The sequence below is a fragment of the Methanosarcina subterranea genome, from assembly GCF_055385895.1.
The window spans coordinates 634,387-865,072 of record NZ_AP042426.1; the positions used below are offsets into that span (position 1 = coordinate 634,387).

209 protein-coding genes, 7 tRNA genes and 5 pseudogenes (2 of these 221 running past the window's edge) are annotated in these 230,686 nt (G+C 42.3%); 84 read left to right on the forward strand and 137 right to left on the reverse strand.

Features of this window, described 5'->3' with window-relative positions; genetic code table 11:
• Nucleotides 1–967 carry the 5' end (the start) of a DUF2298 domain-containing protein gene (locus ACZ5A8_RS02715; RefSeq protein WP_464532061.1) on the reverse strand. It extends 1,196 nt beyond the left edge of the window, so the window shows 967 of its 2,163 coding nt (coding positions 1–967); the start codon lies at nt 965–967; the stop codon falls past the left edge of the window.
• Nucleotides 968–1,510: 543 nt separating this feature from the next.
• Between ACZ5A8_RS02715 and ACZ5A8_RS02720 the strand changes: the two genes are divergently transcribed.
• Nucleotides 1,511–2,974: an aldehyde dehydrogenase family protein gene (locus tag ACZ5A8_RS02720; RefSeq protein ID WP_464532062.1), complete on the forward strand. Its 1,464-nt coding sequence runs from the start codon at nt 1,511–1,513 to the stop codon at nt 2,972–2,974.
• A gap of 35 nt (nt 2,975–3,009) precedes the next feature.
• Nucleotides 3,010–4,638, forward strand: a complete 1,629-nt coding sequence (locus ACZ5A8_RS02725; RefSeq protein ID WP_464529695.1) for an IS1634 family transposase — start codon at nt 3,010–3,012, stop codon at nt 4,636–4,638.
• A 357-nt stretch (nt 4,639–4,995) separates the two neighbouring features.
• On the opposite strand, the gene ACZ5A8_RS02730 is transcribed toward ACZ5A8_RS02725, so the two are convergent.
• From ACZ5A8_RS02730 to ACZ5A8_RS02740, 3 genes are all read right to left on the reverse strand, one after another.
• On the reverse strand, nt 4,996–5,265 hold the full coding sequence (locus ACZ5A8_RS02730) for a DUF3303 domain-containing protein (protein ID WP_229387894.1): 270 nt from the start codon (nt 5,263–5,265) through the stop codon (nt 4,996–4,998).
• Nucleotides 5,246–5,377: a hypothetical protein gene (locus ACZ5A8_RS02735; RefSeq protein WP_464532064.1), complete on the reverse strand. Its 132-nt coding sequence runs from the start codon at nt 5,375–5,377 to the stop codon at nt 5,246–5,248. The genes ACZ5A8_RS02730 and ACZ5A8_RS02735 overlap by 20 nt, the downstream gene beginning before the upstream one ends.
• Nucleotides 5,378–5,990: 613 nt before the next feature.
• On the reverse strand, nt 5,991–7,313 hold the full coding sequence (locus ACZ5A8_RS02740) for an NAD(P)/FAD-dependent oxidoreductase (RefSeq protein WP_464532065.1): 1,323 nt from the start codon (nt 7,311–7,313) through the stop codon (nt 5,991–5,993).
• 286 nt (nt 7,314–7,599) lie between these two features.
• Between ACZ5A8_RS02740 and ACZ5A8_RS02745 the strand changes: the two genes are divergently transcribed.
• A complete protein-coding gene (locus tag ACZ5A8_RS02745) occupies nt 7,600–10,362 on the forward strand; it encodes a cation-translocating P-type ATPase (protein WP_464532066.1) in 2,763 nt (920 codons plus the stop codon).
• Between the two features lie 72 nt (nt 10,363–10,434).
• Here the strand turns inward: ACZ5A8_RS02745 and ACZ5A8_RS02750 are convergent, their stop codons facing one another.
• The 3 genes from ACZ5A8_RS02750 to ACZ5A8_RS02760 all read right to left on the reverse strand — a co-directional run bounded on the left by ACZ5A8_RS02750 (nt 10,435) and on the right by ACZ5A8_RS02760 (nt 14,102).
• Nucleotides 10,435–11,580 (reverse strand): cation:proton antiporter, encoded by a 1,146-nt coding sequence (locus ACZ5A8_RS02750; protein WP_464532068.1) that lies wholly within the window; start codon nt 11,578–11,580, stop codon nt 10,435–10,437.
• A gap of 192 nt (nt 11,581–11,772) precedes the next feature.
• Nucleotides 11,773–12,393, reverse strand: a complete 621-nt coding sequence (locus ACZ5A8_RS02755; RefSeq protein ID WP_464532069.1) for a CBS domain-containing protein — start codon at nt 12,391–12,393, stop codon at nt 11,773–11,775.
• A gap of 116 nt (nt 12,394–12,509) precedes the next feature.
• Nucleotides 12,510–14,102: a flippase activity-associated protein Agl23 gene (locus tag ACZ5A8_RS02760; protein WP_464532071.1), complete on the reverse strand. Its 1,593-nt coding sequence runs from the start codon at nt 14,100–14,102 to the stop codon at nt 12,510–12,512.
• A gap of 80 nt (nt 14,103–14,182) precedes the next feature.
• Here ACZ5A8_RS02760 and ACZ5A8_RS02765 point away from each other — a divergent pair, with 80 nt between their 5' ends.
• From ACZ5A8_RS02765 to ACZ5A8_RS02785, 5 genes are all read left to right on the forward strand, one after another.
• Nucleotides 14,183–14,476 carry a ubiquitin-like small modifier protein 1 gene (locus ACZ5A8_RS02765; protein ID WP_464532072.1) on the forward strand — a complete coding sequence of 98 codons (294 nt, stop codon included), beginning with the start codon at nt 14,183–14,185 and terminating at the stop codon, nt 14,474–14,476.
• A 21-nt stretch (nt 14,477–14,497) separates the two neighbouring features.
• The gene (locus ACZ5A8_RS02770; RefSeq protein WP_464532073.1) at nt 14,498–15,691 is read left to right on the forward strand and encodes a molybdopterin molybdotransferase MoeA; all 1,194 of its coding nucleotides are present in this window, start codon (nt 14,498–14,500) and stop codon (nt 15,689–15,691) included.
• A gap of 163 nt (nt 15,692–15,854) precedes the next feature.
• Nucleotides 15,855–16,235 carry a fluoride efflux transporter CrcB gene (gene crcB / locus ACZ5A8_RS02775; protein WP_464532074.1) on the forward strand — a complete coding sequence of 127 codons (381 nt, stop codon included), beginning with the start codon at nt 15,855–15,857 and terminating at the stop codon, nt 16,233–16,235.
• Nucleotides 16,236–16,237: 2 nt separating this feature from the next.
• On the forward strand, nt 16,238–16,606 hold the full coding sequence (gene crcB, locus ACZ5A8_RS02780; RefSeq protein WP_464532076.1) for a fluoride efflux transporter CrcB: 369 nt from the start codon (nt 16,238–16,240) through the stop codon (nt 16,604–16,606).
• Complete coding sequence (locus ACZ5A8_RS02785) at nt 16,581–16,730, forward strand: hypothetical protein (protein ID WP_464532077.1); 150 nt, start codon at nt 16,581–16,583, stop codon at nt 16,728–16,730. Before crcB (ACZ5A8_RS02780) ends, ACZ5A8_RS02785 begins: the two co-directional genes overlap by 26 nt.
• 192 nt (nt 16,731–16,922) lie before the next feature.
• Here the strand turns inward: ACZ5A8_RS02785 and ACZ5A8_RS02790 are convergent, their stop codons facing one another.
• Nucleotides 16,923–17,096, reverse strand: coding sequence for a DUF5350 domain-containing protein (locus ACZ5A8_RS02790; RefSeq protein WP_162197436.1), 174 nt, complete (start codon nt 17,094–17,096; stop codon nt 16,923–16,925).
• 479 nt (nt 17,097–17,575) lie between these two features.
• On the opposite strand from ACZ5A8_RS02790, the gene ACZ5A8_RS02795 reads away from it, so the two are divergent.
• Entirely contained in the window at nt 17,576–18,295 is a 720-nt protein-coding gene (locus tag ACZ5A8_RS02795) for a YkgJ family cysteine cluster protein (protein WP_464532078.1), read from the forward strand.
• A 244-nt stretch (nt 18,296–18,539) separates the two neighbouring features.
• Here ACZ5A8_RS02795 and ACZ5A8_RS02800 read toward each other — a convergent pair whose 3' ends face one another.
• From ACZ5A8_RS02800 to ACZ5A8_RS02815, 4 genes are all read right to left on the reverse strand, one after another.
• Complete coding sequence (locus ACZ5A8_RS02800) at nt 18,540–19,226, reverse strand: 2,5-diamino-6-(ribosylamino)-4(3H)-pyrimidinone 5'-phosphate reductase (RefSeq protein WP_464532080.1); 687 nt, start codon at nt 19,224–19,226, stop codon at nt 18,540–18,542.
• Between the two features lie 232 nt (nt 19,227–19,458).
• On the reverse strand, nt 19,459–20,313 hold the full coding sequence (locus tag ACZ5A8_RS02805; protein WP_229387923.1) for a CBS domain-containing protein: 855 nt from the start codon (nt 20,311–20,313) through the stop codon (nt 19,459–19,461).
• An 85-nt stretch (nt 20,314–20,398) separates the two neighbouring features.
• Nucleotides 20,399–20,857 carry a universal stress protein gene (locus tag ACZ5A8_RS02810; protein ID WP_229387926.1) on the reverse strand — a complete coding sequence of 153 codons (459 nt, stop codon included), beginning with the start codon at nt 20,855–20,857 and terminating at the stop codon, nt 20,399–20,401.
• A gap of 19 nt (nt 20,858–20,876) precedes the next feature.
• On the reverse strand, nt 20,877–21,986 hold the full coding sequence (locus tag ACZ5A8_RS02815; RefSeq protein ID WP_464532082.1) for an amidohydrolase family protein: 1,110 nt from the start codon (nt 21,984–21,986) through the stop codon (nt 20,877–20,879).
• A gap of 626 nt (nt 21,987–22,612) precedes the next feature.
• Between ACZ5A8_RS02815 and ACZ5A8_RS02820 the strand changes: the two genes are divergently transcribed.
• Both ACZ5A8_RS02820 and ACZ5A8_RS02825 read left to right on the forward strand, forming a co-directional pair.
• Entirely contained in the window at nt 22,613–22,930 is a 318-nt protein-coding gene (locus ACZ5A8_RS02820) for a DUF167 domain-containing protein (protein WP_464532083.1), read from the forward strand.
• Nucleotides 22,931–23,039: 109 nt separating this feature from the next.
• Nucleotides 23,040–23,492: a toprim domain-containing protein gene (locus tag ACZ5A8_RS02825; protein WP_464532084.1), complete on the forward strand. Its 453-nt coding sequence runs from the start codon at nt 23,040–23,042 to the stop codon at nt 23,490–23,492.
• A gap of 140 nt (nt 23,493–23,632) precedes the next feature.
• On the opposite strand, the pseudogene ACZ5A8_RS02830 reads toward ACZ5A8_RS02825, so the two are convergent.
• Nucleotides 23,633–24,028, reverse strand: a pseudogene (locus ACZ5A8_RS02830) (DUF356 domain-containing protein); the annotation flags it as partial.
• 1,035 nt (nt 24,029–25,063) lie between these two features.
• On the opposite strand from ACZ5A8_RS02830, the gene ACZ5A8_RS02835 reads away from it, so the two are divergent.
• The 3 genes from ACZ5A8_RS02835 to proC all read left to right on the forward strand — a co-directional run bounded on the left by ACZ5A8_RS02835 (nt 25,064) and on the right by proC (nt 28,887).
• Complete coding sequence (locus ACZ5A8_RS02835; protein ID WP_464532086.1) at nt 25,064–26,407, forward strand: glutamate-5-semialdehyde dehydrogenase; 1,344 nt, start codon at nt 25,064–25,066, stop codon at nt 26,405–26,407.
• A 137-nt stretch (nt 26,408–26,544) separates the two neighbouring features.
• Nucleotides 26,545–27,702: a glutamate 5-kinase gene (gene proB / locus ACZ5A8_RS02840; RefSeq protein WP_464532087.1), complete on the forward strand. Its 1,158-nt coding sequence runs from the start codon at nt 26,545–26,547 to the stop codon at nt 27,700–27,702.
• A 372-nt stretch (nt 27,703–28,074) separates the two neighbouring features.
• Nucleotides 28,075–28,887 carry a pyrroline-5-carboxylate reductase gene (proC, locus tag ACZ5A8_RS02845; protein ID WP_464532088.1) on the forward strand — a complete coding sequence of 271 codons (813 nt, stop codon included), beginning with the start codon at nt 28,075–28,077 and terminating at the stop codon, nt 28,885–28,887.
• A 755-nt stretch (nt 28,888–29,642) separates the two neighbouring features.
• On the opposite strand, the gene ACZ5A8_RS02850 is transcribed toward proC, so the two are convergent.
• Complete coding sequence (locus ACZ5A8_RS02850; protein ID WP_464533991.1) at nt 29,643–30,308, reverse strand: peroxiredoxin; 666 nt, start codon at nt 30,306–30,308, stop codon at nt 29,643–29,645.
• Nucleotides 30,309–30,633: 325 nt separating this feature from the next.
• Between ACZ5A8_RS02850 and ACZ5A8_RS02855 the strand changes: the two genes are divergently transcribed.
• From ACZ5A8_RS02855 to ACZ5A8_RS02865, 3 genes are all read left to right on the forward strand, one after another.
• A complete protein-coding gene (locus tag ACZ5A8_RS02855; RefSeq protein WP_464532090.1) occupies nt 30,634–31,614 on the forward strand; it encodes a YbgA family protein in 981 nt (326 codons plus the stop codon).
• A 35-nt stretch (nt 31,615–31,649) separates the two neighbouring features.
• Nucleotides 31,650–32,741, forward strand: coding sequence for a hypothetical protein (locus tag ACZ5A8_RS02860; RefSeq protein ID WP_464532091.1), 1,092 nt, complete (start codon nt 31,650–31,652; stop codon nt 32,739–32,741).
• Between the two features lie 234 nt (nt 32,742–32,975).
• The gene (locus ACZ5A8_RS02865) at nt 32,976–33,155 is read left to right on the forward strand and encodes a PspC domain-containing protein (protein WP_229387946.1); all 180 of its coding nucleotides are present in this window, start codon (nt 32,976–32,978) and stop codon (nt 33,153–33,155) included.
• Nucleotides 33,156–33,352: 197 nt separating this feature from the next.
• On the opposite strand, the gene ftsY is transcribed toward ACZ5A8_RS02865, so the two are convergent.
• From ftsY to ACZ5A8_RS02925, 12 genes are all read right to left on the reverse strand, one after another.
• Nucleotides 33,353–34,609 (reverse strand): signal recognition particle-docking protein FtsY, encoded by a 1,257-nt coding sequence (ftsY, locus tag ACZ5A8_RS02870; protein WP_464532092.1) that lies wholly within the window; start codon nt 34,607–34,609, stop codon nt 33,353–33,355.
• A gap of 298 nt (nt 34,610–34,907) precedes the next feature.
• Complete coding sequence (gene pfdA, locus ACZ5A8_RS02875; protein WP_229387950.1) at nt 34,908–35,336, reverse strand: prefoldin subunit alpha; 429 nt, start codon at nt 35,334–35,336, stop codon at nt 34,908–34,910.
• 5 nt (nt 35,337–35,341) lie between these two features.
• Nucleotides 35,342–35,578 (reverse strand): 50S ribosomal protein L18Ae, encoded by a 237-nt coding sequence (gene rpl18a, locus ACZ5A8_RS02880; protein ID WP_255679853.1) that lies wholly within the window; start codon nt 35,576–35,578, stop codon nt 35,342–35,344.
• Nucleotides 35,575–36,234: a translation initiation factor IF-6 gene (locus ACZ5A8_RS02885; RefSeq protein ID WP_464532094.1), complete on the reverse strand. Its 660-nt coding sequence runs from the start codon at nt 36,232–36,234 to the stop codon at nt 35,575–35,577. Before ACZ5A8_RS02885 ends, rpl18a begins: the two co-directional genes overlap by 4 nt.
• A gap of 31 nt (nt 36,235–36,265) precedes the next feature.
• On the reverse strand, nt 36,266–36,535 hold the full coding sequence (locus ACZ5A8_RS02890) for a 50S ribosomal protein L31e (RefSeq protein ID WP_464532095.1): 270 nt from the start codon (nt 36,533–36,535) through the stop codon (nt 36,266–36,268).
• 19 nt (nt 36,536–36,554) lie between these two features.
• Nucleotides 36,555–36,710, reverse strand: coding sequence for a 50S ribosomal protein L39e (locus ACZ5A8_RS02895; protein ID WP_011024005.1), 156 nt, complete (start codon nt 36,708–36,710; stop codon nt 36,555–36,557).
• A gap of 277 nt (nt 36,711–36,987) precedes the next feature.
• Nucleotides 36,988–37,590 (reverse strand): DUF7411 family protein, encoded by a 603-nt coding sequence (locus ACZ5A8_RS02900; protein WP_464532097.1) that lies wholly within the window; start codon nt 37,588–37,590, stop codon nt 36,988–36,990.
• Nucleotides 37,591–37,595: 5 nt separating this feature from the next.
• On the reverse strand, nt 37,596–37,964 hold the full coding sequence (locus ACZ5A8_RS02905) for a DNA-binding protein (RefSeq protein WP_229387958.1): 369 nt from the start codon (nt 37,962–37,964) through the stop codon (nt 37,596–37,598).
• A gap of 85 nt (nt 37,965–38,049) precedes the next feature.
• Nucleotides 38,050–38,499 carry a 30S ribosomal protein S19e gene (locus tag ACZ5A8_RS02910; protein WP_464532099.1) on the reverse strand — a complete coding sequence of 150 codons (450 nt, stop codon included), beginning with the start codon at nt 38,497–38,499 and terminating at the stop codon, nt 38,050–38,052.
• Between the two features lie 296 nt (nt 38,500–38,795).
• Nucleotides 38,796–40,070: an adenylosuccinate synthase gene (locus ACZ5A8_RS02915; protein ID WP_464533993.1), complete on the reverse strand. Its 1,275-nt coding sequence runs from the start codon at nt 40,068–40,070 to the stop codon at nt 38,796–38,798.
• A 518-nt stretch (nt 40,071–40,588) separates the two neighbouring features.
• Nucleotides 40,589–40,951 (reverse strand): TIGR00304 family membrane protein, encoded by a 363-nt coding sequence (locus tag ACZ5A8_RS02920; protein WP_464532100.1) that lies wholly within the window; start codon nt 40,949–40,951, stop codon nt 40,589–40,591.
• Nucleotides 40,948–41,193: a TIGR00304 family membrane protein gene (locus tag ACZ5A8_RS02925; protein WP_322225279.1), complete on the reverse strand. Its 246-nt coding sequence runs from the start codon at nt 41,191–41,193 to the stop codon at nt 40,948–40,950. The genes ACZ5A8_RS02920 and ACZ5A8_RS02925 overlap by 4 nt, the downstream gene beginning before the upstream one ends.
• A 937-nt stretch (nt 41,194–42,130) precedes the next feature.
• On the opposite strand from ACZ5A8_RS02925, the gene ACZ5A8_RS02930 reads away from it, so the two are divergent.
• Nucleotides 42,131–43,372 carry a proteasome-activating nucleotidase gene (locus tag ACZ5A8_RS02930; protein WP_464532102.1) on the forward strand — a complete coding sequence of 414 codons (1,242 nt, stop codon included), beginning with the start codon at nt 42,131–42,133 and terminating at the stop codon, nt 43,370–43,372.
• Between the two features lie 235 nt (nt 43,373–43,607).
• Nucleotides 43,608–43,682: transfer RNA gene (locus ACZ5A8_RS02935), tRNA-Glu, on the forward strand.
• 156 nt (nt 43,683–43,838) lie between these two features.
• Here the strand turns inward: ACZ5A8_RS02935 and ACZ5A8_RS02940 are convergent.
• Nucleotides 43,839–44,405, reverse strand: coding sequence for a hypothetical protein (locus ACZ5A8_RS02940; RefSeq protein WP_464532103.1), 567 nt, complete (start codon nt 44,403–44,405; stop codon nt 43,839–43,841).
• A gap of 446 nt (nt 44,406–44,851) precedes the next feature.
• On the opposite strand from ACZ5A8_RS02940, the gene ACZ5A8_RS02945 reads away from it, so the two are divergent.
• The 9 genes from ACZ5A8_RS02945 to ACZ5A8_RS02985 all read left to right on the forward strand — a co-directional run bounded on the left by ACZ5A8_RS02945 (nt 44,852) and on the right by ACZ5A8_RS02985 (nt 54,154).
• A complete protein-coding gene (locus ACZ5A8_RS02945; protein WP_464532104.1) occupies nt 44,852–47,020 on the forward strand; it encodes a PatA/PatG family cyanobactin maturation protease in 2,169 nt (722 codons plus the stop codon).
• A gap of 187 nt (nt 47,021–47,207) precedes the next feature.
• Nucleotides 47,208–47,378: a hypothetical protein gene (locus tag ACZ5A8_RS02950; RefSeq protein ID WP_464532106.1), complete on the forward strand. Its 171-nt coding sequence runs from the start codon at nt 47,208–47,210 to the stop codon at nt 47,376–47,378.
• A gap of 237 nt (nt 47,379–47,615) precedes the next feature.
• Nucleotides 47,616–47,786, forward strand: a complete 171-nt coding sequence (locus ACZ5A8_RS02955; protein WP_464532107.1) for a hypothetical protein — start codon at nt 47,616–47,618, stop codon at nt 47,784–47,786.
• A 206-nt stretch (nt 47,787–47,992) separates the two neighbouring features.
• Entirely contained in the window at nt 47,993–48,238 is a 246-nt protein-coding gene (locus ACZ5A8_RS02960; RefSeq protein ID WP_464532108.1) for a hypothetical protein, read from the forward strand.
• 631 nt (nt 48,239–48,869) lie between these two features.
• Nucleotides 48,870–49,751 carry a caspase family protein gene (locus tag ACZ5A8_RS02965; protein ID WP_464532110.1) on the forward strand — a complete coding sequence of 294 codons (882 nt, stop codon included), beginning with the start codon at nt 48,870–48,872 and terminating at the stop codon, nt 49,749–49,751.
• Nucleotides 49,752–50,087: 336 nt separating this feature from the next.
• Nucleotides 50,088–51,107: an ADP-ribosylglycohydrolase family protein gene (locus tag ACZ5A8_RS02970; protein ID WP_464532111.1), complete on the forward strand. Its 1,020-nt coding sequence runs from the start codon at nt 50,088–50,090 to the stop codon at nt 51,105–51,107.
• Nucleotide 51,108: 1 nt separating this feature from the next.
• On the forward strand, nt 51,109–51,546 hold the full coding sequence (locus ACZ5A8_RS02975) for a GIY-YIG nuclease family protein (protein ID WP_464532113.1): 438 nt from the start codon (nt 51,109–51,111) through the stop codon (nt 51,544–51,546).
• Between the two features lie 159 nt (nt 51,547–51,705).
• Nucleotides 51,706–53,235 (forward strand): MBL fold metallo-hydrolase, encoded by a 1,530-nt coding sequence (locus tag ACZ5A8_RS02980; protein WP_464532115.1) that lies wholly within the window; start codon nt 51,706–51,708, stop codon nt 53,233–53,235.
• 355 nt (nt 53,236–53,590) lie between these two features.
• On the forward strand, nt 53,591–54,154 hold the full coding sequence (locus ACZ5A8_RS02985; RefSeq protein WP_464533994.1) for a phosphatase PAP2 family protein: 564 nt from the start codon (nt 53,591–53,593) through the stop codon (nt 54,152–54,154).
• Nucleotides 54,155–54,588: 434 nt separating this feature from the next.
• Here the strand turns inward: ACZ5A8_RS02985 and ACZ5A8_RS02990 are convergent, their stop codons facing one another.
• The 4 genes from ACZ5A8_RS02990 to ACZ5A8_RS03005 form a co-directional block, all read right to left on the reverse strand.
• Complete coding sequence (locus tag ACZ5A8_RS02990; RefSeq protein ID WP_464532116.1) at nt 54,589–55,293, reverse strand: DUF2795 domain-containing protein; 705 nt, start codon at nt 55,291–55,293, stop codon at nt 54,589–54,591.
• Nucleotides 55,294–55,501: 208 nt separating this feature from the next.
• Nucleotides 55,502–55,586, reverse strand: a tRNA-Leu gene (locus ACZ5A8_RS02995).
• A 67-nt stretch (nt 55,587–55,653) separates the two neighbouring features.
• Nucleotides 55,654–55,725: transfer RNA gene (locus tag ACZ5A8_RS03000), tRNA-Gly, on the reverse strand.
• Nucleotides 55,726–55,797: 72 nt separating this feature from the next.
• Nucleotides 55,798–55,944: a hypothetical protein gene (locus tag ACZ5A8_RS03005; RefSeq protein WP_464532117.1), complete on the reverse strand. Its 147-nt coding sequence runs from the start codon at nt 55,942–55,944 to the stop codon at nt 55,798–55,800.
• Between the two features lie 1,119 nt (nt 55,945–57,063).
• On the opposite strand from ACZ5A8_RS03005, the gene ACZ5A8_RS03010 reads away from it, so the two are divergent.
• The 16 genes from ACZ5A8_RS03010 (at nt 57,064) to ACZ5A8_RS03085 (ending at nt 72,443) form a co-directional block, all read left to right on the forward strand.
• The gene (locus tag ACZ5A8_RS03010; RefSeq protein WP_464532119.1) at nt 57,064–57,168 is read left to right on the forward strand and encodes a CcmD family protein; all 105 of its coding nucleotides are present in this window, start codon (nt 57,064–57,066) and stop codon (nt 57,166–57,168) included.
• Nucleotides 57,169–57,193: 25 nt separating this feature from the next.
• Complete coding sequence (locus ACZ5A8_RS03015) at nt 57,194–57,574, forward strand: cytochrome c maturation protein CcmE domain-containing protein (protein WP_464532120.1); 381 nt, start codon at nt 57,194–57,196, stop codon at nt 57,572–57,574.
• Nucleotides 57,550–58,437, forward strand: coding sequence for a geranylfarnesyl diphosphate synthase (locus ACZ5A8_RS03020; protein WP_464532122.1), 888 nt, complete (start codon nt 57,550–57,552; stop codon nt 58,435–58,437). The genes ACZ5A8_RS03015 and ACZ5A8_RS03020 overlap by 25 nt, the downstream gene beginning before the upstream one ends.
• 138 nt (nt 58,438–58,575) lie before the next feature.
• Complete coding sequence (locus tag ACZ5A8_RS03025) at nt 58,576–59,757, forward strand: radical SAM/SPASM domain-containing protein (protein ID WP_464532123.1); 1,182 nt, start codon at nt 58,576–58,578, stop codon at nt 59,755–59,757.
• Between the two features lie 956 nt (nt 59,758–60,713).
• A complete protein-coding gene (ahaH, locus tag ACZ5A8_RS03030; RefSeq protein ID WP_229387987.1) occupies nt 60,714–61,043 on the forward strand; it encodes an ATP synthase archaeal subunit H in 330 nt (109 codons plus the stop codon).
• Nucleotides 61,036–62,985, forward strand: coding sequence for a V-type ATP synthase subunit I (locus ACZ5A8_RS03035; protein ID WP_229387989.1), 1,950 nt, complete (start codon nt 61,036–61,038; stop codon nt 62,983–62,985). Before ahaH ends, ACZ5A8_RS03035 begins: the two co-directional genes overlap by 8 nt.
• Nucleotides 62,986–62,989: 4 nt before the next feature.
• Nucleotides 62,990–63,238, forward strand: coding sequence for an ATP synthase (locus ACZ5A8_RS03040; RefSeq protein WP_048137321.1), 249 nt, complete (start codon nt 62,990–62,992; stop codon nt 63,236–63,238).
• Nucleotides 63,239–63,438: 200 nt separating this feature from the next.
• On the forward strand, nt 63,439–63,990 hold the full coding sequence (locus ACZ5A8_RS03045; RefSeq protein ID WP_229387991.1) for a V-type ATP synthase subunit E: 552 nt from the start codon (nt 63,439–63,441) through the stop codon (nt 63,988–63,990).
• A gap of 6 nt (nt 63,991–63,996) precedes the next feature.
• A complete protein-coding gene (locus tag ACZ5A8_RS03050) occupies nt 63,997–65,079 on the forward strand; it encodes a V-type ATP synthase subunit C (RefSeq protein ID WP_464532125.1) in 1,083 nt (360 codons plus the stop codon).
• Nucleotides 65,079–65,384 (forward strand): V-type ATP synthase subunit F, encoded by a 306-nt coding sequence (locus ACZ5A8_RS03055; RefSeq protein WP_464532126.1) that lies wholly within the window; start codon nt 65,079–65,081, stop codon nt 65,382–65,384. Before ACZ5A8_RS03050 ends, ACZ5A8_RS03055 begins: the two co-directional genes overlap by 1 nt.
• Nucleotides 65,375–67,111, forward strand: a complete 1,737-nt coding sequence (locus tag ACZ5A8_RS03060; protein WP_464532127.1) for an ATP synthase subunit A — start codon at nt 65,375–65,377, stop codon at nt 67,109–67,111. The genes ACZ5A8_RS03055 and ACZ5A8_RS03060 overlap by 10 nt, the downstream gene beginning before the upstream one ends.
• Before the next feature lie 2 nt (nt 67,112–67,113).
• Complete coding sequence (locus ACZ5A8_RS03065; protein WP_322225299.1) at nt 67,114–68,496, forward strand: ATP synthase subunit B; 1,383 nt, start codon at nt 67,114–67,116, stop codon at nt 68,494–68,496.
• 5 nt (nt 68,497–68,501) lie between these two features.
• Entirely contained in the window at nt 68,502–69,128 is a 627-nt protein-coding gene (locus ACZ5A8_RS03070) for a V-type ATP synthase subunit D (protein WP_322225300.1), read from the forward strand.
• 26 nt (nt 69,129–69,154) lie between these two features.
• Nucleotides 69,155–69,208: a hypothetical protein gene (locus tag ACZ5A8_RS03075; protein ID WP_416182828.1), complete on the forward strand. Its 54-nt coding sequence runs from the start codon at nt 69,155–69,157 to the stop codon at nt 69,206–69,208.
• 314 nt (nt 69,209–69,522) lie between these two features.
• Nucleotides 69,523–71,844 (forward strand): carbamoyltransferase HypF, encoded by a 2,322-nt coding sequence (gene hypF, locus ACZ5A8_RS03080; protein ID WP_464532129.1) that lies wholly within the window; start codon nt 69,523–69,525, stop codon nt 71,842–71,844.
• A gap of 143 nt (nt 71,845–71,987) precedes the next feature.
• The gene (locus ACZ5A8_RS03085; RefSeq protein ID WP_464532131.1) at nt 71,988–72,443 is read left to right on the forward strand and encodes a DUF1699 family protein; all 456 of its coding nucleotides are present in this window, start codon (nt 71,988–71,990) and stop codon (nt 72,441–72,443) included.
• 50 nt (nt 72,444–72,493) lie between these two features.
• Here ACZ5A8_RS03085 and ACZ5A8_RS03090 read toward each other — a convergent pair whose 3' ends face one another.
• The gene (locus ACZ5A8_RS03090) at nt 72,494–74,269 is read right to left on the reverse strand and encodes a chromosome segregation ATPase (RefSeq protein WP_464532133.1); all 1,776 of its coding nucleotides are present in this window, start codon (nt 74,267–74,269) and stop codon (nt 72,494–72,496) included.
• A gap of 1,107 nt (nt 74,270–75,376) precedes the next feature.
• Between ACZ5A8_RS03090 and ACZ5A8_RS03095 the strand changes: the two genes are divergently transcribed.
• Nucleotides 75,377–75,568, forward strand: a complete 192-nt coding sequence (locus ACZ5A8_RS03095; protein WP_464532134.1) for a hypothetical protein — start codon at nt 75,377–75,379, stop codon at nt 75,566–75,568.
• A gap of 1,129 nt (nt 75,569–76,697) precedes the next feature.
• Nucleotides 76,698–77,105: a DUF1699 family protein gene (locus tag ACZ5A8_RS03100; RefSeq protein WP_011024057.1), complete on the forward strand. Its 408-nt coding sequence runs from the start codon at nt 76,698–76,700 to the stop codon at nt 77,103–77,105.
• 766 nt (nt 77,106–77,871) lie between these two features.
• Here ACZ5A8_RS03100 and ACZ5A8_RS03105 read toward each other — a convergent pair.
• The gene (locus ACZ5A8_RS03105) at nt 77,872–79,899 is read right to left on the reverse strand and encodes an MASE3 domain-containing protein (RefSeq protein WP_464532135.1); all 2,028 of its coding nucleotides are present in this window, start codon (nt 79,897–79,899) and stop codon (nt 77,872–77,874) included.
• A 332-nt stretch (nt 79,900–80,231) separates the two neighbouring features.
• Here ACZ5A8_RS03105 and ACZ5A8_RS03110 point away from each other — a divergent pair, with 332 nt between their 5' ends.
• Nucleotides 80,232–80,504, forward strand: a complete 273-nt coding sequence (locus ACZ5A8_RS03110; RefSeq protein ID WP_229388012.1) for a hypothetical protein — start codon at nt 80,232–80,234, stop codon at nt 80,502–80,504.
• Between the two features lie 433 nt (nt 80,505–80,937).
• Here ACZ5A8_RS03110 and chaB read toward each other — a convergent pair whose 3' ends face one another.
• The 7 genes from chaB to ACZ5A8_RS03145 form a co-directional block, all read right to left on the reverse strand.
• Complete coding sequence (gene chaB, locus ACZ5A8_RS03115; RefSeq protein WP_229388014.1) at nt 80,938–81,168, reverse strand: putative cation transport regulator ChaB; 231 nt, start codon at nt 81,166–81,168, stop codon at nt 80,938–80,940.
• Nucleotides 81,169–81,302: 134 nt separating this feature from the next.
• Nucleotides 81,303–84,212, reverse strand: coding sequence for a PAS domain S-box protein (locus ACZ5A8_RS03120; protein ID WP_464532137.1), 2,910 nt, complete (start codon nt 84,210–84,212; stop codon nt 81,303–81,305).
• Nucleotides 84,213–85,523: 1,311 nt separating this feature from the next.
• Nucleotides 85,524–85,829, reverse strand: a complete 306-nt coding sequence (locus ACZ5A8_RS03125) for a 4Fe-4S binding protein (protein WP_464532138.1) — start codon at nt 85,827–85,829, stop codon at nt 85,524–85,526.
• A 26-nt stretch (nt 85,830–85,855) separates the two neighbouring features.
• On the reverse strand, nt 85,856–86,380 hold the full coding sequence (locus ACZ5A8_RS03130) for a hypothetical protein (protein WP_464532140.1): 525 nt from the start codon (nt 86,378–86,380) through the stop codon (nt 85,856–85,858).
• A 596-nt stretch (nt 86,381–86,976) separates the two neighbouring features.
• Nucleotides 86,977–87,555 (reverse strand): pentapeptide repeat-containing protein, encoded by a 579-nt coding sequence (locus tag ACZ5A8_RS03135; protein ID WP_464532141.1) that lies wholly within the window; start codon nt 87,553–87,555, stop codon nt 86,977–86,979.
• Between the two features lie 334 nt (nt 87,556–87,889).
• Nucleotides 87,890–88,297 carry a DUF1699 family protein gene (locus tag ACZ5A8_RS03140; RefSeq protein ID WP_464532142.1) on the reverse strand — a complete coding sequence of 136 codons (408 nt, stop codon included), beginning with the start codon at nt 88,295–88,297 and terminating at the stop codon, nt 87,890–87,892.
• A gap of 430 nt (nt 88,298–88,727) precedes the next feature.
• Nucleotides 88,728–89,621, reverse strand: coding sequence for a DHH family phosphoesterase (locus ACZ5A8_RS03145; RefSeq protein ID WP_464532143.1), 894 nt, complete (start codon nt 89,619–89,621; stop codon nt 88,728–88,730).
• Between the two features lie 31 nt (nt 89,622–89,652).
• Here ACZ5A8_RS03145 and ACZ5A8_RS03150 point away from each other — a divergent pair, with 31 nt between their 5' ends.
• Together ACZ5A8_RS03150 and ACZ5A8_RS03155 are read left to right on the forward strand one after the other, a co-directional pair.
• Nucleotides 89,653–89,835, forward strand: a complete 183-nt coding sequence (locus tag ACZ5A8_RS03150; RefSeq protein WP_464532145.1) for a hypothetical protein — start codon at nt 89,653–89,655, stop codon at nt 89,833–89,835.
• Between the two features lie 327 nt (nt 89,836–90,162).
• The gene (locus ACZ5A8_RS03155; RefSeq protein ID WP_464532146.1) at nt 90,163–90,528 is read left to right on the forward strand and encodes a hypothetical protein; all 366 of its coding nucleotides are present in this window, start codon (nt 90,163–90,165) and stop codon (nt 90,526–90,528) included.
• A 636-nt stretch (nt 90,529–91,164) separates the two neighbouring features.
• On the opposite strand, the gene ACZ5A8_RS03160 is transcribed toward ACZ5A8_RS03155, so the two are convergent.
• The 5 genes from ACZ5A8_RS03160 to ACZ5A8_RS03180 all read right to left on the reverse strand — a co-directional run bounded on the left by ACZ5A8_RS03160 (nt 91,165) and on the right by ACZ5A8_RS03180 (nt 96,264).
• A complete protein-coding gene (locus tag ACZ5A8_RS03160) occupies nt 91,165–93,150 on the reverse strand; it encodes a PGF-pre-PGF domain-containing protein (protein ID WP_464532147.1) in 1,986 nt (661 codons plus the stop codon).
• A 1,199-nt stretch (nt 93,151–94,349) separates the two neighbouring features.
• On the reverse strand, nt 94,350–94,526 hold the full coding sequence (locus ACZ5A8_RS03165) for a hypothetical protein (protein ID WP_464532148.1): 177 nt from the start codon (nt 94,524–94,526) through the stop codon (nt 94,350–94,352).
• 552 nt (nt 94,527–95,078) lie between these two features.
• A tRNA-Thr gene (locus tag ACZ5A8_RS03170) sits at nt 95,079–95,150 on the reverse strand.
• Between the two features lie 217 nt (nt 95,151–95,367).
• Complete coding sequence (locus ACZ5A8_RS03175) at nt 95,368–95,910, reverse strand: chorismate--pyruvate lyase family protein (RefSeq protein WP_464533996.1); 543 nt, start codon at nt 95,908–95,910, stop codon at nt 95,368–95,370.
• Between the two features lie 39 nt (nt 95,911–95,949).
• Entirely contained in the window at nt 95,950–96,264 is a 315-nt protein-coding gene (locus ACZ5A8_RS03180) for a DUF5611 family protein (protein WP_464532150.1), read from the reverse strand.
• Nucleotides 96,265–97,069: 805 nt separating this feature from the next.
• Between ACZ5A8_RS03180 and ACZ5A8_RS03185 the strand changes: the two genes are divergently transcribed.
• On the forward strand, nt 97,070–97,372 hold the full coding sequence (locus ACZ5A8_RS03185) for a hypothetical protein (protein ID WP_229388031.1): 303 nt from the start codon (nt 97,070–97,072) through the stop codon (nt 97,370–97,372).
• Between the two features lie 156 nt (nt 97,373–97,528).
• Here the strand turns inward: ACZ5A8_RS03185 and ACZ5A8_RS03190 are convergent, their stop codons facing one another.
• A complete protein-coding gene (locus tag ACZ5A8_RS03190) occupies nt 97,529–98,509 on the reverse strand; it encodes a methanogenesis marker 2 protein (protein WP_464532151.1) in 981 nt (326 codons plus the stop codon).
• A gap of 612 nt (nt 98,510–99,121) precedes the next feature.
• Here ACZ5A8_RS03190 and ACZ5A8_RS03195 point away from each other — a divergent pair.
• The gene (locus ACZ5A8_RS03195; protein WP_011024079.1) at nt 99,122–99,298 is read left to right on the forward strand and encodes a 4Fe-4S binding protein; all 177 of its coding nucleotides are present in this window, start codon (nt 99,122–99,124) and stop codon (nt 99,296–99,298) included.
• A gap of 99 nt (nt 99,299–99,397) precedes the next feature.
• Here the strand turns inward: ACZ5A8_RS03195 and nifB are convergent, their stop codons facing one another.
• The 5 genes from nifB to queC form a co-directional block, all read right to left on the reverse strand.
• Nucleotides 99,398–100,375, reverse strand: coding sequence for a nitrogenase cofactor biosynthesis protein NifB (nifB, locus tag ACZ5A8_RS03200; protein WP_464532152.1), 978 nt, complete (start codon nt 100,373–100,375; stop codon nt 99,398–99,400).
• 222 nt (nt 100,376–100,597) lie between these two features.
• Nucleotides 100,598–100,951, reverse strand: a complete 354-nt coding sequence (gene queD / locus ACZ5A8_RS03205) for a 6-carboxytetrahydropterin synthase QueD (RefSeq protein ID WP_229388037.1) — start codon at nt 100,949–100,951, stop codon at nt 100,598–100,600.
• Nucleotides 100,952–101,105: 154 nt separating this feature from the next.
• Nucleotides 101,106–101,873: a 7-carboxy-7-deazaguanine synthase QueE gene (locus ACZ5A8_RS03210; protein ID WP_464532154.1), complete on the reverse strand. Its 768-nt coding sequence runs from the start codon at nt 101,871–101,873 to the stop codon at nt 101,106–101,108.
• Nucleotides 101,874–102,434, reverse strand: coding sequence for a DUF366 family protein (locus tag ACZ5A8_RS03215; RefSeq protein ID WP_464532155.1), 561 nt, complete (start codon nt 102,432–102,434; stop codon nt 101,874–101,876). It abuts the gene before it with no gap.
• Nucleotides 102,435–102,517: 83 nt separating this feature from the next.
• Complete coding sequence (gene queC / locus ACZ5A8_RS03220) at nt 102,518–103,213, reverse strand: 7-cyano-7-deazaguanine synthase QueC (RefSeq protein ID WP_464532157.1); 696 nt, start codon at nt 103,211–103,213, stop codon at nt 102,518–102,520.
• 212 nt (nt 103,214–103,425) lie between these two features.
• On the opposite strand from queC, the gene ACZ5A8_RS03225 reads away from it, so the two are divergent.
• Together ACZ5A8_RS03225 and ACZ5A8_RS03230 are read left to right on the forward strand one after the other, a co-directional pair.
• Nucleotides 103,426–103,926: a metallophosphoesterase gene (locus ACZ5A8_RS03225; protein WP_464532158.1), complete on the forward strand. Its 501-nt coding sequence runs from the start codon at nt 103,426–103,428 to the stop codon at nt 103,924–103,926.
• A 542-nt stretch (nt 103,927–104,468) separates the two neighbouring features.
• A complete protein-coding gene (locus ACZ5A8_RS03230) occupies nt 104,469–104,900 on the forward strand; it encodes a putative zinc-binding protein (protein ID WP_464532159.1) in 432 nt (143 codons plus the stop codon).
• Between the two features lie 83 nt (nt 104,901–104,983).
• On the opposite strand, the gene ACZ5A8_RS03235 is transcribed toward ACZ5A8_RS03230, so the two are convergent.
• The gene (locus ACZ5A8_RS03235) at nt 104,984–105,685 is read right to left on the reverse strand and encodes a metallophosphoesterase family protein (protein WP_464532161.1); all 702 of its coding nucleotides are present in this window, start codon (nt 105,683–105,685) and stop codon (nt 104,984–104,986) included.
• Between the two features lie 168 nt (nt 105,686–105,853).
• Here ACZ5A8_RS03235 and ACZ5A8_RS03240 point away from each other — a divergent pair.
• Nucleotides 105,854–106,782 (forward strand): annotated as a pseudogene (locus ACZ5A8_RS03240) (IS5 family transposase).
• Between the two features lie 572 nt (nt 106,783–107,354).
• On the opposite strand, the gene ACZ5A8_RS03245 reads toward ACZ5A8_RS03240, so the two are convergent.
• The 6 genes and pseudogenes from ACZ5A8_RS03245 to ACZ5A8_RS03270 form a co-directional block, all read right to left on the reverse strand.
• A complete protein-coding gene (locus ACZ5A8_RS03245; protein ID WP_464533998.1) occupies nt 107,355–107,576 on the reverse strand; it encodes a UPF0228 family protein in 222 nt (73 codons plus the stop codon).
• Complete coding sequence (locus ACZ5A8_RS03250) at nt 107,573–107,809, reverse strand: UPF0228 family protein (RefSeq protein ID WP_464532162.1); 237 nt, start codon at nt 107,807–107,809, stop codon at nt 107,573–107,575. The genes ACZ5A8_RS03245 and ACZ5A8_RS03250 overlap by 4 nt, the downstream gene beginning before the upstream one ends.
• 313 nt (nt 107,810–108,122) lie before the next feature.
• A pseudogene (locus ACZ5A8_RS03255) lies at nt 108,123–108,500 on the reverse strand (YncE family protein); the annotation flags it as partial.
• Nucleotides 108,494–109,177 carry a hypothetical protein gene (locus tag ACZ5A8_RS03260; protein WP_464532163.1) on the reverse strand — a complete coding sequence of 228 codons (684 nt, stop codon included), beginning with the start codon at nt 109,175–109,177 and terminating at the stop codon, nt 108,494–108,496. The gene ACZ5A8_RS03260 and the pseudogene ACZ5A8_RS03255, both read right to left, overlap by 7 nt.
• Nucleotides 109,178–109,213: 36 nt before the next feature.
• Nucleotides 109,214–109,756: a C39 family peptidase gene (locus ACZ5A8_RS03265; RefSeq protein ID WP_464532164.1), complete on the reverse strand. Its 543-nt coding sequence runs from the start codon at nt 109,754–109,756 to the stop codon at nt 109,214–109,216.
• An 18-nt stretch (nt 109,757–109,774) separates the two neighbouring features.
• A complete protein-coding gene (locus tag ACZ5A8_RS03270) occupies nt 109,775–110,419 on the reverse strand; it encodes a hypothetical protein (protein ID WP_464532166.1) in 645 nt (214 codons plus the stop codon).
• A 239-nt stretch (nt 110,420–110,658) separates the two neighbouring features.
• Between ACZ5A8_RS03270 and ACZ5A8_RS03275 the strand changes: the two genes are divergently transcribed.
• The gene (locus ACZ5A8_RS03275) at nt 110,659–112,194 is read left to right on the forward strand and encodes a transposase (protein WP_464532167.1); all 1,536 of its coding nucleotides are present in this window, start codon (nt 110,659–110,661) and stop codon (nt 112,192–112,194) included.
• A 1,128-nt stretch (nt 112,195–113,322) separates the two neighbouring features.
• Here ACZ5A8_RS03275 and ACZ5A8_RS03280 read toward each other — a convergent pair.
• Both ACZ5A8_RS03280 and ACZ5A8_RS03285 read right to left on the reverse strand, forming a co-directional pair.
• The gene (locus ACZ5A8_RS03280) at nt 113,323–115,251 is read right to left on the reverse strand and encodes a hydantoinase/oxoprolinase family protein (RefSeq protein ID WP_464532169.1); all 1,929 of its coding nucleotides are present in this window, start codon (nt 115,249–115,251) and stop codon (nt 113,323–113,325) included.
• Complete coding sequence (locus ACZ5A8_RS03285; protein ID WP_464532170.1) at nt 115,229–115,567, reverse strand: hypothetical protein; 339 nt, start codon at nt 115,565–115,567, stop codon at nt 115,229–115,231. Before ACZ5A8_RS03285 ends, ACZ5A8_RS03280 begins: the two co-directional genes overlap by 23 nt.
• Before the next feature lie 416 nt (nt 115,568–115,983).
• Between ACZ5A8_RS03285 and ACZ5A8_RS03290 the strand changes: the two genes are divergently transcribed.
• The 7 genes and pseudogenes from ACZ5A8_RS03290 to ACZ5A8_RS03320 all read left to right on the forward strand — a co-directional run bounded on the left by ACZ5A8_RS03290 (nt 115,984) and on the right by ACZ5A8_RS03320 (nt 128,472).
• Nucleotides 115,984–117,141, forward strand: coding sequence for an epoxide hydrolase family protein (locus ACZ5A8_RS03290; RefSeq protein WP_464532172.1), 1,158 nt, complete (start codon nt 115,984–115,986; stop codon nt 117,139–117,141).
• Between the two features lie 61 nt (nt 117,142–117,202).
• Nucleotides 117,203–118,333, forward strand: a complete 1,131-nt coding sequence (locus tag ACZ5A8_RS03295) for an epoxide hydrolase family protein (RefSeq protein WP_464532173.1) — start codon at nt 117,203–117,205, stop codon at nt 118,331–118,333.
• Between the two features lie 579 nt (nt 118,334–118,912).
• Nucleotides 118,913–121,222 (forward strand): DUF3160 domain-containing protein, encoded by a 2,310-nt coding sequence (locus ACZ5A8_RS03300; RefSeq protein ID WP_464532174.1) that lies wholly within the window; start codon nt 118,913–118,915, stop codon nt 121,220–121,222.
• Between the two features lie 722 nt (nt 121,223–121,944).
• Complete coding sequence (locus ACZ5A8_RS03305) at nt 121,945–123,168, forward strand: C39 family peptidase (protein WP_464532176.1); 1,224 nt, start codon at nt 121,945–121,947, stop codon at nt 123,166–123,168.
• A gap of 554 nt (nt 123,169–123,722) precedes the next feature.
• A pseudogene (locus ACZ5A8_RS03310) lies at nt 123,723–125,772 on the forward strand (DUF3160 domain-containing protein).
• A gap of 379 nt (nt 125,773–126,151) precedes the next feature.
• A complete protein-coding gene (locus ACZ5A8_RS03315) occupies nt 126,152–127,510 on the forward strand; it encodes an alcohol dehydrogenase catalytic domain-containing protein (RefSeq protein ID WP_464532177.1) in 1,359 nt (452 codons plus the stop codon).
• Between the two features lie 260 nt (nt 127,511–127,770).
• Nucleotides 127,771–128,472 carry a class I SAM-dependent methyltransferase gene (locus ACZ5A8_RS03320; protein ID WP_464532178.1) on the forward strand — a complete coding sequence of 234 codons (702 nt, stop codon included), beginning with the start codon at nt 127,771–127,773 and terminating at the stop codon, nt 128,470–128,472.
• A gap of 263 nt (nt 128,473–128,735) precedes the next feature.
• On the opposite strand, the gene ACZ5A8_RS03325 is transcribed toward ACZ5A8_RS03320, so the two are convergent.
• The 3 genes from ACZ5A8_RS03325 to ACZ5A8_RS03335 form a co-directional block, all read right to left on the reverse strand.
• On the reverse strand, nt 128,736–130,472 hold the full coding sequence (locus ACZ5A8_RS03325; RefSeq protein ID WP_464532180.1) for a DEAD/DEAH box helicase: 1,737 nt from the start codon (nt 130,470–130,472) through the stop codon (nt 128,736–128,738).
• Nucleotides 130,473–130,981: 509 nt separating this feature from the next.
• The gene (locus tag ACZ5A8_RS03330) at nt 130,982–131,407 is read right to left on the reverse strand and encodes a hypothetical protein (protein ID WP_464532181.1); all 426 of its coding nucleotides are present in this window, start codon (nt 131,405–131,407) and stop codon (nt 130,982–130,984) included.
• A 373-nt stretch (nt 131,408–131,780) separates the two neighbouring features.
• Entirely contained in the window at nt 131,781–132,638 is an 858-nt protein-coding gene (locus ACZ5A8_RS03335; protein ID WP_464532182.1) for a DUF1638 domain-containing protein, read from the reverse strand.
• 250 nt (nt 132,639–132,888) lie between these two features.
• Here ACZ5A8_RS03335 and ACZ5A8_RS03340 point away from each other — a divergent pair, with 250 nt between their 5' ends.
• The 3 genes from ACZ5A8_RS03340 to ACZ5A8_RS03350 all read left to right on the forward strand — a co-directional run bounded on the left by ACZ5A8_RS03340 (nt 132,889) and on the right by ACZ5A8_RS03350 (nt 134,211).
• Nucleotides 132,889–133,428 (forward strand): N-acetyltransferase family protein, encoded by a 540-nt coding sequence (locus ACZ5A8_RS03340; RefSeq protein WP_464532184.1) that lies wholly within the window; start codon nt 132,889–132,891, stop codon nt 133,426–133,428.
• 200 nt (nt 133,429–133,628) lie between these two features.
• Complete coding sequence (locus ACZ5A8_RS03345; RefSeq protein ID WP_464532185.1) at nt 133,629–133,793, forward strand: hypothetical protein; 165 nt, start codon at nt 133,629–133,631, stop codon at nt 133,791–133,793.
• A gap of 76 nt (nt 133,794–133,869) precedes the next feature.
• Nucleotides 133,870–134,211, forward strand: a complete 342-nt coding sequence (locus ACZ5A8_RS03350; protein WP_464532187.1) for a carboxymuconolactone decarboxylase family protein — start codon at nt 133,870–133,872, stop codon at nt 134,209–134,211.
• Nucleotides 134,212–134,802: 591 nt separating this feature from the next.
• Here ACZ5A8_RS03350 and ACZ5A8_RS03355 read toward each other — a convergent pair.
• Nucleotides 134,803–135,162, reverse strand: a complete 360-nt coding sequence (locus ACZ5A8_RS03355; protein ID WP_464532188.1) for an ArsR/SmtB family transcription factor — start codon at nt 135,160–135,162, stop codon at nt 134,803–134,805.
• Between the two features lie 435 nt (nt 135,163–135,597).
• On the opposite strand from ACZ5A8_RS03355, the gene ACZ5A8_RS03360 reads away from it, so the two are divergent.
• Both ACZ5A8_RS03360 and ACZ5A8_RS03365 read left to right on the forward strand, forming a co-directional pair.
• On the forward strand, nt 135,598–136,134 hold the full coding sequence (locus ACZ5A8_RS03360; protein WP_464532190.1) for a thioredoxin family protein: 537 nt from the start codon (nt 135,598–135,600) through the stop codon (nt 136,132–136,134).
• A 4-nt stretch (nt 136,135–136,138) separates the two neighbouring features.
• Complete coding sequence (locus ACZ5A8_RS03365) at nt 136,139–136,783, forward strand: cytochrome c biogenesis CcdA family protein (RefSeq protein ID WP_464532191.1); 645 nt, start codon at nt 136,139–136,141, stop codon at nt 136,781–136,783.
• Nucleotides 136,784–137,092: 309 nt separating this feature from the next.
• Here the strand turns inward: ACZ5A8_RS03365 and ACZ5A8_RS03370 are convergent, their stop codons facing one another.
• The 4 genes from ACZ5A8_RS03370 to ACZ5A8_RS03385 all read right to left on the reverse strand — a co-directional run bounded on the left by ACZ5A8_RS03370 (nt 137,093) and on the right by ACZ5A8_RS03385 (nt 139,126).
• Nucleotides 137,093–137,992, reverse strand: a complete 900-nt coding sequence (locus tag ACZ5A8_RS03370) for a permease (RefSeq protein WP_464532193.1) — start codon at nt 137,990–137,992, stop codon at nt 137,093–137,095.
• Nucleotides 137,993–138,174: 182 nt separating this feature from the next.
• A complete protein-coding gene (locus ACZ5A8_RS03375) occupies nt 138,175–138,564 on the reverse strand; it encodes an ArsR/SmtB family transcription factor (protein WP_464532194.1) in 390 nt (129 codons plus the stop codon).
• A 46-nt stretch (nt 138,565–138,610) separates the two neighbouring features.
• Nucleotides 138,611–138,772, reverse strand: a complete 162-nt coding sequence (locus tag ACZ5A8_RS03380; RefSeq protein WP_464532196.1) for a hypothetical protein — start codon at nt 138,770–138,772, stop codon at nt 138,611–138,613.
• Nucleotides 138,773–138,841: 69 nt separating this feature from the next.
• Nucleotides 138,842–139,126, reverse strand: a complete 285-nt coding sequence (locus ACZ5A8_RS03385) for a hypothetical protein (RefSeq protein WP_464532198.1) — start codon at nt 139,124–139,126, stop codon at nt 138,842–138,844.
• 824 nt (nt 139,127–139,950) lie between these two features.
• Between ACZ5A8_RS03385 and ACZ5A8_RS03390 the strand changes: the two genes are divergently transcribed.
• The 5 genes from ACZ5A8_RS03390 to ACZ5A8_RS03410 all read left to right on the forward strand — a co-directional run bounded on the left by ACZ5A8_RS03390 (nt 139,951) and on the right by ACZ5A8_RS03410 (nt 144,487).
• Nucleotides 139,951–140,649: a class I SAM-dependent methyltransferase gene (locus ACZ5A8_RS03390; RefSeq protein WP_464532200.1), complete on the forward strand. Its 699-nt coding sequence runs from the start codon at nt 139,951–139,953 to the stop codon at nt 140,647–140,649.
• 420 nt (nt 140,650–141,069) lie between these two features.
• On the forward strand, nt 141,070–142,467 hold the full coding sequence (locus ACZ5A8_RS03395) for a hypothetical protein (protein ID WP_464532201.1): 1,398 nt from the start codon (nt 141,070–141,072) through the stop codon (nt 142,465–142,467).
• Between the two features lie 251 nt (nt 142,468–142,718).
• On the forward strand, nt 142,719–143,381 hold the full coding sequence (locus ACZ5A8_RS03400; RefSeq protein WP_464532202.1) for a hypothetical protein: 663 nt from the start codon (nt 142,719–142,721) through the stop codon (nt 143,379–143,381).
• Between the two features lie 135 nt (nt 143,382–143,516).
• Nucleotides 143,517–143,969: a permease gene (locus ACZ5A8_RS03405; RefSeq protein ID WP_464532204.1), complete on the forward strand. Its 453-nt coding sequence runs from the start codon at nt 143,517–143,519 to the stop codon at nt 143,967–143,969.
• Nucleotides 143,966–144,487, forward strand: coding sequence for a permease (locus tag ACZ5A8_RS03410; protein WP_464532205.1), 522 nt, complete (start codon nt 143,966–143,968; stop codon nt 144,485–144,487). The genes ACZ5A8_RS03405 and ACZ5A8_RS03410 overlap by 4 nt, the downstream gene beginning before the upstream one ends.
• Nucleotides 144,488–144,845: 358 nt before the next feature.
• On the opposite strand, the gene ACZ5A8_RS03415 is transcribed toward ACZ5A8_RS03410, so the two are convergent.
• Entirely contained in the window at nt 144,846–145,166 is a 321-nt protein-coding gene (locus ACZ5A8_RS03415; protein ID WP_464532206.1) for a DUF6951 family protein, read from the reverse strand.
• A gap of 341 nt (nt 145,167–145,507) precedes the next feature.
• On the opposite strand from ACZ5A8_RS03415, the gene ACZ5A8_RS03420 reads away from it, so the two are divergent.
• Entirely contained in the window at nt 145,508–145,888 is a 381-nt protein-coding gene (locus ACZ5A8_RS03420; protein WP_464532208.1) for a carboxymuconolactone decarboxylase family protein, read from the forward strand.
• Between the two features lie 183 nt (nt 145,889–146,071).
• Here the strand turns inward: ACZ5A8_RS03420 and arsB are convergent, their stop codons facing one another.
• From arsB to ACZ5A8_RS03440, 4 genes are all read right to left on the reverse strand, one after another.
• A complete protein-coding gene (gene arsB, locus ACZ5A8_RS03425; RefSeq protein ID WP_464532209.1) occupies nt 146,072–147,124 on the reverse strand; it encodes an ACR3 family arsenite efflux transporter in 1,053 nt (350 codons plus the stop codon).
• Complete coding sequence (locus tag ACZ5A8_RS03430; protein ID WP_464532210.1) at nt 147,117–148,004, reverse strand: universal stress protein; 888 nt, start codon at nt 148,002–148,004, stop codon at nt 147,117–147,119. Before ACZ5A8_RS03430 ends, arsB begins: the two co-directional genes overlap by 8 nt.
• Nucleotides 148,005–148,419: 415 nt before the next feature.
• Nucleotides 148,420–148,650, reverse strand: a complete 231-nt coding sequence (locus tag ACZ5A8_RS03435; RefSeq protein ID WP_322222107.1) for a thioredoxin family protein — start codon at nt 148,648–148,650, stop codon at nt 148,420–148,422.
• 92 nt (nt 148,651–148,742) lie between these two features.
• Nucleotides 148,743–149,714: a permease gene (locus ACZ5A8_RS03440; RefSeq protein ID WP_464532212.1), complete on the reverse strand. Its 972-nt coding sequence runs from the start codon at nt 149,712–149,714 to the stop codon at nt 148,743–148,745.
• Between the two features lie 313 nt (nt 149,715–150,027).
• Between ACZ5A8_RS03440 and ACZ5A8_RS03445 the strand changes: the two genes are divergently transcribed.
• A complete protein-coding gene (locus ACZ5A8_RS03445) occupies nt 150,028–150,192 on the forward strand; it encodes a hypothetical protein (RefSeq protein ID WP_464532213.1) in 165 nt (54 codons plus the stop codon).
• Nucleotides 150,193–150,287: 95 nt separating this feature from the next.
• Here ACZ5A8_RS03445 and ACZ5A8_RS03450 read toward each other — a convergent pair whose 3' ends face one another.
• The 4 genes from ACZ5A8_RS03450 to ACZ5A8_RS03465 all read right to left on the reverse strand — a co-directional run bounded on the left by ACZ5A8_RS03450 (nt 150,288) and on the right by ACZ5A8_RS03465 (nt 152,720).
• Nucleotides 150,288–150,548, reverse strand: a complete 261-nt coding sequence (locus ACZ5A8_RS03450) for an ArsR/SmtB family transcription factor (protein WP_464532214.1) — start codon at nt 150,546–150,548, stop codon at nt 150,288–150,290.
• Nucleotides 150,549–150,802: 254 nt separating this feature from the next.
• Nucleotides 150,803–151,186 (reverse strand): putative zinc-binding protein, encoded by a 384-nt coding sequence (locus ACZ5A8_RS03455; protein WP_464532216.1) that lies wholly within the window; start codon nt 151,184–151,186, stop codon nt 150,803–150,805.
• A 52-nt stretch (nt 151,187–151,238) separates the two neighbouring features.
• On the reverse strand, nt 151,239–151,472 hold the full coding sequence (locus ACZ5A8_RS03460) for a thioredoxin family protein (protein WP_229388112.1): 234 nt from the start codon (nt 151,470–151,472) through the stop codon (nt 151,239–151,241).
• 195 nt (nt 151,473–151,667) lie between these two features.
• On the reverse strand, nt 151,668–152,720 hold the full coding sequence (locus tag ACZ5A8_RS03465) for a permease (RefSeq protein WP_464532217.1): 1,053 nt from the start codon (nt 152,718–152,720) through the stop codon (nt 151,668–151,670).
• Between the two features lie 233 nt (nt 152,721–152,953).
• Between ACZ5A8_RS03465 and ACZ5A8_RS03470 the strand changes: the two genes are divergently transcribed.
• Together ACZ5A8_RS03470 and ACZ5A8_RS03475 are read left to right on the forward strand one after the other, a co-directional pair.
• On the forward strand, nt 152,954–153,334 hold the full coding sequence (locus ACZ5A8_RS03470; RefSeq protein ID WP_464532219.1) for a YnfA family protein: 381 nt from the start codon (nt 152,954–152,956) through the stop codon (nt 153,332–153,334).
• Nucleotides 153,331–153,660, forward strand: coding sequence for a YnfA family protein (locus ACZ5A8_RS03475; RefSeq protein ID WP_464532220.1), 330 nt, complete (start codon nt 153,331–153,333; stop codon nt 153,658–153,660). Before ACZ5A8_RS03470 ends, ACZ5A8_RS03475 begins: the two co-directional genes overlap by 4 nt.
• An 86-nt stretch (nt 153,661–153,746) precedes the next feature.
• Here the strand turns inward: ACZ5A8_RS03475 and ACZ5A8_RS03480 are convergent, their stop codons facing one another.
• From ACZ5A8_RS03480 to ACZ5A8_RS03500, 5 genes are all read right to left on the reverse strand, one after another.
• Nucleotides 153,747–154,031, reverse strand: coding sequence for a hypothetical protein (locus ACZ5A8_RS03480; protein ID WP_464532221.1), 285 nt, complete (start codon nt 154,029–154,031; stop codon nt 153,747–153,749).
• A gap of 59 nt (nt 154,032–154,090) precedes the next feature.
• Nucleotides 154,091–154,390, reverse strand: a complete 300-nt coding sequence (gene tusB / locus ACZ5A8_RS03485) for a sulfurtransferase complex subunit TusB (RefSeq protein ID WP_464532223.1) — start codon at nt 154,388–154,390, stop codon at nt 154,091–154,093.
• Nucleotides 154,391–154,458: 68 nt separating this feature from the next.
• Nucleotides 154,459–154,803: a DsrE family protein gene (locus ACZ5A8_RS03490; RefSeq protein WP_464532225.1), complete on the reverse strand. Its 345-nt coding sequence runs from the start codon at nt 154,801–154,803 to the stop codon at nt 154,459–154,461.
• A 40-nt stretch (nt 154,804–154,843) separates the two neighbouring features.
• The gene (locus ACZ5A8_RS03495) at nt 154,844–155,218 is read right to left on the reverse strand and encodes a DsrE/DsrF/TusD sulfur relay family protein (protein WP_464532226.1); all 375 of its coding nucleotides are present in this window, start codon (nt 155,216–155,218) and stop codon (nt 154,844–154,846) included.
• Between the two features lie 36 nt (nt 155,219–155,254).
• Entirely contained in the window at nt 155,255–155,695 is a 441-nt protein-coding gene (locus ACZ5A8_RS03500; RefSeq protein ID WP_464533999.1) for a (Fe-S)-binding protein, read from the reverse strand.
• Between the two features lie 150 nt (nt 155,696–155,845).
• Here ACZ5A8_RS03500 and ACZ5A8_RS03505 point away from each other — a divergent pair.
• Nucleotides 155,846–157,025, forward strand: a pseudogene (locus ACZ5A8_RS03505) (IS256 family transposase).
• On the opposite strand, the gene ACZ5A8_RS03510 reads toward ACZ5A8_RS03505, so the two are convergent.
• From ACZ5A8_RS03510 to ACZ5A8_RS03535, 6 genes are all read right to left on the reverse strand, one after another.
• Nucleotides 157,026–157,328 (reverse strand): ArsR/SmtB family transcription factor, encoded by a 303-nt coding sequence (locus ACZ5A8_RS03510; RefSeq protein WP_464532227.1) that lies wholly within the window; start codon nt 157,326–157,328, stop codon nt 157,026–157,028. It lies immediately after the preceding pseudogene.
• Between the two features lie 331 nt (nt 157,329–157,659).
• A complete protein-coding gene (locus ACZ5A8_RS03515) occupies nt 157,660–158,415 on the reverse strand; it encodes a (Fe-S)-binding protein (protein WP_464532229.1) in 756 nt (251 codons plus the stop codon).
• Nucleotides 158,416–158,835: 420 nt separating this feature from the next.
• Nucleotides 158,836–160,053, reverse strand: a complete 1,218-nt coding sequence (locus ACZ5A8_RS03520; protein ID WP_464532230.1) for an ammonium transporter — start codon at nt 160,051–160,053, stop codon at nt 158,836–158,838.
• A 756-nt stretch (nt 160,054–160,809) separates the two neighbouring features.
• Complete coding sequence (locus ACZ5A8_RS03525) at nt 160,810–162,024, reverse strand: ammonium transporter (RefSeq protein ID WP_464532231.1); 1,215 nt, start codon at nt 162,022–162,024, stop codon at nt 160,810–160,812.
• A 449-nt stretch (nt 162,025–162,473) separates the two neighbouring features.
• Nucleotides 162,474–163,667: an ammonium transporter gene (locus ACZ5A8_RS03530; protein WP_464532233.1), complete on the reverse strand. Its 1,194-nt coding sequence runs from the start codon at nt 163,665–163,667 to the stop codon at nt 162,474–162,476.
• An 11-nt stretch (nt 163,668–163,678) separates the two neighbouring features.
• A complete protein-coding gene (locus ACZ5A8_RS03535; protein WP_464532235.1) occupies nt 163,679–164,023 on the reverse strand; it encodes a P-II family nitrogen regulator in 345 nt (114 codons plus the stop codon).
• 271 nt (nt 164,024–164,294) lie between these two features.
• On the opposite strand from ACZ5A8_RS03535, the gene ACZ5A8_RS03540 reads away from it, so the two are divergent.
• Nucleotides 164,295–165,176, forward strand: a complete 882-nt coding sequence (locus ACZ5A8_RS03540) for a class I SAM-dependent methyltransferase (protein ID WP_464532236.1) — start codon at nt 164,295–164,297, stop codon at nt 165,174–165,176.
• Between the two features lie 107 nt (nt 165,177–165,283).
• Here the strand turns inward: ACZ5A8_RS03540 and ACZ5A8_RS03545 are convergent, their stop codons facing one another.
• From ACZ5A8_RS03545 to ACZ5A8_RS03555, 3 genes are all read right to left on the reverse strand, one after another.
• Complete coding sequence (locus ACZ5A8_RS03545; RefSeq protein WP_464532237.1) at nt 165,284–165,814, reverse strand: PEF-CTERM sorting domain-containing protein; 531 nt, start codon at nt 165,812–165,814, stop codon at nt 165,284–165,286.
• Between the two features lie 852 nt (nt 165,815–166,666).
• Nucleotides 166,667–167,911 carry an IS110 family RNA-guided transposase gene (locus ACZ5A8_RS03550; protein WP_464529342.1) on the reverse strand — a complete coding sequence of 415 codons (1,245 nt, stop codon included), beginning with the start codon at nt 167,909–167,911 and terminating at the stop codon, nt 166,667–166,669.
• 628 nt (nt 167,912–168,539) lie between these two features.
• Nucleotides 168,540–168,923: a GYD domain-containing protein gene (locus tag ACZ5A8_RS03555; protein ID WP_464532238.1), complete on the reverse strand. Its 384-nt coding sequence runs from the start codon at nt 168,921–168,923 to the stop codon at nt 168,540–168,542.
• A gap of 151 nt (nt 168,924–169,074) precedes the next feature.
• Between ACZ5A8_RS03555 and ACZ5A8_RS03560 the strand changes: the two genes are divergently transcribed.
• Nucleotides 169,075–171,849 (forward strand): cache domain-containing protein, encoded by a 2,775-nt coding sequence (locus ACZ5A8_RS03560; RefSeq protein WP_464532240.1) that lies wholly within the window; start codon nt 169,075–169,077, stop codon nt 171,847–171,849.
• A gap of 335 nt (nt 171,850–172,184) precedes the next feature.
• Here the strand turns inward: ACZ5A8_RS03560 and ACZ5A8_RS03565 are convergent, their stop codons facing one another.
• The 18 genes from ACZ5A8_RS03565 to nifH all read right to left on the reverse strand — a co-directional run bounded on the left by ACZ5A8_RS03565 (nt 172,185) and on the right by nifH (nt 190,824).
• On the reverse strand, nt 172,185–173,165 hold the full coding sequence (locus tag ACZ5A8_RS03565; RefSeq protein WP_464532241.1) for a hypothetical protein: 981 nt from the start codon (nt 173,163–173,165) through the stop codon (nt 172,185–172,187).
• Between the two features lie 77 nt (nt 173,166–173,242).
• Entirely contained in the window at nt 173,243–174,220 is a 978-nt protein-coding gene (locus ACZ5A8_RS03570; protein ID WP_464532243.1) for an ABC transporter ATP-binding protein, read from the reverse strand.
• Nucleotides 174,153–175,118, reverse strand: a complete 966-nt coding sequence (locus ACZ5A8_RS03575; protein ID WP_464532244.1) for an ABC transporter ATP-binding protein — start codon at nt 175,116–175,118, stop codon at nt 174,153–174,155. Before ACZ5A8_RS03575 ends, ACZ5A8_RS03570 begins: the two co-directional genes overlap by 68 nt.
• Before the next feature lie 14 nt (nt 175,119–175,132).
• Complete coding sequence (gene nikC / locus ACZ5A8_RS03580) at nt 175,133–176,032, reverse strand: nickel transporter permease (protein WP_464532246.1); 900 nt, start codon at nt 176,030–176,032, stop codon at nt 175,133–175,135.
• On the reverse strand, nt 176,025–176,984 hold the full coding sequence (locus ACZ5A8_RS03585; protein WP_464532248.1) for an ABC transporter permease: 960 nt from the start codon (nt 176,982–176,984) through the stop codon (nt 176,025–176,027). Before ACZ5A8_RS03585 ends, nikC begins: the two co-directional genes overlap by 8 nt.
• A gap of 10 nt (nt 176,985–176,994) precedes the next feature.
• Nucleotides 176,995–178,563: an ABC transporter substrate-binding protein gene (locus ACZ5A8_RS03590; protein ID WP_464532250.1), complete on the reverse strand. Its 1,569-nt coding sequence runs from the start codon at nt 178,561–178,563 to the stop codon at nt 176,995–176,997.
• A 2-nt stretch (nt 178,564–178,565) separates the two neighbouring features.
• Nucleotides 178,566–179,321, reverse strand: a complete 756-nt coding sequence (locus ACZ5A8_RS03595; protein ID WP_464532251.1) for a class I SAM-dependent methyltransferase — start codon at nt 179,319–179,321, stop codon at nt 178,566–178,568.
• Nucleotides 179,322–179,424: 103 nt separating this feature from the next.
• Complete coding sequence (locus ACZ5A8_RS03600) at nt 179,425–179,550, reverse strand: hypothetical protein (protein ID WP_464532253.1); 126 nt, start codon at nt 179,548–179,550, stop codon at nt 179,425–179,427.
• 568 nt (nt 179,551–180,118) lie between these two features.
• Nucleotides 180,119–181,246: an ABC transporter ATP-binding protein gene (locus ACZ5A8_RS03605; protein WP_464532254.1), complete on the reverse strand. Its 1,128-nt coding sequence runs from the start codon at nt 181,244–181,246 to the stop codon at nt 180,119–180,121.
• Nucleotides 181,247–181,342: 96 nt separating this feature from the next.
• The gene (modB, locus tag ACZ5A8_RS03610) at nt 181,343–182,008 is read right to left on the reverse strand and encodes a molybdate ABC transporter permease subunit (RefSeq protein WP_464532255.1); all 666 of its coding nucleotides are present in this window, start codon (nt 182,006–182,008) and stop codon (nt 181,343–181,345) included.
• A gap of 134 nt (nt 182,009–182,142) precedes the next feature.
• Nucleotides 182,143–182,943, reverse strand: coding sequence for a molybdate ABC transporter substrate-binding protein (modA, locus tag ACZ5A8_RS03615; protein WP_464532257.1), 801 nt, complete (start codon nt 182,941–182,943; stop codon nt 182,143–182,145).
• Entirely contained in the window at nt 182,940–184,499 is a 1,560-nt protein-coding gene (locus ACZ5A8_RS03620; protein ID WP_464532258.1) for a nitrogenase component 1, read from the reverse strand. Before ACZ5A8_RS03620 ends, modA begins: the two co-directional genes overlap by 4 nt.
• A 12-nt stretch (nt 184,500–184,511) precedes the next feature.
• The gene (gene nifE / locus ACZ5A8_RS03625) at nt 184,512–186,059 is read right to left on the reverse strand and encodes a nitrogenase iron-molybdenum cofactor biosynthesis protein NifE (RefSeq protein WP_464532259.1); all 1,548 of its coding nucleotides are present in this window, start codon (nt 186,057–186,059) and stop codon (nt 184,512–184,514) included.
• A 194-nt stretch (nt 186,060–186,253) separates the two neighbouring features.
• Nucleotides 186,254–187,624, reverse strand: coding sequence for a nitrogenase molybdenum-iron protein subunit beta (nifK, locus tag ACZ5A8_RS03630; protein ID WP_464532261.1), 1,371 nt, complete (start codon nt 187,622–187,624; stop codon nt 186,254–186,256).
• Between the two features lie 13 nt (nt 187,625–187,637).
• Nucleotides 187,638–189,236, reverse strand: a complete 1,599-nt coding sequence (gene nifD / locus ACZ5A8_RS03635) for a nitrogenase molybdenum-iron protein alpha chain (RefSeq protein ID WP_464532262.1) — start codon at nt 189,234–189,236, stop codon at nt 187,638–187,640.
• Nucleotides 189,237–189,614: a P-II family nitrogen regulator gene (locus tag ACZ5A8_RS03640; protein ID WP_464532263.1), complete on the reverse strand. Its 378-nt coding sequence runs from the start codon at nt 189,612–189,614 to the stop codon at nt 189,237–189,239. It abuts the gene before it with no gap.
• Between the two features lie 25 nt (nt 189,615–189,639).
• Nucleotides 189,640–189,957 carry a P-II family nitrogen regulator gene (locus tag ACZ5A8_RS03645; protein WP_464532265.1) on the reverse strand — a complete coding sequence of 106 codons (318 nt, stop codon included), beginning with the start codon at nt 189,955–189,957 and terminating at the stop codon, nt 189,640–189,642.
• Between the two features lie 45 nt (nt 189,958–190,002).
• On the reverse strand, nt 190,003–190,824 hold the full coding sequence (gene nifH / locus ACZ5A8_RS03650) for a nitrogenase iron protein (RefSeq protein WP_229388168.1): 822 nt from the start codon (nt 190,822–190,824) through the stop codon (nt 190,003–190,005).
• Nucleotides 190,825–191,021: 197 nt separating this feature from the next.
• Here nifH and ACZ5A8_RS03655 point away from each other — a divergent pair, with 197 nt between their 5' ends.
• A complete protein-coding gene (locus ACZ5A8_RS03655) occupies nt 191,022–192,212 on the forward strand; it encodes a geranylgeranyl reductase family protein (protein WP_464532266.1) in 1,191 nt (396 codons plus the stop codon).
• 162 nt (nt 192,213–192,374) lie between these two features.
• On the opposite strand, the gene ACZ5A8_RS03660 is transcribed toward ACZ5A8_RS03655, so the two are convergent.
• The 8 genes from ACZ5A8_RS03660 to ACZ5A8_RS03695 form a co-directional block, all read right to left on the reverse strand.
• Nucleotides 192,375–192,722 carry a tetratricopeptide repeat protein gene (locus ACZ5A8_RS03660; RefSeq protein ID WP_229388174.1) on the reverse strand — a complete coding sequence of 116 codons (348 nt, stop codon included), beginning with the start codon at nt 192,720–192,722 and terminating at the stop codon, nt 192,375–192,377.
• Between the two features lie 223 nt (nt 192,723–192,945).
• Nucleotides 192,946–193,104, reverse strand: coding sequence for a tetratricopeptide repeat protein (locus ACZ5A8_RS03665; RefSeq protein WP_464532267.1), 159 nt, complete (start codon nt 193,102–193,104; stop codon nt 192,946–192,948).
• Nucleotides 193,105–193,703: 599 nt separating this feature from the next.
• Nucleotides 193,704–194,621, reverse strand: coding sequence for a hypothetical protein (locus tag ACZ5A8_RS03670; RefSeq protein ID WP_464532269.1), 918 nt, complete (start codon nt 194,619–194,621; stop codon nt 193,704–193,706).
• A 235-nt stretch (nt 194,622–194,856) separates the two neighbouring features.
• The gene (pyk, locus tag ACZ5A8_RS03675; RefSeq protein WP_322225324.1) at nt 194,857–196,290 is read right to left on the reverse strand and encodes a pyruvate kinase; all 1,434 of its coding nucleotides are present in this window, start codon (nt 196,288–196,290) and stop codon (nt 194,857–194,859) included.
• 183 nt (nt 196,291–196,473) lie between these two features.
• A complete protein-coding gene (locus ACZ5A8_RS03680; RefSeq protein ID WP_464532270.1) occupies nt 196,474–197,397 on the reverse strand; it encodes an aldolase in 924 nt (307 codons plus the stop codon).
• 573 nt (nt 197,398–197,970) lie between these two features.
• Nucleotides 197,971–198,043 (reverse strand) — tRNA-Asn (locus tag ACZ5A8_RS03685).
• Between the two features lie 93 nt (nt 198,044–198,136).
• A tRNA-Ile gene (locus ACZ5A8_RS03690) sits at nt 198,137–198,211 on the reverse strand.
• A gap of 110 nt (nt 198,212–198,321) precedes the next feature.
• Nucleotides 198,322–198,394: transfer RNA gene (locus ACZ5A8_RS03695), tRNA-Asn, on the reverse strand.
• A 1,048-nt stretch (nt 198,395–199,442) separates the two neighbouring features.
• On the opposite strand from ACZ5A8_RS03695, the gene ACZ5A8_RS03700 reads away from it, so the two are divergent.
• Nucleotides 199,443–199,682 (forward strand): hypothetical protein, encoded by a 240-nt coding sequence (locus ACZ5A8_RS03700; protein WP_464532271.1) that lies wholly within the window; start codon nt 199,443–199,445, stop codon nt 199,680–199,682.
• 213 nt (nt 199,683–199,895) lie between these two features.
• On the opposite strand, the gene cobT is transcribed toward ACZ5A8_RS03700, so the two are convergent.
• From cobT to ACZ5A8_RS03740, 8 genes are all read right to left on the reverse strand, one after another.
• On the reverse strand, nt 199,896–200,945 hold the full coding sequence (cobT, locus tag ACZ5A8_RS03705; protein ID WP_464532273.1) for a nicotinate mononucleotide-dependent phosphoribosyltransferase CobT: 1,050 nt from the start codon (nt 200,943–200,945) through the stop codon (nt 199,896–199,898).
• Between the two features lie 636 nt (nt 200,946–201,581).
• Complete coding sequence (gene proS / locus ACZ5A8_RS03710; RefSeq protein WP_464532274.1) at nt 201,582–203,024, reverse strand: proline--tRNA ligase; 1,443 nt, start codon at nt 203,022–203,024, stop codon at nt 201,582–201,584.
• Nucleotides 203,025–203,487: 463 nt separating this feature from the next.
• A complete protein-coding gene (locus ACZ5A8_RS03715) occupies nt 203,488–204,132 on the reverse strand; it encodes a ZPR1 zinc finger domain-containing protein (RefSeq protein ID WP_229392371.1) in 645 nt (214 codons plus the stop codon).
• Nucleotides 204,129–204,509 carry a cell division protein SepF gene (locus ACZ5A8_RS03720; protein WP_229392372.1) on the reverse strand — a complete coding sequence of 127 codons (381 nt, stop codon included), beginning with the start codon at nt 204,507–204,509 and terminating at the stop codon, nt 204,129–204,131. The genes ACZ5A8_RS03715 and ACZ5A8_RS03720 overlap by 4 nt, the downstream gene beginning before the upstream one ends.
• Nucleotides 204,510–204,692: 183 nt before the next feature.
• Nucleotides 204,693–205,178: an RNA-binding protein gene (locus ACZ5A8_RS03725; protein ID WP_229392373.1), complete on the reverse strand. Its 486-nt coding sequence runs from the start codon at nt 205,176–205,178 to the stop codon at nt 204,693–204,695.
• A gap of 160 nt (nt 205,179–205,338) precedes the next feature.
• The gene (locus tag ACZ5A8_RS03730; RefSeq protein WP_464532276.1) at nt 205,339–206,502 is read right to left on the reverse strand and encodes an MFS transporter; all 1,164 of its coding nucleotides are present in this window, start codon (nt 206,500–206,502) and stop codon (nt 205,339–205,341) included.
• A 253-nt stretch (nt 206,503–206,755) separates the two neighbouring features.
• Nucleotides 206,756–207,889 carry an MFS transporter gene (locus ACZ5A8_RS03735; RefSeq protein ID WP_464532277.1) on the reverse strand — a complete coding sequence of 378 codons (1,134 nt, stop codon included), beginning with the start codon at nt 207,887–207,889 and terminating at the stop codon, nt 206,756–206,758.
• A gap of 1,128 nt (nt 207,890–209,017) precedes the next feature.
• Nucleotides 209,018–211,033, reverse strand: a complete 2,016-nt coding sequence (locus ACZ5A8_RS03740; RefSeq protein ID WP_464532279.1) for a sodium-translocating pyrophosphatase — start codon at nt 211,031–211,033, stop codon at nt 209,018–209,020.
• A 1,076-nt stretch (nt 211,034–212,109) separates the two neighbouring features.
• Here ACZ5A8_RS03740 and ACZ5A8_RS03745 point away from each other — a divergent pair.
• Nucleotides 212,110–214,140, forward strand: coding sequence for a sodium-translocating pyrophosphatase (locus tag ACZ5A8_RS03745; RefSeq protein ID WP_464532280.1), 2,031 nt, complete (start codon nt 212,110–212,112; stop codon nt 214,138–214,140).
• 728 nt (nt 214,141–214,868) lie between these two features.
• Here ACZ5A8_RS03745 and ACZ5A8_RS03750 read toward each other — a convergent pair.
• Nucleotides 214,869–215,327 (reverse strand): hypothetical protein, encoded by a 459-nt coding sequence (locus ACZ5A8_RS03750; protein ID WP_229392378.1) that lies wholly within the window; start codon nt 215,325–215,327, stop codon nt 214,869–214,871.
• A 37-nt stretch (nt 215,328–215,364) separates the two neighbouring features.
• Nucleotides 215,365–216,846 (reverse strand): dihydropteroate synthase-like protein, encoded by a 1,482-nt coding sequence (locus ACZ5A8_RS03755; RefSeq protein ID WP_464532281.1) that lies wholly within the window; start codon nt 216,844–216,846, stop codon nt 215,365–215,367.
• Between the two features lie 58 nt (nt 216,847–216,904).
• Here ACZ5A8_RS03755 and ACZ5A8_RS03760 point away from each other — a divergent pair, with 58 nt between their 5' ends.
• Nucleotides 216,905–217,042 carry a hypothetical protein gene (locus ACZ5A8_RS03760; RefSeq protein WP_464532283.1) on the forward strand — a complete coding sequence of 46 codons (138 nt, stop codon included), beginning with the start codon at nt 216,905–216,907 and terminating at the stop codon, nt 217,040–217,042.
• 7 nt (nt 217,043–217,049) lie between these two features.
• On the opposite strand, the gene ftsZ is transcribed toward ACZ5A8_RS03760, so the two are convergent.
• Nucleotides 217,050–218,231 carry a cell division protein FtsZ gene (gene ftsZ / locus ACZ5A8_RS03765; protein WP_229392381.1) on the reverse strand — a complete coding sequence of 394 codons (1,182 nt, stop codon included), beginning with the start codon at nt 218,229–218,231 and terminating at the stop codon, nt 217,050–217,052.
• Nucleotides 218,232–219,246: 1,015 nt separating this feature from the next.
• Here ftsZ and ACZ5A8_RS03770 point away from each other — a divergent pair.
• Nucleotides 219,247–219,888 (forward strand): HAD family hydrolase, encoded by a 642-nt coding sequence (locus ACZ5A8_RS03770; RefSeq protein ID WP_464532284.1) that lies wholly within the window; start codon nt 219,247–219,249, stop codon nt 219,886–219,888.
• Nucleotides 219,889–220,071: 183 nt separating this feature from the next.
• Here ACZ5A8_RS03770 and ACZ5A8_RS03775 read toward each other — a convergent pair whose 3' ends face one another.
• The 9 genes from ACZ5A8_RS03775 to ACZ5A8_RS03815 form a co-directional block, all read right to left on the reverse strand.
• Nucleotides 220,072–221,985 carry a beta-CASP ribonuclease aCPSF1 gene (locus ACZ5A8_RS03775; protein ID WP_464532286.1) on the reverse strand — a complete coding sequence of 638 codons (1,914 nt, stop codon included), beginning with the start codon at nt 221,983–221,985 and terminating at the stop codon, nt 220,072–220,074.
• Between the two features lie 111 nt (nt 221,986–222,096).
• Nucleotides 222,097–222,729 (reverse strand): archaeal proteasome endopeptidase complex subunit beta, encoded by a 633-nt coding sequence (psmB, locus tag ACZ5A8_RS03780; protein WP_229392384.1) that lies wholly within the window; start codon nt 222,727–222,729, stop codon nt 222,097–222,099.
• Between the two features lie 318 nt (nt 222,730–223,047).
• Nucleotides 223,048–223,560, reverse strand: a complete 513-nt coding sequence (locus ACZ5A8_RS03785) for a TIGR00295 family protein (protein WP_229392385.1) — start codon at nt 223,558–223,560, stop codon at nt 223,048–223,050.
• Nucleotides 223,561–223,570: 10 nt separating this feature from the next.
• A complete protein-coding gene (locus ACZ5A8_RS03790; protein WP_229392386.1) occupies nt 223,571–224,065 on the reverse strand; it encodes a transcription factor in 495 nt (164 codons plus the stop codon).
• Nucleotides 224,066–224,185: 120 nt separating this feature from the next.
• Nucleotides 224,186–225,385 carry an ATP-grasp domain-containing protein gene (locus ACZ5A8_RS03795; RefSeq protein WP_464532288.1) on the reverse strand — a complete coding sequence of 400 codons (1,200 nt, stop codon included), beginning with the start codon at nt 225,383–225,385 and terminating at the stop codon, nt 224,186–224,188.
• 23 nt (nt 225,386–225,408) lie between these two features.
• Nucleotides 225,409–226,473 carry a 60S ribosomal export protein NMD3 gene (locus ACZ5A8_RS03800; protein ID WP_464532290.1) on the reverse strand — a complete coding sequence of 355 codons (1,065 nt, stop codon included), beginning with the start codon at nt 226,471–226,473 and terminating at the stop codon, nt 225,409–225,411.
• Between the two features lie 534 nt (nt 226,474–227,007).
• Nucleotides 227,008–228,417 (reverse strand): acetyl-CoA decarbonylase/synthase complex subunit gamma, encoded by a 1,410-nt coding sequence (gene acsC, locus ACZ5A8_RS03805; protein ID WP_464532291.1) that lies wholly within the window; start codon nt 228,415–228,417, stop codon nt 227,008–227,010.
• A gap of 3 nt (nt 228,418–228,420) precedes the next feature.
• Nucleotides 228,421–229,734 carry a CO dehydrogenase/acetyl-CoA synthase subunit delta gene (cdhD, locus tag ACZ5A8_RS03810; protein ID WP_464532293.1) on the reverse strand — a complete coding sequence of 438 codons (1,314 nt, stop codon included), beginning with the start codon at nt 229,732–229,734 and terminating at the stop codon, nt 228,421–228,423.
• A gap of 263 nt (nt 229,735–229,997) precedes the next feature.
• A protein-coding gene (locus tag ACZ5A8_RS03815) for an ATP-binding protein (protein ID WP_464532294.1) crosses the window boundary here: on the reverse strand, nt 229,998–230,686 show its 3' portion. 73 nt of this gene lie beyond the right edge of the window; only the last 689 of its 762 coding nucleotides appear in the window; the start codon falls outside the window, past its right edge; its stop codon occupies nt 229,998–230,000.

Sequence of the window (230,686 nt, forward strand, 5' to 3'; positions counted from 1 at the left end):
CGAAATATATAGGGAAATCCCAGGAATTGAATGGAAATAAAAAGCCGAGAGAAATTGAAAATATAAGAAGTGTCAGGCTGTTTTCAAATATTGAGCTACCATTTTTCCTTAAATACATATTCAGGAGAAAGACAAGTATAAGCAACTGGAACGGGATTGCAAGCATATGAGAATGCAGGTCTCCGTGTATAAAGCTGAAGTATGGGAATTCATTTATTGTAAAAGGGATGACTCTTGAGCTGCTCCAGTAGTACCCTCTTGAGATCGGTTCATGATGGATATACATGGATATGAATTCTATAAGCCCCTGCAGGTTTCCGAGCAGCATTCCGAAGCCTGCAGTTAGGAGGCCGTATTTAATTTTCCCATGTGTGAGATTGTACCCGAGACCGAAGAAGGCATTCAGGGACAGGGCAAAGGTCAGTGCAATTGCCAGGTTAAAAAGTATAGAGGGTTTGACGGCACCGAGTTTTCCGATGACTGCTACAGAAAGATACCCGAAATAGTAATAAAAATCCATGAGCCCGCCTGCAAACCAGGGATCCAGGGGAGGGAACGAAGTTGTTTTTATCACTGCGTTTAAAAATGCAAAATCCATAAACTTCTCGTGTCTGTATATCTCGGGCAGGTAAATGCGTACGAGCAAGAAAAAAAAGAAACCTGAAGCGAACACTAATTCATTCATGATCAAAATTTTCTTGCTCGGGAAAAACCTTTGTTTTCGGTAAAGGACAATAGATATAAGGCAAAGCACAATGAATGCGATCAGGACCGTAGTACGGCTGAAACCCAGTATATACGAAAAAACCCAGGAAAGATAGGTGACAAGTATAATTCCAAGGATCCTGGCTACAGAATATCCTCCGTCAGCAAGCCTGCTTCCTGCACTTTTAGTGAGCGGAATCGAAATAAAGCCCAGGGCTTCTATAAGGAAAAACCATAAAATTATATGTAAATATTCTAACACTTTCCCCTTCCCCTACGTGTAAAGCGCAGTCTTTCAATTGAAGTTCACTCTTCAGTTTTCTGGCAAAATGCAGTTCCTTAGATATGCTTTAAACTAAAACCCCAAACTTCAAACCTGAAGCACGCTCTTCAAACCACGGTTGTAATTCGTACCCTCCTCAAATTACACCGCTGGAAATTTCATTTAACTGCGATACTAACGTATTTTCCATACGTTGCATTCTGCAAAATAATGTCCCTGAGTTTTCCGTACAAAGCGCATCCGGTGACCCCACTCTAATCCGGAACAGCTTTTATGATCCAGTAAACCCTCAGGAGGTTTTTTAAATATGTCCCCACATGTCTTATTTCCGTTTTTTTAAATCTGTCAGGAGAGACATATTCTGATAATATATATTTTGTTAATATGCTTATATTTCTGTCGAGCGCGAACTTCTTTTTCTTTTCCTTTCTGTTTTATTTTTCGAATCAATCTTTCAAATTATTTAAACAAATTCATAATACGCTTGTTATAACACATTTTTAAAATAGGCCTTTGTAAATAATGGTAACCATGAAAATGCAGATTAACGGAAAAGCTGCAGGAGCATCCGGAAGCGAGTTTTTTGATGTTCAAAACCCTGCAACAGGTGAACTTATCGAGCAGGTTCCGAGAGGCACGGAAGATGATGTTGCTCTTGCGGTAGAAGCTGCAATATCAGCTTTTCAAGGCTGGGCCTCCACATCTCCGCAGCATAGAGGTGTGGTTTTTTACAGGGCTGCAGGGATTGTCAGGCAGAGAAAGGAGGAACTTGCTGCCCTGCTCACACAGGAACAGGGAAAACCTCTTGCAGAAGCCAGGAACGAAATAGAAGGATTTGCACACGTGCTTGAATACTACTGCGGGCTTTCAAGCAATCAGCGAGGAGATTTTATTCCTGTCCCGGGAAATGGGTATGCTTTTACCGTTAAAAACCCCCTCGGAGTCTGCGCAGCAATAATTCCCTGGAACATGCCTGCCCTGATTATGGGCTGGAAAATTGTCCCGGCTTTGATTTCAGGCAATACTTTTGTGTTAAAGCCGTCAAGCAACACTCCGCTTACGAACCTTACTCTGGCTTCTATCCTGACCGAAGCCGGCTTGCCTGAAGGTGTGCTTAATGTGGTCACAGGTCCTGGCGAGACTGCAGGAGAGAGCCTTATCCGTAATCCCCATGTAAAAAAAATATCTTTTACGGGAGAAGCCAGAACAGGAAAACGAGTAGCTGAACTTGCAGCCAGCGGGATGAAAAGGGTTACTCTTGAGCTGGGTGGAAGTGACCCCATGCTTGTGTGTGATGATGCCAATCTCGAAAGTGCAGTTGCAGGAGCCCTCAGGGGGAGATTTTACAACTGTGGTCAGACCTGCACGGCTGTCAAGAGGCTGTATATTTTTGAATCCATTGCTGAAGAATTCATAAAAAAACTCGAAGCAGGCGTCCGGAGCTTAAGAGTCGGAAATGGGCTGGATAAAAGTACCGATATGGGACCTCTTAACAACCTCCGTCAGATGGAGTATCTGAAAGGGCTTATAGACGAAATTGAGGAGAAGGATGAAGGCAGGATAATTATCGGTGGAAAAGTTCCTGATTTCAAAGATTCTGATAAAGGGTACTTCTTTGAACCTACTCTCGTCTCAGAAGTTCCCGGAGACTCGAGGCTTTTAAAAGAAGAAGTCTTTGGCCCTTTACTGCCTGTAGTCACGGTAATAAATCTGGATGAAGCAATAGAAGAAGCTAACAATAGCAGTTACGGGCTTGGTGCATCTATCTGGACAAAAGATTTAGACCGGGCACGGATGGGATGTGAGCAATTAAATGCAGGGATTATATGGGTTAACCAGCACCTGAAGGTAGCTCCCGAAGTTCCTTTCGGAGGAGTTAAAGAAAGCGGTTTTGGAAGAGAGAATGGGCTTGATGCTCTTTCCGAATATCTGGAAACCAAAACCATAATGTTAAACCTGCTTTCGGCAGGTAAACCTATAAATTAATATCATTAATTTTATATCTCTTTCTTGGTTATCCCATGGCAGAGAAAAACAGTAGTAGAAGAGTTGAATCCTCCTTAAAACGTACACGGTTCTTAGGTCACCTAGGTCTTATGGCTGGAGTTTTCCGAGAACTTGAAGTTGACAAACTGATCGATGAGAAACTTCCCAAAGAACGGAATCATAATGTTCCTCACTCAGTCTGCATCCTTGCCATGGTACTCAATGGTCTAGGTTTCATAGGGCAACGTCTGTACCTGTTTCCTGATTTTTTCAAAAACATTTCTACTGAAAGGCTTTTTGGAGACGGTATAACAAAAGAAGACCTGAATCAATATGCTATCGGAGAGACTCTTGACAAAATCGTAAAATATGGCCCTACAAAACTGTTTACGGAAATTACCCTTCACATTATGGCTCGTCTACCTATTCCTGTTCACTGTTTACACTCTGACACTACAAGTGTCAGCGTTTATGGTGATTATGAAGACGAAGAAACTGAGTCTATTGATATTACTTTTGGAATTCCCAAAAACGGAAGATGGGACCTCAAACAATTTGTACTGAGCTTGATTGTTAATCAGCATGGAATACCTCTTTTCATGAACACACATTCAGGAAATGCTTCCGACAAAAACACAATTCTGGATGCAATAACGTCTCTCAAATCAGTTTTAAGACCTGAAAGCAAAGTGTACTATGTCGCTGATAGTTCCTTTTACACAGACAATAATATCCAGAATATCGGAAAATCATTCTGGATCAGTCGTGTTCCTGCAACAATTTCCGAGGCAAAGGAACTGCTAACTGCAAATCTGAACCTGAAAACGCTAAAAAGTGATGAGAGGTACTCTTTTTATCAAACCTTTGTGGAATATGGCGGAGTCAAACAAAAGTGGGTTTTGCTGCTTTCTCACAAGATGAAGGAGAAGAAAGAGAAAACTCTCAGGACGAAACTTGACAAAGAGGTTGAAAAAGCAGAGAAGGCTTTTAAAAAGCTGAAAGGAGAGGACTTCTTCTGCGAAGAGGATGCATCAAAAGCTGCAGAGAAATGGATTAAAGAATTCCCTTCTATTGTTTTTGAAAAAGTTGATTTGAAATCCATTAAAAAACGTGAATCAGGTAAAAGAGGCAGACCTTCTAAAGATGAGGAATTAAAGACTTATTTCAGGATTGATGGAAGCATAAAGGTTAATGATGCTTTTGTTTTGAATGAAATGGAGAAAATGGGACTTTTCATTCTTGCGAGTAATGATATCACTCTTTCTCCGGGAGAGATGCTGAAGTATTACAAAGGACAGGACAATGTAGAAAAAGGATTCCGATTCTTGAAAAGTGATACATTTAGCATATCGAAAGTCTACCTAAAGAATAAAAGCAGAATTGAAGCACTGGCTATGACAATGGTTCTCTGCTTAATGATTTATTCAATTGCAGAATGGAAATTAAGGACAAAATTAGAGGAAGAAAATGAAACGGTTCCAGATCAAAAAGGAAAGCCAACAAAAAGACCTACGATGAGATGGATATTTGTCAATTTCCAGGGAATTACAGAACTTATTTCTCAGAAAGAAGGTGAAGTAAATTCAGAAATACTGAATATGGAGGATCTTCACTGGAAGATATTGGGTCTCATGGGAGAGAAATATGAAAATATCTATCTCTAATTACGTTAACCTGCCGAATGTAGGTTAAAAACCTGAATACCGGAGCTGGCTGTTAAAATCCTTTGTTAAGACTTTGATGCTAAAAGGTTGAAGACTAAATACCTTACAGACTAAGCAAAAACAGAATCTGGTAAACAGAATCTGGTAAACAGAATCTGGTAAACAGAATCTGGTAAACAGAATCTGGTAAACAGAACCTGGTAAACAGAATTTAATAAAACAGAATTTAATCGAGCAGAATCTATAAGTTCTTTCGTTTGAAAGCCATAAAATAAAGATTTTCGATGAGCCTCCATCAGCCGGCTCACCGAGTTTTTAAGTAAACTGATAAGTAAACTGATGTTTTATCTTTGCAGCTTACTTTTTGTACTTGGGCAGAAGCTGCATGAATTCGGAAGCTTCCATTACGGGGACGCTGTCAATCACGCAGACATCGGACCATGGCAGGTTGAAGGCTCCGTAAGCCTCGGCACTTTCTGCTTCGTAAAGAATGTAATAACGATTTCCGGAAAGGTCAACCCACTGGTTGATAACATCAATTCCTTCGGGAATTTCAAGTTTCTTAAAGTGTTCAAGGATTCTATCACGATTCGAAGGGTCCCAGGTACTAACGTCCATGAATAACATCTTTTACCACTCCTTTTATTTTTATGCCACCAATACCCCTTCCCGGAAGCTCAGGCAGCTTCTTTTCAGCATCCGGGTTATTTTTTGAGAGCTCGGCCTTAATGGAAAACAATATGTTGCCCTATGCCAACCCTTGCGGGTATGACCTGTGCGCCCCCAAAAAGCCTTTTTAGGCGAAATTCTGAACATTTTTTAAGTTTTCTCTGCCTCTCCTTTATCTGCCACTTTCAAATCCCCAAGAGTGACAGACCCGGTAAGACAGGCAGCCTTGCAGAAAGAAATTCTGCAGGCACAGACAGTATAATATCATCCCTTAGGCTATATAATAGTTCGTCCGAAGGGATTGTTTTGAGTTAAATATTCTCATTAATATACATAACTTTATTTTTCAGATTTTATATTTAAGCCTGAATGGTCCCCGATAAATCAATTAATATTATTCAGCATACTCGAAAAGAGATTCTCCTATTTTTATCCTTTCGCCGCGCTGGTATATAACCGGCCCGCAAGTAAAGTGTGAAAAACAACAGTATAGCCAATAATATTAAGAAAAGTTGATACTATAGAAAGTATGCCTGGGTTGGGAATACTTTTCTTAATCCCGAAACCACTTTTCTGCTCGTTTTTCTGGTCATTTTACTTCTCTGTTATTTTCCAGCTTCTCATAAGTTACTCACTCCACCTGCTGCTTTTTACTTTCTTTTTTACCGGGTTTTAGTTTCTTGTTATTTACTTTTAATTTCTTTTTCTTTCATGAGTAGCTCCGCCGATTCAAACCCTGCTTTCACCGAGCCGTTCATGCTCCTTTCCGGGTAATTGGTTGAAGAGAACATTCCTGCAAGGTAGAGTCCGTAAGGACCTGCAGCAAAAGGAAGTACTTTTTCAAGATAACCCTGTTCGTATACGGGAGCAGTATCTATTCTACGGTAGAGCTTTGTCCAGCGGACCCTACTTCTTGAGAATTCGGGAAACATTCTTTCGAGCCCTTTCAGATAAGATTCTATAACATCTTCTTCTTTTTGTGTCCAGAGAGTGCTCTTTTTGTTCTGGAAGTAAGATGTTACGTACACAAGGTGTTCTCCATAATCTTCAAAAGGCACGTAATTAGTATGTTCGATTACGGCTCCAAAAGGCACATCTGCTTTTATGTTCAACCAGTAATTTCCATTTTTCATGAGCCTTACGTCAAGTCCTATCAGAGCGCATGCTGTTCCTTGATAACGGATATCCCTTAGGGTTTCATGCAGAGTTCCAAGCTTGCCTCCGGTGATTGCATCCAGTACCACTGGTTCTACAGTTGAAATAACTGCGTCGCAGGCGATGAATTCCCCACCAGTTACCACTCCCTGTACGGCATTGTCTTTAATCACAATTTCCGTTACTTCCCTGCCTGTTCTAATTTCTCCTCCGTTTGCAGTTATTTCCCCTGCCAGGGCTTCTACAAGGGAATTAAACCCTCCTCGCATGTATCCCAGTTTCTCTCCTTCTTTTCCCCTATCAGACCTTATTTTCACCCTTCCGATAAGCCATGCAGCAGAAACACTGTCGGCATTGTCTCCGAATTTACTTTTCATAAGAGGAGCAAAAAAGTTTTCGTACACAGACTTTCCTGCAGTATCGAGAATCCAGTCCTTTGCCTTTATCCTGTCATAAGGAGTTGTGTCTTTTATCAGTCTGATCCTGAAGACCAGCAGGCCAAGCTTTACCAGGTCAAGCGTGGAAAGAGGTTTAAAATGCAGGATCTCAAAAGGTGTACTCATAGGGTAGTTTTTACCGTCCACGAAATAGGCGTTTTTTGCTTCCAGCCACAGCATCTTCTTTTCGAGCCCTAGTTCTTTTATAAGGGTAAGAAGTTCGGAATCACTTCTAAATATATGATGGTAGTACCTTTCAATAAAATATTTTTTTCCGGAGTGTTCCAGACAGTAGCTTGCTGCCATTCCCCCAATATCCGGATCTCTTTCAAAAACGATTACTTCGTTAGATTTACAGAGTCTGTAACCTGCTGACAAACCTGCAAGCCCGCTTCCGATTATTACTATTTTCATGCTATACTTTTTCCTTCTGTTCCTTAAATTTTTTTAAACTAATCCCTGATAATTGGTATTTTAATCCCTGATAATTGGTATTTACAATTATGTGATTTCTATATAAAGAAATAGATAGATTTAACATTTTTTTCCAGGAAAATATTTTGTAGAATTACAAATTACATAAAAACCCCTTTGCATATCGATGTGTCTAACCGCTATATATACATTAAACTCATTCATATTAAAGCACAGGGCATGCTAAGTTCAGAGATGTCTCATTAAAAAGAAGTGAGGGTAAGGGTTGTACTACGATCAGGAAATTAGCTCGGTTTTTGAGAAGCTCAGGACATCAGAAAAAGGCCTGGACTCCGGGGAAGTCGAAAAGAGACTGGAAGAATATGGAAAAAATGAACTTAAAGAAAAAGAAAAAGTCCCTATCTTTCGACTTCTTCTCTCACAATTCAAAAGTATTTTAATCGCTATCCTGATAATTGCTTCCATTGTGTCGGCTATACTCGGTGAGGCCATTGATGCAGTAGTGATTTTATTTACTGTTTTTCTTGCTGGAATTCTAGGTTTTGTGCAGGAGTACAGGGCTGAAAAAGCGATCGAACTTCTTAAGTCCCTGACATCTCTGGAAGCAGTAGTAATAAGGAATGGGGCTGAAAAAAAGATCCCATCAACAGAACTGGTTCCCGGTGATATTCTTCTGCTTCAGACCGGAGACCGCATCCCTGCAGATGCCAGGCTAATTAAAGAGTATAATATCAAAGTTGATGAGTCCTCGCTTACAGGGGAATCCGTGCCTGTCCAGAAAACTCCCGATGTTCTACCTGCTGACACTCCTGAGGCTGACAGAAAAAATATGGTCTATGCAGGGACTGCAGTTGCCTATGGAAGAGGAAAAGCTGTTGTCACGACAACAGGCATGAAAACTTCTTTTGGAGAGCTTGCCGGGCTTCTCGGGACAATAGAAAGATCCAGAACCCCTCTGCAGGAAAGCCTTGATAAATTCGGCAGGTGGATTGGCGCGGCAACTCTTGTAATCGTAGCTTTTGTTGCAGTGCTCGGCGTCTTTTCCGGCTTTCCCCCTATCGACATGTTTCTCTGGGGCGTTGCGCTCGCAGTTGCCGCTATTCCTGAAGCCCTTCCTGCAGTCGTCACAGTAGGGCTAGGGCTCGGAGTAAGGCGCATGGTCAAAAGGCATGCCCTTATAAGAAAACTGCCTTCAGTAGAAACCCTGGGTGCTACGGATATTATCTGTACCGACAAGACAGGCACGCTCACTCAGAACAAAATGACGGTTGAGGGGATATATGTTAATGGGACGGTTCTCAAGGTAACGGGAGTCGGGTATAATCCTGAGGGGAAATTTCTAAAAGGCAGTTCAGAAAAAGGTGATTCTGAAAAAGGTGATTCCGAAGTACCGGAGGATGATAAGAATCTTCGAGTACTTTTACTCGGGGCTGCTCTGTGCAACGATTCAAATTTTTATAAAGAAGAAGATAGATGGAAAATTACAGGGGATCCGACAGAAGCAGCTCTAGTAGTCGCTGCGGCAAAGGCTGGACTTGAAAAATCCGAACTTGATCAAAAGTATCCGAGACTTGCGGAAATCCCTTTCTCTTCCGAAAGTAAGAGAATGACAACCTTCAATAAGCTGGAGGACGGTCCGGGCGATTTTCTGGATTCCGAGCTCGTGGCTTTCTCAAAAGGAGCTCCTGAGGTAATTCTTGGCTCATGTACAAAGATTCTTCTCAACGGTGAAATAAAAGATTTAACTCCAGAACAGAGGCAGGAAATCTCCGAGCAGGTTAAAGAACTCGCTAATCAGGCTCTAAGGGTTATGGCCCTTTCTTTCCGTCCGTTTGATGAAGGTTTTTCTCCAGAAAAAGTCTCTTCCGGGGAAATTCCTGCAGAAAAGGTCGAAGAAGACATGGTCTTTTCAGGGTTAATTGGCATGAGAGACCCTCCAAGAGAAGAAGCGAAAGCTGCAATCAAAACCTGTGAGGATGCCGGCATAAAGACTGTAATGATAACTGGAGACCATAAGGTTACAGCAGCTGCAATTGCAAGAGAACTCGGGATTTTGAAAGAAAACGACCTTACTCTTACTGGTTCGGAACTTGACAGCCTTGACGAGAGCGAATTTGAGGCAAGAGTTGAAAAGGTCTCGGTTTACGCTCGGGTTTATCCTGCTCATAAACTGAGGGTGGTAAAAGCTCTTAAGAAGAAGGGTTATGTTGTAGCAATGACCGGAGATGGGGTTAATGATGCGCCTGCTCTGAAAGCTGCTGATATGGGCATAGCAATGGGCATTACAGGCACTGACGTCAGCAAAGAAGCCTCAAGCATGATCCTGACCGATGATAACTTTGCATCCATTGTCTCAGCGGTTGAAGAAGGACGAAATATATTTAAGAATATTAAGAATTTCATCACCTACGGACTCACAGCCCATATAGGAGAAGTCCTGATTGTCCTCATAGTAATTCTAGGCTGGCAGATCCTTCCTTTGCTTGCCGTACAGATCCTGTGGATTAACCTGATAACGGATGGTCTCCCTCCGATGGCTCTTTCTGTTGAACCTCCTGACAGGGGGCTTATGAAACAGAAGCCAAGGAACGTTGAGGAAGGGCTTATCACCCGCCGTGAAATCGTTGCCGGGCTGGGATTGGGAGGGCTTATCGCCTCTCAGGCACTGATACTTTTAGTCTGGTCCCTGGATAATGGTTTTTCTATTTCGAAACTGCAGACTATGGTCTTTACACTCGTTGTCTTTTCAGAGATGTTCAATGCATTCAACTGGCGTTCTGATAAGTATTCGGTTTTTTCTCTGGGGCTTTTTACAAACAAAGCTCTGGTCTATGCGGTCCTGACCACAGTGGCCCTGCAGTTGATGGTGATTTACGTCCCGTTCCTCCAATTTGCTTTCAGGACAGTTCCCCTTTCACTTTCTGAGTGGGGAGTCATACTGGCTTTAGCTTCCACCACACTTATTTCGATGGAGATTATAAAGTACCTGAACTCCAGGAAGAGCGCTGATAAAAAGGAATATGTATAAAAATGGGTATCTTTTCCGGCTCTAAGTCTTAATAGATACCCTATTTCCTTTCTATTTTGGATAGTTGTGTCCTTATTCCACACTTATTTCTCTATCTGTTTTATTTTTTCTTTCAGTTTGAATTGCGAACTTCAACGCTGAAGGTGAAATCAGAATGGATATAACCACCATAAGCACTACCGCCGAAAATATTTCCTGATTGATGATCTCCAGGTCCCTGCCTATGGTTAGCACGACAAGTTCTACCCCTGCTCTGGGCATGACTCCTACCCCGAAAATAAAGCTTTCGTAAAAATCAAAACCTATAGCTTTTGATCCTATAAAACCCCCTATTAGCTTTCCTGAAAGGGCGAGGAAGATGACCACGAGGGCAAAGAGACCTGTATTTCCCAGGGTGTACAGGTCAATTGAAAAGCCTATGAATGCGAAAAAGAGTGGGATCAAAATTCCATAAGCTAGCCCTTCCACTTTGCTCTGCACATCCTGGAGCTTGGCAAGGGGGATTTCCGATATTAATATTCCTCCTATGAAAGCTCCTATTGTTGCATGAAGCTCAAAAAACTCTGCAAGATAGGCAGAAAAAAGGGCTACCATGACCACAAGGGAAAATACTGTTTCTTTTGCATGCATTTTCTGAGCATAGCCAAAAATCCTGGGAAATAAGTATTTTCCGAGAATATACATAATCAGCAGAAAAAGCAGAATTTTTCCTGCAATCGTAAGAATACCCAGAATTGAAGGCGCACGGTTGAAGCGGGCAAAGGTGACCACTACAGAGAGCAAAAAAATCCCTATTATATCGTCCAGGATCGCCGAGGAGAGCATTACTGTGCCTGGCTTGCTGGAAAGATAATTCAGGTCTATGAGGGTCCTGATCACCACCCCTATACTTGTCGGGCTGAAAGCAACCGCCATAAAAAGGCTCTGAAGAAAAGTAAAATTAAAAATCCTTCCGAGCAAAAAACCGAAAGCAAAGGCAAAAATAATCTGGGAAAGCGTAGGGACAAGGGCAGTTAATGATGCGGATTTCAGTTCCTTGAAGTTAACCTCTTTATATCCTGCAGTGAAAAGAAGAAAAATCGAACCGAGTTCGGCAAAGAAGACAATTACTCCGGTCTCTATGTCAAGAAAAAGTACTCCAAATGATATTCCAGCCAGAATCTCTCCCATAACTGAGGGGACACCAATTCTCTCTGCTGCCTCACCCAGTATTTTCACGCTGAAAATAAGAAATAATATTTGAAACAGAGCACTTATGGCTGTAACCCCCTTACTTTTTCTTACCTCAACCCTGTCTAAATTATCTGTTACTTAAGACTCTTCAGAGGCGTCTTTCACTTCCTTTTACTCCCCTCTTAGCCTTTATTTCTTTAACTCCCTTCTTTACCTCCTTTTTCTAATTCTCCTTTATCAGTCCTCTTTTTCCTTAGAGCCTTCTTTTTTTCTTCTTCTGCAAATCTCTTTTACGAGGTCTCTCTTGGATATGATCCCTACAAGTTTTCCATCATCATTGACATATATATGGTCAAACCTGTGCTTCATCATAAGATCAGAGGCATCCTTCAGTGTGGATTTCAGAGAGATTGTCACAGGATGCTTAATCATAATTTCTTTTGCATTTTCTCCCAGAGACCTTCTAGCTGTAAAAGGCGTGTGTTTCTCTCTGGGCATCAGGCACAAAAGCAGAATCTCAAGAATGATGTCCAGGTCAATAATGCCTGCAAGCTCCCCTTTATTATTAACTACTGGCAGGGTATGGTAAGGATGTTTTGCAAAAAGTGAAAATACTTCTTCAACAGGTGCATCTTCATTTACTGTTACCAGGTCTCTGGTCATAAGCTCTTCAATCGTCATCCAGAGGCAGCCTTCAGATCCCTTAACGATTGATTCGAAAAATGCTTCTGAGTTTTGAGAAGATTCCTGAGAAGCCTCCGAAAGTTCGTCTCCTTTTCGGAAACTTTTTTCAGGTTCTGCATTATCGATGCCGTTTTTTCCAGAGTTTTTTCCCTGTGTAAAACTCTTTACCAGCATGAACACCCCACCCACAGCTATCTTTATATCCCGATTCTTTCTGTTCCTACACTTACTATGTGAATCTTTATTTATATAAAAAACCCAGAATTTCAGTTTCGCTGCCTGAAAAAGGATTATTCGGTTTTTTCAAGTTTGTTCTTATAATAGAGGGTGAAATCTCGTCCCGGGCGCAGAGTAAAGTTGTAAGAGGAATATTCTTCTTCAGGGATTTCCCTGTACATATCGTAGGATATGGGCACGATTATAGCATCATATTTACTGCTATCGGGTAGTTTTGAAGAGTACCCTATTTTCTCATAGTCTCGCAGGTACCAGGGCAGGGGCCAGTACAGTTGATTCGGATCGACCACGTAAAGCCTCAGGGTTTCAGGCCTTCGGTCGAATCCCTCTATCTTTTCCATGAGCTCGCGAATCTCTGGAGAGGCCTGCGTGTATGTGATCAGTTCAGCCGGTTCCATACTGCGGTAATAGTTTACTGAAATGCACTGACCTATAGAGATCAGCAGAGTGAGCGCCAGAATTCCTGCCAGTAGAGTGCTGGTTTTGCCAGAATAATTTGCCTGTTTAGGTTTTCCGCCTTCAGTATCCCGGGAAAATACCTCTCCAAGGAGAGCTCCTGCAAGGAGTCCGAAAGGCAGGACGATATGTACGACAAGCCAGGGGACTTTTTCCTGCAGATAAGAATAGAGCAGCAGGCTGGTAAGTGCCCAGTAACAGAGAAAAAGGAAAAATGAATAATTCTGTCCTTTACCTCGCCCTTTATTTACCAGAAAATGGACAAAGCCCGCAGTCCCAAAGAGTATAACCGGAATCTCATATCTAAAAAGAATGGGGAGATAATAGTAAAAAGGACCTCCTATCCTCTCTATCCTGTGCATTTCCATCCAGTGGTTAAAAGCTCTTTCCACGATTGAAAACAGGGATACATCGTTCCTGAAAAAGCTGGAGTAAAAAAACAATATGATAAAAACGGACAATGCTCCTGAAAGAAGGAGCTCAGGAAGGTAAGGTAAAAGAGCTGAAATTTTACGGAGAAGAGTCTTCTGCAGCCCCACTCCTTCTTTTTTCCAGTCTGAATAAATCCAGTATAGTAAGCCCAGTCCGGAGTAAGCCCCGAAAATGAGGATGATAAGATAGGCATTTTCTTTTGAAGACACGGCAAGGGCAAGAGCTGATGCTGCCAGGATGAGGTAAGGGTATCGCTTTGAGCTGTGAATATTGTCGAGATAGCGGAATGCGCCTGCAACAATAGCCAGGGTACAGAATATAATTATCATATCATTTCTGAAGAACCTTGAAAAGTATACCATGCCTGGAGAAAATGCAAGCAGAAACATTGACCAGAGCACTCCGTTTTTTCCCAGTTCTTTTCTCAGCAAGAAGAGCAAAAGAAGAGTTGCAACTCCGAAAAAGACAGGAACCAGGCGGGCTGTTGCATCATTTATTCCCAGAAAATGGAAGATGGCTGCAGTAGAATGAAAGAGAAAAGGACCATGGTAGGCTGGATTATAACTGTACTCTCCGTGTTCGAGCAGTTTGAGGGTAAAACTGGCATGTACGCTTTCATCATGATGGAAAACCCTCTCCCCAAGCTTAAATAGCCTGAGCGTCAGAGCAAAAAACACAATCAGAAGCCCGAGAAGCCAGTACTTTTTATCCGAGAGCCCCGATGAATTTGCGGTTTTGTTATCTGGACTTTGCTGCATTGTTTCCCAAACCTTCCGGTGATGACTTCTTCTTATGAGGCATAGGTATATTTAAGGAGTAGGATGAAATAGTCTTCCTCATGGCTGAAGTAAAGGTTAAGTTATTTGCAAATCTGCGTGAGGCAGCAGGCACACCTGAACTCCTGCTTTCCGGAGAAAAGGTTATCGATGTCCTTTTATCCCTCACTGAGAGATATCCTGACTTAAAAAACCTTATTTTTGAAAAACCAGATGTAAAGGATGAAAGCCCGGTTCTTTGCGGTTCCATTAATATCCTTGTCAACGGAAATAATGTCCGGCACCTTGAAGGGCTTGACACTCTCCTTAAAGACTCGGATGAAATTGGAGTTCTGCCTCCTGTTTCCGGAGGATGATTTTTTTCAGGGGGCGAGGATATGGGCAGGATATTCAAAGAACGCACTTCAGTTGATGAAGCTTTACAGCTTTTCCTTGAAAACATTTCTCCTCTCAGGCACACCGATGAAGTGCCACTTGAAGCCTGTGCTGGCAGGGTACTTGCAGGGTCTGTAGTTTCCGGGAGAGATGTCCCTCATTACAGGCGTGCTGCAATGGACGGATACGCTGTAAGGGCATCTGATACACAGGGCTCCTCTCCTGCAAATCCCGTGCTCTTACAGCTTTCTGACAGTATAGAGGAAGGAACTTCTATGTGGGTTCATACCGGAGCTGCCCTGCCTGACGGGGCTGATGCAGTTGTAATGGTTGAGGACACTGTTACAGCCGGGGATATGGTTGAGATAAGGGCTCAGGTTTATCCTGGAAGGAACGTCGGGCAGATTGGAGAGGACATAAAAACAGAAGATCTGGTTTTTGAAAAGGGGCATCTCCTTCGTCCCTGTGATGCTGCAGTCCTTGCATCCCTCGGGCTTGACAGGGTGAGTGTTTTCCGAAAACCTGTGGTTGCAATTATCCCTACAGGAGACGAGCTGGTAAGCCGTGAGAAAGCTGACGAAGTCCCCCCGCCTGGGATGGTAATTGAAACCAATGGGCTTATGGCTACCCTTTATATGAACCTGTGGGGTGGGATTCCCAGATGCACAGGAATCGTGCCTGATCGCCCTGAGAGCATAAAAGAAGCAGTAGAGGCAAACCTTGACGCTGACATGATCCTCCTTTCAGGTGGGACTTCGGTCGGTAAAAGAGACCATGCTCCGGGAGTTGTGGAATCCCTGGGAAAACTGCTTGTTCACGGCGTCGGTCTCAGCCCTGGAAAACCTGCAGCCCTTGGTGTGATAAGTAAAACTCCAGTGGTTTGTCTTCCAGGCTACCCGGTTGCCGGTCTTGTTGCCCTTTATTTCTTTGTCCGCCCTGGAATCCGAAAACTGGGCTCGATACCTGAAATGCCGGAAATTGTCCTTCGAAAGCGCCTGGCTGCAAAAATAAGTTCAAAAATAGGATACGTCAACTTCATCCGTGTTGTCTTTGAAGGGGACAGGGTGCGCCCGCTTATGGGGGCTGGGGCAGGAGTTCTGAGTTCGGTTGCAAAGGCTGACGGTTATGTACTCGTTCCTGAGCATGTGGAAGGCTATGAGGAAGGACAGGAAGTAGATGTCTTCCTTATCGAATAATTGTCTTCCTCATCAATAAAACAGATAAACAGAGACGAATTCGGCTAACTCTTTTTATTTTTTCGCTCTCTGGAAATGAATAAAACTTTATACTAACAGGAGGTAGAAGGAACGACGTAACCGTCCTTTACTCCATTTTTTACTAACAATATAAGTGAAGAAAATGCCCTCTCCAGATAAAGAAATGGACAAGATTTTTCTAATAGGAGCTGGCGGCTTTCTGGGAGCAGTTTGCCGATTTTTGCTCTGCGAGCTTGTGGAAGGGCAGCTTGGCATCTTGTCTGTAAACGTACTCGGGAGTTTCATGCTGGGCATGATAATGTATGACACTGAGTACCTGGGATTCATAGGCCCTAAAGGAAGGATCGCATTCGGGACCGGATTTATGGGAGCATTTACGACCTTCTCTACATTTGCAGTCCAGTCTTTCAGCATGCCTTTTATTCCTGCCCTTGGAAACATCAGTGCCAATCTCTTTCTGACCCTTACGGGCGTATTCTTTGGCAGGAGCATTATAAAAGCCCTCTCGAATAGGGAGACCTGATCATGTTTCCCGTTTCAAGCCTTGGGGAGCTCTTTTTAATAGGTACGGGCGGCTTTATAGGGGCATCTCTCCGCTATACTATCTCAAGCCGCATACCAAAAATCCGGAATATTCCGGCAGGAACCCTTATAGTAAATTTTCTGGGCAGTATGGTGCTTGCTCTCCTTACTTTTTCCTCTGAGCCGGAATCAATGGTCTATCTGGTGAACATAGGAATTCTCGGCTCCTTCACAACTTTTTCAACCTTTGCCTATGAAACTTTCAAGCTGTTCGAAGAAGGGCAAAACATCTCATTTTTTCTCAATATCTTTCTAAATGTTATTCTCTGCCTACTGGGGGTAAGCATTGCGTATCTTGCCCTCAGGTTTTGATCTTAAAATTATTCCTCCGGCAGGCGAAGAAGGTCCAGATGAAGAAGGTTCAGATGAAGAAGGTTCGGATGAAGAAGATTTTAAAATGGTTGTTTCAAGTTTTTCTGTCTGCTTAAGCTATTAATTTTAATTTGTTCTTTTTATGAAGCATCAGCTATTAGAAGCAGCGAATTTAAAAACATCAATTAAAATAGGGTTCTGGAGATTCGAGGTCGGTATTGCCTGGAGTAAACTAGCTCCTTTAATTCACGTAAAAAAGGCTAGCAAATAGCTAAAAAATATAACTAAAAAAGTAAAAATAGAAAAGCCCTTAAAATCACTTTACAAGGGCTTTTGCAGATCTTCTTATGAAGCGCCTCTTGTGACCTGAAGAGGTGAAGCGCTGTGAAGGTCCTGGGTGTGCTTTCTGAGCTTTCGATTTCGGGACCTTAATTACTCTGCCTTTTCTGCCTTTTACCTTTACCCAATCAATGCTGCCGGTTTTGCCCATTATCATTCCTCGTTGATTTTGATTTGAATTTATTCTGTATTTGCTTTAATTTACAGGTGATTTATTCACATACCATATTTGCCTTATTGCTGACCACTGCTGTTTGCCGCGGATTTTTTTCCTCAGCAGTGTTTTAGCAATAGAGGTATTTTGATTCGATAATGTGTCAAATCGATAATCTGTCAATAATCTTAATCGGAATACTTGATATTCCTTGAAGCCTGAAAGTAAGAAATTATAAGTTTCATCAAGCCTTGAGTTTATCATAAAGAGAAATGCTAGTAATTAAATGTTACGGACATAGCCCGAAATCCAGGCATAAAATGTAACAGATATGCGTAAGATATAAATAATTCTACCTCTGGAAAATGCATATAAATCCATCTGGGACTGTACAGCTACTCAGATGGTGCTATAAACAGGATGAATAGCAGGATAGACGAATAGCAGGACAAATATTCAGTATTTCTTTTGAAAAGGTGATTTCCGTAAAAAACAATCCTATTGAAATCAGGCTTGCCGACGCGCGAGAGGAACTTGGGGATTTAATAAGCTTCTCGGACTCTGAGTTTGTCGGCATAATCAAAGAATTGGGATTCAGGTGTGAACTCTGTGCCCGTTGCTGCACTAAAGAGTTTAACGACCATGTGTTTCTGCTTGATTCAGATCTTGAAATAATAAAGCAAATAGATCCGGATGCCATCACTCCTGCCCCTTATTACGAGTTTTGCGACCAGAATGGCAGGTTCTATGTTTCAGGCTATGCCCTGAAAACAAAACCTGATGGCTCCTGCATTTTCCTGGAAAATAAGAGGTGCAGGATCTACGGAAGCCGCCCTTTAATCTGCAGGGTATATCCCCACATGCTTCACAGGGAAGCCGATGAAACAGGAAAAGTAGACTGGCGGCAGATAAGCGGTTTAAATGAGCATGGGAGTTATCATTCGGAACTCGACGATTCGACCTGCGAAGCAATTTCACAGGAGACGAGGGCTTATGAAGAAGCTTATCTCAAACAGATGATCGATTTTCTCGAAGCTTTACAGGCTCATTTCAGGAAGAATGGTCTGAAACATGTCCAGAGGATCTATGACCGCAGAATGCGGGAATTTCTTAAAGGTGAATGCGAACTGGAAGTTTTTATATACTGCAGAGGCGGGTTTGAAATGCAAAAACTCAGGTCTGGATCAGAAAAGTAACCGTCAGAGTCAAACAGGTAACTTACAGAATCAAAAATGTACCCGATTGAGTCAGACGGATGACTTAAAAAGTTAAAAATTACCCGATTGAGTCAGACAGGTAAAACTGACAGATTCTCTCAATCCACTGGACGAGCCAGTTGCTTATCTAAACTTAAAAAATATTATTCTATAAATGAAATTAATTTTTCACTTAATAAGATATAAAGATAATATTTGCTAAAATAAGTTAGAAAAGGAGGGTTTAATTCCTTTTACCCTTGACCTTCCACCTGAGAAGTATCCCGTCTTCAATTTTTTCAGCCGAAAGCAGTTCAAGTCCAAGAAGTTCGGCTTCTGCGAATCCTTCCCCGTCCGTAAAAGTCGGGGCTGTTTTTCCTCCGATGATAAGGTTTCCAACGAAAGTATATATCTCATCAACAAGGCCTGCGGAAAGCATGCCCCAGTTAAGGGTCGCACCTCCTTCGACCATGAGTGTGTTTATGCCCATTTCTTTTAATTTTGCCGCAAGTTCTCCAAGGTCAACTTTAAGTTCTCCTGTTTTAAGGACCAGAGCTTTTTCTTCCAGGTTTTTGATTTTTTCTGCAGGGGCTGAATTTGAAACAGCAATTATCCTGAGCCCTTCTCCTTTCTTGAATAAATCAGCATCTAGAGGAGTCCTTGCGGCACTATCCACGATAATTCTTACCGGATTTTCGCTTTTTCCGGCAGCTTTTCTTGCGGCTTTCCTTTCAGGAGATTTTACAGTGAGACCTGGGTCATCGGCAAGTACGGTTCCTATCCCTACCATGATCGCATCTGCCCGGGCTCTGAGCTCATCCACTCTCTCAAAATCTAGTCTTCCGGAGATCTTTACCTGCTTTCTTTCTTTTGTTGAGAGCTTGCCGTCAGCTGACATAGCAGAGTTTATAAAAATAAAGGGCCTGTTCATTTTATGGCTCCTGAAAAAAGTATTAAGAAAAATTGAGGTGCACTATTTTAAAGCGTCTTTACGCACTGGAATTCTGGAATTCTGGAATAGACCTGGCACCTGGCTTCAAGTCTATTTCCGTCAGGCTTTTTTTCAGTCTGCTTTTATTTTTTGACTGAGATAAGTTTGAGCAGGGGTTTGAACTATTTCTGGTCCGGCTCAAAACTGATTTCAGTGAGACATTTAAGCTATTTTATTCAAAGTCTATCAGTGGCTTCAGGAGGTCGTGGTCTCTTAAAAGGCCCTGAAGCTTGCGGTTTGAATTAATGATCGGTATCTGGTCGATCCTGTTACGCTTCATTTTTCTTGCGCAGTCGCTGACTGATGCAATATAAGTAGCCGTGATCGGTTCCCGGATCATGATATCGCTTCCGATCATATTGGGGACCTTAATTCTGGACACACTGTAATAAATGCTCATGGTATCTCGCATGGATTCCCATGTCCAGGCATCATCGTCCTGACCTGCGGACATGTCTGACATCTCCACACTGTCTTCAATAATACTTGCAGAGATGACGTCCCTGTCCGAGATGATCCCTATGAGTTCCAGGGCAGCATCGAGTACAGGCACAGCCTTAACACCGGCAAGTTCCATAATCCTCGCTACGACCGGCAGAGGTGTTTCACTATAAATTGCAACTACTTCCGTTTCCACATAGTCCTTGATCGGAATATCGATATTCATATCCGCAATTGTGCCCACGACGTCTGCAACCGTAACAAGTCCCACGAGCTTTCCATTATCAACCACAGGAAGCCTTCTGATGCCGTGCTGCAGGAGCAGGCGTGCGGCAGTCTGCAGGTCCGATCCAGGGGATATGGTTATCGGATCTCGTGTCATAAGAAGGGCAAGCTGTTCTTCTTCAGGGTTTTGTAAAAGGTTTGTCCTGGTCACGATTCCAACTACTTTGGAATCTTTGAGTACCGGCACTCCCGAGATGTGTTTGTTCTTAAGAATTTTAAGAACCTCGTCCCTGGAACCAGGCAAGGTCGCGCATGCGACGTCCCTTACCATGATATCTTCTATGAAGATGTTTTTTGGCATTTGATCTACACCTGTGTTGTCCTCTGAATCCTGGATTTTTTCTTATATCGCTTCTTCTTCAAAAGGCTTCAAGTTGATGGCACTATCAGCTTGTTTCTCCACTCCGGACAACCATTACCGGAACGGTTGAGCTTCTGACCACTTTTTCTGCAACGCTTCCCAGAAGGAACCTGTCAAGTCCGGTTTTTCCAAGTGTCCCCATAACTACCAGGTCAATATTGTTATTCTCTGAGAACTCGATAATCACGTTACTCGGGTTCCCTTCCCATACAACCTCTCTTATCTCTACTCCTGCAGCCTCTCCCTGATACTTCACGGCAGAAACAGCTCTCTCCCCCTCCTTTCTAAGGATTTCGAACATTGCTTCCCAGCCGCCGTCCGAGCTCATCGGTATTGAAGAAAAAGAAGATGTGTCCACTACATAAAGTGCATGAACTATAGCCCCACTGAGTTTTGCAATTTCAATTCCGTAAGAAATTGCCCTCTGGGTATTCTCGGATCCGTCTGTTGCAATTACTATATTCCGGTAAAACTCGCTCGTCATGTCTTGCTCTCCATTTTCTTTACGAATGAAGCACCGCTAATATATCGTCGGGCCTTGCCCTCTTTGTGATTCCACTTATAGGGTCCTTTATCCCTGCCAGATTGTTTGAACTCCCGTTCAGGATCATCAAATTAGCTTTATTCCCCTTTTCTATAGAACCCATGGAACCAGGCCCCATTACAAAAGAACCATTAAGTGTGCAAATTTTAAATACTTGCCTATCTTCGATCGAAAATACTTTGGACATAAACTCCATTTCAGCAAACATATTTACAGAGTTTAACATTACGTTGTCTGTACCTGCTGCTACCCGGATTCCAGCCTCAAGCATTTCAGCTATTGGTGCCATGCCTGCTCCTGTTACAAAGTTCGACCTCGGGCAGACAACAACTGGAATTTCTGTCTGAGCTACTTCATCAAGATCTTTTTTTGTGGCTTGTGTCAGATGAATCAACAGGTCGGGCTCCAGAGATAGGGCTTTTTCAATGTCACTTCTGTTCTTTTCCCCTGCATGGATTGCAAAGAGCTTTTTTATATTTCGTGTGCAGGCTGTAATCTCCTGCAAGAGTTCCATATCGAGATCGTTTGCTCCGCTTATTCCAAGTCCATCGGAGTGCAATAAAACTCTTCTTACTTCGGCAAGCACCACCCCCAACGGTAGCTCGGGTTCTGTAGGTCTACCAAATACAAGGGAGTGCAGTTCAAGCCCCTCAAGAGCTTTATTGAGGGCTGCAACTCCTACAACTCCTCCTTCTCTAAAATCCGCAAAAGCACAGGTTCCTGTCTCAATCATATCTAACAGGGACTTTCTAATGTACTCGATAAGTATTTTATAGGAAGTTTCCCTGAGGATTCTGTGTTTCAATCCATCCGGCGGCTTTACGAGAGAGTCAAGGTCCCTCTGAACCCGAAAACCGGAAGCATTTCCCAGTGGAGGGTCTTTGCAAACTGAATCTCCTAGATGGGTGTGGGCATTGACAAAACAGGGAGCTATTATATTTGCAGAATATGTACGCTCTTCTCCAACTTCCGTGATAATCCCGTTTTTTACACAAATGTACCCCTCTATGGGATCCAGTTCGGGACCTGCAATAATTGTTCCGGAAATTATCTGTTCAGTGCCGTACATATATACGCACCTCTGCTGATCATCAAACGCCTGTGCTCAGTTAATGGAAGACCAAACATATACATCATATATAACGTTTCCTTAAGCCCCTTTTATACTATCTTGACATCTTTCTCTGTTCCGGGCATCCAGAATCTTTTTTCTTATGTTTTAAACGGATTCTTTTAATTATATTTGCACATAACGAGGTCTTTTTTACCGGCATATTTATAAGTTAGTAATTATATATAACTGCCAGTCGCATTGTATAGGTCCTTGCACGAGATAATGGTAAATCCTAACTGTGAGTGTACAGACAACCCCAATGCGATACATCGATAGTGTGACACTGCCCGGCACGAGGGTAACTGAAAGGGACTGCGGAAAACCAGAGGATGATCTTTCGGAGTTAGTGCGTCCGGGCCACAGCACTATTCTACACAAATCTATTTTTCATAAAAAATAGCTTACAATAACTTTTATAGTGATTCAAAATGCACGCTTTATTAGCTGACTCTGATTTTGTCAGCCCCGAATTCACAGCTTATTAGTTTCCGGCTATTTTTGTTAATTTGATGATTCTCATTGCTAGTTGTTGCGGTTACTTCGTTACTGCTTTATATTATATCTTCAAAAAGATGACACACATGTCCTTCGAAGAGGCAATAAAAGCTCTGGACTCCGGTGTTGTGATTGATATCGAAGTCACTCCGGGTTCCAGGTCGCTTTCCGTTCCAAGCGGCTATAATGAATGGCGCAGGAGAATTGAAGTAAAGCTGACTAAAAACGCCCAGAAAGGAAAGGCAAATGAACAACTTATTGAGAGCCTTGCCGAACTCTTCGGGATTAGCAGTTCGGATATTCTGATAAGCAGCGGAGCCGCAAGCAGCAAGAAGTCCTTACTGATAAAAGGGATCTCCTATCAACAGGCTGTTTCGGTTTTCGGAGCCCGTTTAAATAAATAAAGACCAAATAAAGGCCAAATAAAGACACAATTGTAAAGAATAATCTTCGGACTCAAAGAGTAATCTTCTGAATATATCTCCTGTTTAACGAAAAAGGTTGCAGAATAACGTGACTGATCTTGAAATCTACAGAAAAAGACTGGAAAGGATTGAAGAATTGCTCTTAGAACTTTCAGAATACTCTGAAAGGGGGGCAGTAATTATTGTTGAAGGAAAAAGGGATATTCTTTCCATGAAGCGGCTTGGCATTGAAGGCAGCTTCGAACTTGCAACCCGGCACTCTCTTTTTAATTTTTCTGAGAAGATAGCGAGGCTTGGCTGTGAGGTTATTATACTGACAGACTGGGATCGGAGAGGTGACCTGCTTGCCGCCAAACTTTCAGAATATTTCGGAAGTTTTGGAGTAAAGCCTGAACTTCAGATCCGAAATAAACTGAAGTTAATAACACAGAAAGAAATCAAAGACATAGAAAGCCTGTACACTTACGTTTCCAAACTCAGGTCAAAAACAGGCTCATCTTTTGATCAGGAATATGAAACAAATGCTGGATTTGACAATTAACAATTAGAACAGGTAATTAGTCTAATTAGATAAATTGAAGTTATTTTAATCTCTAAAAATAGAGTTCCCTTTTTCCCGGTATGTTTGAGAAAAAAGGTAGTAAAAGTTAATACTTATTACAGTTTAAAAAAGAGGAAGCCTTATTCCTTATGCATTGGATTGGACGATTCTCCTTTTTCCTGAATCATATCCATACTTTGCGGGTTCTTTTGATGATTGAATGTTCTGTCGAACTCCGGATACTTTTGGAATTTGCCAGCCAGCTCTTCAAACATTTTATGCCTTGGACTGATAATAATTATATGCGCAGGGGGGTGAATCTTCTTCAACCTGCTTATAGCTGCTCCAGCGTGGTTATTCAACTCTACAAGGGCTGCAGAGTTGCATTTTGACTTGAGTGATACGCCCATTACACTTACAAGAAGCTCATCAGCATAGTTAGGTTCTATACATTTAGGAGTAGCTGAAAATTGAATATGTCCGTATCGTTCTAGGTCATGTAATGCTATTTTTACTTTATCCGAGTCGTCTGCCCGGACTAATGCGAATTATTTCATTTTTTACACACCACCAATCTACTGAAGTTATCCCCATTTCGATATGGATCTGCCCCTATAATAAACTTTGTGTATGAAACGGCTTAGTAGACGACCATGATTTATTCCGGGCGAATGCGGCATCCTCATCATATTAATAATGCTAAAAATGACCATTTCCGGGGCCGTAGTATTTTGTCCGCCTTCTTTCTTATGCAGAATATGCTCAAAAATTACAGGGGTATTCCAGAATCTCTTTTTTCAAGATTTAGTATGCATCTCCATGAAATGAAGCCGCATATTCTATAGTTATATGCATCGTATATATATTCGTTTTGAAATAATATTTCCTCCACAAGATAACTTTACTTTAAGCCTTATTTTAATTGCGTTTTTTAAATAATATTTTTTTCTTTTAATAATATAATACTATTTTTTTAAATCTTGTAAACTAGATTTTTTATTTCCGGTCTCAGCCTGAATGAAGTTTTTATCAGTGTTAACTATTAAATAAACGAGCTCTTCAGCCTTATATATTTTTATATACTTACTAAATATCATTTTGATTTGTATAAAAATACTAATATATATATATAAATTTAACTGATCCGATTTTATCAAAAAAACAAAAACTACTTCACCAAATGGTATCTTTTATTTAGAACCTTACCATATCATATACCGAAACAGTATACAAAAATATTTATCATAGGACTCTCTGTGTTCTTTTTTCATCTATGTGTATGAAAAAACTCAAATATTCTGTGGACTGAGTCCTTCTTCTTAATATCCCGGTTAGCTAAACATTATGTGAATCTTTGATCCGGTAGCTGGTTAGATAGATCTGATTCGGTTTAAGAACCTGTTATCATTCTATTGGACATCAACTATTGGACATCAACTATTGGACATCAACTATTGGACATCAACTATTGGACATCAACTATTGGACATCAGTCTATTGGATGTCTGTCTATTTGATATCAATCTATCCGGTTGAAGTGTTCAAGGTTATTACATAAAGACGGTGAATATATGGCTGAAGATATTGAAACTAAAGTGGTTACGGCAAAAAAAGCTTCAATTGAGCTTTCCAGTGTAAGTGAAGAGATAAAAAACAGGGCACTTGAGGCCATGGCAAAAGCCCTGGACAGGGAAAGAAAAGTTATCCTTGAGGCGAATTTAAAGGACATTGAGTATGCAGCCGGACTAAAAACAGCAGGAAAGCTTACCCAGGCACTTGTGGACAGGCTTAAGGTCACTGACTCAAAGGTTGACGGGATGATCGCAGGAATCAGGGATGTAATAAAGCTCAAGGATCCTGTAGGAGATACCCTTTCCACACTCGAGCTGGATAACGATTTGATCCTCTATCAGGTAAGCTGCCCTATAGGTCTGATAGGAGTAATTTTCGAATCCCGGCCAGACGTAGTGCCTCAAGTGATGTCACTCTGTCTGAAGAGCGGGAATGCAACTATTTTTAAAGGCGGGAGTGAAGCAAGGGAGTCAAACCGCATTATTTTTGATATTCTTGTAAGAGCCATAGAATCTACAGAGGGTATGCCGAAAGGCGCCTTCCAGCTAATGGAAACCAGAGAAGAGATCATGAGTCTTTTGAGCCTTGATGCATATGTCGACCTCCTGATCCCAAGAGGCTCCAATGAGTTTGTCAAGTTCATTCAGGATAATACAAAAATCCCGGTACTCGGGCACACGAGCGGGATCTGCCATATCTACGTGGACGAGTTTGCAGACCTGAGCACAGCCTGGAAGGTCTGCTTTGATGCTAAGGTCCAGTACCCTGCAGTATGTAACGCCATTGAAACTCTTCTTGTAAACCGCGGGATTGCAGATGCTTTCCTGCCGAAGATGGCAGAAATGTATCTCGGGGCAGGAGTGGAACTGCGCTGTGACGAGAACAGCTATTCTCTACTTGCAGAAAAGGGGCTTTCTCCTCTCTCAAGAGCCACTGAGGAGGACTGGAGCCTTGAATATAACGACCTTATCCTATCAATAAAACTCGTAGATACGATAAAGGAGGCAATTGACCACATAAATACCTTCGGCTCCCATCACACGGATGGGATAATTACGGAAAATGCTTCGCGGAGAAAAGAATTCATAGGGCTTGTTGATTCTTCAAGCGTTATGGTTAATGCCTCAACACGCTTTGCAGACGGTTACCGCTATGGAAAAGGCGCCGAGGTAGGGATTAGTACGAATAAGATCCACTCTCGTGGACCTGTTGGCATGGAAGGGCTGCTGATTTACAAGTATATCCTCATGGGTAAAGGCCAGGTTGTTGCAGACTATGCAGGAGAAAACGCAAAACCCTATACCCACAGGAAGCTTGACCTTAAGTTTGAGGATGTGAATTAATACATCCTTGAATATTTATGATATGTTTATATATTTGAATTGAAATACCACGCAGGTTAAGTGCAAAAACCGGAAATCCTGGATGTGGCTGAGATCAACTGCAGTCACCTTCCAAATAACATTAAGAGGCACTTCCATTGACAGATAGAGAACAATTCTTCCGTGATGTTAATAAAATCGTTATTAAGATTGGAACCTCTTCGATCACCAGAAAGGGCTGCGACCACACAAAGGAAAACTGCAACATTGACCCGGCCTTCATGGAAAGCATAGCTGCTCAGGTATCTGAGCTTCGGAAACGGGGAAAAGAAGTAATCCTTGTAAGTTCGGGAGCAATAGGTGTCGGACTTAATGAGCTGGGCATAGCCCCCAAACCTCGTGAAATCCCTATAAGGCAGGCAGCTGCAGCTGTTGGGCAGAGCATACTGATGCAGGACTGGATCAGGGCTTTTTCCAGATATGGGATGAAAGTAGCTCAGATACTTCTCACCTATGAATTCTACTCCGATAGAGTAACCTATCTTAACCTGAGAAACAGCATCTCGACCCTTCTGGAATATGATGTCGTCCCGATAATAAACGAAAATGACTGTACCTGTACAAACGAGATTGAAGCAATCTTCGGGGACAATGACAAACTCTCTGCAATGGTTGCAAGCAAAATTGATGCTGACCTCCTGATCATCCTTTCGGATATTGACGGTCTCTTTGACAGGAACCCAAAAACGCATAGTGATGCAAAACTTCTGACTCTTATAAAAAAGATCACACCTGAAATCGAAAGTTATGGGGGTGACCCTACAAGTTTCAAGGGCGTAGGAGGGATGCGGACAAAGATAAAAGCTGCAAAGATCTGCAGCATGGCAGGCTGCTATGTCGTGATTGCAAATAGTGATGTAGGGGATGTTATTCTGAAGATCGTCTCCGGAGAAGAAATAGGAACTCTTTTCCTCGCTGAGAGGCATATTCAGAAAAACCGTGCTCGCTGGATTATTCTTGCCCGGGCTTCGGGTATTGTCCGCGTGGACTCAGGGGCAAAAGCTGCGGTTCTCAGGAAAAACAGTCTGCTCCCGGCAGGCGTTGTGGACGTTGAAGGGACATTTAATAGAGGGGATGTTATAAAACTCGAATGTGAAGGCAAAATCTTTGCAAAAGGGATAACAGACTATACCTCTGAAGAACTAATCAAAATAAAAGGAACTCATACAGACCAGATTGAAAGCATTCTGGGCTATAATAATTATAACAACGTTATAAAAAAAGAAAACATTGGCATACTGGAAGAGCTAAACTGAACCTATCGGACTCAAGAAGAGTTCCCGGATTGACACTCTGTCGCTTCGATTCCAAAATAATTCATTATTTAACAAGAAATTAGTAATGAATGAATGAATGAATGAATTCAAAAATGAAGTTTTGTGAATATATTTCAGAATCACAGTATTAATTCTGGAATCAAGCATCAGTCCTGAAAAGAAGTATTAGTCCTGAAAACAAGTATGCCGATTTTGAGAGTTTGAACGGTAATATCGGGTTCTCTGGAGCTTCGACAGGTAACGCATGCAGATGCGTTTGAAATTAACCCCTGCAAATGGGTTTCTGAAGCTTCTCTTTCAAACTTATAGTTTATTTACAGTTACTTTTCTGGAAATAAGGAGATTTTACATATGACAGATCGAAAAATAGGATTCATCGGGGCAGGAAAAATGGGTTCTGCTCTCATGCAGGGCATCATTAAAGCCGGAATTGTAAAACCCGAAAATATAGGTGCAAGCGATGTATACGAGCCTTTTTTAAAAGAGCTACAGGCAAAGCTGGGAATCCGGATATCGACCGATAATGCTGTTATTGTCAGGGAATCGGATATTCTTATTCTTGCGGTAAAACCCCAGACCCTTGGCTCGGTGCTTTCAAATCTGAAAAATGAAATAACCTCAGAAAAACTCTTGATATCAATTGCTGCAGGAGTACCTCTTTCCACTTACGAGGATGCTCTTCTCGAAGGCACGAGGGTTGTGCGCGTTATGCCAAATATAGCAGCCACAGTCTCGGAGGCGGCCTCGGGAATTTCCCCTGGAAAGAACGCAATTCCCGAAGACCTGAAAGCTGCCCTTGAGATTTTTTCTGCGGTTGGCACAGCAGTCCAGGTGCCGGAATCTCTTATGGACGCCGTTACAGGGCTTTCGGGAAGCGGTCCTGCTTTCATTTTTCCGGTCATAGAGGCTATGGCTGACGGGGCGGTTCTTGAGGGGATGGACAGGAAAAGTGCCCTTACCCTTGCAGCTCAGACTGTACTGGGAGCCGCAAAAATGGCACTTGAAACAGGCATGCACCCCGGAGAACTCAAAGATATGGTTACATCTCCCGCCGGAACTACTATTCAGGGGATTCACGCCCTTGAAGAAGCCGGAATAAGAGCTGCCTTTATGAATGCTGTCATAAAAGCAAGTGAACGCTCCAAGGAACTTGGGAAGAAGTAAAATCAGCTTCTCTCCTTCTCTTTAATTTTCACTCATTCTATTTCTTTTTTCATTCATTCTGCTTCTTTTTTCATTCATTCTGCTTCTTTTTTCATTCATTCTGCTTTTTTTTTATAATTTTTCAAAGCGTAAATTTCTTAAGATAAAATTGGGTTTTCGAGACAAATTTTTCTTTTTTCTGCTTTCTGGCATTCTTTCTGCTATTTTTCTCTAATTTTTTTCAAGTAGTTAATGATCAATTATTATAGATACAGATAAATTTTATATATCAGTGGTTTCAATATTACTTTCTACCTGACAATTAAGCTAAGCATGCATAACTGAGGTTAATGGGGGTTATACTTCATATTGCATGCCTGGGTTTCAGTTCTGAAGATACTCTTATCTCAGTGTATCAATATTCAGGTTACTGGAGTTATGAATTTTCCATTCATAGCTACATGCGTCAGTGAACTTGAAATCATGATAACTGTAAAACTGAGACGAGAACGAGCTGAACATAAATTGCGATGAATTATGGCGAAATGGAGTCCTGGACCTTCTCCTTTCGCCATGGGGGGATCTCTTATGGGGGTAAGAGGTTCCTCTTCAAATTCTTTTACATAAGGCTGGAATACCCTATTTCTCGACTCTGAAAGAGGCAGGTGGGAATAGCCTACTGAATACAGCCCGAAAACCTGCTCTCTGCGAGGCTCCTCTATCTAAAATAAAACCCCTATCTAAAAAATAAAATAACGTTTTTTACTGTTTTTAAGTTATTTTTTGCTATCTTTTTTCAGGCAGATAAACCAATCAAGGCAGCACCTGCCTTCTTCTTCCTTCCCAAGCCTTTCTTTCACTCCTTCCATTGTATTCGGAGCCGGAATGATTACGTCATCTCCTGGCTGCCAGTTAGCCGGGGTTGCGACTTTTTCAGCCGCATTTTTCTGCAGAGCAATCACAATTCTCTTGATCTCCTGCATATTCCTTCCGGTTGACTGCGGGTAGTAGAGTATTGTCCTGACTTTTGCCTCAGGATCAATAATAAATACGGCTCTTACAGCCTGCGTGGTCGAGGCTTTTGGCTGGATCATGCCGTATTTCTTCGCGACATCCATCTTCAGGTCTTCTATCACCGGGAATTTGATCTCGAGATTTTTCATCCCTTTATATTCGATTTTCTCTTCTATTCGCTTCAGCCAGGCAATATGGGAAAAGACGCTGTCTATGGAGAGACCTATAAGTTCAGTGTTCATTTCCCTGAACTCGTCCTGCATACTGGCAAAGGTCATAAATTCTGTAGTGCATACGGGAGTAAAGTCTGCAGGATGGCTGAATAGAATAACCCATTTTCCTTTATAATCAGCCGGGAAATTGATTGTTCCCTGTGTTGTCACTGCAATAAACGAAGGGGCATCCTCTCCAATGAGAGGCATGTGTATCTGCTCGGATGTTGCTTCTATTATGTTCTCACCTCATACTTTAGGTTGCAATCTTTTTACGTTATCAAAAGCGCGATTTCAGGCTACCGGTACTTAATCCTGAAAAGTACTATCTATTCCCTTAATCGTCCCCATAAACTACCTAACTATTATTTCCCGTTGTTATATATCTCTTACCAATAACGGGAAAAAGCCCCCTTTTCTGGAAATACTGCTTTTATAATCTCTTTTTATAATATTTCCACTTATCTTCTGAATATGTCTCATGCTCTTTTTTGTTTGGAAAGCAATTTATGCAAGCAACTCCTTTTTGTATGGGGGTTAAATGAGAGAGTTTTCTCGGCCGAAGGTTGTCGTTAGCAGGTGCCTTGAGTTCGATCACTGCCGATATAACGGAGATATGATTAGCAGTCATGTTGTGGCAAAACTTAAGAAGTACGTTGATTTCCTGCCTGTCTGTGCAGAAGTAGAAATAGGGCTTGGAGTCCCAAGAAATCCGGTGAGGATAATCCTTGACAGAGGAGAAAACAGACTTGTTCAGCCCTCGAGCGGGAAGGATGTCACTGAGAAAATGAAAACTTTCTGTACCTGTTTCCTTGACTCTATAGAAGATGTGGACGGTTTCATACTGAAGTTCAGGTCTCCCTCCTGCGGGCTCAAGGATGTGAAGGTTTACCCGTCTGTTGAGGGAAAAGGGGCAGTTGGAAAAACGTCGGGATATTTTGGGGGTGCGGTTCTGGAAAGGTACTCTTTCCTTGCTATTGAGGACGAAGGTAGGCTCCGCAATGCCCGGATAAAAGAACATTTTCTCACAAAACTCTTTACACTGGCAGCTTTTCGGAAGGTAAAGTCCGAAGGTAATATGAAAGATCTGATAAGTTTCCACACGGAGAACAAACTGCTTCTCATGGCTTATAATCAGGCAGAACTCCGTAAATTAGGCGAGATTGCTGCAAACAGAGAGGGCAAGCCTTTCAAAGAGCTGGCTTCCGAATATGAGAAACATCTGTACAGTGCTCTCTCCAGTGCTCCAAGATACACCTCCATCATCAATGTGTTAATGCATGCATTCGGGCATTTTTCGGATAAACTTTCGAACGGTGAAAAAACCCTATTTTTGGACTGGGTTGAGAAGTACAGGGAAGGAAGGGCTTCTCTCTGTCCTGCAATAAACACAATCAGGTCATGGATCATACGTTTTGAGAATAGCTATCTTATGCATCAGACCTTTTTCGAACCATATCCTGAAGATCTGATGGAAGTGGATCCGATAGAGTCCCACTTAAGAGAAGATCTCTGGAAATAGGACTTTATTAAGGTATTTGTGGGTGGGCGCTAAGTATGAAAGCTAGAATTAAACTGATTTTTCTTTTCTTACTCGTTTATCTGGCCGGGGTTCTTTTCTTCTGGCCTTTTTCTGAGGTCTCCGGGGATTCTGGCAACGAAGGAATTCAGAAGAATCTGCTGGAAGCAGAAAATGAGAATATTGAGATTTCTGATAGTCTGGTCACGGAAGAGTCAATAGCACCAGGGGAATCTTCCAGAACCTACTCCTGGAACTATGAAGGCTACCGATGGCATCTTACTTTACTGCTTGACGATAAGCTCTATGATGCTTACAAGTCAAGGACGCGCAAAAGGGACTATGACCTTTTTGCCTCTGATCCGTATGATGACTGGTTGATTAAAAGTATTGCAGATACTCTCTTTTCCCTTTCAAAGGAGTACGGACTTGAAGAAAACAAGGTGCCGGGTCTTTGTGTTTCTTTTATCCAGTCACTGAACTACACATCAGACTTTGCAAGTTCCGGATATGACCAGTACCCTCGTTTTCCTTATGAGACCCTTTATGATAATGGGGGGGACTGTGAGGATACCTCCATCCTTTCCGTAGCAATCCTGCAGGAGATGGGATACGATGTCGTCCTCCTCGAACTCCCGGAGCATATGGCTCTCGGAATAAGATGTGACTCCAAACAGGAGGGTAGGGGTTTCGAATATAAAAACAATCGTTACTACTATCTGGAAACTACGGGGAGCAACTGGCAGATAGGAGAGATGCCTCTAGAGTACAAGGACGATCCAGTTCAGGTCATTCCTGTGTACAGAAGACCCCTTGTAAATCTTGATTTCAAAGCCCAGTGCGAGTACTCGCAAAAAGAAGGGGTTGTGGATGTTAATGTCACTTTGAGAAACGTAGGTTCCGAAATAGCTGAAAATACTACCGTTTATGTTGCCCTTCAGGCTGATGACGAGAACAGGGTATGGGATCAGATAGAAAGTGATCCTGTTAAAGTCGAACCGGAAGGAGCTTATCAATTTGCTGCAAAAGGGCTCAGAGTGCCCGGGGGAGAGACTTTTAGGGTATACGTGCGGGCTATCGGTGAAAACCTGTTCTCTGAAGAGATAATGAGCGAGTGGGTAAGTATCTGATAGAACGTTGATAGAAAGTCTTTCTTGATTCACAGGTTAAGTTTAAAGCCTGAAATCTCGATGACTTCGACAAACTCAGCAAACTGGTGAGTTACTTATAAATCGTATATAATCAATCCATTATATAGGGGAAATCACATAAAATCCGGTATAATTAAACGGAACCCGGTAAATTAGACGGTCGGATATCTTTCAGGTAACCCCGGGTGTTTTCCTGGAGTGGAGGTAGTTATAATGAAGAAACTGTACAGGTCAAAGAGAAGCAGGATTATTGCCGGTGTATGTGGGGGCATAGGTGAATACCTTGGTGTAGACCCTACGCTTATAAGGCTTTTATGGGTCCTCCTTTCCCTGCAAGGGATTGGAATAGTTGGCTATGTTATAGCCTGGATAATAATTCCCGAAGAGCCTTAAAATCCAGGAGCTTTCAGGTTACTGAAATGACTCTACCTTTCTAAACAAACCTGCAGTATTTCTTACTGCAATACTATTTTTTTCAAGTTAAAATCCCGGAAAAGATTTCGGGAATTTTTCTATCTTTCTGTTTACCGGTAGCTTCCAGTTTACTGATGGCTGACTGCCTGGATTCTAATTTCCGAAACTTGAGGATTTTACTGGTTGAAAAGCTGGTCCACAAACCATTCGGGATCGAATTTTTTAAGGTCTTCGTAGCCCTGGCCTATCCCGAAAAAGAGAATCGGTTTGCCTGTAATGTAGGCAATTGATATGGCAGCTCCTCCTTTGGCATCGGCGTCGATTTTTGTAAGGATGGATCCGTCAATCGGGACAGCATCATTAAACTGAGAAGCTCTTTCTACCGCATCGTTTCCAGCTACGGCTTCATCCACGAAGATAATAAGGTCCGGAGAACTAACTCTGCAGATTTTCTCCATCTGGGCCATAAGGTTCATGTTTGTGTGCATGCGGCCTGCCGTATCAGAGAGCACAAAATCTATTTTATGTGCTTTTGCATACTGGACAGCATCATAAATAACAGCTGCGGGGTCGGCTCCGGCCTGATGCTTGATCATCTTTACCCCAAGTCTGCTTGCATGAATCCCCAGCTGGTCAATAGCGCCTGCCCTGAACGTGTCTCCTGCAGCAAGAATTACGGAATAACCAGATTTAAGCAGTCTATGCGTCATCTTTGAAATGGATGTTGTTTTTCCGGTTCCGTTAATCCCTACAAAGACTATATGAACCGGTTTTTGCCGGTTCCTTACATAATCATCAAAATCAAAGGTATTAGCAGATACAATATCAAGGATTGCTTTCTTCAGGGCTGCCTCAACTATCTCTCCGGTATTACTTCCAATCCTTTTTGTAGTACCTGTAAGCTGGTCTTTCACGGACTCGACAACAGCCTCGGAAACCGACAGGGCAAGATCACTTTCCAGAAGGCCCATTTCGAGTTCCCAGAGGGGCTCTTCCAGGTCTTTAGCATCCAGATATACTTCCCTGTTAAACACGAGAGCTTTAGCTTTCTGAGCAAACCCTACTTTCGGGATGACCTTTTTGAAAAAGGACTTTTTCTCTTCGGGAGATTTTTCCTCTTCTACTTTTTTCTCTTCAGCCTTTTTTCTGCCTTCAACTTTTTTCCTGTATTCAACTTTCTTCAGATCCTCTACCGAAACACGGGCGATTTCCTGAGAAACAGTTGTTCCAGTTTCGGCTCCGGGGCTTTCTTCTTTCAGGGCAGCCTCGATGGTTTCCTCTTCAATTATCGGTTCAATTTCCTCTTCAAGGCTTTCTTCGCTTTCAGGCACCTGCTCAACAATTACTGGTTCGACTTCTACTGCCTTTTCATCGATCGTTTTGCTGAGTGCCTTCTTAAAACTCCCAAGTTTCTCTTTAAATTTGTTGAACACAGGATCCATCCCGAAAAGATTCCGTAAAAAATAGGTAATTGAAGTTTAATGTAGTAATTGAAATCAGTAAGCAATTATCAGTTAGGTAATTAGAGTTAATGATATACTTATTTAAGTTAATGATATAATTATTTAAGTTAATGATATAATTATTTAAGTTAATGATATAATTATTTAAGTTAATGATATAATTATTTAAGTTAATGATATTCTTTATTTATTCTTAAATACTCTTCGATTTTTTAATGCGGTTTCTGAATTCTCGAATCCGTTAACTTTTTCCTGAGCCAGGATTTTTTCAGGCCTGGCCAGGTTGAAGTTTTGCAGCTTCTGCTTCAAGGGCCTGCATGCCCTGTGCGAGTCTAGTCAGTGAAGCATTCATCTGTTCAAAGATTTTCGTAAGCTGCTCTTTGCGGCGGTTCAGAGTTTCGATAGCTTCCTCTGCAGTTTCCTCTGCACTGAAGCCTGCACCGAGATTAACAATCACTCGGTCTGCGTTCTTGACTTCAGCATAAACATAAGAACCAAAACCTACCGGAACCATCGTTTCCGCAGTTTTGCCTGCTTCCGAAGCTGCTTTCAACTCATTTATTGTTACAATGGTCTGATCGCAGCTGGAAATGGAAGCCTGTACCATGCTCATCTCCTGCCTGAGCGCTTCAGCCTGCCTCTGGAACTCCTGATGCCTGGCTGCCAGATTCCTGATCTCTTCACTGACTTCTGCCATATCCTTCACTCCTCAGCTATTATGCTTTCGATCTGGACCTGGCCTCTTTTAACGCGGTGCTTGCTTCCGAAGATCGAGTATGTCTTATCGGTTGCATTCTTTTCGTTCTGGCTTTCGATCTTCTTTGTGAAGTTTTCCCAGGTATTTCCTGCTTTAAATTTGCCTTTAACAATAAAACTCTTCATCATTACCACTCTCTTGCTGTAACTTTGTTCTGGAACAGATGGATGATATGAGCTCATTCCAGGAACCCAAGGGCGTCTTCGATTCTCCCGAGTTCCGGCCCTGTTGTTTCAGAGCCTGCTACAAAACTCTTTGAGTTCGCGAGCAGGCCTGAACCAAGCATCTGGGTTCCGAAGTTAGTAGTTCCTATGTTTACCGGAAGTCCGAAGATCTTTTCCAGAGATTCTCTTTCCGAAGCTGTGACTTTAGGGTGCACCAGAAGTCCTTTATTTGTAACGACTCCTGCCATCCCTACATTCTTAATCCCGGCAATTGTTCCCCTATAAACGTCCACCTTAAGGGTCTTGGCAATGGCTTCCAGAGCCATATCTGACAGTTCGGGATGAACAAGGGCGGCGGAATCGTTTGCAAGCACAATGTTTCCTACTGCATTCAGTCTGTCCGGAAGAGTTCCCGCAGGAACGCCGGTGAGCTTCTGCATCTCTTCTGCATCGGATCCATATGGAAGCAGAAAACCGTTTGAGTTGCCTCTGGAAAGGGCTCCCACTACAAGGCTTCCATTTATAAGAGTCTCGACGACCCTTACGCCCAGCGCTTCTTCGAGTATAGCGCAGACCTCCGGTTTTGTCAGAGGGGGAACGAGGACAACATCCTCGGTGCAGGTTGCAAAAACCCCGATTATCGGGGTATCGTAGATATCCACTGTTCGAATCATATTCTTTGACTTTTCGCTTTATCTGGTGTATTTACTGAGCAAGTTCTGCCTGTACTTCACCATCTGCGAATTTCACAGCCCGTACTCGGATTGAGAGAGGCGGCTTTTCACAGCCTTTTTCCCAGAGACGTTCATTGATGGATTTGTCCAGCTTAACCTGCGTCAATTCGGTTTTCATGTGCCTTACAAGAAAACCCCTTACTTCAATAACTGCCCTGTTGGCTCTTTTCCATGAAGGGACCTTTCTTGTCTCTCTGAGGGGAATAGTATAGATCTGTTCTTTAACCATGTCGTCTGCCATTTTTTCCCACCATCCTCGCTTATTTTACATCCAGACTTCTTCTTCTCCAGTGCCTGCGCCTGGGATGACTCACTACCTTCCGGTTAGTTTTCACAATAACCCACACCGGGACTCGCGTATTCTGTTTGTGCGCCTTTGCAAGACGCTTCTTCTGTCCTTTCATGTTATGACTCAAGTGGACCACACCTGTTGACTTAAGTAATTTGATTCTATTAATTAGTTATATCCGGTAAATTAGCTGATCGTGATTTCAACCCTTATGTGATTGCGGCTCTGTCATGCCGGAATGAATCGGCAGGCCTGTAAACCATATTCTATAAATTCTATGATAGTCTGTGGTTAATCTGCAGCAGTATAGGGGTTGAATATAACTCGATTATTGTATAAATCTTTATTCCAGACTTTTCCCTTTCAGGGGGGCTTTCAGTTTTCAAATGTATCTGCTTCTTTTTTCAGGGAAATTTCTTCCTTGAAAGCACATGGGACTGGAAATGAACAGGAAACAGTTCCCTGATTTTCTCCTCTCCCTGTCTTTGCCGGATTAACTCCCTTAGTTCTGTTTCATAATCCGCTTTCTGGGTACTCTCACTCGGACCCTGTTCAACATTCAGGTAACATCCGACAAGAGAATCCACAACTTTTTTGCCGTATCCTTTAAGGGGGCAGAAATACTGAACTCCCAGTCGGTCTTCAATGCTTCTTACCTGTGAGATCGAAAGCACCGGAACCCTGTCATCTCGCCTTGTTCCGTCGGCAATCAGCTTAACTGCCGGATCCAGAGCAAGAGATTTGACAGCTCTTTCGTGGATATAATTGATGGCGCTTTTCGGAAACCCTTCTTTCAGTACCATCTCGTATGCCTTCTCCAGGATTTCTTGCTCAAGAGAAAGGACTCTGTGTGGAAAATGTAACTCCTTAGCAGTTTTTGCTGCGATTTCTCCTGTAGGGAGCAATCCGAAGTTACAGGTTACGAGTTCGACCTCAAAAAACGGCTCCAGCAAAAGGGCAGAGAGTGAACTGTCCTTACCTCCACTAAAGAGGACCGAGACTTTCATTGTGCTTAAACCCGGGTTATGGACGTCTTGCGTTTCTTTGGCTGCATCCGCATCAGGAGCGTTTTCAGCTGCTCGTCATCGATTTGAGACTGGAGCCTTCCACTCTGGGCAAGCGAGATCAGCTGCATCTCAAGCTGTTCCCCAAGGGCCGGCCTTGACATCTTCAGAGTTGTCAGGCGTTCCCTTGCTTCGGGAGTGAGAATTTGCCTCAGTATAGCCTGCTTCTGAGCTTCCATTTCAGCTCTTGCCTGCTCCTGCTGGTACGCCGCCTGCATATCAGACGGCTGTTGCTGTGCCTGCTGCCTCTGGACTTCTGCAAGTCGTCTTTTTCGGATTTCTTCGAGTTCATCATCCATATTAGCCATGGCAATCACCGAAAAAACCGGTTTTCTGGAATATGATTAATAATATGAAAGGGAATCCGAATTTCTCAGGCCCCTTTCTGAAGGATCTTCTCTTTCAGTACTTTGCAAGTTCAGGAATCTTTTCTAGCAGTTCCTGCTTAAGTTCGTGTGCTGCGTTATCCATCATGGAACGCCCTTTTGCAGATACTGCCCTTCCGTTCTTTACCTTCTGCAGGAAGCCTGCAGCCTCAAGCTGCTGTACTGTCTTTCTGGCAATAGAACCGCTGCCCTTTGCCTTGCTGGAGGGCTGGACACCTTTGTCCTTCTTTCCTCCATATACGGATCGGAGTCTCTCGATTCCGATTGGTCCGTCGATATAGATCTTTCTCAGGACTGCTGCGCACCTGATGTACCACCAGTCTTCATTGGTCGGGGGAAGTTCTTTGTGAACTCCGGTTTTCACGTTCCCTGCCCATTCAGGGGGAACGATCTTTTCATTTTCTTTAAGAATACCTGCAAGCTTTTCGATCATTTCCATTGCAGGGACATCGAATACTGTTGTCATGCTCTCCTCCTTATGCAAATTACGTTAGTTTTGCAGATTCGGGAGATAGCGCCGATTCTTCCCCCGAATCTGTCAGGAATGTAACTCTTGTTCTCGAAAAGAGGTAACTCTTCTGCTCTTCCGAGGTGTCCATTGCTGGTCTTTAAGCTGGCTACGGACTCTTAAAATTTGGGCCAGAAGGCCCGATAATGCCGGTTAATATGAATTTAGTCTAAACTGGAAAATGGGGTTGATAAACGTATTGGTTGATATATACATTTTTCGGTAATTTGCCGGGGCAAGTTTACTGAATTATATTATTCTTTTTTAAATGTTTGTGCTCTTCCCGGGCCTACAGAGATATAATTGACAGGAACTTTCATAAGTTCTTCAAGCCTTCTGACATAGTTTCTGGCATTTTCGGGAAGCTCGCCATAGGCTTTCACTTCTGTCAGGTCGGATTTCCAGCCAGGAAGGTCTTCATATACAGGACTGCAGTCCCGGAGGTCTTCTGTAAGTTCCGGAGGATAGTCCAGGCTCTCTCCTTTATATTTGTATCCTACGCAGATCCTTATAGTGTCAAGGCCTGTAAGCACGTCCAGTTTGGTGAGGGAAATTTCCGTATATCCGTTAAGGGCAATAGCCTTTTTAAGGAGCGGAAGATCAAACCAGCCGCATCTCCTGCCTCTGCCTGTGGTTGTTCCGAACTCTCCTCCGGCTTTCTGTATCTTTTCTCCCAGCTCTCCGGTAAGTTCTGTTGGAAGCGGCCCTTCTCCAACTCTCGTTATGTAGGCTTTTACTATGGCGATAACACTGTCGACCCTAGTAGGCCCTACTCCCAGGTTGGCACATGCAGAGCCTGCAATTGTAGAAGAAGAGGTTACGAATTTCTGGGTTCCATGGATAACGTCAAGGTGGGTGCCCTGAGCGGCTTCGGCCATTACATTTTTCCCATCATCGAGAGCCTGATTGATTTCCCGTGAAACATCCGTAATATAGGCAGCAAATTTTTTTCCCAGTTCAAGGTATCTTTCTATGAGGACCGGGTCTCTGACGATCTTCGGGTCCCCGCCCATTGCCTCGATTTCTTTTTCTTTCTGAGGAGCAAGTTCTTCAAGCCTTTTCAGGAAACGTTCCCTGTCTGCAAGTTCAGCCATGCGGATCTCGTCTCTTGCTACCTTATCAATATAGGCATAGCCGATTCCGCGCCTGGTGGTTCCTATTTTTGTTTCCCTTGCAGCTTCTCTAAGCCCATCCAGTTCGATATGGTAAGGCATTATGATGCTGGTTTTTGCGTCTACTCCGAGTTTTTCTGCATCTACTTTTATCCCATGCTTCTCAAACATTTCTGCTTCTTCAGCTAAAACTTCAGGGTTAAGGACAACCCCAGGCCCGATCAGGACTCTGGCATCAAGCAGGATGCCTGAGGGGATCAGGTGCAGTTTGTAGACCTCATCTCCTACCCTTACTGTATGGCCTGCGTTGTTCCCACCCTGGAAACGGGCAACAATATCATAGTCTTTTGCAAGAAGGTCGACAATCTTGCCTTTTCCCTCGTCACCGAACTGCGCGCCTGTGATTATCGTAAACATAAGCCCTGAATCGGGCTTAACCTTAATAAGGTTTTGTCCGGTATATTTGGCTTCGGTTCCGGGCATTTTCAACCCGAAATCCCTCAATGTGTTATTTTCTAAGTCCGTATGTCATTTAAGTGCCTTGACCCCTTTTTCTGAAATTAACTGGCGGCAAACTCCCCAAATCCTGAAACTATCCCTTCAACCGGGAAGTATCATAATTTTCTAAGTTGTCTAATCCTTATTATGGGACCAGCCGCAGATGTAATGTATAATAATTAGGCCGGACACATCGAAACAATTCATTACGCGATTTTCTCATATCGTGAGGCAACAGCTACACTACAAAGTAGCAGGATAAGGGTCAGGGAGTATTAGATATGAAGGGGGAAGGTACAGTGAGAAGTCCTCTTCCTCGGAGGGTGTCAGCTCGACAGTGGGAAGTTCGCCTCTGCACCTTTGATAACAGGTTTGTTTTGAAAACAGGTTAGCTTTGAAACAGGACAGACAAATATTTGAATTCAAATGCAGGCAAATTAGAGTATTATACCTCTGAAAATAAGCAGACTGAGAATCATCAGGATTATCGCAAAGATCGTTGCTGTCTTTGCACTTTCTCCATCGCTTCCGAAGATAATCGGGATCGGGCCGAGCATAATTACTCCTCCACCTCTTATCCTTGATCCGGCTTCTCCTGTGCGAGAATCTTTATCATCGGTTCCTTCAAAACCGAAAGGATCTCCTGAATTAGCTTCTTTTCCGAACCTCCCTCTTGTTTTTGAATATCCTTTTCCAGGTTTAGAATTCTCATGCATGCCTATGGCTGTCCCGATTATAAGTATTAAAAACCCGAAGAGTATAATGAAAATTCCAGTTAAAACAAGTAAGTTCCCAGTCAACGTTTCGTCTTCCACAGGAATAGATAAAGAATCGTTATTAATAACCCAAGCCCAAGCATATTTGTTGTAATTTCGGGGGCAGAGCCGAATACTATCGGGATAGGCCCGAGCATGATCAGTCCACCCATTTGAGTACTTGCGGGATGCTGTAACATTGTGAGAACAATACCTAACAATACTATAATAAAGCCAATAAATGTGACTGTTGCGCCTACTCTTAGAAAATCTTCTGATGCACGCATGTGGAATGATATTATGCTTTTATTATTAAATCTATCCTTTGAATTTTTTAGGTATGTAGACGAGTTTATACTTTTTATTCTCTCTATTGAGGAATTATGCACAAAATAGAGAGGGATAGTCTCTAATACGTTGAAGTTCCGGATCTTATTTATCTATTTATGCCAGGCTGCCACTTTTCAGCCCGGGATTCTGCATCTTTATATTGGAATGTTTTTATATCATGCTTACCCCGGGGCAGAGTCGTATAAAAATATCATTATATTTTGCCTCTACTTCTTAAATTCTGGATCTTTCAGGGAGAAACGCCGTGACATTGAAAAGTGACAGTTATGCATAATTAATCGGAAGAATTATAGAGTGTCTGAAACAAAAAAGCTGATGTATATTAAGTGAGTATTAAGAAGCAATTTAACAGGGGTCGGCAATGGGCTACAGGTATTACAGGAACTTATATATATCCTTTTTATATTTATGTATGCATAATTATTTCCGGCATCTTATATATACTGTGAACACGATAAGAACCTCTTCGATTGCATTTTAACCTTTGATGTAAACTATCCTGTAAAAAGCATATGTATAAATTGTCCTGTACCGGGTAACATGCAATTGCCCTTTGAAGGACAATAGTCATGATAAGTATTGTTCCGTTCTGGCCAGTTTTCAGGCTTTTGCTTTTTTGTAAAAGCCCTGAAGGTAACAGAAGCATCTCCCGGAAGAATTGCATATCCGGACGAGGTCTGCAGGGTAATTGCTAAGTTCTCAGGGTAGTTACCAAAACCCTGTTAACCACAGAATATTACCTTCAAACCGATTTATTCGTAGACCTTTGGTCTTCAAATCAACCAAATCGACCAGATAACACACATTTAGAACTCGATTAACCTGAAACCAGATATTCAAATCAATTTTATTCGATAAAACAGGTGTTTTCAAATGTCAGAAGACAGTGCCATAAGATCATCCCTGGAAGATATCAAATCCAGGGTAGAGTTTGAGCTTGAGTGCGGGGAGATCAGTCCTGAGGATGTGAAGTCTCTCTTAACCGAGATAGAGATACTCAAGGTCCAGAACGAAAATATGAAGGCACGGCTCCTTGAAGCCAGTGTAGCCACAGGCAGGCACCTTCAGGAGATTAATAAATTAAAAGCCCATCTGGAACAGCTCACTGAACCTCCGCTTTTCATTGCAACTATTCTCGAGGTAAATGGGGAAATTGCCCTTATCAGGCAGCACGGAAACAACCAGGAAGTCCTCACGCAGATCCCTGAAGAATGCCTTGGAAAAATAGAGCCCGGAATGAGGGTTGCTGTAAACGGGGCTTATTCAATCATCTCCATAGTGAGCAGGGCTGCCGATGTGAGAGCTCAGGTTATGGAGCTTATAAACTCTCCGGGTGTAGACTACAGCATGATTGGCGGGCTGGATGAAGTGCTTCAGGAAGTCCGTGAAAGTGTAGAACTTCCTCTTACCGAGCCCGAGCTTTTCGAGGACCTGGGAATTGAACCTCCATCCGGTGTTCTGCTTCACGGCGCTCCAGGTACGGGAAAGACCCTTATTGCAAAAGCTATAGCCTCTCAGGCAAAAGCCACCTTTATCCGGATGTCAGGCTCTGACCTTGTCCAGAAGTTCGTCGGGGAAGGCTCAAGGCTCGTTAAGGACATCTTCCAGCTTGCAAGGGACAAGTCCCCAAGCATTCTTTTCATAGACGAAATCGATGCAGTTGGCAGTATGAGGACCTACGATGGGACAAGCGGCTCTGCAGAGGTAAACAGGACAATGCTTCAGCTCCTTGCCGAAATGGATGGTTTTGATCCGAAAGGCAATGTAAAAGTGGTTGCGGCAACAAACAGGATTGACCTGCTTGACCCTGCCCTCCTCAGACCTGGAAGGTTTGACAGGTCCATTGAAGTTCCGCTTCCTGATGACAGGGGCAGAGTCGAGATCCTTAAAATCCACACCCGTAAGATGAAGCTTGCCGATGATGTGGACTTTGAAAAGCTTGCAAAGGTCCTGTCAGGAAGAAGCGGGGCAGATATAAACGTAATTGTCAAAGAAGCCGGAATTTTTGTCCTGCGCAGGCGTGGGAAACAGATCGCTATGGCAGATTTCCTCAAAGCTTACGACAAGGTCGTAAACGTGAAGGAGCCGACAATTCCTCAGGCTATGTTCGTGTAACCCTGCTAAAGCTCAAATAAAATCAAAACCGACCTCAACCGGTCGAAACCGAAACAAAGAGATTTTTATTTAAGGCTGAAGGGATATTTCCCTCCTGTCCTCGTCGGGTAAGGCACATGTCTGCCCGGCAGTTTTAATAATTTTTAATAATTTTTTAAATATCAGTCGAAAGGTTTATATTTTATAAATCACTTGAACGTATGCTGTCTTAGGGACAGAACATAATTAACAGCGTGCTCCGATAGTGTAGCTCGGCCAATCATTCAGGACTCTCACTCCTGCGACTGGGGTTCAAATCCCCATCGGAGCATTTTTCCTTTTTACAATCTTTTTCATAACTTTTTACACTATTTTTATCCTTTTTACATTCTTTAGGTTATATTTGTGTTTTGCAGTTGAACTCATCAAAACAGAGTAAATCATTGAATTGATTACCCTAAGATGGATTGGTTTGAGGGGGCATCAACTATTGGTTTTTAAATATTTTCGTGAAAATTGTTTTTATAGAATGTGTGCTCTCTATCTTGATTCTACGAGTTTTAAACACATTGTCAATCCATATTGTAAGTAGTTTGGCAAAAGTAGAGCCAAGATCATGGGTTATTATCATCTTATAATAGCTGCCGCAATCTTTGTAATCTATAGTATCAACCCAGTTTGTTATTTTGAGGTTGATAACTAGACCATCTATAACTTCTTTTAGGCTACACTCATCAAGAGACCTTCTAAAGAAGAGCTCTATTGTATATTCTATGGTTTTGTCCCTGACAAAAAGCTCACTTAGCAGTTCAATATCAGCGGTTTCTATTAGTGATTTAAAGGCATTTCTTTCAATGATAACCAAGGATTTTGTCCGTTTAAGACGCATCCAATATTTTTCTTCCGGAGTTAATTCTGGAATTTGTCTTGAATTTTCCAGATTGTCCAGTGCAAGTTCTAAGGCTTTTTGCTGTGTTTCATATTTTTCTGCGTGTTTTTTTAATAATTCCCAGTGTTTTTGTGAAATTGTGGTAGAAATTCGGTGTGTTTTCAAACTAATTCACCCCGAACCCAGACATTTTTTAAAACTATTAGGACTTCCGAAGTTAAACTAAGTAATCAGTATGCTTAAAACCTTCAGCCATCTCAAGCACATTTAGTTACAGTATCTAATGTACTTGATTTCTTATTCCGGGTGCATACAGTCCTAATTCACTAATTTATCAGTGCGCATATCAAACGAATTATGCGCATACCATACACGCATTTGTGAATTACCTACTTCTTTTGAGTATTTTATTCCGGTACAATTGGCAGCGGATAGTTATTGTAGGACTAAATTCTTACTTTTCCATCTTCATATCCTGCGAATCATGTGCGGTATACACATACGTTGTCTGGATTACCTACTTTTACCTGCGTATTCTATTTTAGCTTTGTTCACAGCAGAAAATTGCTATGAGACTTATACAGTCGATGTAGAAATTTCAGGTGTTTATCATGAAGGCAACAGAGCTTATGGAGCAGACTGAAGGAGATGCCAATATTTGCATTGCAGTCCTTGATGGTCCGGTCGACCTTACACATCCGTGTTTCGACAAAGCCAACATAACCCAATTAGAGACTTTAGTTCCAGGCGTTACCGAGGATGGATCAGCTGCAAAACATGGAACTCATGTTGCCAGCTTAATATTTGGCCAGCAGGACAGCCCTATTCGCGGTGTTTCGTCTGGGTGTCGTGGGCTCATCATTCCTGTTTTTACGGATGGGTCTGATAAATCTTCAATTGCGCCCTGTTCTCAGATTGATCTAGCTCACGCCATCACACAAGCCGTTGAACAAGGAGCTCATGTCATAAACATCAGTGGCGGTGAACTGGTTCCCTCTGGCGAGCCACATCCTTTACTTAAAAAGGCTGTTAGTCTCTGCGTCGAAAACAATGTTTTAATCGTTGCGGCTGCGGGAAATGACGGGTGTCAATGCCTCCATGTACCAGCCGCCATTTCCTCAACCCTTGCGGCAGGGGCAATGGATGCCCAGGGACTGCCACTCGATTTCAGTAATTGGGGAGAGGCGTACCAGAGTAATGGTATTCTTGCACTTGGTGAACAATTGCTGGGGGCTGCACCTGGCGGGGATGTCACCATCAGAAGCGGCACCAGCTTTGCCACTCCTATTGTTTCTGGCATTGTTGCTTTGCTGTTGAGCATCCAGATACAAAGGGGGGACAAACCAGATCCTCACGCTGTGAGGGATGCCATTCTCCAGAGCGCTTACCCTTGTATCCCCTCCGAAGGTTTAGACTGTTCTCGCTATCTAAGGGGCCGTCTCAATGTTGGAGGGGCATATGATCTTGTCACGAAAAAACAACATGCTGTGAGTGATAGTCTCAATTTGGTAAAAAAAATTCAGGGGAATGCGAGAACAGGACTGGTGGAATGTTTTAAAAAACTGCCTGTTCTTGGCGTGCAGAATGCAGAATTTACAACACTTAATCCGGAGATCGCAGCGCCCTCTACTCTGAATTCTACTTTGGACACAATGAAAGTTCTGGAATATTCTGATTCTATTGAGTCAAAATCGATAGATATAGAGAAGAACGAACAAACGAAAAACCAGATACCGGAGGAGAATATGACTGAATTTATAGACAAACCATGTGGTTGTTCAAAAATGAATGCAAAGAAGGAAGAAGAACTTAGCAAGCAGACAAGTGGTATAACTGTGCCCCAGATTCTTGCATCTGAAGTACAAACGGCAGAATCAACGATAACAAGTCATGAGGTAGCTATGCCGTCTGTCATACCTTCACAGACCCCTTCACCGCGAGCTGTGAATAAGCTGTCTCTTGCGTATGCACTTGGCACACCTAGTTACGATTTTGGTAGTGAAGCTCGGCGAGATGCTTTTTACCAGCTTGTAAGTCAATACGAAGACCAAATGACATTTGATGAGAAGCTGCTGAAATTATTGGATGAAAAGCCCGAGTATACTGAGTCGCTCATATGGACCCTCAATATGGAGAGTACCCCCGCTTATGCAATCAAACCTGAAGGTCCTTTTGCCTCGTATGCTTTTATGCGGCTTCGTGATTTTCTGAAGGAATATCTCGAAAAAGATGAGAGCAAAAAAATTGAGAGAATCTCGATTCCGGGAGTCATTGTTGGAGAAGTAACACTCTTTTCAGGCCAGAAGGTTCCGGTCATCAAACCAGAATTGCGTGGGATGTGGAGTTGGAATAAACATGTTATGATATCCCATTTGATTAAAATGGGGTCGAATGACCGCGATATAAGTAAGAACCTCAAAAATACTGAGCAAAGTGAAATAAAACAAAGACTTTCTGATTTCTTGGATCGTGTGTATTACGAGTGTATGAACCTAGGTCGATCTTCAAAGGATAGGGCATTGAACTTTGCTGGGACAAATGCGTACATGGCATTTTCTGCTCTTCTTGAAAGCGGTAAAGAGGATCTGGAGCTGGATAAAATTGAGACTGAACGAAGCCTTATCTGCCGACCAGATTCGGATTGTTGGGATGTAAAGTTGACACTTTTCAACCCTCATAAACATGATACAGAAGCCAGAAGGGCATTCCGCTTCACGATCGATGTGAGTGATGTGGTTCCTGTTTCAATTGGAGAGATACGTTCTTGGTCGGTTTACTAAGCCAGAATATTTGATTACGTGCCACCAAAGGAGTTCGTCACCTTGGTGGCACTCACGAATTTGCATATTGTCACTATGATGAGGATGGTGATAATAAGCAGGAACAATTTGTTTCAAATCGCTGCCTGTGTGGCGATAGAATAGCCCCATTACGGGAATGAACGAAAAGACATATGGAGAAATTGTTATGAGAACACCAATACAGGCAAAGCCTGTTGTGAGGAATGTAAGCACAGCGAGAATCGATGCAGGAATCGGTCAGTCTGGCCTTTGTGAACTGGGTTGTAACCTAATACCAAATGCTACAGGAAAGTCTCTTTGCCTGGCAGCATGCAAGGGCATAAGCGGTGTCATGTAACACTGATTTCTGCAGACAGCAAATATGCGGCTTAATACATATAATCTGGGGTAGATCTTCGTGCTTTTTAGCATGAATATCTGCAGCTGATTATTTGGCAAATACAATAAATCTACTGCTTTGAGGCATGGATAACTTAGATCTTTCGGATTATAAGCTATTCAAATACTCAATTTTGGGGTAGCCCAAAATTGAGTGCCTCATATGCTAGAAATCAGAACTAAGGAGGAAATTATTATGGAATTACCAAAACAAGCAAAACCTGTTGTGAGGAATGTAAGCACAGCGAGAATCAATGCAGGAATCGGTCAGTCTGGCCTTTGCGAACTGGGTTGTAACCTAATACCAAATGCTACAGGAAAGTCTCTTTGCCTGGCAGCATGCAAGGGTATAAGCGGTGTTCTGTAATACCGATTTCTACAGACAGCCAATATGTGGCTTTAATACATATGTAATCAGCTGCAGATCTTCGTGCTTTTTAGCATGAATATCTGCAGCTGATTATTTGACAACTACAATAAATCTACTGCTTTGAGGCATGGATAACTTAGATCTTTCGGATATAAATTATCCAAATACTCAATTTTGGGGTAGCCCAAAATTGAGTGCCTCATATGCTAAAAATCAGAACTAAGGAGGAAATTATTATGGAATTACCAAAACAAGCAAAACCTGTCATGAGAAATGCCAGTATGGCAAAGATCGAATCTGGAATCTGTCAATCTGGTCTTTGCGAAACGGGTTGTAACCTAATTCCAAATGCCACTGCAAAGAATATCTGCCTAGCAGCATGTCCAGTGGCAGGCGGTTTAACAGGTCTGATTCCTGGAGTAGGCGGGGTAATAAGCCGCCTGTTTTAATAGCGAGAAAGATAGTGCAACAGGAATCGAAGCCAAAATCGGTCAAATTGAACATTTTCAAGCGAGTATGGCCTAATTAACAATACCATAAGAAATGCCACATAGCATTTAATGTCGGATGCCTGTGTAGGCAGTCTGTTCGGGTGTAATGCATTAGGACTTACTGCCATAGCCTCCAAAAAACAACGTGATTGGATAGCTGCAATCAATACGGTTGCAAGCTATCCCTTTATAATTTCTAGTAGGTATTAAAAACCAGAAATATGGAGGAAATGTTATGAGAGTGCCAATGCAGGCAAAACCTGTTATGAGAAATGTCAGCACAGCAAGAATCGAAACAGGAATCAGTCAGTCTTCATCTGATTGCCACGATAATTAAAGCACAAAGAGGAGGTTTCAGAAGAGCTTTTTTGGAGATGTGCAACTCCAATTAAAGGTTTTCATGTGGATAAGTTAAAAAACTATCAGAATGTGGTTACATTTACGGCTCTACCGCAAGCTAAGTGAGCAGCAGACATTCATGCTTTTTAGCATGCTATTCGTTGCTGATTATTTGACAAATATAATGAAATATACCGCTGGATAATTACTAGACAATACATACAAATTAAAGTTTTTAAGTGGTGATATTATGGGAAAAGGTATGGCGTTAACAATCGGAATTAATGCTGTCGACCCGAAGCATTATGGGGGATGGTCAGGAGAACTGGCTGCATGCGAATTTGATGCAGTTGATTATGCAGAGATCGCGAAATCCAGGAATTTTCAGGTTAATACCCTTCTTACCAAAAAAGCCACGAGGGCAAATGTGATCAATGAAATCTCCAAAGCAGCAAACACATTAGAGGCAGGAGATATGTTCATGTTGAGTTATTCAGGTCATGGTGGTTGGTTGACGGATTTGAATGACGATGAAACGGATGGAATGGACGAGACAATGTGTTTATATGATGGCCAATTAATCGATGACGAACTAAACATCCTGTTTGCAAAGTTCACTGAGGGAGTTCGAGTTCTAGTCTTTTCGGACAGCTGTCATAGCGGTACGGTTACAAAAGCTGCTTTTATAAATTCGATTGAGGAAATAAGCCCTCAAATAGAGGAAATAAGCCCTCAAATAGAGGAAATAAGCTCTCAAATCGAGGAGATAAGCCCTCACGCTCGTTACCGTTACATGCCTAATGACGTTTGCGTACGCGTTTATATGGCAAACCAAGCCTTTTACGACAAGATCTTACAAGACGAAAGCTTATCAAATGTCGAGGATGACATCAAGGCTTCGGTACTGCTTATCTCGGGATGCCAGGATGATCAGTTTTCGAGAGATGGGATGAGGAACGGCCTTTTCACTTCCAAGCTATTATATGTATTGAAACACGGAGGTTGTGATAAAAATTACAGGCAATTTTACGATGAAATTTGTAGAAGAATGCCAGACGAGCAAACCCCAAATTATTATCTCACAGGTAAGAGCGATCCAGAATTCGAGAAGCAACAAGTCTTTGAAGTTTGATTAATTTTAACTTATCTCTGTTACTCCAGAAGCTGGAGGATTAAGTACCCCTTCTTTAATGTTGGATTAAATATACCTTCAAGGCTTTCCTTTTTTCCTCTACAGCTTTTCTTTTTTCCTTTAAACTACTCTCAGGTAGTCAAAAACAGAAAAATGGGAAACTTTAGAAGAATAGTACAAAATAAAAGAGGATCATTCAAGAGAAACGGACATTAAGAGAGTTGCTAAATTATAAACCTCTTAAAACATCAATTGCTTAATGAAGGGGCAACTTTTTCTTTGATATATGTTTAATTTTATAACGGCTGAAATCAAGAGAAGTATAGAATTGAAATAATGAGAACAGGAAACATGCCCTCTACTCCGGATCTTGAAAACAAGCTTCATGGCTACCTTTTCGGTACAGCCTGTGCTGACGCTCTCGGCCGCTCGGTAGAGCACCTAACTCTTGAACAGATAAAGGAGAAATACGGAGAACAGGGAATTCTCGAACTTCCCTCGGAATCCCCCTGGACCGATGATACTCAGCTAATGCTTGTGCTTGCCAGAGGGCTCCTGCATGGGGCAGAACTTGAACTGCCTGAGCTTATGTATAAGATTGCAGAGGAACTTGTCCTGTGGCTGGACGAACCTGACCTTGGGGCAGGAGCAACTACAAAGGGTGCAGCTTTGAGTCTCAAGGATGGAATTCACTGGAGCGAGTCCGGGCTAAACTCAAAAACGTGCGGAAGCCTTATGCGGGTTGGAATCCTCGGCTTTGTTTTCCGAAATAACCCTGAAAAACTGGTTAAAGTAGCTTCTCTCTCCGGGAGAATTACTCATACCCATCCGATTGCAGATGCTGCATCAGTCGCAGGAGCATACGCCGTGAAACTGGCTCTTGACGGGGTAGCCCCTGAAGAAATGTTTTTACCTCTTCTCAGGATAACGGAAGGGATTTCTGATGAATTTACGGAAGCTCTCAAACATTCTTATGAGCTCGCTCATAGTAATTTGAGTGACGAAGAGGCTCTCCAGAAAATCGGGCAGGGCTGGTATGCGGATGAAACCTTCGCCCTTGCTTATTTCTGCATTCTGCGGTATCCTGATAACTATAAAAAAGCAGTTCAAACCGCAGTGAACATAACAGGGGACTCGGATTCGGTGGGCAGTGTTGCAGGCGGAATTCTGGGGGCAAGGCTTGGAATTGAAGCAGTGCCTGTCTCTTGGATTGAAGCCCTGAAGGAAAAAGTGATACTGGAGGAAATGGTGACGCCTCTGATTGAGAAGGACCTTCAGGTTTCCGAAAACAAATTTCAGTTTTCCGAAGATGATGAAAGGTTAAGAAATCAAGATCTTAATAAATCGAGGTCTTGAAATGGACTTTTCCGAAAAAGGTGTTTACTGTCTGGTGTTTGAAAACAGGGATTGTATAATTGAAGTAGGAAAAAAGGGCACTTTTTCGTTTTCTGAAGGTTTTCATATCTACACAGGCTCAGCGCTCGGATCAGGGGGCATGAAGAGAGTAAAAAGGCATATTGACCTTTCTTTGAAAAGAGATAAGAATCCCAGATGGCACGTGGATTACCTCCACCTGAACTCTTCATTTAAACTGGCGTGGGCAGTTTGTGCCAGCACTTCTTCCCGGCTTGAGTGTGAACTGGCCCGCAGGCTTGGAGGAGATTCTGCTAAAGGATTCGGGTGCACGGATTGTTCTTGCAGATCTCATCTTTTTTACCGGGAAAAGAATCCTCTTTCTGAGGTTACGGGAGCTTTCGAAGCTCTTGGACTGTTTCCTGTCTTGCTTGAGTGCTGAATTTCCTATTTTGTTTTACTTTATTTTACTTATTTTACTGTATTTTACTTTCTTTTCTTTTTTTTTCCTTTCCCTTTCACGAAAACAGGAAAGCTTTAAAGTAAGGCAGGATTTTATAAGTTTAAAAAAACGTTTTTTTGTCTGCTCAGGGGATGTTTCATGGAACAATTCTCTTTTATTGCCTGCATGCCTGATAAGCCCGGAGCACTGCACAGGGCAGCCGAGATTATAACGCGGTATGAAGGGAATATCAACCGAATCCAGTATGACCGGAGAATCGACAGGAATATCGTCTTTTTTGAGGTGGCAACTGCTTCAAAGGCTTATGAAAAAATCCGTGAGGAACTGGAAAGAATAGGTTACCTCCAGACCTCTTTGCAGCCTGTAGCTTTTCTTAAGTTCAATGTCTATCTTCCTAACTGCCCTGGAGCCTTATTTGATTTCCTGAACCATATCACCTCTTCAGGGGCAAATATAACTTTCCTTGATTTTGATGACCGGGGGCAACATCCTGAACGGCTTGTCGTGAGCCTGAATATCGAAAATGCCAGCCTTATTGATGCTCTCCTGAACCAGCTCAAATCAAAGTACAGGCTTGAGATTGTTGAGTATGATACAACAGGAGAGAAACTCGATAACACGGTTTTTTACCTCAGGCTTGCCCAGAAGCTGAGGAACTATGTCGGAAATGCAGAAGATGCCTTTTTAATGAAATTCCTGCACGACATGAATCATATCGCTCAGGAACTCTCTAACCTACGGAAAGACCCTGTTGAAGTCTTTGAGAATATCCTTAAGGTTGGAGACACACTTAGCCGGACATCCGGAGAAGGTTTTTATGCCGATATGCAGAGGGTCAGGATAAAGGACGGCATTGAACTTTTTTGCTTCCAGCTTCCCTGCGGGGGAAACATCTATCTTTTCGACACTCCTGAAGAAAGAGTAATGATCGACACGGGCTATGGCATATACCAGTCGGATGTCGTAAATATGCTCCAGCAATACGGGCTTGGGGATCTTAGCCTGCTTAAAAGGATCTACATTACTCATGCAGATGCTGACCATTGTGGGGCTGCAGGCTATTTTTCTGTTCCCTCTTTCCTCAATGAGGAAACCCTTAAAATCACAAGGGAAACCAGCAGAGCTTATGGGTCCAGCAATCAAGGCTGTATTCTGGAAGAGGTTTATACAAAAATGATTAACCTCTTTTCAAGGTTCACTCCTCCTTCAAATATAATCCTTTTCCCGGATATCTCAGCTAAGGATGAAGAAACTAAGAGAAGAAGCGCTTTTCCGGTTATTGCTCGCTTCAGGATAGGAGACCTTGAATTTGAAGCTCTTGAGGGTCTTGGGGGGCATATGCATGGGGGAATCTTTTACCTGTGTCCTGAAGAAGGGCTTGTCTTCCCTCAGGATTTAGTGATCAACTTCAGGAGCCTGAGCCCGGAGAGAACTGAATATAATATCCTGGCTGATTACCTCATGACATCGGTGAATGTGGACAGCAGCCTTGCAAGAGAGGAACGAAATGCTCTCATTTCCCTTATAGTGGAACTTGATAACGAACTTGTAAAGAAGGGCAAAAGATGCCTTGTTTGCTGCGGTCACGGTTCGGTATCCCTGCTGGAAAACGGAAAACTTGTCGAGCATTCAAACCCGGAGAGGTATCTAGCAAGAAAGTATCTGTAAGAGAAAATCCGGATATGCAAAATATGGAAATTATAACAATAATAAATAGTTTGATATCCGAAAGGACACAATGCCAAAATCTAGTGATGAACTCAAAATTAAAAATCACTAGATTTTGAAAATGGTCACAATCCTTTGAACGTGACCTATTGATTGATGCCGGAAGATCTCGAATATTTGGTTTGATTGAATCCTGAATTCTTCTTGGAAATTCAAGATTTCAATCAAAAAATGCAAAAATCACTAGATTTAGGAACAGAGTCTCCGAAAGTAATCTAATTGATTAAACCTAATTTGTAAGATAATCGGTTTTAGCCCGGCACCCGGCAAAGATAAGAAGTGATCCTGCTTGTCAATGGTCTCTCAGTTTGATTACTATGTTCTGACACTCCTGAATTCTTTCTCCTTTCTTGACCCTCTTATGTTATTTGTAAGCCTCCAATTCGATTATTTTCTTTTCCTTATCCTTGCCACTCTCTTTTATTACAGGGGCAGGCAGGAAACAATACTTTTCCTTGCCTTACTTGTCTCGTCATGGGCTTTAGCAATGGCTCTTAAGCCTGCTTTTGCAGTCCCAAGACCTGAAGCTATTCGTTTTGTTGCCTGTGCCACAGGATACTCGATGCCGAGCGGGCATTCTCTTATGTCCTTTGCTTTGGCTATGTTTTTGCATCCAAGAGCAGGAAAGTTTAAACTTTTAGTCTGGGCATTTGCTTTTACGGTAAGTTTGAGCCGGATATTTATCGGAGTTCATTTCCCTTCGGATGTGTTTGTAGGCTCAATTATAGGCTGCATACTCGGGTTTTTCTGGCTTTATATAGAAAAAATGCTGATAAAATCCGGACTTTTAGGGGGCGCTCTGGAATCCCTTGAGGAGAGCGAAGACGAGATTTTTGATCAACCTCTTCAACAGCCCTGATCCGTTTATCCGGAAATATTCAGCCAGGGTTTCGAGTAAATGGAAACCAAATCGATAAAGGTTCACTGAAAAGAGCAGGATTAACTCGGAACTAACCGGAGTAAACATAAATTAAAAATCTAGAAATTAAAAATCCTTGCAGGATTCAAGTTAAAACCCCTAAAAACGAATTAAATATATAAAAGCGAAATTACAAAGCTGCTAGATTCTACAGGTTTTTGTTTTAAGTTGATCAGGGGTAAATCCGATCATTTTTCATCTTTGAATTTTAGTCGACATTAATTATAATACTGATATTTCTCATACTGAATATTCAGTATAATTGAGATTTAACTCCTGAAATCTGATGCATTGAGACATAATGAGCTGAAACTTAATCCTCTTGTCACTTGATATCTAACGGTTCCTGCATACTCATACGCAGATGAGGGGATTTATTTTCCTCCTCTTCCTCCGAAAGATTGGCTGCTTCCTCCAGTCGAAGGGCCTCCTCCTCCTGATCCACCTGTACCGGTTCCGCCAAAGCCCTGACTCTTTCCTCCTCCGCCTCCACCAGCCTGTTGGCTGGACTGCTGGCCGGATGCTTCCAATGCTTTCATAACAGATTCGGCTGACTCGTATTCCCTGTCCGGAAGCCTTTGCAGATCTTCAATTACGTCGTTAGTAACATTCTGTCCTCTAACGTATTGTAAAATTTGCTCTTTTCTCACTGGAAACTTCATACCTTTCAATATATCTCCTGTCAGAACAGAACCGGATGACTCGGATACACCCTTCGTCACATCGCTAACTCCTTTCTGAAGGGAACCTGTTGATTCGGAGACCCCCTTAGTCACATCGCCAGTTCCTTTTTGAAGGGAGTCAACTGATTCGGATACTTCTTTCGTCACACCGCCAACTCCTCCCAGAATAGAACCGACTGATTCGGATACTCCCTTCGTTACACCGCCAATTCCTTTCTGAAGAGGGTCCATAACAGATTCCGCTGACTTATACGTCTGATCGGGAAGCTGTTGTAGATTTTCTATTATCTCGCTAGGAGCATTCTGTTTTCTAGCCTGCTCTATGATTTCCTCCTTTCTAGCTGGAAACTGCACATCTTTTAATACATCCTGTATATTACTGGCACTCGCCCTCATACCCTTTCACCTTCCATATGTTTTATGGATTTACCCCCAATTTAAACAATTATATTAATATTTATCATATAAATAAATGCTTAACTATATACTTTATAAATGCTTCTCTTGAGATTGAAAATCTTTATCAAACTGATTTTATTTCATTGAATAAGCATTTACAAAAATGCAGAACAGAAAGTTAAAATAAACATTGTTTAAAAAGAAATGCGAGGGGTGCGATTCGAACGCACGAATTCCTACGAAAATGGGTCCTAAGCCCATCGCCTTTGACCTGGCTGGGCAACCCTCGCAATATTGTTGTCTTTTTTAGTGGTAAAATAGAGAAAGGGGAATTAAAAATCTTTGAAAAAGGTTAAATGCGCCGACCGGGATTCGAACCCGGGTTTTGGGCTTGGAAGGCCCAAGTCATAGCCACTAGACCATCAACGCAAACTGCAACACATCTAGAGGTATTTGTTAAATATAACGTTTTCGCTTGACATTTGATATTTTTTTCTAAAATCATGTGTTACTGTGATATATTTCCCCTTTTTCCTTACTACAATTTTCTCCGGTATTTATGAAGTCTTCGAGGTAGCCCTCATTATTCTCTTCTTGACTATCTGTAGTTCTGGTTAATTGGTTGATATGGTTGACTACTCCGAACATTAGAAAATAGCCCTCTGGATTTTTCTTCTGCATAATGCAGGGCTGTAACTTCCCTGTCGTCGGCAAAAAAACTCCTGATTTATGTTTAAATCCGTAAGCCGTCTTTCAATCCAAACATTCCTATGTCTTCCCTATCCTGTCTGGTAATTTCTTCGGATAAATTTAGATCCAAATAAATTGAGATTCAGATAAACTGAGATCCAGATGAAATTGAATAGATAAATAAAGGTAGGCTATCTGACCATTCTGTAGATAAAGGAGATTGCATCATTTTTGGGTCAATATAGGCAATAAAAGCAGTGGATAAGTTATGACAACACATCATTATATCTGAAAATACACCATTAAAAGGTAGCAATCAGGTATTTTCGGAAAAGAGGACAACTAACAAATAAAGTCAAAAGTAGATATCTGGCCTTTTTAATATATCCAGCCTTTAATCATACCAATTTTTTATTTTTTCTGTCTATTCACTTCAACATTTTTACAGTTCTTCGTTCAAATAGAAGCTTTTGTCCATTAACTCAACCAGATTTTGCTGAATTACTTCGTTTAGGGTTTCAAACCCGCAAGTCCAGGTTAATGATATTAAATCATGTAAAGTGCCTGCCGAATTATCATGATTATTATATATCTTAATTTTATACACGCAGTTTTATTTTATTGTCAACCCTGCCTGCTGTAAAATTGGATTTTTAATACTAATACTTCAGAGTAAATTCAACCAAATATATCTTCAACTATATAATATTTTTATCCTTAATCGAAGCGGAGTTTCTGGTTAAATTCATCTCTTTTTGCTACATCTTGAACGAAAAACGCTTAATTTCGATGTATCTGCTTTGCAAAGATTCTGATTTATAAATTTGCAAATATCATGCTTTTACTGCAAAAATAATATTCTCCTCTTAAGAGTAAAATCAATATTATTATTTTTACTGTTAGAGTAAAACTTTGACTTTTTTCCTGTTTTTCTTTCAGGAATCTTATTTCTCTGATAAGGAATATATACTCTTATATAGGGCTAGACATAAGTTCTCAAAACTAGCTTTCTTCTCTTAATCTGCCCTGGCTTCAAAGGTGAGTTGAAGAAACTGATAGTGCAAAGACGTGATATAAATGGAACCCTTTATTCTGGCATTTGTAATCAGCTGGGTACTCATATTTGTGTACCTCCTTTCATTACTTAAGAATTATGCAGAGTTCAACAAAAGGTTAGTGTAATGATCGAGTTATACGGGGTTTTAAAATGAATAAAAAAAAGAAATCATTGCTTGCAGTTGCTTTTATTGCTGGTGTGTTCCTTATAGGGTTATATGGAGTTGACTCTTCAGACGGATACCTTGCGGTATCCGAGCTTCTCTCTGACCCTCAGGGTTATGCCGGCCAGAATATAAATGCTATGGGAATTGTAGAGGATGGAAGCCTTGAAAAATCTCCTGGCATAACGTCATTTGAACTGAAAGACGAAAATGATGAAAACCTTAAGATACATGTGAATTATGTAGGAGATCTCCCTTCCAATCTTGCCGAAGGAAAACAGGTGACCATCACCGGAACAATGATTTCCGAATCTACGTTTGAGGCAAATAAGATAGTTACCGGATGCCCGTCAAAGTATACGGAGTAATATTGATGAATATTGAAGAATGGGAAGAATACAGATATGTAGAAGCCGGGATCGAGGACTCAATTGCCCGAATAGAGGACTCCGGCTTAAAAAAAATGGTTGGGCATGTCTGTCATTCCGGTGGAAAACGAATTCGACCAATTATCCTCCTTCTGGTCAGTGAGATCTGTTCAGGCTCATATTTCCGGAGTCTTAATGCAGCCCTTGCCGTTGAAATGATGCACTCGGCTTCCTTAATTCACGATGACTTGCTGGACCAGGGGCTTATCCGGAGAAATATGCCTTCTGCCCCTGAGAAATTCGGGCCTTCCAGAGCGTTGCTCTGTGGAGACTATCTTATTGCAAAATCAATTGCATTCATTTCTCCTTATGGGGAAAAGGTAGTTCGAGATTTCGGAAAGGCGGGAATGGATATGGCTGAAGGGGAAGTCCTTGACCTGAGGCTTGATGATGATAACTTCGGAGAGAGCGATTATTTCAAATGCATCTATAAGAAAACGGCTTCTTTATTCGCAATCAGTGCATCCATCGGGGCTTATACGGGAGGAGCTGATGAGACGCTTGTAGAACGTTTTAGCTTTTTCGGTAATGCTCTCGGGACCGCATACCAGATTGTTGACGATATCCTTGAGTTTCTTGAAGTGGTCGAGGGTAAAGAGTCTAAATTCACATCTGAAACCCTGCCGCACATCTACATGAGAAACATGTCAAAGGAAGAAGCCTTAAAGAAGTCTATGGATTCTGTAAAGCTGCACGTTAGTGCCGCAAAAGAAACCCTGGGGACATTCCGAGAATGTCCGGCAAGGAACAAACTTTTTCAGATAACCGATTATATTACTGTTGACATGCTTGAGAATGTCTGACTAAATCTCACTTTTCCTGAAAAATGAATTGATTTTGCCGAACTTCTATTTATATAATGCCAAAAATGATATAATTCAGTTTCTTAATTCAAACTTAAAAAATTCCAGCTTTTGCCACTAACTTTATCAGGTGTATCCATGCGAGTATATGATAGTCCGGTGATTAAGGTAAATGCCAGCACAGAAAATGAAAAACTGGTTCTCGATGCAGAGGGCCCTCTTTCCCAGCTTGCAAAACCTTTTCTGAAACGTATAAACAACATCTTTGCGGAAGAAAAACCCATTTCAATAAGTGAAGATGAGATTATTTTTTCTACCTGGATTCCTCCTATCCCGGGTCCTGTTTTCAGCCGGGCCATAAGCGCTGAAATTGCAGCCATAAGGAAGAAGCGAGTTCCTGACCAATTTTCAATAGGTATTACTGCCCGCTGCCCAAACCGGTGTATTCACTGCGGAGCAGCCGATATCAAACCTGAAAAGGAACTGACCCTTGATGAGATCTGTAATGCTGTGGACCAGAGCCTTGACCTCGGAGCCTATCTGATTTCCTTTGACGGCGGAGAGACGATGCTCAGAAACGATCTCGTTGAGATGGTATCAAGGGTAGACAAGACAAAGGCAATTGCCACTTGTTTTACTTCTGGCTTCAAGCTATCCGAAGAGCGGGCAAGAGCACTTAAAGATGCAGGCCTGTACACTGCCAGGATCAGCCTGGACAGTCCCTTTGAAGCTGAGCATGACCGTATCAGGGGCCGGAGCGGCGCATACCGGGATGCGGTTGACGGAATAAAAAATGCAGGCGCTGCAGGAATCCTTACTGATGCGTTTGTGGTTGTTTCTCCGCATAATATCGACGATCTTGAGGAGTTCTATTCCCTTGCAACCGATCTGGAAATGTCGGAAATGTCTATCTATGAGATCATTGCAGTAGGGCGCTGGCTTGAACATGAGGATGAGGTAATAAGCGAGAAGGATGTATCCAGGCTTCAGACATTCCAGAAAGCTATGAACAGCAAACCCGAAGGTCCAAGGGTAACAGCTTTTCCTTATTTTATGGGTCCTGAACTTTTCGGATGCTTTGCCGGCAGGCGCTGGATGCATGCCGCTTCGGATGGAGAGGTTATGCCCTGTGCATATACCCCACTCTCTTTTGGCAATATCTGCGAAGAGCCCCTTGAAACTATCTGGAAACGCATGGGGAAGCATAATGCCTACAAGAAGGATGACGCAGCTTACTGTATGATGCGAAACCCTGACTTCCGGAAGGAGTATATACATACTATCCCCAAAGGAGCCAGGATCCCTTATAGGCTTAAGTAATTTCCTTTCTCTCTTTAAAAGGAAATTTTACTTACTTCGGCTTTCCTGTTTTTTCAGGATCTCTTTTTTTTGGATTTTTTTGACGTTACTCCCTCTTTTTTCTCTTTTGTCTTCATATTTTTCTGCAGTATTTTCTCTATGTTTTAAGGTTTGATGGGAATTTTTCAATTATTATTTATTCATTTTCTTTCTAAACTTTTGTCGAATAATAAAAGCTTTATTTCGAATCTTTCTCTGGAATTACTCTCTTTTATCCCCTGTCTCCGAGAAGTAATTTTTCATTCCCTGAGTTTTGTGTACATATTCTGAATAAAATCTCTATTTAAATGAGATCCCTACACCTCTAAAAATAACTTGTTTGCCTTTGTGAAAAATGGTTTCCATTACTCGAAAATACATTTTCTATTTTAAAAAATTGTTCTATCTCTCACCCTGAATAAATTCATTTTTTTCTTTTTTACAATCGCTTTAAATCTCCTACTTCTAAAAGCAATGCTGCCTGTGTTTTAAGGCTAATACTGGCATGCAATTTATTTTACAAAGTCTTAAATCAAAGCTGTAAATTCACATTTATTTTAAAATGACCTTCAAACCATCTATTAAAACATTAATGTGAAATAGTTATTTTTATGGCTTTATTATCCTTTTATGCAGGTAAGAGTCAGTATTTTTTACCAATTAATTATATTCTACTGTTTCTATTTAATTATTTTTTACTGTTATATTTAATCTTTTGGATTTAAACCATATATTTTGCTATTTATATTTCTAAATTTCTTAAAAATTCCCTTCCAATTTGATATGTAACTAATAATCATTATAATTATTCCTCTCTTCTTCGACAAAACCGAAGCTGTTATATAGTTCTTTCGCGAAGGATTTGTTAACTACCTCCATTGGAGTAGGGATTTTTAATTATTAATTTATATATTAAATTTTGAGAGACGGAGATTCACATGGCTAAAAATGAAATCTTATCCGAAATAAAAAAAGCGGAAGAGAGCGCTAAATCAATGGTTGACGATGCCATTGATTCCAAAAACAAGCGCATCTCCGATGCTCGGGCTGAAGCCAGGGAAATCCTGAGGCAGGCCGAAACCGATGCACATAAAGCTGCACAAGACTCTTTTAAAGTAGGTGAAGAAAAGATCCTGGAGGAAAGAGATAAGATCGTCAACGATGGTGAAAAAAACGCATTAGCCATGTCCCAAAAAGCTCAAGCTAATATCGACAAATCCGTCAATTACCTAGTACAGGAGTTTGAGAGGGCGGTCCTTAATGAGTAGACCTAAAGAGATGACAAGGGCCGTCATTGTCGGGCATAAAAGCATTCTAAAAGAAACCATCGATTCATTGCATGATACGAATCTCTTTCATATTGAAGATTTTGTCGAAGACGAGTCTGGTTTTAAGATCAGCAAGCCATTGAAAAACGCAGAAGAAGTCTCGAAAAAGCTTGTGAAGATCCGTTCTATCGCCAATTATTTGGGGATTGTAAAAAAAGAACCGGTAGTTCAGAAAACTGACTCTGTTCTGCGCGACCTTGATTCGAAGCTGAATGAGCTGGACAGGGCAATTGCAACCAAAACAGAATCAATTGCTCAGCTTGATAATGAGTTGAAAGACCTGGATTCCCAGAAGAGGGAGATCCTGCCTTATCTGTCCATCAATCTTGATTTCGATGATTACCGTGGCTACGAGAGCCTTAAGGTTTTCGCAGGTATGGTAAAAGGAAGCCTGGATGGAAGTCAGATTTCAAGCATCACCAAAGCTTATGAACTGTACTATGACCCTCAATCAAAAGCGGTCGTATTGTTTGTAGCCAAAAGCGATGCCGACAGAGTTTATGAAGTACTTCAGGATCTTGGATTCAGAGAACTCAGAGTTCCGGAAAGAGGTGGTGTCCCAAGCGAGCTGTTAAGATTTATCGAACAGAAAGAAGCCGAAGTCACCAGAAAGATCGAGTCCTTAAGGGTTGACATCGAATCCTTGAAAGCCAAGTATGCCGATTTCATCCTTGCCAGTGACGAGATCTTGAGCATCGAGAGTCAGAAGGCAGAATTGCCTCTAAGAATAGCTACATCTGCAAACGCATTCATAATCGAAGGCTGGACTCCAACCGAGGATTATGACAAAGTTGTCAGTGCAGTCAACAGTGCCACTAATGGCAAGGCATACGTCACAAGCCTCGAGATTGATGAAGAGGAAGAGGAGCATGTCCCTGTTGAGTACAACAACTCAAAAATTGCAGCGCCGATGCAGCAGATCATGGACCTGTATTCCAGGCCCAAGTATACTGAACTCGATCCATCCTCAGTGATATTGATCACTTTCCCACTGATGTATGGGCTGATTCTCGGAGACATCGGATATGCACTGATATTGGGAGCAATTGCACTGGCTGTCAAAAAGGCAGTAAAATCAGATGCAGTGAAGCCTCTCATGGACATTCTGATCTATTGTCAGATATCAACATTTATATTCGGAATTATTTATGGCGAGTTCTTAGGGTTCTCGTTAGCGAGTCTTCATACTGCGCACGGTGTAGTTCCGGGCCTGATTCCTGGCTGGGAAACTATTGTGCTGTTTGAAGGGCTCGGAGGCGAGGAATTTACGTTCCCTGTCCACAGGACTCACATGGTAATGACTATGATTGCAGCAACTGTCACAATAGGACTGCTTCAACTTAATCTCGGGTTCCTGCTCGGATTTGCAAACATCTCCAGGCACCACGGAATGAAGCATGCGGTTCTTGAAAAAGGCAGTTGGCTTGTTATTCAGCTTGGTGCACTCGTTGCAGCTATCGGCTACCTTGGTGGCAATTCAGGACTGGCTTACGTCGGTGCTGGAATTCTTGTTCTCGGAATTGTGATGCTCACCATGGGTGAAGGTATCAAAGGTCCGATTGAGTTGCCATCTCTTATGGGTAATGCATTGTCGTATGCCCGTATTATCGCAGTCGGTCTGTCTTCGATTTACATCGCTTCAACGGTCAATGATATTGCTTTTGAAATGATCTGGTCTGATCACTCCAAGATCGGTTTCTTAGCAGTAGCTGCAATACTTGTGTTCATACTCGGACATGCTCTTAACACTGTCTTGAGTATCATCGCTCCCGGGCTGCACGCACTCAGGTTGCAGTACGTAGAGTTTTTCGGAAAATTCTACGAAGGCGGGGGCAGAAAGTACAACCCATTCGGATACATAAGAAAATACACGGAGGAATAAAAACATGGTAGGAGAAGAATTAGTTGGTGGACCTTTCCTGGACGCAGACGGAATGAAAGCACTCGGTGCAGCACTCGCAATCACAGTAACTGGACTTGCATCTGCATGGGCTGAAAAGGAAATCGGTACCGCAGCAATCGGCGCTATGGCAGAAAACGAAGGGTTATTCGGTAAGGGTCTTATCCTTACTGTCATTCCTGAAACCATCGTTATCTTTGGTCTTGTCGTTGCATTGCTTATCAATTCTGCTTAAATTTAAGAGCGCATCCCGCTCTTAAATTTCTTAGAGCATCACTCCGAGCTTCTCTGGGTGTTTTTTCCTTGCCAGGCGGAGTTGGAGTGGTTATGTGCTCTAAGTTTCCCCTTAGGTATCGTTGCACTCTAAGCAGCTTAGAGTTTCTGCTCTAAGCTTTAGAGCACTTTTTTGCTCTAAATTTATTTGGAGGTGTAAGCATGGGACTAGAGATCGTTATAAAAGATATCCAGGAGGGTGCAAGAGCCGAGGTTTCACGTATAAAAACCGAAGCCGATGCGAAGGCCTCCGAGATCACAAATGAGGCTAAAGAAGTACAGAAGAAGATGCTCGGGGACAGCCTTGCCAAGGTGGAAGAGGACCTCCAAAAGCTGCACCAGCAGGTTATATCAAGTGCAAACCTGGAAGTAAAAAGAATTACGCTTAACAAGCGCAAGGAACTTCTAGATAGCGTTTATAGCCAGACAGTTGAAAGCATCAAGTCAATGCCGGCGTCCAAAAAAGAAGAGCTGCTGAAGCATATTATTAACAAGTATGAGGCTAGCGGTGCTAGAATTTATTCTTCTAAGGCTTCAGAAGAGACCGTCAGGAAATTATCTTCATTAACTTATGCTGGTAACATAGACTCTATCGGCGGCGTTGTTATTGAAAACGAAGACAGGACAATCAGGTTAGACTTCACATATGATTCAATCCTGAAAAACGTGTATGAGCGTTCATTGAAGCAGATATCTGATATTTTATACGGGTGATTTTCGATGCGGCTTTTGGAGAGACTCTGGGGAAAAAACCCCTACCGAAAATCCGATAAGAAGAAAAAAGGCACTTCTAACTATGCTTATGCCGTAACCCGTGTCCGTGCGATGAAGAGTAAGCTGCTTCCTAAAGAAACATATCCGCGGCTTCTCAATATGGGTATTGATGAAATCACCCGCTTTATCCAAGAGTCTGAATACAAAAACGACGTTGACGAACTGGCAATGAAATACAGCGGTGGCGATCTGGCAGAACATGCATTAAACAGGAATCTTGCGCTCACCTATGCTAAGTTGCTCAGGATCACCTCAGGAGAATTGAACTACCTGATCACTGCATATCTTAGAAGATATGACATCTGGAACATAAAAACGCTTCTCCGCGGTAAAATCTACAATGCATCCGTTGAAGACATCCTCGAGTCTCTTATTGCTGCCGGGGAGTTTACCTATACCTTCCTGTCAGAACTTGCAGCCAAGGCCACATATCAGGAAGTCATTGATGCCCTGAAAGAGACCGACTACTATCCCCTGATGCAGGAGTTTGACGGAACTAACCTGGCGTACATAGAAAACGAGCTTGACAAGATGTATTATTCAAGCCTGTTTGCCGTAATCGGAAAACCAAGGTCCAAGGACCGTAAGCTCTTTGCAAGGTTCATCAAACTCGAAGTCGATGTCAAGAACCTGAGTAACCTCTTCAGGCTCAAAAAAGCAGGAGTTGAGAAGTCTGACGAGATCATGCCACTTATGATCGAAGGTGGCCTGGAGCTAAATCCCGAGAAACTGGCATCGCTTCCCTATGAACAGTTTATCGATGAACTTCGAAAAACTCAGTACTGGGATGCAATTTCAAGTGTCGCGGGTCTGGAGACGGCTTCTCTGACTATAGTTGAAAGCAGGCTTATAAGATACTATCTTGAATCTGCAACCACTTACTCGCATGTATCTCCGATCTCAATTGTACCTATTATGGACTATATTATCCATAAAAATAACGAGGTCAGCAACCTCCGGATTATTTTCAGAGGCAAGGAGGCTGGCCTCGATGATATGCTAATTAAAGACCAGTTGGTGGTTATCTAATGGAGTTGGCAGTGATCGGAAAGAGCGAGTTTGTCACGGGGTTCAGGCTGGCTGGTATCAGAAAAGTTTATGAAATCACTGATACCCCAACCACCGAGTCCGCGGTAAAATCGGTGCTTGATGATAAGAGTATCGGGATTCTTGTAATGCATAATGATGACATTGGTAATCTGCCGGAAGTATTAAGGAAAAACTTGAATGAGTCTGTTCAGCCCACAGTAGTAGCCCTTGGAGGCAGCGGAACAGGCTCAATGAGTTTAAGAGACAAAATAAAACAAGCGGTAGGTGTTGATCTGTGGAAGTAAAAGGTGAAATTTATCGTGTGGCTGGGCCTGTCGTCACCGCTATCGGCTTGCAGGCAAAAATGTATGACCTGGTCAAAGTCGGTAATGAAGGTTTAATGGGTGAAGTCATCCAGATAGTAAAGGACAAGACCATCATCCAGGTGTATGAAGAGACGGGAGGTGTCAGGCCAGGGGAGCCCTGTGTAACTACAGGGATGTCTCTGTCCGTGGAACTTGGTCCTGGTCTTCTTTCCAGTATTTATGATGGGGTTCAAAGGCCTCTGCACGTCCTGCTTGAGAAGATGGGCAGCTTCATCCAGAGAGGTGTCACTGCAGACGGACTTGATCACAAAAAGATCTGGGAATTCAAACCCATTGTCAAGAAAGGCGACTTTGTAAAAGGTGGAGAAGTAATCGGAGTTGTTCAGGAAACCGTGAACATTGAACACAAAATCATGGTGCCCCCGGATATCTCCGGTACAGTTTCTGAAATTAAGAGCGGAAACTTCACTGTTATAGAGACTGTCTGTACCCTTACTGACGGGACCGAACTGCAACTGATGCATAGGTGGCCTGTAAGAAGACCCCGACCTGTGGCGAAAAAACTGCTTCCAACAAAGCCTCTGGTTACAGGACAGAGAATCCTTGACGGGCTTTTCCCTGTAGCAAAAGGCGGAACAGCTGCAATCCCCGGACCTTTCGGGTCCGGAAAGACCGTTACCCAGCAGCAGCTTGCAAAGTGGAGTGACACCGAAATTGTGGTCTACATCGGTTGTGGTGAACGAGGGAACGAAATGGCAGACGTTCTGCACGACTTCCCGGAACTCGAAGACCCGCAGACCGGAAGGCCGCTCATGGAGCGTACTGTCCTTATCGCTAACACTTCAAACATGCCTGTGGCTGCAAGAGAAGCATCTGTGTACACAGGAATCACCATTGCGGAATACTTCCGTGACATGGGATTAGACGTTTCCCTGATGGCAGACTCCACCTCCAGGTGGGCAGAAGCAATGAGAGAAATCTCCTCCCGTCTGGAAGAAATGCCTGGTGAAGAAGGTTACCCTGCATATCTATCTGCAAGGCTTGCCGAATTCTATGAACGTTCCGGTGTTGCAGTATCCCTTTGCGGTGAAACAGGTTCCATTACTGTTATTGGGGCAGTATCTCCTCCTGGCGGTGACTTCTCAGAGCCTGTTACGCAGAATACCCTGCGTATTGTGAAAGTGTTCTGGGCTCTCGATGCCAAGCTGTCCCAGAGGCGTCACTTCCCGGCTATAAACTGGCTTAACAGTTACAGCCTGTACAAGGAAAGCCTCGACGGCTGGTTTACTGAGAATGTGGCTCCGGACTATGTGGCAATGAGGGAAAGGGCAATGGGAATGCTTCAGGTAGAATCCGAATTGCAGGAAATCGTGCAGCTTGTAGGTTCTGATGCTCTGCCGGATGAACAGCAGCTCCTGCTTGAAATTACCCGTATGATAAGGGAAATCTTCCTGCAGCAGAATGCGTTCCACCCCATAGACACCTACAGCCCGTTCTCAGAGCAGTACAAGATCATGAAGGCCATCATGAAGTTCGGAGATGCTGCACAGGAAGCTCTGAAATCAGGCGCTCTTGTTTCGGATATTATCAAGATGGAATCCAAGGATGAGCTTCCCAAGGTAAAGTTCGAGGAGAACTTCGATGCTGCTATGAACACTGTCCTTGCAAAGATGGATAGGGAGTTTGCAGCCATGGGAGGTAGGTAAGCATGGTAAAAGAGTACAAGACAATCACACAGATTGCAGGACCTCTTGTCTTTGTCGAGAAAACAGAGCCTGTAGGTTATAAAGAAATCGTCAGTGTCAATCTGCCTGATGGAACCACCCGCAGAGGCGAGGTGCTGGACTCTTCTGCGGATATTGTGGTTGTCCAGATTTTTGAAGGTACTGGAGGTCTGAATAAGGATTGCGGTATAGTTTTCACGGGGGAAACCCTGAAACTTCCCGCATCCATCGACCTCCTCGGAAGGATCCTTTCAGGTGCCGGTGATCCTCTGGATGGTGGGCCCAGAATTGTGCCAGACCAGCTGCTGGATATCAATGGGGCTGCAATGAACCCATACGCCAGGTTGCCTCCTAAGGATTTCATCCAGACAGGGATTTCCACAATTGATGGAACAAACACCCTTGTCCGTGGGCAGAAACTGCCTATCTTCTCTGCATCAGGTCTCCCGCACAACGAAATTGCCCTGCAGATCGCAAGGCAGGCTGCTGTGCCTGGAACCGAAACAGAGTTCGCAGTGGTTTTCGCTGCAATGGGTATCACCAATGAAGAAGCCCAGTATTTCATGAGTGACTTTGAAAAGACAGGCGCTCTGGAAAGGGCAGTTGTATTCCTTAATCTGGCAGACGACCCTGCTGTTGAGCGTCTCATCACCCCGCGTATGGCACTGACAGCAGCCGAGTACCTGGCATATGAGCACGGCATGCACGTTCTCGTCATCCTGACTGACATTACCAACTATGCAGAAGCTCTCCGTCAGATGGGTGCCGCCCGTAATGAAGTGCCTGGTCGTCGTGGATACCCTGGTTACATGTACACTGACCTTGCAACTCTCTATGAGCGAGCAGGCATTGTGAAGGGTGCCAAGGGATCAGTTACCCAGATTCCTATCCTCTCAATGCCCGGTGACGATATTACCCACCCGATTCCTGACCTTTCCGGATATATTACCGAAGGTCAGATTGTGATTTCCAGGGAACTGCATAGGAAAGGTATATATCCGCCAATCAATGTGTTGCCATCCCTGTCGAGGCTGATGAACTCCGGTATCGGAGCAGGCAAGACAAGGGAAGACCACAAGGCGGTTTCTGACCAGATGTACGCAGGTTATGCAGAAGGGCGTGACCTGAGAGGTCTCGTAGCTATCGTCGGTAAAGAAGCTCTATCTGATAGAGACACAAAGTTCCTCGAATTTGCTGACCTTTTCGAAAACGAGTTCGTTACCCAGGGCAGAAATGAAAACAGGACCATTGCAGATACTCTGGACGTCGGCTGGAAGATCCTCGCACACCTGCCAATGAACCAGTTAGGTAGGATTGACAACAAGTACATCCAGAAATACCATCCTACACACAAAAAGGCTCAGTGATTGTCATGGCTCAAGACATAAAACCAACTCGGTCGGAGTTAATCCAGCTCAAGAAGAAAATCAAGCTCTCTGAAAGTGGGCACAAGCTCCTTAAGATGAAAAGAGACGGTCTTATTCTTGAGTTCTTTAAGATCCTTAACGAGGCAAGGAACGTCAGAACTGAGCTGGATATTGCTTTCGAAAAAGCTACGGGAAAAATCAATCTTGCCTGTGCTGTGAACGGAATGGTCGCAGTCAGGTCAACCGCTTTTACAGCAAAGCTATCCCCCGAAATCCAGCTTTCAGGGCATAACATCATGGGTGTTGTGGTGCCAAAGATCAGCTCTACCGGAGTCCGCAAACCCCTCTATGAGAGGGGTTACGGTATTATAGGAACAAATGCATACATCGACGAAACTGCCGATGCCTATGAGGATCTGGTAGAAAAGATCGTAACCGCCGCTGAGCTTGAAACCGCAATGAAAAGGCTCCTGAATGAAATCGAGAAGACAAAGAGGCGTGTGAACGCTCTCGAATTCAAAGTCATTCCCGAGCTCATTGGAATCATGAAGTACATCCGCTTCACCCTTGAGGAGATGGAAAGGGAGGGTACTTTCCGGCTGAAGAGAGTCAAGGCGAGAATGAAATCATGAAATACATCCGCTTCGTCCTTGAAGAGATGGAAAGGGAGAGTACTTTCAGGCTGAAGAGAATTAAAGCGAGAACCAAATAATCAAGCTTAATTTGATATGACAGCGTGTAAGGATCGACCGAATCTGGTTGAAAGAGCAATACTTAAGTTGGGTGAACCCGAAAACCAGGCCCGTCTGTTGCAGGCAGCCTGGCGAATCTCCCTTTTAATGATGGTTTTAGGATTCATCATTATTTTAAGAACGATCTTTCCGAATTTTACCCTGACCTGAACTTCAGGACGGTTATTTTTTTAAGTTCGGCATATAACATTTTTTTGGATTATTTTTTATCTTTCTCTGGTCTGCTTATTGTTAGAAAGCTATTTTAACGACGAATATCAATCCTAATTTCCTTATGCAAAACGAAGCCAGACTTCTTCATGTGACCGGCACGGTGCAGGGTGTCGGCTTTCGCCCCTTTGTATACCAGCTTGCAAAAGCCCACAGGCTTTCAGGGTACGTGAAAAATCTTGGAAACCACGTGGAGATCCTTATAGAGGGAGAAGGGGTGAACATTCAAAATTTTCTTTCCGACCTTCCTGAAAAAAAGCCTCCGCTTGCCAGAGTTAAAAAAATCAAAGTGGATACTATCTCTTTTTCCTGTTATTCGGAATTTATTATCATACACAGCGGACCCGGGACTTTTGAAAACTCCATAATCCCTCCGGATACGGCTATCTGTGAGGAGTGCAGGCTGGAGCTCTTTGATCCCTCTTCCAGGTATTACCATTATCCTTTTACTGTCTGTACAAACTGCGGCCCTCGCTATACCACAGTCCGTAAGCTTCCCTATGACCGCGAAAATACAAGCATGGCAGATTTTCCTCTCTGCAAGGAATGTGATATTGAATATACCGATCCTCTCAACAGGAGGCATCATGCCCAGCCTGTCTGTTGCCCGAAATGCGGACCCGAGCTCTGGCTTTCGGACTCTCGGGGGAAAGTACTCGCAGAGAGTTATGAAGCAATTGTAACAGCTTCTGACCTTCTCCAGCAGGATTCAATTCTTTCGGTCAAGGGTTTCGGAGGCTTTCATATTGCTTGCAATGCCCGAAAAGAAGAGCCCGTACAGGAACTTCGAAGGCGGTTGGGACGTCCGGAGCAGCCTTTTGCGGTCATGGCAAAAGATACCGAAGTTGTAGAGTCTTTTGCGGAACTCGGAGATTCAGGCAGGAAATGCCTCATATCTCCCCGCCGCCCCATAACAGTGCTTCCCGGATTAAAGGATTTCAAACTGGCAGGATCAGTTTCTCCCGGTCTGCACAACATAGGGGTCATGCTACCCTATACAGGCACACAGAACCTGCTTTTTGACCTCATGCCGGATTCTGTATACGTTATGACCTCTGCAAATCTTCCGGGACGGCCCATGATTGTCGAAAATGAGGAAGCACTCGAAAAACTTAAAGGGATTGTGGATTTTCACCTGCTGCACAACAGGGTTATTGCAAACAGAAATGACGATACGGTTATCCGGGTAGTAAACGGACAGAAAGCATTTATCCGGCGTTCCAGAGGTTTTGTTCCCGAACCTGTAGAGCTGCCTTTTGAAGTCGAAGCTTCTGCAGGAGTGGGGGCTGAAATGAACTCGACGGTAACCCTGGCAAAAGGAAAGCTGGCTTACATCTCTCAGTACATAGGAAACACCAATCATGTGGAGACCTTCAGGTATCACTCTGAAGTTTTCGAGCACCTGATCCGACTTACGGGTATAGAGCCTCTCAATTGGGGTTGTGACCTGCATCCCGCTTTTAATACAACCCGATTTGCACTGAGCAAAGGTGGAGAAAAAACACTTCGGATCCAGCACCACTACGCCCATATCCTAGCCCTTATGGCTGATAATTCCCTGCCAGTTGACTCCCGGGTCCTGGGAATTGCCCTTGACGGAGCCGGGTACGGCAAAGACGGGACAGTCTGGGGAGGGGAACTTCTGGGTTCATCCTATTTCGGATATGAGCGCCTGGGACATCTGCTTCCCCAACCTATGCCAGGGGGAGACCTTGCCGTAAAAACTCCTTCCCGCATGGTCCTGGGCATGCTGTCAGGGAGGCTTGGAGAAGAAGAACTGAAAAAACTGCCTCTCTACTTCCCCCTGGAAAAACAGGAGTTTTCTACAGTTATGCAGCAGCTTCAAAGAAAAATAAATGTTACCACGAGTAGCAGCGCAGGGAGAGTGCTGGATGCGGCTGCGGCGCTTCTAGGGATATGCAGAGTGAGGACTTATGAAGGAGAGCCTGCAATGAAGCTTGAGTCTGCAGCAAAGAAAAGTATTCATCGACCAGACCTCCCTCTGGTTTTTAGAAATTGGGGAGAGTCCGGAACCTCTGTGCTTGATACGACTGAGCTCCTTCTGGGGGTTTATGAGCTTTCCGGTGGAAAGTATTCCCCTGCTGACCTTGCGTTTGCAGTTGAAGAGAACCTTGCAAAAGGAATCTCGGAAATTGCCATCTCCCTTGCTGCGAAAAACGGTTTTGAGAAGATAGGCCTGAGTGGAGGGGTTGCTTATAATGATCATATTACTTCATGCATTGCAGGAACTGTGAAGGAAGCAGGTTTTGAATTTCTTACTCACCGCAGTGTTCCGTGTGGAGACGGCTGCATTTCCTTTGGGCAGGCTGTAGCAGCTGGGCTTGGAACATATTCAAAAGAGCTCGATGATGCTGGAAGCACTTAAGTCCCGGGATCTAAAATTAACTTTCGCCACTTCTGATGTTCCTTATCTGGAGCATACTCATTCAACATACTGAAATTTGATCCGAAAAACAGAAATACAAAATTAAATAAATGATCCGTGCTTACATAGGAGTGGGAGCATAAATGGGGCTAGGTAGTATACGGATTAGAGTGGTAACCAGCAGGGATGAAATCCTTAACCTGGAACACGAGGAAAAGGCAGTACATCTTGCTTTTCGGCCCTCGGACAGGGATCTCTTCAGTCTGGTCAAGACCTGTCCCGGAATTGAAATACTTCAGCTTCCCGCATCTTCCTATGAGGGGCTCTCAAAATTTATTAAAATGTACCTTGCATCTTCAGGAATTCACCTAGTAAAGGGGGATGTGAGCGGGCACTGGCATGACCTTAACAACTATTTTGTAATACCGTCTTATGTGCTTGAAAAGATAAAGGAACTGGAAGTTCAGGGTCGGACTGAAGAAGAGATAATAGGTGAGATAACAAGCCTCAGGAAAATCAGCCCTGATATGGTTCTTCATCTGCTTCATAGTTCTTTTCTTACTACATTCCCGGAAAGGCCTGAACTGAACAAGGTTTAGAGATATTTTAAATAAGTGTTATTGTATAAGGAGGCCATTTTATTTCCGGTTTACAGGCGTTTCCACCATTTCCTTGAGGCTTTCTGTTCTTCTATCTGTCTTAACCCTTCAGCTTCAAATTTCTGCTGCATCCTGTACTTTCTATTTTCGTCATTAAGTCTGGAAACTTCTTCCTCTTTGCTTACAAGTGTTCCTTTGATCTGTTTTATTAGCTCGTTTTTTTCCCTGAGCTGCCCTGCAAGTTTTTCCTCCCCTACATATCCAGAGAGTTGCTTTTCAAGCTTTCTGACTTTTTCTTCGCTTGAGGCAAGCATGGCTTCTATTGTGTTTATCTTTCTCTCTTTTCCGGTGAGCTTTTCTTCAATTCTCTTTACTTCTCCACTCTTTGCAATAACCTCTCCGGCAAGAGTGTTAAGGTCCCTGTCCTTCACCGAAATGCTTTCTTCAAGTTTTTCCATAGCCCTTTCTTTTGCCAGTAACTTTTCTTGAAGTGCTCTTATTTCTTCAGCTTTTACTTCCAGTGCCCTATCAAGGCTATTTCTCTCGTTTTCTTCTTCACTCAGCTTTGACTGAAGTTTTTCTATTTCCGTATCCTTATCTGCAAGTTCTTCAAGAAATTCTTGAAGCTTTGTGTTCTTTTCCTGAATCTCTGCTTCAAAAAAGCTTACAATCTCTTCTTTTTCGTTCAGTCTGGTTCCAAATTCTTCAATAATGCTATTGTTTTTAGTAATCCGACCTTCAAGCCTTTTTATTGCTTCATCTCTTTGAATTAGCTGATTCTCCAGGTCTTTTATAGTTTCATCTCTTTTAAAAAGGCAGTTTTCAAAGTTTCTTATATTTTCTTTCTTTTCAGATATTTCCTTCTTAAACTCTTCCAGTTCATCTCCTTTTTCGGAGATAAGCTTTTCAAATTCTGTGAGTTCGACTGCTTTGCCTGCGAGGCTTTCTTCAAGATTTTTTATAATTTCTTCCGAATCCGATAGAGACTTTTTAAGGCCATCTATTTTTTCGGTTTTTATTTCAAGTTCTTCCTGTAACCTGCTGTTTTCTCTGTCCCTGCCTGCAAACTGTTCCTCAAGTTTCTTTATTTTTTGCAGGCTTTCTGAAAGTTTTATTTCCAGACCATTTAACCCGGTATCACTGCCTGCGACCTGGATATAAAGAGAACTTATCTCGTCTTTTTCTCTAATTTCTTCTACTGCCGGAGTAAAATGAATCCTTTTTCCAGAGAAGTCTTTTTCAGAGAAGCCTTTATCAGGAACATCTTCTTCAGGGATATCTTCTTCAAAAAGGCCTGTCTCATGGAGATTTATTCCAGGAAGATTTTTTTCCGGAATATCTGCCTCAAGAATAGCCATTTCGGAATTATCGGTCTCAAAATGAGTTTTTTTGGACTCTAAAGTTTGAAGTTCTTTTTTTTCCGAAATAAGACAGACCTGTCCTCTTGAGTTTTCACAGATCTCAGCCCAGGCAAGGATGGAAGCTATTGGCGTAATCCTTTTCAGTACAGTATCTCCTGCCTTGCAGCCGTAGACTTTACTGGCAATATACCCTTCCACGGTACTCAGGTCAAGGCTCGGATCTCCCAGCCTGCAGCCTGTTGCGTTTCCTTTTTTTGCCTGACCTCCATTTTTCTGCAGAAAATTAACAGTTTCGGAAAATATCTCCCATTGTAGAAATGGCTGGTTTTTCAGGTTATCAACGTAGATTCCATCCTCTTCAACTCGGGCTTCGAAAAACTGCTTCCCGCTCATAAGTGGAATCTTTGCTGGATTTCCTTCTTTCATGAACTGGTTTTTTATTTTTGCAACAACAGGGTCTTCCATGCATGGACCTCATAACAGTCTTAGTTTCTGGAGTATAATATGTATAACATTTAATAAAAGTTATGTTATTCTCTCAGAAATTTATTAAGTGGTAAGTAGGCGTAAACGGCCTGCAGGGGATATAATGTACTTTCCGGCACGCCAGTTAATTAGTTTTAAGGGAATTATTAGTTTGAAGTTTTAGTTTGAAGCTTAGTTTGGAGTTTTAGTTTGAAGCTTAGTTTGGAGTTTTAGTTTGAAGCTTAGTTTGGTGTTTTAGTCCGGAGCCTCATATGCTCTGCTGAATATTTCAGCGCATTACAAAAGGTTCTCTAAGTGAAATAAGGATGGAAAGGAAGGATTAAAATGAGAGAAAGAAGTTCATAATTCTTATTCTTCTTTTTTACCTTTATAACTCTCAAATTTTGAAACCGTATCGATAGTATTTTTATAATGATTATTCATTAATTTACTTCTTAGCTTCTTCGACATAATCGAAGCTGTTATATAGTTGCTTCACAAAGAATAATTAATCTAGCTACATCCATCTATACAGGATTTTTTTAGTTATCAATTTATATTAATAAACTCCTGGGTAGGTAAAATTACAGAGCTGAAATTAAAGCCCTGCTTTGAAATCATTCAATGAAACTAAATAAACAAAATCAGCTTAATACGTATCATCTGGTTTTGGGCTGAACAATGATATTAGTTTAAAGCTAAGTGTTCAGAAGAAATTATTTCAATTTATCAATACAAATGCTTATTTACCTGGATGTAATTTCACTCAAGTCATACTTTAAAGGCCTTTTACTGCCTCTGTGCTATTGATAGTGCCGCCGATTGGCTGAAGTACCTTTAATTCTATCAGCCTTTGCTTGCGAGAGGAAGTTCTAGACACTTACAGGATAATTCAATCGGAGGGAAAACATATTTGGTTAATATCAGGGTAAAAGCCTGGGTACTGGACCTGGTTTTTATGCATATTTTGTTTATTGCGATCCTGTATATAGTCTACGTTTTCATCGTGCCATTAATGGTCCCGGGTTGATTGCAGAGGAAATAAATATCAGAGTAAGGTTATTAATACTAAAAAATGATTGTAAATCGGATTAAAGGTGGTCTCAAGTGACGGAAGGAATGAAATCTCAGATAGGCGACAATAACGCAAAAAAAAGAAAACAAGATCCGGCTAATGAGGAGGACAGGCCAAAAGGACTGAAGTCCAAAAGTTACTATCTTGACGTGATCTTCATTCAGCTTTTGCTTCTGTTACTTCTGTATGGAGTCGCCAAATTTGTTGTGCCCATGCTGTCTTGAAGTTTTTCAATTTGACTGAAAAAAGTTCTGGTTTTCTTCGGTGAAGCGTTTCAATCCTTCCCGAAGCAGTACCACACTATTTTAAGTATATTTTTCTCTCATTCAGGTTCATTGATTAATTCTTTCGGGCTCTGTTTTCTTCCAGATTCTGGATTATTCCCTTAGTCCAAGGTATTCTTTCAGTTCCAGGTTATTCTCTCAATTTCCAGATTTTTTTCGGTTGCCAAGCTATTTTTCTTAGTTACGAGATTATTTTTTAATTATGAAGTCATCTTTTCAATTACTACATGCTCAGGTATATTCTTTCTAAGTAATTCTCTTGCTCTGTATCTTTTTCTCGGTTCTGCAGGTCTTCTTGTATCTTTTCCTGATAAGATAGCCTTTCTGTACTATTACACGAAATGGATAACTTTATTAAAGATTGTTTTATTGATAATAAACCCGAATCCGATCCCTGGAAAATCGATATGCCCTCAGGGTTTCAACTCTCTCCAGATTCTTTCTTTTTTACTTGCAAAAAAGAAAATCCACATAAACACAGGAAAATGTGGTTCTGGGAAATATCCTGAGTCACGGAGTTCGTTATAGTTTTAGAGTTTGCTAACGTTTAGAGTTTGTTAAAATCTTAGCTGAAAATTAATCATTAGGAATTAGATGTATTTGGATAGTTGAGCACATATAATCCGAATGAGTTTATACTAAAGTTCACAAAGGTGAATATGTTCAATCTTGAAAGTGAATCTGTATTGAGAACTTCATCATAAGAGAGATCCAAAGAAAAATTTATTAAAACACCAGGTTTAACCTGGACTTTATCTAGCTACATAACAAAATATTGGAAATGCCCTGACCTACGACAAAACAAATATTGTTTTGATAATATCCTGATTTTTTGTTGATTTCGTTCATCATACTTTTTAGACTGTCTGGTTGGGCTTTTTTTAATATGTTAAATAAAATGGCGCTCATCATACTGGTTTACGTTGTGTTTCTATGAAAAACACGAAAATAAAAGAAAGAATGTAAATACTAGTTCTCTCTAAATAAATCATGTAATTATAGAAAAATATTTAATGAAGAATTTTTTACTATCAAATGAAAAAAAATCAATAGATCGGGAGGACAAACTTTGAAAATTAGGGTTGTGAGTTCTAGAGAAGAAATCTTTACATTAAATCCAAACGAAAGAATAGTTCACTTGGCCTTCAGGCCTTCGAACAAAGACATTTTTTCCCTGGTTGAGAACTGCCCCAAGATTGAGGTAATCCAGTTACCCAAATCATACAGGCGCACGGTCTCAAAGTCCATAGAGATGTTTCTTGAAATGCAGCGCATCCAGCTCATTGAAGGAGATGTCTGGGGACACAGGAAAGACATAAACGAATATTATCGTATTCCTTCCTCTATAATTGAGGAGATAAAGGAACTGAAAATTGAAGGCAAATCCACTGAGGCTATCGAAGAAAAAGTCTCAAGGGAGAGCAAACTGAACCCTGAAATGGTTGCATACATCCTCAGAAAGGATGTTACTGCATGAGCCTCTGAAAATTATTTTCAGGCTCTTCCCATTTTATTTTCTTTTAATTTTTATTGCTTCGTAATTTTTATTATTTTTTTATTTGTGTTACTTTTTAAGTTTAGCTTCTTACAGCTTTACTACTTTTAAAGTTTTGTTACTTTTTTATTTTTATTACTTTTTATTTTTAATTACTTTTTTATTTTCGTTGCTTTGTAACTTTATATTATGACTCGTTTTTCAGTTTTTCTTTCTTGCTAAAACTATCTGTAAAACGCAATTCTGTGGCACTTTTATCTTGAGTTTCTCCTTTATGTAAAGTGTACAAGTTTTTCGAAGCTGATGTTGTAAACTTTGTTTAACAGAATGTTCTGAAAAACTCTCTAAAACGCTGTAAACCTCTTAAAGTCTTGCAAACCTCTTTTTAGATACGTTATGGGTGTTGTTTACAATATTAATCCCTTTTTCTATTTTCCTATGTCTGTTTTCCGGTGTCTATTTTAAGTGAAATTGCTCTTTTACCGCTTCCAAACTCCTGGTCTGGAAAAAATATAAAAAAATTCTTGGATTTGCGGTTTTCAGCAGTAACTCCCCCGCTGCCAAATATTCAATCTCATCAAAATATTATTCCAGGCCAAAGAACCTGTGATCCTGTGCTTAATTTTTGCCTGAATAAAGCTTACAGGATTTTAAGTCACAGGCTTTTTTAAAATCACAGGCTTCTTTAACCTACAGGTTTTTCTCCTTTTCAGGATATTTTAACTGATTTTTATTTCCAGACGGTTATTCACTTTTTTGAGCCTCCGAACAGGACTGTAAACTCTGTCCCCTGATCTCTTCTAATCCCTACACATCCGTCAATCTGATCAACAAGAATATCTACCAGCTGGAGCCCGAGAGACCCTGCATTTTTGAAGTCTACATCTTCCGGAATTCCCTTCCCGTTATCAGCTACGCTCAATATGAATCGCAGGTTCCTCTCATCTACGCATTCCTTATCCAGTCCTGAACTCCGGATATTTAAGGCAAAACTATCCGCTTTGTAAAGGCTTATACGGATCTCGCCTTCGGTCCCTTCGGGAAAAGCATGCTTCAGGGAATTGGAAACAAGTTCGTTAACAATTATGCCCAGGGGTATTGCGGTGTCCATATCAAGATAAACTTTCTCAAGGTCCAGTTTGAGGTTAATATTATCTTTCTGTACGGAGTATGAACCAAGCAGGTCTGCAGTCAGTTTTTGGAGGTAAGCTGCAAAATCAAGGGTATCGATTTCGTTTCCTTTATACAGCTCTTCATGGATAAGAGCCATGGAGGTAACACGGTTCTGGCTTTCCCTGAAGGCTTCAAGCATTTTTTTGTCGCTGAACCTTTCAGCTTCAAGGCTGAGCAGGGAAGAGATCACCTGCAGATTATTCTTAATCCTGTGATGAATTTCTTTTATGCGTGCCTCATCTATTTTTTTCAGTACCTCTTCCGCTCTTCTACGTTCTGTAATGTCGCGAATGAGACCCTGCATTTCTCCAGACAATCCGGAATTTGCCGGAAGCTTTTGCAGTATTACGCTTACCCATTTTACTTCTCCATCTTTTCTGCGTATCCTGTACTCAATTTCGGTAGAAAGGTCCGGGTTAGAGGTAAACCTTTTCATGCTTTCAAGAATAATGTGCAGATCTTCAGGCACTACTATTTCTTCCCATCTAACCTTGCCGGAAAGGAGATTTTCCTTACTATAACCTGTAATTTCTTCTATTTCTCCTTCTATGAATAAGGGCACAAAGTTCCTGTCAAGCCTGAACCCTATAAACCCTTTTATATTATACATGAGCGAGTTGTAGTTTTTTTGTTTTATCCGATCTCTTTCCAGTATCTGATTCTTTTCCAGCTCCTGTATGCCTTTGGAATCAGCTATCTTTACACCGAGCATATTGTAGATCCTGCCCTGGTCATCCTCGAGGAAAATTGTTCTCTGCTTGAATGCCTCCTCACTCTGTTTAAGCTCCCTGAACAGAAGGCTGTAAGGTGCCTCAAATCCTGTCTCAATTATAGCTGTGTAAATCAGGTAAAAAGAAAGAATTTTAAAGTAGTGCCCCAGAAGGTTGAAAAACCCATATACATCTACATACAGAGTAAAAGCGAGTTCTCCGAGGATTGTGACAATTATTGATGCTTCTACCAGCCTGAAGACACGGGTTTCGAACCGATCTCGTTTTGTGTATAAAAGAATAAGTGAACAGAGAAGAATTAATGATATAACATATTCACTTACAATCTTAAAAGGAGTAAGTCCGGAACCTTCAATATAAGAATCGGGAAAGTTTCCGATAATAAAGATTGAGAGAATACAACCAGCCATAATTACTGTATATATGAGAAAAGTTTGCCAGAAGAACCTGTTTTTTTCTCTTGCTCCTGTATCTCCTGTTTTATTTTCTGCTTTGTAATCTTTTAACAGCAGTGGAGCTACGAGCAGGGAGATACTTTCCATGTACCTTGCGGCTATCCAGAGCTGAGTGGGAAGGTTTGAATCAAACTGAGGAAAAATCCCCATTCCTTTGTATGCAAATGTATGGAGCAGATCCAGGTTCGCAACAAAGAAATAAGCAACTCCTATGAGTATAAGATACCTGTTTTCCAGGCGGGTTTTTGATTTCGATACTATGAGAAAGACGACGTACGCTACATATATACTGAATAATTCTGCCAGAGTATGGAAGAGAAGGTAGTTGCTCCGGCTGATTATATAGAGCAGACCGGCTAATGCTACCCAGAGTATTATTTCATAGGGCGATATTTTCATTTTTTTCCCTAATGTCATCTGGTATCCATCCATCTTCTTTGTTCCTGCCCCTTCTAAAGCTCATTTCTTTCTGTATTTAAATAAATATATTGCTTAATATGAAGCTAGGTTAGATTATTTTGGGGATATGCCTTTTCTTAGAATATACATTTATTTGAGCGATTCCTTTTTTCGAGAATAGGTATGTGGTTTAAATACGACTTAAACAGCTCGCCATCTTCAGCTCTTCTCTCCCTGTTCTTATAAATAAACCTGATTTTTACTTGCAGGCAGGTCACTTTCAGTACAGCAGGATGAAGGATAGCCAGATATTTATGGTAAAGCAATTAAAATGAATATGGGGGATACAATTGACTTCATCGAAACTTTCTGCTGAATTGACTTCAATAGTCAAAAATAAGCTTGAACTGGGATCTGAAGAGCGTGTCAAAGTTAGAGTCCTTCTGGAACAAGATGCTATTCTTGAAAAAGTAACAGTTGCCCTGGAAGGGAACGGGCTTAAGATTAAAGATATTCAGGAAGGTCCGGATGTAGTAATTACCGGCACGCTTGCGGTACAGAACATTATTGCAATTACCAGTGTTCCTGAGGTGGATAAAATCGAGTATGATCGAAGATCATAATCCTGAAAACACGATATACAAATGATACGAATTCTAGTTTTTCATTTTTATTTTTTCTTATTAAAAACTTCAATTCTTAAAAAGTTCCAGTTCTTAAAGACTCTAGTGTTTCGATTCCAAAATACGTTCCAAAACATGAACTATAAAACCTATCCATTGATCAATTAATTTTTTCCTTCAATTATGGATTCATTTTTGAATCGATACACTAGTATTGTGATTCCGAAGTATGTTCACAAAAGTTGAAGTTTGAATATATCAATAGTCACCATTTTTCCCATTAAATAAGGAATTTATTTGGAATCGAAGCACTAGTTTTTAAAAGATTCTAATTCTTAAAAAAATAATCTCAAAGAAAAAGAACCGCAGGAAAAAATCCGGACGGAAAAAAATCTAAAAGAAATAAAAATGTCAGGTTCCGGAAATCAAAAATTCAGTCCTTCTCTACCCAGTTCCCTTTAGAGTCTTTCTCATACTTCTTTTTGACTGCGCTCCAGGCAACCTTGTGCGCAGTTTCTTCCCTTGAAGCATCCCCTTTCCTTTCGGAAGGGTCTTTGTATTCTTCCCAGGCGCTGTTGAATGCTTCTCTGTAGATATCCTGACCGTGCTCAGGCAGGTTTTCCTTAACGGTCTCCGGCAGTTCAGAATTACTTTTATATGGCATTTATTTCCCCCATTTTAGGTATAGGGGGTTATTTTTTAAAAACATTCTGTGTAGCCATTTATATCGCTTTACTTCTGGGACTGTAATTTCTGGAGTTAATTTCTGGAGTTAATTTCTGGAGTTAATTTCTGGAGTCACGAATTACCTCTTACACTGATTCTGATTGTGAACTCCGTTCCGTTATCTCTTTTCAATTCAAGCTCTCCGTCCAGCTGTTCTACCAGTATACTTACCAGTTGCAATCCAAGGGTATCTGAGTTTTCAAAATCGACTGCTTCTGGAATGCCAACCCCGTTATCCAAAACTATTAGGGTAAACTCAGTTCTCTTGATATCTCTTTCTCTGCGGCTGCCATATCTACTTCTTTTACTCCTGGAAACTTCCTGCCTGTGAAGCTTTATCTGGATTTCTCCTTCTTTTCTGCCGGAAAAAGCATGTTTCAGGGAATTGGACACAAGTTCATTAACAATTATCCCTAACGGGACCGCAGTATCCATATCAAAGAACACATCCTCTTCCATATCCGTTTTCAATCTGATGTCGACGTTTTCAAACCTGTATATATGGAAAAGGTTCTCAACAAGTCTTTCAATATACGGTGAAAAGCTCAGGGTATCACTTTCTCCGCCCTCGTGCAATTCTTCATGGATAAGAGCGATGGATGCCACCCTATCCTGGCTTTCTCGAAAAGCTTCGAGAATTTCCGAGCGCTTTATATATTCTTTACTGCCTAATTTTTCAGCCTGGAGGGCGAGCAAGGAGGAAATTACCTGCAGGTTATTTTTGATCCGATGATGAATTTCTCTTTTACGGGCAAGCTCTCCCATTTTTTGTTTTAACACTTCTTCTGTTTTCTTAAGCTCAGTAATGTCCCGTGCAGCAGCAAAAACCCCTATGACCTTTCCACTTTCGTCTTTATAAACCGAAGCATTATACAAAACAGGAGTTATATGCCCGTCCCTGTGCTGGATTTCAAGAGGGTAGTCCCGGACCTCTCCCTCCACGAACACCTGTTGATACCCTTTACTGGCTTCTTCAGGTTCTGTGAAATAGTCCGAAAAGTCCGTTCCGATCAGTTCGTCTCTTGAATATCCGGTGATCAATTCCGTAGCTGCATTTACATCTGTGATCTTGCCATCAGGCCCTATGGTTACTAAAGGATCCAAGCTGGCTTCAATCAGGCTGCGGTTATAGATATTTGATAGCCTGAGTGCCTCTTCTGCCTTCCTGCGCTCGGTAGTATTCCTGGCAATCGTTGAAACGGCAATAAGTTCTCCAGACGCGTCAAAAACCGGAGAGAGAGTTATCGAAATATTTATTATTGTACCGTCTTTTTTTAACCTCAAAGTTTCTGAGTGGTGGATCTTTTCTCCCTGTTCAATCTTTTCAGCTAACTGTTTTGTTTCCCCTTTAAGATTCTCCGGCTCAATTATCGATATGTTTTTTCCCAAGACTTCTTCAGCAGAATAACCGTAAATTTGCTCCGCTCCCCTGTTCCAGCTTGTAATCGTGCCATCAAGAGACTTGGTTATAATAGCATCGTCCGATGACTCCACAACATTCGCCAGCATCTGGATTTTCTCTTCTGCTTTCTTACGTTCAGTAATATCGTGCGCAGATGCAAAAATCCCTATAACCTTCCCACTTTCGTCTTTATATACTGAAGCATTAACCAGAACGGGCGTTATATACCCATCCCTGTGCTGGATTTCAAGAGGGTAATCCCGGATTTCTCCCTGCACAAGCACCTGTTTATGCACTTTAATAACTTTTTCAGGCTCAGTGAAATAATCCGAAGAACGAGTCCCGATCAGCTCGTTCCTTGAATATCCGGTGATCAATTCCGTAGCTGCATTCGTATCCGCCATCTTGCCGTCAAGCCCGATGATTACAAGGGGGTCAAGACTAGCTTCAATCAGACGGCGGTTATAAATGTTTGATAACCTGAGCGCCTCTTCTGTCTTCCTGCGCTCGGTAATATCCTGAACTATTCCCTTTGCTCTAACAGGGATATTATTTTCATCGAGAATAATTTCGGCCTGTGTATGGACAGTACGTTCCTCTCCATCAGGCAGGAGAATCCTATAATCAATGCTCTGCGGCTCTTCACTTAACCCTTTCTTAATGGCATCAATGACATAGTCCCTGTCTTCAGGGTGTAGATACTTTAAAAAAGAATTGTAAGTTGAGCCGAATTCCTGAGGTCCACGTCCGAAAATGCAATAAACCTCATCTGACCATTGTAGTTCACCTGTCGCGATATTCCAGGTCCGGCTCCCTATATGAGCCATTTTTTGGGCTTCCGCAAGTCCTTCTTCACTTTCTTTCAACGCTTTATAAGCTTTCTCAAGCTGCACCGTTCGCTCTTCAACCAGTTTTTCTAAGTTGTCATGTGCTTCTTTTAAATTAGCTTCTGCTTCTTTTGAAGCCTGAAAAACTGTCTCTTCCGCCTTTTTGAGCCTGGGACTCTCTATCTGCTCCCACTTTCCTTCCCTTTTGATTAAAGAGAACTGATGGTTGATGGCCGCATCGATGATCTCAGTTGCTTTGCACCTGTCGAGGGAATAGGTGCATAGAGCTATTATACGATGGTTGCCAATTACATTGTCTGCTTCTTTCTCATAACCCGCGAAGCCGTGCCAGTTCTCTTTTTCTAGCCATAAAGTGTTTCCGAACCTCAAACCCTCATAGCTATCTTCCATGGCACTGTTGAGTTTTTCGACCCAGTTGTTTAAGACTCTCTCCTGATCGAAAGTAACCTCTGTCAGGTACCAATCCGTATAAGGAATAATCTCGATTTGCCCTTTTTCCATGTAAGCATCGATTGCAGGAATAGCTCTTTTCAGGTCTTCTTTTGCCTCTTCTATATCCTGGACTTGTGATGTAACCCAAATACAGAATTCATTATTTTCCAACCCTGCTTTGAAATAGGGAACAAGTATACCCACCAGATCTTCTCTTGTCTGGTAAAACTGGCAGAAGTGCGTTCCCCAGGGCACATCTCCAATAACGTCAATACCGGATTTTCTCAGGCTTTCTTCCATTCCACACCTTCTTCGACCATTAAATACAGATTAAATCCAATTCAATATTCGGTGAGCAATTTCTCATAAATCTTTTTGTGTCTGTTTTTTTGTATCTCTCTGGCTTCTCAGATCCGGTAATTAATCGGTAATTAATCGGAAAATAATCGGAAAATAATCGGAAAATTGATCGTAAAATAATCGGAAAATAATCGGAAAATTGATCGTAAAACCATTTCCTGTTCTCCACCTGAAACCTGGTTCCCTGTCTCGCTACCTGCCAATTTTTCTCCCCAATACAATTTTTAAGCTTTTTACTTCTTTATTATCGTCATCTGGCAGTACTTTTTTTATAAATAAGTTTTTATGAAATATTTTAATCGATTTTCAAGTCCGCAGGTGCTTATGAATTCTCTTTTATGAAGAAGGGTTCCCATACTCTTATACTGGCAAACAGAAAAACTTATCAGTATTATATGCTACTATGGATATTTATTAATTCCGATGCATAAAAACCTATATATTATATAACGTTGCGTAATAAAAAACAGGTTTATTTAAATACCTACTTAAACATGAGTCTTGAGTCCAAGGTACTAATAAAAAAGAATCTTAGATAAAACTCGAAAAATTTAAATTACATTCATAGGATTGAAAAAGAGAATTGAAAAAGGACTGAAAAAAGGACTGAAAAAGAGAATTGAAAACAGAATAGATTAAGAATAGTAAGAAGAAACCCAGAGGGACTGCATCCGTACTGTATCCCCCAATACAGCCTCTTCGAATATTTTGCTCCCCCAAGCAAATTGATCCGAAGAAAGGATCAGCGTCCTCCAGGTGATTCTTTATGTGGTAGATTATACCCCACCTTACTTCCCAACTCCAGCATATAATAATAACATAAATTATTTTAAATTAATTCTATCAAAAATTGTTCCATAAAAAATTATATCGCGATATTAAAAATTTCAAAGCAAATATAAAGTTCTACATTTATCTGCTTTCAGCAGGGTTGTTGTGTTTCATTCTGACAGCCTTTATCTTTCTGTTTTGTTTCAAAACAGATTTTTCTTCTACTCAGAAAATGAAAGAATTCCTTTTTCGTCTGCAGTCTTTCTATCTCAGCTTTGATCTCTTTAGCTGACAAAGTGATTACATAGTAAATTCCTTGTTGGTCATCTCTTCGAGTGTTCAGCCATAAATACTGTCAAATATAGAGATAAACGATCTTGATTCTGGTTATGCCCCCTCAGTTTGCAGAAAAAATTCAAACTTCAGATGGACGGAGCGTGCTAGAAGTCAATCTTCAAGCTAGTATTCCTTTATCCCTTTTCATAGATATCCTTTAGCTAGATCCTCTACAGGAGCTGGTTTAATGCCTTTCATCCTCTTTTCGATAGCTTTGAGGTCGTATCCCTCTTTCAGGATGATGAATTTGAATGTTCCCGCATTAAGGGCTTTATTGGGACATCCATAGATGCACTTCAAACAAAGCAAGCATTCCCTACCAAAAATCGGTCTGTTGTCCAATATGCTGATGTTATTTGCAGGACATTTCTTTTCACACCAGCCGCAGCCATTGCAGTTCTCATTTACCCTGATTTTCTGCCCAAAGAACTTTGTTCCCGTTTTTTCCATTTCCCCTACCCTGGAGAAGATGCGGCCTATGAACTTCGGCCTGGTTCTGTATACAAAACCCCTACCAGAAGGTCGTCAGCGATACGCTTAGCCTTTGATGGCAGTATCTCAAGCAGTCTGATAGATAACCTGTCATCTGTTTTAACAAACCAGTTTGAAGGCATTACTACCATTTTTTCATAAACAACTTTGTAGTTCTTTCTTTCCAGTTTGCGTATAGAACTTACGCGGCAGGCTGTGTTTTGTGTCATTTCCCCGCCCCCGGAAACAGATGTCACTGCAGCGTGAACTGGCCTGTTGTTGTTACTTGACAGGCTGTCAATCCACTTATATACAATCTTTGTGGCGTTAAACGCATGAACAGCAAATAACAGTATCAACAGATCCTCTTTATCACCGGAAACAATATTTCCTGCCCTTATCTCAAGCTTTATAACAGATATACCGTGCGCGGTAAACTCCCTTTCAAGGGCATCAGCAACCCGGGCTGTACTTCCTGTCCCGGAAAAATAGGCTATTTTGATTTTATTGATTTTCCGTGATATTTCCATGATAATCTTTCCTTGTATGTAAGAGGGACAGGCGATTCCTTTTTTATTATGAGCTGGCTTTAGAAATATAAAAACTCTTCATGTAAATTATAGAGGGTTTAATTGGTTTGTAAAAAAGATAAGCTTCGGGTGAACCTACTCATAAAAATCTGGGCACTTTTTATACCTGTTCTATTTCACGACTTATATATTGTAGATCTCCGGTCAATATAGGCTCTTCAAGTATTATAGGTTCTTTGAAAATTATCAGTTTATAATGTTATTTATCCTGAAAGCTCTAATATAGATGAGAAGCTTATATTAAATATCGTCTAAATACCTAACTATTCTGCACCTTTGCCGATTGATGCTTCATTTATCACCTGGAGACCAATCGGCATACACTCTTTTCAGAATTATTATTATTATTATTGAAACTGCCTGATGCTAGTTTCCACTTTAGATTAAGAACCTATACGAGGGTATGCAAAGCAAATAGACCAGATTCAGGCGCTGACCCGGGAGAATGAAATAACAGCTTAAACATTAGGCTGCTTTTGGAGAATAAGGAAATAAAAAAAACATAATAATGTTTTCGGTAATATCCGATCATTCACTTAATCTGGTTTTTCAAAAAGGGCAGGATACTTCTCTTTTAATGGCATGAGGAGTTTTTCGTCTAATTTTGTATCATAGAGTGTTTTCACTTTAGAAAGCTGGTCAAATGATAAGCCGTAAGCGTCTCCAAGGAAAGCCGCCTCAAGGTTTGCCCCTTCAAGGTTAGCTCCTTCAAGATTCACTCCTTTAAGGCTTGCTCCTTCAAGATTCGCTCCTTTAAGATTGGCCTTTATAAGGTTAGCCCCCTCAATGTTTGCCTCTTTAAGATTAGCCTTTTCAAAATTCGCCCCTTCAAGTTTAGTCCCTTCAAGATGAGTCTTTTCAAGGTAAGCTGTTTTAAAGTTAGTCCATCTGAGGTCAGCCCATATAAGGTTAGCCTCTTCAAGGTGAGCTTCTTCAAGGTTGGCTTCAAAAAGGTCAGCCCCTTTAAGGTTAGCGCCTTTAAAGTTAGCTTCGCTGAGGTTAGCTTCTATAAGGTTAGCCTTTTCAAGATTAGCTCCTTGAAAGTCAATTCCTCGAAGGTCAGCACCTTTAAGATCAGCTTCTCGTAAGTCTCTTTTCCCTGTAATATCTACCATATACGATTAATCGTCTTTAAATTACAATAAACATTACTATGCCAGGGAGATACTTTCTGTTCCTCCTTGATTTGGTTTTAAATTTCTATCGATTTACAGTTTGAGTCTATCAGGTTCTAAGCAACTACAATGTATGTCAGTCGTCTAAAACTGTCTTCGATGAGAAAAGTTTCAATAACTTATATTCCGGGATTCCGGAGAAAGAGATATGGTCGGAAAAAGAGCGATCAAGATTTAAGCTGGAAATTGATGGAGATTAGACATGAAAGATCAACCCATTTCTATCCCATCTAATTTCCATTAAACACATAATAATTTAATTTGCCCCGTTTGTTCAGACAGGAGTTTCTTTTGTCAGGATATAAGCGACCATTCCAGGGTTCAGTTTGCTTTCCCTTGAAACCTTTTTCTCAATCTCCTCAGTGGCTTTACCTTCGATTTTCATATCCTTTATTTTTTCAATCACTGAAGATGGAATTGCGTAATATTCGTTGATGTCTTTCCTGTGCCCCCAGACATCCCCTTCAAGAAGCTGGACTCTTTGCATCTGGAGGAATATCTCTATGGACTTTGAAACTGTACTCATGTATGATTTAGGTAACTGGATTACCTCAATCTTGGGGCAGGTTTCAACCAGTCCAAAGATATCCTTATTTGAAGGCCTGAAAGCCAGGTGAACTATTCTTTCGTTTGGATTTAATGTAAAGATTTCTTCTCTGGAACTAACTACTCTTATTCTCATGTTTTTTTCCCCACTGTTGTGTTCTTTTTTAATTGTATCTTAATATAAAGTACATATACTTGTTATAAATAGTTATCTCATTAGACTAATATTATTTAGGCAGTATTCCGGAGATACTAGTTATATTACATTTACTAAATTGTCTCAAAAAGCCAAAAATAAGAAACAAAAACGATTTTTTCAAATTATACTTCCTATTTTTTGCTCCAATTTTCTATTTTTGCTTCAAATTCCACTTTCTTTCATAATATAAATTTTTTCAAAATATGGTTAAATTATTTTAATCCTTAATCTCTTTCAGCTTTTAACTCTAATGAGACTTTCCCGTTCATCCGGGTAGAGGGAAATTGGTCGTAGAGCCAGCCACTGAAAATAAAAATGATAAAGGTTTTTAACTCAGATATAAAGAGTTTATTTCTCGTTTTTAGATCTAACAAAAAAGCAAACGTGGAAAATCAATATTCTTTTTCTGGAATCCAGCAGCATTCTTGTGCCCTCCACCGCCGTATTGCTGAGCAATTTCGGCACAATCAGGTGAGTCGGGACTCCCTGAATCAGACCTCAGGCTGAATACTACCATATCCTCCACAGCCTGCCACATAATAGCAATATCATATTCGGGCTTCTTGTAAATGAATTCTCCAAGCTCTGAGATGTTCCCGGTAGTGTTTACAAGTCTGGCTTTCCAGTTATGGAAAATGCAATCCACCCCACGTTCGAATGCTTTCTGAAGCTTGTAATTTTGAGCTTCCAGGAGTAATTCACCGATAGATACAATTCTATTTACAGTATCTTCGTATTCGGAACTGTAATCAAGAAGCACGTCCCATGCGTTATCATCAGGGTTTTTCACCATCAGACTGAAACCTGCACTGAAAGCCCTGGTCTCAATGTATTCAAACTTCCATATATCTTTATCACCAATATAAGCAACAGCTGCAGGAGGCGGAACATATTCAGGATGCGTAAACTCCCATGTAAGTACACAGGCTGCTTTTTCAATGGATCTGATTCCCGGAATATTACTTGAATTCCACAGGTCCGGAAATTTCTCCATAGCAGTCTTATGATGGTCTATCCATATCAGTTTAGACCCGCAGGCTTTTACGAATTCATCCATTCTGTCACTTGCAAAATCAACAAGCCATACTTTTTCGGCTGCCCTTATTTCTTCCTCATTCCACGACTCTTTGCCGTAATTTATAGCAACAAACTTTATGGCAAATTCATTCCGGTCATAGTAATTCGCAGCGACAGCGGCTGAACAGAGTCCGTCATTATCATCATGATAATAAATTAAAATCGTGTGTTTATCATCCGTCATTTTTTATTCTCCTTTACTCTAAGGATCTCCTATGAATTCTATCATGTTTTCTACTGCACATTTCATAGATTCCAAACGTGCAGAAATATTTAATTTACGTGCCCATTCTGAAACTGAGAGTGAAAAGAGCCTCGGGCAGGATTTGAACCTGCGACTTCGTCCTTATCAGAGGCGCGCTATACATCTAAGCTACCAGGAAGTAGTTTGCCAGTAAAACTACAGAAACTTAGTGTTTAATATCTTCTTTTATTTATTGTCATTTCTAGTAAATTTAATGTATTAGGGACCTTCAATATTCAAAACTCTCCTCATAAAGTTCTTTATATAATTATCTGCAGGGCGAAAGGAAATCTCTGGTGTGAGAATACTGAATCAAGTGATAACACATTAAAATAACAATATTTTTAAATATCTAGCCCGATATAAATTATATAAGGGTCGAAAAGGGGAATAAAACTAAGTAAAAAACGGGAATAATAAAACCTCTTGCAGGCTTGGTACTGGATTTGTGAGAAATACTCTGAAGAATAGAGGCGACATAATGACGGGAAGCGACAAAATGAAGGAATTTTGCAATATCTGTGGTCGGGAACTGCTGGAAGATGTGCTGGTCGTCGATACCAGCCAGGATATGAAACCAATAAAATTCAAGGATGTTCACGGGGATAAGTCCGATCTGATATGCGTTGAGTGTGCAGCTGATTCGGTTGAGAATCCACCCTTCTTATGTTCGAGATGTGGGCAGCCCGTCGAATTCGGTGAGCATTTCTATATCTTAAAGGTAGGAACCACAAAACCCGGCGGTCCCAGGTTGGACTCTAAAGAAACATGCCCTGAAGATAAATATATCTGTATCACATGTTATGATGAGTTTATGAACCTTGAAGAGGAGAAAGAAAGAGACTAAACGGAAATCCCTGTCTTAAACTTTGTTCCTTATTTTGCCCTTAATTTTTTTTAATTCGTGGGCAAAAATCAGGGTCAAGTGCCTGAGACAATACTATATACATGGAAAAAACAGAACTGATTTTTCAAATCTGTTCATATTTTTCTCTTTTTTCTAGCTCTTTTCGTTATTTTTCTCAACAGATGGAACGCTTTTAATTGGAGAGTCTATATAATTCAGAGGGAGGGGAGGAAGAAATAATTTATTTCTCATTTTCTCTTTCTCTGTATTTACCCCCTCCCATTATAAGTGTTCTAAGTGTTCTTGATGAAAGAAAGTGTAAAAAGCAAAATATAGTTCAGTAAATGCCTTTAAGATCTTTTTATCATGCCTTAACTTTCACACATTCTAGTCCTTATACAGGTGATGTTTCCCTTGGCAGTGATATAATGTGTTCATAAAGACCTATTCGCATGAGTTGTCTTAAGAATTACACTTGAAACACAGAACCTTTTATAAGACAATCCTAAAGGAGATACCAAACCAGACTATACAGGCGAATTATTGTTAAAAAATAATTCTCAAATCTGGCAAGCGGGCATATTTATCTTGGTTAGCTAGATTTGATCAGCGACTCCCAATTACGATTAGCCTGCTTTATCTTCTTCTATACAGGAATGATCCAAGCAGCCCTAATATCCCATAAACAATTTCAAAGCTAGGCATTCTTGTACTCTGTTCCTTTTCTGGTTCCTGCTCAACGTTTATCGTTGAACTTCCATTGTTCTCAATATCTTTAGTATCAAATTCAGGCGGTATTTCAGTGTCAGCTTTTTCTACTATTGTCTTACCTGTTATTGCAAAAGGAGATAATCCAGGGGTTTGTGCTGTGAAATACAGATACTGGTTATCCTCATCTGAAAGACTGGTTGGTAGCTCATTCCACTTGTTATCGTTAAACCTGTTCAGGGCGATAGAAGACTGGTCAATGTGTTTATCCTGTACCCAGGATTTCTCAACCTTGAAACAAACAACTGTGTTTTCTATATTCTTTTCAGTTGCATATCCGCTGTTGCCAACCCAGATATTGAGATAATTGTATACTCCACCTTCGGGGGAGTTCGGGGTAAGCGTGGATTTGTTTTTCAACATCTCAACAATGGTTGTTGTCCTGCCAACCGTCTTCTTTGAGTCAAAGCTCACATATATGACAGAGGTTGCGTTCCTTGTGAAATCAAACTTTATGGGCTTGTCATTTGTAATGAAGACCTGGGAAAGTTCCTTTACTTCAACGTTCTTTTGAGGCTCAGGTGAACCACCAGCACCTCCACTGCTACCGCTGCTGCTCTTTCTCAGTGCACTTATTGTTAGTACTTCAGAGGAACTGCCGCTTTCAGTGGTTACGGTGAGCCTCACTGGATAAGTTCCTTTGGAACTAAACTCATAAACAAAGCTCGCATCAGTGGATTCAATAGTTCCGTCGTTGCCAACATCCCAGATCCTTGAGATTATGTTCTGGGAAAGGTCAGTGAACTGGACGCAAAGGGGGATATAGCCGCTGGTAACATTCGAGTTAGGCACAGCTGCAGGGAGTATTTCTGTTACTGGGACATAGCTTATAAACTGCCCAAAAGAAATAGGCCTGCCTTCTACAGGTACTGTGGCGGTAACAGTGTTTGTGGCTGTATCAATTACAGAAATAGTGTTGCTATCGGAATTCGCCACATATACTTTTTTTCCATCAGGAGTGACTGAAACACCTATAGGTCTGATACCTACATTTACAGTGGTTGTGACGTTGTTTGCAGCTGTGTCAAGCACAGAAATATTGTTGCTACCGAGATTAGTTACATATACTTTTTTTCCATCTGGGCTGACTGCAACTCCCAAGGGAATGATTCCTACGTCCACTGTAGCTGTAATCTTGTTTGTTGCTATGTCAATTACAGAGACAGTGTTGCTACTACCTTTAGTTACATATACCCTTGTTCCTTCTGGATTTACTGTAATTCCTGTAGGATAGGATCCTACATTCACTGTAGATATAACAGTGTTTGTAGCAGTATCAATCACAGAGACAGAATTGTTGAGAACTTCAGGGCTACTCGAATTCGCTACATACACCTTTGTTCCATCAGGGCTGACTGCAACTCCACAAGGCCAGTTTCCTACATTTATCGTAGCTGTAACAGTATTGTTTGCTGTGTCAATTACAGAAACGGTCTTGCCAGGGAATTTAAGGTTGCCATTGTTCGTCACGTATACCTTTGTTCCATCCGGGCTGACTGCAATTCCGTAAGGACTGGACCCAACTTCCACTGTGGCTGTAACATTATTTGTAGCTGTGTCTATTACAGAAACATTCCCATCAGCTTTTGCCACATATACCTTCGTCCCTTCTGGGTTTATTGCAACCCCCCAAGGATAGGCTCCTACATTCACTACAGTCGTAATAGTATTTGTTACAGTGTCAATCACAGAGACAGCATTGCTATCGTAGTTTGTAACGTATGCATGTTGAGCCATAGGGGAGGGATTTTGAGAACTAGTCGCCGATGCAATAGGTAACAAAGAAATTAAGAAAATAAAAAAGAAGGCTATTGCAGTTAAAGCTATTGAATATGATTCTTCTTTATCTTTCATTTATTTCCCCTTAATAATCTTTCACTCTCTCTTAAAGTCATAAAAATATTAACAAAGATTATTCATTGATGGCCTTTAAATCTTTTCTTTAAAGCTTGGCTTTTATAGTCCTTTAATTTTAGAGTATTTGCCTAAAGAAATGGATAGGGTTGAAAGGAATATAAGTACAAACAAAAACGTGAGAATTTCAAATGATACTAACATAAGTGAGGGAATCAGATACAAAGAAACCATCATTGAAAATCCGACTCAAAGTCAATATCTTCAATTAAAGTGATTTCACCAATTTCTTCCATTTAAATTCATCCTTTTTTCAGAAATTACACCTTATCCACACCTAAAACTTCAAAGTGTAAACTAAAGGGCAATTTCTACTTCTTATTTATATACAACTAGAACAACAATACCTTATTTATATATAATTAGATAAACAATGATAGTCTGAACTAAATATACAAGATTACATCTCCAGAACAGATATTTAACGCGAGTTAACCGGAGCCAAGAAGTAATCACTACGCTTAACAAAGGCTGATTAACAGCTACAATATAATCTTTTATAAATCTAAATATAGATTTGTTATATCAAAAGCTACTTATTCAAAACATACGACAAATTTACCAAACCCATGGGTATGCCCCGTAGCCTTCGAAATAATAAATGTACTGTCCCAATACAGAGATTAGAGTATTGCAAATCTGAAAATCAGAAAAGAGAATAGATCACTTTAAATCGCTGATTTTGAAAAATAGAAGCTATATGTCCCTGAGATCAGAAATAGACCAAAAGTCTTTTGCGTATCACGATCAGAAAGAATTCAATAAGTTTAAACCAGGAACACTATTTTCAATTATAGTGTGCACAAAGATGCAATCGTTTAACTTTCTCTTTAGTTCGTCCCTTTTGCACGGAGTTTATGGTTAATGTATCTTTTTCGCTGACTTCATTAGCTTTTAAAACGTCATCTACATCCTTGCCTGACAAATGAACGTATACTCCTAGCATATCTGAGCCCTGAGTCCAGCCAAAATATATTTTCATCTGAGCTTTTGTCAAGTAATTGTCCATGTAGGTGCAGCGAAAGTGTCGGAACAAGTAAGGATGGATCTTTTTGTTAATCCCTGCTTTCTTGGCTATTCGTTGTAGCTTCATTTTATTGCCCCATATTGCATTGGTTTCAACGAATTTTCTTTACTTTTCAGTGTAACCCATAGAGGAGCATCTGGATAGTATCCTTCTGGATGTACTTCAAATCCAGGCTTTCAAGTATCCTACACTCCAACTTCTCTGACTCGCTTATATCCCGTCTTTCCCTTGACGCTTCTAATTGCTCCGTGGTCATCGAAAGAAACATGTTTGATATGTAGAGTGCCAATTTCTCCAATTTCTCCAATTCTTGCTCCGATGTCCCCTTACAAAGCAATTATTGCCCGATCTCTTTCATGCTCAGCACTTCTATCAGCTTCAAAACATCTAATTCAGTCAACATCTCCTATGGAAGCTTCTAATCTTTCTTCTTTAGGTAGTCTTAATCCATCGTGTAAGCTCAGAATTTTCTTACTTGTGGTATCTTTTATAGAATTTTTTTAAATCTACCTTATAGTCATGTTTTAGCCATTGACTTTTATCTGACCTTTCCAATTCAGAGATAAATATAAAAAGATCTCTTTTTTCAACTTTGTCAAGGTCAAGCTGAAGTTTCAAAGCAATGATTTTCAGGACTGAAATATATTTCAAAATACGATGTTGATCTAATCGCTCGGTAAAACAGTTATCAGCAAAATCTAAAATCAATTTCTTGTTCTTGTCAGAAATCGGTGCCTTACTTAGCGATTCTAGCCTCTTCTAAAAACTGTAATTATAAATATCCACATTTACTGTACCACTTCTTCCAGTGAATAAGTGGGCTTTAAACAAAAAAGAAAAAAGCCTCGGGCGGGATTTGAACCCGCGACCTCGTCCTTACCAAGGACGCGCTATACCCCTAAGCCACCAAGGCACTGTTGCTGTAAGAGCATCTCCAAAATATCACACCAGAGATATAAAGGTTTCGACTGATCTGGCTGCATTCTGGGAAAAATCCGGTTACAGGCTAAAAATATGGGGTTTTATCCTAAAAAATTCGGAGAAATGGCAGGGAAAATTGCCGGTTTCTTTAACATTTATTTTTTAGGGCTTCAGGCTGGTATCTCAGATCGGGGCCCCAGGGTGGTCCATTAGAGGTTCCAGCGCTCATCGATTGGGAAGCTTTCATTGATCCACATAAGGACGTGGTTGTCATGCACAATTTTATAGGAGCGGGAAAGGATCGGGATGCCGTCAAAGGTGTTTTCTCCTTTAAGGACTTTGAGTTCTCCCATGTCGCGCCTAGTTTCGAGGTTGTGGCTGCGCAGGATCCTGCCTATGGGGATGTCTGCACGCATTAGCTGTTCCTTCATGGTTGCAGGCATGCGGTCCAGAGGAGAAAGTGACCTTGCCTGGACGAATACCGTGTCCCCCGCAGAGAGCCGGACTGTCCTGTTGTTTACGTTACTGCCCTCTTCCACTCCGAGAAGGTCAGCCATTTCCTTATCAGCTTTGGTTATGTATTGAGACTCGGTTTTTACAGTTACCGTTTCTCGGGTCATAATCTCAAGGAGAAAGGTTACCGAACCGTCGGTCCCACAGCAGACCCGGAGGCATGTGGGAATTTCAAGGCTTTTCAGTTTTTCAAGAAAATCTGCTTCCAGAACGATACCTCCAGGTAAGTGCTGTCGGATGTTGTTGGTTACGCAAAATAAGAATGAGCAGTCAGGAGGTTATTCCTCTCCGACTTCTTTTTTAGCATGCTTCAACCGCTCTTTTGCCGTGTAACCGGTGGCATTGAGGAGAAAATCCCGGTAAGCCTTATTGGTCTGCAGGATAATTGCGTCGTCCTTTACAGTTACATCGGAAACCGTGTCCACATAGAGCATTTTGTTTTCTATCCAGACTGTTATCCTGGACATTGCCCCATATGATGTCTCAAAACGTCCTCCGTTCTGGGTGATTTCGCCAGGGAAGCTATCCTGCATTACCTGGAAGATTCTGTCAGGCTCGGGTTTAAAGCCGCGTTTTAACTTATATTTCTGCATTGCTATCCTCTTATAAGATATTTTCATCTCAGATAAAGTTTGCTCAGAGCCGTTTTGCCCGGGAGCTGCATTGATAATCCGGATCAGTCGGAATAAATGATCCGGGAAAAATGAATTAATTTCCAGGGCCTCCTCTCTCCGCACTTTTGCTTCATATTTATTAATTTATTATTCCTTAAGAACACTTGTTTTCTGTCTTCTATAATTCGTTTACTACTATTAGTTTGCTATAATCAGTTTGCTGTAATTAATTTGCTGTAATTATTGCTGCAGCTATATCTTAATCAAGTTTTAAGCCAAAAATATGATCCAGTTCAAAGCTCTGGTTCAAAGATCCGGTTCAAAAACAGTCTATTCAGAGGAAAAACAGATGTACCGGGTTTAAAACATTGATACTCAGTTTAATAGTTTAATTATAAATATGCTATAATCTATAATTGTCGGCCTTTTCTAAAAATGCCGGGACTGGATGAAAGAACACTTGAGAGCCGCTGTCAGTACGTACATGCTTTCTGTCCCTCACTTCTGCTTTGGTTTTTGCAACTACAGGTACAACTCACAAGAAGCAACCATAAATATGATTATACTTATCATAGGTTCATACAAAAAAGAGATATGACTGGACGTCAGTACTCTGGATCATACAAAAGGATTTTAAAAATTTTTGAATTATTCTGATACATTCGATCAATTGCTTCAATACATTTAGATAAAATTAATTCGATTTAATCCGATTAGAATCAGTTTACTGTCTGGTAAATAGTAGTCAGCAACTGTAATCAATAAAAGAAGAAGGTGACCCTTGATGCACAAAACACTCAATCTTGAAGATTTAATTGCCAAAAAGCAGAATGAAGCTGCTGGGATAGGTACAAATCTGGAACATGAAGAGCTCTATGATCTGCTGATCCCCCCTGGTACGGTTGTGTCCATAATTTACGATCTTGTGGAAGAATTTGCTCTTGAGCCCGTAACGCGGAAGATGCCCGTTGGTATTGCAAACAGTGAGGAAAGAGAAATTCTCGCTCTTCGCGGTCCTCTTGAAAAGGTTCAGGCTGCTGAAGAATTTCTCTATAAGGAAATGAAGGCCTGGGTCGAAGGCAAGTAAGCCTGCGCAGACCAGGTCAGATGGGAATAAAAGCAATAGGAGCATATGCTGAATAACATGTGCTGAATACGTATGCTGAATAAGTGAAATAACCACTTTTCAGCAAAAAATATCTTTTTCTTTGACATAAACCCTGAAGATGCGGTAAAGTCACGATTATTCGGAACCGATACCTGTAATACTGTCTTTTGAAAAGTCAAAAACAGTTATCCTGCCTGTTTGATCGTATATATCGAGTTTTGGTCCTTCTTCGATTTTTCCTATAACTGCAGCTGTGAGACCTGCCGCTTCAAAAACACTTACGCACTCTTCTGCTTTTTTCGGGTCTGCAGTGAATACGTAGCCTGTTCCCGGGTGCACTTTCAGCCACTGCTCAAAGTTCACATCCACCGGTCTGGGAACTTTCTCCAGATTCACTGAGGCTCCTACCCTGCTCGTCTCGCAAAGCATTCCGAGAGTTCCTATGAGCCCGGGATTGCTTATGTCCTTGCCCGCGGTTGCAAGCTTTCTCTTTGCTATTTCCTGGGTTACAAGGTAGCTTTCCCTTATCACTGAAGGTTCTTTAAAAGAAGTCGTGTCCCAGCTGTAAGGGGAATTCGGACCGATTTTACCGTCCATATCATAGGCTGCAATTACCAGGTCTCCGGGGTTTGCGGTATCGCTTCTGATCACGCAGTCTTTTTTGACAATCCCTATGATAGCAACGGAAAGAGAATTATATTGCGTATCAGGATGGACATGTCCTCCAACTACAGGAACTCCGAATTTCCTTACTCCTTCAGCCAGCCCTTCCATCAGTTCCCTGCAGGCTTTAGGAGAATTTGCAGAGGCAATATCCACCATGGCAAGGGGTTTTCCACCCATGGCTGCAATGTCATTTATGTTTACAACCACAGCCCCGTAACCCGCCCACCAGGGGCTTGCATCCAGCAGTCGCCCCCAGATACCGTCTGCTGCAAAGAGGATTACGTCATCTCCTCCTATATCAATAACTGCGGCGTCATCCCCAAAATCAACGATAGCGTTCCCATATTCAGGACGGACGGCTTCGAAGATAGAAACTATATCCTCAATCTGTCTTTTTCGGGTAACCCCTTCGAAGTTCTTTATCCTTTCTGCTAGTTCTTCAAGGTTCAATCAAAGGCTTCCTGTTTGTTTTTAAATTGTATAACTGCTGGTTAAACAATAAATTAACGGTATGATCACAATAAGCAAACTAATAATAAGACAGCAATAAACTGATGATCTAACATCAGAGTTGCGATAAGTTACAGAAACTAATGGCAAAGTACTGGTAGCTAATGATAAACTTATTGCAGGTCAATGGTAAGGTATAGATAAATTAATTGTGAGCTGACGGTAACAATTGCCGCATTTATAAACTGATCTACTCAATAATCCTTGAATATTCAATAAGCCTTACCTTTGCAACAAACTTAACCTATTCAATAAGCTTTACTTTTGCAACAAGCTTTGCCTATTCGATAAGCTTTACCTATTCGATAAGCTTTACCTATTCGATAAGCTTGACATATTCAATAAGCTTGATCTCTCCATTTTTCTTAATAGCTGGTCAATGAGAGGTATTATGATCGGTATGTAATTCAGGTCATCCTTTATCTGTTTTTTTCTTTGTTCCGGGAAATGGAAGCGACAGCTTTTTATTAAATTATTATCTCCTAATATGTCAACCTAATATAATTCCAAGTCTATAAAAGTCTCAATTTGATGAAATAAGGAGTGAAAAACATGGTAGCAAAAATCGATGCAGATGCCTGCACAGGCTGTGGAAGCTGTATAGATGAATGCCCTGCAGCTGCAATTTCCCTCAGTGACGATGATATTGCAGTTGTAGACGAAGATGAATGCCTTGACTGCGGTGCATGTGAAGATGCCTGCCCGAATGGAGCAATCACCCTCGAGTAACGCTTTTAAAAATAAGTCTGAGAAGCGGAGTTCTTTAACTCCGCCTTTTTGGCTCTGGATGTCAGAACTATTTTTAACCCGGAACTGAAAAAAATAAGTTTATTCACAGGACTCTTCTTTTCCGTTCTTTTCCAGAATCTCTCTTGCTTTTTCCATATCTTCTTTTGTCTGGATTTTTATAACCTTTCTGCGCTCTTCGCTCATCTGCGACATGTCCTGGGCAAGGAGCCCGTAAGCATCGGCTCTGCACTGTCTGCAGTGGCGCATCTGCATAACGTAAGGCTCACAGGCTTCCTGAACGGCTTTCCTCTCTTCGGCTGTCGGAGGTTCGATATCTGCAAAAGTTCCCTGGTTGATGAGGGGCATAACGTTCATAATGTAAACCCCAAGTTCATTGAGTTTTCTGGCAATCTCGACCACGTGTTTGTCATTGATGCCCGGGGTAAGCACAGTGTTGACCTTGACGACAATTCCTGCATCAATGGCTGCCTTTATCCCATCAAGCTGGTTTTTAATCTGGATCTCTGCAGCTTCAACTCCCCTGTAAACCTTTCCGTGGTATACTATGTGGCTCACGATTTTCGCCTGAATTTCGGGATCTATTGCGTTTACCGTGACCGTTAATGTAGAGACTCCCACACGCAACATGTCCTGCAGTTTTTCGGGCAGCAGGAGCCCATTTGTGCTCATGCAAAGAGTTACTTCGGGAAACTCTTTTCTTATAAGTTCAAAGGTCTCAAAAGTTTCATCATTGGCCAGAGGATCGCCAGGTCCTGCGATTGCAACGACCTTGATAAAAGGATATTCTGCCAGGATCTGCTTTGTCTTTTCAAGTGCTTCCTCCGGAGTCAGAACCTTACTGGTAACTCCTGGTCGACTCTCGTTTACGCAGTCGAATTCCCGGACGCAGAAGTTGCACTGGATATTACATTTTGGGGCCACAGCCAGGTGGATTCTCCCATATTTATGCTGGGCGTTCTTGTCGTAACAGGGGTGCTCGGAAATCTTTCTCAGGAGTTCCTCTCCAAGTATGGAACCGTTGTTGTTCTTGTTTATAGATTGGTTTTCTTCTGGCAAATTATTCTCCTCCGTTCGGAATTTAAAAGTGAAGTAAGATCTCAGTAAAGGGGATTTTAAGATGTCTAAATGTCTAAAACACCTATGATACCGCCCCTTGATATATATTGTGGAATATTGTGGAATCAATGCAGAACCATTTCGGGACATCTTTGGAACTTATTCTAATCCCTTAGAAACATTTTAGAATCGCTGTAGAATCCGAGGTGGTATTCCGCTTTTTCAATCCGAAAAATTGTCCATCTCACACCACTTGCCTTCCCCTTCCCAGACTCTTACCAGAAGAGGAAAGCCAAACCTCTCCAGAAGGCGGGAATGTATACTCTGGCAAAGATGCTCGGAACTTGGGAACTCTATGAGTTCGTTTAATAGGGTATGGTCATATTCTTGAAGGGTTTCCTTAATGCCTTTTTTAAGATCATAAAAATCAATTACCATCCCGTTTTCCCTGACTTCCCCTTCTACCACTACCTCAATTTTATATGTATGGCCATGTACTCTTCCGCATTTTCCGTGCCCTGGAAGATAATGGGCGCTGTCGATGTAATCAATAATTCCCAATCTCATATTTTTCATTTTATTCATCCCTTTTTGATCTTACTGCTCCTGCCATTTAACTACGCTATCTATCGATTCTTATTTTGCCTGTTGACTGTTATTCCACTTTTGACTATTATTTTATGCTTAATCGGACCCTTCGTCGGACCTTTTCTAGAATCCTCTTTTACGGTTATAAGCAACCCCACATCCTGTGGGTCTGCGGAATAATGCGCGTGTCGGTCAGCTCAAGCAGTTTTTTCTGTAGCTTTAAAATAGTCTGTATGGATGCCTGCGTAAACCTTGGAGTCCTTATGGCACTACCCAGAGGTGTTTCTGGCTGGAGGATTATACAGGATACATAGGAAGCTATTGCTTCGGCAGCCAGAATCACGGAGTCGGGCATTGTGTCCCTGCCCACTACCACCTTGCAAAAACAGTCTCTTGAGCTGTTTTTTCTCAGGAGTTTAAAGCATTCGATTGTATTTTCCACATGTACTTCCCGGGTCTCAGGGCAAATGTCTCGAATGGCTTCCGGGAGTTTAAAATCCCCGGAAACATATGCGATATTCTCACGCAACTTCCTTGCCTGCTCAGGCAGGGTCATATTTGATTCCAGGTACAGAGGTACGGGAAGGTCCAGTTTCTCTATGAAATCTGCATGCAGAAGAGGCTCTCCTCCTGTCAGGGAAATAGAATGGAGCTTATTAAAAGGCTGCAGCATAGATGCCAGCTTTTCGACACTTATGGGATTCAGAACTTTTTCGAAAATGCCGCTTCCTTCTACTTTTTCATAATCGCAGGTCCCTGGGTTTGCAAAGTTCGTATCACAGTAGTTGCAATTGAGATTGCAGCCTGAAAATCGAACAAAAGCCTGCCTTGTGCCAACGTACGGGCCTTCTCCCTGCACAGAGCAGAATATCTCTTTTACTTGAGCGGACTCTTTGTCTGAAGAAGACATTCATACCACTCCGAGAGGCCGGGATTTTCTGAGGTCCTTTTCTATATCCTCAAATTCCCTCACATATGTTTCCCCGATTTCCTTCATGAATCGAACAATGCCTTCATTATCCCCTATTCCGGCTTCTCTCAGGTTTCCATAGATTTCATGGGAAACATTGATGCCGAAGTGGATCTTCTGCGAAACAGCCGAGGTGCTGGCAATTGAAACGGTCAGTTTTTTTCCTTCGAGGAAAAGGTCATCTCCTTTCCTTGAGGTGGAGATTCCCAATCCGGCAAGGTATTCCCTTACAAGCGCGGTAAAAAGCCGCTGACGCGTATAGACCAGTTTCAGGTCAGTAGAATCGAAATGTTCGATAATGAAATTCACCATGTCTTCGGACCAGATAGACTCGTTTGCCCTGCGGTCTTCAAGGTCAATCATGTGCTCGATTTTTACGTCACATGCCCCTCTGAAAACAATAATCGAGTCTTCCTGCACTCCGAAGCTGTTGTATGCCCAGAGGGAAGAAATCTGGCTCCCGTCATAGTCGTATTTTTCGGGTAGGATGATACACTTCATGAAAATCGCTCTGTAACTCTTTCTGTGATGTATTGTATTAAGTGGAGGGCTTTGCAGCTTTTTGATCGGTGGATTTTTGAGATTTAGATTCCACACCTTTCCAGAAGCGGGTCTTTTGCGCCTGCATTTTTGAATGCCCTTACCCTGCGAACGCAGCTTTCGCACTCTCCACAGGGAGTTTCTTCACCATGGTAGCAGCTCCAGCTGTACTCGAGGGGAGCTTTTACTTCAAGAGCCTTTCTTACAATTTCTGTTTTTTCCAGCTCGATCAGGGGAGCCAGCACTCTCACTCTGTTCTGAGTCGAATAAGAAAAGGCGCCGTCCATTGCCCGTACATAGTCCAGGGAATTGTCAGGGAAGGTCCCGGCTTCTTCTCCATTAAAGCCAACAATCAGGTAATCACAGCCGCTGCTTTCGGCAAAGCTTCCTGCAATATTCAACATGACCCCATTCCTGTTAGGGATCCAGACAGCTTTTGCAGATGCTTCGGTAATTGCGGCAGGTGCAGTTTCATCAATGTCTTCAAAAGACAGGGAAGGAACATCTTCGTCCCTGTTTACGAGGGATGTGTGTGTTATCCCTGCAAGCCAGTCAAGTTTGATTACCCGGTGTTCGATTCCATAATGTTCGCAAACTTTTCGGGAATACTCGATTTCCCGCTGTCCTGCCCGCTGCCCGTAATCAAAGGTAATTGCCATCTCAATTTCCAGGCTCTCGGCTGCAATTGCAAGAGCTGCAATCGAATCAAGCCCGCTGCTCAGGAGGGTTATAGCTTTCATTTCCTAACTCACTAACTCTAATTTTATGGAAAATTTTCCTGTTTTACTATTCTACCAGGGTTCCTGTGGTATTCTTCAGAGACTACTCCGATAATACCTGTAACTTATATTTAAAAATAGCTGCCTTTCTGGCTGGAGAGTTCCCTTTTCTGAGAACCCCGGGGCATGTATTAAATATTCAGATGATCTAATATTATAGGAGGTGGGATTACTTGATAGGAATTGTTTCGGATTCGCACGATAACCTGGCAGCTATTCGGAAAGCTGTGGAGTTCTTCAACAAAAAACAGGTAAAAGCAGTGCTGCACGCAGGGGATATCATCTCTCCTTTCACGGTAAGAGCCTTTAAAGAACTAAATCCAAAACTCTATTTTGTCTTCGGGAACAATGATGGGGATAAAGTGACCCTTACAAAATGGTTTGAAGAAATAGGGGCTGTCTCCTGCGGGGATTTTGGGGACCTGACAATTGACGGACTGCATATCGCCCTCCTGCACGGGACAAATGAGTCGCTGGTCAAAGCCCTTGCAGGGTCAGGGGATTTCGATGTTGTGGTCAGGGGTCATACTCACGACCCGGGCGTCAAAATGATAGACGGGACTCCGGTGATAAATCCAGGGGAATGTTCAGGAGTGTTGTCAGGAAAAGTTACGGTTGCAACCCTTGAGATTGCAAACCTGAACGTTGAGATTACTGAACTTGAGATTGACTGACGGCTCCCGGCTCCTTTAAGATTTTTTAGCTTTTTTCGCGCTACCGCCGTACCTGATTGGCTGGCAATAAAAAGCGCCTCCGCCAGCTTCTCATGTAGCCCGTCAAAAGAAAAGCGAATGTTATTCTTACCGATGGTCTTTTTCTGTAATTTTTACTTTCTAGCTTTTCCCATTCATTTCTCTTCCTTTTGTCTGAAAAAACTATTCTCTTGCGTCGAGCGTGACAGGAACGACCCTGTACAGCAAATAAGGTTGTAAGGTTCAGAAAACTTTATAAATTAGTCCTTTCGAGCTAAACTCACTGCAATCAATCATATATCAGTCCTCTTGAGCGAAGCAAAGCGGAGCGAAAAGGACGCGTACTCCCGAGGCGCAATTCGGGCGAGACGCAATTCGGGCGAGACGCAATTCGGGCGAGGCGCAATTCAGGTAAGTCGGCTGGTGTTTTTGTTATTAATCAAAACATCAACCCTATAAGGGTGAATGACCTATTTTTATTTCAATATATTTTGAAACAATTCCCCCTAAAGGTTGTAATAACAATGGAATCGAAAGGAAAAGAGCAAAAAGAACCTCTAGAACAAAAAAAATCCCTGCCAGGTAGCATCAACGAAGCGAAGAATCCTTCCGAAAACAGGAGAAGTACCCTCATTTTTGCCTGTTCTGGCCTGTCAAATACAGGGAAGCTCACCATGCAGGCAGCAACAACCCTCGCTTTCAGGAGGCCGGACCTTTACAGGGCTGCAGCTGCGCTAAAAGGGACATTTGCTGTTGAAGATGCGTTATCCGAAGGCTTCAAAATTCTGGCTCTTAACGGCTGTACGGACAGGTGCGCTACAAAAAAGCTTGATGAAGCCGGAATTCAGGCCGAAGTTTATCTTACGGTTACCGAACTCGGGATTGAAAAAACCAGACCATCGGATGTGAAACCCGAGTACATAGAAAAAATTGTTAGGGCTATAAAAGAGGCCTGAATCCGATAAGTTTCTGAATTTTTTACTCAATCTGAACTTTTTACTCAGTCCGAGTTTTTCTATTTATGCGGGCCTGTTTACCCTCAATACCCCCGTCTGAGAATGCCTGTCAGTTCCTCTGCATGAGGCATCCGTTCTTCAATTTTTGCGCAGACTGCATCAATGTCATACTCCAGACGTAAGAATTTCGTCTCTCCTGTTTCGGTATCGAAAACAGCACAGCCTGCCCGAGTATCCCTATCTCTTGGCTGGCCCACGGAGCCCGGATTTAGAATTGTAAGGTCACCGATTTTCCTGTTCATTGGAATATGGGAGTGCCCGATAGCAAGAAAGTCCGCATCTAGAGGTTTTGCCGCTTCTTTAATCATTTCCAGAATTTGTTCATCTGGAGTTCCGGGTTTTATGTATTCGAACATGGAGCGCGGACTTGCATGAGTCAGGTAAAGCTTTTTTCCGTCAATTTCCTCTCTGATCAGGAGCGGGAGTTTCTTCAGGTATTCCATCTGTGATTTATCGAGAACTTCCCATGTGTATTCTCGCGTTGCAATTGAGAGATGTTTGTATTTGTATCCGCACTGGCAGTCCACCTTAAAAGCAACAGCATTGTCGTGGTTGCCCCTGATGGTTGGGATATTCTTTTTTTGCAGGAGATCTATACATCTGTCCGGGTCCGGCCCGTAGTCCACAATATCTCCTAGGCAGATTGCCCTATCATGCGGAACATCAAGAACTGTCTGGAGGGCTTCAAGGTTTGCGTGGATATCGGCTATCAGCAGGATCCTCATATTTTTTCTCCTTTCTAGTAACAGGCTCTGTCTTCTATTTAGTTAAGGATATTCTATTGGCTCTGTAGAAATCCTCTAAATTCTGTTTTTACCCAAAAATATATAAAAATTAAATTGTAAAATTGCTCCTTATTTTTTGTCCCTACAAAAAACGAGGAGCAATCCCTATTGTCATCAAATAAGTATATTAAATTTATTGATTTCAGTCTTAAGACGGTTCAGTCTTCCAGACTGAACCTTTACTCCTGCAAATATTCCAAACATGTTTATACTCAGCATCAGCTTCTTGTTCTGGTTTTGTTGAAGGAGTATATAAGCACAGACGATCGTGATTTTGTAGAACTTATCGAGCTCATGAACGATATAAAGGAAAAACTTGACCTTGATAAGATTCCTCATTTCACTACACTTCAAAAGTTCGTAACCAGAATTCCTTCTTTACTGTTTAATCTCATTTTGTCAAAAGTTCTAAAGCTATTTTACTCACATGGAGAAATTGTTTCTATCACTGCGATTGATACAACTGGGTTTACGAGTTCTTATGCAAGTTATTATTACTCTCGAAGAACAGGAAAGCTCCGAAGGAGCTTCCTGAAAACTTCAATAGCAGTAGACACAGATAAAAAAGTAATATTGGGATGGAAAATCAGTCAAAAAACAGATCATGACATCAAACATGCAAATGCTCTGATAAGACAATCAAATAGGACAAGAAAATCAGAATGTTATGTCATGGATAAAGGATATATTCTGAAAAAATTCATGCTCTGGTTAGAGAAGAAATCAAAGCAGACTCAATTATACCTTTAAGGGAAAGAGAAAGGAAGAAAGTAAAGGGAAAATACAGAAAAAAACTGCATTTAAGCTTTGATAAAATCAAATACAATAAATGGAATCTGGTGGAAACAACGTTCTCTGTTGTCAAAAGGAAGTTTGGAGAAGTGCTCAGGGCAAGAAAGTACTTTAACCAAGTCAAAGAAATAAAACTTAAACTGATAGTATATAATATCAACAAAAAAGTTGTAGAAATAATTTGCATCAAATTAAGGATTTCTACAGAGCCATTCTATTATATATTTTTACAACTCTATCATTGAAAATTGGAGTGCTTTGGCTTTAGAGCCTGTTTTATAATCAAATTTGCTTCCATAAATCGGGATAGGACTTACGGACTTGAACTGAAAAACAGTAGCATTAGCAATTAAACGTCTAAAATAAAACTTTAAACAATAATGATTACTGTATTTGGATTATTTTATTCATCGAATGGTAAATCCTATAGGAAAAGTATCAAGCCTATAAGAAAAGTATCAAGCCTTAAAGTCAATGTGTATCTGAATTACGGAAAAAATTTACGATATAGATTTGAAGCTAACATTGCTCATTATCCAATTGTGGGAATGGTTTGAATTTTAAGACGGCCTCTAAGAGCGTGTCTTAAAATTAAATTTGATTCTACAACAGGGACAGACTTACGGCATTTGAACTGAAAACGTTAGCATTAAACCTTTAAATGCCTAAAGTTGAAATTTTAGTTATGATGTCTAATGTATTTGATACGTAGTGTAAAAATCGAATCGGTGACAGTAGTTTATAATACTGTCAAATCAAGGATAAAGGTAACTAAGCTGTACAGTAAAAATATTTTCGTTTTGTTCGAGCTCATTTTTTATCGTATTGCATCTTCTTTCGGAATCGAGTATGTCAGAGATCCATCACTATAAAGAAAACGAATATCGCACCAGATAAATTTTTCCACCCCAATATCATATTTGTCCAGTATTGCAAGAAACTTTTCGTCCTGGATCGCTTGTCCAGAGACCGGAAGAACGTAATAATCTTCTTTTCTGATAACGTGAGCAGGAGTGGATACAGTCCATTTTTTTATTATTTTTCTTTCATTTCGTCTACAAGTTCGCGTCTGATGTCACTCCAATTATCTTTGTCCGCCATTATGTAATATTCTTCTGAAGAATTATCATATGTCATTCTATAGTTCCGAGTCATATTGCAGTTTTGAAGAATGGCTTTTACTTCTGACTCCGAAATTCCATCTTTAAATTGAATAGTCATATTACTTACTTGAGATTCAGGATCTGGTGTTTTCATCTCTTCTACTGGCACTTTTACAAATAACCCTCAAAGCGCTACAAGAATTAGAAAAACAATAAAAATCGCGATTTCCTTGTCAATTTTGCTCATATCAGCACCTAAGAAATGAAGAAGATTCGATAAACCCACAGACTGGCTGTTTATACAAAGAGTATATAATCAACTGTTGAAACAAGAGATTTATCGAACTCCTCTGAGGAATTTTGGCTTATATATACGTTTTTTTCTTGACTGGTGGCGAATTCAATTTTTGGCGTACCATTCGACCCAATAGCCATTGGATCATTAATGCCAGTGATTTCAGGTTATCCAAGCCCTGTATTAGTTAGTCCTTCCTGAGTTTCCATCCATCATACAGGCAAGTCAAGCTTCCCAATAATCCGAAGCTTGGAGTGGAGTTATTATTGCTCGATTCATTTCCACTTGAGCTACTACCGTTATCAGATTCAGAATTATTATTGTTAGAATTATTGAGTTCTACAGCGTTTATTTCTTCAGATGGCAAGTTCGTTTCTTTAACCCCTATGTCTTCAGTTGCATTGGAGGTTGCCCCTGTGCTTTGATCAGTTACATTAGAATTTACAAAATGCCCAAAGACAACTCCGGTAGGATAGATTCCTGCATTTACAGTAGCTGTAATAGTGTTTGTGGCAGTGTTTATTACAGAAATGTTGTCGCTTTCGGCGTTTGTCACATCTACTTTGTTTCAATCCATGAAAATAAATTACCTTTTCCTTTTTTATTCTCTGGCTTTAAGCTATCAACTTTCCCTTCTCCGTTAGCCATATAATAGGACTCAGCAATCAATTTCTTTAGTTCTGGTGTTTCTTCAGTGAGATTTGCCATTCCCCTGATTCCATAATAAACTATGAAATAATCTTCTCTCTCTTTAAGGAAAGAATTCTTGTACACCAGAAAATATCCGGATGTTTCCGGACTCATATACCCAGTTGCATTAAAGGAGTAAGGACCATAAATGGGTCTCCAAGAATTTTTAGCTTCACGCTTTTCAATTACCTCCTGAAGTTCTGCACTAATATTCAGCCCCTGATGGGATACATTACCGTTTTCTTCCAGATACTCATAAAGGGTATTTTCCCCTTTTAAAAATTTAGATTCATCGTCAAAGTACCAGACATTTATAAATTTTCCTTCAGAATAGTTTCCTGCATTACAGTAAGGAGAAATCTTCGGAAAAAGTGGTGTACAGCCCAGTTCATTCCCCTGCCAGGCTCCTGGTATGTACCATCCTGGCATGCCCTCTGAGGGAGGCAAACCTGGACCAATTGAAATAACATCGAGAATAAACCATACTCCAATAAGAGCAATTATCAAAAATATCAAAAATGCTATTTTTTTACTTATTTTCTTGTGAAACATTTATGTGCCTCAATTCAATAAAAATATAATGGGTGGTTAAGGCCTCACCCATGTTGCCATAGCTCCAGTCCAGCTCCCAAAAGTTAGGTAGTGTTTATTACTCGTGGCCCATGTATCATGGATATATACATAATCGCTACTTCCATCATAGTATCCCACACAGGTAACACTATGATCACCATATGGCTGAGTGTAACCATTACCTGTTCCACCGTTTAGCATGCTAAGCACGAAAGGCTTATCTGCATTCACTTCGGTTTTTACCTCAGACCATGAGACATAGATATCATTGCTTGCATCAAAGTTATTATATCCATGGTTATTGCAAACTGTCTCTATACCATCGTCAATCGCCCATGGCCAGGTTGCTCCATTTCCCGGCCACTCTGTACCCATCGCAGTAGCTAATTCCCTAACTAGATCAGGCCCCGTTATTAAGTAAGAATATCCATGGCTGGCCCAATATCCTAATACCATCCCAGACGCAGTTGGAGAACAACCACAGAGCCAGCCATACTTAGGCACACCACTGATCGTTTTTGAACTGGAAAACGTAGAATAACTTGAGGAATTAGCCATTTCTTTTTCTAAGACAGTCTATTGTATGTTTGAATTTTGTGTTCTCATTTCTTGTTGCTGTTGTAAATATGTGTTGTTAAATAAACAGTCTTCTTCATTTACGGGAATACTCACATTTGATTTATTAAAATCTACTATAGTTGAAAATGGTAAATCCACTATTACTTTTTCTTTAGCCTTACCTTCAGTATCGATTAGTGCATACTCTGCGTAGTAGAAGGTTGGGCCTAAATAAAGAGGTTTCATCCTTCCAATAGTCAGTTCTTCTTTATCATTACTTTCTAACTTTATCTTGTTGGCGCGTTCTTGTGCCAGTGATTTTGAACGGGTTGTATATTCTGGTATTTCATTAGGTATTTTGCCTTTTGAAAACTCCAAAACAGGATAGTTATCCTTCGTCGCTGAAATGAATATATATCCTGCTTGTTGCTTGTTTTCGATAATGTTATATGAATAAGCTGATATTTTACCATCAAGATCGTAGTAAACAGTAGATAGTTTCACAGTAGCGTCTTCCCAGTCTTCAAAATTAGGTACAGATCCAGAAATCTCTTTTATAGAGTAAGATGCAACTTCTTCCGCCTGCTTTTCGCTGATCATACCTAATGAGTAAGTCACATTCGACGATTCTTTCTGTGCGCTTGCTGCTGGCATCAACGCCATACCAACCAGCAATGTTGCTAAAAAAAGTATACCTATTCCAATTTTGTTCTTAACTGAGGTTTTGCCATTTTTCTTTAAATTACTTTTTTTTAAAAAATAACAATCAAAAAAGATTATTTTGTAAAAACATTATTTATTAATCTTTAAAATCAAATTTCAAAGCAAATACTAAGGATTATACCTAATTAAGTCTATTTTAAGTTACCAATCAGAAAATAAACCGTGAAAAGGTATAATCCATGATAAAAATTGTTGGTAAGGGATATAAGTATTTTTTGCTTCAATTGAGTGATTTTTTAGAGATTACAAAAACAATAGTTGTAAGCCTGAAGAGTGTTGAAGGCAAGAAAAAATATGAAAAGATATTTGGAAGAAAATTCGAAGACAAAAAGGATAATTCAAGAATCCTTACTATTCACTTTAATCAGTCAACACTTACAAACTTTATAGGAAACCTTTTTGAAAAACCAATATGTTCAGCCACTTTCAAAGATCATTTTCTTTCTAAAAATTCAAAATTTAAAATCATATTCCTGAAGAGTGATAAAAAGAATAAGAAAAAAGCGGAAAACAGTAGACGTTGTATCATATCTACATCTCAAAGAATACTTTCCGATTTCTTTGAAGACATGATAAATGTCCTTAAACGGAAAATTAATATCTCTTACAGGGTTAAACCTTTAATTGTGAAGAGTAAGGACTATATGGAAAATGTCCTTCCCTGGAATCAAATACTCGCTTTTCAAAATCTTAAAAAATTTAGAGGATATTTGAGGAACATTTTTGAATTAAACCCTTCGCTTGATTCTTATTTCAATAACCTTCAGGTATCAATGGGATATACCCCTCAACTTGAAGAATTATCTTTCAATAACATTTTCAAGTTAGAAGTATCAAGATGCAAACTTGGATACTCTAATCTTGAATCATTCATCAGAGATTACAATCAGAATCAAGCTTTAAGGCAGGAATTAAAAATCAAAAGCAGAGGAAAGATTACTCTTTCCTCTTATCGACGAAACCTAAAAATGATTTATCCTTATCTGGACAAATATGGAGGACTACTGATACAAGAATGTAGAAATCTTCACCTTATTGGCGATAAAATCTGGGTTTGGGATCGAAGATTTTTTGAGTGTAATTGCAGTGGTTTAAAGAATAAAGAGACTGGAAACCTTTCCGATCCCGACGCTGGACATTATGTCAAAAAAACAGGTAGATATAGTGTATTATCAGGAACAGGATACACTGATACCTGTATTGTTGATAGCTGGTGGGGCTTACCTATTTATTGGGATGCAGTAAATGCCAGTAAAAATGACAACACAATATTTCAGGATACAATAAACCAGTGTATGAGATCAACAATAGAAAAACCGTTTTTTGTGATCGCTGATGCAGGACCTGACAGTTATCTATCCAATGAAACTGTAATCGAGAAGGAGATTATTCCAATCATAGCTGCAAGAGCTAATAGTGTTGGAAATATATTAAAAACAGAAAAGGGAACCCATTTCAGAGCACAATACATCCCAAGAATTTATCATAAATTACTTGGAAAATTATACAGTATCAGAACCACTGTTGAAAGGAAAAATTCAAACGATGTTGTTGGATACAATAGATCAAAAACACCGACAAGAGGGAGTTTATGGGCCAAAACTTATGTGTCGATAAGTAATATTGCCGCGTTACTTACGGCACTTACGGCTTTTAAGATTGGAAGACATGACCTGATAAGAGCACCAGGAGCTTTTAGAAGGTTGAATATCTGAGCAAGTAGAAGTAATTTTTTCTTAAAAAAGGGAATTTAATGCTTCTAATTTAATTTTAAAGCATTAATAGAGAAATTGGCAAAGGCTCAACTATATTTTTTTCTCCTGTTTAGCACCCAGGAGGCAGAATCAGGCAAGCCAAGCCTTAAATAAAAGCAAAGCTAACATAATCGCTGCCTCTTAGGGCGTGTTTATGGAGTTCGGGTAACATTGGGAAACTACATTTGAACTCCATAAATTTCTCTTACCTAACTCCTTATAAGTTTTATGTCCAGAGTCTCTAACAATGCGATTTTTATACTAATTTCGAGCCTTTAATTATTCCTTGACTCTTCTTGATCTTTGATTGTTGGATGATTTGGCTAGAAAAGCTTATATGTAGTATATTGCTTCAATTCATATTCAAAATTGAATATATAAAAGAAAGTACGCAATTCTGCTGTATTTTACCCCATAAGATTTACATGCTCGACATATGAAAACAAATACAGTATGCATCATTGTTTAAAGTTACACTTAAAATATTTAACCGGAGTTTATAAGATCTCATAAAAATCGTGGTGCAGCTATGGATATTATGTAGGTCTAACAAGAAATTAATTAAGTTCCAAACTTGTTTCGTTCAATTTTGGCGTCGCCACATATTGAACTAGCCCACCGATTGATACTTATATGATTTTCACCATATTATACTAAAGAAACCATAATAGGGCGTCTTGTTACAGAGATCCTGTGTTAGACCCCATATAGTGGGAAATTAACTATTTTTGTGCCACACCGATTTATTTAATTGGTTCTATATTTGTCGGTTTTATATTAAAATGCTTGGAATTGTTACCCAACATAATTAATTTTTTGTTAGACCCTATGTAGATCATGTCGCTTGATGTGGCTTTATACTATAAAGTATAAACTCCGGTTTAATGGCTTAATGCTACTGTTTTTCAGTTCAAGTCCGTAAGTCCTATCCAATTATGGAATCAAATTTTATATTTAAGACAGGCCCTAAAAAATGTTCCTGCTGCTGGTTCCGTCCCCTTATCCTGTTCCCTTATCCCTGTCTGCTGATTCTGCGGTGCCTGGCTTCAAAACCGGAAAGAAAAAAGCCCGAGATCTGAATAATTTGTTTCAGGCAGGCAGTCTCCGAATTCCTACTCCCATTACGAGCAGATTTGTCTCCATAGGGGGGTGATTCCAGCCTTCAGGCGAGATAGTCTTTTTCTCAATAGAAATCTCAATTTGGTTTCCGCTGAGGCCACAGTCTCTCATATAGTCCGTAACAAGTCTTTTCCCAAGCTCGATTGCGGCATTCAGGGCTTCTACATAGAGATCGAACCTCATCCTGCCTCCTGGTGCAAAGACAAGGAAATCTTTATCCGGAGACATCAGACTTGCAGGCCTGATCAAAATTTCCACTCTTTTGATACCTTTTCCTGCAAGAGCTCCTACTGCGTTTCCCACCTCTGCATGTTCGGGAACGAGAATTTCAGCATCTATTAACTCTTCCAGTTCTTTCCTGTGTGCGCGCACAGGGCCTCCTAGCAGGACAACGGGGATTCCCAGCTTGAACTTTGCAGGATAGTTCCCGTCCAGGATTTTTTCAATGGCTGCGTAAGGTACTCCCTGCAGGATATATGAGAGAAGGTGAAGCGCCATGTTCCTTGCGACTCTCTTTTTTACGGAGGTACAGAACTCTCCGGGTGTCATTCGCATGAGCCTTGCAAGCCTTTCGGCACCTATTCTGGAAGCTTCTTCATTCCAGACTGTATATTCCCCGAGCACGTGCAGAGCATCGGTGGGGGTAAAGCCAATTGCCTGGACGAGGCGTTTTTTGATGAGGGAGTCCAGAGTCTGAGGGTGAAGGTCCTTTCTGATAAGGGCTTTGATTTCGTTTACGGAAACAGGCTCTTCTCCGATAGCTTCCAGAACTTCGGCTTCTGCTTTGCTGAGTTCGCCTGCAGTGTAGCCTGACCTGACAAAAAACTTTGTGGGCTGGATATTTTCACCAAGGTCTTCTCTGGCGGGCATTTGTGTCCTTTTGAGGTTATTTAGAAAATCCGGGTACTGCACTGCAGCCACTGCGAGGGGCACAACTCTTCTTGGTCCCAGATGGAGCTCTCTGTTCATGGTCCAGACATGGCTATCTCCGCCTGTAGCTGTTGTTTCCATTCTGATTGCCCGGACCCTTGTCTTCCAGCCTCCAACAATAGCTCCTTCGTCGCTCAGGTCAGGGACCCCCATGCAGATTGAGGAGATATCTGTACTTGTCCCTCCTACATCCACAACCGCACATGTCTTCAGCCCTGAAAGATAAGAAGCCCCTACAAGACTTGCCGCAGGGCCTGAAAAGATTGTTTCTATTGGTTTTTGCAGAGCATCCCTTATCCCTATAACTGAACCGTCGCATTTGAGCATAAGTAGCCTTGCGTTAATCCCCCTTTCCATCATATCTGCAATAATGGACTTTACAAACTGCCTAGTTACAGGAATCAGCTGTGCATTGAGAAAAGCTGTGACTGCCCTTTCGTAGGCTCCCAGTTCCTGCGAGAGCTCATGTCCGCAAACCGCAGGCAGCCCTGCAAGTTTCAGTACGCAGTCTCTTGCTTTAAGCTCGTGTTCAGGGTTGCGTGTGCTGAAATAGGAGGATATGGCAAAAGCTGATACTTTGTCTTTTACGCTCAGGGCAAATTTTTCAATGGCTCCCAGGTCAAGAGAAGAGACTTCTTCTCCGTTGTGGTTGTGCCCTCCTCTGGCAAAGAGCACATGCTCTGCTGGAAGTTCCTTTTCAAGAGGGTGATCCCCTATTAGAATCAGGGCTACTGGAAAACCTGTCCCTTCAAGTATGGTATTTGTGGACAGCGTGGTGGAAACCGATACAAGTTTTACGTTTTCGAGATACTCCGAATTAAGGCCATCAATTACGTTTTTAATGCCGGCAAGGGGGTCAGGATAGGTAGTAAGGGCTTTATTTGAGTCTACAATTTCTCCGTCCGAGTCCCTTACGAGCACTGCATCGGTGTAGGTGCCTCCCGCATCAATCCCAAGGCTGTAATGCATAATGAAAATAACTCCTTTTTTCTTTTTCTGGAAACGCCTTTTGACAGGTTTTTATTTTTCTTTTATAGTTGAGGAAAAAGAATAATTTCAGGATAAAAAAATCCTCCACTGAGGAAATGTCTAATAAAGGAATAATATCTGAAACTATTAAATATATAGTTATTTCAAGAGGATTTGAAATGGCCAAAAAACTACAATTTTCAGGGTAGGTTTCTGAGCGAGTGGAGAAAAGCCTGATACCCTTAACGTACAAATAGATCGAAAGCGATGAAGAGCACCAGAACATTTCCTTGCAAGAATTGCTTACAGCTATCAAGGAAAGTAAATGAACTCCAGAGGGTGCCCAAACTCCTTTTTTAACCCTGGTTGAGGTTAATCGGTTTGATTAACCTGAGAGGTGGAGTTAAGGTAGAATACTTCCAGAAGTAAAACGTATGAAAATAAATAGAATTAGGAAGGTTCATTAATCCGCAGCCGGTAACAATAAAATGAAACTCATATTTTTCTTATTTTTCTTCTATTTTATAATTCTTTTTACCCTATTATCTGTTCATTCTTTATTGATTAGTGAGCAAGGCTCGTTAAAATTAGAATTGAAACTTCGGCACTGATTCAGAATGCATTTTTCGCAGGAACTGCAAAGCTCATCTTTATAAAAAGGGAACTGAAAGCTTATTATTCAAGCTCCTGGATATATTTTATAAGAATAGATTTCAAAAGGGGTAAAAAGGTATGTCAATTCAACCTTTTCAAATAAATGTTCCACAGGCTGTACTTCAGGATCTCAGGAAGAGGCTCGCTCGAACCCGCTGGCCGGATGAAGTCGAAGGCGCTGGCTGGGACTATGGTACAAACCTGAACTATATGAGGGAACTTGTTGACTATTGGCAACACAAGTATAATTGGCGCGAACAGGAGGCAGAACTGAATAAGTTTGCGCAATTTGAAGCTGACATCGGTGGTAAGGAAATCCACTTCATCTACGAACGTGGCAAGGGTCCTGACCCGATGCCAATTATCCTCTTCCATGGCTGGCCAGACTCGATCTGCCGTTACCTCAAGCTACTTCCAATGCTCACCGATCCAACAAAATATGGCGGTGACCTCAATGATTCTTTTGATGTAATCGTACCTTCGCTAATTGGCGGCTATTCGGATGTATCGAAAGCGCCGAGAAAGCAGCTGCTGAAGCAGATTGCTGAGTTGTGCTGGCGGTTGATGACTGAAGAGCTAGGTTATGAACATTTTGCTGCAGGGGGTGGGGACGGCGGAAGTCCGATTTCTCAGCTGTTGGGTGTACATCATCCCGAGTCTATCATTGGCCTTCATCTTACCGATCTTGGCTTTTCCATTACGCAGGCCAACTTTTCTAATCTTTCCGAGGCGGAGAAGCAGTATCTTGAGACGCTGCAAACTGTGGGCTTTCAAGAGGGTGCTTATGCAATGCTGCAAGGGACAAAGCCGCAAACTCTCGCATGCGCTCTGAACGATTCACCTGTCGGTTATGCCGCCTGGATAATTGAGAAGTTCCGTTCCTGGAGCGACTGTGATGGTGATCTTGAAAAGATCTTCACGAAGGACGAACTATTGACCAACATCATGCTCTACTGGGTAAGTGGCCCTTCAGTTCGCGCAGTCAGTTACCGCGAGGAGTGGATATCGCCTTCGCTCAAGCCGGATCAGCAGGTTTACGTGCCGATAGGACTCGCCCTTCCCCCTAAAGATATAGACCCGGTACCTCCACGTGAATTTGCTGAGCGCAACTTGAAGAATATTAAGCGCTGGACGGTGTTGGCCCACGGCGGCCACTTTGCAGCAATGGAATTTCCAGAGCTCATGGCAGAGGATATGCGAGCATTCTTCCGCACTTATCGTCAGCCATCCAAGTAACGGGCAACGATTGTTATCAGGGAATCTAATTAATGCATTAAGTAAGAGGCTAGGAGGATACATGTCAATTCAACCTTTTCAAATAAATATTCCACAGGCTGTACTTCAGGATCTTAAGGAGCGGCTCGCAGGAACTCGCTGGCCGGATGAAGTAGAAGGCGCTGGCTGGGATTATGGTACAAACCTGGACTACCTGAAAGGTCTGGTAGATTACTGGCAAAATAAGTATGACTGGCGTGCACAGGAGGCAAAGCTCAATCAGTTCAATCAATTCCGTACCGAAGTCAGTGGCACAGGCATCCATTTTATTTATGAGCACGGGAAAGGCCCAAACCCGATCCCGATTATCCTTACTCATGGCTGGCCTGATTCATTTTATCGGTTCCATAAAGTTATCCCGATGCTGACCGACCCTGGAAGTTATGGTGGCGATCCGGACTGTTCTTTTGACGTAATTGTGCCTTCAATTCCGGGATATGGCTTTTCAGACCGCAAGGCAATGACAGAAGATGCTGTTGCCGATTTATGGGTAAAGCTCATGACCGAAGTACTCGGATACGAAACATTTGCAGCCGCTGGCGGTGACTATGGCACACTTATTACCAGATCTCTGGCACTTAACTATCCTGACCCGTTAATTGCTATCCACCTAACTGATGTCGGATATCCGGATAGCAGTACCGATTTCTCTACCCTCTCTCCGGCAGAACAGGAATTTGCGGGGTTCATTCAAAAATGGTGGATGGAAGAAGGAGCCTTTAATATGATCCAATCTACCAAGCCGCAAAGCCTTGCTTATGGACTGAATGACTCTCCGGTCGGTTTGGCGGCGTGGATATTAAGTTTCATGAATGCAAGAGCTTCTATAGATCTTGAGGAGCGTTTCACCAGAGACGAACTGCTTACCAATATTATGATCTACTGGGTAACCGAGACTATCAATTCCTCTATTCGCGTATACTATGAGATGGCTCATGCGACGCCTGCGCCTGACCGGGGGCAGCGCAGCAGGGTTCCTGCGGCTGTGGCACACATGCCATTGGATGCTCCATTGCCTCGTGAATGGGCTGAGCGCAATGTGAATCTGAAGCATTTTACAGAGATGCCCCACGGCGGCCACTTTTCTGCATGGGAAGTGCCTGAATTGTACGCAAAGGATCTGCAGGGATTTTTTGGCGAGTTTCGTAAATAACAGGTAGCTTCTGTAGGCAGCACTTGTATTATATTGAAATGATCACTCCAGATCGAGTCTGACTACTTGTATTAGTCCCGGGTATGCCTTGGTGCAGGATACGGGGACAGTAACTCTTTTTCTAATTTAATAATTCGCCTGCAAACAAAATATATAACCATAATTCATCGCAAAGTAGAGTATTTTGTGAGTTTGTGGTAAATCGGATTAAAGGGCTGTAAAGTCCGAAGATTTCTATTTTTTCAGTGTGAATAAAATACCGACTGCAGATGTGGACATATATATGCTTTCTGTCCAGAGTCTCAAACAATCAAAGATCAAGGAGCAATTGTGAGCTCTGGAGAAACATGAAAAACTGTCAGTTCGACGATCTGGCTAGAAAACTTATATAGAGTATATCAAAAGTTAATTATGGAGTTCAAATATACTCTCCAAACTCGCCTGAACTCCATACTCCTGAAGCAGGGTTATACCAATTTTGAGTATACTTAAGGCTTGCTTGATCCTGCTTTCCGGGGAACTTTAATTTTTAGTTCTTTCTGAGTTTTCTTGCTTGAATCAAGATGTGAGGTATTTTACTTGAAAATAAGGGCATTGATAGTTATTTTCCTGCTGGTGACGGCACTTATATCTGGATCCGGCTGTATTGACAGCAGTAGTGAACCAATAAAAGAAGCCAAACTGGACGAAGTAACAGACAATCAGGGCAGTTCATCCAATACTACAGTAGAAACTGCTCTTGGGGAAAACTTCTCAGAAAAGACCAATACTACCCTTGAACTTGAAAAACAAAACTCTTTTTCCGGATATTACAGTAAAAAAAGCCTACAGTTCGAAGCAAATGTTTCCCCTTATTCTTTACCTCTACAGGCTCCCAAAATTGCAAATTATGACAGTTTCATCCAAAAAATTCCCCTAACAAATGAAAGCAGGGACTTACTGTACAAAAACGGGTTTGTTGTAATTGAAAATGAGATTACCGAAAATAAATTCAAAGCACAGCAGGTAAATGCAACTTACAGGAGCCTGAAAGTTGCTGATGTTCCTATCTTTATTACATCGGATTCTCTTCTTCATCTTTACCATATCCAGTTTGATGAAACTTTAAAACGGGTCGAAGAAGAGGAGTTTTACGACGAGCTCTGGAAACTTGACAAAGCCCTCCTTGAAGCTTCCATAGAGGATTATGACGAGGCAAAAGAAAATAATTCTTCATCTAAAGAAGCAACGGAAGCTGCAAGAAGAAATGTTGCATACTTTGCGGTTTCCATCAGTTTGCTTAAAGAAAAACCAGATCCAAATCGGATAAAAGTTAAATCTAGCAGAGTTATGGGTTCCGAAGAATATAACTTTGAGATCCCTTCATTTGTAAAAGAAGAAGTTGAAGCCGAACTTGCTTTGATAGAAGCTCAAAAAGAAGGAATGTCTCCAATTTTCAAGTATAGTGAAGATTATTCTCAATACGCCCCAAGGGGTCACTATACTTCCTCTGAAGAATTGGAAAGATTCTTCAGAGCCATGATGTGGCACGGTAGAATAAGTATGCTCCTTCAGTCAAACATGATTACTCCAGAAGGATCAACCGCAGGAGAATTAGCTGCAGAGAACCCAGAAGAAGAAGCGAGAATTCAAACTATGCAGGCTCTTTTGATTTCTGACCATTTCGACAGGGACAAAAACCTCCGGGACAGATGGGATAGAATTTATGGCGTAACGGCTTTTTATGTCGGTTTTTCCGATGACCTCGGACCCTATGAATATGCAAAAGCTCTGGATACTGTTTTTGGGAATGATAGAGAAAAAATTAGTCTTGATAACGAAAACCTCACGGCACTTACAACCGAGCTGGAAATATACGAAAGCCCGAAAATCTACAGTGGAACAGGAGAATTAATTTATGCAGGTTCTGAAACTGAAAACAAAACTCTGGAGGCCACAAAAGGGTTCAGGTTCATGGGTCAGAGATACACGCCAGACTCTTATATCCTCCAGAAGCTCAATCCTCCTGCCCTGAATATCATGGATCTCCTCGGTTCTAAAAGGGCCAAACAACACCTGAAAAATCTGGGTATTTCTGGAGACGAAGAATACAAAAGCCGCCACCTCTCTCTGGAAAATGAGTTTGGAGCTTTTGATGAAGATGACTGGAATAAAAACCTCTACTGGGCTCAACTATACGCCTTAAAGCCTCTCCTTGTAAGTTATCCAGAGGGTTATCCTACCTTCATGCAGACCGAAGCCTGGGAAGATAAGCAACTGAATGCGGCTCTTGCTTCCTGGACTGAACTCAGGCATGATACTATCCTCTATGCAAAACAAGCTCGTTTCACAGGCGCTTACACCAAGCCACCAGAAGAAAAGCCTGTTCAGGGATACGTGGAACCAGTACCTGAGTTCTATGCCAGAATGCTTGCCCTTACTAAAATGGCACATACCGGGCTAGCTGAAATGGAAGTGCTTGATGAAAAGTCGGATAAGGATTTCACAACTCTTGAAAATACACTTGAAAAACTGCTCGAAATCTCGATTAAAGAACTTGAGAACAAAGAGCTGACAGATGAAGAGTATGAGTTCATCAGAAATTTCGGACAAAATATAGCTCCAATGCTTGAGAACATAGACGAGGATGCCCAGAGCTCTGTCATGGTTGCGGATGTTTATACAGATAGGGAAGGGAGGATTTTGGAAGAAGGAACCGGAAAACTGGACCTAATAGTAATAGCCTATAAACAACCCGATGGCAGGATCGTTCTAGGGGCAGGCCCTGTAATGAGTTATTACGAATTCTGGCAGCCCCCAGGGGAAAGATTGACAGACGAAGAGTGGGAAGAAATGCTGGCAAATAATCCTCCTGAAAAGCCGGAATGGGTGAATTTCTTTAAGGTGTAAAAGATGCTATCTTGGATAGCTTATCTTTTCTATCCATTTTTTCAAGAATCTGTTAAGCTTACTACAGAATCCGTGTAGGCATAAGGAAAGGATAATAAAAATCAAGGAGAGGGTGGTAAAAAATCCAGAATTCCCGATATACTTTTCATATATAAAAAACATCTGCAGTGTCTAGGCGTATTTTTCTGTGCAAATCTCTAATAATTAAAGATTAGAGAACAAACATAGATTCGAATCATAAATATAATCAAAAATAGGCTCTGTAGAAATCTTCTGAAATAACTAATCCGCCCATTCAAATTGATAACCTGGCACTTTTTGCTTATTTTTTCAATCTCTTACACTAATTTAGATAGATTTTCTACAAACTCAAAAATGTCTTTCTTGACACTGTTAGCCCTCTTTTTAACACTTGTCAAGACAGTTTACTTAAACTTTATGGCCAAATCATCCAACTATCAATCAAATAGCCCTATAAATCTCCAAAAAATTCGGATTTAGGTTTACCTATACTCTCAGTTGGATGATTTGGCCACAAATTAATTATAAGAGTAAATTCATGAAAAAAAATGAACATTAAAAAGATGTTTGATGGAGTTCAAATTCTCTCTGGAAAGTCTATTTGAACCCCACCTTGCCCGGAGGCATGAGTTAGTGTTAGCTTTATAAATATTTAAGGCTTGCTTGATCCTGCCTCCTGGGAAATAAACAGGAGACAAACTATGACGATAAAGTATAGGTTTAGAGTAGGTGTATTACTTGCAGAATTGCTACTATTGAGTGTGGTATGCATTCTACCTGCGTCTGCATCTATTGATGAAAAAACAATCGAAAAGAATTATGTCTCAGTAAAAGAGGCAGAAGTACATGCCAAAACAGCCCTCTACGATTTCTTATTGATTGGTGCCCCAGGCTCCAACTCTACGGATTGGACAAATGCAATAGTAAATCCAGACCCCCTTATAATATACGATCCAAACGGGAAAAAACTTTTTTATCAATTTACGGTTGAAAATAATGGGATAAATATAGGGGCAATAAAAGTTGCAGCAAGTAAAGTGCTTGGAGATCCCATCAGGACAATAGAGTTCTATTCTGAGGACTGGGATATGAAAAAAGAAGTTGAGGATGCAAAAAAGTTGATCGCAAAAGATCATAAAAATATAAATGTTACATCTTCAAAAGTTGTATGCTACAGCTATCCTAAAATCGGAATAATGGCAGATATGCAGGAACCTGGGACCAAAGGAGGAAAAAATAGATTGTTTGACTTCTCTGGTTCTAAGATTATCGATGAGAGCATAAATGATACTAGCTCTTCTGAAGTTGCTGATGTATGGTCGTTGTATTCGGAAATACCTGAAGAAGAGCTAGAAGAACGACTAACAGCTTGGGATGAATATGATAAACGAGCAAAGAAAATTGCAGATAATAATTTTAAAGAAGATGAAGTCCAGATAAAAATTGCTGGAGTTCAAAAAACACTTCCTTTCACTCGTTATACCCAAGAAAATGACTATTATTGCGCACCAGCTACAGGAAAGATGATTGCAAAATACTATAACGTCACTCATACCCAGACATACATCGCAGGTAAGATGGATACAGTACCGTATGTTGGAACTCCTGTAGCAGGTCAAGTTTATTATTACAAGTCTATTTTAGGTAAATCGGGTTCATATTCTGATTCAAGTCCAACATGGCTTGAAGCTAAAAATGAAATATATGCAAATAGACCTTTAGCAGCTTTAATATTTAAAGATGAGTCTGAGGAGGAGGGCCATGCAAGAGCTTGTGCAGGCTATTGTCAGGGAACTGATGGAAACTATTACCTCTACATATATGATCCTTGGAACCCCAGTTTTGGGAATAAATATCCAGGAGGCATATACTGGGAAAATTGGGACTCAATTATCCCTGCATATCATATCTATGTTAGAAGCTAAAATGAGGTAATTCAAAAAATAGTTATCTCTTATAATGAAAAAAATACTTTTCAGGCTTATGTAATGGCTGACAAAGCCCATGCATTAAGTCATTTATTTTCACAAGTTGTTGGGCTAATCCTAAAACTCAGAATTAAGTCCGAAAATCTCGAATTTGGAGTTATTGATCAATCCTCCGATTAAGAAAATAATTCTATAATTTTTGTTAAGGTAGAAACAAAAGTTTGTTTAGATGTGCTCACTCAAAATTTATCGAACACATTATTAACTCTTGGCTCTAGTTCAATTTTCCAGCATAATCTCAATATAAATATTGAGGGTATACTTTGAAAAAAGCAACCACAACCATTTTTATCTGTCTGCTGATAGTATCGTTAATTTCTATCTCTGGATGTACTGATAATCAAGATCATTTAGCCCAAGGAAAGAATCCCGGGAACGTGATAAATGAAACTCTAAACAAAAATATTTCAGATAAAGAATATGCAGGCAGCATAAACTCTCTTAAATTTGAAAGGCAAAGCTCCTTTTCCAGATATTACAATAAAGAAAGTCTGCAGTTCGAAGCAGATATTCCCTCTTATTCTCTACCTCTAGAGGCTTCCAAAATCACAAATTATAACGATTTCACTCAAAAAGTTCCCATATCAAACGAAAGCAGGGATTTATTATTCAAAAATGGATTTGTTGTGATTGAAAATGGAAATACCGAAAACCTATTCACAGCAGAGCAGATACTGGTAAATTATACTTACAGGGATCTGAAAGCAGCTGATATCCCTATTTTCATCACGACGGATTCTCTTCTTCATCTTTACCATATACAGTTTGATGAAACTTTAAAAAGGGTCGAAGAAGAGGAATTTTACGACGAGCTTTGGAAACTTGACAAAACCCTCCTTGAAGCTTCCATAGAGGATCATAACAGGTCTGTAGAGGATAACGCTTCTGAGGAAGTAAAAGAGGCCGCAAGAAGAAATGTTGCGTATTTTGCCGTAGCTTTGAGCCTTCTTGAACCGAAATCTGAGCAAATAGAAGAAAAACTGGAAATTACAGAGGAAATTACGCCTTTCTATTCTCAGGACGCAAAACAATACAGTGTCGAAGTTCCTTCATTTGTAAAATCTGATGTAGAGGCCGAAATACGCCTGATAGAGGCTCAAGAAGGTTTTGCGCTTTCTCCGATTTTTAATTATGGTGAAGATTACTCTCAGTACATTCCACGGGGGCACTATACAACATCTGAGAAATTAAAGAATTACTTCAAGGCCATGATGTGGCACGGTAGAATAAGGATGCTATTCCATTCGGACGTGATTACTGCAGAAGACCTAGAAAAGGAAGCAAAAATTCAGACTATTCAGGCCCTTTTAATTTCTGACCATTTTGATAGGGACAAAGACCTTCGAGACAGGTGGGACAGAATCTACGAAGTGACAGCTTTCTATGCCTGTTTTTCCGACGACCTCGGGCCCTATGAATATGCAAAAGCTCTGGATACTGTTTTTGGGAATAATAGAGAAGGAGTAAACTTCGATAACAAAAACCTTACGGCGCTGAAAGCGGAACTGGAAAGATACGAAAGCCCGAAAATCTACAGTGGAACAGGAGAAGTAATTTATGCAGGCTCTGAAACTGAAAACGAGACCCTTGAGGCAACAAAAGGGTTCAGGTTCATGGGTCAGCGCTACACTCCAGACTCATATATCCTCCAGAATCTCGGTTTCCCTACCCTGAATATTATGGATCTTCTCGGTTCTGAAAGAGCCAAAGAACACCTGAAAAATCTGGGTATTTCTGGAGACGAAGAATACAAAAGCCGCCACCTATCTCTGGAAAATGTGTTTGGAGCTTTTGATGAAGAAGACTGGAATAAAAACCTCTACTGGGCTCAACTGTACGCCTTAAAGCCCCTCCTTGCAAGTTATCCTGAGGGTTATCCCACTTTCATGCAAACAGAAGCCTGGGAAGATAAGCAGCTTAATACAGCCCTTTCTTCATGGACCGAGCTCAGGCATGATACTGTCCTCTATGTAAAACAACCCTATTTTATAGGTGCTTCCCATGTCCCAGAGGAAAAACTTGTAGAAGGATACGTGGAGCCAGTGCCTGAATTCTATGCCAGGATGCTTGCTCTTACAAAAATGGCACATACTGGGCGTTGAAATGAAAGTACTTGATGAGCAGTCGGATAAAGATTTTACAACTCTTGAAAGCACCCTTGAAAAACTGCTGGAAATCTCGATTAAAGAGCTTGAAAACAAAGAGCTAACAGATGAGGAGTACGAGTTCATCAGAAATTTCGGCCAGAATATAACTCCAATGCTTGAGAATGTGGATATAAAGTCCCAGAACTCCATTCTGGTTGCGGATGTTTACACCTCTCCTGCTGGAGTGCTGGAAGAAGGAACCGGAAAACTGGACCTGATAGTAGTAGCTTATAAACAGCCCGATGGAAGGATCGTACTTGGAGCAGGTCCAGTAATGAGCTATTACGAGTTCTGGCAGCCTTCGGGAGAAAGGTTGACAGATGAAGAATGGAGAGAGATGCTGATAAATGACCCTCCTGAAAGGCCGGAATGGATTGAGTCCTTTAAGGGATAAAAGATACTATCCTGGATAGCTTATTTTTTTCATTCATTTTTTCTTTTTAAGAATCCGTTATACTCCCTGCAAACTTACAGGAACTTAATGAAGAAGCTTTAAAACTCTATGATTTTCTTGCCTCCTTTGTTACTGTATGGGGAGCACTTAAAGAGCCTGTAAGGAGCAGTTAAAGAACCTGGCCAGGAATACGGTCTGGATAATTACTGCTTGTTAAACACATACTGTATTTTAAGACCCTTAGATTAAATTCTGCAACAGATATATAGATTCAAGCACTTTTTATAAAGCAGCTATTATAAAAATAACAATTATAATAACAAGGTACTCTGTGTTATTCTGCCTTGCAGCGAAGGTGAAAAGTCTACAGGGATCTTTATTGGATTGGGGTGATTTTATAAAAGCCGTTGTTTATAGAGGACCGAATCAAGTTGCAGTAGAAGAGGTGGATGATCCAAATATAGAGCATCCCGCAGATGCTATAATCAGGCTTACTTCGAGCGGCATTTGCGGAAGCGACCTTCATATGTATGAGGGAAGAACGATTGAAAAACCGGGCAAAGTGCTGGGACACGAACCTCTCGGGGTCATAGAAGAAGTAGGAGATGCCGTGTCTTCCTTTAAGAAAGGAGACCGGGTGGTCGTCACTTTCAACATCGCCTGCGGACATTGTATAAACTGCATCCGGGGGTTTACCAGCGCCTGCCTGACTGTTAATCCCGAAAATGCGGGTGGAGCTTTCGGATATGCCAAAATGGGACCGTATAAAGGGGCACAGGCTGAGCTATTGAGAGTGCCGTATGCCGACCTTAACTGCACCAAGCTCCCCGGATCTCCAGGGGATAAATGGGAAGACGATTTCATCATGCTGGCTGATGTCTTCCCTACAGGCTTTTTCGCCACACAGCTTGCCATGGTGCAGCCCGGATTACCTGTAGCGGTTTTCGGGGCGGGACCCGTAGGTTTGCTCGCAGCGTATTCCGCGCTGCTGCAGGGGGCAGGCCAGGTATTTGTGGTCGATTATATACCTGAAAGGTTGAAGCTGGCTAAGAGTATAGGTGCTATCCCTATCGACTTTACCCTTAGCGACCCGGTAGCCATGATCGAGGCTTTAAGGTCTCAGCACGCAAGAGTGGATACGTGGCTGCCAGGCGAGGAAAAGCTGCAGGGAATCGTGTCGAGTGTAGAGAGCCTTGCTAAGAGTATAGGTGCCGACATTGAGGTTGCCAGGAGTGACCCGGTAACCATGATACAGATGTTAAGGGCCGGGAACCCTGCAATTGTGCAGTCGCTGCTGCCAGGTGAGGAGAAAATGAAAGGGGTCATGTGCGGCATAGATGCAGTCGGCTATCAGGCTAGGGACAGGAGTGACCCTTCAAGAGAGAACCCGACCCAGGTGATAAGCGATCTGGTGAGGTTAGTCAATCCCACAGGCCACCTTGGAATTATCGGGGTTTATACTGCGAATGACCCTGGAGCTTACAATGAACGCGCCAAGAAAGGAGAATGTATCCTGCCTTTTGGAGAACTCTGGGAAAAAGGCTTAACTGTTGGGACAGGTCAGACTCCGGTGAAGAAGACCATTGTTATGCTCAGAGACATGATAATTGCCGGAGTAGCAAAGCCCAGCTTTATAGTAAGCCACAAGATTTCCATAGAAGAAGCGCCTGAAGCCTACAAAGAGTTCGCTAACCGCACTGAAGGCTTTACAAAAGTGACAATTCAATTCGAAAAATGAGCTTTAAATTTATTTTTTTCAATTTTTCTTTTGGATTGATTGAAACCTGAAGCGGTTACGCGGTTATTATTTTACTTTTTTATTAAATAAGCGTAAATTTTATTATCATGTACGGTTTTCTGAGGTTTGAATGGGGGTTTGGATTGTAGTAGGTGTTGCTTTTTTAAGGAAAACCACTACTACTTTATGTTCTAAAAAGTAGATAAATAGCCTTCAATTAAATAATAAGTTTAAAATGAACTTATAAGGAATTTACTGCCATGACTTCTACAAAACCTACCCAGAACGCTACTCCTCATCTTCCTGAGGATTATGATGCCCGGATATTCGATGTTCTCCCTTATTACTCAACTTTTCATCGAGAAACTATTAATTTCATCAAATCGCTTCCCTCAAGCCCTAAGGTTTGGCTGGATACCGGATGCGGGACAGGCTCACTTGTCAATAAAGCCGCTGATGAATTTCCCGATACAAAATTCCTTTTACTTGACCCTTCGGAAGGTATGCTGGAGCAGGCAAAGCAAAAACTATTATCCTTCCCTGCCGGAAGGCTGGAATTCCTGAAAGCTTCCCCTACCCAGGAATTCTCTCAGAAATTTGAGGAAAAACCAGACGTCATTACTGCTATACAGTGCCATCACTATCTTAACCGCGAAAACAGGACAAAGGCCACCAGAGTATGTTATGATCTGCTTAAGGACGATGGAATCTACATTACTTTCGAGAATATCAGGCCACTAACGGAAGAGGGTGTCACCATTGGAAAACGATACTGGGGCAATTTTCAGTTAGCCCGCGGGAGGAACGAGGAAGAGATAGAGAAACATCTTGAACGCTTCGATACGGAGTATTTTCCCCTAACTGTCGAAGAACATTTGAAACTGCTGAGAGAAACAGGGTTCAAGACCGTGGAGTTGTTCTGGTACTCTTACATGCAGGCTGGTTTTTACTGCATTAAATAATACTATCCATTTGCTATGCGGAACTTCATTTATTTGTTAACGGGACAAATCCACTGGTGAAAACATTAAAAATCTATTTTGTAACTTCAAGCGGCTCACTACAAAACAAGACAAGACAAAACAAAACAACTACCGGTCAAAGAAAAAAACTTATCTAAAAATAAAGATCAGGATTATGAAATATACACCCGAAATTTGCCGGACTCCCTGAAGCTTCGCAGCCTCGGGAACCCTGAAAAAGTAAAATTTAAAAAAGGAAGTAATTATTTTTTCGTACTTCTTGGCCTGCTTTCGCTTCTGGGCCTACTTCCACCACTTCCGCTGCTTCCGCTGCTTCCACCGCTTCTGCTTCCACCGCTTCTGCTGCTTCCACCGCTTCTGCTGCTTCCGTTATTTGGACTGCTGGAGCTTCTTCCCCTGGATTTCTGGGCAAGTTCCACGAAGGGTTTACTTCCTCTTCTCTTGTTTTTGAAGATTTCGAGCAGGGCTTCAGCCTGGGCAAAGGGTATGGATATGAAGGAGAAGTGCGGGAAAATCTCTGCGTCCCTTATTATCAGTTCGCTGTCCCCGAGTTCTTCCTGGATGAAATATGCCAGTTTCTCCGGGCTCATACCGTCGACTTTTCCCATGGCTATGAATAGCCTGGTTTTGCCTTTTTTGTCAACATAGGAGCTGCCGCCGGAAATCTCCGTGTACATGCTCTCGTCGAACTTTTCCTTGAAAGCGTATTTCAAAAGAGCAGCCAGAATTTTCTCTGCAGGGTACTCCTCAAGAAGTTTTTCGCTCATCTCAAGGCAGTCGCCATATTCTTCTGTCTTTATAGTATCTTCAAGTTCGGCTTTTACTCTCGTCCTTTTGGCTTTTATTACATCTTTTATTTCGGGGAGGCGGCCCTTTTTCATTTCGGACTTTGAAGTCTTTTTTATGTAGGTAAGCCGCCTGAACTCCGTGGATGTAACAAAAGTGATAGCAGTTCCCTGTTTGCCTGCCCTTCCTGTCCTTCCTATCCTGTGCACATAGGACTCAGGGTCCTGGGGCAGGGAATAGTTGATGACATGGGTCAGGTCCATGATATCGATGCCTCTTGCTGCAACATCGGTTGCTGCGAGAATATTTATTTTCTGCTTCCTGAACTTATTCAGGATTTTCTCCCGCTCCTGCTGGGAGAGGTCTCCATGCAGGGCATCGGCTAAATAACCTCTGTCGCTGAGTTTCTGGGCAAGCTGGCTGGTGTCAGTTTTTGTCCGGCAGAAAACGAGCCCGTAGAATTCGTCTTCGATATCGATGATTCTGCTGAGAGCTTCAAACTTATCGCTTTCCTGAACTTCAAAATAGATCTGTTCGGTCAGGTTTGCAGTAAGCTCTTCTTTCTCAATTGTAATATGCTCGTAGTTCTGCATGTACTTCTTGACGATTCCAAGGATTGCCTTTGGCATTGTGGCTGAAAAGAAAAGCATCCTTTTATTCGGCCCTGTTGCCTTTAAGATTTCCTTTATGTCGTCAATAAAGCCCATGTTCAACATTTCGTCGGCTTCATCAAGTACGAAATACGAAATATGTTCGAGATTGAGGCTCTTTCTTTCTATGTGGTCAATGACTCTTCCCGGAGTCCCTACAACAATGTCCACACCGGTTTTCAGCACGCGAAGCTGCTGTGTCATGGACTGCCCGCCGTATATAGGGACAATGAATAGCTTTTTATCTCCTTTTATGGAGTTAAGCTCTTCTGAAACCTGGATTGCGAGTTCCCTTGTAGGGGTCAGGATTATTGCCTGAACGTGTCCTGATTTCTCAGGAATTTTTTCTATAATGGGGGCTCCAAAGGCTGTCGTTTTTCCTGTGCCTGTTTGAGCCTGCCCTATAATATCAGATTCTCCTTTCAAAAAAAGCGGGATGACCTTTTCCTGAATCGGGGTTGGTTCTTCAAACCCTTTCTTTTTGAGGGCTTTCAATGTACTGTCCGAGAGCCCAAGCGCCTTGAATTTTGCTAATTTTTCCATATACTCACTCTATAATTTACAATTATTTTTTCTACAGGTCTTGCAGATTGCAGACCTGCTGTTTGCATACTGTCTGCCGCATGCCCGGCAGTTTCCTCTACGGAAAAGTCCACTTATCAACACAGGTACATGATACCGCTAAAAACAGGTAAACATGCCGTATAAATGGTTGATCTCCCCGGGACTGCGAAAAGTTGCCTAAAACCAGGGAAATTCAGAATTAATATTCATAAACTTATACAGCAAAAAATGGCTTTCTTGGATAAGTTCCGGACACTTTTGAATTCTTCCCCGTGATACAGGCAAATGAGTAATTCGACAGTGGTCTTTTACTCCAGTGGATACACACTACACCCCTTTCCTGTATATAATTCTTTGCTACCTTTCGGGCAGTAATCTCTCAGAAGAAGCTTTGAAATCAGGGGAAATTCGCGATTGAAAGTTTCCAGGTCCAGAATAAAAAACCTGTTGTCTTTTAAATATACTAATTCTTACAGGTCACGGCTGACTCAGTACCAGCCCTTAAGATGAAGCTCGTCTGTCAGCATTTCCTTTAAAAGGTTCAACCTATCTATGGAATTTCTGATCTGCTCAGGTTTGTCCAGCAGCTCTTCGCATCCTGTTTCTTCCTGGATGGTTGTGACTCTCAGGAGTTCTGCAAAATTTACGCACTCATCCAGAAAGCTATTAAACAGCCTGCGAGCCTGTACAAAATAATCCGAAGTCCTGAAATCGGGCTGGAGAGTTTTTTCATACTCTGCTCTCTGTTTCATCTCTGCAGCCAGTACCCGAGCTTCAACATAGTCCCCGGCGTTCAAAAAACTTCCCAGATTCTGCAAAGTTGTGCCCGTGTGCTGGATAAAATATGCAATCTCAAAAGCCCACTGCTTGTCATAGTTCGTTTCGGAGCCGGAGTTAAAAGTAGAGGTGTCCATCTACAAGGGTCATCTCCTGCTATTTATTATACTATTCACTTTCTCTGTTGTTTATTTTCTCTGTTACTTACTCTTATCTATTATTTCATATTTTTTATTATTCATTTTCTCTATTACTTACACTTCTCTGCTATTCCACGTTCTCTATTATTCCATATCCTCTATTATTCCATATCCTCTATTATTCCATATCCTCTATTATTCCATATCCTCTATTATTCCATATCCTCTACTATTTCGCTTTCTCTTTTACCTGTTTCTAATCTTTCCGGAATAATAAGTGTGAAAGGAAATAATAAAAGATTAACTAATTCTTTCTGCTACGATTATTTTTTTCCATAATTACTCTTTATCGGAGAAGCTTCTGGATGCCTTACGGAGCATCTCCCTCCTCCCTTCCTCTCTTTTTTCCCCTAAGGACTTCTTCCCTTGCCCTTTCATAGCACCTTTCAATCAGATCCGGACTGCCTTCCATATCCACAATCTCAAACCCGAAACTTTCTGCAAATTCTCTTACTTTAGTTTCGAACTCTTTTTCGTAATGAAGTCCTGTATCCACTTTAGCGACATTTTTGTAGCCTGAATAATCAAAAACCATTTTTGTCATTTCAATATTTTCCGGATCAGGTGTGATCCTTGATGCGACCAGCATCTCTTTCCAGTAAGCTGCTCCCACGGGCGTTAGAAAATAGGTACCAGTTCCCTCTGACTTCAGTTTCGAAAGAAAAGCTCCCCTGCCCCCAAGCACGGCTCCCACACAATCATCTACAATTTCTCCTCCCTTATCGGTCAGGATAAAGACCGGAAAGCCTGAAGCTTCAAAATCTTTTTCAACGCTTCCGAGCACATTTCCACAAAGGCCGTATAAGAGCAGTACTGCGTCAGAGTACTTTTTCATATCTTCAATGGCTTCGTAGACTGCTTCTCGCAATCTGTCCGGAAAACCATCAAGTGCAAACTCCAGCAGGTTGACGACAAGGGTTAAACCGCTGCTTTCTTCCCTTTTTTCTCCTTTTCTCTCTTCATTTCTCTCTTTTCTTTCTAATACTCTACGGATTTCTTCAATTGGAAGGACAGTATAGGAATTCCCGTTTTCTTCCAGTTTCCTGATAAGTCCTGCATTGTTTTCGTTCTTAAGAACTATAACCCTGTCAAGTTCGGATTCTTTTTCGATGAGGTGTACGACTTCGTCTTCAAAAATCCTGCACCCGATAATGGTCATTATAGGCATAGCAAATTCCCCTTTTTTCAAAAGTGATAAATGACGTAAGTAAAGCCTGATATGCACATATATAATACAGTTTATATATTAATTATTGTCGCGATATGGTCACTTCCATGTCCTGAATCCTTTTCTTCTTTGTTTCTCTTTCCGGTTTACTCATCGTTCGACGTGTCTCCAGGCTCTCTCAATGTGCTGTACGGATATACTTTAATACTGGCACACGGATTTTTTTCTTAGAATAGGGGGTCGGAATAAAATGGAAATACAATACACTGTCAGAGAGGGCAAACCTTCGGACCTGCACAAAGTTGCAGCCCTTTACAGAACTGTTGCATCCCGTTCGGGCGGAATCGCAAGGGAAGCCGATGAGGTTACGGAAGCATATGTCAGGAACTTCATTGAAAAAAGCCTTGAATCAGGTATTATTCTGACAATTGAAGATCCTGAAAATCCCGAAGTTCTCATTGGTGAGGTCCATACTTATAATCCCGGCATAAAGGTTTTTGCACATATCTTCAGCGATCTGACAATTGCAGTGCATCCTGACTATCAGGGAAAAGGGATAGGTAAACTTCTCTTCAGAACCCTTTTGAGGGAAACGGAATCAAAGCACCCTGAGATCATGAGGGTCGAACTTATCGCAAGGGAAAGCAATAAGAAAGCTATTGAATTCTATAAAAAACTCGGTTTTAATATTGAAGGCAGGCTTGAAAACAGGATTTGTGACAAAACCGGAAGACTGGAAGCTGATATCCCGATGGGCTGGACCCGCCCTGCGTGCAGGCTCTGGGTTTGAAAAAGCTCGGAGACACGTTTTAATCTTCCTGACTTTTTATTCACAGGCTTTACCTGATATTTAAATCATACACCACTTGGTGTTTCTTTACATCAATTATTTTTGATACCCGCCCACGTGTTTTTAAAGTCTTATTTTCAATATTTACTAAGCAGAAGTTAAGCATTGCTTAAAAACAATCGAGCTAAGGAGACTGGATAATGGAAGACAAAAAGGACACTCTGGCAGAGGACGAAAATTCTGAAAAGAATACCCCTACAAATACTCCTGACGATGACGAAGACCTTCTATACACGCATAAGCCCGAATCCCGTAGCGGTGAAATGCGCTGGAATACTACTCTATGCAGAAAGCCCGGACGCTGAGCCCTGATTGGTGACTGAGACATGTTACGTGTTTTGAATATATTTATTCCGTTTTCACTAACCCGGAGGAATTTAAGTGCCATTTTTAAATGAAATGTTACCTGAAACCGCTGAAGCTTTCGGACAGATGAGAAATTCCATTTTCAAGGACAGTTTCCTTGATATCAAAACAAAAGAACTAATCGCCGTTGCCTCTTCAGTCCTTATGCGCTGCCAGTTCTGTATTGATGTACATTCCCAGAGAGCAGTTGCTGCAGGAGCTGCAAAGGAAGAAATTGCCAAAGCAATCGCAGTTGCCACCTTCGTTGCTGCCGGATCGCAGCTCGGCTGGACTAATATATATGGTGAAAATATATACGACAAGATTTTTGAAAAGGATAAAGATGAAGAGGACTGCTCCTGTTGCTGTGAGGAGTAAAAGCCAAGTGCGGAGCAGCCCGAGTTTCGCTTCGGGATCACAGGAAATCGAAGATTTTCTGGGAGTTGCACTGCAAGTGCAACAGCACGAGGTCTGTTTCACTCGCTTCGCTCGCTCAAGCAGACTAACTTATAAAATTGCAGCTTTTATCTTCCAAAATGCGCTTACCCGAATTGCGCTTCGCCCGAATTGCGTCTCGCCCGAATTGCGTCTCGCCCGAATTGCGTCTCGCCCGAATTGCGCCTCGGGAGTACGCGTCCTTTTCGCTCCACTCCGTTTCGCTCAAGAGGACTAAATTAAGAACAATTCAATTACAAATGTTTCTGATCTGCCCGGCCTTATTCGCTATATCGGGTCGTTCTTATCACGCTCGACGAAGAAGAGCAGTCTTTCCCGTAAAAAAGAAGAGAAAAAATGAGCTGCAAAACAGAAGAGAAAAATTAAAAAATAAAAGCTGCGAACAAACTGCTGGTAAGAATAAAAACACTTGCTTTCGTGTTCTTTTTGCTTCTTTAAAGAATCATCAGGTAAACTGGTGGAAAAGCATGGGGTAGCTGCGAATTAAAAAAGGGCTTTTAGGATAGGGTTTTTTTATTCGGACTTTTTATTTTGCATCTGAGATATAGTCTTCAAAATACCTGCAAATTCAGGGTTTAATCTGTAAAACCGCCATTTTGAGCTGTTATAGGCTTCGATGATTCCGCAGTTTTTTAAGATAGACAGGTGATGGGAAACAAGGTTTTGCCTCTCGTTTAATTTGAATATCAGTTCGCAGACACAGTGTTCTCTCTGTGAGAGAAAATAAGCAATTTTTAATCTTATCGGATGCCCGAGAGCACTGAATATTTCGCTGGCTTTTTTAATATCGTTGTCCAGAAAATCTACTTCCTGGAGCATTTTCTCTTCCCATTCCTTTTTTTTCTCGGGGTCCGCAGGGCAGCAATAGCTCATAAATAAAAGAAGTTAAGCTTCTAAATAAGGATTTTCATATCAATTTTGTTTGATATCAAACATATTATTATTTATATTTGATTTTTTTTCTCTAACTTTGAGTCCTTTATTGATCTCATATCAAGATTTCTTGATGTCTACCTTGCAGTTCTTTATAATCACAAATCCTGAATTCAATTGGCAGAACAGGAAAGCTTTGTTGAATGAATGGTACCAGAATACCCTGATAATTACATAATTTTTAAGTCACAACATTATTTACAACTTCATTGCATTGATATTAACTCTTCAGATTATTTTGCGTATGTGTGGCTTATATGCAATTCGGACAAGATATTTATAACACTGTTAACATTAACTTTATTAACATTTTAATCTTAAATATTTCACTTACTGTTTCTTACTTAAAAACCTGAAGGTTTTTGGAGAATTATAATGAAGCCATTAGATAATATACAGACTAAAAAACGTCTTTCTTTTTCGTTTCCGCTCTTTTTGAAAAAATCGCTTTTCTTTCTGGTGATTTTTTGTTTTCTTCTTTTCAGCTCAGGTTGCGCGGATGTCGATGATTCCGTCAGTGAAGCAGGGTTGATTGAGGTTACGAATCTGAGTCAGATTGATGAAGCCCTTACAAAAGGCCCTGTTGTGCTGAAACTTGGGTCTAAAAGCTGCATTCCCTGTCAAAAGCAGGAACAGGTGCTCTCGGAGCTTCTTCCTCTGTATAAGGAGTCTGCTTCAATTATGATTATTGATGTCAAGGAGCACCCTGAATTTGCAGCACGGTTCGGAGTAAGAGTCATTCCGGATACCTGTATTATTACAGGCATTGAGGACGGTAAGTACATGTACATACGGCAGGACGGAAGCAAAAGTTCGGAAAGAGCGAGTGCAAGGTTCCTGGGTGTTGCTGATAAAGAAACCCTTTCAGAGACTCTTGAGAAAGCTATCGAATCCAGAAATATAGAGGAGTAAACCTATGTTTTCTGACTTTCTACCGATTGCTGCTTTCTTTGCAGGGGTCGTCAGTGTCCTCTCCCCCTGCATCCTTCCCGTAATTCCGGCAGTTTTTGCTTATTCAACTGAACAAGGAAAGTTCAGGCCCTTTGCAATTGTATTGGGGCTGTCTCTCTCCTTTACCAGCATGGGAATCATCACCTCCCTTTTCGGAGCAACGCTCACGGCTTATCTCGATCTACTTTATATCTTTGCCGAAGCTCTTCTGATCACAATGGGTATTTCACTGCTCTTTGACCTCAATATTTTCAATGTTTTTGGAAATTTTTCTTCGCTTGCAAACTCCAAAAAGGAGGGGCTTTTCGGGGGCTTTTTGCTTGGTCTTTCTCTCGGGATTGTCTGGCTTCCGTGTGTGGGTTCAGTACTTGGGTCTATCCTGACAATGGTCGCAGTTTCAGGTAAAGTTACATATGGAGCGCTGATGCTCTTTATCTATTCCATTGGCTTTTCTATTCCAATGCTTTTTGTTGCTTATTCTGCAAGCTTTTCTTCCACAAGGCTTCAGAGATTCTCAAAACACAGTTTTCCTTTGAAAAAAGCTGCAGGCCTTATAATTCTGACAGTCGGCTTTTTTATGGTCTATCAGAATCACCTCAGCGGCTTCTGAGACCTTTACTTCGAAAACGTGAAACTTCATCCTGAACACTAAGTAACACAGAGGAAAAAGTAGCACAGAGGAGAAGTTCAATCTGTGCTATTTGCAATATGCATCAAGAGCTTCCTACCAGGTCTTCCAAAGCAAGAGAAGTAACTAACAGAAGTTTCAGGGATCCTGCTACAGTATTTGAGGGGAAACCAGCTCAAGGTCTTCCAGCAGGTCAGATATGAGATAGAGACCGGGGCTACCGGATTTTTGGGAGATGATGTTAGGTTTCGGGGTTTGCCTGAACTATTCCTGGTTCTTTTTTGGAAACTTTCACACTGCTAGCAGATTGGCAAGATATCCCGCAGCCACAGCTATGGTAAAAACGGTCACCACGAAGGCTGCCAGCAGCCCTTTTTTGAAGATGGCTGAAAGAAGGGCCAACTCGGGTATGCTGGCTCCTGCGCCGCCAATTATCAATGCCAGGACGGCTCCCACGCTCATTCTCTTTTCAATGAGTGCAAGTCCAATGGGAATCATGGTCTCTGCCCGGATATAGATGGGAATGCCGACAATTGCAGCCACAGGAATTGCCAGAGGATTGTTCGGTCCGGCAAGGCGGGTGATAATATCAGTGGGTACAAATCCGTGAATAAATGCGCCGATACCTGCTCCAAGAAGGAGATAAGGCACTAGCTGGCGGAACAGGCTAAATGCGAATTTTGCAGCCCTCTGTACTCTTGATTTCGCGTCTGTTGCCTGTTTACAATCACAACTGTTTCGTACAACGGCCACCGACTTAACCTGACTTGAGAAGCCAATCCCGTCAAGCAAGAGGCCAATAACAATTGTAGCCACGAAGGTAATGGCAAAATAGAGAGCAGCTATCTTCCAGCCCAGTAAAATGATAAACAGGGATATTATCACCGGGTTTAACAAGGGCGATGAGAACAGAAATGCCATTGCTGCAGCAAAAGGTACACCAGCCTTGAGCATTCCCAGGAGAAGCGGTATGGTTGAACAGGAACAGAAGGGGGTGAGAGCACCAAATCCTGCCCCAAATATGCTGCCTACTACTTTGTGCCTCCCTCCCATAGCTTTTTTTATGGTTTCTTCCGGCACATACTCCTGGATCAGCCCCACCAGAAAAGTTATCCCTATAAATAAAACAATAAGCTCCACGGCGATTTCAACGAAGAAATTGGCCGCTACAATAAAATTATTCCAGAACATCTTGATCTTCCTGCAAAATTTATTTTTCCTTGAAATCACCCAAAGCTTCAGCTATTGGAAACCAAATTATTCTGATTTTCTCCGGAACCCGGCACCTCTAAAAATTAAATCGTTTTCGAAGGGCTCAATTCTGCCCTCGAATTCTCCTAATTTACTTCTAAAAAGGGAACTTTACCGGAGTTTTACTCCTCAGTAAGCAACCTTGCCTGGTTAAGCATCTCAATAACTGCTCCATCCGACAGGCGAAAGTAAGACCATTTTCCCTCTTTTCGTTCTTTGATCAGGCCTACATTTTTCAATACAGACAGATGGTGGGAAACAGTGGATTGAGAATTGGAAAGGGCAACCGTTATTTCACAGGCGCAGAGTTCTCCTTCTTTCAATAATTTTACAATCTTGAGGCGATTTATATCCGCAAGGGCTTTAAAGATCCTGGATTCCGAATGTAATGCTTCTTCATCAAGCCCATTTACCAGAGAACTGAGTCTCTGCGTCCTTACCTCTAACTGATCCCGGTCAAAAATAAAACGCTTCAATCTTTCTATTTCCACTTCACTCTTTCTTTTATCCACACCTGATCTCCTGTTTACATCTTATTTCCTTTCGGCTCCTATTGATTCATCTGCAGCAGTTGCCTTTATCTTCTAAAGGAAGCAACTTCTCCTTGCTATGTTCTTTCGACCAGCATCCTGCACATAGTTTTATGGCTCCCAGGTCCCTATGATTAGCCCGAAATAACGAGTCTTCTTCTTTTCCGCAGATTGAGCATTTAATGTTCATCTCTGATACCTCATATCCAGATTCTTATCAGGATGTGGCAATATTTCATATCCATTTGTGTTGATATGTCTACACTTTTTTCTCCTGCCAGTATATTTTATATTCTTTCAGCACTGCAACTTTAAATTTTTCCATTTCTTCTTCTGGAATCTCATTTATTTTTGCAAGGTTTCGCATAAGCTCTTCGCTGTCTATATCCTCTGGAGCCTTGCCCGCAGCACGATATTTTTCAAGCTCCTCGTCCAGCCCGGCAATGTCCATATCTTTGCCACCAACCCTTATTTTTTTGACGCTTAATATAGAAGGGCCGCAACAACAGCAACTTTTATCGCTTCCAATAAGCTTTCCAAGCAAGTTTTTCCCTAATTTTCCCATTTACGTACACCTCAATTTAAAACAAATCATAGTATGCTTATATTTAGGTACATCGATATGAAATATAAAGGTGCCGAATTCAAAAAGTAGTTTTACAAGAATTCTGCCTCTATCCAAGGAAAGAATGAATAAAATTTAGGACCGTGCCGCTAACAAGTATTTGAGGAAAAATGCGCTTGCGGTTTCATTTCTATTGTTTGCTATTTCCATTGTTTGCCATTTCCATTGTTTGCCATTTCCATTGTTTGCCATTCCATTGTTTGTCATTTTCAGTCTATCTTCCCTCTACATGAAATGGGTCCATAAAATTATTCAGTTTCCTCTTACTGAAATAGATACATAAAATATTCAGTTGTCTGCTGAATATTTTAAGTGATCTGCTGAATGTTTTAAGTGATCTCCTGTTCTTTTAATTGAATGTTCAGCCATATCTTCCAAACATATTTTATAGCGAAATTTTTTATATAGCTTATTTCAAATACCTTTGAAATAACTATGGATATCGTACGCTCGAGAGCAAAATTAGTCACATTCAAGTATCTCTCCAGTTTCATATCAATCGAGCTTCAGCGGTTGCGATTTTTAAAAACAAAGGGTGAAAGCAATAAAGTTATAAAAATTTAATAATATAGGAAAAAGGATATTTAGTCCGAAATCTATAAGTATTTATGTGCAAATGAGTGAAATTAACTATTCTCTTCTCTTGGAGAAAAAATCAGCGAGCTTAAACACCAACTAAATTATCCGTGTAAAGCCCTGGTCGTATGGAGAAAAGCATTATAATTAAGACTCAGGGGTATAAAATGTCAAAACCAAAAAATGTCTGGGAAGAATTCTTTGCAAATAGGAGAAGCGGAGGTCACAGGTCTTCAGCTGAGCAATTCCTTTTCAAAGAAGCTAAAGAAAAACTCTTTCATCTGGATGGGGGCAAAACACTTCTTGACTTTGGTTGCGGTGCCGGGGAGCTCCTGGTTTATTATGCACCGGAATATGAAAAACTTGTAGGAGTTGATTTCTCCGCATCAATGCTTGATGAAGCAAGTAAGAAAATCCGGGAAAGAAATCATGGAAATATAGATTTAATCCTTGCTGACGATAAAACTGTCTGGAAGAAGCTTGATTCCTCCTTTGACCGGATAACTGCAGCTGGGGTGATTCAGTACCTCACAGATGAAGAAATTGACAAATTTATTGCCAATGCGTCAAGGCATCTAAATAAAGGGGGTAAAATAGTCTTTTTTGACGTACTTGATCCTCGCTTATATCCATTATGGAAAATAGGGCTATTCTCACGAGATGCCGGATGCTGGAAAATCTTTCGCAAAATAGGTTTTGAAGTTCTCACCATTATATCAGCAATCTTGAAAAATCGCCCAAAAGATATTCTAGGATATACTCACAAGCCCTGTACAATAGAAGTTATTGCAAATAAACATGGTTTTGATATGGAGTACGTACAGTCCATGTATTACGAATACAAGTACCATGCAATAATATCATGAGTACAGCGGTGTATCAATTAGCACAGTTCTTTCGGTCGTTTGAGGCATTTCTTCCCAGCTATTATCCAGTTATTCTGCATTGGAGGAATTGACGTTTCCCCTAGCACAGTTAATCCGGAAAGCCCTGAAAATATTAATCAGGGTTTCATTACCCTGTTTTCGCAGGATTACTCTAAAACCAGCAGTATTCCGAATAATATTTTAATTGCAAAACTTCAGGGGAGCAAGATTTATGATCGGCTATATTCAACAATTTATGGGACACTGAGGCCGCAGATTCTTTTTAATAGCAGTATTTCAAAAGGGCTAAAATATAAAACTACACGAAGCCCCTGTTTATCTCCTTGCAGTTTACTTCCGGTTGCAGATACTATCGTTGGTTCTGTCAGTTCTGGAATACACAGGCACTCCGGAAATTTAGTGGAGATTTCAGATGCTCACAGGTTCTGCGAAACTGCCTCTCTTCCACTTATTCACTACCGTGGGCAGCCAAGGCAGGCCGGATCCCTCTATATCTGCGGGCTTACGCCAATGGTTAAATGTACATACCAGATCTCAATAGATGTAAATACGGATGATGACCATAGTTTTGTTGAACTTAACAGCCCGGGTTCAAGACTGATAATTCAGGAAATAAACAAGAAAGTTATTTTAAAAAGTTATTTTGAAAACTCCTCTGGATACCTCGGGTTTGACGCCATACACATCGGGAATGCCGCAGAGAAATTGGATTTTGAAATTACATTTGATGGATGCAACAAGACAAATACTATCTCTACGAAAGATGGTAAATATATATCGACTCCTTTTTATAATTTTGAGAGGCAGAGACTGCCATATGTTGATTTTTCAAACGGGTATATCAAGTTCACAGCTTTTATCACTGGAAAAGGAACGTATATTGATGTCAATGTAAACAATATCAGCCAGAGGGCAGACCGAAAATTCATAACCGCAATTGGAGATCGCAGGCTGGTTCCTTTCGGGCTTGATGGTCCTCATGTTCGAAATACAACCGAGCAGGGTATACGCTATCTTAACAGCAAAAATCACAGAGGAACAATCTGGTTTGATATAGAGCTTCTTGAACAGTGCAGTGAGCCCGATCTTGAATACCTGCGCAGTCTGGTTTTCAATGATTCCTGGGATGCAGGGGTGCACTATTCTGAAGAATTAAATAACCTCCCTCCTGAGCAGGCTTATAAAGTAATGGATGAGGGGTATGTGTATGTTCATGAGAAAATCGGGCGAAAACCAACAAGCTGGTGTTCCATGAGAAACAGGGACAATGTTGAGCATGCCATTTACGCGTATGAAAACCTGGGAATGTTCTGGAGAAACGGGGACTCGGGAATTCATGCGGAAAAAGATGTTGGGAACCTGGATGACGATACCTGGGCATGGTGGGGACCGGCATCCAGGGCAGGCATGGTGTACCCGGCTTTCACCCATGAACTTGATCTGGAGCCAGCCATAAAATACTCAATTAGCAGTTCAAAATTCCGAAGCTGGGTGGACAATTACAATTCTAACAACGCATCCATAGTCTCTTTTTATGATTACGGCCAAATAAATCGCAATACCTGTGAGGCTAGTTTTGACATCCTGCAATATACTGAGAACTCTACTATGTTTAAGGCGCATACAAACAGCTCTTATGCCCTGGTAAATGTAAATATAAGATCTGGAGAGTATACTCGGGTCTGCGATAGCACATCAGATAAATTACTCAATTATACAATAGAGCAGGACAAATCGATTACATTCCGGGTCGAAAACGACCATACCTATTATATATTTGAACAATTTCCTGTTTGAACACTTTGCGTAAACATAATAACTTGTGCACAACTGATTCATAAAGAATTATGCCATATTCCTGCATCTTTTTTCGTATCTGGAAGTTTAAGGAGCTTGTTTCAAATTGATTTGAAATAGAAAGCTTTATATATGTTATTTCAAATAAATTTGAAATAATAATAGAAGTTATGCATCAAAGAGCAAAATCAGGGCAATTCCCAAACAATCGGAGAAGAGTAATGTTTAGTAACACTTTTATATTTTGGTCTTTGAAAGGGGGAAGTTTATTTCGGTTTTTTGTTTCGGAAAGAGATAAGATACCTCTTAGCTTAAATAAAGTCAAAAAAAAGCTCTTTAAAACTCTTTTTCATTTCTTCAATATTTTAATCCTTATAAAAATAATACTTTTCTTCGTCCCTGACTCCTTAGCTGTACGTTATTTTGGAGCCAATTCTTGCTGGTATGGTTTTGTAACATCTGCACTTTCCGGATCAATTACCCAGCTACCCGTTTTCTTATTACATCCCCTTACCTGCACTTTACTTAGGCCAGGAATAACATACACTCTTATTGAAGTTTTTATAACCGCTGTACTGGTAGTAGAAGTTATCGCATTGCGTTTTGAAAATAAATATTTTAGTCAAAAACTAGCAATAGAAAGGAATGCCTTGAATTTTAGACAAATGAGATACATAATCGGAGCCCACTTTACTATTAAACGGGAGCATAAGGATAAGAAAAATTTTGTGTATATCCAGAACGGTATGCTTCCTGAAGTCCTTAGGACATCCAGAGGTTCACGGTTCTGCTGGATAGATATGTATGGTGGAAACATGTATGGGCCTATTTTTTGGGAGGAAAGATCTGAAGAACCGGAAAACGAGGCGGATATCGTTATGAAAACTGAAATGGAATTAAAATTTCGAGCCTGAACAAGCTAATTTACGGATTTATCAACACATCTTCAATATCATGAAGTTGTTTTTTCGTTTCCTGGCGGAAAATCAGGTACATTCCCAGATGGTCGGAGAAAAATGGTGTTTAGCAATACATTTATCTTTGGATTGTTGACCGGGGTAAGTTTACTTTTATCCTTCATTTTAGATAGAGAAAAGACATTTCTTGGTCTGAAGAAGGGCGGAAAAATGCTCTTCAATATTCTTCATCCGTTCCTCAATATTTTAATTCTTATAAGCATAATGCTTTTCTTTATCCCTGAACCTTTAATTGTGCGTTATCTTGGAGCTAATTCTGGGTGGTATGGTTTTGGGATAGCTGCATTTATCGGATCAATTACTCTGATACCAGGTTTTATCTCATATCCCCTGGCTGCTACTCTACTTCAGCAGGGTGCAACTTATGCTGTCGTTGCAGTTTTTATGACTACAATGATGATGGTAGGAGTTGTCACATTGCCTCTTGAAATAAAATATTTTGGCAAGAAAGCCGCAATACTGAGGAACTTTTTGAATCTAATTGCGGCAATAATAATAGGCATTTTTATGGGCTGGTTAATGTGAAGAAATACCTGAAAAACTATATATGGGTTATACTTTTTGTTATCTTTTCTACAGGTTCATATTTCATAGGATTTAAGCCAGGTCTTGTTATATATTCCAATTTTAATGAATTCTTTTTAGAAATGATTTCATTTATTCCCTTCCTGTTCATAATAATCGGACTCTTTGATGTTTGGGTTCCAAAAGAAGCGCTTGAGAAGCATATAGGTAAAGAATCCGGAGTTAAAGGCATTTTTTTAGTTATCTTGCTGGCAATGCTTCAGGCAGGGCCGCTTTATGGGGCATTCCCGGTTGCGTATATTTTATGCAAAAAAGGTGCATCTGTAAGAAACATTTTCATTTATTTAGGAGCTTTTTCATCCATGAAGTTACCTATGCTTGGGATAGAGATAGGTTATCTGGGGATAAAATTTACGGTTTTAAGGACACTAATAGCACTGCCGCTGTTTATACTCGTAGGATACATGATGGAGAAAATCGTTGGAAGTAACTTTAAAGTTGAAGAAGTCAAAACATGAAAACTCAAAGACCAAACTATACGGTCTAAAATATTGGTTATATTATTTCTCTCTGAGTTCCAGGACTTCGGATTAAAAAGGAAAAGAATATGCAGTAAGCACATATTATGAAACAATAATAGTATTCCCAAGATCGAAGTGCAAAGAGCAACATGAGAAATTACTTGATTTTGAACAGGGTAGGAACAGGGTAAGGTGTTAAAAAATGCTGTTACTCAGTTTCTAAAAACCCAAAGTATGCCGTAGTGTAAAAATTATAAAAACTGGAAAGTGGTTTGCAAAGCAACCAGTGCTCAAATACTATCCAATTAAAAAGATTATCTTCCAAAGTAAGCGAAGTTGATATTAATATACAATTTCAGATACTATTGAATTCGATACTGATGCTGCCCGCTTTTTTTGCAAGAGACCTTGCCATAAAACCACTTTCCAGCTTGCAGAGGTTAAGCACAGCACAGGGCACCAGGCAGTTTGAGGAACACTGGGCTCCCTGTGCTCTATCAATCACATAATTATTCTTGATGTCCAGAGTTTCCATCATGGGAATTTCCATATGCGAAAGCTTTTTTATTTTTTCACATAGGGTTTCGATATCTACAATAATCTTGTCGCCTTTCATGATCCCCTTAATTTTATGGGTAAAACCGCAGATCGTAGAATTTACTGTAATTTCGGTCAATCTGTCACCTTTATCTATTACTCGCTTACGATTTCTTCTTTTATCGTGGATTTCGAGATTCTTTAAGAGCTGACCTCAAAATCGCATCTCTGAATTTCAAATTCCGAATAATCAATCGAGCTTCTGATAGTGGAAAATAGTTCTGAAACTTTAAGGATTTTAGTATAAAATTTGTTTTGGGATGAGCTCTCATATTTTCCCTGAGTATTCTACAAGGACTTTTCTCTATTTCTTTTTTATTATCTTTCTTTTAATATTGATGTTTTGAATATCAATGAAACTTGATATGTGACTTTCTGTATTTTATAAACTAAGATTGTAGAATTAAGTGGAGGAATAAAATGCCATTCATGAACGAAATACTTCCTGATACTGCTGAAGCATTCGGAAAACTAAGAGATTCTATCTTTGAAGGTGGAGAACTTGACCGCAAGACCAAGGAACTTATAGCAATTGCCTCTTCAGTCCTTATGCGCTGCCAGTTCTGTGTTGATGTACATTCCCAGAGGGCTGTTGCTCACGGGGCAAGCAAGAAAGAAATTGCCGAATCAATCGCTGTTGCTATGTTTATAGCCGGAGGTTCTCAGTTAGGCTGGACAAACATCTACGGCGAAAACGTTTATGACATTGTCTTTGGAGAGAAAAAGCCTGAGGTACCGGAAAAAGAGAAAAAGGAAGAAAAGAAACCCGAAACAGAGAAAGGGTGCTGCTGCGGAAACTGAATAAAGAGCTGAAGCTTTGAATTCGAACTCATAGTTAGCTTTACAGTTTTTTCTACTTTTTCTTCTGTACTTTTTCTCTTTTCACTTTTTCCTTCTGTATTTTTTCCTTTTCTACTTTTCCTCTTTGTACTTTTTCCCTTTCTGCCCTTTTTCGTATTGCTTCTTGTTTTCTCTTTTTTTCGATCAGAACCTGAATTTTTCCCTGTTCCTGTCCATGATTTTCACAAGGGAAAGCATAACAGGCACTTCTACAAGCACTCCAACAACGGTTGCAAGAGCAGCCCCGGATTCCATTCCGAAAAGGATTAACGCTACTGCCACTGCCAGTTCAAAGAAATTACTGGCACCTATAAAAGTTGAAGGCGCAGCTTCTCTGTAAGGGATTCTCAGGTATTTTGCTCCTGCATACCCAATCGCGAAGATCAGGTAAGTCTGCAGTACGAGGGGAATTGCGATCAGAAGGATGTGGAGGGGGTAATTTATAATGTTATTTCCCTGGAATATAAAAATCAGAACCAGAGTTATTAAAAGTCCGGCAGGAGTGATCCATTGAGTTTTTCGGATGAGGTTATTTTCAAACCAGGTAACACCTTTTTTCCTTATCACAACCTGCCTTGTCAGCACAGCAAGGCCGAGAGGAATTGCCACATAAAACAGGACAGAGACGAAGATTGTCATAAGAGGAACCGGAAAATCAGTTGTGACTCCCAGAAGGAACTTTCCCAGCGGAGCAAAAAGGACCAGAATAATAAGGTCATTTACCGAGACCTGAATCAAAGCATAATTAATATTGGCTCTTGCAAGATATGTCCAGACAAGCACCATAGCCGTACAGGGGGCAAGGCCCAGCAGGATCATGCCTGCAATATATTGCGCCTGAAGGTCGGCAGGGATCAGTGATTCGAAGAATACGCGCATAAAAAGCCATGCAACAAAAGCCATTGTAAAGGGTTTGATTGCCCAGTTTACAACCAGTGTAAGGAGGAGGGGTTTAAGATTTGCTTCAACTTTCAGGATTTCTTCAAAATTAATTTTAAGCATAATGGGGTACATCATGATCAAAAGTACAACAGCCACCGGGATCGAGATGTTTGCAATCTCAATACCCCCAAGGGTTCCCGCAAAACCTGGAAATAGATAGCCTATTACGGTTCCGAGAATAATGCAGATTGCGACCCATAAAGAAAGGTATTTACTAAAAAAATCCAGCTCCCTTTCTTCATCGCCCTCAGGCATATTCTTCCCCCTCATCCCAATCTTCTCCCTCAAACTCTTTGCTTGCAGGGATAATCAGCACGGGCTTTGTGGTTTTTCGGAGTACGCTTTCTGCCGTGCTCCCGAGCAGCAGGTCCATCAAAGTTCCTTTCCCACGGGCAGTCAGCATGATCAGGGTGACATCTTCTATGCTGGCAAATTTTACTATCTCATCTGATGGAATTCCTTCAACGACGAGGAACTGGCTCTTTATGCCTGCAAGCCGTTCCTTTATTCTCCTGAGCTTTTCTTTTGCCTCTGCTCTCTGTTCATCTACCAGGTCCATATCTTTTATATCATCTATTACATGCAGAAGCAGAACCTCTTTTACTATCCCCTCAAATTCTTGGAGCTGTTCTACCGCTTTCATTGCCTCTTTTGAAAAGTCGAGAGGCACAAGGATTTTGGAGAAAGTTGCCCTGCATGCCTTCTCATAAACTTCTTTTCCTTCTTTCAGAGCGTCGTACTTTTCAACCAGAAGTATTTTCTTTGAACTGCGTGCTATGTATTCTGTAGTTCTTCCGAGGAGCTTTCCCTTTATGAATCCTTTAGTTGTGGCTCCCATTATTATCGCATCAACATCTTTTCGGTCTGCAACCTCTGCAATTGTCTTTCTTATATCTCCTACTATCACCAGGGTTTCGGTTTCAATTTCAAGTTCCCTGGCAAAGTCTGCATAATCTTCAATTCTCTTCTCTGCATTTCGTTCAAACATAGGGGCAAGCCCCTGGCTCTTATGTATGTCCACCACATGCAGCAGGATAACTTTCTTCAGGCCGGCGTTTTTAAGTTCCCCTATGCAGCCGAGCAAATCTTCCGTTTCTATTGTAAAGTCCGCAGGAACAAGTACTGTTTCAATCAATCTGGTGCCCCCTATCTCAGGATACAATGTTAGCGCTTTCACTAAACTGTCCCTTTAAAGCTCATTTTGGCGTCCCCTTCAAACCTACTTTCCTTCAACCTACTTTTATAGTATCCTTCTGTCAGTATAAATAAGCCATGCAGACACTCTGTTTTCGGGCAAAAAGCAGGTAGAAGCGTTGACAGGATCTAAAATAAAGGATTATAGGATAAAAATAAGGAATAATCGAAAACGGGATAAAAAATACCGGGATAAGAAAAGAAATAACATATAACAGGATAAATGGATCTCGGATAAAGATAATAGCTGGATAAAAAACAACCGGGATAAAAGGACTCTGGAAAATCGGAATAAAAAGGCTGGAATAAAGAGGAATGAAAAATAATCCAAAAGATGCCTTTGATACGTTGAAAGGTCAGGCTATCCATTTCCTTACTTCTTTTTCATCCGGAACCTTGCCTGCAAGTTTAACCTCTCCATTAATCACGACTGCAGGAGTGATCATCACGCCATAGTTAAGGATCGTTTCAAAGTTCTCCACTTTAACGACTTCAGCTTTCTTACCCGTTTCAGCAAGGACTTTCTCGATGATTTCTTTTGTTTTCTTACATTTTGCACATCCGGTTCCAAGAATTTCAATTTTCATTTTTATCTCCTCTATTTTTATCTACTCTATTATTATCTCCTTTATCCTTTCTCTGTTCTTATACTGATTTTATTGCCGCTTTGCAGTACGGGTCACAGCAGCAAATTAAACAGGTATCCTGTAAAAATAATTGATACGGCGACGATCGAGACAAAGATTGCGATCAATTCTTTTTTCAGCATTTTTTTGAGGATAATCATCTCAGGCAGGGACACGGCAGTAACCGACATTAGGAATGCCAGAGAAGTCCCTATCGGAAGTCCCTTTCCAATCAGGCTTTCTATTATAGGGATCATACCCATAACATTGGAGTAAAGAGGTACGCCAACAAGGACGGCAATCGGCACTGCAAGCAGGTTATCTTCACCTGCATACCTTTCGAGAATTCCTTCAGGCGCATATCCGTGAAAGAGCCCTCCTATGCTGACTCCTATGATCACGTAGATCCATACCTTTTCCACGATTTCTTTTACGCCTTCAACGGCGATACCTACTCTTTCTCTGACATTGAGTTTCTCAGGCTCCGAAGCCTTCTGGCCCACCTTTATTTTATAGACGAATTCTTCTACATACTTTTCAAGCTTCAGGATACCTATCAGATAGCCGCCAAGTACGCCCAGTACAATACCTGACACCACATAGAGTGCTGTTGCCTTGAAGCCCAGAGTTGCCCAGAGTACGGCAACTGCTGCCTCATTTACCAGAGGAGACGTGATCAGGAAAGAAAAAGTGACCCCAAGAGGAACACCTGCTTCAACAAACCCTATGAAGAGAGGTACGGACGAACACGAACAGAATGGTGAAACAGTCCCTATCAGGGAAGCCACAAAGTGGTATCGAAGACCTTTTTTTCCTCCGAGCACTTTTCTTGTCTTTTCCGGTGTTATATATGTCCTTATATAAGAGATAGCAAAAATCATTACAGCCAGCAGGACGAAGATTTTCATTACATCATAAATTATAAAGTTAACACTGGCTGCAAGGTTAGTATCGGGTGCAATCCCGAAAACTCCATAGGTCATTTTGTCAGCAATCAGTTGGAGAGGATAGAAGATGTCAGCCATTATTTGCTCCTTCTTTTCTATTAGATTCTTACGGTTTATAGATACTCAATCTGCTGAATATATTACTAAACATCATATCAATATATGTTGATATAATGTTGTTTTGATATAAACTTTTCTATCTACAGGAGATTTTGTCTCAGGGGGCATTTTTATAAAATATTTGATTCCGGGTTTGGTACCCGGTGCAGCAGAAACTCAAAATAGGTCTGGAAAATATATCTGTTCAGAAAGCAGTCAGAAAGTTTGCCGAAAAAGGGTGGAAAGGTCTTCATGAATTTCCCGGAAAAATACTTTAAAAGAGGATTCTAACATGGTAAAATGCTCTATCTGTGGAAAGGATAAAAATTCGCTGCTCAAAGTTAAGCACAGAGAACTTGGTACGGTAAAACTCTGCTTTGAATGCTGGGAAGTAGAAAGTGGCAACCAGAACCTCCTTCCCTCATGCGGAAATGGCTGCGATTGCTGCCGTTATTAAATCTTTATGTTTCTACTCTGTGGGGATTTATGGGATTTTATTCCGGAGTTTCCGGAATATAAAGAGTGCAGCTGAAAAAAAGGACTTAAAAGGATTTATTCCTCTGCTATTTTCAAAATCTTCCGGACTTTTTCGTCATCTATGGAATAAAGTCTCATCTTTCCGTCCTTTCTCGCCTTGACAATGCCCCAGTCCTGCAGCTTTGCCAGGTGCATCGAGGTATTGGACTGAGTTTTGCCGATCAATTCCGGGATTTCACAGGCACATTTCTCCCCTTCCAGCAGGACTTTTATTATTTTGTATCTGGTTTCTTCGCTGAGGGCTTTGAAGAGTTGTAGATTTTCTTCTTCACTCATATCAATATATCTTGATATATGAGAATATATACCTTTCCAGTTTTTAATTACATGGAATTAAACAGGGCCTTAAAAAATCGGTTAAGGACCTCAAAAAATTAAAAAGCTCGAAAGATAATTAAACAGCTTGAAAGATAATTATGAAGCTGAAAATGGATTAAAAACTGATTGTAAATTTGATTAACAGTTAAAACAGTATACTAAGAATCAGAGGGAAGTTAGAGTAAAATACTTAAATAAAAATAGAGTGGAGATCATTCGGATTGCAGGATCTCCATAACTTTTCCCATAACCTCGGCGACTTCTTCGTCCTTTGGATCTCTGTCCTTGGTTTTCTTAATCCCTAATTCCGAAACCACTATCTGGAGGTCAACCTTGAAACCTGCAAGTTCAAGAGTTTTTGTTGCACAGTTTACAGGGCAGCCGTCAATTGTAATAATCCTGTCAGAAGCTTCCGCAGACTTCATGAGCCCCGGAGCTCTGGCTCCGATCCCGACTGTGCACATCAGGTTTCCAATCCCCTGCTTTTCGAGTTCAACTGCAACTTTGTTTGAGAGCTGTCCAACATTCGCTGCCCCTACGCAGGGGAAAATCGCCACATTTGCCGAACCGCATGAACATTTAGTTTCGCCTGCCATTTTTTTCTCCTTATATTTTTAATAATTAGCTCATCTGATGATCCATTTTAACTTATTTTGTGATCCATTTCTTGATATCTTCCACGCTTGGGACCTTACCTGCGACTTTGACGTCTCCATCAATAACGAGGGCAGGGGTAATCATGACTCCGTACTCCAGAATTTTGTCAAAATCTTCTACCTTGACAATTTCCGCATCCACGCCTGTTTCCTTTACGGCTTTTTCGGCAAGTTCTTTTGTTTTGTTGCATTTAGAACAGCCTGAACCCAGTATTTCGATTTTCACTTTCTCACCTGCTGTTTAATTTTCTTTAGTCATTTATTGCGATACGTTTAGATGTAAGCTTTGTGAAATTATTTATGATATTACTTTTATTTGATTCAATTGGATTTGATTGGATTTAATCGGATTTGATTCGACTAAATTTGATTATTTGATTAGATCTGATTAGATCTGATTAGATTTGATTCGGTTTCTATTTCACACAAACATGGCTCCGAATATATACCCCGAAACGGTTGCAATCAATACTACCAGGAAGATATAAGTCATGCCTTTTTTTGCTCCCATTATCCTGTTGATAACTATCATATTCGGCAGGCTAAGTGCCGGACCTGCAAGGAGCATGGCAAGGGAAGGTCCTTCTCCCATTCCGAGCAGCGTAAGGGCTTTGATGATTGGTACTTCCGTTAAGGTGGAGAAATACATGAGAGCTCCGGCTACTGAGGAAATAAAGTTTGAAGTCAGGGAATTTCCTCCTACAAGAGCTGCTACGTACTCTTTTGGGAGTACGACAACTGCAATTCCTGCAAAGAAAACTCCCAGCAGGAGCAGGGGTGTGATCTGTTTTATCAGGAACCAGGTTTCTCCCATCCAGCTTTCAAGTTCTTCTTTTGAGAACCATTTGAAAGACAGGAATGCTGTAATCCCTATCATGGGAGCCCAGGCAAGCAGCTGAGTTGTATACTTCCAGCCCCAGGAAGACATCAATTCTGGCGCTACAAGGACTGCAATTAGCAAAACAAATAGTTCGACGTTGTGCCTGTGCTCTTCTTCTCCGAAGGTCTTTATGGACTTGCGTTCGGTTACTTTCCCCTCATACGCAAAGGACATCACCAGACCAACAAGAACAGAAAGAGTAATTGCTGTAAAGGCGCGGGCTATTCCAAGGTCGTATCCCAGGATTTTTGCCGTATAGACAATTGCAAGGATATTGATGGCGGGAGCGGAGAATAAGAACGTGGTTGCAGGACCTATACCTGCCCCCCGTTTATATATTCCTGCAAAGAGGGGGAGCACCGTACAGCTGCAAACTGCAAGGAGGCAGCCCGAAACAGCAGCTACCGTATATGAGACATATTTGGGGGCGTCCGCTCCGAAGAACTTCAGCACCGATTCTTTGGAAAAGAGGGAAGCTATTGCGCCTGCCAGAAAAAAAGCAGGTACAAGGCACATGAGCACATGGAGCGCCATGTATTCCTGTACTGACTGAAGCCCGACTGATATGAGATAAGTGATATAATCAAGAGTCATTTTTCCACCAGGGATATTTTCCAGATTTTTCCTGTTATTTCAAATGTATTTGAAAGAACCTATATAAAATTTCCTATTTCAAATATATTTGAAACAATTTTTCCGGCGTGTATTTACTCTCCAGCTTGCAATCTTTATAATCTCTTTCTGGAACTCCAGCGATTCTGTTCATACTCTGCAGGGTGCTTTCGCTTATGAGTTTGTTTATATATATTATTCACAATTTTTAAGACATGAAAATTAAAGTCGAATCCACATGCATATCCCGAAAAAGATGCTTTGTGTATACTATTCTCCTGTTCATCCTTGCAGGTGTTTTTGAAATCGGAGGTGGATATCTTATGTGGTTATGGCTGCGTGAAGGCAGAGAATTGGTTTTTGCATTTCTTGGGGCAGCAGTCCTGTTTCTATATGGTGTCGTACCTACTTTCCAGCCATCATACTTCCACAGGATATATGCGACATATGGAGGCATTTTTGTTGTTATGTCTCTTTTATGGGGCTGGATTTTCGACAAAACGCCCCCTGATACCTATGATCTGATAGGCGCCCTGATCATTCTTATCGGAGTCTCGATTATCTATTACTGGCCAAGAAAGGAGGAGGCTTTATGATCGACCCGGGAATTTCTCTTGCCCTGTTTTTCCTGGCTGCCCTGTTTGAAATCGGAGGCGGATATCTTGTCTGGTTGTGGTTAAGAGAAAATAAAGGAGTAGTATTCGGGCTTCTGGGCGGGCTGATACTGACTATCTACGGAATTATCCCAACTCTTCAGCCTGCACATTTCGGCAGGGTCTATGCCGCATACGGAGGAATTTTTATTATTTCCTCTCTGATCTGGGGCTTTCTTGTTGATAAGAAGAAACCTGACAGATATGAAATTATAGGAGCATTGATCGCACTTGTGGGCGTTTTTGTAATGTTCTATATCCCACGTTAAATCTGCGGGAAGAAAACTGAACTGGCAAGTTTATCCTGAAAGCTTAAATCAAGGGTAAATATTGGTTTCAGTTCAGATTTCAATACTCATTTACCTGCTGCCATCTGTGCCTCTTTTGCTACATCTTTTATCATTTCCCCTACAAACGTTGCTTTTTCGCAATGGGAAGCCTCTTTTGGGCTGCAGTTTATAAGGACGCTCATCAGCCTATCCGCTGTCTTATAAAGTTTCATATCCTCGAGCCTGACCAGAAGGTCGGATAGCTTTTCGCTAAATTCCCTGCATTTTTCGTGGTCACAGACTGCCTGTTCATGCAGCCGGCTCACTCGTTCTAATTCTTTAATAATTTCAGGTGAGAGCTTTTCGGTCATATAGTACCGTCCTGTCCGGTGACCCTTTATTATTAGTATTTTTATCTGCTAACTTTTGTTTAAAATGTATACATATTCCTGCAGTGTTCCATTACATCCTCTATAAAAGCAGCGTAGAAGTTGTCTGGAACTGTAACTTTTTCTCTGTCCCTTATTGCTCTTGCCTCGAGATCTTCCTGGCAGGCATAAATCTCGCAGCCCGTCAGTCTCTCTATTCCGGAAAACAGATGGTAGACCCCGTCTCCTGCAAGGTAGATTCTGGAATTTCCGGAGCGAGCAGCAAGTTTGAGGCATATCTCCGATCTCGGACTGAAGGGAGGTTTTGTCAGCAGGAATATATCATATTCTTCTTGCTCCATATTATTCTCCGTGTCTGTTTTTTCTTGATAGCTGCCAATTTTTAGTACTGCCGATTCAACAGGTCACTTTAAATCGGAATAACGCAGTCCGAGCTTTCCATTGCTTCGAGAAAGTCCTCTTCATCAACAAGTTCCACGGTCTCTATCAGGGTCTCCTCAAAAAGGCCCCTATCAACCAGCGAGGGTTCATGCGCAAGTACTCTTAACTCCCCATATGAATAGAGAATATCTGAAAGGTTTGGTACTCCAAGCTTTTTGCTGTCCTGGCCTGCAACTACAAGATAAACTCCATCTCCATAAAGGCCGAGAGTCACATGCATCCTTGTTAGACTTACTGCAGCCGCATTCAGTGCTCCGAAGGCTTTTTCACTGCCGTATGGGGCAGTATCCAGCAAATAGAAAACCGATCTCATTGGTCTAAACCCATTTTGACGAGCTTATTTTAATTTATTTTTATAGCGAGATTACTCTATCGCTTTTACTCAGCATCTCTGAAAGTTCGTAGAGACTGGAAATTTTTATTCCGGGGATATAATCTTCGCAGTTATTTCCGTTCGCTGTCTCTTCTTTTGCAATATAACCTCTAGCAGCAGCACACCGTGCACAGGCCCTGATCACAGCTCCTTTCTCTGCAAGTCCTGTGAAAAGTTCGCCTGCGCTGGTAAAAAAGGATGGGTTCTGACTCTTTTTGGGGATATGCACTGCGTCCATGTACAGGAATATATTCACCTGATATTGTTTAAGTGCGCTTTCGGCTATTTTACAGGCAATTTCAGCGTATTCGGAAATATAAGGGCCGTCAGTAAGCACTATGGTGAGCGTCTTCAAAATTTCCTCCGAATAAACTATGTTAATTAATAGAGCTCAGATGTAATCGGCCAAAACCTGTAGTTGCTCCTGATTATTTGCGTACTCCGGTTCTTTAAGGAGCGTACACCTGTCCAGAGCGATCTGTCTGGCCATAAGCTTGATGGCAAAGCTGTAACACCCCTGTTCGCCGCACTTTCCACAGTTGGTCTGGGGCAGGTATTTGTAGAGCTCCATGAGCTCAACCCTAACCTTCTCCCTGGGAGCTGGGGCTACACCTTTTGCAATAGCCGCATTGATGGTGCTCTTCAGGTTTTCAAGCTCTTCTTTAGCTTCATTCTCGTTTTTAATCATCCTGATGGAGATTTTTCCACTACCGTAGATAGTTGTAATAATTTCTCCTTTTTGAATTATCAGGCTATTTTTTCCATCCGAATAATTACTTCTGGGAAAAAGAGGCTCAAGCAGTTTCAGGATTCCACCCGGAGGTGGGACCATGTTTGCACTCGCCCTGAGTTTTGAGGAATCTACTATACAGGGCGAAAGCTGCCTGATTTCAACAATCTCCACTGGCCTTGCCTGAGAAAAGTCTGCTGCTCTCTCCTCAGCTTTTCCTGGGCAGTGTACCGAAAGTTCTGTAAAATATGATTGACTCTGTATCCTTTTCCTTTCACCACAAAAAAAAGAGGATGCAGAGTCAATGGTTAATTTATTCCCACTCATAAAAGATTATCTTGTCGATCAGGAAGATGGAATTCGCCAGCTAATTACCTGGTTTTTAAACCTTGTAATGGAGGAGGAAGCCCTCCTCCAAGCTGGTGCACAACGTTATGAGAGGACAGATTCACGTAAAGCTAGTAGAAATGGCTACAAACCCCGAACTCTCCTGACCAAGCATGGGAAACTCGAATTATTAAAGCCTCAATTCCGTGAGTTTCCCTTTGAAACTCAGGTTTTTGAGAAATATTCAAGAGTTGAAAAGGCCATCTTAACCGCTGTAGCTGAATCTTACCTTCAAGGAGTTTCCACCCGAAGGGTGAAAAAGGTCATGACTGCATTAGGAGTAGGAGAAATTTCAGCCTCTTCTGTTTCCAGGATTACAAAAGAACTGGATGAGAAGGTTGAAGAATTTCTCTCAAAGCCAATAGAACATGAAATCCCTTACTTGCTTATCGATGCGACTTATTTCAAGGTAAGAGATGGGCTTCATTACGAAAACAAAGCTCTCTTTGTAGTTGCTGGGATCAGGGATGACGGTTACCGTGAAATTCTTGGAACAAGATTAGCAGACAGTGAAGCCTCTATGTTCTGGGAAGATCTATTCGATGATCTGAAAAAAAGAGGGTTAAGAGGTGTCAAGTTAATTATTTCTGATGGCCATAAAGGAATACAGAAAGCAGTAAGAGAATCCTTTATTGGATCAAGTTGGCAGATGTGCCATGTACATCTGGCAAGACAAGTTCTCAAGAAAGTGCCAAAAAAGAAGCAGAAAGAAGTGGCTGAGAAGATAAAAGAAGCATTAGTAGACCGTCAGAAGTTGAATGACCTGATTATGGAACTGGATAGTATGGGGTATGAAGGCGCAGCTGATACCCTTGAAAGTTTTCAGTATGATGTAATGAACTATATGCAGTTTCCAGAAAAACACTGGAAAAAAATAAGGACAACAAATATGATGGAGAGGACCAACAAGGAACTCAAAAGAAGAAGCAAGGTAGTTGGAGCATTTCCTAACCAAGACTCAGTATTGAGACTGGTAGTCTCAATACTAATTGATATAAATGAAGACTGGATCACAGGAAACAAGTATATAGTAATGGAACAGTAATCAAAAAAGAAGAGTAAGGGGTAGAGAGTAAATTTTACAGAAAATTAAGCACACTGCCTTTCCTGTTTTATTCTTCAGAAATTTCTTGCCGTATTCACTCAACTTCACAGTCTCTTCTTCTAACTCAGCCAGACCTGCCTGTTGCAAAATCCTGAGGTGAAAGTCAAGTGTAGCCTCCCCAATTATCTCTCCTATTTCTCCAGTACTTCTAGAACCATTCTCCAGGAAGTTAATTATCTTCCGTCGGGTACTATTGGCCATCGCAAAGTTTACGAGTTTTGTCTCATTGGGGTTCTCCAGCATCCTTAACACCTGGTGAAGCTATTTCTGCCAGGCAACCTTTTGCAACCTTTTATAGCAATATGCCATTCCCTGGTCCTGATTACAGCCCTTTCTCAATGATCCCGGATAAAATTTGCCTGTGCTGCTAAAACAGAATAAATTCTGATCTTTTTGAAATAGCACTATATACAGGTACATAAATTGTTGCTGTTTAAATGCGCTCTTTGCATTTTCAGGTAATTTCAGCGTATTCGGAAATATAAGGACTGCCAGCGAGTACTATGGTTAATGTCTTCAAAGACTCCTGGTTAAAGTAACGTTTTTTAAATAACTGCAGCTCAATGCCTTCTGTTCAAATATACGCACTCAGGACCTGCAGGTGCTCGAAATTGGTTGCATAGCCCGGTTCTTTGAGAGGTGTGCATTTGTCCAGGGTGACCTCCCCTCCCATGAGCTTTATTGCAAAGGTGTAACAGCTTTGCTCGCTGCACTTTCCGCAGTTGGTCTGGGGCAGGTATTTGTAGATCTCCATGGGTTCGACCCTGATTTTTTCCCGCGGGGCCGGAGCAACGCCTTTTGCGATTGCTTCATTGAGAGTGCTCTTCAGTTTCTCCAGTCTATCTCTAGCCTCTTCCTCGCTTTTGATCATGGTCATGGTAACTTTTCCAGTGCCGTATATGGTAGTAATGACCTCATTTTGCTGTATTATAAGAGCGCCTATCCCATCCGAATACCTGCCTCTGGAGAAAATAGGTTCCAGGACCTTGAGAACTCCTCCCAGCGGCGGAGCCATGTTTGCAATTATCCTGAACTTCGAAGAATCTGCTATGCAGGGCAAAAGCTGCCTGACCTCTGTAATCTCTACAGGTTTAGCCTGTAAAAGGTCTGCACTCTTTCCCTGGTTTTTTTCCTCTTTACCTTTCAGGAAGTTCCTGCCATATTCAGTCAAGCCTGCAGTCTCTTCCTTTAGCTCTATAAGTCCCGCCTGCTGCAGCAGCTTAAGATGGAAGTCGAGCATAGCTTTTCCAGCTGCAACTCCGATTTCCTCAACTGTTCTATCGCCATCTACAAGGAAGTTCATAATTTTTCTTCTAGTAGCATTGGACATAGCATTATTTACTAGCTTTATCTCATTTGGGTTTCCCGGCATCTTCAACACCTTTAAGAATCCTGAAATATTAACCCCTAACTTTATGATGTTTTATTGATTTCAGAATACATTTCCTAAAAATCAAATTAAATCCATGCAACTCTAGTTATTTCTAATTCTGATTCTAATTCTAATTCTTGTAATTATTATGTACTTCACTTCTTAAAAAGCCGGAAGCCTGATATCAAAAAAGCTTGATACGAAAGTCTCTTAGTGTCAGTTCCTGTGAAAAAGATATACATCCGGCAGTTAAGCCAGTAGTGCAGTTAAGCCATAGTGCAGTTGAGACTGAAAAAAGAGGGGCTGAGATTTGCCCTGACCCCTTAACTTAGCCAAACTTTTGCTTAATAAAATAAACCTGCCAATACAAGATTTTTTTCAGAAAACTCCCGTATCATAGGCACATTCGCCGTGGATTGAGATATCCAGACCTGCAAGCTCTTCTTCATCCGAAACCTTTACAGGGGTTATTACATTTATGAGCATCAGCATAATGTATGTAAATACAAATGCGTAGATTGAAGTAATTACAACAACCACAACTTCTTTGATGAAGAATGCAGTGCCACCATAAAGCAGCCCGTCAGCGCCTGCCGGATTTATAACCGTTGATGCGAAGATTCCAAGGAGAATTGTTCCTGTTACTCCTCCGATTCCGTGAACGCCCCAGACATCAAGGGCATCATCCCATTCCATCCTGTTTTTGATATGAACCGCAAGATAGCAGGTAATAGCTCCAATAATACCCATTAACGCAGTCACAGGCATACTAACAAGGCCTGCTGCAGGAGTAATTGTTGCAAGACCTGCAACTGCTCCTGTCATGAATCCTACAAATTTTGGTTTTGCTTCCCTTAACCATTCTATTATCATCCATGTAATAGCCGCAAAAGAAGCTGCAATATCACTGTTCAGGAATGCAAGTGCGGTAATTCCATCCACATTGAGTTCACTGCCAGCATTAAAGCCGTACCAGCCAAACCAGAGAAGTGCAGTTCCGATAGCCATTAAGGGAATGCTGTTTGGTTTTGATTCTTTATATTTCCTTGAGCCTACGAAAAAGACTGAGGCAAGGGCTGCAGCTCCTGCTGTCGCGTGAACAACTATTCCGCCTGCAAAGTCAAGAATCCCCATTTCTGCAAGCAGGCCACCTCCCCACACCATATGGGCAAAAGGATAGTAAACAAAAAGCTGCCAGACGACCAGAAAAATAAGATAAGCCTTAAAAGTAACCCGGTTTGCGAATGCTCCTGTAATCAGAGCCGGGGTAATGATTGCAAACATCATCTGGTAAGCTACGAAAACGAGTTCAGGGAATCCCCCGCTTTTAAATGGAGTAAGCGGAGTAATTCCATGCAGGAACATTTTGTCCAGGTTTCCCAGAACTGCACCTTCTCCTCCACTGAAGCACAGAGAATACCCGACAAAAAACCATAAAATAGTTGTTATTCCCAGAGAAACAAAACTCTGCATCATAATTCCTAAAATATTTCGTTTACAGGCAAGCCCTCCATAAAAGAATGCCAGGCCAGGGGTCATAAGCATCACAAGACTTGTCGCAAGCAGCATAAAACCTGTTGAACCAGTATTTAACATTTTTTCATCCCATCTTTTTTATATGATAACTAGGAAGCCTCATACACGCTACCTTTTTCCTAGCTCCTTTTATTTAACTCTTTTCACTCTTTTGATGCAAAATTTAATCTCAAAACAGGTTTTCCGGTAAAAAGGGTTAAAAAATAAGGCTATATCAGTACCGAAAAGGCGGAAAAGGGGCCGATAAAATTCTCAAAACAACTTGTAGTTGAAAAATGTATTGGCTTAAAGTAGGTGAGGATTTTCATTTCTTTTACTAAATTTTTTTCATAAAACTTTCATTTAAAACTTCGTATTTTTAAAGTTTCCGGCTTCTTCCTCATTTTTGATCACGGTCACGGTCAATTTTTCCGGTGCCGTATACAGAGGAGCGTCTGCAAGAATTTTAAATTTAATCCCATACTTTTTTCCTGATACTCGTCGCTATCAGGCAGATTTTTTCTCAAAAATGAAGTTCGTTCTTATTAATTCTGTAATCCACTTTTTAAAAATCCCGAATCCCAACCTCAAAAAAGACTGATACGATAATTCTTCGATCATCGGTTTCCAGAAAAAGAAGATAAGCTGCAGACTATTAAAATGGGAAAAAAACGGAAAAATGTAAGGGCCAGGGTTTATCCTAACTCCTTTCTCCTAATCAAGCAAACCTGCTGAAAAGAACTTCTCCTTAAAAAACTTTTTGTTTAGAGAAATCTGTTTTGTAAGTCCGTTTACTATGGATAAAGATATTCTTTTTTGCAATTTTAAGGGATTTTATCAGTGAATCGCATCGTAGGCACATTCACCGTGCATAGATATATCCAGACCCGCAAGCTCTTCTTCATCTGAAACCTTGACCGGAGTTATTACATTTATGAGCATCAGCATAATGTATGTAAATATAAATGCATAGACCGAGGCACCTGCAACAACCACGAATTCTTTGATAAAGAACGCAGTGCCGCCGTAAAGCAATCCGTTAGCTCCGGCGGGATTTATGGCGGTTGATGCAAAGATTCCAAGGAGAATTGTCCCTGTCACACCACCAATTCCATGTACGCCCCAGACATCCAGGGCATCATCCCATTCCATCCTGTTTTTAATATGGACCGCAAAGTAACAGACAGTAGCTCCGATGATACCCATTAATGCAGCCACATGCAAGGAAACAAGACCTGCTGCAGGGGTAATGGTCGCAAGACCTGCAACAGCTCCTGTCATAAGCCCCACAAATTTTGGTTTTGCTTCCCTTAACCATTCTATTATCATCCATGTAATAGCCGCAAAAGAAGCTGCGATATCGCTGTTGAGGAATGCAAGTGCCGTAATCCCGTCCACATTGAGTTCACTGCCAGCATTAAAACCATACCATCCAAACCAGAGAAGTGCAGTTCCGATAGCCATTAAGGGAATGTTGTTTGGTTTCGAATCTTTATACTTCCTTGAGCCTACGAAAAAGACTGAGGCAAGGGCTGCGAATCCGGCTGTCGCATGAACCACGATCCCGCCTGCAAAGTCAATAACTCCCATTTCTGCAAGCAGGCCACCTCCCCAGATCATATGGACAAAAGGATAGTAAACAAAAAGCTGCCATACGACAAGGAAAATAATGTAGGCCTTAAAAGTAATCCTGTTTGCAAATGCTCCTGTAATCAGAGCCGGGGTAATGATTGCAAACATCATCTGGTAAGCCACGAAAACGAGTTCAGGGAATCCCGCATTTCCAAACATATCAGTCGGAGCAATCCCATTCAAGAACATTTTGTCCAGGTTTCCTAAAATTGCACCTTCTCCTCCACTGAAACACAGAGAATACCCGACAAAAAACCATAAAACAGTTGTCAGTCCGAGAGAAACAAAACTCTGCATCATAATTCCTAAAATATTTCGTTTACAGGCAAGCCCTCCATAAAAAAATGCCAGACCAGGGGTCATAAGCATCACAAGACTTGTCGCAAGCAGCATAAAACCTGTTGAACCAGTATTTAACATCTTTTCATCCCATCTTTTTTATATGATAACTAGGAAGCCTCAAATCTCTTACCTTCTTCCGATTTTATTCTACTTAATATTTTCTACTTTTACAAATAAAAATAAAAGTATTAAAATAAATCTCAAAGAATAACTGATCCCTAAAGAGCTGAATAATACTGAAAAGACAGAAAAAGACCGGGTGAAACTCGGGAAAAAATTGACTGTAAAGAATATATCAATTTCAGGAAAGATGTATTCTTTTCAGAGAAAAAGTATTCTTTTCAGAGACAAATTATTCTTTTCAGAAAAGATGCATTTTCAGAAAAGATGTATTAGTTTTCCATGGAGAATATGTTATTTTAAGGGAAGGCATGTTAGTTTAGAAAGTTGATCTCTTTCTATCCATAGCACAGAATAAATTAGAAAGGTACAGGTGGGTTTACCTGCACTCAAATATTTACCTGTACTTAAATGTTATATGCTGCTTCACCATGCTGTGTCCGGTCAAGCCCGATATTTTCCTCACTTTCAGTAACTTTGAGGCCTATCGTCTTATGGAGTACAAACCCGATGATGAGGGTGCAGACACTTGCGTAGAGAAGTGTGATGACAACGCCTTCTATCTGGAGCAGCAGCTGCTCGGAGTTGCCGAGGAGGAACCCTGTAGACCCGACACTTGCAAATACGCCTGTTAAAATGGCTCCCGTTATTCCACCTACTCCGTGAACCCCAAAAGCATCAAGGGAGTCATCATAACCGAATCTTGCTTTGAGCATTACGGCCTGATAGCAGATGAAGCTTGTAACCGCACCTATCGGGATTGCTGCCATAGGGGTAACAAAACCTGCAGCCGGTGTTATTGCAACGAGCCCTGCCAGGATGCCTGTTGCAAACCCGAGAGCAGTAGGACGCCCTAAATGGCTCCATTCCAGTGCCATCCAGACAAACCCTGCAGCTGCAGGAGCTATAAGTGTTGTGATGAATGCAAGGGCTGCGATCTCATTTGCAGCAAGGGACGAGCCAGCATTGAACCCAAACCATCCGAACCAGAGAAGCCCGGTCCCCAGGAGAGTAAGAGTAACATTATGCGGTTTTATCGAGTCTATTCCGTAACCTCTCCTTTTGCCAAGGAAAAGCAAAATTGCAAGGGAGGAAATGCCTGATGTTACATGGACAACTGTACCGCCTGCAAAGTCAAGGGCCTCCCCTGTAAGGAATCCGCCGCCCCAGACCCAATGGCAGACAGGTGCATAGACAATAAGTCCCCAGAGTGCAATGAACGCGATATATGACTTAAACTTGACACGCCCTACAATGGCCCCTGAGATCAGGGCAGGCGTGATTATTGCAAACATTCCCTGAAATGCAACAAATGCATATGTGGGGATTGTACCTGTTACCGAGTAAGGGTCAATTCCCTGCAGGAATATGTGATCGAGGCCGCCTATAAACCCGTTGCCTTCTCCAAAAGCAAGCGAGTAGCCTATTATCACCCATTCGAGAGCCATTACGCCCATTGCAACAAATGAGTGCATCATACTGCTCAGGACATTCTTACGCTGAACCAGCCCGCCGTAAAATAGTGCGAGCCCTGGAAGCATTAATAAAACGAGTGCAGATGAAATCAACACCCATACGGTATCTGCTGCTACAATAGCCATTCTTGTCCACCTCAAATAGCAGCAGGTCCGCTTTCGTCTGTGCGGACCCTTATAACATCCTCAAGTGGGAGCACGAATATCTTGCCGCTTCCGATATACCCGTCATTGCCCTTTGCCCCCTTTTTAATTGCTTCAATCGTTGGCTGAAGGAATTCATCATTTACTGCAATTTCGATCTTGATTTTCTCAAGAAGATTTGCTTCAAACTCCATTGCTCTGTAGATTTCCAGATGCCCCTTTTGAGCACCATAACCGGAAACGGACGATACTGTCAATCTATTGACTTCAACTTTCTGAAGCTCTCGTTTGACAGCATCAAGCCTTTCAGGCCTTATTATTGCAATTACATATTTCATCGCGACCACCAACAGGTATCTTTTATCCGGTTTGATACTATTTAATTATGTCGTAATTGGTGTTAAATATTTACATAGTTTGGAGAAGGAACTTTCAAAGTATGTAGAATTAAACTCTATTAATCTTGATTAAACCAGGTTAGAAATTGAATAAACTCGAAATAAATCTGAAAAAAGACAGGCCCGATACATGTTACTTGCCTGCAACATGTCGTTTTTTTATCAGCTTCCCATAAGAGAGCTTTTATTCTCTGAAAACAAATTCAGGGATATGTTTGGAGAAATCGGAAGCATAAGAAATGAAGCAGATGAAACTGCCCTGCAAATTCTCGCCCTTTTCAGAGAAAGCATAAGCGAAATCCGCCTGAACGAACCCGAGTCCGTATCGGCATATTTCAGCCCGGACTATTCACATTACATTGTAGTGCACACGCCCCTCAATATCCGATTTCCTGAAAAAAGGGAAGAGTGGAACCTGCGTTTCTGTAGGGATGTCGGAGTTTCCGTTGTAGAACTGGTCATAGCCGAGACCTGCAGTGCTTATGTGCGGGGCTTGATGGCTGTTAACGGCTCTGAAGTCTATGCTATCCTTCCTTTTACATCAATAGATGCAGAAAAGGCAAAAAAGGCGGAATTCCCTGAAGACCGCATGGCTCGTGTAAGAGAACAGGTGCTTCCTGCAGTGCTCCCGGGAATAAAGGGAGATACCCTCCTTGATATCGGCAGCGGTTTCGGGAGCCTTACTCTGGAGATTGCAAAAAATAACCCGGATTCACAGGTTTATGGCATTGACCTCCATGATTCACTCACAGGTCAGGCACAGATGAATGCCGAAGTCCTCGGCATTGAAAATGTTGAATTCAGGACAGGGAGTGCGTATGCCCTGCCCTTTGAAGAGGGGTCGGTGGAGGCTGCTAGCTGCTTTTTCATGCTTCACCACCTTGAAGATATTAAGTTCGCGCTTTTTGAGGTTAAGAGAGTGCTGAAAAAAGGCGGGTCATTAACTGCAGTTGAGCCGCTGGCACATCAACACCATCACGGGCCGCAACTCTCGGAAGCTGAATGGAAAGAGCTTTTTGAGGACGTAGGTTTTAGTGTGGAAACGGAAAATCTGGAAGGAGCAGTTGTCCTGAAAGCCGTAAAAAGAGACTAAAACCGTGTAAAAAGAAGATAAACCAGGAAAATAATCTCAAAAATGGATGTAAAGACTGTCAGACAAATGAATATGGCGTTGACTTTCTTTCAATCCATTTCAAAAGTTTAGTTTTTCCTGCGCTGGAATATAAACATCATACACATCACTGTAGCAATCGGAAATGCAACAGTAGAAAATTCAAGGATCTGGTTATAACGCAGGCTATCTAATTTGATCAAATTTATACATTGACTGCCTTCTGAGATTTCGATTTTCTGTATGTTTTCAGTCTTACTTTCAATTCTTAGTGTATTTGTTGTGATAAGCCAATTCCATTTAGATGTGGAAAGTTTTTCTCCATTTACAAGAAGTGCGTCCATATTACCTATAATCGCGTCCTCAAACTCTATTGAAACCGACTTTACAGCAGGTGAAAAATATATTGTACTAATATGATTATTTGGATTCCAGAATCCTAAGTCTTCTCCTGACCCAAATTTGGTATCAACAATTGCTCCCGGTGAGAATATTACTCCCAGGTCCGAATAAGTACTACCGATTTCGTCGTCTGCATCTAACCGACCTTCATCGAAGGTTATAGTTAACTCTCCTGCACTTGCTGGTATGGCTATTATTGTAATGGTGGTAACAAGCATTAGTAGAATAGATAAAAAATCCGCTTTCATGTTTTTTCCTCTTAACCGGCCTTTATTATTTGCCAACTGTTATAAATGAACCAACTTGGTTATTTATGGAGGAAACGGCGGCTGAATAAAATATATTTATAGAAACTTTGTTTCTTGAAATGTCAAAGTGTGATTTTTAAAAGTCTGGCTTCAAGAGTAAACCTATTGCATTACACGAGCTGCCGGTTTCGATAAACTCTATCTGATCAGGACTATTCTCCCTTACTCCGAAATCTCCTTTCAATCTGCATTTATATCAGCACACACGCCAATTTTTTAGCTCTGTTTTCTCTTTTTTTTAATGGGAAATACTGCGAGTATGGGATGTAACAAAACCGATTTAGTAACACGAATAAGGTTGTAAGAGTCAGAATAAAGAGACCTTTTATGCAGTTAAAAATAGATATTTAAACATGCTCAACTTTCCCTGAGAAACATTTTCTTTGAACCATTACTTTGAAACCGAAAACTGATCTCAGATACATGGATTACATAAATGTCCCCGTCAGCTTATCTGGCGGTCATTCCCAAAAAGAAGGAAGAAATATGGAAGAAAAAGTTGAAGGAGAAAAGAAGTAAAAAGAAGAGAAAAAGCTTAAAAAACAGTAATAAGAGAGCAGTAATAAGGAGCTCATTCCAAAACCAGGTTTACTCTAAATCAATAAGAATCTCAGAACTGTTTTTCGCGATCAAAAACTCGATTGATTACTCTAAATTCGTAATTTAGAGAAATGGTTCTGAGTTTTGGGATCGGCTCAGAAATAAATTCTTATTTTCCTCTTCTCTTTTTCTTTGGCATGAAAGTACATGAGGATATCTTCCTCACGTACTCTCTCTGTCTTCTTTTCCCATAATTGCGAATATTCCACTAATTATTTTGATCCGTTCATCAGCCGAAAATATTTCAGTTTCAACAATCTTTCTCTTTTGAACTTCTCCCTTTTCATACCCTGTCTCATCTTCATACATCTCATCACTTGTGATAAGATGCCATATTATCGTTGCAATTTTCCTTGCCAGGGCAATAATCGCCTTTGCATATCCAATTGACTTCTTTTTTCTGTTAAAAAACTCTTTTAACCTGCTATTCTTCTTTCTTGCTGCTGCTTGAGCAATCTGTGTCAGAATCCACCTTGCTACTTTTGATCCTCTCTTTGTGATTCTTCCATTATGGTATTTATCTGCAGATTGATACACATTCGGAACTATCCCAAGCCATGAAGCAAGTTTATCCCCTGAAGAAAAGTCTTTGAAGTTTCCTATCTCAGCAATTAAAGTTGCCGCACTCAGTTCTCCAATCCCAGGAACTGACATTAAAATTTCCATTTCATGTTTATGATTTCTATAAGCGTAATTGAAAATTTCTCTTTCCAGAATTTCGATTTCTTCATCCAGATGTTTTATAATGTTCAGGCACATCTGAAGCCTTATTGCAGCACTCTGAGATATTTCTCTGTTCAGAATCTCTCTTATCTGACCAGCTTTCTTCCGAACATTTGGAGAAAGTGATTCTATAATCTGATCAATATTTTTTCCTGAAGAAATTCCTGATAGAATTGCTCTTCCATTTTTTCCGAAAATGTCTGTTAGCACATCACCTAGATGTAACATTTCAGAAGAAAGAATAGCATGAGCTTCATTTTTTATATCTGTCCTTTTTCTTACAAGAGTTAACCTGAGCCTGACATACGACCTGAATTCCCTGTGCTTTTTAGGAAAAACTCTTGACGGTTGAATCATTTTATTCAATGCAAGTTGTGCAATGACTTCCGAATCTATCTTATCGGTCTTTTTATGTGTAAATGCTTTCATATCTCGCGCATTTCCAACTATAACAGGCAAATGATCTATCAATGACTCATAAATCGGAACCCAGAAGTCACTTGTTGATTCACAGGCAACAACATCACATTCTTCTGATGTCACCCAATTTTTAAGGTTTAAAATTCCATCATCATCTCTATCAAAACGTTGTAGCTGTTTTTCACCGGATCTGCTGAGAATAGTAGCAATGACAAAATGTTTGTGAATGTCTAAACCACAAGATTTGTTTATTTCTCCTTCCAATTTACATTACTCCATCATTTCAAGGACAGTGGAATTGCCTCAAAGGCAATTTGGCATCCGTGATCAAAGTCACATCTGGGCCTTCGATGGCAATTCGCTGATTAGTTTTTTGACGGTTTCACAGAACCAAAGAAAAGACAACCTTACTGTCCTAAGGTAATGATGGAGTTAATAAACAAAAAAGTTAGGTATAAAAGGACTTTCATCTTTTTGGGCATGTTATTCGAAGAATATCATGTGCGTTTTTTGAGGGGAAGGCCGCTTTCCTTCGTCGAGCGTGATAAGAACGACCCGATATGATGAATAAATGGATGATCCAATATGATGAATAAATGGATGACCCGATATGGTGAATAAATTTACGGATTAGAATTGTTTTCATGCGTCTTCGGTTAAGTGAGGAATCATAATAGATTGCATCCATTCACAGGATAAATGTCCAAAATTTAAAGGGTGTTTGAACTGGAGCAAGATATCGATTTCAGGTAAATATGTTAAAATTTGAGGCCAATTTCTGCCATAAAATCGATAGTATAAAAGGTGATAAAATATCTTAACCAATGACCAATGGAATTGTGTTTAATCTATCTTCTTTTTGTCCTCTTAAGATCCTTTCACTCTATAACTTTCAAATTTCCACGCTCCTGTCATATCTCCTCTGCCACTCGATTATCAGCTCTGGTGGCATTCCGGTCAGGGTCTCCGTACTTATCGTACCCCATTTCGCTACCTCAAGCAGGAGCTTTACCATTGCTTCTTCTGATGGGAGGTCAACGATGATCACAAAATCGTACCTGCCAAGTGTATAATAATTGGCAAGAACTTTGCCGCCCAATGCCCGGATGATCTCCTCTCCCCTAGCGTCCCGCTCGACGAAGTCTTTCGTCTGCTCAATCGCCTTTGCGTCAGTTTTCCATGGATAATATCGACTGACATGCCAAAATACATAAACCCGAATGTATATAATATGATAGATATTTAAAAAAGAGTGCCTGTTCACGGGATATTGCACACTCCAATCTTAGCCATGTATCCCCCCAAAAGGACGTTCTTTTGCAAATGGTGATGAGTATCAGTATTTAGTATCGGTATTTATATGTTGATAGTAGACTTTTCTCATGTCGCTATCTTTACGATATATGTATCTTATTCTTATTACAGTGATGCTTGGAGCGCTGCTTTCAGCTACCGGATGCCTTGAGGAATCTGAAGCTGCATCTGCAGACATGAACAACACAATGATGTTGGCAGACCTGACATACTACACAGAACAGCTACCGCCTTATAATTACATAGAGAACGGTACGCTGGAAGGTATCTCTGTTGATCTTCTTGAAGTAGTCACTGAGAAGATGGGGAAGAAAGTGACTAGGGAAGAGATAAACCTTGTTCCCTGGAATGAGGGATATCAGGCTGCTCTCACCCGGAATAATACGGTTCTCTTCGTTACAGCAAGGACTCCCGAAAGGGAGCAGTTATTCAAGTGGGTTGGACCTGTTTATTCCGATAGATATGTCCTGTTTGCCAAGCGAGACCGGGGGATCACAATAGAGAGCCCTGAATATCTGAAGGAGTACCGCATCGGGGTGATCGCCGACGATGTAGCGACTCAGCAGCTGCTCAATATTGGGGTGAACCAAAGCCAGATCATTCCCGAAAGTAACGTGTCCGCAAACATCGCCGGACTAGAGAACGGTGAGATCGACCTCTGGGCATGTCCTGAGGATGCAGGCAGGTATTTCACAGAAGAGATAACAGGGAACTATTACTCCTACATTGTTGTGTATCAATTAGAGAACCAGGATCTTTACTATGCTTTCAGTAAAGACGTCCCCGATTCAGTCACCCAGTCCTTCCAGCGGGCACTCGATGCCGTCAAACAGGAAAAAGATGCAGCAGGCATCAGCACGCATGAGCGGATCCTCGGGAAGCATATTCCATCTGTCGGCCTTGCCCAGCTCAATTACCTGACCGAAGAATGGGCTCCCTTCAATTACCAGGAGGACGGGAACGTCACCGGTATCTCTGTCGAGGTACTCGAAGCAGTCTTCAAAAATATCGGTGTGAACCGCTCACGGGCAGATGTTCGCATTGTCCCCCTGGCAGAAGGTTTCCAGACAGCGCAAAACAATACCAGTACGGTGCTTTTCTCCATTGTCCGCACACCAGAACGTGAGCTCCTCTATAAGTGGGCAGGACCTTTTACCAGTGCCAGTTTCGTTATCTATGCGCCGATGAGTAGTAATATTACAATATCCTCTCCTGAGGATCTCAATCAGTACAGGATCGGTGTGGTACAGGCCTCCATCGAAAACGACCTTCTCACCAGCCATGGCGTTAATGCATCGCAGATCGTCAACGGCCAGAAACCCGAAGACCTCCTCAGGATGCTGGAAGAGGGTCAGATCGACATGTGGGCAACGGGAGATCTCGCCGGAAGGCATCAGATGCTGCAGATTGCAGCGGATCCCAATGCCTATGAGACCGTGTATACTCTGAGTGAGAATGACTTCTACTATATTTTCAGTAAGGATGTCCCGGACACAATGGTCGGCGCTTTCCAGCATGCACTCGAGGCGGTGAGAGATCAGAAGGACGAGCAGGAAGTCAGCGATTATGAGCGGATCATCTATCGGAATCTCGGGGTTGGATGCACAGGGCAGACATTCACTGATGACGCGGTGGTGGAGCTTGTAAACACAACCGCCGCAGCAATCGAGAATAATACCTCCGATACGTTCCGGCGCATCAACGCAGGCGAAGCGCCGTATAGGGATCATGAGGATCCGAGTCTCTACGTCTTCGTGTACGATGTGAATTTGACCATCGTTGCTCATGCAGACAACATTCAGGTTGTCGGCAAGAACTTCAAGGGCAAGACAGATGTTACTGGTAAACCGTTCCGTGACGAAATTTTAGAAGGAGCGCTGAAGAACGGGACTGGCTGGTTGGATTATGTCTATATGCATCCGGTCCAGACGAATCTATACTATAAGACCACCTATTACCGGTTAACTCAGGGAAGCGATGGGAACTCCTACATTGTATGCAGCGGCAATTACAAGCGCTGCCAGAACCAATCGGAAGCGACACCGGCTAACAATTCAACTGCATCTCCAGAGGAGCTCGTGGCATTCGTCGAGAAAGCCTTCGAATATGCGCACGTAAACGGACAGGAAGCTGCTCTTCGTGAGTTCAACAACCAGACCAGCCAATTCGTTGACGGCGAACTCTATATCTTCGCATACGACACCAATGGCACCACGCTGGCTCTTCCTTTCCAGCCCGAGATTCTCGGGACAAATCGGTGGAACACCACAGACGTGAACGGCACCTTATATATACAGGACCTGGTAGCCACCGCGCAGTCCGGCGGAGGTTTTGTCCGGTATCTGTATGCAGACCCTGCAGATAATTTCACAGTCAAACAAAAACTCAGCTACGTGATGATGGTGAACAATAGCTGGATACTCGGGGCTGGAATTTATAATCCGCCCGAGAATTCATCGATCGTGAATGTGGGGACAGATCCGCAGGTAAGAAATAGCCTGAAATCTTTTGTCGGGGAAGCGATTGAGTATGCCAATACGAGTGGAAAGGATGCCGCTATCGCAGAGTTCAATAACCAGAATGGAACCTTTGTCCGCGATAGTCTCTATATCTATGCCTTCGATTATAACGGAACGACTCTGGCGCTCCCCTATCAGCCCGAACTGATCGGAACGGATCTTTCAGGGCTCCAGGACCCCTACGGAGTGAATTATACCAAAGTAGAGATTTTCCTGGCACAACAGGGAGGAGGGTTCCTCTTCTACCATTACTACAACCCCGCCCGAAACATGACTCTTGAGCCAAAAATGAGCTACGTCCAGAAGGTCGAAGAAACCTGGTGGCTCGGGGCAGGTACTTACATTGAAGACCTGAACCAGACTACCTGACCGAATTTAACAAGAAAAGATGATCGTGGGCGAACTGATCAAGTTCATTGCCTACCACAATACTCCGGGCCATTAGATCGCCCGGGGAGTTTATTTTGGTTCCAGTATCTCAGTTCTTTTCTCTGCCATCGTCACCTGTTTCAGTAATTTTTGCTCAAGGAGAGACTGTCACTCCAGGATTGGAATAAGTACTGCCGATTTCCTTGACCGCATTTAACTGATCCCCACAGAAGGTTGTGGTTCCTTTTCCTGAACTTGCCGGCGTGACCATTATTGTTAATGGCAGAGACCAGCACTAATATAAATGAAAAAAATTCGTTTCCATTTTTTTCTTCTCATCCCGGGCAGGTTTGCAGTATTACCAGGATTAAAACGATACATATTAGCCCAGTTTCAACCATGAAACACTCCACGCAGGTCACTCGAAGACCAAGTTTTCTCCCGAATAGGGCAATATTTGTCGGAAGAGCTGTCTTAACATAACCAATCCCAAGGTGCAGTGCCCGTGCAATGAAGAGCATCTCAAGACACTGAAGAACGGTTATTTGTTCCATTACGACTATTGTTCCAGCCGCCGAAAGAACGGCAATCTGACTCAAAAAGCTTGCTGCAAATAAAATAATTGCAGCATCCGGCAGTTGAAGGGTGTTCATGAATGGTTGAAGAACCTCTGCTGAGTAATCTGCCAGGCCCAGATTCAGGATGATGATGAATAAAAATGTTGTTGGAACCAGGACAAGGGCAATTTTTCCAAACTCACATAAACTTTTCTTGAGTATAGACCCTGCTCTGGCTAAGCATCCGTTTTCCTTTACCTTCTCCTCTGAAATGGACAGTCGGGTATCATCTCCATATTCCGGGGCTTTTTTAAAAAGAATTCTTCTACCTATGAATACTCCAGTAACTGCAATACTAGCGAAAACCAGAAGTTCTAAAAAGAGAAGTATCAGTCCAATCTCATAACCAAGTACTGAAAGCGCAACGGGTGCCTGAAAAAATATTGCACTATGAAGCCTTTTTGGTAATTGAGCGATCAAAACTGTCACAATGACGTCCCGTTCTCCAAGAATCCGCTTATGAAAGAAAGAAGAGAGCATACCCATTCCTGACCAGGAATTTAAAAAAAAGAAGGTAAGTACAGAAGAGCATGTTTTTGGAAGGCGGGCCATTTCTGTAATGGATGCCATAGGGATGCTGGTGTATTCGAGATACCGGGTTGCCCTCAGGAGATTTGATAGAAAAAAACCGATAAATATCATAGGGAGCATCATCGAGAAAAGCTTCATAGCTTCGGAAAAAACTAGTGAATAATCCATGCCGGCTCCTCCAGAGTAGCATTGCAGTCTTAATTTAATCAGGCTTAACTTAACGAAAGTATGGAAATTTGAAAGTCTCAGTTCTCACTGACCGACCTGCAGGCAACTTTATGGATACCTCCTCTTAACTGAACCTTACCACTCCGACACTCCTGTTTGACCACTGAGCACCTATCTTTATATGGACATCCTTCATCTGTGGTTTGAAATATCTCCGGATTGTGGTACTCTGTCTTTTCGCCACAAAAGAGTGAGGCATTAATGAGCTCCTGTGTGTAGGGGTGCAGGGGGTTCTGAATCAAGTCATCTGTCGGCCCCTCCTCAACAATCCTGCCCCGGAGCATCACCGCAGTCCGGTCACACATCCATTTTACGACTTCAATATCGTGAGAGATGAGAACACAGGGTATTGAATGTTCTTTCTGTATATTTTTTATCAATGTAAGAATTTGGGCCTGTACTGAGAGATCAAGGTTTGATGTGGGTTCATCTGCAACAATCAGTGCCGGGTTGAGGCTGATGGCACGGGCAATCACTATCCTCTGAATCTCACCACCGCTTACCTCATGAGGGTAGCGATTAAGGATCTCTTCACGTATGTTCATATTCCGAATGATTTCCTGTACGGTGTCTTCGATCAAATCGCTCTTCCCGGAGAGCCGCAGACCTTCTACAAGGGAATGCCCAATTCGCATCCTTGGGTTGAGCGAAGACCTTGGATCCTGAAAGATCATCTGGAGATTTGGCCAGTATCTCTGTAACTCTGCCCCCTTGAGGCTTGTGATATCTAGATCGCCGATTTTTACTCTTCCTCCTGTTGGTTCTAACAAGCGTACAAGCATCTTACCCAGGGTTGTCTTTCCACACCCGCTCTCTCCCACAAGCCCGAAAATTTCATCACTCTTGATTGAAAAGTTCACGTCCCGTACAGCATGTAGTTCTGTCCTGTTTAGAAAAAAACCACTGGTATAGGTCTTGGAAAGGTGTTCAACTGCAAGCATAGTGGCACCGAATTCCTCTATTCTCTTCACGCATGTCAGGATGATGCGTTGCACACTTCTCTTTTGCATATGGACACCGGGGATGGAAACGGCATCCGGTTGGGAGTTGTATCAAACTTGGACTCATACCTGGTATCGAAGACATTCCCCTTGATGGCATTGAAGACATCAAACCCTGTGTGTATGGGTGCCTGGGGTCGTCGAGTATGTCCTGTGCAGGGCCTCTCTCAATAATTTCACCTGCATACATCACCGCAAGATTTTCACAGATCCGTGCTGCGCCGATGTCGTGGGTTATCAGCAGAAGAGAACGTCCCGCAGTGATGCTATCAATCAGTTTCACGGTTTTGTTCCTGAGAATCGTGTCCAGCCCGGTAGTCGGTTCGTCTGCGATGAGGAGGTCTGGATTTTGTGCAATACCCATTGAGATCAAAACCCGCCTGTTCATGCCCCCTGAGAGCTGGTGGGGGTATCGGTCCGACAAATGAGGATGAAGTCCGACTGAGTTAAAGAGGTCAAAAACCTTACGATAAAGTTGTCTTTTATCCTGAGAACCTCCGTTTGGATGTATTGCTCTCTGAACCTGGCTCTTAATCTTCATAAGAGGATCAAGGGAGGAAATATGCTGTGGGATTAGCCCGATCTCTCCACCTCTTATCTTCACCATATGATCCTGACCTGTCCTGAGCAGATCTTGGTTATGAAAAACAATTTCCCCGGATACCAGTGCGTTCTGTGGGAGAAGCTTCAGTATGGTCTGGGCAAGCACAGACTTCCCGCATCCGGATTCTCCAATAATAGCCATTCTTTCCTTTTCCTTCAGGTCAAAATCAAGACCGTTTACTGCCTGGACAGGGCCATTTCCCGTGATAAAAGTTGTACTCAGATTTCTGATACATAGAATGAGCTCTCTGCCTGTTTCACCTGTAAAATCATGCGATAAGGTATCCATATTCTCTCCTCCTTTCATTGAAAGTCAGTCTTTTCCACCCTCATCGGATCAATTCTCTCTTTCAGCCAGTCACCAAGGCAGTTGAATGAGAGAACTGTAATTATGATACATAATCCCGGAAAGATCATTGTCTGCGGTGCGGTCTCCATGAAAGCGATACTTCCCTGAATCATCGCTCCCCACTCCGGAGTTGGGGGTTGAGCTCCGAGTCCGAGGAAACTCAGGCCTGTGATATGAAGAATTGCGGACCCAACATCAAGTGTGGCAAGGGCGAAAATAGGGGAGAGTACGTTTGGGAGTACGTGTCTCCTGATGATGTAGTACGAGTTTCCCCCCATGAGACAGGCTCCTTTGACAAAATCCTTTTCTTTTACCTGGAGAACAGATCCCCGGATAATTCGTGCATAACTTACCCACCATATCACCGAGAGTGCGAGCACGATGTTGAAGAGCGAAGCTCCGAATAATCCGACAAGTGCTATGGAAAGGATCGTCCCTGGAAACGCCAGGAAGAGATCCACAGTACGCATAATGGTCTGATCAACAATACCTCCAAAAAATCCGGCAGTCAGTCCTATGAAGGTGCCAAGTACGACACCGACGGCAACCACGGAAAGGGCGGTTACCAGCGAGGTTTGTGTTCCATAGATTACCCGGCTAAGAATATCCCGGCCGTGATGGTCTGTTCCAAATGGATGTTCCATATCCGGTTTTGCAAGCCGGTTGTTAAGATCTACATAATTCGGATCATGGGGAGCTACTGAACCGGGAAAGATAGCCATAATCGCAAAGGTGAGGAGGATTATGCAGCTGATGATCACCCTTGTACTCATATGTGGAAACTTGATCTGGAGGGAATGACCGGTCTGTCCTTGACGGCTGCTCTGTCCGTTTTCATACAAACTATTACCCATGAATGTTCCCTCCAGGTTTCATCCTCGGATCGATGTACACGTACAGAATATCAACGAGAATATTGACGATAACAAATATCAGAGCGATAAGGAGCACAAATCCCGCAATGACAGGATAGTCCCTGCTCATTACCGATGTCAGAAGAAAGTTTCCTATTCCTGGCCACCCGAAGATTTGCTCAATAATCGCTGTACCACCGAGGAGCGTTCCGATATCTAGCCCTGCCTGGGTGACAATAGGAACAGAAGCGTTTCGAAATGCATGCCTCACCACAACCCCTCTTTCACTCAGGCCTTTTGCATAGGCTTCGAAGACATAGTCTTCGGAGAGGGCATCGAGCATGCTTTCCCTTGTTATCCTCAAAATTCTTGATATCTGGAGGAACCCGAGTGCAAGTGTCGGAAGGATAAGGTGCTGTATCCCTCCATATCCGAATGAAGGGAGGATATCCAGATGGATTGAGAATACGAGGATGAGCAGCAGTGCAAGCCAGAAGGACGGTATTGAGGTTCCCATTGACGCGATGAAGTTGCCGAATATGTCAACTGGTGAATGTGGCCTCATGGCTGACAGTACACCAATGCTGATGCCCACTACCAGTGCAAGTGTCATCGCCGTCATCGTAAGGATGAATGTCGCTGGAAAACGGGCAGTGAACTCTTCCAGAACCGGATCACCTGTCCTGAGGGATATACCAAGGCTTCCGGAGAACAGGTTTGTCATCCAGGCAGCGTACTGTTTTAAGAAAGGCTGTTCAAGCCCGTGATTATTCATAAAAAGTAAAACAGCCTCTCTTGTCGGCTCGTTTCCTGTCTCCTGTGTTAGAATAATCTCGGCCGGGTTTCCCGGTGCAAAGTACATTATCGAAAATGAGAGGATTGATGCAAGAAAGATCGTTATAAGAGCCCAGGGTATCCTTCTTGCTAATAAGATGAGTATGTCTCCGGCCATGATCTTCCTCTTAAGGCTCAATACTAACCGTGCTCAGGTCGAGACCATAGATTGAGGCAGGGAACGTGAAGCCTTTCACAGACTTTTTATATGCAGCGATTTTCTCGATATCATAAAGTGGCATAGAGGCATATTTCTCCTGAATATACAGGTATGCGGCGCTATAGTCTTCATCTGCACCTGTAGCTATGGCTTTTTCGATCAGCTGGTCAAGCTCTGCATCATGGTAAGATGCCTGCCATGACCCCCAGGTAGAGTGATACTTTCCGGTAAGCGGTCCTTCGGGCAGACCAGGGACTCCCCAGCTGTGGTGAAGATACATGTCATAGTTGCCCTTTTGACGTTCTTCCCCTGCTGCACCGCTTTCAAGAACAAGGATCTCGAGTTCGACGCCGATTTTCTTCATCTCACTCTGGATATAGACCGCAATCGAGTCGGAGTTTGCTTCACCCTGCGGAACGATATAGGTAAGTGTCAGCTTCTTTCCGTCTTTTTCCCGAATTCCGTCGGTTCCGGCAACTATCCATCCTGCCTGGTCAAGGAGGTTCTTTGCCCTCTCCGGGTCATAGGTATATTCTGTTCCTGCAAGGCTGCTGGCCCATGGGTATGTCGGGGATACGACCGAGTATGCAGGTTCTGCGGCGCTGGCGAGGAGTTCCTTTACCATCTTATCCCGGTCAATCCCTAGGTTAATCGCTTCCCGGAGACGAATGTCATTCAATGGCCCATCGTTACAGTTTAGTTCAACAACCTGATATCTTCCGTAGGACTGCTTTTCGACAATGATATCCGGATCACTCATCATCTGGGGAATCTGCTCATATGGGACCGTTGAATGGTGATCTGCCACACCAATGATATCCACATCACCTGCACGCAATGCCGATACACTGGCATAGCTGTCAGGAATTACCCGATAAGATATCCGGTTAACTAGTGTTTCTCCGTCTGAGGTTGGATCGTGTCTGACAAGTTCCGTACTCTGTGCCTTTACATAGTTCTCAACCTCGAACTTCCCTGTTCCAATGAAGGATACGATCTCTCCGTCAGTACTCCATGCAGGTTCTACCGATGTTGGTGAGGTAACATAGCTGGTTGATTCAGATGAGAGTGATTTAATAAAAGCTCCATGCGGTTCTTTCAGAGCGACCTGTATTGTATAATCATCAACCTCGAGCACATCGGATATCTTTGAAAACGCAATATCGTTCTTCTTTGGCCCCTGGCTGCACCATGTCAGGAACCATGCAGCAGAACTCGCGTTCCATTGCGTCCCGTCGTGGAACTCTATCCCTTTATTGAGGTGGAATGTATAGGTCAGTCCGTCATCGGATTCGTTCCATGAGCTTACAAGACGGCCGGGAATCGGTTGTCCATCGGCATTGATGTCGAGGAAGACATCATAGACATTCATCTTCATCTCTATTCTGGAATCAAAATCTGCAGGTCCGGCAACGATAAGTGTCTGAACGTTGTTCGCTATCTGAGCGCTCTGTCCTACGCATCCAGAAGCGGTGATCATACATCCGATAAGGCAGCAGAGTGCAAGTAGTTTCAGCGATGTAAAACTTCTCTTCATTTTCAATCCTCTTTCGGTTTTTCAGCTGTGTAGCAGAACTGGCCGTGTCCATGTGAAATTCTATACGGATAGGGCATATACTGGCGTTTAAGGGCCTCAATCCTGTGCATGGGCTCGGCGAGAACATTAGAGTATCCGGCAGATTTCAGGAGGTCTACAATGACTCCGGGTTTTACACCGCCGTTGTATGGAAGGTTTACAGCCTGCCTCCCGTTTCCAAGAGTGCACCATGGATTTCTCCTCTCTGAGAGAAGTATCCAGAGGTTCAGAACCTGTTTATGGATCGCGGCTTTCCGTTCGTCACGGGGTTCGTGAAGGAAAAAACAGAGCCTCCCTCCGGGCCTTAATACCCGCATCCATTCACGTACTGCAATATCCGGATGCGGGAGTGTCCAGAGAACAGCCCTGTTGACTATGGCATCAAAAGAATTGTTTTCAAAACCTAGACTTTCGGCATCATCCTGACGAAATAAAATTGATAATCCCCTCTCTCTTGCCTTGGCGGATGCACGGGCGATCATCTTCTCAGAGAGATCGATTCCCACAACCTCGTACCCCATATCGGCGAGCATCAGTGAAAGAAAACCTGTCCCTGAGCCAATATCAAGAATTTTTTCGGCATTACCCAGTTTTGACCTGAGAAGCCCCTTCCATGCTTCTTCCTCCTCTTTGCTGGCGGTATAATGTCCCGGAGATTTGTCGAATGTTTGGGAGCGGTAATTCCAGAAATCTCTGATTATCTGTTTGTCTTCGTTCATCTGTCACCCTCCAGAAGGTTAAGGGCAGCTCCAGCTGCAAGCTGAACCCGGCCGTACTATATTCCATATTCTTTCCGGGCCTCCATTGCTCACTTAAAACATGTCATACATTGCTTATGCAAAATTTTCCATTGGGGTTTGTTACGACATCGAGTCTATTCTCTACAATTCCTTTGTAGTTCCCCTCTATCCCGATTCGTTGTTTTGTAACGATTCTCGTATCCATCATACGATCGATATTGGTATTCTTGTGATAATGAGAACCGGGATTTCAAGCAAGATCTCATTGTCAGATGTGGTCTCCTTTGCAGCTTTACCCTATGATTCATTTATCCTTCTATTGACATTTCATCAACTCGTACTTGCATTATATTTATTGTGTGAATTGTTATCCTTTTTGTAACATTCTTTGTTATACTCTTAATCTGATAATGTTTATAGTATAAGTTATTATTGATTTGATCTTACTATTTGTTATTGATATTTATAAAAGTATTAATTAATGATCTCAAATTAGCTTTTAAATCCTTATCTAATTAGTCAATCATCCGAAGCACTTCAGAACAAAGAGTTTTATTATAAGACAGCGACCAATTTGATGCCATTAATAAAACTACAGAACTCAAAAAAACTAGTGACTGTTAGAATCAATGAAAAAAGGATGGGTAAAAAAAGATAGATAAAAAAGTAGGTGTTTAAACTTAAATTCTGAGTTAAAAGCTTCTGCTTTTTCGTTTTTTGTTCTTAAAAGGATCTACTGCTCTTGAATCGCAAGTCTGCTGTCGCAGTTCGTGCGCTCAAAAAACAATCATATCCGAAGTCCTTAGCCTGACCATACACTCGTCTCCGGTCTCTATTTTTAATGAGTCAAAGACGTGGTTTGCAACCTCTACTTTCAGGACATCTTCGCTTTCCTTAATTATGAGAGACATGATCCGGCTGGTGCCTTTGTTTACCACGTTCATTATCACGCCGTCGAACAGGTTTTTCCCATCTTCCTTCTGAATGTTATGTACATTCCTTCTGTCCACAAGCTCGATATTTTCGGGCCTGATGCCCCAGCTAACTCTGTCTCCTGCCATGCTTTCTATATAAGGGGCGGTAATCTCAGTGCCAAGAGACCAGAGGAAAGTGCATTCGTCTCCCTTGCCGTGACCTTCTACCACAGCATCATCAAAGAGGTTTGAAAAGCCAACGAGTTCTGCAACGTAACGGCTTTTCGGATGATAAAACACATCCTCAGGGGAACCCATCTGCTGCACCCTGCCACCATCAAAGACAACCATCCCGTCAGCCATGGTAAAGGCTTCTACAGGGTCATGCGTAATGAAGATTACAGGAATCCCAAGCCTTTTCCGGATCGTACGCAGTTCTTTTCTCAGTTTCAGGCGAACAACGGTATCCAGGGATGAGAATGGCTCGTCCAGAAGCAGGATTTCCGGATCGGGTGCAAGAGCCCGGGCAAGAGCAACTTTCTGTTTCTGGCCTCCAGAGAGTTCGTCCGGGTACGCAAACTCACACTCTCCAATTCCAACAAGGTCCAGCATCTCGTAAACTCTCTCCTTCTTTTCCATGGAGCTCAGGCCTTTTAATCCGAATTCAATGTTTTGCCGTACATTCATGTGTGGAAATAGGGCGTTTTCCTGGAACATGTACCCTATTTTTCTTTTTTGGGGAGACAGATTTATCTTTCTCTTGCTGTCGAAGTAGATGGTATCGTTAATCCTGATAGATCCTGAATCAGGGTTCTCAAGTCCTGCAATGCAGCGGAGAGCTGTGGTTTTTCCTGACCCCGAACAACCGAAAAGGACCATAAAATCGGAACTGGCATCAAAGCTGCAGTGCATTGAAAAGCTGGGATTTTCTGCCTTTTTCCCATGTTTTCTTCCATAGAATTTCTTTTCAATATCAACTTCAACAGTCATTTCTGATCTCACCTGCTTTTATCCTTTTTCTGTTCTATTCCCGTTACCTGCTCTCGCTTTTATGCTCTCTTTTACTTTTGTTTTCACTCTCGACTTTTATCGTTCACCTAACCTGCTCGTAACCGCAATCGTACCGAGGGAAATCATAACCAGGATAACTACCAGCAGATTCGCAAGTTCACTGTTCCCGGTCTGGTACGCCCCATATATGGAAAGAGGCATTGTACTCGTTTTTCCCGGTATATTCCCCGCAACCATAAGGGTTGCTCCGAATTCCCCTACTGCCCTTGCAAAACTCAGGACGCAGCCTGCAACAATTCCTTTTTTCGCAAGGGGGAGAGTTATGAAGATTGCGGTTTCGAGTTCACTCCTGCCGAGGATACAGGCAGCTTCCTCGACGCTTCTATCCACTGCTCCTATTGAAGACGAAGCAGTCTTCACCATCAGGGGTAAGGATACGATAAAAGCTGCAATAGCTGCTGCCTGCCATGTAAAAAGTATCCCGCTGCCCGTGAGTTTGGTAAAGATACTTCCAAGGATCCCGTTTTTTCCAAGCAACATAACCAGGATATACCCGGTCACGGTTGGAGGCAGAACCAGAGGAAGGGTAACAAGCACGTCAGCCAGCCATTTTCCGGTAAATTCTTTTTTTGCCAGCACGTAGGCGATCAGAATTCCCAGAAATGCCACAAAGAAAGTTGAAACTGCAGCAATTTTGAGAGTAAGCATAAGCGGGCTCATGACCACCTGAAGCGTTTCCATCAAATCCCTTCCCAATTTTCTGGTTTTGTTCTGTTGAAAGTCTGAATCTGATCCTTTCCTTTTTCATCCTTCTGGGAATTCTGATCGCCTATGATTTTCTTAAACCTATGATTCTGATTTTCTAATTTCTGTATTTATGGCTCTTTGAAGCCGTACTCTGCCAGGATTTCCTGTCCTCTGGCTCCGGTAACGAAATCAACAAATTCCTGGGCTTTTTCTTTATTCTTTGAGTCTTTTATCACTGCTACAGGATAGGAAATCGGTTCACTGACCGGAACTGTAAATGCTATCTCGTAAAGCTTTTTCTTCCCGTTTTCAGCATCTGTCTCATATACGAAACCTGCATCGGCTTCTCCGGTTTCTACATATGTCAGCACCTGTTTCACTGTATCTGCAAAGATGACTTTACTTTCAACTTCATCCCAGACTCCTGCTGTTTGCAGTGCCTGTTCCGTATACTTCCCTATCGGTGCAGTTTCAGGGTTTCCTATCGCGATTTTTTCTATATTCCCTGCAGTCAGGTCTTCTAAAGTATTCAGAATTTCAGAGCCGGTTTTTTCAGGCATAACTATTACAAGAGTATTTGCTGCAAAGTCTTTTCTTGAGCTTTCTTCAATCAGACCTTTCCCAGAGAGGAGATTCATGTCTCTCTCAGAAGCCGAAGCAAATATATCAACAGGAGCTCCGGATTCGATTTGCGTCCTAAGCGTTCCCGAACCTGCAAGGTTCAGTTCTACCTTTGTACCCGAATGATCTGCTTCAAACTCTCTGGCAATGTCAGTAAAAGCTTCAGTGAGGCTTGCAGCAGCCGAAACAGTAATTGTTGTCGGCTGATCTTCTGCTCCAGGGGAAACTGCAATTAAGGCAAATATGAAGAGGCAGAGAATTGCTGCAAGAGCCGGAAGTACCAGTTTTTTTGCTTTACTTCCGGTCATTTAGCTCCCTCTATGCATTCATCTTTTGCTCCCTGGTTTGCATATGCAGCCGGCTCGACCTGTACAGGTGCAGTGAAAGTATCAGTAGCTTCAAGGATGGTGTTGGTGATCCTGTCCAGAAGTTCCAGGGCTCCCCTGTATCCGACAGTAAGGATGCGCTGTGCGCCTACCCTGTCGTGGATTGGCAGGCCGACTCTTACGAGGGGAATATCACGGGCTTTTGCAATGTATTTCCCGTTGGAGTTTCCTATCAGGATTTCAGGGCTGCATTCGCTGACTGCGTCATTGAGGCTGTCAAAGTCAATCCCGTCCAGAACCACAGGTTCCAGTTCCGGCCTGATCTCTTCGAAGATTTGTTTTATTCTCTTTCCGAAGTCCCGGCTTTTGCTGCCCGTTGCTACCAGCATGGGGTTCATTCCGAGTTCCAGCATGAAAGTCGTCAGGCTAAATACAGTGTCGGGGTCTCCGTAGACAGCCGCTTTTACGCCGTAAAGGTACTTGTGCACGTCCACCATGGCATCGAGGAGCCTGCCCCTTTCTTTCTGGTATTTCTCAGGGACGGGACAGCCAATGATGCTGACCAGTTCCATAAAGAAGCTGTCAGTGTTCAAAAGCCCGATCGGGATTGGAACACTATGCCCTGGAACGCAGTGGGATTCTTCCAGATATTTTAGTGCCAGATTCGTGCTGACAACACCCAGGCCAAGAGTTGCCTTGTTGTTCGGCATATCTGCAATCTCGGAAAGGCTGGTGCCACCGGGGGCAATTTTAGGGAGCTCTTCTCTCAGGGGTGCATCAAAGGTCTCGGAAATGTCTGGCAGGAAAATGTAATCTCCTGCAGTTTCTGCAAGGATTTCTTTCAGTTCCCTCACGTCAGCCGGGGAAATGCTCTCGACAGGGATAAGGTTGAGTTTCCTATTCAGAATTTCTTTCATGTCAGGATTTTTTGCTTCCTGGGAGTTTTTCTCTGCCTTTTCTTTTTCCAGGATTTCCGTATACTCCATAATTTCCATGTTTTCCATGTAATCCATGATTTCGATATCTTCCGGGATTTTCGGTTTTTCCGGATCTTCCGGACTTTCCGCAAATTTCCTGACAACTGCATCAAGGGCTTTTATGTACCCGCTTACATGGCTTTCCCCATAACTGGGAGTGGAAACCGGAACGATTATAATGTCTTTTTCAAGATCATCTCCAATCCCTTCCTCTTCTTTAAATTCTCTTATAATCGCAGGGACATCGTCCCCAATTGTTTCGGCAAGGCAGGTGGTTGCAACGCCTATTACCTTCGGGTTGTACCTGCTGATGACGTTTCTCAGCCCCTTTTTCAGGTTTTCCCTGCCTCCGTAGACTGCTCCCTTTTCGCTGAGGGAGCTTGATGCGATGTCTACGGGTTCCCTGAAGTGGTGGGCAAGGTGCAGACGCATATAGGTGCTGCAACCCTGAGAGCCGTGGTAGAGGACCATGGTATTTTCAATTCCCTTGAAAGCAAGAGCACTTCCCATGGGCTGGCACATGACACAGGGGTTCACAGTAGCATAGTTTCTTTTCGTCATTTCAATGCCTCCTCATACCTGACTCTCAACTGCAGTATCCTCATTCTGGCACAAAAACTCAGGGTCCACAGCCATGTCTTTACATTCTTTTGCGCATGGCTCTCCGAAAATATTTTTTATATTTTCTTTTCCTGCTGACCTTTCTGATTTCACTGCTTCGGGTTTCAAAACCCGCTGCCTGACAGCTTTCCATACGGGGCTGTTGATAGAGGCATCCACTTCCTTCGCGAAGTTTACAAAGCCGTCAAAGCCTTCGAACTCCACCACTCTGTCGTGGTTGAAGTCGCAGAAAGCAACACCCAGCTTGTACGCGATAAACCTCTCTTTAACGCCTGCAACCATCAGGTCGGCTTTCTGTTTCACAAGCAGTTCGGCAAGTTCCAGGGGATTTGCGTCATCTACAATGACCGTTCCGTCCCGGACAGAATAACTGATCTGCTCGTAGTCTTCCTTTTTCCCGGTCTGGGTCCCGATGATAACCACTTCCATGCCAAGCTCTGCAAAGCCTTTGATAAGTGTGAGAGCTTTTGCAGGTCCTCCCATGTAGATGGCTGCCTTTTTCCCTTTGACTCTCTCTCGAACCCGGGAAATTTCAGGCATTATCCGGTTCGTTTCGGTCTCCAACATTTCTTCTGCTGTCTTTTTCATTTCTTCTGAACCAAAGTATTCCGCAGTCTTTCGCAGGGCCATGGAGATGTCTTCGATTCCGAAGAAACTCACGGTTAAATATGGAATCCCATACTCTTGCTGCATCCATTTTGCAAGGTAAGTCATTGACCCGCTGCACTGTACCAGGTTAAGGTCAGCTTCTGCAGCTCTTGAGATGGATTTTGCAGTCGAATCTCCGGTCATGGAAACTATGACTTCGATTCCCATCTGCTCAAAGAGAGGTTTTACGAGCCAGACATCTCCTGCAACATTGAAGTCCCCGAGGATGTTGATCCTCGGTTTTTTTAATCCAGGGTTTACTCCGGTTTTCTTTTCTGCAGCCTTCTCTTTCCTAGGTCTTTTGATTAGTTGCTTTAAAGCGTCGCAGGCGGCTTTGTATCCGTCAGACTTGTTGCCTTTGAAGCCTTCGGATTTTACGGGGAGTACCGGGATATTGTGCTTCTTGCTTGCTATTTTGCATACGGAATCAAGGTCGTCTCCGATAATTCCTACAATACATGTGGAATACACGAAGATTACCGGGGGGTGGTAGATGCCCACCAGTTCCTCGATCGCGTTTGAGAGTTTTTTCTCTCCTCCGAATATGATATCGATCTCTTTCATGTCCGTGCTGAAACTGCTGCGGTTCGTTTCAATCCCGCTGGACTTTGCGCCCCGGATATCCCAGGTATAACCTGCGCAGCCAATAGGGCCGTGGACCAGATGGACGGCGTCGGTTACGGGGTTTAAGACAACCCTGGCTCCAGAATAAACACAGGCCCTCTGGCTTATGGCTCCTGCAAGGGAGTTATTGTCGCATGCAAGGGGGATTACCTGCCCCTTTTCCTGCTTTCTGGTAATGTATGGTTGCCTTTCTTCGAGAGTATCCACTATCCCGGTTTTCTCAATCATCTCTTTCACTCCCCTCTGCTTCTGTTTCCAGGTTTGCAGCGGCGGTTTTCCACTTCTCCCGTTTTTAAGGTATCGGTTTTAACTTCCTGGTTTTAACTTTCAGGTTTTAATTCCCAGGTTTTAACTTCCCAGTCTTACTTTTCAGCTTAAACTTTTTGTTTTTTCGGGAATCAGTTATCTTAAAGCCAGGCTCCTTACTGGATGGTCTCGAGCATCCAGTCTGGTGCGTCTCTATCTTTCCTGTCGAGCAGGGTATTTCCTATGCGCTCCACCAGTCGTGCAGCTCCGGCGTACCCCATGATCGGGAAATAATGCAGGTTTGCCCGGTCCATGATCGGGAAGCCTACCCTGACCAGGGGCACATCCTCTGCCCTTGATATGAATTTCCCATATGTGTTGCCGATTAGGAGGTCCACGGGCTTTCGCTTGATGATCTGGTGGAGCATGAAGAGGTCCCCACCCGAGATTATATCGGCGTCCGGGTATTCGGAACCTATGAGTCCTTCTACTTCTTTCTCAAACTCTGAGTTCTGGGTTCCGGTGAGGACAACACCCGGTTCCATACCCATCTCCAGCACAAGGCTTGTAAGGCCTGAAAGTATATCCGGGTCCCCGTAGATGGCTACCTTCTTTCCATGATAGTGGGGGTGGGCGTCAGTCATCATGTCAATAAGTCTTCCTCTCTCATCTTCAAGTTCAGGGGGGATTGCCACGCTGGCAAGTTTTGCTGCATTCATGATGAAACGGTCAGTGTTTCTGATCCCTATTGGGGTGGGCCCTATTTTTGCCGGGACTTTGTAGCGGCTTTCCAGGACCTTTGCTGCAGACCCTCCTGCCATCCTGCAGGGAGCGATTGTTCCCACGGAATTTGCGGAATCTTCTATATCCCCTATCGGAGTCCCACCTTTCGGGTACATGCCCTGTTCTCCGGTGAGAGGAGCGTCAAAGACATCAGTCGTATCCGGGAAGACTATACCTGAGATTCCCATGATTGAGAGTATGCGTTTCATTTCCCGGATATCGGCAGGTTCCACAAAGCCGGGAATGATATTGAGTTTCCCGTTCGGCTTGCTTTTTCTGGCAAAAGTAGTCACAAAGGACTTTACCATGTTGTCATAGCCAGTAATATGGGTACCCACATAACTTGGAGTGGAGGCTGCACAGATCTTTATGGACGGGTCTATAAGCTCTTCCATCCGGACGTCTTCTACGATAGTGTTTACGTCGTCGCCTATGGTTTCTGCTACACAGGTGGTGTGGATAGCAATTACTTCAGGTTTGTAGATTGTAGTCAGGTTTTCGAGGGCTTCCTTGAGGTTTGCTGCTCCTCCGAAAACAGCGGTTCCTTCAGAGAAACTGCTGGTCGTTCCAACCGAGTTTTCACGGTAGTGCCTGCTCAGGCACATGCGCAGGTATGAGAGGCAGCCCTGTGATCCGTGACTGTGCGGCATGCAGTTGTGCACACCAAGGGCAGCATAGACTGCGCCGATTGGCTGGCAGATTTTTGCAGGGTTGATAGTTACTGCTTCTCTGGTTACTTCTTCACATGGGGTGTAATCTAACATTTTTTCTCCCTCCTTATTCTGCTTCTTCTCCTTTCCATGGCGGGCGTATGAATCTCCAGGTGGGACTGTGCATAGCCATATCTATGTCCCGTGCGAAGTTTACAACCCCGGAAAAGCCAGTGTAGCGACCGCTGTAGTCATACGAATGGATCTGCCTTGAGGGGACCCCGAGTTTCTGGGCCCAGTACTTGTCCTTGATCCCTGAACAGAAGATGTCGGGTTTAAGGGTTCTTAAGAGGACTTCGGTTTCGTGGTGGTTGAGGTCGTCAATGACAATGGTTCCATCTTTCATTTCGGGGAATAGCCCCTCATATTCCATAAGTCCGAGCTTCTGTTTCAGCTCTTCAATCCGTTCCGGGCTGATTGCGGGCTCGACATTTTCGTCCCTTTCGTAGTGCACATCTTCGAGAATTGATCCAAGAGCGTTTCCCTTCATCTGAGGGATGATCTGCCTGCCCTCGTAGTCGTCTCTGTGGGCGAACTGGTAGCCTGCAACAACTACTTTCATGCCCAGTTCTTCGAAGAGATTAGTATAGTGATGGCTCCTGGAACCTCCGGAGTAGATGAAAGCGGTTTTCCCCTTCAGTTTCTTTTTGTACCTCTCGATCTCATCCGCATACTTTGCGGTTTCTTCGGCAATGATTTCCTCAGTCTTCCGGGTAAGATCCGGGTTCTCAAAGAACTGTGCCATTTTCCGGAGGGATTTGGCGGTCATCTTCGTGCCTACGTAATTGACCTTCAACCAGGGAATCCCGTATTTTTCTTCCATCATCTGGTTCGTGTAGTTGATGGAACGGTGGCAGAGTAGGATACTGAGCTTTGCCCTGTGAGCCTGTGCAATTTTATGGAACGAGCCGTCTCCTGTCAGGCTTGAAACGATCCGGTACCCGATTTTTTCAAGGATTGGCTGGATTTCCCAGAGATCTCCGCCTATGTTGTATTCCCCGAAGATATTAATGTCAAAGGGGGTAGGGTTTTCCAGTTCCTCGGTTCCTATCAGGTTTTCCATCAGAGCATTGCTGGCAATGTGGTGTCCTGCTGACTGGCTTACTCCTCTGTATCCTTCACATCTGGAAGGGATAATTTTGATTCCATACTCTTTTTCGGCTTCCCTGGCAACAGCTTCGATGTCGTCTCCTATAAGTCCTACAGGGCAGGTGGCAGAGATACTGATTGCTTCGGGCTTGAAGATTTTCATAACTTCTTCAATGGCTTTTTTGAGCTTCTTTTCTCCTCCAAAGACGATATCGGTTTCTTTCATGTCCGTGCATACGCAGTAGTTCATGAAGTTATCTCCACCCTCCTCTGCTTTTGCAAAGTTCCTCCTGGTTCCCCAGGTAAAGTATGCGCAGCCTATCGGGCCGTGGACGAGGTGTACCATATCTTTGATCGGTCCGAAAACCACACCTTTTGAACCGGCAAAAGCGCATCCGCGGTTTGTAATGATTCCCGGGATTACCTTATCGTCGGCTTCGATATGCTGTTCGGTGGAACAGTCCCTGACAACTATATGTTTTCTCCTGTTCCTCGCAGCCTTTTCCGGGAGCACCTTCAGCATTTCATCGATAAGCTGCTGTTTGTCTTCAATTCCCGAACCTATTTCCGCTCCCATTTATACCAGCTCCTTATTAACCGTCAAATCTCCGCTTTCTCCGGTCCGGATGCGGAGAGCTTCGCTAATGTTTGTCACGAAAATCTTTCCGTCTCCTACATGCCCGGTCTGGTTTACCTCAATGATTTTCTGAACTACTTCGTTTACACTTGAGTCGTCGACAACGATTGTGAACATGCGTTTTGGAATGAAACGGATGCAGGTTTCAGCTTCCTTTTCCGGGTCAGGAAGGGGCGGGTTAAACTCAAAGCAAAGCCCTTTTTGCTTTCCGCGGCCCATGACTCTTCTTACGGTAAAAGAAGGAAAGCCGCACTCCAGCAGGACATCTTTGGTTTTCTGAACCCTGTTCATCCTGATTATTGCCGTAATCTCTTTCACGGAATTTTTCCTCCGAAAATCCGGTTTAAAGTCCGGGCTTTCCAGTCCTTATGGTGTAGGCTTCTTCGACCGGGTTTACGAAGATCCTTCCGTCCCCATACTTCCCGGTCCTGGCAGACTCCATTATGGTCTGTATGACTTTGTCCTTGTGTTCGTCTTCGACTACCATCAGGAGCAGGGTCTTCTGCAGTTCGTCGTAGTGTATATCTGCAATGTGGATCCCTTTCTGTTTCCCTCGCCCGAAGACTTCCATTTTTGTAAGGGAAATGCAGCCCTCTTTCTCAAGGCTCTCTACAACCTTTGACTCCATTCCCGGCCTGATGATTGCTCTTATCATTTGCATCTTTTTCATCTCCTCTATTTGTTTCAGCAGTTACCATTTTGACAGTTACAGCTCAACAATTCCGAATTCCACCATCATAGCTTCCAATTCTTCCATAGGGAGAGGGGTCGGGACAACGAGGTTGGTATTGTTCTGGACATTATTGGCAAGGGTCAGGTACTCTTTGGCCTGGTTGCATTCAGAGTCGAAGTGAATTACGGTCTTTCTGTTGATCTCCGCCCTCTGGACAATGTTGTCCCTGGGCACGAAGTGGATCAGCTGGCTTCCCAGTTTCTTTGCGAATGCCTCAAGGAGTTCTCGTTCTCCGTCTACATTCCTGCTGTTGCAGATAATGCCCCCCAGGCGGGCTCCACCTTTGGCAAACTTGGCAAGCCCTTTGCAGATGTTGTTTGCTGCATAGATGGCCATCAGTTCTCCACTGGCCACGATGTAGATTTCCTTGGCTTTCCCTTCGCGGATAGGCATGGCAAAGCCTCCGCAGACGACGTCACCAAGCACGTCGTAGAATACATAATCAAGATCTTCGGTGTATGCCCCCAGATTCTCGAGCAATCCGATGGAAGTAATAATACCTCTACCTGCACATCCTACACCTGGTTCTGGCCCTCCGGACTCAACACATTTTATGCCGCCAAAACCTGGCTGTACCACAGTTTCAAGGTGGACTCCTTCGTCTCCTTCACTTCTAAGAGTATCAAGTACGGTCTTCTGGTTCAGGCCGCCAAGCAACATTCTGGTAGAGTCTGCTTTCGGGTCGCATCCTACAAGAAGAATTTTGTTTCCCATAGTTGAAAGGGCTGCAGTAAGATTCTGCGTGGTAGTTGATTTTCCGATACCGCCCTTTCCGTAAATTGCTATTTGTCTCATTTTACCTTTCTCCTTTATTTGTTTCTCATCAGCTACCGGAAGCCGGTAACCGTTGTACTATCTTATAATATTTAAATTTTTCCATAAATCGAATATTTCCTGTAATTATCTTTATAATTCTTGGATTCAGGAAAGGATTAATAAACAATTCCTCAGTAAATTGCAGAGGCAAAAATAAACAACAGGAAGACCCTTTCATGATTCCAGAAGCCTCTTATGACCTCATAGTGGTGGGCGCAGGCCCTGCAGGTTCCACTGCCGCCCTGTATGCTGCAAGGGGTGGAGCCTCCGTCCTTCTCCTTGACAAGAAAAGGGAAATCGGAAACCCGATTCAGTGTGCAGGTTTTCTCCCGGACTCTTCGGAGGTTAAGGCTCTTTTACCCGATGCTGACCTGCCTGAAGCGCTTATAATATATCCTGACTCCTGTGTGCTGCAGACGATCAAGACCCAGCGCATTATTCCTCCAAACTGCAATGTAAAAGAATTTGCTGTAAAAGGGGCTGTTCTTGACCGGCGCAGGTATGATCAGTTCCTTGCTGAGCAGGCGGCAGGGGCAGGGGCTGAACTTATGATAAAAACGCGTGTGACAAAAGTGGAGGGCACAACTGTTGATACCTCGGGAATTTTCGGGAAGCACAAAATCAAGGCAAAAGCAGTTATCGGAGCTGACGGCCCAAACTCCCTGGTCGCAAAATCAAAAGGTTTTGCCATGAAACCCGAATTAAAGGAAACCTCTGTTGCCATTGAATACCAGGTCAGGAATGTTGATATCGACCCTGATGCCCTTGAGATGTATTTCGGAAAAGATTATGTCCCTGGTGGTTATGCATGGATTTTTCCCGAGGGCAGGGACCGGGCAAATGTAGGAATCGGAATCAGAAACGGAATGGCTGAAAAAGGGGTTTCTGCAAAAGAGTATCTGCACCGTTTCATGAAGGATCATCCTATGGCAAGTTCAAAACTGAAAAACAGCGTCATCATGAATGTCATTGCAGGTATTATCCCTGTAAACGGAGCCCCTGCAAAAACTGCAACTGAAGATTCTCTTATTGTAGGGGACGCTGCCGGGCACATTATTGCAACAAACGGAGGAGGAATCCCTCCTGCCATGATTGCCGGAAAAATTGCAGGAGAAACTGCAGCTGAATTTGCAGCCGGAAAATGCAAGCTTGAAGAATATGACAGGCTCTGGAGGGCTCAGTTCGGTTCAGCTCTTGAAACTTCGGTACAGGCAAGGCAGATAATGGACGGCATTATGAAATCCGATGCCCTCATGAATGCTGCTTTCAAGTTTATTTCCCCTGAACAGATGAAAGTCATGCAGTGCGGAAAACTTCCCGGACCTGTAAAACTCGGGCTCCAGGCCTTGAACCGCGGAAAAAAATAAATGTGTTTTCTCGCAAATACGTGGTCCCGGCGGTCAGGCAAAATTTACCTGTCCGAATCTCTTTTTGTTTTTAACTTTCTGCCCATTCTCCTTTTGTTTCTTCTTCCTTTTGTTCCCTTTCCTTTCGTTCCCTTTCCTTTTGTTTTTTTCTTCCTTGCCCTTTTACGTCTCTGATGATCCTTCTTTATTTTCTTCAACCGGATTTTCTGCTGCCCTAATCTTTCTTAATTCGGTTTCGGCATCTTCTTTATTGTACCTTGCCTCCGGATAGCCGGGCCTTATTTCAAGGGCTTTGTCAAAAGAGGCAATGGCTTCTTCATACCTTTTCAGAACCACAAATTCAAGCCCTCTGAGGTTCCAGGCTCCTGCAAAGTCAGGTTTTAACGCAAGGACCTTATCGAAATACTCGATTTTCTTTTCCGGGTCAGTTTCTGCTACTGCAAGCCCGTACCACTCTTCTACTGTTTTTCCTTCAATTTTCTTCTTGAACAGTTTATCCAGAAAAGCCAATGGCATCACTTCCCATTGAATATACGCCGGGTCGATAGAAATATGTAGTGATGTTCATTGTTTTCCCTGTTTGAAAAAAACAGAAACAATCATACTGAAAAAAGAGTTTTTTTCCTGCCGTTTTACTGTGGAAATTGCAAATAAGCTGGTCTTTGATTTTTCATTTTCAGTTCATCTTATCGCTTCCTCATGGAGGCTGATTTTTCTGGATTTCGTGCCTCTTTCACGTTCCTGTTTTTAACGCGGCTTCTCCTATTTTTTTCTCCAGATTCTTCTTGTTATACTTTGCTTCTCTATATCGCGGGCAGATCGAAAGGGCATGGTTGTAACACTCCATAGCCTTTTCATAGTCTCCCATATCTGCATAGACATTTCCAAGCACGGTCCAGCCGCCTACGAACTCCGGTTTTAGCTTTACGGTATTTCTGAAGTACTTTATCTTTTTTGGAGGGTCTCTTTCTTTTGTCCCCTGCTCAAACCAGTCATGAGAGTTCTTGCCATCTATCTTTTTCAGGAAAATCCTTTCAAGTAAGCTGGAAAATCCCAGAGCCTCACCTCATTTTTCACTTTATTTAATCACGTTCTCTTTCTATATTTATTCAACCTACTTTTGCTGTCCTTCCCAAATTGCGCCTCGCCCGAATTGCGCCTCGCCCGAATTGCGCCTCGGGAGTACGCGGTCCTTTTCGCTCCGCTTCGCTCCGCTTCGCTTCGCTCAAGAGGACTAATTTTTAAATATTGGTACAGTTGCTCAATGAAGGAGAGCGATCTTCCCAAAAGTCCTCTGAACGCGGATCAAAAAATAGTCTCCTAGTGAAGGGGGTGTTTCTCAGCCTGGGAATATTCTTTCCATGATTTTTGGCATCCCTTAGGCGCAGGCCGGTTTCAATCCTGTATGTGCAGAAAAGAAAGCCTGAGGATGCCAGAAAAAATAGAAAATAAAAATAAAAATAAAAAAATTAAAGAAGAAAGTTTGCCTGCTTATATTGAAAGCAGGATACTTTCATTGTACAGGCTCTCGAAGTCTGAGCTTATTACCAGTTTGGTAATATTATCCAGGGTAGTTACGTTGTAGGTAACCCCGCGTTCACTCGAGTTTGTTTGGTAAGCTGTGATTTTTTCATTTACTTCAGGATCCGGGTTAAGGTAGACAGATGTCTGCGTGTAACTTCCGTCATCCAGCTTTTTGAGGTCTCTGTAGTATTGTTCGGCGGACATATCAGTAGTGGAATTTGTTCTTTTGGCCACTTCCTGGTAGATGCTCCCTTCAGGGTCCGCCTGGCTCAGAATCTGGTCATATTCGGCAGTAGATGTTTCATTTCCTTCAAGAATACCGATTACGCTCACCACACTCTGGATGGGACCTATAATTGTAGGGCTTCCGACAACGTTCCAGATGTTGTAGGTACTGTTTGTCCGGTCAAGGATCTGATATCCCTGATATGGCATTACCTGCGTATCAAGGGGCATGCTAATTTTTTGCTCCGGAATCTGGTGTAGCTCAAAGCCGCTTTCATTGCCATAACTTGCACCGTATCTCTTCGTGACATCAGCGCCGTAAGAGAAGGAAGCATTCATAGTCTGCCTGTTTCCAAAGACTGTTTCTAAGGGGGTTCCTTCTGTTTTTTGGAGGTCAACATACACTGCACTCGTTACTCCGTCAGGCGACATTTCCAATCCGTCAATAATAGAGTTAAACTTGTGCTGGACATGTTTGCCCTGGACCTGGGAAAACGGGACTGTAATAAGTTCTTCTCCAGTTTCTGAAGTGGGGACGTCATTGTTATCTGTTTTCGAATCGGCCGTGAAAAATATCAAAAAGGCAGAGAGAAACATTGTTACGGCCAGGAAGATAGCCAGATACTTCTGATTTTTTGTTGCTGGATCCTTTCGTTTCATAAATGAAACCTCATAACATAAGGTAAATTATTCTGAATGTAAAAAACACACATGGTATCTAAATCTATTGCCATTATATTTGTATTGTTATTATATTATAAAAATAGTGTTCACATCCGTTTTCTAATATAGGAAAGAATTTTCCGGATAATTGCAGTTTTTAAGCCTGATTTCAGTTTTTTGAAGCTATCTGCCCGATCATAAATTCAGTCAAGGTTAGTCAGGATCTTGAGCATCAGTCAAGGGTGAGAATCTTGAGCATATTTGTGCCTCCGGCTTTTCCGGAAGCGGGCCCCTGGGTTAAAATTACAATATCTCCGCTTTCTGCAAATCCCAGTTCTTTTGTTTTTTCGATGGTCTCATTTTCCCAGCTTTCAATTGTTTCCTTCACAATAACCGGATAAACGCCGTAGGATAGGGAAAGGAACCTGCAGGTTTTGGGGACGCGGCTGAAAGCCAGGATCCATGGGTCGGGGTTAAAGCGTGAGATCCTGCGAGGGGTTGCCCCACTCCTTGTAGGTGTCAGTACGGCTGCTACAGGCAGTTTCTGCAGAGCTTCATAGACCTGGAGGGTGATCACTTCGTCCACTGACATTTCTCTGGAAGTTATGGCTTTGATCATTGTATCGATCCCCCATTTCGTCCGGGAACGCCAGTTTTCAGTTGTCTTTGCAATCTTTGCCATCATCTCGACGGCTTCCACAGGATAATTCCCAACTGCGGTTTCTTCCGAGAGCATGACAGCATCCGTCCCATCAAGGATGGCATTTGCAACATCTGTGGCTTCGGCTCGTGTAGGCCTTATATTGTCGGTCATGGAAGCCAGCATATGGGTTGCGGTAATTACAGGAACTCCCAGGAGCTTTGACCCCTGGATAAGTTCTTTCTGGACTGAAGGGACTTCCTGGATGGGAATCTCGACTCCCAGGTCTCCTCTTGCGACCATAAGGGCGTCGGTTTCTTCAAGAATTTCCTCAATGTTTTCTACAGCCTGCCTGCGTTCTATTTTTGAGACTATGTATACCTGCTTTCCCCTGGACGCAGCAAAATTCCTGACCTTTCGGATATCTTCGGCACTTTCGACAAAAGAGATGCTGAACATATCTATTTCCTCATCAAGGGCAAACTCAAGGATTTTGAAGTCCTTTTCGGTCACCGGGTCAAGGAAAATTTTCGCCCCTGGCAGGTTTAACCCTTTATGGGAATAGAGCTCTCCCCCTATCATAATTTCGCAAAGAACATCGTTTCCCGAGATCTCCAGGCAGCGGAGCTGGATGAACCCGTCACTCAGGTAAATGAGGCTTCCGGGAGATACGCTTTCAGGGAGCTGTTTGTAGTTGACAGGAATACGCTCCTCGTTTCCCGGTGAGTCGTCAACAGTAAGGGTTATCAGATTTCCCTTATGGAGCATAATAGGTTCTTTCTCTAGCTTGCCTATACGGATCTTCGGGCCAGGCAGGTCGGCAAGGATTGCAATTGTCCTGTCCAGTTCTTCTGCGACCTTACGTACGCTTCGGATAACCCTGGCATGGCTCTCGAAATCTCCATGGGAGAAGTTTATCCTTGCCACGTTCATGCCCGCAAGCATAAGCTGCCTGAGAATCTCCTCCGAAGAGGAGGCAGGCCCTATTGTGCAGACGATTTTCGTCTTATGGTCCGGGATTTGCATATTTACACTGCCTTGATATTTAATTCTTTATTCGATGCCGCTTTTATGTTTTCTTGGTTATTCTCTGAGCTCTCCGGTTGCCCCTTTTATCGGTCCCGGATGGAATAGTTTTATTCCTGTTGCCTGTCCGTGTTACAGGATTCTTTAGTTTTTGCGTACAGTTTTATAGGTCTCTACGCCTGCTTATTCACCTTTATAAGTTTTCAGGGCTTCCTCAACGCTTGAGTCTTCAACGGTTATGGCGTAGACAGCGTTACACATGCGAACAGCTTCAGCCAGGGGTTTCTGGTGGATATTTCTTCCGGTTGCGTTCCCCTCGGCTCCGGAGATATGAATCTGGTCATAGAGCTTTTTAAGGAAGGTTTCGGCTTCGTCACTCGTACCGCCAGCGCAAACGACTTTGGTGCGTCCGGCTGCTTTGACGGCTTCCTTGAAAATCTCTGCAGATTTTGCCCCTTCCTTTTTCGGGTAATTGACCTTTACAAAATCGGTTCCGAGGCAGGCCCCTACTCCTGTTGCCCCTGCAATCAGGTGAGGGTCTTTTTCATCTTTTACGGCAGTTCCTCGGGGGTAGATCCAGAGTACGGATAACATTCCATGCTGGTGGGCATCATAAATTACCTGGGCAGCCTGCACGAGCATCTCGGCTTCAAACTCGCTACCAAGGTAGATTGTATACCCAACACCAAGTATATTGAGCCCGCTATTTTCCTTAAACTCGGCTACCTGGTCAGCATCATACCAGAGATTGCTAAAAGGATCAGCTTGCGCTGTTTCAATCAGGTGGGTTTTGGAGTTTACTTTTATAAGATAAGGGATATCCCTGTAATCCATACCGTAGCGAGCAATCAGCCCGAGCTGGGTTGCGAAAACCCCTATTTTTGCCTGAGCTGCAATCCTGAAAAGGTGCTCAGGGTCGGCGTCATCTTCAGGGACTCCCTCTCCAAAAAAGTCGTCATTTAAATGTTCAACCTTCTGGTCTCCAGCAAAAAGCATCAGCCTTCCGCTGCCCTTTGTAATTTCCATGTAGTTTTTCGTGTATGTCTCGCGCATTGTTTTCGGGACATCTAAAGGTACGATTACGTCCTCTTTGTTAATTGAAACCATGTGTATAAACCTCAGTCTGATTGAGTAGCAGTCAACTGGATGTTAGAGTAGTATCAGAATAATTTAGTTAGAAGATACTAGTAATGCCAGAAGTGATTTATTTACTTTATTCATCAGAAGTCATTCATTTACTTTATTCACCGGAAATGATTTATCTACTTTATTCTTTCCCACTATATTTAATAATTTTCTCAGTTAGACTAATGGCATGTTACATCAGGAATTCTCCCCTGTTCAATAATTTCCTGATATCTCCCAATCCTTACTGCTTAGTATGAAAAAACTATTCGATTATGGATTATTAAGCATTTCGGAAAAACTAAAAATCCAGACAATCACCGGTTTGAGTATGAAGAAATAGAATCCAAAGTTCCAGATATAATAATGAAAGAACAAATAATGAAAGAATAAATAATGAAAGAATAAATAATGAAAGAATAAATAATGAAAGAATAAATAATGAAAGAATAAATAATGAAAGAATAAATAATGAAAGAATAAATAATGAAAGAATTATAATATTCAAGGAAATAAATATTAAAAACAAAATATTAAAAAAAGTCCGATTTTTTACGCCGCTTGCAGGGCTCGAACCTACGACATTCTGGTTAACAGCCAGACACTCTACCAACTGAGTTAAAGCGGCTTTCTGATTGGAATATGTTCCATTTTCGATTTTTTACCTTTGAACCTTCTCATACAGGAGATTCTTAAGATATAAGTTTTATGGGTAATTTTATGGGCCTGACCGGATTTGAACCGGTGACCGCTCGGTTATGAGCCGAGCGCTCTAACCTGACTGAGCTACAGGCCCGTTCTGGTTTCTATAACGCTTAGTAGTTTTAGTACGGCTTTAATAATAAACTTTTTGCAAGTGTTTCGATTTTTTCCTGAAAAAACGCTGTGAAATATGCAAAAGTATTACGCCGCTTGCAGGGCTCGAACCTACGACATTCTGGTTAACAGCCAGACACTCTACCAACTGAGTTAAAGCGGCTTATATGATCGGGTGTGTTCTTTTTTACTTACCCTGTCGCGAACATTCCTAAAGCGATAATGGTATTTATATATTTCGCTTCAAACTCTTTTTACAGGCAGCCTTATGGGCACTTATAAAGGATCCGGTGATGTAAATTCTCATTATACCTGGAATCGCATCTTTTTAATCAGCACCTTTATCTTTTTCAGCCCAGTTTAATTAATATTCATTTCACTAACATTCATTTCACTAACCATTAAACCGTCATCTTTGTCCTGTTCACTTAATATTTTTACTAATATTTTCCAGTTGATGCCCGATCGAAACCTGTCTTTATTTAATCCACATTCTTTCAGTGTTTATTCGACAAATATCTTAATTTGATAAACGTTGGATTTAATACCTGTTCAATTGAAGTTTTTTATCTGATTAACATTAGATTTATTACCCATTCAACTAATCTTGGCAGTCCAGTACATTTCTTCTTTTCTCTATTTGTTTCTGCTCTCTTTTTATAGTCTCTATGGGCGACATCCTTTTGCCTTCTGATTACATATATAAATAATTGTTTTCGAGCCAAAACTTATATCCTTTCAGAAATAATATATTTGATACTTGTTGTAACATTGATGCAGCGAGATCGGACAGATCTAATTTTTAAGCAGTATATATTCGGTTAGCTTAAAACGCCTTTATCTGAGGCTCTGTCCGGGGGAATTCAATTAATTTCAGTATAAAGGTCGAAAACGGCTTTTAAATTGTTAATTTCAGGGGTTAGAGGTCAACCGCTTTCTCTGTACTGTTGGGTATCCTATGTCAGGTCGTTTAAAGTGATGTCTGGGAACTCACCGGTTCTATCGGGCTTTGACCACTTAAGCCCTTAGGTTTAAAAATGGAAACTCAAGGGGGTTTATTCACGAAACATCTGAAAATATGTCCAAAATGCCATGGCAAACTGAAAATGAGCTTAGACGGCAAGACTCAGTACTGTAATATTTGCAGGTACTGGACAAAAATAGGCACTGCAAGGCTCGATTCAATCATGATTTATGAATGAGGAATCTCAATGGAAAATTTCAGTATTCATAAGTTTTGCGGTGCATGTGAGACCAGGCTAAAACGCCAGGTAATGGGTTCGAATATTTTCTACTATTGCCGGAATTGTGGGCGTGTGAGTTCGGAAGCATGTTTGTCAGGGGGAGTTGATGTGCTTCATGTCCAGAAATCGCTGTCTGCCCACAGGGTATCTTCCACCACTGATCTTAAGCTTTCTGAAGACACCCGAAATGCTATAGTAGGGACTTAATCTGGAGACAAAGGAGTTTAACTTTAGAGAATCGGGAAAAAAATTGCTCTTTTAAAAATGAGCCTGAAAAGGCTCTTACTTTCTCTTTTTAATTTTATCTTTTTTGTTTTTAATTTTTTGTCTGTTATTTGAAAAAATAAAGGAAAAATCAACTCATTTGTTGAATAAACATTAATTTCCGCAAAAAAGCGGTTTAAAATTGGTTTTCTTTCTTCAGTGTCCCGCTTTGAGAAGTTTACAGACATTTTCCACTTCGGCTCTGAACTGGTCCTGGGTAATCCCGAAAAGGCCTGCAAGATACATGGCTCCGCCTGCACCTGCACCTTCTTTTATAGTGCCATTCTCATACCTGTGAAGCCCTTTAAGGCTTGACTTGCCGAAACCAGGGTCTGCAACGTACACTACAGGTACCCCAAGAGTTCTGGTCAGCTCAATGAAATTTGCGGATTTATCTTCCACTACATAGCGTGTGGTTGCGATAGCGAGCTTTTCCGTATTGAAGCCCAGGTGTTTAATCAGGGCGTAAACTGCTGCCATCTGAGTCCCACCGGCAAGGACAACACTGGTTTCAGTGCCCTGGAAGCCTGCAACAAGGCCTACGACTGCAGGCATCATAGGATCTCCCATACAGGCAATAGCTTTCATGGGGTCGTCTTTCAGGCAGCCAAATGTAAGACCTGAGGCTTTCATTCCCTCTTCAACAACCTGTTTTTTAAGCTCAAGGGGATTTTCATCTGCGCTACTGCTAACATTTCCATTATATCCGAGCGCCATTAAAACTCCCATTGCCGTTGTTGTGCCTCCGGGGATGCTCTCTCCGATAATTACCTGATCTACCTGGTTTCTGAGCCTCTTGGCAAGGAATTTTGCTCTCTCGTAGATGCCCTGCACGTCTCTTACTGCAATCGACTTTCGGATATCCTCTCCGGGCCTTGCTTTAAGGTCAATACACGGGACCTCCGGCGTTACTATTAAGCCGGAATTTATGAAATGATAGGGAACGTCAGTAAGCTTTAGCGCCGAACGGGTCATAATTGCAGGGGTTGGGGTGTCATAAGGAGGAGTCATGGGAAGCACCGGTACACTGATAATGTTTCCTGTTTCCATAAGTTCCGCATCCCCTGCAGGCGTATAGTCCGTAAGTTCAGCTGTTTTCCCTGCTGCTGAGAGTTTGGGTATATGTGCTGTTTTTGTGCTGGAAAGTATGCACAAAAACATCGGTTTTTTAGGCTTTTTCATTACTTCCGGTTCTATCCAGGCCATTCATATCTCCTCTATGAAATTAACACAGATAAGTCCATATATCGTAAATAAGTCTATAAGTCACGGATAAGTCTGTGGATAATTCTCAAACTTTTTTCCGGAATGGATTTCGTATAAATAAGCTAGTTCCATGCATAAATTGAGATAAATTGATGTAAATTTCCTCGAAGTCCAGTGAAGAATTCTTCTACTTAGTATTTAATATTTATCGGCACTCAATTATATTTTAATTATACTCAAATTAACTTTACTTTCTTTTGCCCAAATACCAGGACCAGTTGATTAGTCTACAAGGAACATATGATAAAGATCAGTTGTGTAAAGGTATAAGGATATTTCATGTATCTATTTTGTACTGAAGCCGGGCAGTTATAATATGTTAGTTAGTGGAGGTTAATGCCCTGAAAATAAACCTTCCCGGGAAGGGCTGCCAGTTTTTTTTTGAAAAAAATAGAAAATGACCGTCTGAAGGGATTTTCTCTATGCATTTATCCTTATGATTATCTTATGCATCTATTCTTATGTTTTAAAACCCGGATTCTTTAAGGTAAATCGTATAAAAGAAAAAACCAGAAATATGAGGCGCAGCTGCCCCATATTTTCCTGCTAATATTTATGAAATGATGTTTGCCTGGCTCAGTATGTTCTTGCAACGTAAACGCGGGTCTCTGTTTCTTCTCCGCAGGAAGGACATTTTTCCTTTCCTTTTCCTCTGGGGGTGAGGGGAATTCCAAGGATACCTGCCCCTATCCGGTCTTCCATTGCAAGTCCGCACTCTCTTTTGCCGCACCAGGGGATTGTTGCAACTCCTTTCTGAATCTTTTCCTTTACTTCATCAAGTTCGGTGCAGTCAAAGATACGGCTTTCGAGTCCAGACTCAGCTTTTTCATAAAGGCTTTTCTGGATTGCCTCAAATTTCAGGCGAACTCCGGTCTCGATCTCGGAAAGAGGGATCTGTTCCTTTTCCCCTGTATCTCTCCTGACAGTGACCGCAACACTATTTTCCAGGTCTCGGGGACCGATTTCAATCCTGAGGGGTACGCCTTTCATCTCCCATTTGTAATACTTTGCTCCGGGACGCAGGTCACTTGCATCGATATCTACCCTGATACCTATTTTCTTCAGGCGCTCCTGGACATCCCTGCAGGCTGCAAGCACTTCTTCTGCCCCTTTCTTGAATATGATCGGTATAATGACTGCCTGTACAGGTGCTATTTCGGGAGGCAGGATGAGCCCTTTGTCATCTCCGTGGATGGAAATCGTGGCTGCAATGCATCTCTCTGAAATCCCGTAACATGTCTGGTGAGCATAGCGCTGTTCGCCGTCAGGAGCCTCGTACTTGATATCGAAGGTCTTTGCAAAGTTGTCGCCAAGGTGGTGGACAGTTCCTATCTGGAGTGTCTTCCCGTCAGGCATCACGGCATCAATAGCATCGGTGTAGTCTGCGCCAGGGAACTTATCCCAGTCAGGTCTCCTTGAGCGGAGCACAGGGACTCCCAGCCTGCAGTATATCTCGGTATATAGCCCAATAGCTTCCTTTACCTGAGCCTCTGCGTCTTCCCAGGTGGCGTGCACTGTATGGGCTTCTTTAAAGGAAGTGATTTCCCTGAGTCTTATCAGAGGGCGGGTGTGTTTTGTCTCATACCGGAAGGTATTGACTATCTGATAGAGTTTGAGAGGAAAGTCTGCATGAGACCTGACCCACATTTTGTACATCGGATATATTGCAGTCTCACTTGTGGGACGGAGAGCAAGGGGTATGTCAAGAGGGTCTTTTCCTCCATGGGTAACCCAGTATACCTCATTCTCAAAGCCTTTGATATGCTCGGCTTCTTTCATGAACTCATTTTCGGGGATAAGCAGAGGGAAGAGAGTTTCCTGGTGTCCGCTATTGTCAAGAATTTCCCTTATGATATTGTAGGTATTCCTCCTTATGGCAAAACCGAAGGGGTACCAGACGTAAAGTCCCTTTACAGGGTAGCGGACATCCATTATTTCTGCCATCCACAGGAGTTCATTATACCAATCACTGAATTCCTCTTTTGGAGGGAGTGCTGCTTCTTTTTCGCTTTCTGCCATACCTTCACCGTATTATTGTGATTTCAGTTAATTCTTATGATAACCCTATCTGAAACTAGTTAATCCAGCATAATGACTTCATCTATTACCTTATAACGGGATGTTGTCAGGTTATATGTCAGGTCATATAGAGGTGCTGTTACTTATTACGAGATTATTGTTTCATAATGGGATGATGTTGCTATCTTATATAATAGAACTAAGGGTTGGGCTTCCTGGCGGCGTAACGACCCTAGCCGCAGGCACATTGTATTTTTCAACCCGTCACCTATCCGGAAGGCTCTGCTCATGGCTTTTCCGGTTTTGCACTCTGTGCGGCATATTCCTGCTGCTCCGTTTCAGTAGAAAAAATACATGTGCAGCCCTTGACGTGCTTGCCTTTATTGAAATAAAAGTAAATAACTATATGGGGTCCATCCCCCGAAATCCTGGCCGCGCTGTTACTAAAAATCGGAAAAAAGAATTAATCTCCTCCGAGGGGTTGGACGTTATCCGAAGTATCATGTTCAAGTTCGGATTTATCAACATCGAAAACTATCATGCCGGTGTTTAGCTTCTCAGCCTCTTCTTTTGAGAGACTTGTAGCAACAGCCTTTTTTGAAATTATTGCGCTGTTCCCGAGTGGGTCTTCAATAATGACTGTAATTTTTCTCTTGCTTTCCATCACTTCATTGAGCATGCACAGGAGTTCCTGGCTGCGGGCGAACTTCTCTTCATCCTCCTGCACCCATTTGCTGGCGGTCATAAGGACATTCTGGACCCTCTGCAGCACACCTTCGATGTTCGTTATATACGAATCAGAAACCGTGCCGGGCTCTACAGCAATCCCCATTTCCGGAATGCGAATTGTTCCTGAAGTTGAGCGGATGACTCTTGCATTCAGGTCTTCCTGGCTCTCTACTGACAGCTCGTAGCGCATGGGCTCCTTACTGGAGAGGATCATAGTATCTGCAAAACGGAAAGTGCACTCGCATCTTGCAGTTATGTACATGATCTCACCGAAGTAGGGGATATTATCTCTCTGCCACTTCATTACAAGGTCGCTCTGACACAGAGGGCAGGAGATCCTTGTCTCAAAGTTTTCATTCTTAAAATAATCCTGATTCAATATTTTCCACCAATAATCTTTGATCTGTCGATTTTAATGCCAGTAGGAGTTACAATCACAGTGTTTCCTTTGACGCCTGCAATATCTCCATGGACATCGACAACAACATCTTTCAGCTCTTTTAAAACCCTGTCCCTTAGCAGGTCATCGCCTCTGATGTTTGAGATATCAACCATAAGGATGTTTCCGTTGTAAATTTCCTGCTTGAGTGCGGAAACCTGGTTGATGCTTGATACTTCTGCAATTTTTACGTAAGTCTCTGCAGGCTCGTCCTCCATGACTTCTTCATATTTACTGAGGTCTATTTCAGTGTAATCTTCGGCACTGGTTGAACTTTTTACACTGCCGCCAAGGATTTTGTCTATGAGTTTTGCCATTTATGCACGCCTTTTGTATTTTTTTAAATTTGGATAGTACTGTCCTATATTGGAATCTATATTAATTAATTTTGCTATTATAAAGCCACACTGGTTTCCAGCTTCTGTTCAGAAGTTTTTCCGTTTACTGCAGAACAATTCATTCCTGAACAGAGTACCGCTCTACAGGCATTCTTAGTACTCTTATAACTCAAAATTCCAGATTTTATCCCCTACATGGGATATTGACTTTATGGCTTTTCCCGAATCTGCATCAACCATCTGTTGCCCCTCCATAAGGGCTTTTCCTATTGCAAGAGGTTTTCTGTGAGTTTCTTCTACTACAATCACAAAGTCCCCTTCTTTTATTTCATGGTCAGCTTCCACGATTCCGGGGGCCATAATGTCCGCTCCGTTTGAAACAAAACGAATTGCTCCTTTGTCTACAATAACAAGACGTTTTTGCAGCCCCATCTCAAGAGCTCCGCGGACCGTAGGGAAAAGATGCCCCTCTATTTCAAACAGAAGAGGCCTGCCTTCCACAAGGATAAGGGAATATTCATCCAGGGTAACCTTTTCGAGAGTCTTGTTTTCCAGCTCTATCATCTCTTCACCGAAGGCGGACTCAAGATCTTTTAGCATCTTAATCTTTGCATTTTTCCTCAGCTGAACTCTTGACTTTACTTTCAATTAATCACCTGATTTCAAAAAGTTGCGGTTATTCATAGGATAGGGTTTTTGAGCCTTTTAAATCTTGTGTGGGGGCTCATATGCGATTTTTCCCGAAGACTTAATCTCTCTGTATGTTTTTTATTCATTGCTCCTGGCTTCTGCTCAACGTATTAGGTTTTTATTCAATTTTTATAAAAAGTATCATAAGAAGCGCCAGAGAACTTCCGAGAAATACTGTTTCATAGCCTAAAGGCTCTATAAATAAACTTCCAAAAACCGGTATCAGCCCGAGACCTGCATAAATTCCTGTATTAAATAGCCCCATTGCAACCCCGCTCGAGCTGATTCTGGATACGGCAGCAACGAGGCCTATGACTGCAGCCCCTCCTCCTGCACCGATAAGGAAGAATGCCAGCAGAGGTGCTTTTACAGAGAGCAGAATCCCTGCAGCTGTAAGGATTACTCCTGCTCTTACTATGCTTTTATAATCCGCCCTGGTCCTTCCTGCAGCAAGGGAGCTTAACATTGCAGCCACGTATGAGGCAGAAATTGCAAGACCCAGCTCCGGTTTTGTTAGGAAGCCTGCACTGTAGTCCGCGTAATTTGAAGTCAACAGGCCTGTGGCTCCGTAGAGGAGAACTGAGATTCCCCAAAGTTTCCAGAAGCCGCTTTCAAAAAAGGCTTTTCCGGATTTTTCCAGATACTCGCCGGGTTTGAGAGTCACCTGGTCTTCAGATTCCTCTCCTGAAGAGTCTCTAATATCTGAGGCGCCGGATTTTTCCTTTTTCCTGCCAGAGTTATCCGAATACATCAATTTCCAGGCTTCCCGAAGAAAGAGGGCAAAAGAAAAGCCTGCAAGTAAAGTAAAGATGCTTATTGCAGTCTTGATCCCCAGTTCTGCAAGCATACCTGAAAAAAAAACTCCTGCAGCCAGTCCGGCATTTAACAGGAAATTAAATTCTCCAAGGCTTTGCTGGCGGTCTTTCCATTCCGAAAGCATGGAAAAAGCAGCAGGAAAAAAAGCCCCGCAGCCCAGGCCTTCTACGAAGCGTGAGATGCCAAGAACCCACAGGTCATCGGAAAAGGAAATAAAAAGTCCTGAAATAACAGTAAGTGTGATTCCCAGCCCTGCTACTTTCAGGTTTCCTATCCTGTCCGCAAGGATCCCGAAAGGGAGCAGAGTGAGCAGGGCTCCTATAAAATATCCGGAATAAAGCAAGCTTGAGATGGCAGGGCTTGCGTTTCCCTCTCCTGCAAGCTCAGGAAGGACAGGGATTGCTGCATTTGAAAGACCCTGAATAGCAAAGACTGAAGAGTAAAGTATGAGTTTTTTCGAGTTCATGAGTTTTTCGGTTGTATATTTTTGCCAGTAATTCGGTCTTCTGTAATCGATTATTTAATTTTTGCAATCGATTTTTTCCGCAATTTGATTTTTTAGCAGGCTTCCTATTTTCTGATTTTCCTGGGACCGAATTCTTTCGGATCCTTATTATGAATTTTTTCTTTTTTTACTGATGTCTTTATTTTTTTACTTGATATCTTTTTTACTTGAATCCTTGCTTGTGCCAACTCTTATTTGCTCTGGGTCCTGTTTTTCAGTCTTTCAATAGAAGAGTTCCTGCGAGAATACATCCGTTTGCGATAAATAACTTCTCAAAAGTCAGGACCTCTGTAAGGAGCCCTGCAGCAATCGGAAGCAGAGAAAGTCCTGCATATATGGTTGTGTTAAAGAGTCCCATGGCAAGACCTCTGTCTGCATCCATTCTTGCAACAGCAAGGGCAAAACCTACCATTGCAACTCCTGATCCGCCTCCAAGGCTTGAGAAGCCCAGGAAGGGGTGATTGATAGCAAAAAAGGCCCCAAGGGCAGAAAAAACCAATCCTATCCAGATTACGGTTTTTTCCTTTACGACAAAACGCCCAACCAGAAGAGAAGTGACCATGGCGCAGATATAGAGGCTTGCAATAGCGCTTCCAAGCTGGGCTTTTGTTAAAACTCCAAGACTATAGTCCGGATAGTAGGCTATGAGAACCCCGATAGCTCCGTTAAGAATGAAAGAACTCAGCCATATCACTGAATTGTGACGGTTAAGGAGCCCTGCAACTTCCCTAAAAGAATGTTTGAAATAATTTTTATGAGAGCTCGGGCCTGACAGCAAACCCGATTTCTCACCTGTTTCTTTTGGATTAATAAGCTCCTTATAGCTGGGAAGAAGAGGGATAACCGAAAGCAGAGATAAAAAAGTGAAAATAAGGACAGCGCCTTTGAGGAATATTTCTGCCAGTAACCCTGAGAATAGAGCTCCTGCAGCCAGTCCTGCATTGAAAAGAAAGGTAAATTCTCCCATGCGGCGTCCGGGGTCTTTGCACTTTGAAAGTGTAGAAAATGCTGCGGGAAAAAAAGCTCCGCAGGCAGAACCTTCAACAAACCTGGCAATTAAAAGAGCCCAGAGGTTTTCGGAGAAAAGGATAATCAGCCCTGAAATGACTGTAAGGACAATACCAAGTCCTATGAATCTGAAATTTCCGAACCTATCAGCCAGAATCCCGAACGGGAGCATTGTTGCAAGGGCTCCCAGAAAGTACCCTGAAAAGAGCAGGCTTGATGCGAGTTCCCCATACGTACTGTGGTAATGGGCTGCAAGTTCCGGAAGGATAGGTATTACAGCATTGGAGAGCCCCATAATTGCAAAAACTGCAACATAAATTAAACGCCTGTCAGGGTTCATAAAACTAAAAACCCGCAATCTCGTATAAGTTTCTTATTGTGGTGTTCTTTCAGAGCCTGTTACTTAGAGTGTGTTACCTCTTTTTGAATGTCCTGCGGGTTTTTCTCTTGGACAGGCACAAAATATATATGCAAAACGTAGAATTCAAAATAGTGTTCTGGCATGATATTTTTGATATTATATTAGACTGGAATGAAATGCATAGCTATTTATATAATTAATTTGAATAGGTGTTATTGTGAGTAATGTGAGCGGGAAACTTTTTTCACATACCATACCCCCCACTCCCCATATGACCCCCCACTCCCCAACCCGCTCACACTACTTCTAATTATCCAGCATTTTTTTATCTATTTCTTCCTTTTTTGTCTATTTATGCCAGATCAAATTTTTTCTGTTGCTTCAGCGGATTTTTCAGCGGGGGCTTCCTGACTTTTTCGGTTTTTACTATGTTGCAGTGATTCAGTAATTTGTTTCTTGTTATGCATTGTGATATGGGGTTATAATAAGGCTCTTTACCTGGTAATCTAACCCTCGGATTATTTTAGTCAAGAACTATCTATTAAGTCTAAACTTTCAGCGAATTTTACTACAATTAATTTTTCCTATTTAAGAACAATGAAATTACTTGCTTATTATCTTTTCTATTTTTATCTTTCTGTTCCGTACTCATTAAAGTCTCATTATTTCCTTTTTTCGTTATTCGTTTCTTTATAAAATGCCTTATGAATGTTTTAATCTCAAAACAAATTAATTCTGTTTTGTAAGAAGCAAATTACTTATAAATGTAAAATTCTTGGAGGGTCACTATTTGACTATAAAATAACAAACATAAAATTGTATGAAACTGATAATTTTTGCAGGAAACTTATGGAATAAAAGTAAAATTAATCCCGGATTCTACTTATTGAAATTAAGTAGTTATGTAAAAGTTGAGTATGCTATAAAAGTTGAGTATTCTATGATAACAGCCTCAAAGCACAGACAAGCCCTAGAGATGTAGAAAACAGAACTGAAAACCGGTAAATATTAATTAATATAATATAAATGATAATACATCATAAAAAAGTAATATGTGAAATTGGGGGATGAATCCCGGTTTAAGGGATTCCGGATCCTTCTTTTTCCTTAAAATAGGCCGCTGTGAATTATAAGGGATGAGAAGAGAATTGCCACCATGTTCACAACTTTAATCAGGGCGTTAAGGGCAGGTCCAGCAGTGTCTTTGAAAGGGTCGCCTACAGTATCCCCGACGACTGCAGCTTTATGAGCTTCTGAGCCTCTTCCGCCGTAATTTCCATCTTCAATCAGTTTTTTTGCATTGTCCCAGGCTCCTCCTCCATTATCCATCATGAGGGCGAGCATAAACCCGACTATAATAAGTCCGATGAGAAATCCTGCAAGTGCTTTCGGGCCAAGGATGAACCCTACAAGCAGAGGCACGATTACTGCAAGGAAGCCGGGCATTGCCATCTCATGGAGGGCTGCTTTTGTCACGATGTCAACACAGCGCCCGTATTCCGGCTTTGCGGTCCCTTCCATAATGCCAGGGATCTCTCTGAACTGCCTGCGGACTTCATTTACGACTTCAAAAGCAGCTTTTCCTACTGCACTCATTGTAACTGCACTGAACACGAAAGGCAGGAGGGCTCCGAGAAGAAGCCCTGCGAGCACCACCGGATCATCGAGGTTCAGGGACTGCCCCTGAAGGTTTACCTTGCTGCGGTAGTGTGCAAATAGGGCGAGTGCACCCAGAGCTGCCGAACCTATGGCGTATCCCTTGGTAACAGCCTTTGTAGTATTCCCCACTGCATCAAGGGCATCCGTAACTTTTCTGACCTGAGCCGGAAGATTTGCCATCTGGGCAATTCCTCCTGCATTGTCTGTAATGGGGCCGTAAGAGTCCAGAGCAATTATCATGCCTGTGGTTGAGAGCATTGCAACGGCTGCAATGGCAATTCCGTAAAGCCCTATCCCGGCGTCTGCAGCTCCCCCTACAATAAAGTATGAAGTTAGTATGCCTACCACAATTATTACGGTAGGTACGAGCGTGCTTTCAAAACCTATTGATAATCCTGAAATAATATTGGTTGCAGCCCCTGTTTCTGAAGAGGATGCAATTGTCTTTACCGGTCTGTAGCTTGTAGAAGTATAATATTCCGTAATCATCACCATAAGCACTGTGATAATGATACCTACGAGAGTAGCATAAAAAAGCCTTATATCTCCCATAAGGGAATCGGTTACGAAATAGAAAGCAATCAAACTGATAATTGCAGAGCCACCTACACCTTTGTAGAGAGCCTGCATAATCTTCCCTTCTTTTCCTATTTTCACAAAGAAGACAGATATAATTGATGCAAAAATTGCGACAGAACCAAGTATCAGCGGATAGAGTATAGCATTTTCGTAAGTGCCGGTAATGAGGGAACCGAGGAGCATGGCAGCCAGAGAAGTAACCACATATGTCTCAAAGAGGTCTGCCCCCATACCTGCACAATCTCCCACATTGTCACCTACATTGTCAGCAATAACTCCTGCGTTCCTGGGGTCATCTTCGGGAATTCCGGCTTCTATCTTACCTACAAGGTCGGCACCGACATCAGCAGCTTTTGTAAAGATTCCTCCGCCAACCCTGGCAAAGAGGCTGATAAGGCTAGCTCCGAAACCAAATCCTACAACCAGGTCAACATCCCCATACAGGATGTAAAAGCCACTTGTCCCGAGCAGTGCAAGCCCTACCACTGCAAGTCCTGTCACAGCCCCCCCGCGGAATGCAACTGACATGGCTTTCTCAAGCCCGCTTGATGCAGCATGAGCGGTCCGGACGTTTGCCCTGACTGAAACGCTCATCCCTATATAACCGGCAGCAGCCGAACTTATGGCCCCTGCAAGGAACCCGATGGCGATTTTCAGCCCATTATCAAGCAAAACGAGAATCAGGAACGAAAGAATGATTGAAACTATTGCAATCGTTTTGTACTGACGATTTAGATAAGCCATGGCCCCTTCCTGAATCGCTCCGGCTATTTCCTGCATTTTCTCATTGCCGGTATCTTCCTTCAGGATGCTTTTTGCGAAAAAAGCAGCGAAGACCAGACTTATAATGCCTGCTAAAGGAGCAATAAATATTAAACCTTCCATAAATTTCCTATCCTTTGGTTTTGATACCCGTTCACATTAACATATTTTTATAATCCCTTCAAGACTTCCTATCCTTTAGCGTCGATTTCCCTCTCATTATTTACCTTTCATCTACCTTAATACATTCATACATGTATTTCTTTGAAATTTATCATGATTTTAAGTATCAATTTAGTATTACTTTCAAGTATAATCTTTAATTGTCAAAGCCTCATTTTTGACGAAAGCGTAAATAGTTATTTTTTATATAAACTTTTGTGCCATTTTGCCTTATGGAAGGTTTATTTGCTCCTTACAATACGACAATTTTTCTTCCCTAAATAGTGATAAACAGAACTCGAATCTCCAGTATATGGAGTGTATTTGAAGGCAAAAAGAAGGTCGGACTAAGACTTTACTCAATATGGTCTCCGGAAATACCTTTGATTATTGTCCCGTGTTCTTTCCGGTACTTCTTTCGACACTCTCAGTTTTGTCTCTGATTCTGTAAACAGATAGTAGACAAGAATGGAAATGAGAATGAACAGACTGTTTTTTCATTCTGCTCGCCATTAGATATTTATTTATTCTATTAACAAGGTAATAAGTTGCCGTATTCCTCCATCATTGAGAGAGGGGACCCTGGTTTTTTGCCTTGAGGGAATTGGGCAGGGACCAGACATGATCAGGGGCCGTTCAACCTTTAAAGGTCTCATGCATCAGTAAGAGCTGTCTAATCAGGATGAATCGCCTGAATAATACAAGCATTCAACCAGCAAAAGTCGTTTAAATCACAGGAGCTATCTAAAAAACAAATCTATAACAAAAAAAGAAGGCGAAGTACCAGTCTATATCAGTCTATGGGACAGGCAGAATATAACTGTTGAGTAGATTTATATAAGATTGTAGCAACGTGTCTATCCGCAATGAAAATTTTTTGTTGTGTAGGAGCTGAAATTCCCAGTTCCTTCGGATTTTCAATGGAAAACCGAGTATTAATTTATATACAAAGACTCATTTATTATCACAAAAAGTACTTTGGAAGATTACTGTCTTAAAGTGCTTTTGATGTGTTTTCCGGTAGGATGGTTGAAATTATGGATATGTTAATCTACCTTGCACCAATATGTGCCCTTATTGGTCTGATTTTTGCAGGTATATCCTACAAAAACGTCCGAGATGAAGGCGAGGGTAATGATCTTATTAAGAAAATTACTGCGTCAATTCACGGTGGAGCTATGGTCTATCTTAATAGGCAATACCGTGCGATCGCTGTTTTTGTTGTTTTCCTTGCAATCGTAATTGCGTTAATTCTGCCAAACGGAGTTCTAACCGCGGCATGTTTTGTTCTTGGTGCAGTGCTTTCCGCAACAGCTGGATATGCAGGGATGCTTACGGCTACTATTGCAAATGGACGGACCACACATGCTGCCACTCGAGGTATTGGTCCGGCTTTTAAGGTCTCATTTGCATCCGGTACCGTAATGGGAATGAGTGTCGTAGGCCTCGGTCTCTTTGGACTGTCCATGGCATTTATAATTCTTGGAAGTACCTTTACAGACCTGGACCTGCTCACTACCGTAAACATCGTTGCAGGTTTTTCACTCGGAGCTTCATCTATCGCCCTCTTTGCGCGTGTAGGCGGCGGGATATTCACAAAAGCTGCTGATGTCGGTGCCGACCTTGTAGGCAAGGTCGAAGCCGGGATTCCGGAAGACGACCCGAGAAACCCTGCTGTAATTGCTGACAACGTCGGAGACAACGTCGGAGATATTGCCGGAATGGGAGCTGACCTTTATGAATCATATGTAGGTTCAATTGTTGCAACAATGCTTCTTGCAGCGTCAACAGCAGCAACGACTTTCCCTGGCATTCCAGTTCAGAATGTTGTTCTGGTTCCACTGATTATTTCAGCTGTTGGAGTTCTTGCATCTATTATCGGTACTTTTTTTGTCCGTACAAACAAGACCGAATCTTCAGCAATCCACATGGCATTTAATATGGGGCTGATTGTTGCAATCGTTCTTACTGTCATTGCTTCATATTTCGTTACAGGCCAGCTCCTTGGAGAGTACGGGTTGAATGTATTCTTTGCAACCGTTGCAGGGCTTGTTGCAGGTTTCCTCATCGGGCAGATAACGGAGCACTATACATCATATGATAAAAAGCCGACTCTCAGTGTTGCACATTCCTGCCAGACAGGCTCAGCTACAAATATCATCACAGGTTTTGCAAAAGGAATGGAGTCAACTCTCTGGCCTGTTATTATTATCAGTATTGCAATCTATATTTCGTTCCAGCTCGCTGGTCTCTATGGTATAGCTATTGCAGCTGTCGGAATGCTTGCAACGCTCGGGATCTCCCTCTCAGTCGATGCTTACGGCCCTGTAGCTGACAACGCAGGAGGTATTGCAGAGATGTCCCACCAGAAGAAAGAGGTGCGCCAGATTACCGATACGCTTGATGCAGTAGGAAACACTACGGCAGCTATGGGTAAAGGTTTCGCAATCGGGTCAGCAGCTCTTACTGCACTTGCCCTCTTCGCTTCATATGGTATTGCAGTCGGTCTCGATGCTATTGATGTTATGAATCCTAACGTCTTCATCGGGCTTACAATAGGTGCAATGCTTCCTTACCTCTTCTCATCAATGACCATCCTGGCTGTCGGAAATGCAGCAGGTGAAGTGGTTGTTGAAGTGAGGAGACAGTTTAAAGAAATTGCAGGTTTGATGGAAGGCACAGCTGATCCGGATTACACCAAATGTATTGCAATCTCAACACACTCTGCTCTTAAAGAGATGATTCCACCCGGAATCCTTGCTGTTGTTGCACCCCTTCTAGTCGGGCTTGTGCTTGGCCCCGGTGCTCTTGGCGGACTCCTTGCAGGCTCTGTTGTTTCAGGTTTCATGCTTGCAATCACAATGTCTAATGCAGGAGGTTCGTGGGACAATGCAAAGAAATACATTGAACTCGGAAACTTCGGTGGAAAAGGTTCTAATGCCCACAAAGCAGGTGTAACCGGTGATACTGTAGGTGATCCTTTCAAGGATACGGCAGGTCCTGCAATCAACATCCTCATTAAGCTCATGAGCATAGTGGCTGTTGTGTTTGCACCCTTGTTTATATGATTTAATTTTTCCCTTTTTTTTATTTTTTTATTTTTAGCTTTGTTTACTCTGGTCTTCCTTTCAGTGTTTCTCTTGCTTACTTTCCAGTATTTCTTTTACTTACTTTCCAGTATTTCTTTTGCTTAATCTATGGCAGGTTGTTTATTTCCTGTGTTTCTTACTGCTTTTTTGATTATCTGAAGAATGTGCCCTTTCTTCCAGATCTCAAGTTTTCCGGTTTGATGGCTCATGAGGGTTGATGGCTCATGAATTTATTATCCACAGCTTAAGCCCTATTGCGTACCAGGGATAAATGCCAGGAACAAAAATAGCATAGCATCAGCTCTTCATTCCTTTCTGTCCCATAGGCAAGCCTCTTGTTCACACTACGTTAAGTTATTCACACACGAGATTATTTACACACAATTTTTTTCACACACTACAGGCTGTTCGTACACGATGGTTATTTATGTATCGAATAGCCAAAAAGGAATACAGTTTCCTATTTGATAATAATACAGTAAAAACCTTTCGGTTTTATACGGTATTCCGGAAGAGTTTTCTGCCTTTAATCAAAAACAATTTCTCTGAATGTGAATTCAGCTATTTTTTAAAATTTTAATTTATTTTGTAAACCCATTTTCTAAATAAGAGAAAAAGAGACCCTATGTAAAGGAAGAATATGTAAGGAAGGATATGTAGGAAAATATGTCTGTTTTTAAAGCAGCGGTTTTTTCGGCAGGGAGAGTTCAGTTAACTCCCCTTACCTGAAGCAGCTGGAATTCGATCTCATCAGGGATTGTAGCAAGGAACACAAAAGTGTTATACCCCAGTTTCTGTACTTCTTTGATTGCATGCGCCTGGGCTTCATTCAGGTCTCTTGAGTCACTCACAATACAGAAGGACTTCCTGTTTCCCGTATTCACAAGGAAATTAAACGTCTTCCCGTGGATATTAAGGAAAGCAACCAGGTTCTTAAGCTCGTCCCAGGTATTGCACATATGGATGTTCCTTGACCCCATATTTTCCACATACCAGTCTCTGCTCACATAAGAGTAAGAAGCATACTGTTCGTTCAATTCATCGTAGGATTTGATGATTTTATTGAGGTCTTTCCTCAGGTTTACCCATTTCCAGTCCTGTGTTGTGAAATAGCGGGATGCCACTATCTCAAAGATTGATTGCTTATCTTCATTTTCGAGTTTCATTTTCTCACATCTCCGTGTTACCTGCTTTCCGGTGTGTTCAGAAAACATCATCCTGGGCATAACTCCGGTTAAAGCGCAGGGCAAGTTCGGCTTTTTCCAGTTCTCTTCCGAGGTATGCAGCATGGTCCAGGCGCGAGACCAGATCAAGTTCAAGTAGCGTGTCCATAACTTCCCTGGCATTCTCTCCTGCAACAGTGGCTTTTTCGTGTTCAGCTACGATCAGTCCGCCGTTTCCGCTTATTTTGTCCGGCACAATCCGGACGCGAATGGGGCCTGCAGGGTCTACACGCCAGTTCTTCGAAGCTCTGGCCATGATTACTTTTTCAGGGAGGGGGCTGTCAGGGCGCCTTCGTTTTTCCTTTATGCAGAGAAGGTCAATGCCAAGGTCCTTCGGGGAGCTTTCTCTTATCCTGCAAAGCTGCATCATCTCAGAGGCTTTTTTCAGCTCTCTTATGGAGCCCAGGGATTTATCACTGTATTCGGGGGTAAAAAGGATACTTGCCCCTGCTTCTGCTCCTATCCCGCAGAGTGTGGCATTCACTCCTATTGTGTCCACGTCCATGAGTTCCGTTACATTGCCAGCTCCGAAGAATAGTGGAACTTCAGGATACATCCTGTGAAATTCATGGTAGCGCACAATGGATTCGGTTATATTATGGCCTACAGGATCAAGGACAGGGTCAGCTATGATTTTTTCAATTCCGAGCCTGCGGGCAGCTTCAATATTTCTTATCAGGCTTTCCAGGCTGTTTCCTTCATCAGGAATTACAACTGCTGCAACGCCTGCTTCTGCAACCGCCGGACCTGCAGTTTCCATGTTCGTGCCGTTAAGGCTCAGAACAAGGTCTGCTCCCGCTTCTATTCCTTCTTTTATCAGCTCAGGGTCAAGTGTATCGATACTTATGGGGGTGCATGTGAGGGCTTTTGCAAGGGTTAATGTTCTCCGGACCTGTCCTGGTAGGGTGTTAAGTGTAGCTCCGAGGTCGATAATATCTGCTCCACGGGCGATAAAAGCTTCGATTTTTATCTCCAGGTCCGCAGGGTCCATTTCCGCTGCCCCTACAATCTCTCCCATGACTTTCATGCGGGCATTCCCTCCCAGCTTTATTTCTCTGAGGTTAAGAAAGGAAATGGCTTCTTCTTCGGTTTTCCTGACAAGCTCAAGAGCCATCTCCTTTCGCACATCTGCGAGAAGCTCACATGCCGGAACTTTTTCGGAAAACTCGACCTCCTCTACAAAATGGAGTACGAAGCTGAGGTCATAAGCGTGCTTTGAACCCAGCCGAATTCTGCAGCCCAGTTCATCCGATGCCTTTGAGAAGTCCCCTGCTACAAGCCCGGGAAGCAGAATGAGGTCATACTTTTTTGAAACCCCTGCCTCCTGATAAGCTCTAATTAGCTTTTTCGGGGTAATAAAAGCGGCAATATCAGTATCTGCTACAAGGACGTCTGCTTTTTCTCCAGCTGCTTTTCTCACGGTATTTTCCGCAAGCCGCCCTGTTGCAATCAAAATCTCCATGTTTTTTAGATAGAATCGCTAATAAAAAAGAGTATCTGTTCGATAACCACTTCAAAAAATGAGTGTCTGTTCAGGAAAAACCCGAGCTTCCTGCCTTGAGGGAGCGTCCTCCTATAAGTCCCGGATTGTTCTCCGGAAAAATCCGGAGAATAACCTGAGGGGAGCCCGGAGATCCTCGGGTCCGGGCTTTGCCTGAGTCTGGTTTAATTAATGAAATCAATAATCGATTCTTCGTGTTTTTTTCGGAGTGGTCCTGCAGTCTCTCTTCTCCTGTCCGCAGGTGGTATTCTCCCGAATCTCTTTTCCTGGATAGGCTCAGCCTCGGCTCTGGACTCCAGGATTCCAGCTCCCGCCTGAGGGCCCAGGATCTGGGCAGACTGGACACCTGTCATGATTGCCATTACCCTGACTTTACCTTCATAGTCGTCCCTGATCCTTGCGCCCCAAATTACATTGGCACTTGCGGAAAGTTCATAGGTAAGCATGGAGGCTATTTCCTCGGCTTCCTTCAGGCTAAGGTCAGGCCCGCCTGTTACATGGACAAGACTTCCGGTTGCACCTTTATAATCAACATCAAGCAAGGGGTGGTTCAGGGCAGTTCTCACGACTTCCGTGCTCTTGTCCTGGTTCTTGGATTCCCCAACAAGCATTACGGCAACTCCACCGCAGCTCATAATGGTCCTGATATCGGCGTAGTCAAGGTTGATCAGAGAGGGCACTGTGATGGTTTCAGTTATTCCTTTCACGGTCTCGGCGATTAACTGGTCCATTACTGAGAAAGCCTGGTCAATCGGAAGGTTAGGTACGTAGTTAAGCAACCTGTTATTGTCAAGGACAATTACTGTGTCTGCTGCCCTGCGCAGCTCTTCAAGCCCTTCTTCCGCTTTGAATATGCGGGCTCTTTCGACCCTGAAGGGGCTAGAAACCATTCCTACGACGATTGCTCCCTGTTCTTTTGCAACTTCGGCGACTACGGGTGCAACTCCTGTTCCCGTGCCTCCTCCGAGGCCTGCTGTAATGAAAACAAGGTCAACATCCTTTAAAACTTCTTCAAGAGTGCCTCTTGCAAGTTCTGCGGCCTTTTTTCCTGTTTCAGGATAGCCACCTGCTCCCAGGCCTCTTGTAAGGGTTTTTCCTACAAGGATTTTCTTGTCAGCCCTTACATTGTCAAGGTGCTGTTTGTCGGTGTTAATACAAACTGTTTCTGCGCCCTCGATTCCTATGTTGTAGAGCCGGTTTACAGTATTGTTTCCTGCGCCCCCGCATCCGACAATCATAATTCTCGGCTGCCCGAATTCTTCAATGTCTTCATCGGAAGAGGAATTTTTTCGGTATTCCTTCTCTTTTTCGCTGAATTTCATTGCTTCCTGTACTATAGATTGCAATTTATCCCCTCGGTGGATTTCGTTTATTGCACTATTTTTATTTTTTCCTTTGACTCCCCACCCTCTATATCGGGGGGCAAATTTCTATTTATATTCAAGTTAAATTGGGGATAACCTGTAAAAACCCGGTAAAAGATTTTCATCCGTTATCTTTAATACGTTGGTACTCTACTCATCTTAAACATTTCGGACATATTTAAACAGTCTTTTAAAATTGTATATGAAGTTTAAATATATCACCCATAAATTTCATATATTTTACTTTTTTCTGCCCTTGTCCCTGAACACTCAGGGCGAAAAAGCAGGAAACTTTCATAATATTTATATACTAATATCTGAAGTTTTTTATGGAGTCTCGTTTGTCAGGAAAGCTTTCATGATTATGCATGTCAGGGCAGTTTTTATTTTCTTTCTTGCCCGCTATTTTGCTGATCTGCTTTCCTCAAATTATTGGATATGTTGTCTCTATGCTACTTTTTCTTTGAGACTTCCAAACCGGGATATTTTCAATTTAATGAAACTGTTTATATTATTACTTTTAAGTAGAATTCTCATCTTAAAAACTTTTTCGGTATCTTTCTAAGATTTCAAGGCTCTTGCTTATTTTTTCCAGTAGTGTGAGATAGCTACACATAAGTGTTTATATAAATTTAAGTTAAATCTTTTAAGTTTTTTTTGATTATCTGTCAGGTTATCGTCCAAAGTCTCTTAATTAGTTTATTTAGTTTATAAGTTCTGAATAATCTGTTTCTTTTTATACAGGAAAAATATGATATTTAAAATCTTTTTAATATTTACTTATAATAATTTTTACCTGTTTCACTGAATTTTAATTGTTGAACTGTTTCAAAGAGAATGCCGGGAAAGCTTTAAGACTGCAAAATCGTTTTTACTTTGAATTACCTTACCTTAACTCTGTAATTAAATTGCACTCCGGAAGAGTCATAAATTATTCATTAACTTTTTCAAATCTTTCGAAATAATTCCAATTTCTTTCAGTTCAGGAGCCAGAAGCGTGTTAAAAGCATTAATTTTTGATATGGATGGAGTTCTCGTAGACTCCATGCCTTTCCATGCAGCAGCCTGGAAAAAGGCTTTTCTTGATGTGGGTATGGAAATCCGGGATGAGGATATCTATGCAATTGAGGGTTCAAACCCCAGAAACGGTCTTCCCCTGCTGATCAAAAAAGCCCGAAAAGAGCCCGAAGATTTTGATTTTGAAACCATCACCGCAATCTACAGGCAGGAGTTCAAACGGATTTTCGAACTGAAAGCTTTCGATGGGATGAAGGAATGCCTCGAACTGCTTAAATCACGTTTTCTTCTTTCAGTAGTCTCAGGTTCGGACCGCTTTATCGTTAACGGGATTCTTGACCAGCTTTTTCCCGACGTATTCGATACTGTAGTCACAGGGGATGATGTCCTTAACTCGAAGCCACATCCGGATCCTTTCCTGAAGGCAGTTGAGCTTCTTAAGGTCGGGAAAAAAGAATGTCTCGTAATCGAGAACGCCGTCCTGGGCGTGGAAGCTGCAAAAAAGGCTGATATTTACTGTATAGGCGTTCCCACATATGTAGAGCCTTCAGAACTCGATAGAGCGGATCTTGTGGTGGGAGACCATAGAAAGTTGATGGAACATCTTCTCAGCCTTGGGTAATCTTCTCAGCCTTGAATTTGCGCTCCGGGTCACCGGTAATAAAATTCCTCTAAAAGTACATAAATACCGTTTAAAGGCAATATAAAAGTCCTGTAAAAGTCTTATTTTACCGTTAATTTATCAACCATCTTCTTATCATTGCAAAAAAAATATTTCTTAAAAAAGATTGTGGCCCCTGGGGGGTCACAGTAGCCTTACGGTTTCGAGGTTTGTAAGAGCACGTGTCTCAATCTTAAGTTTCTTGTAAATAGAACTTGCCAGGTCCACACAGGCTTTCTCGTCTCCGTGTTCGGTGAATACTCTTTCCGGACGGGGCTGCATTCTCTTGACATACTCCATAAGTTGCCTCCTGTCAGAGTGGCCTGAGAAGCCGTCCACAACTTGCACTTCCATGTTCATTTTCAGAATTTCGGTGTTTCCGCTCTTTCCTGTCATGGGGATTTCTTTCCATCCCTTCTGGATCCTGCGCCCAACAGTTCCGTCAGCCTGGTAACCTACAAATACAAGAGTATTGCGGGGATCTCCGGCAAAAGTCCTGAAATAGTCCATAATAGGCCCTCCATTCATCATGCCCGAAGTTGAAAGAATCACACAGGGATGTGGGTTCTGAAGTATCTTCTGGCGTGCATCATGGGAGTCAACCGGTTTGAAACATTCTGAAAGGAAGGGGTTCTGGCCTTTCTGGAAGATCAGTTTCCTTAAATCATTGTTAAGATACTCGGGATGAGTTGCATGGATTGCAGTAGCTTCCCAGATCATTCCGTCAAGGTAGACAGGGACTTCAGGGATAAGCCCTTTTCTTATGGACTCCTCGAGCACGATCATAACTTCCTGGCTTCTGCCCACAGCAAAAGCAGGGATTAGTGCAATTCCTCCGCGCTCAACAGTATTCTTTACCACCATCTGCAGGTGCTTTTCAGCGTCCTTAAGTGCAGGCTGGAAGGCGTTAGAATTCCCATAAGTAGCTTCACTGATAACTGTCTCAACCCTGGGGAACTTGTTGACTGCAGGATCAAAAAGCCTGGTTTTCTCATATTTGTAGTCTCCTGTAAAGACTACGTTATGGAGACCGTCTCCTACATGGAAGTGAGAAATCGCCGAGCCCAGGATATGACCTGCATTGTGGAAAGTCAGTTTAATATCAGGGGCAATATCCGTTACTTCCTCATAGTCGAGAGGTATGGTGTGTTTGAGGGTCTTTGCTACCATCCCTGATTCGTAGGGGATCTTCTTCCCTTCCTTAGCTGCCACATCAATGTAGTCGAGCTGGAGTAGCACCATGAGGTCTCTTGTGGGAGGTGTACAGTAGACAGGCCCTTCATACCCGTACTTGAAAAGCAGGGGTACAAGTCCCTGATGATCCAGGTGCGCATGAGTAACTATAACGGCATCTATCTGGTTTAATGGAAAAACTTCAGGAACATAGAGGAAAGGAGTCATGTTCTCGTCAGAGCCCACATTAACTCCGCAGTCAATCAGAATTCTGGATTCAGGAGTAGAAAGCAAAAAACAGCTTCGACCTACTTCTTTACATCCCCCAAGGGCTGTAACCCTTACCCACTGGTCTTTTGATGTACACTCCCTGTGAATTTTCCTCCCCACGGTTTTAAGGATTTCTTTTCTTTCTTTGAGGTTGTTCCTCATGAACTCCCTGATATTTTTCACTGTACGGGACTTAATAGGAGGAGTCCGGACAACTTTGGGAATCCAGCCGATCTGTTTTGTAATCTCTCTCAGGGTTGCGCCATGCTTTCCTATTACAAGCCCTGGCTTTTCGGCTTCGATGATTACTTCTCCGGAATCGGGGTCAAAATAGTAGCTCGAGATTACGGATTCTTTTGGAACAACTTCTTCAATTATAGAAATAGAATCTTCAGGAGTTGCAAGCACCCTGGGATCAGGACGCATGGCAATCCGTGTCCTGAGTTCTTTTGCTAGGTTGCGAATAATATTCCCGTCGTCTGCGAATTTACGAGGTTCTTCAGTGTATAGAACAAGCTGAGGCCCTTCAAATTCAACGTCGGTAATGGTAACTCCTGCGGGTAGATTTTTCTCAATTTTATGTTTGAGGTCTAATAGCACATCTTCAATAGGCATTAAGAATCTTCCTTTTTGTCAAAAAATCAAAAAGTATCTGGATGTTGAAAAAATAATATTTGAAAAAGGTGTTAGTTTGTATATTGGAATAAAAAACCAACAGTTAAATTATTAGTTTAATGAAGCCCTTCTGGATTTTACTTCTTCAGGATCCAGCCTTTTGAATGCCTCCTTTGTAATTACGACTACATCGATATTTTCTCCGGAAGCTGAGTCTCTTTTCGTTGCATTGTGAATTGCCCGAATCGCAAGATCAAGACCTTCTTTCACAGCCATATCCTCCCTGTACTGGTCTTCCAGTACTCCGTAAGCCATGGGAGAACCTGAACCTGTTGACGAGATCCTTGTTTCTTCAATACTTCCTCCCAATGGGTCCAGTGAGTAGATTGCAGGTCCGTTTTTGTCAACCCCTCCGATAAGGAGCTGGACCATCATAGGGTAGTAGCGGTTAGCATTCAAGAAGTTCGACATCAAAGTGGCAATGCCTTTGATTGTCATGGATTCGTTCCTGCGCATTTTGTAGAGTTGTGACTCCACACTTACCAATCGCACAAGCTGCTGAGCGTCCCCTACCGAGCCGGCAGTGGTCATTCCCACCAGGTCATCGATCTGGTAGACTTTCTTTGCAGTTTTGCTTGCGATGAAATGCCCCATTGTGGCCCGCTGTTCACTTGCGAGCACAATTCCGTCGGTACAAACTACCCCTACGGTAGTTGTGCCCTTTAGATATTTGTCATTATCCATAAACATACCCTCATGATAAGCTGAAAATGAGAAAATGTCGCTAAAAAAAATGTTTTAGTTGAGGTGAGCATTTTTAGCTTAAATCGCAGGATTTAGCAATCCATTATCTCATTATTAATATCGCTATATATAAGTTTTCCTCCTTTTTTCTAAATGCGTTTGCATTTAAAAACGGAGGATTATATGATAAAATAATTTTTCGGTTTTTCTATATACTAAATGTCTTTATTGAATATCTTTACTGAATATCTTTACTGAATATCTTTATTGAATATCTTTGCCAAACGTCCTATTATTCTTATTACAGAAAAACCGGAGTTAGCTTGAACGTTCTTCCACTTCTTCAGCTAGTTTCTTTACTCTCTGAATTACGTGTTCGGATACGTTTTTTTTACGCATGAGTTTTACTCTGTCCTGTATCGTTATCCTGTTCGTTCCTTTTACAAGGTTGTCGGCATGAGCAACGATCTTTTCCTCCAGAGTCCTGGGAAAATAATCATCTTCTGGAAGTCCTAATCCCTTTGCTTCTTCTTTTGAGACCCCTGCGCCTATATGCCTTTTTATTATCTCGGCAACTTCAGGTTCGACTCCTCTGCTTATAGCCAGCTTGAATCCTTCAACTGCATGAGCAATCTCATGTGTCCGGCACCTTCCAGAATCGTGTAACAGAGCCCCTACTTCTACAAGCTCCAGATTCACACTCTGTCCTGCTGCTCTCGCCTTTTCTGCGATCTCGACTGCCAGTGAGGAAACCTCCTTGCAGTGTTCGATTACATTCGGGGCACAGCCTGATTCTTCAAGCAGTCTTATTGCTTCGGCTCGGGTAGTCAAGATAAGTCCCTTATACAGAGCTCAAGGCATCCACGCGTTTTTTCAGGACTCCTACAAAACGGGAATTATCGTAGTAGACCAGGTCTTCTCCGCACATGGGACAGAGAAATTCCGTTTCCGTTGCTTCGTCAAAAAGAAGACGGACACAGCTTTGCGGGCAAACATAAAACACATTATTCTCCTCAAATTCAAGACGAGTTTTCAGGTTTCGGAGCAATCTTTTCTTTTCCCTCATAAGCTGGTGCTCTATATCGGAAAAGTCCAGATGCCAGAGATAAGTCAGCCATCCGCTATTTGAATCTCTTTCTCTGCGGCAGATTGCAAATTTATTTTCGTAAAGTATAAAAAGAGTTCTTCTCACAGTATTCAGCAGAACTCCGGTTTTTGTAGCAACTTCTTCATCCGTGACCTCGCCTTCGGGCATCCCTTCTATCATTTTAAGCCCTTCTTCCCCTACAAGGCTCATGAGGTATCCTCTAATTACCTTGTCATTCAAATCTACCAAAGTGTTCACCTCGCAAATCCCTTATATGAATTGAACATACCAGTATTAAAGTTTACATTGCGCTTTTTCTCAAAAAGATCTTTCATATCTGGAAAAAACTGCACCTTTAGCAACTGAACCTCATGCTTTTCCGGCAGGGCTCAGAGACTCTCTTTTTTCTGTCTTTCGGTCTACAATAAAAGTCTTTACCCTCTCTGCCCCTCCTTCGAGAGATCGGACTGCCTCGTCTCTTGTTGAGGCTAATGCAAACAGGGAAGTAAGAGGCCAGTCAGGCTCGGTAACAGTTCCCTGGGACGGAATATCAGCACTTTTTTCCCTGAGAATGACGTCCATGAGTTTTCTGTCTATAAAAAGTTCTCGATCCGAGTAAAAAACTCCCCGCGCAGCAAATAATTTCGCTTCTGGTTTTTCCGGTAGTTCTCCTCTAAAGCAGCCAACGTGCGCTTCAAAAAGGTTAATTCCTGTCGCCTTTTCAACAGTATCCAGACTGCCCTGGAATCTCGGGTTCACTTCAAGCACTACAGGCCCTTTTTCAGTGACCAGAAAGTCAACTCCGTTTGAGCCGAGGAGCCCGAGTTCAAGCACGAGTTCTTCTGAAAGGGCTTCCATCTCTTCTGAGTATTCTGTCCTGAAAGGGGTTATATTTCCGCAGTAGGCAAACGGCAGTCTCGAGAGCCAGGGTATGCCTATTAATTGCTCGTTTACAGCAACTGCCAGGGATTCATTTTTTGTGGAAAGCAAAGAGACACTTGCAGGTGTTCCTTCCAGAAACTGCTGAACTATGATTTCCTTCTCTGTGAACTCCTGATCCAGCTCGGATAATTCTTCCAGAGCTGACAGCAGCTCCTGCCTATCTCCTGCAACCCGGTTGAATATTCCTCCGCCTCCTGATGCAGGTTTGAGAATTACGGGATATTCAATTGCGTCCAGCTCTTCAGGAGAATAACAGCGAGGGTGGGGCATCCCCATAGCTTCAAGCCTCTTTGCAAGGTGCAGTTTGTTTGAAGCTTCCTGTGCTGCCTCAGGGCTGCTGGCAAGTACAGGGCAGGGAAAACTGCATGGATCCAGCATTTCCATTCCCGAGCCCGGTACGATGGCGTCAAAGTCAAGCTCGAAAGCATCCATTTTAGCCATTATCCATTGAGGGTTAAGCCGGTGAAGTTCGCTTGAAGTCCTGCACTCAAGGAGTGCTGATGCATATGCGCATTCCTGCAGGTCAAGATCTCGGAAAGCATCTATAGAGCAGATAGTATAACCCGCCTTGCTTGCGGAGCAGGCAATATTTCGCGTATCAAACCCAATTGTAAGGATATTCTGCATGTTTCTCCGTTTTTTCGGATTTCTTATTTTTCCTGCGGAACATCGGAATGTGTCAGCGCAAAGATTCCGTATTCTGTCTTCAGAACAGGGATTTCGCTGCCTGCCTCTGCATTAAAGGACATTGGTTTTTTTATTGCGACAGTTTCATAGGTTTCAGGGTCAAGCACAAGAATTGCATTTCCCTCGATTGAAACTAGAACTGTAAGTACCGCATCCCTTACATTTGCAATTTTCTCTGCACCTTTGAGTTCCTCAGGTGTTGAAATAAACCGGGAGCCGTCCTCAAGGCTTATCCCGTTGACCTTCTTGCCTGAACTTCTTATCTGGATAATTCTTCCTCTGAACCTTATCACATCCCCTGGCCTGAATTCCGGAAGGCGCATGGCAAAAGTAATTCTGTACACGTTTTTTCCGTCTTTCATGCCGACAAGGGTAGGAGATTCGGCAAAACTGCCTCCCAGCTCGGAGATGATTAGCCTGCAGACCTGCCTGCTGGCATTCATAGAGCCCATGTAAAGGTCGATACCTTCTTTCTGCTCCTGGTAGTCACTTATAAATGCCAGACGGTCACCTTTTTTTTTCATGCTCTCCATGGCTTCACTGGCTATGACAGTGCAGCGTCTTTTTTCTTCTTCTGCAGGGAACCTGCCTGCTGCCCTTATCTGGATGATCGCTTCAAAGTATCCTCCTGACTCACGGCTGCACATATCACAGGCTGTCCGCTGGATCCTTACTTCGGTCTCAGCTTCGGCATGGACAGGTTCTTCTCTTACAATTGCATCTACCTCGGCTTTCACAATGTATATGTAAGGCGTAACTTCCTTAGGCTCTAGATATAGTTCTACATCTCCGGCTTCGCTGTGGATAAAAAGGGCGTTTTCTACTGCTTTCAGCACCACTTCTTCTATATTGCCGATATTTTCCCAGCGGCTCCTGTGGAAGTATGCTCCGCAGCTGGAACAGATCCTTACATGGAGTACAAGGGGTAGCTCGATTAGTTTGAATGTTTCAAAGAAACAGTCCTTGCAAACGGAATCAAAAAGTTTGTCGCATTCTTTGCCGCATTTCGGGCATGTGATGGAATTCATCTATAATCCTTACTGATGGTCTTCTTGGAATAGTAGGTTTAGGGGCGTTCAGAAAGTAGAATCTCTATAGTAATACTGAGCAGTTACCTGTTAAGCACTCTCATGCTATTTAAAAATAGCTGGATCTGCTGTCCTTCCTGCCTATCCATGCTCCTAAATATCTGGACTGAAATGTTATTCTACCAAACAAGTAAACCAATGCATTTAGTTTTCTAAATAAATATTGAAAAATATATAGTTTAGAAGCATATTAAATAGGGTTTTTCCTTATATAAATATTTGTATGATTTTTCCTTATATTAATTATATCCAGACGAGATGAACAGTTAGGTACATAAAGTAACAGTTTGACTATATAAAGTAATAAAAACATTTACGCATCCTGTTAAATACGGTTAGAGGAATTGCGATACAGTAACTAAAAATACAGAGCAACTTCACGTAAAAAGAATTCATGGAAGGCTAATAAGAAAAGAAAAAAAGTTCCGTGTCGTAGAGACACGGATGCTTTCATATTTCCAATTGTTTCCTGAATTATTGTTTTGGGGGCCAGTTCTTCTCGATCCAGCCAGGAATACGGCCGGAGTCCATTGGACCGACCTTTACATTTGCACCAAGCGTATCTTCGAGGTCACCCTGCAGACGGGCTGCAAGACCTGGAATGATAAGTGTGTTGTGGTTTGTGTCTGTCTTGAGGTTGAAACCAGCCTTGTCCAAGGCGTCCTTTACCTTTGCGGAAGTCAGCTGACCACCGGCAACGGCGGCTTCCACACCAATACCATCGGTGTCAACTGCAAGCAGCCAGCATACTATGCCATTTGCTGAGATATCGCTTTCTACTGTGTAGTAGGTAAGGGCGAAGTTGGTGGTGAAGAACACTGGAGAGTCTTTGTCCGGGGCTCCAACCTTATACATACCTCCGTCCACGGAGACAGGGGTCCTCGGGTCGGTGTAGATGGTTTCGGCCAGGTGCATTTCAGGCAGTGCGGCATATGGCTCCAGGCTGTGGAGGATCATTATGTCGCCGTACCTGATGGTGAAGACTGAAGCCATAACGGTTTCCCAATAGGAAGCGCTGACAGGGTCTGCGATTCCTGCCATCCAGGCAGTAAGCGGGAGAGCCATGATCGGGTATGCGATCTCAGTGTCGCCCATAATGCCTGCTCTCCTGATTTTCAGGAAGTTGGTAAAGGTGTCCTTCAGGCCTTTGCCGCTCGGGTAGGTTCCCGGGTCAAGCACAATGTCCTTGATACCTGCATCTGCGAAAGTCTTTGCAAGACCCTTGAGGGCGTCAAGGTCGTTAAAGACCGAAACTACAACAGGGACCTTGTACTCAAGGGCGAGTTCTCCTACTTCTTTCCAGTTGTCCTTGTTTGCAGCGTAGAGCAGTGGGTTCTTGTCCTTTGCAGCCTCAAGTCCTGCCTTCAGGACTGCGGGGTTAAAGGAACAGAAGATCATGGGCAGGCCTACTTCTGCTACCTTCTTGACAGCGGCAGCGAACTTTGCCGGGTCGTTGGAAGCGGCTCTGATTGCCACACCGTCGAGAAGCAGGTTTCGTCCTACATAGAACTTCTTGAAGTCAGCGATCTTATTGACTCTCTCAATAAGGGCAGCTTCTTCCATGTTGTCTGAAACATCGAAGAACATCTTTGTCTTATTGAAGAAAGTGAGTTTGTGGCGGTACAGGACATCGTCCCCACCGATATTTGCTGCTCTCTCGCCTACTCCTATAGTAACCTGACGGATCTCAGGGGCAAGGAGCCTCTCGAGTTCTGCAAGCTTTTTTGCAAACTTCTTTTCCTTGGTCAGGGGAGTACAGTCAGTAGCCTTGGAAGATCTGTCAATCAGCTTGGAGGCAAATGCCATACATGTAGGCTCACCACACTCTCCGCAGTTGGTCTGGGGCAGATACTTGTAGGCTTCTAATGGGCTGTTTATTTTCATGTTTTACACCTCCGCTCCGATCCAGTTGGCAATGTCAACAGGCTCTGCCTCTACTATGCCGAAAAGGGTCTGAGTTATCTGTTTCAGGACCGCGACCGAGGTTGGGTGCATCATCATGAAGAGGTCATTTCCTGCAAGGGCAAGGGACAGACCTGTAACAATTTCCCAGATAGGTCCTCTGTATTCTCTCGGGCCCCAGTCAGTGTCCTGGCCCAATGGGGAGCCAACCATCCATGATTCACGGGCACCCCATGCGTTGGTGGTACCTGAAGACATCGGGAAGGTTAGTTCGTCATCACCCATGAGGGCTGCAAGTCTGATGCGCTCCATGTTGGTATAAGCGTAGTCCAGGCCGTATCCGAGGGCGGCAGTGGTTGGGTCCATGATGATTCTGTCTCTGGGCACATTGCACTGCTTCATGAGTTTCCTGTTAAGTTCCTTCTGGGAGTTCATGTCCAGCTGGGTCCAGGAAAGCACATCGTGGTCGTATTTTAATGCTGCTTCTGCAATCTTGGCGTAGTCAAGGTTCAGGCTGGCAGATGCAAGGAGACAGCGTTCACCTTCCGAAACTTCTGCTGCTTTTGCCAGGACTTCAGGGTCCTTCTGCGGGTTTCCTGATCCACCAATGGCTATTGGCACATCAACGGCCTGCAGGACTTCCTCAACTGTCTTGGCTGCGTCCTTGGGGGAGGTGTCTTTAATGAGCGGGTCGGTTGAAATCAGATGGATGGTGATCATGTCTGCGTTGAACTTATCAACGTTCTTCTTTGCCCATTCTCCAGGGCTGTCCATGACCTCGTCGTAGTTCTCCTTGACAGCTTTTGCAAGCCCTATTCTCATGTCGAACACGTCAATGGTAACCTGGTTCCTGTTCGGCATTGGAGCATCAAAGTAGAACGGAAGGGCTTTTTCGCCACCTAACATTACCTGCTTGCCACGGGTTCCACCGTCTGCAGAGGTGTTGCCTATGGGGACTTCCTGGATCTGAGTTGTCCACTCTGCAATATTAGCAACATCGAATTTGGCAGAGATAAGGTCCTTGAGTTTCGGGGCTGCCAGAGCAGGGGAAACTGCAGGAGCAGCTGCCTGGGCACCAAAGCCTACCGGATAGCCAAACATACTGGCGATCCTTGCAAAATGCTGGGCAAGTACTGCACTCTCTTGCCCGAGAGCTGCGGCAAGCATAGGGTCAAAGCCGCCTCCGAGTCCACCGAGATCAAGCTCAATGTCCCCTTCAATAGTCACACCTTCGAGGGCTTCTACATCCATTCCCGCGAACATGTTTGTTATATCTGATAACTTCATTTTCTTTGCCATGTAAACCTCACCGTTTCCGTAATTTTCCGTTTTTGTGAGTGACTTTATAATAAAGGATGTAATACAGGATGAATTTCCAGATTTCTCCCTTGTATAGAAACAGGGACCGGGGCAGGAACGTAATCCTGCTCCGTTATTGATGATTTTAAATACCGTTTCAAGCTCTTAAACCGGATATGGTTTCCTGTTATCTAATTCCGGTACGGTTTTCTGCATTTTTCTGCATTTTTCTGCAAATCCACAGGTTCAAAAGGAAGCTGGGGTCAGAACCCCAGTTTTTGTACTATTTTTTCAATTTCTTTTGCAGCAACCGAATCATCCGGGATTTCAAAGAGAGGTATACCTTTTATATCCATTTCCTCGATTTTGGGGTCGAGAGGGATAGTACCTATCAGGCTAAGTTTCAGGTCGCCTGCCAGTTTAATGAGCTCTTCGCGGTTAGTATCTGTAACTTTATTTGCAATAACGTGAATTCTGCCAACATTTGAATCCAGTTCAGTCACAAGTTCATGAATCCTTTCGGCAGTCCTGAATCCCCTGCGTGAGGCGTCAGTTACAACAATGAGGTCATCGATGTCCCGGATTATCTTCCGGCTGAAATGCTCAAGCCCTGCCTCCGCATCAATGATAACTACATCATAGTTCACGATCAGTTTGTCCATGATGCCACGAAGAAGGTTGTTTACGTAACAGTAGCAGCCTGAACCTTCGGGCCTGCCCATTACAAGCAGATCATAGCCAGGCATTTCTTCAATGATCTCATAGACCTTACTTTTAAGCACTGACTCTTTATTCATATCGGGGTTGTCAGGCCTTGGTTTAGTGATTTCTGCCTGTAAAAACTCCTTTGCATCCCCGATTGTTTTTACATTCTCAGCACCAAGGGTTTCGGGCAGATTAGTATCTGCATCTGCATCAACTGCCAGTATGAACTTCCCTTTTTTGGAAAGGT

Coding starts and splice junctions, on each gene's coding strand:
- pyk (WP_322225324.1), bottom strand. CDS start 196,290: ATGCAAATCCCGGACCATAAGACGAAAATCGTCTGCACAATAGGGCCT.
- ACZ5A8_RS03740 (WP_464532279.1), bottom strand. CDS start 211,033: ATGGAAGGTTTAATATTTATTGCTCCTTTAGCAGGCATTATAAGTCTG.
- ACZ5A8_RS03185 (WP_229388031.1), top strand. CDS start 97,070: ATGCACAAAACACTCAATCTTGAAGATTTAATTGCCAAAAAGCAGAAT.
- ACZ5A8_RS03500 (WP_464533999.1), bottom strand. CDS start 155,695: ATGGTCCCACCTCCGGGTGGAATCCTGAAACTGCTTGAGCCTCTTTTT.
- ACZ5A8_RS03160 (WP_464532147.1), bottom strand. CDS start 93,150: ATGAAAGATAAAGAAGAATCATATTCAATAGCTTTAACTGCAATAGCC.
- ACZ5A8_RS02790 (WP_162197436.1), bottom strand. CDS start 17,096: ATGGGCAAAACCGGCAGCATTGATTGGGTAAAGGTAAAAGGCAGAAAA.
- ACZ5A8_RS03295 (WP_464532173.1), top strand. CDS start 117,203: ATGTCAATTCAACCTTTTCAAATAAATATTCCACAGGCTGTACTTCAG.
- ACZ5A8_RS03345 (WP_464532185.1), top strand. CDS start 133,629: ATGGAAGACAAAAAGGACACTCTGGCAGAGGACGAAAATTCTGAAAAG.
- ACZ5A8_RS03605 (WP_464532254.1), bottom strand. CDS start 181,246: ATGACTGTTGAAGTTGATATTGAAAAGAAATTCTATGGAAGAAAACAT.
- nifE (WP_464532259.1), bottom strand. CDS start 186,059: ATGATTGAGAAAACCGGGATAGTGGATACTCTCGAAGAAAGGCAACCA.
- arsB (WP_464532209.1), bottom strand. CDS start 147,124: ATGCCTGAGGGCGATGAAGAAAGGGAGCTGGATTTTTTTAGTAAATAC.
- ACZ5A8_RS02720 (WP_464532062.1), top strand. CDS start 1,511: ATGGTAACCATGAAAATGCAGATTAACGGAAAAGCTGCAGGAGCATCC.
- ACZ5A8_RS03560 (WP_464532240.1), top strand. CDS start 169,075: ATGCTTGGAGCGCTGCTTTCAGCTACCGGATGCCTTGAGGAATCTGAA.
- ACZ5A8_RS02865 (WP_229387946.1), top strand. CDS start 32,976: ATGAAGAAACTGTACAGGTCAAAGAGAAGCAGGATTATTGCCGGTGTA.
- ACZ5A8_RS03670 (WP_464532269.1), bottom strand. CDS start 194,621: ATGAAACGAAAGGATCCAGCAACAAAAAATCAGAAGTATCTGGCTATC.
- ACZ5A8_RS03475 (WP_464532220.1), top strand. CDS start 153,331: ATGATCGACCCGGGAATTTCTCTTGCCCTGTTTTTCCTGGCTGCCCTG.
- ACZ5A8_RS03575 (WP_464532244.1), bottom strand. CDS start 175,118: ATGGATACCTTATCGCATGATTTTACAGGTGAAACAGGCAGAGAGCTC.
- ACZ5A8_RS03390 (WP_464532200.1), top strand. CDS start 139,951: ATGTCAAAACCAAAAAATGTCTGGGAAGAATTCTTTGCAAATAGGAGA.
- ACZ5A8_RS03125 (WP_464532138.1), bottom strand. CDS start 85,829: ATGGAAAAAACGGGAACAAAGTTCTTTGGGCAGAAAATCAGGGTAAAT.
- ACZ5A8_RS03180 (WP_464532150.1), bottom strand. CDS start 96,264: ATGCAGAAATATAAGTTAAAACGCGGCTTTAAACCCGAGCCTGACAGA.
- ACZ5A8_RS02990 (WP_464532116.1), bottom strand. CDS start 55,293: ATGAGGGCGAGTGCCAGTAATATACAGGATGTATTAAAAGATGTGCAG.
- ACZ5A8_RS03145 (WP_464532143.1), bottom strand. CDS start 89,621: ATGACGGATGATAAACACACGATTTTAATTTATTATCATGATGATAAT.
- ACZ5A8_RS03420 (WP_464532208.1), top strand. CDS start 145,508: ATGCCATTCATGAACGAAATACTTCCTGATACTGCTGAAGCATTCGGA.
- ACZ5A8_RS03370 (WP_464532193.1), bottom strand. CDS start 137,992: ATGTTCTGGAATAATTTTATTGTAGCGGCCAATTTCTTCGTTGAAATC.
- ACZ5A8_RS03085 (WP_464532131.1), top strand. CDS start 71,988: ATGGGGCTAGGTAGTATACGGATTAGAGTGGTAACCAGCAGGGATGAA.
- ACZ5A8_RS03515 (WP_464532229.1), bottom strand. CDS start 158,415: ATGTCCAATGCTACTAGAAGAAAAATTATGAACTTCCTTGTAGATGGC.
- ACZ5A8_RS03045 (WP_229387991.1), top strand. CDS start 63,439: ATGGGACTAGAGATCGTTATAAAAGATATCCAGGAGGGTGCAAGAGCC.
- ACZ5A8_RS02955 (WP_464532107.1), top strand. CDS start 47,616: ATGGAATTACCAAAACAAGCAAAACCTGTTGTGAGGAATGTAAGCACA.
- ACZ5A8_RS03700 (WP_464532271.1), top strand. CDS start 199,443: ATGGAAAATTTCAGTATTCATAAGTTTTGCGGTGCATGTGAGACCAGG.
- ACZ5A8_RS03465 (WP_464532217.1), bottom strand. CDS start 152,720: ATGACTCTTGATTATATCACTTATCTCATATCAGTCGGGCTTCAGTCA.
- ACZ5A8_RS03335 (WP_464532182.1), bottom strand. CDS start 132,638: ATGCCTATAATGACCATTATCGGGTGCAGGATTTTTGAAGACGAAGTC.
- ACZ5A8_RS03445 (WP_464532213.1), top strand. CDS start 150,028: ATGGTAAAATGCTCTATCTGTGGAAAGGATAAAAATTCGCTGCTCAAA.
- ACZ5A8_RS03195 (WP_011024079.1), top strand. CDS start 99,122: ATGGTAGCAAAAATCGATGCAGATGCCTGCACAGGCTGTGGAAGCTGT.
- ACZ5A8_RS03365 (WP_464532191.1), top strand. CDS start 136,139: ATGTTTTCTGACTTTCTACCGATTGCTGCTTTCTTTGCAGGGGTCGTC.
- ACZ5A8_RS03090 (WP_464532133.1), bottom strand. CDS start 74,269: ATGGAAGACCCTGTTGTTGCAAAAATAAAAAACCAGTTCATGAAAGAA.
- nifK (WP_464532261.1), bottom strand. CDS start 187,624: ATGTTAGATTACACCCCATGTGAAGAAGTAACCAGAGAAGCAGTAACT.
- ACZ5A8_RS02760 (WP_464532071.1), bottom strand. CDS start 14,102: ATGCAGCAAAGTCCAGATAACAAAACCGCAAATTCATCGGGGCTCTCG.
- ACZ5A8_RS02890 (WP_464532095.1), bottom strand. CDS start 36,535: ATGGCAGACGACATGGTTAAAGAACAGATCTATACTATTCCCCTCAGA.
- ACZ5A8_RS03290 (WP_464532172.1), top strand. CDS start 115,984: ATGTCAATTCAACCTTTTCAAATAAATGTTCCACAGGCTGTACTTCAG.
- ACZ5A8_RS03800 (WP_464532290.1), bottom strand. CDS start 226,473: ATGAATTCCATCACATGCCCGAAATGCGGCAAAGAATGCGACAAACTT.
- ACZ5A8_RS03055 (WP_464532126.1), top strand. CDS start 65,079: ATGGAGTTGGCAGTGATCGGAAAGAGCGAGTTTGTCACGGGGTTCAGG.
- ACZ5A8_RS02800 (WP_464532080.1), bottom strand. CDS start 19,226: ATGAACAGGCCCTTTATTTTTATAAACTCTGCTATGTCAGCTGACGGC.
- ACZ5A8_RS03320 (WP_464532178.1), top strand. CDS start 127,771: ATGACTTCTACAAAACCTACCCAGAACGCTACTCCTCATCTTCCTGAG.
- ACZ5A8_RS02770 (WP_464532073.1), top strand. CDS start 14,498: ATGGGCAGGATATTCAAAGAACGCACTTCAGTTGATGAAGCTTTACAG.
- ACZ5A8_RS03745 (WP_464532280.1), top strand. CDS start 212,110: ATGGATATGTTAATCTACCTTGCACCAATATGTGCCCTTATTGGTCTG.
- ACZ5A8_RS03525 (WP_464532231.1), bottom strand. CDS start 162,024: ATGTTAAATACTGGTTCAACAGGTTTTATGCTGCTTGCGACAAGTCTT.
- ACZ5A8_RS03680 (WP_464532270.1), bottom strand. CDS start 197,397: ATGGTTTCAATTAACAAAGAGGACGTAATCGTACCTTTAGATGTCCCG.
- ACZ5A8_RS03340 (WP_464532184.1), top strand. CDS start 132,889: ATGGAAATACAATACACTGTCAGAGAGGGCAAACCTTCGGACCTGCAC.
- ACZ5A8_RS02965 (WP_464532110.1), top strand. CDS start 48,870: ATGGGAAAAGGTATGGCGTTAACAATCGGAATTAATGCTGTCGACCCG.
- ACZ5A8_RS02910 (WP_464532099.1), bottom strand. CDS start 38,499: ATGACAACAGTATTCGATGTCCCTGCAATGGAAATGATCGAAAAGCTT.
- ACZ5A8_RS03455 (WP_464532216.1), bottom strand. CDS start 151,186: ATGGCAGGCGAAACTAAATGTTCATGCGGTTCGGCAAATGTGGCGATT.
- ACZ5A8_RS03130 (WP_464532140.1), bottom strand. CDS start 86,380: ATGGAAATATCACGGAAAATCAATAAAATCAAAATAGCCTATTTTTCC.
- proS (WP_464532274.1), bottom strand. CDS start 203,024: ATGGCAGAAAGCGAAAAAGAAGCAGCACTCCCTCCAAAAGAGGAATTC.
- ACZ5A8_RS02835 (WP_464532086.1), top strand. CDS start 25,064: ATGGCTGAAGATATTGAAACTAAAGTGGTTACGGCAAAAAAAGCTTCA.
- rpl18a (WP_255679853.1), bottom strand. CDS start 35,578: ATGAGCTCATATCATCCATCTGTTCCAGAACAAAGTTACAGCAAGAGA.
- modA (WP_464532257.1), bottom strand. CDS start 182,943: ATGACCGGAAGTAAAGCAAAAAAACTGGTACTTCCGGCTCTTGCAGCA.
- ACZ5A8_RS03105 (WP_464532135.1), bottom strand. CDS start 79,899: ATGACATTAGGGAAAAAAATGAAAATATCGCCCTATGAAATAATACTC.
- ACZ5A8_RS03750 (WP_229392378.1), bottom strand. CDS start 215,327: ATGAAACTCGAAAATGAAGATAAGCAATCAATCTTTGAGATAGTGGCA.
- ACZ5A8_RS03590 (WP_464532250.1), bottom strand. CDS start 178,563: ATGAAGAGAAGTTTTACATCGCTGAAACTACTTGCACTCTGCTGCCTT.
- ACZ5A8_RS03620 (WP_464532258.1), bottom strand. CDS start 184,499: ATGACGAAAAGAAACTATGCTACTGTGAACCCCTGTGTCATGTGCCAG.
- nifD (WP_464532262.1), bottom strand. CDS start 189,236: ATGGGAGCGGAAATAGGTTCGGGAATTGAAGACAAACAGCAGCTTATC.
- ACZ5A8_RS03050 (WP_464532125.1), top strand. CDS start 63,997: ATGCGGCTTTTGGAGAGACTCTGGGGAAAAAACCCCTACCGAAAATCC.
- ACZ5A8_RS03440 (WP_464532212.1), bottom strand. CDS start 149,714: ATGGCTGACATCTTCTATCCTCTCCAACTGATTGCTGACAAAATGACC.
- ACZ5A8_RS03730 (WP_464532276.1), bottom strand. CDS start 206,502: ATGAACTCGAAAAAACTCATACTTTACTCTTCAGTCTTTGCTATTCAG.
- ACZ5A8_RS03435 (WP_322222107.1), bottom strand. CDS start 148,650: ATGAAAATTGAAATTCTTGGAACCGGATGTGCAAAATGTAAGAAAACA.
- ACZ5A8_RS03520 (WP_464532230.1), bottom strand. CDS start 160,053: ATGTTAAATACTGGTTCAACAGGTTTTATGCTGCTTGCGACAAGTCTT.
- ACZ5A8_RS02950 (WP_464532106.1), top strand. CDS start 47,208: ATGAGAACACCAATACAGGCAAAGCCTGTTGTGAGGAATGTAAGCACA.
- nikC (WP_464532246.1), bottom strand. CDS start 176,032: ATGGGTAATAGTTTGTATGAAAACGGACAGAGCAGCCGTCAAGGACAG.
- ACZ5A8_RS03010 (WP_464532119.1), top strand. CDS start 57,064: ATGGAACCCTTTATTCTGGCATTTGTAATCAGCTGGGTACTCATATTT.
- ACZ5A8_RS03450 (WP_464532214.1), bottom strand. CDS start 150,548: ATGAGTGAAGAAGAAAATCTACAACTCTTCAAAGCCCTCAGCGAAGAA.
- psmB (WP_229392384.1), bottom strand. CDS start 222,729: ATGGATAATGACAAATATCTAAAGGGCACAACTACCGTAGGGGTAGTT.
- ACZ5A8_RS03530 (WP_464532233.1), bottom strand. CDS start 163,667: ATGGCTATTGTAGCAGCAGATACCGTATGGGTGTTGATTTCATCTGCA.
- chaB (WP_229388014.1), bottom strand. CDS start 81,168: ATGCCATATAAAAGTAATTCTGAACTGCCGGAGACCGTTAAGGAAAAC.
- ACZ5A8_RS03135 (WP_464532141.1), bottom strand. CDS start 87,555: ATGGTAGATATTACAGGGAAAAGAGACTTACGAGAAGCTGATCTTAAA.
- cobT (WP_464532273.1), bottom strand. CDS start 200,945: ATGGCCTGGATAGAACCGGAAGTAATGAAAAAGCCTAAAAAACCGATG.
- ACZ5A8_RS02915 (WP_464533993.1), bottom strand. CDS start 40,070: ATGTTTACGATAATCACAGGCGCGCAGTTCGGTGACGAGGGAAAAGGC.
- ahaH (WP_229387987.1), top strand. CDS start 60,714: ATGGCTAAAAATGAAATCTTATCCGAAATAAAAAAAGCGGAAGAGAGC.
- ACZ5A8_RS03775 (WP_464532286.1), bottom strand. CDS start 221,985: ATGCCTATTGAAGATGTGCTATTAGACCTCAAACATAAAATTGAGAAA.
- ACZ5A8_RS02975 (WP_464532113.1), top strand. CDS start 51,109: ATGGACTTTTCCGAAAAAGGTGTTTACTGTCTGGTGTTTGAAAACAGG.
- ACZ5A8_RS02980 (WP_464532115.1), top strand. CDS start 51,706: ATGGAACAATTCTCTTTTATTGCCTGCATGCCTGATAAGCCCGGAGCA.
- modB (WP_464532255.1), bottom strand. CDS start 182,008: ATGGAAACGCTTCAGGTGGTCATGAGCCCGCTTATGCTTACTCTCAAA.
- ACZ5A8_RS03720 (WP_229392372.1), bottom strand. CDS start 204,509: ATGGCAAAACTCATAGACAAAATCCTTGGCGGCAGTGTAAAAAGTTCA.
- ACZ5A8_RS03760 (WP_464532283.1), top strand. CDS start 216,905: ATGAGTGTCTGTTCAGGAAAAACCCGAGCTTCCTGCCTTGAGGGAGCG.
- ACZ5A8_RS03260 (WP_464532163.1), bottom strand. CDS start 109,177: ATGTTTCACAAGAAAATAAGTAAAAAAATAGCATTTTTGATATTTTTG.
- ACZ5A8_RS03040 (WP_048137321.1), top strand. CDS start 62,990: ATGGTAGGAGAAGAATTAGTTGGTGGACCTTTCCTGGACGCAGACGGA.
- ACZ5A8_RS03755 (WP_464532281.1), bottom strand. CDS start 216,846: ATGGAGATTTTGATTGCAACAGGGCGGCTTGCGGAAAATACCGTGAGA.
- ACZ5A8_RS03480 (WP_464532221.1), bottom strand. CDS start 154,031: ATGACCGAAAAGCTCTCACCTGAAATTATTAAAGAATTAGAACGAGTG.
- ACZ5A8_RS03735 (WP_464532277.1), bottom strand. CDS start 207,889: ATGAACCCTGACAGGCGTTTAATTTATGTTGCAGTTTTTGCAATTATG.
- ACZ5A8_RS03645 (WP_464532265.1), bottom strand. CDS start 189,957: ATGCAAATGATAAGAGCAATCATCAGGCCGGGAATGGAGTCAAAGGTT.
- ACZ5A8_RS03655 (WP_464532266.1), top strand. CDS start 191,022: ATGATTCCAGAAGCCTCTTATGACCTCATAGTGGTGGGCGCAGGCCCT.
- ACZ5A8_RS03015 (WP_464532120.1), top strand. CDS start 57,194: ATGAATAAAAAAAAGAAATCATTGCTTGCAGTTGCTTTTATTGCTGGT.
- ACZ5A8_RS03795 (WP_464532288.1), bottom strand. CDS start 225,385: ATGCAGAATATCCTTACAATTGGGTTTGATACGCGAAATATTGCCTGC.
- proC (WP_464532088.1), top strand. CDS start 28,075: ATGACAGATCGAAAAATAGGATTCATCGGGGCAGGAAAAATGGGTTCT.
- ACZ5A8_RS03355 (WP_464532188.1), bottom strand. CDS start 135,162: ATGAGCTATTGCTGCCCTGCGGACCCCGAGAAAAAAAAGGAATGGGAA.
- ACZ5A8_RS03070 (WP_322225300.1), top strand. CDS start 68,502: ATGGCTCAAGACATAAAACCAACTCGGTCGGAGTTAATCCAGCTCAAG.
- ACZ5A8_RS03020 (WP_464532122.1), top strand. CDS start 57,550: ATGCCCGTCAAAGTATACGGAGTAATATTGATGAATATTGAAGAATGG.
- ACZ5A8_RS02945 (WP_464532104.1), top strand. CDS start 44,852: ATGAAGGCAACAGAGCTTATGGAGCAGACTGAAGGAGATGCCAATATT.
- ACZ5A8_RS03065 (WP_322225299.1), top strand. CDS start 67,114: ATGGTAAAAGAGTACAAGACAATCACACAGATTGCAGGACCTCTTGTC.
- nifH (WP_229388168.1), bottom strand. CDS start 190,824: ATGAGACAAATAGCAATTTACGGAAAGGGCGGTATCGGAAAATCAACT.
- ACZ5A8_RS02900 (WP_464532097.1), bottom strand. CDS start 37,590: ATGAAAGTCTCGGTCCTCTTTAGTGGAGGTAAGGACAGTTCACTCTCT.
- ACZ5A8_RS02855 (WP_464532090.1), top strand. CDS start 30,634: ATGAGAGAGTTTTCTCGGCCGAAGGTTGTCGTTAGCAGGTGCCTTGAG.
- ACZ5A8_RS02755 (WP_464532069.1), bottom strand. CDS start 12,393: ATGCTGGTAAAGAGTTTTACACAGGGAAAAAACTCTGGAAAAAACGGC.
- ACZ5A8_RS02810 (WP_229387926.1), bottom strand. CDS start 20,857: ATGACGAGCGAGTTTTACCGGAATATAGTAATTGCAACAGACGGATCC.
- ACZ5A8_RS03595 (WP_464532251.1), bottom strand. CDS start 179,321: ATGAACGAAGACAAACAGATAATCAGAGATTTCTGGAATTACCGCTCC.
- ACZ5A8_RS03540 (WP_464532236.1), top strand. CDS start 164,295: ATGTTTGGAGAAATCGGAAGCATAAGAAATGAAGCAGATGAAACTGCC.
- ACZ5A8_RS02930 (WP_464532102.1), top strand. CDS start 42,131: ATGTCAGAAGACAGTGCCATAAGATCATCCCTGGAAGATATCAAATCC.
- ACZ5A8_RS02970 (WP_464532111.1), top strand. CDS start 50,088: ATGAGAACAGGAAACATGCCCTCTACTCCGGATCTTGAAAACAAGCTT.
- ACZ5A8_RS02885 (WP_464532094.1), bottom strand. CDS start 36,234: ATGATTCGAACAGTGGATATCTACGATACCCCGATAATCGGGGTTTTT.
- ACZ5A8_RS02985 (WP_464533994.1), top strand. CDS start 53,591: ATGGTCTCTCAGTTTGATTACTATGTTCTGACACTCCTGAATTCTTTC.
- ACZ5A8_RS03470 (WP_464532219.1), top strand. CDS start 152,954: ATGAAAATTAAAGTCGAATCCACATGCATATCCCGAAAAAGATGCTTT.
- ACZ5A8_RS03035 (WP_229387989.1), top strand. CDS start 61,036: ATGAGTAGACCTAAAGAGATGACAAGGGCCGTCATTGTCGGGCATAAA.
- acsC (WP_464532291.1), bottom strand. CDS start 228,417: ATGAAAATAAACAGCCCATTAGAAGCCTACAAGTATCTGCCCCAGACC.
- ACZ5A8_RS03005 (WP_464532117.1), bottom strand. CDS start 55,944: ATGTTCGGAGTAGTCAACCATATCAACCAATTAACCAGAACTACAGAT.
- ACZ5A8_RS02820 (WP_464532083.1), top strand. CDS start 22,613: ATGTCCTTCGAAGAGGCAATAAAAGCTCTGGACTCCGGTGTTGTGATT.
- crcB (WP_464532074.1), top strand. CDS start 15,855: ATGCCCTCTCCAGATAAAGAAATGGACAAGATTTTTCTAATAGGAGCT.
- ACZ5A8_RS03585 (WP_464532248.1), bottom strand. CDS start 176,984: ATGGCCGGAGACATACTCATCTTATTAGCAAGAAGGATACCCTGGGCT.
- crcB (WP_464532076.1), top strand. CDS start 16,238: ATGTTTCCCGTTTCAAGCCTTGGGGAGCTCTTTTTAATAGGTACGGGC.
- ACZ5A8_RS02765 (WP_464532072.1), top strand. CDS start 14,183: ATGGCTGAAGTAAAGGTTAAGTTATTTGCAAATCTGCGTGAGGCAGCA.
- ACZ5A8_RS03140 (WP_464532142.1), bottom strand. CDS start 88,297: ATGAGAATAAGAGTAGTTAGTTCCAGAGAAGAAATCTTTACATTAAAT.
- ACZ5A8_RS03265 (WP_464532164.1), bottom strand. CDS start 109,756: ATGGCTAATTCCTCAAGTTATTCTACGTTTTCCAGTTCAAAAACGATC.
- ACZ5A8_RS03155 (WP_464532146.1), top strand. CDS start 90,163: ATGACGGGAAGCGACAAAATGAAGGAATTTTGCAATATCTGTGGTCGG.
- ACZ5A8_RS03565 (WP_464532241.1), bottom strand. CDS start 173,165: ATGGATTATTCACTAGTTTTTTCCGAAGCTATGAAGCTTTTCTCGATG.
- queD (WP_229388037.1), bottom strand. CDS start 100,951: ATGAAAAATATGAGATTGGGAATTATTGATTACATCGACAGCGCCCAT.
- ACZ5A8_RS03025 (WP_464532123.1), top strand. CDS start 58,576: ATGCGAGTATATGATAGTCCGGTGATTAAGGTAAATGCCAGCACAGAA.
- hypF (WP_464532129.1), top strand. CDS start 69,523: ATGCAAAACGAAGCCAGACTTCTTCATGTGACCGGCACGGTGCAGGGT.
- ACZ5A8_RS03230 (WP_464532159.1), top strand. CDS start 104,469: ATGGAATCGAAAGGAAAAGAGCAAAAAGAACCTCTAGAACAAAAAAAA.
- ACZ5A8_RS02925 (WP_322225279.1), bottom strand. CDS start 41,193: ATGCGTGCATCAGAAGATTTTCTAAGAGTAGGCGCAACAGTCACATTT.
- queC (WP_464532157.1), bottom strand. CDS start 103,213: ATGAAAGCTATAACCCTCCTGAGCAGCGGGCTTGATTCGATTGCAGCT.
- ACZ5A8_RS03150 (WP_464532145.1), top strand. CDS start 89,653: ATGAATTCTATCATGTTTTCTACTGCACATTTCATAGATTCCAAACGT.
- ACZ5A8_RS02805 (WP_229387923.1), bottom strand. CDS start 20,313: ATGCCAAAAAACATCTTCATAGAAGATATCATGGTAAGGGACGTCGCA.
- ACZ5A8_RS02740 (WP_464532065.1), bottom strand. CDS start 7,313: ATGAAAATAGTAATAATCGGAAGCGGGCTTGCAGGTTTGTCAGCAGGT.
- ACZ5A8_RS03325 (WP_464532180.1), bottom strand. CDS start 130,472: ATGGAAAAATTAGCAAAATTCAAGGCGCTTGGGCTCTCGGACAGTACA.
- ACZ5A8_RS03330 (WP_464532181.1), bottom strand. CDS start 131,407: ATGGACACCTCTACTTTTAACTCCGGCTCCGAAACGAACTATGACAAG.
- ACZ5A8_RS03600 (WP_464532253.1), bottom strand. CDS start 179,550: ATGATGGATACGAGAATCGTTACAAAACAACGAATCGGGATAGAGGGG.
- ACZ5A8_RS02815 (WP_464532082.1), bottom strand. CDS start 21,986: ATGTACGGCACTGAACAGATAATTTCCGGAACAATTATTGCAGGTCCC.
- ACZ5A8_RS03120 (WP_464532137.1), bottom strand. CDS start 84,212: ATGGAAGAAAGCCTGAGAAAATCCGGTATTGACGTTATTGGAGATGTG.
- ACZ5A8_RS03545 (WP_464532237.1), bottom strand. CDS start 165,814: ATGCTTGTTACCACCATTACAATAATAGCCATACCAGCAAGTGCAGGA.
- ACZ5A8_RS02725 (WP_464529695.1), top strand. CDS start 3,010: ATGGCAGAGAAAAACAGTAGTAGAAGAGTTGAATCCTCCTTAAAACGT.
- ACZ5A8_RS03235 (WP_464532161.1), bottom strand. CDS start 105,685: ATGAGGATCCTGCTGATAGCCGATATCCACGCAAACCTTGAAGCCCTC.
- pfdA (WP_229387950.1), bottom strand. CDS start 35,336: ATGGCAGAAGTCAGTGAAGAGATCAGGAATCTGGCAGCCAGGCATCAG.
- tusB (WP_464532223.1), bottom strand. CDS start 154,390: ATGGAGCAAGAAGAATATGATATATTCCTGCTGACAAAACCTCCCTTC.
- ACZ5A8_RS03490 (WP_464532225.1), bottom strand. CDS start 154,803: ATGAGATCGGTTTTCTATTTGCTGGATACTGCCCCATACGGCAGTGAA.
- ACZ5A8_RS03360 (WP_464532190.1), top strand. CDS start 135,598: ATGAAGCCATTAGATAATATACAGACTAAAAAACGTCTTTCTTTTTCG.
- ACZ5A8_RS03535 (WP_464532235.1), bottom strand. CDS start 164,023: ATGAAATATGTAATTGCAATAATAAGGCCTGAAAGGCTTGATGCTGTC.
- ACZ5A8_RS02730 (WP_229387894.1), bottom strand. CDS start 5,265: ATGTTATTCATGGACGTTAGTACCTGGGACCCTTCGAATCGTGATAGA.
- ACZ5A8_RS02960 (WP_464532108.1), top strand. CDS start 47,993: ATGCTAAAAATCAGAACTAAGGAGGAAATTATTATGGAATTACCAAAA.
- ACZ5A8_RS03210 (WP_464532154.1), bottom strand. CDS start 101,873: ATGTCTTCTTCAGACAAAGAGTCCGCTCAAGTAAAAGAGATATTCTGC.
- ACZ5A8_RS02860 (WP_464532091.1), top strand. CDS start 31,650: ATGAAAGCTAGAATTAAACTGATTTTTCTTTTCTTACTCGTTTATCTG.
- ACZ5A8_RS03280 (WP_464532169.1), bottom strand. CDS start 115,251: ATGCATTACAGCCTTGGGATTGATGCGGGAGGCACCTACACCGATGCA.
- ACZ5A8_RS03215 (WP_464532155.1), bottom strand. CDS start 102,434: ATGAAGTGTATCATCCTACCCGAAAAATACGACTATGACGGGAGCCAG.
- ACZ5A8_RS03275 (WP_464532167.1), top strand. CDS start 110,659: ATGATAAAAATTGTTGGTAAGGGATATAAGTATTTTTTGCTTCAATTG.
- ACZ5A8_RS03380 (WP_464532196.1), bottom strand. CDS start 138,772: ATGAACATTAAATGCTCAATCTGCGGAAAAGAAGAAGACTCGTTATTT.
- ACZ5A8_RS03305 (WP_464532176.1), top strand. CDS start 121,945: ATGACGATAAAGTATAGGTTTAGAGTAGGTGTATTACTTGCAGAATTG.
- ACZ5A8_RS03270 (WP_464532166.1), bottom strand. CDS start 110,419: ATGGCGTTGATGCCAGCAGCAAGCGCACAGAAAGAATCGTCGAATGTG.
- cdhD (WP_464532293.1), bottom strand. CDS start 229,734: ATGGCAAAGAAAATGAAGTTATCAGATATAACAAACATGTTCGCGGGA.
- ACZ5A8_RS03510 (WP_464532227.1), bottom strand. CDS start 157,328: ATGCTGGAGAACCCCAATGAGACAAAACTCGTAAACTTTGCGATGGCC.